The organism is Micromonospora sp. NBC_00860, assembly GCF_045207375.1.
Lineage (GTDB): Bacteria > Actinomycetota > Actinomycetes > Mycobacteriales > Micromonosporaceae > Micromonospora > Micromonospora vinacea.
On the sequence record NZ_CP108825.1, the window covers coordinates 6,287,146 to 6,516,821 of the forward strand.

General features: G+C 71.2%; 204 protein-coding genes, 3 tRNA genes, 3 rRNA genes and 1 other RNA gene (2 of these 211 only partly in view). 122 read left to right on the forward strand and 89 right to left on the reverse strand.

Features of this window, described 5'->3' with window-relative positions; genetic code table 11:
* The 4 genes from OH804_RS29015 to OH804_RS29030 all read left to right on the forward strand — a co-directional run.
* Positions 1-674, forward strand: the 3' portion of a protein-coding gene (locus OH804_RS29015; RefSeq protein WP_307788545.1) for a HupE/UreJ family protein. It extends 385 nt beyond the left edge of the window; only the last 674 of its 1,059 coding nucleotides appear in the window; its start codon lies beyond the left edge, outside the window; it ends in the stop codon at positions 672-674.
* A gap of 144 nt (positions 675-818) precedes the next feature.
* A complete protein-coding gene (locus OH804_RS29020) occupies positions 819-2,792 on the forward strand; it encodes a fibronectin type III domain-containing protein (RefSeq protein ID WP_406060744.1) in 1,974 nt (657 codons plus the stop codon).
* A gap of 89 nt (positions 2,793-2,881) precedes the next feature.
* Positions 2,882-3,961 (forward strand): WxL protein peptidoglycan domain-containing protein, encoded by a 1,080-nt coding sequence (locus OH804_RS29025; RefSeq protein ID WP_196920222.1) that lies wholly within the window; start codon positions 2,882-2,884, stop codon positions 3,959-3,961.
* Between the two features lie 170 nt (positions 3,962-4,131).
* A complete protein-coding gene (locus OH804_RS29030; protein WP_406060747.1) occupies positions 4,132-5,103 on the forward strand; it encodes an NADP-dependent oxidoreductase in 972 nt (323 codons plus the stop codon).
* Positions 5,104-5,107: 4 nt separating this feature from the next.
* Here the strand turns inward: OH804_RS29030 and OH804_RS29035 are convergent, their stop codons facing one another.
* The 5 genes from OH804_RS29035 to OH804_RS29055 form a co-directional block, all read right to left on the reverse strand.
* Positions 5,108-5,698, reverse strand: a complete 591-nt coding sequence (locus OH804_RS29035; protein ID WP_112585927.1) for an HAD family phosphatase — start codon at positions 5,696-5,698, stop codon at positions 5,108-5,110.
* A 16-nt stretch (positions 5,699-5,714) separates the two neighbouring features.
* Positions 5,715-6,971, reverse strand: coding sequence for an RNA polymerase sigma factor (locus OH804_RS29040; protein ID WP_406060749.1), 1,257 nt, complete (start codon positions 6,969-6,971; stop codon positions 5,715-5,717).
* A gap of 2 nt (positions 6,972-6,973) precedes the next feature.
* On the reverse strand, positions 6,974-7,321 hold the full coding sequence (locus tag OH804_RS29045; RefSeq protein ID WP_196924694.1) for a YciI family protein: 348 nt from the start codon (positions 7,319-7,321) through the stop codon (positions 6,974-6,976).
* A 118-nt stretch (positions 7,322-7,439) separates the two neighbouring features.
* Positions 7,440-8,651, reverse strand: coding sequence for a low temperature requirement protein A (locus tag OH804_RS29050; protein WP_406060751.1), 1,212 nt, complete (start codon positions 8,649-8,651; stop codon positions 7,440-7,442).
* 31 nt (positions 8,652-8,682) lie between these two features.
* Positions 8,683-9,342 (reverse strand): winged helix-turn-helix transcriptional regulator, encoded by a 660-nt coding sequence (locus tag OH804_RS29055; RefSeq protein WP_406060753.1) that lies wholly within the window; start codon positions 9,340-9,342, stop codon positions 8,683-8,685.
* Between the two features lie 72 nt (positions 9,343-9,414).
* Here OH804_RS29055 and OH804_RS29060 point away from each other — a divergent pair, with 72 nt between their 5' ends.
* On the forward strand, positions 9,415-10,137 hold the full coding sequence (locus OH804_RS29060; RefSeq protein ID WP_406060755.1) for a hypothetical protein: 723 nt from the start codon (positions 9,415-9,417) through the stop codon (positions 10,135-10,137).
* Between the two features lie 57 nt (positions 10,138-10,194).
* On the opposite strand, the gene trpS is transcribed toward OH804_RS29060, so the two are convergent.
* Entirely contained in the window at positions 10,195-11,253 is a 1,059-nt protein-coding gene (gene trpS, locus OH804_RS29065; protein WP_406060757.1) for a tryptophan--tRNA ligase, read from the reverse strand.
* Between the two features lie 275 nt (positions 11,254-11,528).
* Positions 11,529-12,008: a PRC-barrel domain-containing protein gene (locus OH804_RS29070; protein WP_406060759.1), complete on the reverse strand. Its 480-nt coding sequence runs from the start codon at positions 12,006-12,008 to the stop codon at positions 11,529-11,531.
* Between the two features lie 201 nt (positions 12,009-12,209).
* Here OH804_RS29070 and OH804_RS29075 point away from each other — a divergent pair, with 201 nt between their 5' ends.
* The 5 genes from OH804_RS29075 (at position 12,210) to OH804_RS29095 (ending at position 18,947) form a co-directional block, all read left to right on the forward strand.
* Positions 12,210-12,464, forward strand: coding sequence for an SCO4848 family membrane protein (locus OH804_RS29075; RefSeq protein WP_406060761.1), 255 nt, complete (start codon positions 12,210-12,212; stop codon positions 12,462-12,464).
* A 743-nt stretch (positions 12,465-13,207) separates the two neighbouring features.
* Positions 13,208-14,722 (forward strand): 16S ribosomal RNA (locus tag OH804_RS29080).
* 384 nt (positions 14,723-15,106) lie between these two features.
* Positions 15,107-18,216: ribosomal RNA gene (locus OH804_RS29085) — 23S ribosomal RNA — on the forward strand.
* Between the two features lie 85 nt (positions 18,217-18,301).
* A 5S ribosomal RNA gene (gene rrf, locus OH804_RS29090) occupies positions 18,302-18,418 on the forward strand.
* The 16S, 23S and 5S rRNA genes sit together here, the layout of an rRNA operon.
* A 262-nt stretch (positions 18,419-18,680) precedes the next feature.
* Entirely contained in the window at positions 18,681-18,947 is a 267-nt protein-coding gene (locus tag OH804_RS29095) for a hypothetical protein (RefSeq protein WP_406060763.1), read from the forward strand.
* 59 nt (positions 18,948-19,006) lie between these two features.
* Here OH804_RS29095 and OH804_RS29100 read toward each other — a convergent pair whose 3' ends face one another.
* Positions 19,007-20,827, reverse strand: coding sequence for a VanW family protein (locus OH804_RS29100; protein ID WP_406060765.1), 1,821 nt, complete (start codon positions 20,825-20,827; stop codon positions 19,007-19,009).
* A gap of 181 nt (positions 20,828-21,008) precedes the next feature.
* Here OH804_RS29100 and nudC point away from each other — a divergent pair, with 181 nt between their 5' ends.
* Entirely contained in the window at positions 21,009-21,926 is a 918-nt protein-coding gene (nudC, locus tag OH804_RS29105; protein WP_406060767.1) for an NAD(+) diphosphatase, read from the forward strand.
* Here nudC and OH804_RS29110 read toward each other — a convergent pair.
* Together OH804_RS29110 and OH804_RS29115 are read right to left on the reverse strand one after the other, a co-directional pair.
* Positions 21,923-23,164: a polysaccharide biosynthesis protein gene (locus tag OH804_RS29110; protein WP_406060769.1), complete on the reverse strand. Its 1,242-nt coding sequence runs from the start codon at positions 23,162-23,164 to the stop codon at positions 21,923-21,925. The genes nudC and OH804_RS29110 overlap by 4 nt on opposite strands.
* The gene (locus OH804_RS29115) at positions 23,161-27,543 is read right to left on the reverse strand and encodes an alpha-(1->3)-arabinofuranosyltransferase (protein ID WP_406060771.1); all 4,383 of its coding nucleotides are present in this window, start codon (positions 27,541-27,543) and stop codon (positions 23,161-23,163) included. The genes OH804_RS29110 and OH804_RS29115 overlap by 4 nt, the downstream gene beginning before the upstream one ends.
* 167 nt (positions 27,544-27,710) lie before the next feature.
* Here OH804_RS29115 and OH804_RS29120 point away from each other — a divergent pair, with 167 nt between their 5' ends.
* Genes OH804_RS29120 through OH804_RS29130 form a run of 3 tightly spaced genes read left to right on the forward strand, consistent with a single transcriptional unit; the run spans position 27,711 to position 31,564 of the window.
* Positions 27,711-29,588 carry a hypothetical protein gene (locus OH804_RS29120; RefSeq protein ID WP_406066715.1) on the forward strand — a complete coding sequence of 626 codons (1,878 nt, stop codon included), beginning with the start codon at positions 27,711-27,713 and terminating at the stop codon, positions 29,586-29,588.
* The gene (locus OH804_RS29125; RefSeq protein ID WP_406060773.1) at positions 29,589-31,334 is read left to right on the forward strand and encodes a hypothetical protein; all 1,746 of its coding nucleotides are present in this window, start codon (positions 29,589-29,591) and stop codon (positions 31,332-31,334) included.
* Positions 31,335-31,369: 35 nt separating this feature from the next.
* On the forward strand, positions 31,370-31,564 hold the full coding sequence (locus OH804_RS29130) for a hypothetical protein (protein WP_203122933.1): 195 nt from the start codon (positions 31,370-31,372) through the stop codon (positions 31,562-31,564).
* On the opposite strand, the gene OH804_RS29135 is transcribed toward OH804_RS29130, so the two are convergent.
* Together OH804_RS29135 and OH804_RS29140 are read right to left on the reverse strand one after the other, a co-directional pair.
* Positions 31,549-32,727 (reverse strand): glycosyltransferase family 4 protein, encoded by a 1,179-nt coding sequence (locus tag OH804_RS29135; protein ID WP_196924691.1) that lies wholly within the window; start codon positions 32,725-32,727, stop codon positions 31,549-31,551. The genes OH804_RS29130 and OH804_RS29135 overlap by 16 nt on opposite strands.
* A gap of 109 nt (positions 32,728-32,836) precedes the next feature.
* Positions 32,837-34,102, reverse strand: a complete 1,266-nt coding sequence (locus OH804_RS29140; RefSeq protein ID WP_406060776.1) for an acyltransferase family protein — start codon at positions 34,100-34,102, stop codon at positions 32,837-32,839.
* 111 nt (positions 34,103-34,213) lie between these two features.
* On the opposite strand from OH804_RS29140, the gene OH804_RS29145 reads away from it, so the two are divergent.
* The 3 genes from OH804_RS29145 to OH804_RS29155 all read left to right on the forward strand — a co-directional run bounded on the left by OH804_RS29145 (position 34,214) and on the right by OH804_RS29155 (position 37,885).
* On the forward strand, positions 34,214-35,410 hold the full coding sequence (locus OH804_RS29145) for a DUF3068 domain-containing protein (RefSeq protein ID WP_196920204.1): 1,197 nt from the start codon (positions 34,214-34,216) through the stop codon (positions 35,408-35,410).
* Between the two features lie 394 nt (positions 35,411-35,804).
* Positions 35,805-36,428, forward strand: coding sequence for a DUF6230 family protein (locus tag OH804_RS29150; RefSeq protein WP_196920203.1), 624 nt, complete (start codon positions 35,805-35,807; stop codon positions 36,426-36,428).
* Between the two features lie 86 nt (positions 36,429-36,514).
* A complete protein-coding gene (locus tag OH804_RS29155) occupies positions 36,515-37,885 on the forward strand; it encodes a DUF6114 domain-containing protein (protein WP_406060778.1) in 1,371 nt (456 codons plus the stop codon).
* A gap of 91 nt (positions 37,886-37,976) precedes the next feature.
* On the opposite strand, the gene OH804_RS29160 is transcribed toward OH804_RS29155, so the two are convergent.
* On the reverse strand, positions 37,977-39,647 hold the full coding sequence (locus OH804_RS29160; protein WP_196920201.1) for a DUF885 domain-containing protein: 1,671 nt from the start codon (positions 39,645-39,647) through the stop codon (positions 37,977-37,979).
* A gap of 130 nt (positions 39,648-39,777) precedes the next feature.
* Between OH804_RS29160 and OH804_RS29165 the strand changes: the two genes are divergently transcribed.
* Positions 39,778-40,758: a DMT family transporter gene (locus OH804_RS29165; RefSeq protein ID WP_406060780.1), complete on the forward strand. Its 981-nt coding sequence runs from the start codon at positions 39,778-39,780 to the stop codon at positions 40,756-40,758.
* Between the two features lie 30 nt (positions 40,759-40,788).
* On the opposite strand, the gene OH804_RS29170 is transcribed toward OH804_RS29165, so the two are convergent.
* Together OH804_RS29170 and OH804_RS29175 are read right to left on the reverse strand one after the other, a co-directional pair.
* Positions 40,789-41,871, reverse strand: a complete 1,083-nt coding sequence (locus tag OH804_RS29170; RefSeq protein ID WP_406060783.1) for a PHP domain-containing protein — start codon at positions 41,869-41,871, stop codon at positions 40,789-40,791.
* A gap of 1 nt (position 41,872) precedes the next feature.
* On the reverse strand, positions 41,873-42,640 hold the full coding sequence (locus OH804_RS29175) for a M23 family metallopeptidase (RefSeq protein WP_406060785.1): 768 nt from the start codon (positions 42,638-42,640) through the stop codon (positions 41,873-41,875).
* A 64-nt stretch (positions 42,641-42,704) separates the two neighbouring features.
* Here OH804_RS29175 and OH804_RS29180 point away from each other — a divergent pair, with 64 nt between their 5' ends.
* The 4 genes from OH804_RS29180 (at position 42,705) to OH804_RS29195 (ending at position 44,610) form a co-directional block, all read left to right on the forward strand.
* The gene (locus OH804_RS29180; RefSeq protein WP_406060787.1) at positions 42,705-43,094 is read left to right on the forward strand and encodes a hypothetical protein; all 390 of its coding nucleotides are present in this window, start codon (positions 42,705-42,707) and stop codon (positions 43,092-43,094) included.
* 111 nt (positions 43,095-43,205) lie between these two features.
* The gene (locus OH804_RS29185) at positions 43,206-43,373 is read left to right on the forward strand and encodes a hypothetical protein (RefSeq protein WP_167362451.1); all 168 of its coding nucleotides are present in this window, start codon (positions 43,206-43,208) and stop codon (positions 43,371-43,373) included.
* 117 nt (positions 43,374-43,490) lie between these two features.
* Positions 43,491-44,018 carry a tRNA adenosine deaminase-associated protein gene (locus OH804_RS29190; RefSeq protein ID WP_196920196.1) on the forward strand — a complete coding sequence of 176 codons (528 nt, stop codon included), beginning with the start codon at positions 43,491-43,493 and terminating at the stop codon, positions 44,016-44,018.
* 145 nt (positions 44,019-44,163) lie between these two features.
* Positions 44,164-44,610, forward strand: coding sequence for a nucleoside deaminase (locus tag OH804_RS29195; protein ID WP_196924690.1), 447 nt, complete (start codon positions 44,164-44,166; stop codon positions 44,608-44,610).
* 14 nt (positions 44,611-44,624) lie between these two features.
* Here the strand turns inward: OH804_RS29195 and OH804_RS29200 are convergent, their stop codons facing one another.
* Both OH804_RS29200 and OH804_RS29205 read right to left on the reverse strand, forming a co-directional pair.
* Positions 44,625-45,779, reverse strand: coding sequence for a HAMP domain-containing sensor histidine kinase (locus OH804_RS29200; protein ID WP_196920195.1), 1,155 nt, complete (start codon positions 45,777-45,779; stop codon positions 44,625-44,627).
* Positions 45,776-46,432 (reverse strand): response regulator transcription factor, encoded by a 657-nt coding sequence (locus OH804_RS29205; RefSeq protein ID WP_406060789.1) that lies wholly within the window; start codon positions 46,430-46,432, stop codon positions 45,776-45,778. The genes OH804_RS29200 and OH804_RS29205 overlap by 4 nt, the downstream gene beginning before the upstream one ends.
* A gap of 141 nt (positions 46,433-46,573) precedes the next feature.
* Between OH804_RS29205 and OH804_RS29210 the strand changes: the two genes are divergently transcribed.
* From OH804_RS29210 to OH804_RS29225, 4 genes are read left to right on the forward strand one after another with little or no spacing between them, the layout of a single operon-like run.
* Positions 46,574-47,086: a hypothetical protein gene (locus OH804_RS29210; RefSeq protein WP_231392450.1), complete on the forward strand. Its 513-nt coding sequence runs from the start codon at positions 46,574-46,576 to the stop codon at positions 47,084-47,086.
* Positions 47,083-48,174, forward strand: coding sequence for a peptidoglycan-binding protein (locus tag OH804_RS29215; RefSeq protein WP_406060792.1), 1,092 nt, complete (start codon positions 47,083-47,085; stop codon positions 48,172-48,174). Before OH804_RS29210 ends, OH804_RS29215 begins: the two co-directional genes overlap by 4 nt.
* Before the next feature lie 8 nt (positions 48,175-48,182).
* Positions 48,183-48,866 (forward strand): ABC transporter ATP-binding protein, encoded by a 684-nt coding sequence (locus tag OH804_RS29220; protein ID WP_196924689.1) that lies wholly within the window; start codon positions 48,183-48,185, stop codon positions 48,864-48,866.
* Entirely contained in the window at positions 48,866-50,065 is a 1,200-nt protein-coding gene (locus tag OH804_RS29225; RefSeq protein WP_406060794.1) for an ABC transporter permease, read from the forward strand. Before OH804_RS29220 ends, OH804_RS29225 begins: the two co-directional genes overlap by 1 nt.
* 173 nt (positions 50,066-50,238) lie before the next feature.
* Here OH804_RS29225 and deoD read toward each other — a convergent pair whose 3' ends face one another.
* Entirely contained in the window at positions 50,239-50,946 is a 708-nt protein-coding gene (gene deoD / locus OH804_RS29230; RefSeq protein ID WP_030328147.1) for a purine-nucleoside phosphorylase, read from the reverse strand.
* Between the two features lie 75 nt (positions 50,947-51,021).
* Here deoD and OH804_RS29235 point away from each other — a divergent pair.
* Positions 51,022-51,108, forward strand: a tRNA-Ser gene (locus tag OH804_RS29235).
* Positions 51,109-51,239: 131 nt separating this feature from the next.
* Here OH804_RS29235 and OH804_RS29240 read toward each other — a convergent pair.
* Positions 51,240-52,175 (reverse strand): TetR/AcrR family transcriptional regulator C-terminal domain-containing protein, encoded by a 936-nt coding sequence (locus OH804_RS29240; RefSeq protein WP_406060796.1) that lies wholly within the window; start codon positions 52,173-52,175, stop codon positions 51,240-51,242.
* A 182-nt stretch (positions 52,176-52,357) separates the two neighbouring features.
* On the opposite strand from OH804_RS29240, the gene OH804_RS29245 reads away from it, so the two are divergent.
* The gene (locus OH804_RS29245) at positions 52,358-53,971 is read left to right on the forward strand and encodes a carboxylesterase/lipase family protein (protein ID WP_406060798.1); all 1,614 of its coding nucleotides are present in this window, start codon (positions 52,358-52,360) and stop codon (positions 53,969-53,971) included.
* 77 nt (positions 53,972-54,048) lie between these two features.
* Here OH804_RS29245 and OH804_RS29250 read toward each other — a convergent pair whose 3' ends face one another.
* Both OH804_RS29250 and OH804_RS29255 read right to left on the reverse strand, forming a co-directional pair.
* Positions 54,049-54,543: a hypothetical protein gene (locus OH804_RS29250; RefSeq protein ID WP_406060800.1), complete on the reverse strand. Its 495-nt coding sequence runs from the start codon at positions 54,541-54,543 to the stop codon at positions 54,049-54,051.
* A gap of 92 nt (positions 54,544-54,635) precedes the next feature.
* Complete coding sequence (locus OH804_RS29255) at positions 54,636-55,190, reverse strand: hypothetical protein (RefSeq protein WP_406060802.1); 555 nt, start codon at positions 55,188-55,190, stop codon at positions 54,636-54,638.
* 319 nt (positions 55,191-55,509) lie between these two features.
* Here OH804_RS29255 and OH804_RS29260 point away from each other — a divergent pair, with 319 nt between their 5' ends.
* Complete coding sequence (locus OH804_RS29260) at positions 55,510-57,030, forward strand: hypothetical protein (RefSeq protein ID WP_406060804.1); 1,521 nt, start codon at positions 55,510-55,512, stop codon at positions 57,028-57,030.
* Positions 57,031-57,312: 282 nt separating this feature from the next.
* Here OH804_RS29260 and OH804_RS29265 read toward each other — a convergent pair whose 3' ends face one another.
* Positions 57,313-58,461, reverse strand: coding sequence for a DDE-type integrase/transposase/recombinase (locus tag OH804_RS29265; RefSeq protein ID WP_406058593.1), 1,149 nt, complete (start codon positions 58,459-58,461; stop codon positions 57,313-57,315).
* Between the two features lie 382 nt (positions 58,462-58,843).
* Between OH804_RS29265 and OH804_RS29270 the strand changes: the two genes are divergently transcribed.
* Positions 58,844-59,506 (forward strand): pentapeptide repeat-containing protein, encoded by a 663-nt coding sequence (locus OH804_RS29270; protein WP_406060806.1) that lies wholly within the window; start codon positions 58,844-58,846, stop codon positions 59,504-59,506.
* Positions 59,507-59,576: 70 nt separating this feature from the next.
* On the opposite strand, the gene OH804_RS29275 is transcribed toward OH804_RS29270, so the two are convergent.
* Positions 59,577-59,661, reverse strand: a tRNA-Ser gene (locus OH804_RS29275).
* Positions 59,662-59,743: 82 nt separating this feature from the next.
* Here OH804_RS29275 and ffs point away from each other — a divergent pair.
* Together ffs and OH804_RS29285 are read left to right on the forward strand one after the other, a co-directional pair.
* An RNA gene (ffs, locus tag OH804_RS29280) (signal recognition particle sRNA small type) lies at positions 59,744-59,833 on the forward strand.
* 224 nt (positions 59,834-60,057) lie between these two features.
* A complete protein-coding gene (locus OH804_RS29285; RefSeq protein ID WP_406060808.1) occupies positions 60,058-63,195 on the forward strand; it encodes a DNA polymerase III subunit gamma and tau in 3,138 nt (1,045 codons plus the stop codon).
* A 62-nt stretch (positions 63,196-63,257) separates the two neighbouring features.
* On the opposite strand, the gene OH804_RS29290 is transcribed toward OH804_RS29285, so the two are convergent.
* On the reverse strand, positions 63,258-63,929 hold the full coding sequence (locus OH804_RS29290) for a DUF998 domain-containing protein (protein ID WP_406060810.1): 672 nt from the start codon (positions 63,927-63,929) through the stop codon (positions 63,258-63,260).
* Between the two features lie 202 nt (positions 63,930-64,131).
* On the opposite strand from OH804_RS29290, the gene OH804_RS29295 reads away from it, so the two are divergent.
* The 7 genes from OH804_RS29295 (at position 64,132) to OH804_RS29325 (ending at position 71,327) form a co-directional block, all read left to right on the forward strand.
* On the forward strand, positions 64,132-64,440 hold the full coding sequence (locus tag OH804_RS29295) for a YbaB/EbfC family nucleoid-associated protein (RefSeq protein ID WP_007466279.1): 309 nt from the start codon (positions 64,132-64,134) through the stop codon (positions 64,438-64,440).
* Positions 64,441-64,448: 8 nt separating this feature from the next.
* Positions 64,449-65,042, forward strand: a complete 594-nt coding sequence (gene recR, locus OH804_RS29300; RefSeq protein ID WP_030328135.1) for a recombination mediator RecR — start codon at positions 64,449-64,451, stop codon at positions 65,040-65,042.
* 314 nt (positions 65,043-65,356) lie between these two features.
* Positions 65,357-67,018 (forward strand): ABC transporter substrate-binding protein, encoded by a 1,662-nt coding sequence (locus OH804_RS29305; protein WP_406060813.1) that lies wholly within the window; start codon positions 65,357-65,359, stop codon positions 67,016-67,018.
* An 85-nt stretch (positions 67,019-67,103) separates the two neighbouring features.
* A complete protein-coding gene (locus tag OH804_RS29310; RefSeq protein ID WP_124776655.1) occupies positions 67,104-68,108 on the forward strand; it encodes an ABC transporter permease in 1,005 nt (334 codons plus the stop codon).
* Entirely contained in the window at positions 68,105-69,067 is a 963-nt protein-coding gene (locus tag OH804_RS29315) for an ABC transporter permease (RefSeq protein ID WP_196920182.1), read from the forward strand. Before OH804_RS29310 ends, OH804_RS29315 begins: the two co-directional genes overlap by 4 nt.
* Before the next feature lie 66 nt (positions 69,068-69,133).
* Positions 69,134-70,147: an ABC transporter ATP-binding protein gene (locus tag OH804_RS29320; protein WP_196920181.1), complete on the forward strand. Its 1,014-nt coding sequence runs from the start codon at positions 69,134-69,136 to the stop codon at positions 70,145-70,147.
* Positions 70,148-70,223: 76 nt separating this feature from the next.
* Positions 70,224-71,327, forward strand: coding sequence for an ABC transporter ATP-binding protein (locus OH804_RS29325; RefSeq protein WP_406060816.1), 1,104 nt, complete (start codon positions 70,224-70,226; stop codon positions 71,325-71,327).
* Positions 71,328-71,351: 24 nt separating this feature from the next.
* On the opposite strand, the gene OH804_RS29330 is transcribed toward OH804_RS29325, so the two are convergent.
* Together OH804_RS29330 and OH804_RS29335 are read right to left on the reverse strand one after the other, a co-directional pair.
* Complete coding sequence (locus OH804_RS29330; protein ID WP_406066718.1) at positions 71,352-71,741, reverse strand: hypothetical protein; 390 nt, start codon at positions 71,739-71,741, stop codon at positions 71,352-71,354.
* A complete protein-coding gene (locus tag OH804_RS29335) occupies positions 71,717-72,373 on the reverse strand; it encodes an HNH endonuclease family protein (protein WP_196920179.1) in 657 nt (218 codons plus the stop codon). The genes OH804_RS29330 and OH804_RS29335 overlap by 25 nt, the downstream gene beginning before the upstream one ends.
* A gap of 107 nt (positions 72,374-72,480) precedes the next feature.
* Here OH804_RS29335 and OH804_RS29340 point away from each other — a divergent pair, with 107 nt between their 5' ends.
* Positions 72,481-73,974: an MFS transporter gene (locus OH804_RS29340; RefSeq protein WP_196920178.1), complete on the forward strand. Its 1,494-nt coding sequence runs from the start codon at positions 72,481-72,483 to the stop codon at positions 73,972-73,974.
* Positions 73,975-74,003: 29 nt separating this feature from the next.
* Here OH804_RS29340 and leuA read toward each other — a convergent pair whose 3' ends face one another.
* Both leuA and OH804_RS29350 read right to left on the reverse strand, forming a co-directional pair.
* Positions 74,004-75,755, reverse strand: a complete 1,752-nt coding sequence (gene leuA / locus OH804_RS29345) for a 2-isopropylmalate synthase (protein ID WP_406060819.1) — start codon at positions 75,753-75,755, stop codon at positions 74,004-74,006.
* A 237-nt stretch (positions 75,756-75,992) separates the two neighbouring features.
* Complete coding sequence (locus OH804_RS29350) at positions 75,993-77,264, reverse strand: MFS transporter (protein ID WP_406060821.1); 1,272 nt, start codon at positions 77,262-77,264, stop codon at positions 75,993-75,995.
* A 77-nt stretch (positions 77,265-77,341) separates the two neighbouring features.
* On the opposite strand from OH804_RS29350, the gene OH804_RS29355 reads away from it, so the two are divergent.
* Positions 77,342-78,328, forward strand: a complete 987-nt coding sequence (locus OH804_RS29355; RefSeq protein WP_196920175.1) for a DUF5937 family protein — start codon at positions 77,342-77,344, stop codon at positions 78,326-78,328.
* A 6-nt stretch (positions 78,329-78,334) separates the two neighbouring features.
* Here OH804_RS29355 and OH804_RS29360 read toward each other — a convergent pair whose 3' ends face one another.
* Together OH804_RS29360 and OH804_RS29365 are read right to left on the reverse strand one after the other, a co-directional pair.
* Positions 78,335-78,865: a nitroreductase family protein gene (locus OH804_RS29360; protein WP_196920174.1), complete on the reverse strand. Its 531-nt coding sequence runs from the start codon at positions 78,863-78,865 to the stop codon at positions 78,335-78,337.
* Between the two features lie 84 nt (positions 78,866-78,949).
* Positions 78,950-79,738 carry a hypothetical protein gene (locus OH804_RS29365; RefSeq protein ID WP_406060824.1) on the reverse strand — a complete coding sequence of 263 codons (789 nt, stop codon included), beginning with the start codon at positions 79,736-79,738 and terminating at the stop codon, positions 78,950-78,952.
* A 259-nt stretch (positions 79,739-79,997) separates the two neighbouring features.
* Here OH804_RS29365 and OH804_RS29370 point away from each other — a divergent pair, with 259 nt between their 5' ends.
* On the forward strand, positions 79,998-81,263 hold the full coding sequence (locus OH804_RS29370; RefSeq protein WP_196920172.1) for an aspartate kinase: 1,266 nt from the start codon (positions 79,998-80,000) through the stop codon (positions 81,261-81,263).
* A gap of 5 nt (positions 81,264-81,268) precedes the next feature.
* Positions 81,269-82,330 (forward strand): aspartate-semialdehyde dehydrogenase, encoded by a 1,062-nt coding sequence (locus tag OH804_RS29375; protein ID WP_196920171.1) that lies wholly within the window; start codon positions 81,269-81,271, stop codon positions 82,328-82,330.
* 141 nt (positions 82,331-82,471) lie between these two features.
* On the opposite strand, the gene OH804_RS29380 is transcribed toward OH804_RS29375, so the two are convergent.
* Positions 82,472-83,881 carry a diguanylate cyclase gene (locus OH804_RS29380; protein WP_406060827.1) on the reverse strand — a complete coding sequence of 470 codons (1,410 nt, stop codon included), beginning with the start codon at positions 83,879-83,881 and terminating at the stop codon, positions 82,472-82,474.
* A 198-nt stretch (positions 83,882-84,079) separates the two neighbouring features.
* On the opposite strand from OH804_RS29380, the gene OH804_RS29385 reads away from it, so the two are divergent.
* Complete coding sequence (locus OH804_RS29385) at positions 84,080-84,859, forward strand: phosphodiesterase (RefSeq protein WP_406060829.1); 780 nt, start codon at positions 84,080-84,082, stop codon at positions 84,857-84,859.
* A gap of 7 nt (positions 84,860-84,866) precedes the next feature.
* Positions 84,867-85,607, forward strand: a complete 741-nt coding sequence (locus OH804_RS29390; protein ID WP_406060831.1) for a histone deacetylase — start codon at positions 84,867-84,869, stop codon at positions 85,605-85,607.
* Here OH804_RS29390 and OH804_RS29395 read toward each other — a convergent pair.
* Positions 85,531-86,328 carry an alpha/beta fold hydrolase gene (locus OH804_RS29395; protein WP_231392448.1) on the reverse strand — a complete coding sequence of 266 codons (798 nt, stop codon included), beginning with the start codon at positions 86,326-86,328 and terminating at the stop codon, positions 85,531-85,533. The genes OH804_RS29390 and OH804_RS29395 overlap by 77 nt on opposite strands.
* Before the next feature lie 279 nt (positions 86,329-86,607).
* Here OH804_RS29395 and OH804_RS29400 point away from each other — a divergent pair, with 279 nt between their 5' ends.
* Positions 86,608-88,314, forward strand: coding sequence for a bifunctional metallophosphatase/5'-nucleotidase (locus OH804_RS29400; RefSeq protein WP_406060833.1), 1,707 nt, complete (start codon positions 86,608-86,610; stop codon positions 88,312-88,314).
* Positions 88,315-88,704: 390 nt separating this feature from the next.
* Here the strand turns inward: OH804_RS29400 and OH804_RS29405 are convergent, their stop codons facing one another.
* Entirely contained in the window at positions 88,705-89,988 is a 1,284-nt protein-coding gene (locus OH804_RS29405) for an MFS transporter (protein WP_406060835.1), read from the reverse strand.
* Positions 89,989-90,138: 150 nt separating this feature from the next.
* Between OH804_RS29405 and OH804_RS29410 the strand changes: the two genes are divergently transcribed.
* Positions 90,139-90,612 carry a hypothetical protein gene (locus tag OH804_RS29410; protein ID WP_406060837.1) on the forward strand — a complete coding sequence of 158 codons (474 nt, stop codon included), beginning with the start codon at positions 90,139-90,141 and terminating at the stop codon, positions 90,610-90,612.
* A 59-nt stretch (positions 90,613-90,671) separates the two neighbouring features.
* On the opposite strand, the gene OH804_RS29415 is transcribed toward OH804_RS29410, so the two are convergent.
* The 6 genes from OH804_RS29415 to OH804_RS29440 form a co-directional block, all read right to left on the reverse strand.
* A complete protein-coding gene (locus OH804_RS29415; RefSeq protein WP_406060839.1) occupies positions 90,672-91,496 on the reverse strand; it encodes a class I SAM-dependent methyltransferase in 825 nt (274 codons plus the stop codon).
* A 140-nt stretch (positions 91,497-91,636) separates the two neighbouring features.
* Positions 91,637-93,085: a hypothetical protein gene (locus OH804_RS29420; protein WP_406060841.1), complete on the reverse strand. Its 1,449-nt coding sequence runs from the start codon at positions 93,083-93,085 to the stop codon at positions 91,637-91,639.
* The gene (locus OH804_RS29425) at positions 93,082-93,600 is read right to left on the reverse strand and encodes a SigE family RNA polymerase sigma factor (protein ID WP_406060843.1); all 519 of its coding nucleotides are present in this window, start codon (positions 93,598-93,600) and stop codon (positions 93,082-93,084) included. The genes OH804_RS29420 and OH804_RS29425 overlap by 4 nt, the downstream gene beginning before the upstream one ends.
* Positions 93,601-93,690: 90 nt before the next feature.
* Entirely contained in the window at positions 93,691-94,068 is a 378-nt protein-coding gene (locus OH804_RS29430; RefSeq protein ID WP_406060845.1) for a hypothetical protein, read from the reverse strand.
* Positions 94,069-94,176: 108 nt separating this feature from the next.
* A tRNA-Pro gene (locus tag OH804_RS29435) sits at positions 94,177-94,253 on the reverse strand.
* Positions 94,254-94,439: 186 nt separating this feature from the next.
* The gene (locus OH804_RS29440; RefSeq protein ID WP_196920153.1) at positions 94,440-95,333 is read right to left on the reverse strand and encodes a metallophosphoesterase; all 894 of its coding nucleotides are present in this window, start codon (positions 95,331-95,333) and stop codon (positions 94,440-94,442) included.
* 25 nt (positions 95,334-95,358) lie between these two features.
* Between OH804_RS29440 and OH804_RS29445 the strand changes: the two genes are divergently transcribed.
* A complete protein-coding gene (locus tag OH804_RS29445; protein WP_030328082.1) occupies positions 95,359-95,814 on the forward strand; it encodes a GatB/YqeY domain-containing protein in 456 nt (151 codons plus the stop codon).
* 112 nt (positions 95,815-95,926) lie between these two features.
* Here OH804_RS29445 and OH804_RS29450 read toward each other — a convergent pair whose 3' ends face one another.
* Positions 95,927-98,371: a penicillin-binding protein gene (locus OH804_RS29450; protein ID WP_406060848.1), complete on the reverse strand. Its 2,445-nt coding sequence runs from the start codon at positions 98,369-98,371 to the stop codon at positions 95,927-95,929.
* A gap of 407 nt (positions 98,372-98,778) precedes the next feature.
* On the opposite strand from OH804_RS29450, the gene OH804_RS29455 reads away from it, so the two are divergent.
* The gene (locus OH804_RS29455) at positions 98,779-99,099 is read left to right on the forward strand and encodes a WhiB family transcriptional regulator (RefSeq protein ID WP_030489908.1); all 321 of its coding nucleotides are present in this window, start codon (positions 98,779-98,781) and stop codon (positions 99,097-99,099) included.
* A 6-nt stretch (positions 99,100-99,105) separates the two neighbouring features.
* On the opposite strand, the gene OH804_RS29460 is transcribed toward OH804_RS29455, so the two are convergent.
* Genes OH804_RS29460 through OH804_RS29470 form a run of 3 tightly spaced genes read right to left on the reverse strand, consistent with a single transcriptional unit; the run spans position 99,106 to position 102,043 of the window.
* Entirely contained in the window at positions 99,106-100,257 is a 1,152-nt protein-coding gene (locus OH804_RS29460; protein ID WP_196920151.1) for an ArsA-related P-loop ATPase, read from the reverse strand.
* Between the two features lie 53 nt (positions 100,258-100,310).
* Entirely contained in the window at positions 100,311-101,288 is a 978-nt protein-coding gene (locus OH804_RS29465; RefSeq protein WP_406060850.1) for an ArsA-related P-loop ATPase, read from the reverse strand.
* A gap of 26 nt (positions 101,289-101,314) precedes the next feature.
* A complete protein-coding gene (locus OH804_RS29470; protein WP_406066720.1) occupies positions 101,315-102,043 on the reverse strand; it encodes a hypothetical protein in 729 nt (242 codons plus the stop codon).
* Between the two features lie 443 nt (positions 102,044-102,486).
* On the opposite strand from OH804_RS29470, the gene OH804_RS29475 reads away from it, so the two are divergent.
* From OH804_RS29475 to OH804_RS29505, 7 genes are all read left to right on the forward strand, one after another.
* On the forward strand, positions 102,487-102,969 hold the full coding sequence (locus OH804_RS29475) for a hypothetical protein (protein WP_406060852.1): 483 nt from the start codon (positions 102,487-102,489) through the stop codon (positions 102,967-102,969).
* Positions 102,970-103,013: 44 nt separating this feature from the next.
* On the forward strand, positions 103,014-103,169 hold the full coding sequence (locus OH804_RS29480) for a DUF4177 domain-containing protein (RefSeq protein WP_007466198.1): 156 nt from the start codon (positions 103,014-103,016) through the stop codon (positions 103,167-103,169).
* Positions 103,170-103,224: 55 nt separating this feature from the next.
* On the forward strand, positions 103,225-103,686 hold the full coding sequence (locus tag OH804_RS29485; RefSeq protein WP_112677298.1) for a RidA family protein: 462 nt from the start codon (positions 103,225-103,227) through the stop codon (positions 103,684-103,686).
* A gap of 123 nt (positions 103,687-103,809) precedes the next feature.
* On the forward strand, positions 103,810-104,646 hold the full coding sequence (locus tag OH804_RS29490; RefSeq protein WP_406060854.1) for an MBL fold metallo-hydrolase: 837 nt from the start codon (positions 103,810-103,812) through the stop codon (positions 104,644-104,646).
* The gene (locus OH804_RS29495) at positions 104,643-108,290 is read left to right on the forward strand and encodes an adenylate/guanylate cyclase domain-containing protein (RefSeq protein ID WP_406060856.1); all 3,648 of its coding nucleotides are present in this window, start codon (positions 104,643-104,645) and stop codon (positions 108,288-108,290) included. Before OH804_RS29490 ends, OH804_RS29495 begins: the two co-directional genes overlap by 4 nt.
* A 112-nt stretch (positions 108,291-108,402) precedes the next feature.
* Complete coding sequence (locus OH804_RS29500; RefSeq protein ID WP_196920145.1) at positions 108,403-108,906, forward strand: hypothetical protein; 504 nt, start codon at positions 108,403-108,405, stop codon at positions 108,904-108,906.
* 30 nt (positions 108,907-108,936) lie between these two features.
* The gene (locus OH804_RS29505) at positions 108,937-110,433 is read left to right on the forward strand and encodes a serine/threonine-protein kinase (protein ID WP_406060858.1); all 1,497 of its coding nucleotides are present in this window, start codon (positions 108,937-108,939) and stop codon (positions 110,431-110,433) included.
* On the opposite strand, the gene OH804_RS29510 is transcribed toward OH804_RS29505, so the two are convergent.
* Complete coding sequence (locus OH804_RS29510; RefSeq protein ID WP_196920143.1) at positions 110,420-110,761, reverse strand: hypothetical protein; 342 nt, start codon at positions 110,759-110,761, stop codon at positions 110,420-110,422. The two genes, OH804_RS29505 and OH804_RS29510, sit on opposite strands and share 14 nt — an antisense overlap.
* Positions 110,762-110,929: 168 nt before the next feature.
* Here OH804_RS29510 and OH804_RS29515 point away from each other — a divergent pair, with 168 nt between their 5' ends.
* The gene (locus tag OH804_RS29515; protein ID WP_406060860.1) at positions 110,930-111,871 is read left to right on the forward strand and encodes a transporter substrate-binding domain-containing protein; all 942 of its coding nucleotides are present in this window, start codon (positions 110,930-110,932) and stop codon (positions 111,869-111,871) included.
* Positions 111,868-113,076 carry a hypothetical protein gene (locus OH804_RS29520; protein ID WP_406060862.1) on the forward strand — a complete coding sequence of 403 codons (1,209 nt, stop codon included), beginning with the start codon at positions 111,868-111,870 and terminating at the stop codon, positions 113,074-113,076. Before OH804_RS29515 ends, OH804_RS29520 begins: the two co-directional genes overlap by 4 nt.
* Before the next feature lie 150 nt (positions 113,077-113,226).
* On the opposite strand, the gene OH804_RS29525 is transcribed toward OH804_RS29520, so the two are convergent.
* From OH804_RS29525 to OH804_RS29565, 9 genes are all read right to left on the reverse strand, one after another.
* On the reverse strand, positions 113,227-114,417 hold the full coding sequence (locus OH804_RS29525) for an acyl-CoA dehydrogenase family protein (protein WP_196920140.1): 1,191 nt from the start codon (positions 114,415-114,417) through the stop codon (positions 113,227-113,229).
* Positions 114,414-116,423, reverse strand: a complete 2,010-nt coding sequence (locus OH804_RS29530; RefSeq protein ID WP_406060864.1) for a biotin carboxylase N-terminal domain-containing protein — start codon at positions 116,421-116,423, stop codon at positions 114,414-114,416. The genes OH804_RS29525 and OH804_RS29530 overlap by 4 nt, the downstream gene beginning before the upstream one ends.
* A gap of 14 nt (positions 116,424-116,437) precedes the next feature.
* Entirely contained in the window at positions 116,438-118,039 is a 1,602-nt protein-coding gene (locus OH804_RS29535) for an acyl-CoA carboxylase subunit beta (protein ID WP_196920138.1), read from the reverse strand.
* A gap of 114 nt (positions 118,040-118,153) precedes the next feature.
* The gene (locus OH804_RS29540) at positions 118,154-119,350 is read right to left on the reverse strand and encodes an acyl-CoA dehydrogenase family protein (protein WP_406060867.1); all 1,197 of its coding nucleotides are present in this window, start codon (positions 119,348-119,350) and stop codon (positions 118,154-118,156) included.
* A complete protein-coding gene (locus OH804_RS29545; RefSeq protein ID WP_406060869.1) occupies positions 119,347-121,011 on the reverse strand; it encodes an acyclic terpene utilization AtuA family protein in 1,665 nt (554 codons plus the stop codon). Before OH804_RS29545 ends, OH804_RS29540 begins: the two co-directional genes overlap by 4 nt.
* Complete coding sequence (locus OH804_RS29550) at positions 121,008-121,805, reverse strand: TIGR03084 family metal-binding protein (protein WP_406060871.1); 798 nt, start codon at positions 121,803-121,805, stop codon at positions 121,008-121,010. The genes OH804_RS29545 and OH804_RS29550 overlap by 4 nt, the downstream gene beginning before the upstream one ends.
* Before the next feature lie 37 nt (positions 121,806-121,842).
* Entirely contained in the window at positions 121,843-122,448 is a 606-nt protein-coding gene (locus OH804_RS29555) for a TetR/AcrR family transcriptional regulator (protein WP_196920134.1), read from the reverse strand.
* Positions 122,449-122,555: 107 nt separating this feature from the next.
* Positions 122,556-123,299, reverse strand: a complete 744-nt coding sequence (locus OH804_RS29560) for a metallophosphoesterase family protein (RefSeq protein ID WP_406060873.1) — start codon at positions 123,297-123,299, stop codon at positions 122,556-122,558.
* Positions 123,300-123,409: 110 nt separating this feature from the next.
* Complete coding sequence (locus OH804_RS29565) at positions 123,410-124,087, reverse strand: Crp/Fnr family transcriptional regulator (protein WP_007466162.1); 678 nt, start codon at positions 124,085-124,087, stop codon at positions 123,410-123,412.
* A 143-nt stretch (positions 124,088-124,230) separates the two neighbouring features.
* On the opposite strand from OH804_RS29565, the gene OH804_RS29570 reads away from it, so the two are divergent.
* The 6 genes from OH804_RS29570 to OH804_RS29595 all read left to right on the forward strand — a co-directional run bounded on the left by OH804_RS29570 (position 124,231) and on the right by OH804_RS29595 (position 129,544).
* The gene (locus tag OH804_RS29570; protein WP_406060875.1) at positions 124,231-124,938 is read left to right on the forward strand and encodes an adenosylcobinamide amidohydrolase; all 708 of its coding nucleotides are present in this window, start codon (positions 124,231-124,233) and stop codon (positions 124,936-124,938) included.
* An 11-nt stretch (positions 124,939-124,949) separates the two neighbouring features.
* The gene (locus OH804_RS29575) at positions 124,950-126,128 is read left to right on the forward strand and encodes a CapA family protein (protein WP_196920131.1); all 1,179 of its coding nucleotides are present in this window, start codon (positions 124,950-124,952) and stop codon (positions 126,126-126,128) included.
* Positions 126,129-126,168: 40 nt separating this feature from the next.
* Positions 126,169-126,957, forward strand: a complete 789-nt coding sequence (nth, locus tag OH804_RS29580; protein ID WP_196920130.1) for an endonuclease III — start codon at positions 126,169-126,171, stop codon at positions 126,955-126,957.
* Positions 126,954-127,613: a redoxin family protein gene (locus OH804_RS29585; protein WP_406060878.1), complete on the forward strand. Its 660-nt coding sequence runs from the start codon at positions 126,954-126,956 to the stop codon at positions 127,611-127,613. The genes nth and OH804_RS29585 overlap by 4 nt, the downstream gene beginning before the upstream one ends.
* The gene (locus tag OH804_RS29590; RefSeq protein ID WP_196920128.1) at positions 127,610-128,302 is read left to right on the forward strand and encodes a CoA pyrophosphatase; all 693 of its coding nucleotides are present in this window, start codon (positions 127,610-127,612) and stop codon (positions 128,300-128,302) included. Before OH804_RS29585 ends, OH804_RS29590 begins: the two co-directional genes overlap by 4 nt.
* A gap of 63 nt (positions 128,303-128,365) precedes the next feature.
* Positions 128,366-129,544, forward strand: a complete 1,179-nt coding sequence (locus tag OH804_RS29595; protein WP_196920127.1) for a MarP family serine protease — start codon at positions 128,366-128,368, stop codon at positions 129,542-129,544.
* 18 nt (positions 129,545-129,562) lie between these two features.
* On the opposite strand, the gene OH804_RS29600 is transcribed toward OH804_RS29595, so the two are convergent.
* From OH804_RS29600 to eccCa, 4 genes are all read right to left on the reverse strand, one after another.
* A complete protein-coding gene (locus OH804_RS29600) occupies positions 129,563-130,270 on the reverse strand; it encodes a phosphatase PAP2 family protein (RefSeq protein WP_406060881.1) in 708 nt (235 codons plus the stop codon).
* A gap of 37 nt (positions 130,271-130,307) precedes the next feature.
* Positions 130,308-131,099, reverse strand: a complete 792-nt coding sequence (locus tag OH804_RS29605) for a phosphatase PAP2 family protein (protein WP_196920125.1) — start codon at positions 131,097-131,099, stop codon at positions 130,308-130,310.
* Positions 131,100-131,151: 52 nt separating this feature from the next.
* Positions 131,152-132,492: a type VII secretion-associated serine protease mycosin gene (gene mycP, locus OH804_RS29610; RefSeq protein ID WP_196920124.1), complete on the reverse strand. Its 1,341-nt coding sequence runs from the start codon at positions 132,490-132,492 to the stop codon at positions 131,152-131,154.
* Positions 132,493-132,566: 74 nt separating this feature from the next.
* Complete coding sequence (eccCa, locus tag OH804_RS29615; protein WP_406060883.1) at positions 132,567-136,550, reverse strand: type VII secretion protein EccCa; 3,984 nt, start codon at positions 136,548-136,550, stop codon at positions 132,567-132,569.
* A gap of 101 nt (positions 136,551-136,651) precedes the next feature.
* On the opposite strand from eccCa, the gene eccD reads away from it, so the two are divergent.
* A complete protein-coding gene (eccD, locus tag OH804_RS29620) occupies positions 136,652-138,055 on the forward strand; it encodes a type VII secretion integral membrane protein EccD (RefSeq protein ID WP_406060885.1) in 1,404 nt (467 codons plus the stop codon).
* 31 nt (positions 138,056-138,086) lie between these two features.
* Here eccD and OH804_RS29625 read toward each other — a convergent pair whose 3' ends face one another.
* Positions 138,087-138,593 (reverse strand): inorganic diphosphatase, encoded by a 507-nt coding sequence (locus OH804_RS29625; RefSeq protein ID WP_196920121.1) that lies wholly within the window; start codon positions 138,591-138,593, stop codon positions 138,087-138,089.
* A 527-nt stretch (positions 138,594-139,120) separates the two neighbouring features.
* On the opposite strand from OH804_RS29625, the gene dacB reads away from it, so the two are divergent.
* The 3 genes from dacB to tilS all read left to right on the forward strand — a co-directional run bounded on the left by dacB (position 139,121) and on the right by tilS (position 142,747).
* Positions 139,121-140,590 (forward strand): D-alanyl-D-alanine carboxypeptidase/D-alanyl-D-alanine-endopeptidase, encoded by a 1,470-nt coding sequence (dacB, locus tag OH804_RS29630; protein WP_406066722.1) that lies wholly within the window; start codon positions 139,121-139,123, stop codon positions 140,588-140,590.
* Positions 140,591-140,682: 92 nt separating this feature from the next.
* On the forward strand, positions 140,683-141,753 hold the full coding sequence (locus OH804_RS29635; protein ID WP_196920120.1) for a zinc-dependent metalloprotease: 1,071 nt from the start codon (positions 140,683-140,685) through the stop codon (positions 141,751-141,753).
* Between the two features lie 10 nt (positions 141,754-141,763).
* Entirely contained in the window at positions 141,764-142,747 is a 984-nt protein-coding gene (tilS, locus tag OH804_RS29640) for a tRNA lysidine(34) synthetase TilS (protein WP_406060887.1), read from the forward strand.
* 9 nt (positions 142,748-142,756) lie between these two features.
* Here the strand turns inward: tilS and OH804_RS29645 are convergent, their stop codons facing one another.
* A complete protein-coding gene (locus OH804_RS29645) occupies positions 142,757-143,719 on the reverse strand; it encodes a GlxA family transcriptional regulator (protein WP_406060889.1) in 963 nt (320 codons plus the stop codon).
* Positions 143,720-143,761: 42 nt separating this feature from the next.
* On the opposite strand from OH804_RS29645, the gene OH804_RS29650 reads away from it, so the two are divergent.
* From OH804_RS29650 to folE, 4 genes are all read left to right on the forward strand, one after another.
* Positions 143,762-144,007, forward strand: a complete 246-nt coding sequence (locus OH804_RS29650; RefSeq protein ID WP_196925107.1) for a hypothetical protein — start codon at positions 143,762-143,764, stop codon at positions 144,005-144,007.
* Between the two features lie 100 nt (positions 144,008-144,107).
* Positions 144,108-144,683, forward strand: coding sequence for a hypoxanthine phosphoribosyltransferase (gene hpt, locus OH804_RS29655; RefSeq protein ID WP_030328005.1), 576 nt, complete (start codon positions 144,108-144,110; stop codon positions 144,681-144,683).
* 408 nt (positions 144,684-145,091) lie between these two features.
* Positions 145,092-147,110: an ATP-dependent zinc metalloprotease FtsH gene (ftsH, locus tag OH804_RS29660; RefSeq protein WP_091403269.1), complete on the forward strand. Its 2,019-nt coding sequence runs from the start codon at positions 145,092-145,094 to the stop codon at positions 147,108-147,110.
* 35 nt (positions 147,111-147,145) lie between these two features.
* On the forward strand, positions 147,146-147,811 hold the full coding sequence (gene folE / locus OH804_RS29665; RefSeq protein WP_091403265.1) for a GTP cyclohydrolase I FolE: 666 nt from the start codon (positions 147,146-147,148) through the stop codon (positions 147,809-147,811).
* A gap of 70 nt (positions 147,812-147,881) precedes the next feature.
* Here folE and OH804_RS29670 read toward each other — a convergent pair whose 3' ends face one another.
* A complete protein-coding gene (locus OH804_RS29670) occupies positions 147,882-148,592 on the reverse strand; it encodes a hypothetical protein (protein ID WP_406066724.1) in 711 nt (236 codons plus the stop codon).
* Positions 148,593-148,629: 37 nt separating this feature from the next.
* Positions 148,630-151,191, reverse strand: a complete 2,562-nt coding sequence (locus tag OH804_RS29675) for an FtsK/SpoIIIE domain-containing protein (RefSeq protein WP_406060892.1) — start codon at positions 151,189-151,191, stop codon at positions 148,630-148,632.
* Between the two features lie 195 nt (positions 151,192-151,386).
* Between OH804_RS29675 and OH804_RS29680 the strand changes: the two genes are divergently transcribed.
* On the forward strand, positions 151,387-151,950 hold the full coding sequence (locus OH804_RS29680) for a hypothetical protein (RefSeq protein ID WP_406066726.1): 564 nt from the start codon (positions 151,387-151,389) through the stop codon (positions 151,948-151,950).
* A gap of 1 nt (position 151,951) precedes the next feature.
* Here the strand turns inward: OH804_RS29680 and OH804_RS29685 are convergent, their stop codons facing one another.
* From OH804_RS29685 to OH804_RS29715, 7 genes are all read right to left on the reverse strand, one after another.
* Entirely contained in the window at positions 151,952-152,551 is a 600-nt protein-coding gene (locus tag OH804_RS29685) for a hypothetical protein (protein WP_196920115.1), read from the reverse strand.
* A 13-nt stretch (positions 152,552-152,564) separates the two neighbouring features.
* Positions 152,565-153,737, reverse strand: coding sequence for a M23 family metallopeptidase (locus OH804_RS29690; RefSeq protein WP_406060894.1), 1,173 nt, complete (start codon positions 153,735-153,737; stop codon positions 152,565-152,567).
* The gene (locus OH804_RS29695; RefSeq protein WP_196920113.1) at positions 153,734-154,291 is read right to left on the reverse strand and encodes a hypothetical protein; all 558 of its coding nucleotides are present in this window, start codon (positions 154,289-154,291) and stop codon (positions 153,734-153,736) included. The genes OH804_RS29690 and OH804_RS29695 overlap by 4 nt, the downstream gene beginning before the upstream one ends.
* Entirely contained in the window at positions 154,288-156,243 is a 1,956-nt protein-coding gene (locus OH804_RS29700; RefSeq protein WP_196920112.1) for an MFS transporter, read from the reverse strand. Before OH804_RS29700 ends, OH804_RS29695 begins: the two co-directional genes overlap by 4 nt.
* A 1-nt stretch (position 156,244) precedes the next feature.
* Entirely contained in the window at positions 156,245-159,646 is a 3,402-nt protein-coding gene (locus OH804_RS29705) for an ATP-binding protein (RefSeq protein WP_406060896.1), read from the reverse strand.
* Positions 159,647-159,716: 70 nt separating this feature from the next.
* A complete protein-coding gene (locus OH804_RS29710) occupies positions 159,717-160,079 on the reverse strand; it encodes a hypothetical protein (RefSeq protein WP_007466101.1) in 363 nt (120 codons plus the stop codon).
* A 13-nt stretch (positions 160,080-160,092) separates the two neighbouring features.
* Positions 160,093-160,407, reverse strand: a complete 315-nt coding sequence (locus tag OH804_RS29715; RefSeq protein ID WP_030327982.1) for a hypothetical protein — start codon at positions 160,405-160,407, stop codon at positions 160,093-160,095.
* 356 nt (positions 160,408-160,763) lie between these two features.
* On the opposite strand from OH804_RS29715, the gene folP reads away from it, so the two are divergent.
* The 7 genes from folP (at position 160,764) to OH804_RS29750 (ending at position 165,358) form a co-directional block, all read left to right on the forward strand.
* On the forward strand, positions 160,764-161,660 hold the full coding sequence (gene folP / locus OH804_RS29720) for a dihydropteroate synthase (RefSeq protein WP_406060899.1): 897 nt from the start codon (positions 160,764-160,766) through the stop codon (positions 161,658-161,660).
* Positions 161,657-162,025, forward strand: a complete 369-nt coding sequence (gene folB, locus OH804_RS29725) for a dihydroneopterin aldolase (RefSeq protein WP_406060901.1) — start codon at positions 161,657-161,659, stop codon at positions 162,023-162,025. The genes folP and folB overlap by 4 nt, the downstream gene beginning before the upstream one ends.
* Complete coding sequence (gene folK / locus OH804_RS29730; RefSeq protein ID WP_406060903.1) at positions 162,022-162,549, forward strand: 2-amino-4-hydroxy-6-hydroxymethyldihydropteridine diphosphokinase; 528 nt, start codon at positions 162,022-162,024, stop codon at positions 162,547-162,549. Before folB ends, folK begins: the two co-directional genes overlap by 4 nt.
* A gap of 19 nt (positions 162,550-162,568) precedes the next feature.
* Entirely contained in the window at positions 162,569-163,105 is a 537-nt protein-coding gene (locus OH804_RS29735; protein ID WP_196920107.1) for a DUF3180 domain-containing protein, read from the forward strand.
* A gap of 119 nt (positions 163,106-163,224) precedes the next feature.
* A complete protein-coding gene (locus OH804_RS29740; RefSeq protein WP_406060905.1) occupies positions 163,225-164,439 on the forward strand; it encodes an ABC transporter permease in 1,215 nt (404 codons plus the stop codon).
* Positions 164,440-164,492: 53 nt separating this feature from the next.
* Entirely contained in the window at positions 164,493-164,801 is a 309-nt protein-coding gene (locus tag OH804_RS29745; protein ID WP_279515403.1) for a hypothetical protein, read from the forward strand.
* A 125-nt stretch (positions 164,802-164,926) separates the two neighbouring features.
* Positions 164,927-165,358 carry a hypothetical protein gene (locus OH804_RS29750; protein WP_372432944.1) on the forward strand — a complete coding sequence of 144 codons (432 nt, stop codon included), beginning with the start codon at positions 164,927-164,929 and terminating at the stop codon, positions 165,356-165,358.
* Positions 165,359-165,411: 53 nt separating this feature from the next.
* Here OH804_RS29750 and OH804_RS29755 read toward each other — a convergent pair whose 3' ends face one another.
* Positions 165,412-166,416: an ABC transporter ATP-binding protein gene (locus OH804_RS29755; RefSeq protein ID WP_406060908.1), complete on the reverse strand. Its 1,005-nt coding sequence runs from the start codon at positions 166,414-166,416 to the stop codon at positions 165,412-165,414.
* A gap of 2 nt (positions 166,417-166,418) precedes the next feature.
* Between OH804_RS29755 and OH804_RS29760 the strand changes: the two genes are divergently transcribed.
* The 4 genes from OH804_RS29760 to OH804_RS29775 all read left to right on the forward strand — a co-directional run bounded on the left by OH804_RS29760 (position 166,419) and on the right by OH804_RS29775 (position 170,900).
* Positions 166,419-167,105, forward strand: coding sequence for an ABC transporter permease (locus tag OH804_RS29760; RefSeq protein ID WP_091403225.1), 687 nt, complete (start codon positions 166,419-166,421; stop codon positions 167,103-167,105).
* Positions 167,102-167,842 (forward strand): ABC transporter permease, encoded by a 741-nt coding sequence (locus tag OH804_RS29765; RefSeq protein ID WP_196920103.1) that lies wholly within the window; start codon positions 167,102-167,104, stop codon positions 167,840-167,842. The genes OH804_RS29760 and OH804_RS29765 overlap by 4 nt, the downstream gene beginning before the upstream one ends.
* A 201-nt stretch (positions 167,843-168,043) precedes the next feature.
* The gene (locus tag OH804_RS29770; RefSeq protein WP_406060911.1) at positions 168,044-169,048 is read left to right on the forward strand and encodes a glycine betaine ABC transporter substrate-binding protein; all 1,005 of its coding nucleotides are present in this window, start codon (positions 168,044-168,046) and stop codon (positions 169,046-169,048) included.
* A gap of 109 nt (positions 169,049-169,157) precedes the next feature.
* Positions 169,158-170,900 (forward strand): hypothetical protein, encoded by a 1,743-nt coding sequence (locus OH804_RS29775; RefSeq protein ID WP_406060913.1) that lies wholly within the window; start codon positions 169,158-169,160, stop codon positions 170,898-170,900.
* Positions 170,901-170,918: 18 nt separating this feature from the next.
* On the opposite strand, the gene OH804_RS29780 is transcribed toward OH804_RS29775, so the two are convergent.
* The 3 genes from OH804_RS29780 to OH804_RS29790 form a co-directional block, all read right to left on the reverse strand.
* Positions 170,919-172,106, reverse strand: a complete 1,188-nt coding sequence (locus tag OH804_RS29780; protein WP_406060915.1) for an NADH-quinone oxidoreductase subunit D — start codon at positions 172,104-172,106, stop codon at positions 170,919-170,921.
* Positions 172,103-173,392, reverse strand: a complete 1,290-nt coding sequence (locus OH804_RS29785; RefSeq protein WP_406060917.1) for an SAM-dependent methyltransferase — start codon at positions 173,390-173,392, stop codon at positions 172,103-172,105. Before OH804_RS29785 ends, OH804_RS29780 begins: the two co-directional genes overlap by 4 nt.
* A gap of 65 nt (positions 173,393-173,457) precedes the next feature.
* Positions 173,458-174,369: an SDR family oxidoreductase gene (locus OH804_RS29790; protein WP_406060919.1), complete on the reverse strand. Its 912-nt coding sequence runs from the start codon at positions 174,367-174,369 to the stop codon at positions 173,458-173,460.
* Between the two features lie 118 nt (positions 174,370-174,487).
* Here OH804_RS29790 and OH804_RS29795 point away from each other — a divergent pair, with 118 nt between their 5' ends.
* From OH804_RS29795 to OH804_RS29830, 8 genes are all read left to right on the forward strand, one after another.
* Entirely contained in the window at positions 174,488-175,057 is a 570-nt protein-coding gene (locus OH804_RS29795; RefSeq protein WP_406060921.1) for a TetR family transcriptional regulator, read from the forward strand.
* A 127-nt stretch (positions 175,058-175,184) separates the two neighbouring features.
* Positions 175,185-176,159 carry a Rossmann-like and DUF2520 domain-containing protein gene (locus tag OH804_RS29800; RefSeq protein WP_406060922.1) on the forward strand — a complete coding sequence of 325 codons (975 nt, stop codon included), beginning with the start codon at positions 175,185-175,187 and terminating at the stop codon, positions 176,157-176,159.
* 114 nt (positions 176,160-176,273) lie between these two features.
* Positions 176,274-177,122 carry a pantoate--beta-alanine ligase gene (panC, locus tag OH804_RS29805; protein ID WP_406060924.1) on the forward strand — a complete coding sequence of 283 codons (849 nt, stop codon included), beginning with the start codon at positions 176,274-176,276 and terminating at the stop codon, positions 177,120-177,122.
* Positions 177,123-177,166: 44 nt separating this feature from the next.
* Positions 177,167-177,595 (forward strand): aspartate 1-decarboxylase, encoded by a 429-nt coding sequence (gene panD / locus OH804_RS29810; RefSeq protein WP_030327945.1) that lies wholly within the window; start codon positions 177,167-177,169, stop codon positions 177,593-177,595.
* A 96-nt stretch (positions 177,596-177,691) separates the two neighbouring features.
* A complete protein-coding gene (locus OH804_RS29815; protein WP_406060926.1) occupies positions 177,692-178,588 on the forward strand; it encodes a septum formation family protein in 897 nt (298 codons plus the stop codon).
* A 108-nt stretch (positions 178,589-178,696) separates the two neighbouring features.
* Positions 178,697-180,391: an L-aspartate oxidase gene (locus tag OH804_RS29820; RefSeq protein ID WP_406060928.1), complete on the forward strand. Its 1,695-nt coding sequence runs from the start codon at positions 178,697-178,699 to the stop codon at positions 180,389-180,391.
* Positions 180,392-180,447: 56 nt separating this feature from the next.
* Positions 180,448-181,344 carry a carboxylating nicotinate-nucleotide diphosphorylase gene (gene nadC / locus OH804_RS29825; protein ID WP_196920092.1) on the forward strand — a complete coding sequence of 299 codons (897 nt, stop codon included), beginning with the start codon at positions 180,448-180,450 and terminating at the stop codon, positions 181,342-181,344.
* Between the two features lie 17 nt (positions 181,345-181,361).
* Positions 181,362-182,120: a type III pantothenate kinase gene (locus tag OH804_RS29830; RefSeq protein ID WP_091403191.1), complete on the forward strand. Its 759-nt coding sequence runs from the start codon at positions 181,362-181,364 to the stop codon at positions 182,118-182,120.
* A 35-nt stretch (positions 182,121-182,155) separates the two neighbouring features.
* On the opposite strand, the gene OH804_RS29835 is transcribed toward OH804_RS29830, so the two are convergent.
* Positions 182,156-182,896, reverse strand: coding sequence for a class I SAM-dependent methyltransferase (locus OH804_RS29835; RefSeq protein WP_196920091.1), 741 nt, complete (start codon positions 182,894-182,896; stop codon positions 182,156-182,158).
* An 87-nt stretch (positions 182,897-182,983) separates the two neighbouring features.
* On the opposite strand from OH804_RS29835, the gene lysS reads away from it, so the two are divergent.
* From lysS to OH804_RS29850, 3 genes are all read left to right on the forward strand, one after another.
* Positions 182,984-184,492: a lysine--tRNA ligase gene (gene lysS / locus OH804_RS29840; RefSeq protein WP_196920090.1), complete on the forward strand. Its 1,509-nt coding sequence runs from the start codon at positions 182,984-182,986 to the stop codon at positions 184,490-184,492.
* A gap of 112 nt (positions 184,493-184,604) precedes the next feature.
* The gene (locus OH804_RS29845) at positions 184,605-184,949 is read left to right on the forward strand and encodes an Lsr2 family protein (protein ID WP_036392792.1); all 345 of its coding nucleotides are present in this window, start codon (positions 184,605-184,607) and stop codon (positions 184,947-184,949) included.
* A 592-nt stretch (positions 184,950-185,541) separates the two neighbouring features.
* The gene (locus tag OH804_RS29850) at positions 185,542-188,085 is read left to right on the forward strand and encodes an ATP-dependent Clp protease ATP-binding subunit (protein ID WP_196920089.1); all 2,544 of its coding nucleotides are present in this window, start codon (positions 185,542-185,544) and stop codon (positions 188,083-188,085) included.
* Positions 188,086-188,496: 411 nt separating this feature from the next.
* Here OH804_RS29850 and OH804_RS29855 read toward each other — a convergent pair whose 3' ends face one another.
* Positions 188,497-189,408, reverse strand: a complete 912-nt coding sequence (locus OH804_RS29855; protein ID WP_196920088.1) for an A/G-specific adenine glycosylase — start codon at positions 189,406-189,408, stop codon at positions 188,497-188,499.
* Positions 189,409-189,504: 96 nt separating this feature from the next.
* Here OH804_RS29855 and OH804_RS29860 point away from each other — a divergent pair, with 96 nt between their 5' ends.
* From OH804_RS29860 to OH804_RS29870, 3 genes are all read left to right on the forward strand, one after another.
* On the forward strand, positions 189,505-190,017 hold the full coding sequence (locus tag OH804_RS29860) for a glycine cleavage system protein R (RefSeq protein ID WP_406060932.1): 513 nt from the start codon (positions 189,505-189,507) through the stop codon (positions 190,015-190,017).
* Complete coding sequence (locus OH804_RS29865) at positions 190,014-190,586, forward strand: peptide deformylase (RefSeq protein WP_406060934.1); 573 nt, start codon at positions 190,014-190,016, stop codon at positions 190,584-190,586. Before OH804_RS29860 ends, OH804_RS29865 begins: the two co-directional genes overlap by 4 nt.
* Before the next feature lie 106 nt (positions 190,587-190,692).
* Positions 190,693-191,409 carry a hypothetical protein gene (locus OH804_RS29870; protein WP_406060936.1) on the forward strand — a complete coding sequence of 239 codons (717 nt, stop codon included), beginning with the start codon at positions 190,693-190,695 and terminating at the stop codon, positions 191,407-191,409.
* A gap of 6 nt (positions 191,410-191,415) precedes the next feature.
* On the opposite strand, the gene disA is transcribed toward OH804_RS29870, so the two are convergent.
* From disA to OH804_RS29890, 4 genes are all read right to left on the reverse strand, one after another.
* Positions 191,416-192,600, reverse strand: coding sequence for a DNA integrity scanning diadenylate cyclase DisA (disA, locus tag OH804_RS29875; RefSeq protein WP_030327921.1), 1,185 nt, complete (start codon positions 192,598-192,600; stop codon positions 191,416-191,418).
* 131 nt (positions 192,601-192,731) lie between these two features.
* Positions 192,732-194,189 (reverse strand): DNA repair protein RadA, encoded by a 1,458-nt coding sequence (radA, locus tag OH804_RS29880; protein ID WP_196920084.1) that lies wholly within the window; start codon positions 194,187-194,189, stop codon positions 192,732-192,734.
* 87 nt (positions 194,190-194,276) lie between these two features.
* Positions 194,277-195,056: a hypothetical protein gene (locus OH804_RS29885; protein ID WP_196920083.1), complete on the reverse strand. Its 780-nt coding sequence runs from the start codon at positions 195,054-195,056 to the stop codon at positions 194,277-194,279.
* A gap of 140 nt (positions 195,057-195,196) precedes the next feature.
* On the reverse strand, positions 195,197-196,036 hold the full coding sequence (locus OH804_RS29890) for a UbiA family prenyltransferase (RefSeq protein ID WP_406060939.1): 840 nt from the start codon (positions 196,034-196,036) through the stop codon (positions 195,197-195,199).
* Between the two features lie 46 nt (positions 196,037-196,082).
* Here OH804_RS29890 and OH804_RS29895 point away from each other — a divergent pair, with 46 nt between their 5' ends.
* The 4 genes from OH804_RS29895 to OH804_RS29910 all read left to right on the forward strand — a co-directional run bounded on the left by OH804_RS29895 (position 196,083) and on the right by OH804_RS29910 (position 199,881).
* Positions 196,083-196,856 (forward strand): class I SAM-dependent methyltransferase, encoded by a 774-nt coding sequence (locus tag OH804_RS29895; RefSeq protein WP_406060941.1) that lies wholly within the window; start codon positions 196,083-196,085, stop codon positions 196,854-196,856.
* A 42-nt stretch (positions 196,857-196,898) separates the two neighbouring features.
* Positions 196,899-198,065, forward strand: coding sequence for an acyl-CoA dehydrogenase family protein (locus tag OH804_RS29900; protein WP_406060943.1), 1,167 nt, complete (start codon positions 196,899-196,901; stop codon positions 198,063-198,065).
* Between the two features lie 94 nt (positions 198,066-198,159).
* Entirely contained in the window at positions 198,160-199,209 is a 1,050-nt protein-coding gene (locus OH804_RS29905) for a type III polyketide synthase (RefSeq protein WP_196920079.1), read from the forward strand.
* A gap of 24 nt (positions 199,210-199,233) precedes the next feature.
* Entirely contained in the window at positions 199,234-199,881 is a 648-nt protein-coding gene (locus OH804_RS29910) for a hypothetical protein (protein ID WP_406060945.1), read from the forward strand.
* A 9-nt stretch (positions 199,882-199,890) separates the two neighbouring features.
* On the opposite strand, the gene OH804_RS29915 is transcribed toward OH804_RS29910, so the two are convergent.
* Complete coding sequence (locus OH804_RS29915) at positions 199,891-200,583, reverse strand: hypothetical protein (protein ID WP_406060947.1); 693 nt, start codon at positions 200,581-200,583, stop codon at positions 199,891-199,893.
* A 327-nt stretch (positions 200,584-200,910) separates the two neighbouring features.
* Between OH804_RS29915 and OH804_RS29920 the strand changes: the two genes are divergently transcribed.
* From OH804_RS29920 to OH804_RS29935, 4 genes are read left to right on the forward strand one after another with little or no spacing between them, the layout of a single operon-like run.
* Positions 200,911-201,396 carry a CarD family transcriptional regulator gene (locus OH804_RS29920; RefSeq protein WP_007073334.1) on the forward strand — a complete coding sequence of 162 codons (486 nt, stop codon included), beginning with the start codon at positions 200,911-200,913 and terminating at the stop codon, positions 201,394-201,396.
* A gap of 56 nt (positions 201,397-201,452) precedes the next feature.
* Positions 201,453-202,148, forward strand: a complete 696-nt coding sequence (gene ispD / locus OH804_RS29925; protein ID WP_406060949.1) for a 2-C-methyl-D-erythritol 4-phosphate cytidylyltransferase — start codon at positions 201,453-201,455, stop codon at positions 202,146-202,148.
* A 13-nt stretch (positions 202,149-202,161) separates the two neighbouring features.
* On the forward strand, positions 202,162-202,647 hold the full coding sequence (gene ispF / locus OH804_RS29930; RefSeq protein WP_196924679.1) for a 2-C-methyl-D-erythritol 2,4-cyclodiphosphate synthase: 486 nt from the start codon (positions 202,162-202,164) through the stop codon (positions 202,645-202,647).
* A 10-nt stretch (positions 202,648-202,657) separates the two neighbouring features.
* Positions 202,658-203,686 carry a tetratricopeptide repeat protein gene (locus OH804_RS29935; protein ID WP_406060951.1) on the forward strand — a complete coding sequence of 343 codons (1,029 nt, stop codon included), beginning with the start codon at positions 202,658-202,660 and terminating at the stop codon, positions 203,684-203,686.
* On the opposite strand, the gene OH804_RS29940 is transcribed toward OH804_RS29935, so the two are convergent.
* Entirely contained in the window at positions 203,683-204,879 is a 1,197-nt protein-coding gene (locus tag OH804_RS29940) for a homogentisate 1,2-dioxygenase (RefSeq protein WP_196920074.1), read from the reverse strand. The genes OH804_RS29935 and OH804_RS29940 overlap by 4 nt on opposite strands.
* Positions 204,880-204,973: 94 nt before the next feature.
* Here OH804_RS29940 and OH804_RS29945 point away from each other — a divergent pair, with 94 nt between their 5' ends.
* The 6 genes from OH804_RS29945 to OH804_RS29970 all read left to right on the forward strand — a co-directional run bounded on the left by OH804_RS29945 (position 204,974) and on the right by OH804_RS29970 (position 209,848).
* Positions 204,974-205,843 carry a hypothetical protein gene (locus OH804_RS29945; RefSeq protein WP_196920073.1) on the forward strand — a complete coding sequence of 290 codons (870 nt, stop codon included), beginning with the start codon at positions 204,974-204,976 and terminating at the stop codon, positions 205,841-205,843.
* Entirely contained in the window at positions 205,840-207,036 is a 1,197-nt protein-coding gene (fahA, locus tag OH804_RS29950; protein ID WP_406060954.1) for a fumarylacetoacetase, read from the forward strand. Before OH804_RS29945 ends, fahA begins: the two co-directional genes overlap by 4 nt.
* 176 nt (positions 207,037-207,212) lie before the next feature.
* Positions 207,213-207,422: a DUF397 domain-containing protein gene (locus OH804_RS29955; RefSeq protein ID WP_030327888.1), complete on the forward strand. Its 210-nt coding sequence runs from the start codon at positions 207,213-207,215 to the stop codon at positions 207,420-207,422.
* 144 nt (positions 207,423-207,566) lie between these two features.
* Positions 207,567-208,049, forward strand: coding sequence for an SRPBCC family protein (locus tag OH804_RS29960; RefSeq protein ID WP_196920071.1), 483 nt, complete (start codon positions 207,567-207,569; stop codon positions 208,047-208,049).
* Positions 208,050-208,130: 81 nt separating this feature from the next.
* Complete coding sequence (locus OH804_RS29965; RefSeq protein WP_406060957.1) at positions 208,131-209,387, forward strand: PQQ-binding-like beta-propeller repeat protein; 1,257 nt, start codon at positions 208,131-208,133, stop codon at positions 209,385-209,387.
* 101 nt (positions 209,388-209,488) lie between these two features.
* Positions 209,489-209,848 (forward strand): LPXTG cell wall anchor domain-containing protein, encoded by a 360-nt coding sequence (locus OH804_RS29970; RefSeq protein WP_406060959.1) that lies wholly within the window; start codon positions 209,489-209,491, stop codon positions 209,846-209,848.
* A 69-nt stretch (positions 209,849-209,917) separates the two neighbouring features.
* Here OH804_RS29970 and OH804_RS29975 read toward each other — a convergent pair whose 3' ends face one another.
* From OH804_RS29975 to OH804_RS29985, 3 genes are all read right to left on the reverse strand, one after another.
* Complete coding sequence (locus OH804_RS29975) at positions 209,918-210,841, reverse strand: hypothetical protein (protein ID WP_406060961.1); 924 nt, start codon at positions 210,839-210,841, stop codon at positions 209,918-209,920.
* Positions 210,842-210,968: 127 nt separating this feature from the next.
* Positions 210,969-211,532 (reverse strand): hypothetical protein, encoded by a 564-nt coding sequence (locus tag OH804_RS29980; RefSeq protein ID WP_406060963.1) that lies wholly within the window; start codon positions 211,530-211,532, stop codon positions 210,969-210,971.
* 196 nt (positions 211,533-211,728) lie between these two features.
* Complete coding sequence (locus OH804_RS29985) at positions 211,729-212,565, reverse strand: BTAD domain-containing putative transcriptional regulator (protein WP_406060965.1); 837 nt, start codon at positions 212,563-212,565, stop codon at positions 211,729-211,731.
* A 570-nt stretch (positions 212,566-213,135) separates the two neighbouring features.
* Between OH804_RS29985 and OH804_RS29990 the strand changes: the two genes are divergently transcribed.
* Together OH804_RS29990 and OH804_RS29995 are read left to right on the forward strand one after the other, a co-directional pair.
* On the forward strand, positions 213,136-213,753 hold the full coding sequence (locus OH804_RS29990) for a hypothetical protein (protein WP_406060967.1): 618 nt from the start codon (positions 213,136-213,138) through the stop codon (positions 213,751-213,753).
* Positions 213,754-214,020: 267 nt separating this feature from the next.
* Entirely contained in the window at positions 214,021-214,290 is a 270-nt protein-coding gene (locus OH804_RS29995; protein WP_406060969.1) for a hypothetical protein, read from the forward strand.
* Between the two features lie 89 nt (positions 214,291-214,379).
* Here the strand turns inward: OH804_RS29995 and hisC are convergent, their stop codons facing one another.
* The 4 genes from hisC to hppD form a co-directional block, all read right to left on the reverse strand.
* Positions 214,380-215,483 carry a histidinol-phosphate transaminase gene (hisC, locus tag OH804_RS30000; RefSeq protein WP_406060971.1) on the reverse strand — a complete coding sequence of 368 codons (1,104 nt, stop codon included), beginning with the start codon at positions 215,481-215,483 and terminating at the stop codon, positions 214,380-214,382.
* Positions 215,480-216,472 (reverse strand): RDD family protein, encoded by a 993-nt coding sequence (locus OH804_RS30005; RefSeq protein ID WP_406060973.1) that lies wholly within the window; start codon positions 216,470-216,472, stop codon positions 215,480-215,482. The genes hisC and OH804_RS30005 overlap by 4 nt, the downstream gene beginning before the upstream one ends.
* A gap of 76 nt (positions 216,473-216,548) precedes the next feature.
* Positions 216,549-217,250, reverse strand: coding sequence for an RDD family protein (locus OH804_RS30010; RefSeq protein WP_406060975.1), 702 nt, complete (start codon positions 217,248-217,250; stop codon positions 216,549-216,551).
* Positions 217,251-217,261: 11 nt separating this feature from the next.
* The gene (gene hppD / locus OH804_RS30015; protein ID WP_196920065.1) at positions 217,262-218,467 is read right to left on the reverse strand and encodes a 4-hydroxyphenylpyruvate dioxygenase; all 1,206 of its coding nucleotides are present in this window, start codon (positions 218,465-218,467) and stop codon (positions 217,262-217,264) included.
* 139 nt (positions 218,468-218,606) lie between these two features.
* Between hppD and OH804_RS30020 the strand changes: the two genes are divergently transcribed.
* The 5 genes from OH804_RS30020 to OH804_RS30040 all read left to right on the forward strand — a co-directional run bounded on the left by OH804_RS30020 (position 218,607) and on the right by OH804_RS30040 (position 227,103).
* A complete protein-coding gene (locus OH804_RS30020) occupies positions 218,607-219,110 on the forward strand; it encodes an Lrp/AsnC family transcriptional regulator (RefSeq protein ID WP_112588124.1) in 504 nt (167 codons plus the stop codon).
* 72 nt (positions 219,111-219,182) lie between these two features.
* Entirely contained in the window at positions 219,183-220,625 is a 1,443-nt protein-coding gene (locus OH804_RS30025; protein WP_372432940.1) for a PQQ-binding-like beta-propeller repeat protein, read from the forward strand.
* Between the two features lie 125 nt (positions 220,626-220,750).
* Positions 220,751-222,418, forward strand: coding sequence for a fumarate hydratase (locus OH804_RS30030; RefSeq protein ID WP_196920064.1), 1,668 nt, complete (start codon positions 220,751-220,753; stop codon positions 222,416-222,418).
* Positions 222,419-222,676: 258 nt separating this feature from the next.
* Positions 222,677-225,658, forward strand: coding sequence for an AfsR/SARP family transcriptional regulator (locus OH804_RS30035; RefSeq protein WP_196920063.1), 2,982 nt, complete (start codon positions 222,677-222,679; stop codon positions 225,656-225,658).
* A 35-nt stretch (positions 225,659-225,693) separates the two neighbouring features.
* On the forward strand, positions 225,694-227,103 hold the full coding sequence (locus OH804_RS30040) for a class II fumarate hydratase (protein WP_196920062.1): 1,410 nt from the start codon (positions 225,694-225,696) through the stop codon (positions 227,101-227,103).
* Positions 227,104-227,118: 15 nt separating this feature from the next.
* Here the strand turns inward: OH804_RS30040 and OH804_RS30045 are convergent, their stop codons facing one another.
* Positions 227,119-227,409, reverse strand: coding sequence for a hypothetical protein (locus OH804_RS30045; protein WP_196920061.1), 291 nt, complete (start codon positions 227,407-227,409; stop codon positions 227,119-227,121).
* A gap of 383 nt (positions 227,410-227,792) precedes the next feature.
* Here OH804_RS30045 and OH804_RS30050 point away from each other — a divergent pair, with 383 nt between their 5' ends.
* The 3 genes from OH804_RS30050 (at position 227,793) to OH804_RS30060 (ending at position 229,473) form a co-directional block, all read left to right on the forward strand.
* Positions 227,793-228,605, forward strand: coding sequence for a helix-turn-helix transcriptional regulator (locus OH804_RS30050; protein WP_196924677.1), 813 nt, complete (start codon positions 227,793-227,795; stop codon positions 228,603-228,605).
* Positions 228,596-228,778 (forward strand): DUF397 domain-containing protein, encoded by a 183-nt coding sequence (locus OH804_RS30055; RefSeq protein ID WP_406060979.1) that lies wholly within the window; start codon positions 228,596-228,598, stop codon positions 228,776-228,778. The genes OH804_RS30050 and OH804_RS30055 overlap by 10 nt, the downstream gene beginning before the upstream one ends.
* A gap of 95 nt (positions 228,779-228,873) precedes the next feature.
* Positions 228,874-229,473, forward strand: a complete 600-nt coding sequence (locus OH804_RS30060; RefSeq protein WP_406060981.1) for a GNAT family N-acetyltransferase — start codon at positions 228,874-228,876, stop codon at positions 229,471-229,473.
* Here OH804_RS30060 and OH804_RS30065 read toward each other — a convergent pair.
* On the reverse strand, positions 229,440-229,676 hold the final stretch of the coding sequence (locus OH804_RS30065; RefSeq protein ID WP_406060983.1) for a CGNR zinc finger domain-containing protein. Its footprint extends 324 nt past the window's final position; the window shows 237 of its 561 coding nt (coding positions 325-561); its start codon lies off the right edge, out of view; the stop codon is at positions 229,440-229,442. The two genes, OH804_RS30060 and OH804_RS30065, sit on opposite strands and share 34 nt — an antisense overlap.

Consider the following 229,676-nt stretch of genomic DNA (forward strand, 5'->3'; position numbering starts at 1 on the left):
GCAGCGCGGCGCTGGACGCCGCCAACCCGTCCTTCTCGACCGCGCAGGCCTGGTACGAGCGGTTCGGCGAGTTCTTCCTCCTGGGCGCCGAGCACCTGCTGACCGGGGTCGACCACATCCTGTTCCTGCTGGCGCTCATCGCCGGGTCGCGGCGGCTCCGGGAGATCGTGCTCGCGGCCACCAGTTTCACCCTGGCGCACTCGGTGACGTTCATGCTGGCCGCGCTCGGCCTGGTCGAGGTTCCGGGGGTGATCGTTGAGCCGATCATCGCGTTGTCGATCGCCGTCGTCGCCGGCTGGCACCTGTGGGGGATCTGGCGACGTGGTGAACACGCGGCCGACCTGGAGACGGCCGGGCGCGGTCACTTCAGCCTGGATCGGGCCGGCTGGATCCGCCTCGGCGTGGTGTTCTGCTTCGGCCTCGTGCACGGCCTTGGCTTCGCGGGCGCGCTGGGTATCGACGAGGCGTGGTCGTGGACCCTGCTGTGGTCGCTGCTGGTGTTCAACGTCGGCATCGAGGTCGTCCAGTTGACGATTATCGCTGTCGTCTTCCCGCTGCTGTTCGTGCTGCGCCGTCGTGCGCCGAAAGCCGGCCTCTGGGCGACGGGAGCCGTTTCCGCAGCCGTGTCCATTATGGGGTTGATCTGGTTTGTGCAGCGCGTTTCTGGATCATGAGTAGGGCTAAGTAGTTCGTGAAGTGCAGTCTTTCGCAAGATCACGTTCACGGTTGGTTCATCGGGCGGCGAAAGCGTGGAATTGCTTCCCCAGCGTCGGGTGAAGGCACAATCCATTTCTCTATTTGAAAAGGGAACAATGTCGATGACATTGAGCACCTCGACACGGGCCTCCGCGCTCGTGCGGCGGCGCCTGGTCGCCGGGGTCGCAGCCGGTTTCCTCGGAATGGGCGCGGCTCTCGGTAGTGGCCTGATGGCCACCGCGAGCGCGGCCGAGTCCACCACGATCACCGGTGTGGTCCTCGGCGTCGGCGCCAACGAGACCCAGCGCATCGTGAGCTGGTACTCCTCGGCCGACACCGCGCAGAAGATCCAGCTCGCCCCGACCGCCGAGATCGTCAACGGCGAGTTCCCGGCCGGCGCCCTCAGCTTCGACGCCGTCGGTGCGGCGAACACCTCCACCACCGGCTTCAACCGGCACGCCACGATCAGCAACCTGCGGGAGAACACGGCGTACTCGTACCGGGTCGGCGCCGAGGGCAGCTGGTCCCCGGCGTACGCCTTCAAGACCCAGGACTTCGAGGGCGACTACGACTTCCTGTTCTTCGGCGACCCGCAGATCGGCTCCTCCGGTGACCGGCTGAAGGACCAGGCCGGCTGGGAGGACACCCTGAAGGTGGCCACCGCGGCCAACCCGAACGCCGAGCTGCTGGTGTCCGCCGGCGACCACGTCGAGAGCGCCAACGACGAGGGTCAGTGGACCTCGTTCCTGGCCCCCGACCAGCTGCGTCAGATCCCGCTCGTCGCCACCATCGGCAACCACGACGTCGGCGGCAAGTCCTACGAGCAGCACCACTTCACCCCGAACACCGACCGCTCGTCTGCGTACTACAACGGGGACCAGGCGACCCGGTCCGGCGGTGACTACTGGTTCATCCACAAGGATGTGCTGTTCATCGACCTGAACAGCAACAGCTACGCCAACCCGGCGGACGGCTCCGCCGGCGGCGACGCGGCGCACGTCGCGTACGTCACCGACGTCATCAACAAGCACGGCTCCGAGGCCAAGTGGAAGGTGCTGGTCTACCACCACTCCATCTACTCGCCGGCCAGCCACGCGACCGACACCGACAACAAGCAGCGGCGGGAAGACTTCACCACCGCGTTCTCCAACCTCGGCGTCGACATGGTCCTTCAGGGCCACGACCACAGCTACTCCCGTAGCTACTCGATCAAGAACGGTCAGAAGGAGAACCCGGCCGAGCAGCCGGGTGCTGCCGAGGTGTTCCCCGGCCCGGGCGGCGTCATCTACGTGACTGCCAACTCGGCCTCCGGCTCGAAGTACTACGACATCAAGAAGCCGGACACCACCGGCACCGGCATCCGTGGCAACGGCCCGGACCCGCTGGACCCGAACAAGTACTGGTACAACTCGTCGCAGAACCAGGAGCACGTGCGCAGCTACGTCAAGGTGCAGGTGCGCGGTGACAAGCTGGTCCTGGCCAACGTTCGCAGTGGCACCTGCGCGGCGCCGAACGCGGCTGTCGAGAAGGGCCTCTCCTGCGTCAACACCCCGGACGGTCAGCCGGTCGGCTCGATCACCGACAAGGTGACAGTGCACCCGTACAACGGTGACGGCCAGGCCATCCAGGTCAACGTGCCGAACCCGGCTCCGGGCGAGTTCGGGTGGACGATCGACGGCTACAACGGTCTGGTCGACCTGGGTACCGCGCAGGAGCGCGACGGCACCTACTTCCAGGCCAACGGCAAGATCAACCCGATCCTCGTGTCGGACAGCCGTCGCTCGCTCGCCCCGTGGTCGATCTCGGCCAACGTCGGCGAGTTCCAGGACGCCGACAAGAAGTTCTCCGGCTCCTACCTCGGTTGGAACCCGTACGTGCTCGACGCCGGCGCGGGCGCCGAGGCCGGTGCTCCAGTCCTGTCGTCCTTCGACGACCAGGGCAAGGGCCTCTCGGTCTCCAGCGGGCTCGCCGCGGCCGCGCAGGGTCACCCGCGTGGCGGCGCCAAGCTCGGTGCTGACCTGGACCTGAAGATCCCGGACAGCATCGCGAAGGGCAGCTACCGCACCACCCTCACGATCACCGCACTGAGCAGCTGACCGGACTGTTCCATTCGGCGGGGTAGGCACCTTCGGGGCCTACCCCGCCACCGGTTCACCCACTACCAAGATCACCACAAGGACTTGAGATGCAACCGTCCGTAACTCGCTGGAAGACCACGACCGCCGCACGCCTCCGTACGACCGCACTGTCCCTGCTCGCCGTCGTCGCGGCCGTCGGTGTCGGTGCCGGTCCCGCAGTGGCGGCGGACGGTAACGTCGCCTGGACGGTCCGGACTGCCTCCAACGGCTACGGCGAGGCCCGGTCCAGCTACAGCTACAACGTCAACCCGGGTGGCGCCGTCGAGGACGCCATGGTCGTGGCCAACCGCGGCCCGGCGCCGCTGACCCTCTCCGTGTACGCGGCCGACGGCTTCACCACCGACGCCGGCCAGCTCGACCTGCTCACCAGGGACACGAAGTCCATCGCGGTCGGCGCCTGGGTGAAGCCGAACGCCGGCAGCGTCGTCATCCAGCCTGGAAAGACCGCCCAGGTGCCCTTCAAGGTCAGCGTTCCGGAGAACGCCACGCCCGGTGACTACGTCGGTGGCATCCTCACCACGCTCACCCAGGCCGACCAGGCTGAGGGGATCAACGTCGACCGGCGCCTCGGCATCCGGATCAAGTTGCGGGTGGGTGGCGAACTGAGGCCGAACCTCGCGATCGAGAACCTCCACGTCACGTACGCCGGACCGACCAACCCGTTCAGCAAGGGTGACGCCACCATCACCTACCAGGTCCACAACGTCGGCAACGCGGCCCTGTCCGGTAAGCAGGCGGTGACCGTCTCGGGCCCGTTCGGCCTACTGCGGGTACGGGCCGAGGATGTCGCCGCGCCGCCGGAGCTGCTGCCGGGTGAGAGCTGGAACGTGACGGTGCCCGTCCACGGGGTGGCTCCCGCCATCTCGCTGGCCGCTACCGCGACAGTGACACCGCTGCTCACCGACGCCTCGGGTTCCACCACCCCGCTCAAGCCGGTCCAGGTCACCGCACACGGTTGGGCCCTGCCCTGGACGCTGGTGCTGGCGCTCGTCGTGCTGATCGCCGTACTCGTCGGGGCGTACCTCTACCGCCGCCGCAACCGGGCGCAGCGCAAGGCGCGCGAGGATGCCCGGGTACGCGACGCCGTCGAGCAGGCGCTTCGCGGACCGGAGCCGCAGACGTCCTGATCGCGGGGGGCGGTATTGCGGACATTCCCGTGCGCGCCCCGGCTACGCCCGGCGGGGCCCGCCGAGCGCGGGCGTTCGTCCTTGTGGGTGAACGACACTCAGCTCCGGGCCACGCCTGGTCCCGAGCCGGCATGCTGCGACGGTGACGCCGGCACGGAGAGGGAATCCACATGGTTGACGGGGATGTGCCAGAGCGGATGCAGGCCGCGGCCTTGGACGAGTTCGGCGGGCCGGAGGTGATCACCCTGCGGAAGTTGCCGATCCCGCAGGTCGCCGACGACGAGGTGCTGATCAAGGTCTGGAGCGCCGGCGTCGGGGTGTGGGACGCGTACGAGCGCGAGGGTGTGCTGGTGCCGGAGGGCTCCGCGCTCCCGATCGTGCCCGGCTCCGACGGCGCCGGAACCGTCATCGCGGCCGGCAGCACTGTGACGAACGTGGGAGTGGGTGACCTGGTCTACGTCTCCGCCACCACGCGCCCGAAGGGCGGCTTCTACGCCGAGTACGCGTCGGTCAAGGCGGAGTACGCGGCGAAGGTGCCCGACGGTGTGCCGCCGGAGCACGCCGGTGCCATGCCCACCGACGCGCTGACCGCGCTGGCCGGGCTCGACGCGCTCAGCCTGTCGGCCGGCGACTGGCTGTTGATCTTCGGTGCGAGCGGCGGTCAGGGCCACCTGGCCGTGCAGTTGGCGAAGCGGCAGGGGCTGAACGTGATCGCCGTGGCGTCCGGGACGGACGGCGTCGCGCTGGTGACCCGGCTCGGGGCCGACGTGTCCCTCGACGGCCACGGCGACATGACCGACGTGCTGGCCCGGATCCGGGACGCGGCGCCGGGCGGGGTGAACGCCATCCTGGCCATGGCCGGCGGCGCGACACTGGACCGGCTCACCGAGGCGCTGGCCGACGGCGGGGTGGTCGCGTTCGCCCACGGGGTGCAGCCGGAGCCGCAGGAACGGCCGGGCGTCAAGGTCCGCGCGTACGACGGCGAATCGAGCCCTCGACAGTTGCAGCGCCTCAACGAACTCATCGAGGCGGGACCGTTCGTGGTGCACGTCGCGGAGAAGTTCCCGCTGGGCAAGGTGCGGGATGCCCACCAGCGCCTACAGACGTCCTTCGCCGGAAAGCTCCTGCTGACTGTGGCCTGAGACGTCAGGGCGTGCGCTGTTGCGGCACGCGTACCGAAGCCATGCCGGCCGCCGTCGCGGCCTGGATGCCCAGGTCGGTGTCCTCGAAGACCAGGCAGGACTCCGGGGGTACGCCGAGCTGCTCCGCCGCGAGCAGGAACGCCTCCGGGTCGGGCTTCGCCCGGGTGTAGTCGTCGGCGCAGACCAGCACGTCGAACCGGTCCAGCAGGCCGAGCGCCTCCAGAGAGGCGGTGACCGACGCGCGGGTGCTGCCGGAGACGACGGCGAACGGGACCCGCCGGTGCGCGTCGTGGATGTGCGCCAGCACCTCGGGCACGGCGGCGAGTTGCGGCAGCAACTCCTGGTAGTAGCTCTCCCGGCGCTCGACGACGGCAGCCACCGGCATGGCCAGACCCTGCTGCTCGTTCAGGGCGACGATGATGTCGGCGGTGGGTCGCCCACCCCAGGCGTAGAAGAGGTCCTCCGGGAACTCGCAGCCCCACTCTTCAAGGGCCCGCTGCCAGGCCAGGTAGTGCAGCGGCATCGAGTCGACGATGGTGCCGTCGCAGTCGAACAGGTACGCGGCGAACGGCCCGGGAGGCAGAGGCAGACTCACCCGGGAAGGGTACAGCTCACTCCGTCGTGACGGCTTTCAGCTGTCTGAGCAGGTACGCGCGCTCCGGTTCGGTGCCGACCAGCGTCAACGCGCTGCGGTACGCGGCCGCGGCCTCGTCGTACCGGCCGAGCCGGCGCAGCAACTCGGCCCGCGCCGCCGGATAGGGGTGGTGACCGCGCAGCCGCGGCTCGTCGGCCAACTCGTCGAGCAGCGCGAGCCCCGCCGCCGGCCCGTCCCGCATGGCCACCGCGGCGGCCCGGTTCAACGCGACGATCGGCGAGGGCACCAGGTCGAACAGCACGTCGTAGAGCGCCACCACCTGCGGCCAGTCGGTGCTGGCCACGTCCGCGGCCTCGTCGTGCAGCGCGGCGATGGCGGCCTGCACGCCGTACGGGCCGGGCGCTCGGCCGGTCAGGGCGACCACCACCAGGCCGCGCCCCTCCTCGATCATCTGACGGTCCCAGCGTCCGCGGTCCTGGTCGTCGAGGAGGACCATGGCGCCGTCCGGCCCGGTACGCGCGTCCCGTCGGGCGTGGACCAGCAGCATCAGACCGAGCAGCCCGGCGACCTCCCGCTCGGCGGGCAGCAGCCGCCGCAGGATCCGGCCCAGCCGGATGGCCTCCTCGGCCAGGTCGATCCGTTGCAGGTCCGGGCCGGAGCTGGCCGCGTACCCCTCGGTGAAGACCGAGTAGACGGCCTGGAGCACAGTGGGCAGACGACCGGGCAGCTCGTCGGGCCCGGGCACCCGGAACGGGATGCGTGCGTCGCGGATCTTCCGCTTGGCCCGGACGAGTCGCTGGGCCATGGTGGCGGGCGGCACCAGGAAGGCCCGCGCGACCTCGACCGTGGTGAGGCCGGCCAGGAACCGCAGGGTGAGCGCGCCGCGATCCGCCGCGGCCAGGGCCGGGTGCGCACAGGTGAAGAAGAGCGCCAGCCGGTCGTCGGGCAGATCGCGGTCCGCGTCGGCGGGCGGCGCGTGGTCGGCCCGCTCGGCCTCCGCCCGGAGTACGGCGAGCCGCGTCGCCAGCACCCGGTCCCGACGCAGCCGGTCCACCGCTCGACGCCGGGCCGTGGTGAGCAGCCAGGCGCCCGGCCGGCTCGGGACGCCGTCGGTCGGCCAGTGCGTCAGCGCCGCCTCGATGGCCTCCGAGGCGACCTCCTCGGCCAGGTCGAGGTCGCCGAAGCGGCGCACCAGCGAGGCGAGCAGTCGGCCGCGTTCCTCCCGGAACACGGCCTCCACCGACGACCCGACGGCTGCCTCCTCACCCGGCATGGTCAGGCCTGCACGTCGATCTCGAAGATCGGACGGACCTGGACCGATCCGGTGCCGATGGCCCCGGGGCTGCGGGCCGCCCAGTCCAGCGCGGCGTCGAGGTCCGGCACGTCGATGACGTCGTACCCGCCGAGCAGCTCGCGGGTCTCGGCGAACGGCCCGTCGGTGATCGTGCGCTCGCCGTCCGGGCCGACCTGCACCGTGGTGCAGGTGGTCAGGTCCTGCAAGGGATGCCCGGAGACCCAGACCCCGGCGTCCTTCATCTCCCGGTCGTAGCGGATCCAGTCCTCGAAGCTGCACCCGTTGTCGACGACCTCCCCGTCGACCATGGGGCTCATGAACAGCAGCATGTACTTCACGTTTCGGCTCCTCTCGGTGCGGCGTGTCGCCGTACAGCATGACGACGAACGCGGGCCGGGGATATCGACACGGCGCGGCAGATCTTTTGGCCGGGCCGCACCAGAGGGCTCAGGGAACGCCCGGGAGTGCTGAGTCGCGTCGTTCGTCCCGTCGGTCCATCCGTCGCTCGAACCAGGTCACCCCGATCAGGAAGGCGGTCAGCACTGTGAGCGCCGCCAGCGGTGACAGGGATCGGCCGATCGGCAGCAGGGGCAGCGGCAGCAGCGCGGCGACGACCTGCGCCGGGTGAACCGCCCGAACGGTCAGCCGCCGGAAGACCAACCTGCTGAGCAGGTAGAGGGCGGTGCCGCCGTAGAGCGCGGTCGCGGCCTCCCACCCCAGCCGGCCGGAATGCGCCGACTCCCCGGTGAGCTGCGTGATCACCTCCTCGATGCCGAGCGCGACGTAGATGACGCCGATGATCAGCGTGGAGTGCCCGAGGCCGTACGCGTCGCCGGCAACGCGGGCCCGTCGATCACCCGGCACGTTGCCGACCGCCTCCCGGGCGGCGGACGCCAGCCGATCGAAGTAGAGCCACCACAGGCAGATCGTGCTGGTGAGGCCGAGCAGTGCGGCCAGTAGAGCGGGGCCGACCGGTGCCATCGCCCGTGGGCCCGCGCCGGCAGAGATCAGGGACTCACCCAACGCGATGATGAGCACCAGGCCGAACCGCTCGCTGAAGTGGTCCACGCTGCGCAGTTGCCACGGCCGGAAGGTGGACGCGATCCGGGCACCGCCGATGTTCAGCAGAAAAGCGACAGTCCAGAGCGCCGTCTGGGCCGCACCGCCGAGCAGGGCACCGATGATCAGCGGGACCCAGCCCAGCACCACCGGCACTGTGAAGAACCGCAGCGTCGAGCGCAGCGGCGGGTTCGTCGCGCTCGCCCAGAACAGGATCACGAGCTGCACGGCCCGGCCGACCACGTAGGCCAGGGCGAGAGTCAGCGGCGCGTCGAACAGCTCCGGGCTCTGCTGCCACGCGTCCGGGAGCACCAGCGCGGCCACGAAGATCGCCGCCATCGCGACAAGGGTGACCGCGCGGACCGGGCCGACGTCCGGCCGGACCAGGTTTCCCACCCAGATGTACGGCGACCAGGAGTACAGCAGCAGGAGTAGGAGGAGGAGCCCCTGGGCCAGGGTGAGCGCGCTCGGCGAGCCTGCCATGAACGTGATGACCCGGGTGAGCGCGAAGACGAAGACCAGGTCGAAGAAGATCTCGAACATCGTGGTCCGGTGCGTCACCCCCGCCGGCACCGGACGAATGTCGAGAATCCTCCTCACCCTCGCATTCTGCGCTATATCGGTCGGTGGTTCATCCGGTCCACTCGCCCGACCTTGCTCCGAAGAGCAGGAAGAACCGCTCGGCCGCCGCGGTGTCGCCGTGCACCTCGATCTCGCCCGTCGAGACCGCCGACCGCAGCGGTGTGCCGCCGAACATCAGCTCGCGCAGCGCTCTGACCGTGCCGGTGACCGTGACGTCGACAGGGCCCGACCGGCCACGGACCACGCTGATCCCACTCGAAGACACCCCCACCTCGAAGGCGTCGGAGCCCACCTGCAACCGGAGCCGGGCGGTCACCGGCGCGTCGGTCGGTGGCCGATAGAGGGCCTTCAGCAACAGCATGAACGCGTCAGTGCTCATCTCGACGTCCGGCTCCGCGGGCAGGCCGGCGCCCCACCGTGACAGCTCGATCAGTGTCGGCTCCAGTTGCTGACCGCGTTCGGTCAGCTCGTACGCATGCACGCTGGCCGGCGGCCCGAGCTGCACCCGTCGGACGATGCCGGACTGCTCCAACTCCCGCAGTCGCTGGCTGAGCACGTTCTGGCTGGCCTTCGGCAGGCCGGCCCGCAGATCGCCGAAACGCTTCGGGCCGAACACCAGCTCTCGGACGATCAACAGCGCCCAGCGCTCGCCGACGATGTCCATCGTGCGCGCCGCGCCGCAGGCGTCCTGGTAAGTCCGCTGAGTCACATCTCCATCGTAGTCGGCGTCCACTGAGCAGTGCTAACGTAACACCATCTAGTCCTAACTTAGGAGTAAGCAATGGATGCACTGCTCGCCAAGGTGATCGAGCGCCACGGCGGCCTCGATCGCTGGAACACCGCGTCGACCCTCACCACCCGGCTCACCTACGGCGGCCCGTTCTGGGCGTTCAAGGGCCGGCCCGACTTCGACAGCACCGCACTGGTCGAGGCCGACCTGCACCGGGAACGGATCCGCCACGTCCAGGAGGGCACCGGCCAGGTCACCGAGTACGACAGCGACACCGACCGGGTCACCGTCAGCGCGGCCGACGGCAGCCTGATCGACGAGTTGACGAACCCCCGGGCCAGCTTCGCCGGCTACACCCAGGAGAGCCAGTGGACGCTCGCCCAGGCGGCCTACTTCCGTGGCTACGCCACCTGGCACTACCTCGTCGAGCCGTTCCTGTTCACCTGGCCAGGCGTCGAGGCGCACGAGATCGAGCCGTGGACGGAGGACGGCGAGTCGTGGCGCGTACTGCGCGTCACGTTCCCCGAGAGCGTGCACACCCACACCGACACCCAGCTGTACTACTTCGACGACAGCGGGCTGCTGCGGCGCATGGACTACCAGCCGGTGGTCAACGGCTCCTCCCCGGTCGCGCACTACGTGAGCGGAGCGACCGAGGTCGACGGGCTGGTCGTGCCGACTCGACGCCGGATCCACATCCGCCAGGAGGACCGCACCCCGGACCTCTCCTGGACGCCGATCACCCTGGACCTGGCTGACGTCCGGATCCGCTGAGACCCCGAAGGTGTCGCAGCGGACCCGACGTCACGTCGCCGACCGGACGCCCCGGCCTCAGGTCGAGGCGTCCGTTCGGCGCCGGCTCCGCTCAGCCCGCCGGCGCACCTGCTGGTACGCGCCGGTCAGCCCCATCGCCCGGCGTACCTCGAGCACCGTCTGGCGAACCTCCTGGCGGGTCCGTTCCGTACCCTCGACGATCAGTCGGTCGACCAGACCCCGGTCGGCCTCGATCTCGGCCCGGCGCTGCCGGATCGGCGCCAGGAACCCCTCCAGCGCGACGATCAGCCGCTCCTTGACCTCGACGTCACCCACCCGCCCGGCCCGGTACCGCCCTGCCAGGTCGGCCACCTCGTCGCGGTCCGGATTGAAGACGTCGTGGTACGCGAACACCGGGTTGCCCTCCACGGTGCCCGGCACGTCGGCCCGCACCCGATTCGGATCGGTGTACATGCCGAGCACCTTGCGACGCACCGTCGCCGCGTCGTCGGAGAGCGCGATCGAGTTGCCCCGGCTCTTGCTCATCTTGGCGGCGCCGTCGGTCCCCACCAGGCTCGGTGTGTCCGCCGGGATCAACTCGGGCACCGGGAAGACCGGACCGTACAGGTGGTTGAACCGTCGGGCGATCTCCCTGGTGACCTCGACGTGCGCGGCGTTGTCCCGGCCGACCGGGACCACCTCCCCCTTGACGCAGAGGATGTCCGCGGCCTGGAGCACCGGATAACCCAACAGCCCGTACGGCATCTCCTCCTTGCCGGCGTCGCGGGCCATGTCCTTGAGCGACGGCACCCGTTCCAGCCGGGGAACGGTCACCAGGTTCTGCAGGAGGGTGTTGAGGTCACCGACCTCGGGGATGGCCGACTGGAGGTAGAACGTGGCCCGGTCCGGGTCGACGCCGGCGGCGAGGATGTCGGTCACCATCTCCCGGGCGTTGCCGGAGACCTGGTCGATGTCCTCCCGGCGGTTGCGGGTGGTGAGCATGTGCAGGTCGGCGATGATGAAGAAGCTCTCGTAGTTCCGGTGCAGCCGCACCCGGTTGGCAATGCTGCCGACGTAGTGGCCGAGGTGCAGGCGGCCGGTGGGCCGGTCGCCGGTGAGCATTCGTGCGACGGACATGGTGGTGCCTCTCGTTATCCGAAGGTGGGTCACGCGTGGGCGCGCGCCGAGCAGGGCTGGCTCAGCCCTGCTCGGTCAGCGGGATCGACTCAGCGAGTCGCCCGCCATCGCGCGCCGGCGCGAAACCGCAGACCACCGGCACGGAGCACGTTCAGAAGTTGCTCACGGCCGTCGCCGGAGCTGGGCGGGATCTCGGGCGCGGCACCGAGGAAACGGCCGTCGACAAGGTCGACCGCCTCGGATGCGCAGTTGCCCGTTCGGACCACGGCCTCACATTACCTGCGGTCAGTTGCCGGCGGGGACAGGTAGCTGTCGGCGTAGTAGGTGCCGACACGTTCCCGATATTCCTGGTCGGCCGAGTCCGGGTCGAACGGTGGCGCGTCCTTGATCTCCTGGCGGGTCCGGTCGACGTGCACGACGCGTTCCTGGTGATCCACCCGTTCCACAGTTCCGGCCGGCAGTAGCACCTTCTGGCCGAAGATCCAGGGCCCGGTGTCCACCACCAGGTGTCCGGCGTCCGCCTCGTCGCTCGTCTCGTCGATGGTGCCGATGCGCCCGTCGCTCGCCTGCACCTGATAGCCCACCAGGTCGACGGGCGTGCCCGGGCCGGGCGCGTCCGGGCCGGGCGCGTCCGGGCCGTCGTGGCCACCCTCCTGGTCGTCCGCCGGGGTGACCGACGGTGTGGCCTGCGTGTAACCGCCCGCCAGGGCGGACGGGTCACGCCAGGCCCAGGGGTTGAAGATCGAGGGTTGCATGGGGCACCTCCGGGGGGACGGTCCTCAGCTGTCCTCCTTCGCAGTGCCCAGCACGCTCACGCCGGAAACAGCCTGCGCTCTACGCGGCAGCACTCCTGCCGAAGTCTGGCGGTTCGCCCGGCGTTCGCGTCGCCGCCGGTTTCGCTGTTGCGGTGGCCGGCGCGAGCCCGGTGAGCAGGTGCGCTGGCATACTCGGCTGCCATGGTGCTGTCGCGAGGGTGGAGTCTCTTCCTGGTCGGAGTCGGCGTCTGGACCTGGGTGATCTGGCCCAGGTTCGCGGTGGCCATCTGGCAGGACCCGCGGTCCTGGGCGTCCGGCACGGTGGCCGAGGGTGCGGCCACAAGCTTTCTGTGGGTGCACGCGCTGTTGATCGCCGCGTCCCTGGCGATCGGCACCACAGCTGGCGTCCTCGGCGTCCGGGCGTGGCTCGCCACCCGGCGGCGGCAGCCCTCCTGAGCCCCGCCGCTCCTACGGATCAGGCCGGTCGGCGCCCGCACTGCTGATGGTCGCCAAGTCCCCGCTGCTTCCCGAACGCTTCTGACCTGCGAAAACCGTGCGGACGAGCGAATGTGACGCGCGCCGCTACCCGTGGATTTGACGATCAAACCCGCAGACGCGTAACTTTCTTTCTGCCAGCGCGGAACGGGGCAAACGGGACGAAGGTCCTAGAGCACCGAAACGGGATGGCAACCGGGTCAACCAGGGGTTCGCTCCTGCGAGACACGGTCCGGGCGGGGCTCGCCGGATCGGCCGCGAGGCGGATTTGGTGCGGCGAAGCCGACCGGGTAAGGTTCACGACCGGCAGGGAACCGGGCGAGACTGCGGGAAACCGCAGCGGCCGGTCTGCTGAATCCGACGACCTGACGCAGCGGTTCGCTGCTGCGTGAGTGCGCCGGCGCTGATCCGTACGAAGCATGACAGACCGGGACACACGGTTTGACACGGCGAAGACGGTGAGGTAACGTAGTAAAAGTGCCCGGCGCGAGAGCGGCGGGGGCGCGGTACGGAAAACCCCGGTTGGGGTTCCACTTGGGTGGGGCTTCTGGTCGGTGTGTGGTTGTTCTTTGAGAACTCAACAGGGTGCTTGTAAAGCCAGTGCCAATTATGATTTATACCCCGGACTGGTCAGTTTTTGCTGGCTGGTTGGGATTCCTTTGGCAACATTTGTTTGTTGCCGGGATAGCTGTTCAACTAATTTTTTGTTGGAGAGTTTGATCCTGGCTCAGGACGAACGCTGGCGGCGTGCTTAACACATGCAAGTCGAGCGGAAAGGCCCTTCGGGGTACTCGAGCGGCGAACGGGTGAGTAACACGTGAGCAACCTGCCCCAAGCTTTGGGATAACCCTCGGAAACGGGGGCTAATACCGAATAGGACTGCTGGCCGCATGGCTGGTGGTGGAAAGTTTTTCGGCTTGGGATGGGCTCGCGGCCTATCAGCTTGTTGGTGGGGTGATGGCCTACCAAGGCGACGACGGGTAGCCGGCCTGAGAGGGCGACCGGCCACACTGGGACTGAGACACGGCCCAGACTCCTACGGGAGGCAGCAGTGGGGAATATTGCACAATGGGCGGAAGCCTGATGCAGCGACGCCGCGTGAGGGATGACGGCCTTCGGGTTGTAAACCTCTTTCAGCAGGGACGAAGCGAGAGTGACGGTACCTGCAGAAGAAGCACCGGCCAACTACGTGCCAGCAGCCGCGGTAAGACGTAGGGTGCGAGCGTTGTCCGGATTTATTGGGCGTAAAGAGCTCGTAGGCGGCTTGTCGCGTCGACCGTGAAAACTTGGGGCTCAACCCCAAGCCTGCGGTCGATACGGGCAGGCTAGAGTTCGGTAGGGGAGACTGGAATTCCTGGTGTAGCGGTGAAATGCGCAGATATCAGGAGGAACACCGGTGGCGAAGGCGGGTCTCTGGGCCGATACTGACGCTGAGGAGCGAAAGCGTGGGGAGCGAACAGGATTAGATACCCTGGTAGTCCACGCTGTAAACGTTGGGCGCTAGGTGTGGGGGGCCTCTCCGGTTCCCTGTGCCGCAGCTAACGCATTAAGCGCCCCGCCTGGGGAGTACGGCCGCAAGGCTAAAACTCAAAGGAATTGACGGGGGCCCGCACAAGCGGCGGAGCATGCGGATTAATTCGATGCAACGCGAAGAACCTTACCTGGGTTTGACATGGCCGCAAAACTCGCAGAGATGTGAGGTCCTTCGGGGGCGGTCACAGGTGGTGCATGGCTGTCGTCAGCTCGTGTCGTGAGATGTTGGGTTAAGTCCCGCAACGAGCGCAACCCTCGTTCGATGTTGCCAGCGCGTTATGGCGGGGACTCATCGAAGACTGCCGGGGTCAACTCGGAGGAAGGTGGGGATGACGTCAAGTCATCATGCCCCTTATGTCCAGGGCTTCACGCATGCTACAATGGCCGGTACAATGGGCTGCGATACCGCGAGGTGGAGCGAATCCCAAAAAGCCGGTCTCAGTTCGGATCGGGGTCTGCAACTCGACCCCGTGAAGTCGGAGTCGCTAGTAATCGCAGATCAGCAACGCTGCGGTGAATACGTTCCCGGGCCTTGTACACACCGCCCGTCACGTCACGAAAGTCGGCAACACCCGAAGCCGGTGGCCCAACCCTTGTGGAGGGAGCCGTCGAAGGTGGGGCTGGCGATTGGGACGAAGTCGTAACAAGGTAGCCGTACCGGAAGGTGCGGCTGGATCACCTCCTTTCTAAGGAGCACCTTCACCTGAAAGGGTGCAAGGAGCCCGCGGCCTACGAATGTTGGGTCGGGGTGCTCAGATGGCGGAGACACTGGCAAGTTTTGCCCTGGCAACGGCCGGCGGCGCCTAGTACAGCCACCCTTCGGGGATGGTGGGAATGGTTGCTTCTGGTGCGGCTGGGGGGAGATGTAGGCACCCTGTTGGGTCCTGAAGGAACAACCCGTGTGGTTGTTGTTTCAGAGACGTGGCCGGCCTCCTGTGTGGGGGCTGGCAGTCTGCCAGGCATGGCCTGGCCTCACATACCGCTGACTGTTGTTGGGTTTGGTGTGGGGCGGATCGGGTTGTGGGTTGGTCGTTTGTTGAGAATTGCACAGTGGACGCGAGCATCTTTGTGGTCAAGTTGTCAAGGGCGAACGGCGAATGCCTTGGCACCAGGAGCCGATGAAGGACGTGGGAGGCCGCGATAGGCCTGGGGGAGCTGTCAACCAAGCTGTGATCCCAGGGTGTCCGAATGGGGAAACCTGGCACCAGTCATGTGGTGTCACCCACACCTGAACACATAGGGTGTGTGGAGGGAACGCGGGGAAGTGAAACATCTCAGTACCCGTAGGAAGAGAAAACAATTTAGTGATTCCGTGAGTAGTGGCGAGCGAAAGCGGATCGAGGCTAAACCGGCTGCGTGTGATACCTGTCAGGGGTTGCGTGGTCGGGGTTGTGGGACCCCGCTGAGTGTACTGACATGCACTCGAGGAGTTACAAAGTCAGTGGCTAGTCGAACAGTCTGGAATGGCTGACCGTAGACGGTGAGAGTCCGGTAGGTGAAAGTTGCTGACCTTCTGTGGGTGTTCCCGAGTAGCGGCGGACCCCTGAAATCTGCCGTGAATCTGCCAGGACCACCTGGTAAGCCTAAATACTTCCTGGTGACCGATAGCGGACAAGTACCGTGAGGGAATGGTGAAAAGTACCCCGGGAGGGGAGTGAAATAGTACCTGAAACCGTTCGCCTACAATCCGTCGGAGCCTTGCGGGGTGACGGCGTGCCTTTTGAAGAATGAGCCTGCGAGTTAGTGGCATGTGGCGAGGTTAACCCGTGTGGGGGAGCCGTAGCGAAAGCGAGTCTGAATAGGGCGATTCAGTCGCGTGTCCTAGACCCGAAGCGGAGTGATCTAGCCATGGGCAGGCTGAAGCGCGGGTAAGACCGCGTGGAGGGCCGAACCCACCAATGTTGAAAAATTGGGGGATGACCTGTGGTTAGGGGTGAAAGGCCAATCAAACTCCGTGATAGCTGGTTCTCCCCGAAATGCATTTAGGTGCAGCGTCGCGTGTTTCTTGCCGGAGGTAGAGCACTGGATGGTCTAGGGGGCCCACAAGCTTACCGAAATCAGCCAAACTCCGAATGCCGGTAAGTGAGAGCGCGGCAGTGAGACTGCGGGGGATAAGCTTCGTAGTCGAGAGGGAAACAGCCCAGATCACCAGCTAAGGCCCCTAAGCGTGTGCTAAGTGGAAAAGGATGTGGGGTCGCATAGACAACCAGGAGGTTGGCTTAGAAGCAGCCACCCTTTAAAGAGTGCGTAATAGCTCACTGGTCAAGTGGTTCCGCGCCGACAATGTAGCGGGGCTCAAGCACACCGCCGAAGCTGTGGCATTCACATTTTATCCTCGCTTGGACTTGATTCCTTGTGCAGGTGTGTGGATGGGTAGGGGAGCGTCGTGCCGCGAGTGAAGCAGCGGGGTGACCCAGTTGTGGACGCGGCACGAGTGAGAATGCAGGCATGAGTAGCGAAAGAAGGGTGAGAAACCCTTCCGCCGGATGACCAAGGGTTCCAGGGCCAGGCTAATCCGCCCTGGGTGAGTCGGGACCTAAGGCGAGGCCGAGAGGCGTAGTCGATGGACAACGGGTTGATATTCCCGTACCCGCGAAAGAGCGTCCCTGATGAACCTCGTTGTGCTAACCATCCGAACTTGGTGAGGTCTTCGGACTGAGTTGAGGGAGCGTGGGAACCTGATGGGTAGTAGTCAAGCGATGGGGTGACGCAGGAAGGTAGCTGAGCCCGGCCGGTGGTTGTGCCGGGGTAAGCGTGTAGGCCGTGTTGTAGGCAAATCCGCAACACACTAGGGCTGAGACGTGATGCCGAGCCGATTCAGGTGAAGTCAGTGATCCTATGCTGCCGAGAAAAGCCTCTAGCGAGTTCTTAGCGGCCCGTACCCCAAACCGACACAGGTGGTCAGGTAGAGAATACCGAGGCGATCGGGCGAACTGTGGTTAAGGAACTCGGCAAATTGCCCCCGTAACTTAGGGAGAAGGGGGGCCGGAGACGTGAAGCCCCGCGCGGGTGGAGCGTTGTATGGCCGCAGAGAGCAGGGGGAAGCGACTGTTTACTAAAAACACAGGTCCATGCGAAGAAGTAATTCGATGTATATGGACTGACGCCTGCCCGGTGCTGGAACGTTAAGGGGACCTGTTAGCTCTTCGGGGCGAAGCGGAGAACTTAAGCGCCAGTAAACGGCGGTGGTAACTATAACCATCCTAAGGTAGCGAAATTCCTTGTCGGGTAAGTTCCGACCTGCACGAATGGCGTAACGACTTCCCCACTGTCTCAACCACAGGCCCGGCGAAATTGCAGTACGAGTAAAGATGCTCGTTACGCGCGGCAGGACGGAAAGACCCCGGGACCTTTACTATAGCTTGACATTGGTACTCGAATTAGCTTGTGTAGGATAGGTGGGAGCCGGTGAAGTCCATACGCCAGTATGGGTGGAGGCAATCTTGAAATACCACTCTGGTTGATTTGGGTATCTAACTTCGGACCGTTATCCGGTTCAGGGACAGTGTCTGGTGGGTAGTTTAACTGGGGCGGTTGCCTCCTAAAAGGTAACGGAGGCGCCCAAAGGTTCCCTCAGCCTGGTTGGCAATCAGGTGTTGAGTGCAAGTACACAAGGGAGCTTGACTGTGAGACTGACAGGTCGAGCAGGGACGAAAGTCGGGACTAGTGATCCGGCACTTGCGAGTGGAAGCGGTGTCGCTCAACGGATAAAAGGTACCCCGGGGATAACAGGCTGATCTTCCCCAAGAGTCCATATCGACGGGATGGTTTGGCACCTCGATGTCGGCTCGTCGCATCCTGGGGCTGTAGCAGGTCCCAAGGGTTGGGCTGTTCGCCCATTAAAGCGGTACGCGAGCTGGGTTTAGAACGTCGTGAGACAGTTCGGTCCCTATCCGCCGTGCGCGTAGGATACTTGAGAAGGGCTGTCCCTAGTACGAGAGGACCGGGACGGACGAACCTCTGGTGTGCCAGTTGTCCTGCCAAGGGCACGGCTGGTTAGCTACGTTCGGAAGGGATAACCGCTGAAAGCATCTAAGCGGGAAGCCTGCTTCAAGATGAGGTATCCCACCCACCTTGGTGGGGTAAGGCCCCCAGCTAGACGACTGGGTTGATAGGCCGGAAATGTAAGCCCGGTAACGGGTTCAGTTGACCGGTACTAATAGGCCGAGGACTTGACTACTAAGCTGCTACGCGTCCACTGTGCAACTCTGAACAAGCGAACACCCGTGTTTGTGTGCCGGGGTTGTTTGATATGTTCATAGAGTTACGGCGGTCATGGCGGAGGGGAAACGCCCGGTTACATTCCGAACCCGGAAGCTAAGCCCTCCAGCGCCGATGGTACTGCACTCGTGAGGGTGTGGGAGAGTAGGACGCCGCCGGACAATCTTTCAGAAAAGGCCACCCCATTGGGGTGGCCTTTTCTGCGTTCCCACCACCACGGGGGCCATTCATCGGTCTTGAGCCCGCCATGGTCACGCTCGAACCAGGATCTAGTGGCCTCACCGATGCGGGACACCACTACAACCAGGATGTTGCGCGATCATGGGGCACTGCGGTTCGCCCAACCGGGCCAGGCGGACGGTGTGGGCAGCAGCTGGTGCGGGGCGGCGGCCCGGACCTGGCGCCCGGGGCTAGGCTCGGGCTGTGGATGAGGCCCTGATCTTTCTGGTGTTCGCGGGCAGCGTGGCGGCAGTCCTGGGCACCCTCTGGTGGCTCGCCACCCGGGTCCGTCGTCGGGGCATCGGGGGCGAGGTCATGGGCCCGTTCGAGGAGATGTGGCACCCTGCGGCACACCGCTTCCGGGCCGAGATCCGGGTGCAGGAGACTCGCACGGTGCCGATGCCACCGCAGGGCGGCAAGCGCAACGGACACAACGGCAACGGCGGAGCGCTGACCCCAGACCTGGGCTGACCCCAGAGCAAGAGCAGGATCACCCAGGAGCCGGGGCCGACCACAGAACGATTCGGAACTCAGGACGTCTTCGGCCCGCAGACGTAGCGGGGTTCCGCGTCGTAGCGCCAGGTGAACTTCTCCCGCTTGACCACCGCGCCGCCCTTCTTGATGACCCGGAAGGCGTCCTGGGTGAAGCCGTTGATGCCGTTGGTCTCGATGCACGACGGGCCGGGAGCCAGGTGGATCTGCTTCGGCGTCGTGATGTTGCGTCGCGGCCCGTACTCCGTCTTCACGCTGTCGTAGATCTTCGTGCTCCAGATCGACACGGTGATCGTGCTGGACGTGTACGACGTGTCGATGAGCACGCCGTAGTCGGTGTTGTTGCGGAACTTGAAGTCCAGACTCGGCCAGAAGATGGTCGACTCGATGACCGCCGGGTACCTGTCGAACCAGTACGAGTGCGGCTTGTGCTCGACGTCCTCCAGACCGGCGTAATAGGTCGCGTTGAACAGCGTGGTGGTGAACTGCGAGGTGCCGCCGCCGACGCCCGGCACCAGTTTGCCGTCGAGGATGACCGGCGCGTCCCGGTAGCCCTGGGCGTAGCCGCGCTCGCCGGTGTGCCCGTTGAGCGAGAACGTCTTCCCCGGCAGCACGACAGTGCCGTCCACCTTCCTCGCGATGGTGGCGATGTTCTGGCTGCGCGACGAGGCCATGCCGCCGGTGAACCGGGTCGTGAAGGTCGACACCCGCTCCTTGATGCCCAGGCCGGCGAGCTTCTCCCCGGTCAGCTGCGGCGGGGTCGGCTTCAACTCGCCTGTCACCTCGCGGCCGTCCGCCTTCGGTAGCACGGCCAGCAGGTCTCGACTGAGGGCCGCCGTGTCCAGCTGCTGCCCGGCCCGCCCCTCCTTGGCGGTGGGCCGGCCACCGGAAATCGTCATCGTGGCGTCCTTCGGCGGAACCTCGATGGCGGTCAGCTTGTCGCCGAGCGCCGTTCGCAGCCGCTTGACGTCCACCGACGGGGTGAGCTTGCCGGCCTTGTCGGCGCCGAACCGGAGGCTCTTCGCGATGGCGGCGGGTGGGATCGTCAACTGGCCCTTGTTGGTGCGCAGGGTGACCGGTGCGGCGACCGCCGGCTTCGCCAGCTCGCTGACCATCCGGTCCAACTCCTCCGCGGTGGTCGCCGGGTGGGTCTCCACCAGGGGCACGGTGACCGGGGCGCCGGCCAACCAGCCGGCACGGACCACCTCGGCGGAGCGCTGCGGGTTCAGAGCCAGCCCGGGCTTGGGCTGTACGACCTTCGGCGTGGTGCCCTTGTAGGTGATCGCCGGCATCGTCATGCCCTGGGCCTGGTCGCCGAGCACCTTGCGGAGCGCGTCGTCCAACCGGCCCTCGTCGACGGTCACCACTGGCTCGACGGTGCGGGAGCCGACCAACCGGCTGACCGGGTGCGCGTCCGCCTCAGCCGCTGCCGCGACGGTCGCCGGCACGTCGACGGCCAGCCTCACGTCGGCCGGGTTGATCTCGGCGGTACGCCCGTCGACGGTGACCTTCAGCGGCGTGGCGAGCGTTGCCGCACGTCGGTCCAGCTCCGCCCGCAACTCCCGGTCGGCGTCCGCGCGGCTCCGGCCGCCCAGCTCGGTGCCGAGCACGCTGGTGCCACGGGGGACGTCACCGGCGTACGCCCAGGCACCGGCGCCCGCCACGGCGGCGAGGACGCCACCAGTGATGCCGGCCGCGAGCAGTATCCGCACCCGACGCGGGCGGCGCGGGCCGCCGCTCAGCTCGCCGGGAGCGGCTGTGGTGACCGGCTCAGATCCGTCGTCCGGCCAGGTGACCGCGGTGACCTGCACGGTGGGCCGGTCGTCGGCGGGTGGACTGTTTTCGCCGTACAGCGTCACTGCAACCTCGATCGCCAGGGTGCCGCGGGAGGTCCTCCCTCCCGGAGGCACCTACGGTAACGAATGCCCGGCCGTCCTCGTCGGCTGCGCCCACCAGGCGCAGCTACCGCGTGTCGTTCGGCGTGTCGCACGGTGCGGGGGCGGTGCCGACGGCCGACCACCGACGTGGCACGGTGACCGGGTGGACACTGCGGAGCGGGTGTTGGCGTACGGGGGCGGATCGCTGGACCGGGCGGGACCGTTGCGCACCGATCCGACACGGTTGGACGCCCTGCTCACCGAGTCGACCACGGTGCTGCTGCCGATGTGGCGGGACCGTTGTCTCGTCGACGGGCACGGGCCGGTTCGACTCAGCGCGGAGCGCGCGGCGCTGGTCCGGTCCGCCGCCGGCGAGACCGTCTTCCTGGGGCTCGACGGGAAGGTAGCCGTGTTCGCCGCGGACCTCTCCGCGCTCCCCGAGCGGTCCGCCGTCGAGATGGCCGGTGCGGTGCGGTCCGTCGACGTGCGGGCACTGGTCGGGCGGCTCGAACCCGGCGACGCGGCCGTCCAGGCGTACGCCAGGGGTTTGTTGCACTGGCACCGGCAGCAGCGATTCTGCGGGACGTGCGGCGCGCCGGCAGTGGCGGACGGCGGCGGGCACCTGCGGACCTGCACCGGGGCGGAGTGCGGACGTCTGCTGTTTCCGCGGATCGAGCCGGCCATCATCGTGTTGGTCGAGGCACCCGGTCGGTCGGGGCGCTGTCTGCTGGCCCGGCACGCGGGTGCGGCCGAGGACGCGTACTCGACGCTGGCCGGCTTCGTCGAGATCGGCGAGAGCCTGGAGGACGCGGTCCGTCGGGAGATGGCCGAGGAGGCGGGCGTGACTGTCACCGACGTGACCTACCAGGGATCGCAGGCGTGGCCGTTCCCCGCCGGCCTGATGGTGGGCTTCCGGGCCACCGCCACCTCTGACGAGGTACGTGTCGACGGCGAGGAGTTGCTGGAGGCGCGCTGGTTCACCCGGGCGGAGCTGCGGGACCGGGTGGCCTCGGGTCGTCCGCTCGGTCGGGTGGACTCGATCGACCACCGCCTCCTGACGGAATGGCTCGCGGAGGGCTAGTCGGGCTCAGCCGCCGGTGCCCGAGCGGGGTGACGGGCCGCCACCGCCATCATCGCGGTGGTGACCATCGCCGTGCCCAGGGCCGCGAGAAGAAGACCACTGACGGTGTGGGGTCGGAGGATCGCGGTGCCGGCCACCAGGCCGACCACGCCCACCCACAGCGGTGCCGCCGCCCACCGTGCGCCGGCCGCGAGACGGTCGTTGAGCAGTACGAACGTGACCGCGTAGAGCGCACCGACCGCCGCGAAGAGGGGCGCGTACCGGCCGAGGTGGTCGTAGTCGGGCCCACCGGCGAGGCGGAAGGCGAGCCCTCCGGCGAGCGTCGAGGCGAGGACCAGCACCACGCCACACCCGCCCGTCACCGCGAGCGCGACCGTTCGGCTGCGCCGGTCGCCGCGGGCCAGCCTCGGTAGGGCGAGGACGGCGGCGACCTGCGGCGCCCAGAGCGCGCCCTTGCTGAGGACGGTGCCGACCGAGTACGCCCCGGAATCCGACGGGGACAGCAGTTGCCGGGCCAGCAGCAGGTCGGCGTAGGACACGACGAGCATCGCCAGCGTCGCACCGCAGCCGGCAACGACCCGAGCGGCGCTCAGCCGTGGTGCGGTGGACGACCGTCCGGGCTCGCGGGCGAGTCGGGCCAGCACCGCCGGGGCGAGTGCGGCGGTCAACGCGCCGACCGCCAGCGCGCCGGTCGGTCCCGCGCCGAGCAGCAACCCGGCGATCACACCGCCGTAGCGGCCGGCGGCGAGCACTGTCATCCCGACGGCGAGTCGCACGAAACGCTGGCCGCCCTGCAACTCGCCGAGGGACCGGGAGGAGAGAACGATCGCCGCAGTGGTGACCGCCAGCAGCGCGGGCATCTCCACCGGAAGATGCAGGGCGGCGACCAGCAGCGGCGTCGCCGCGACGAGGGTCACGGCGCACACGGCGGCGGTGACAGCTGTGAGCCGGCGGGTGTCGGAGGGTCCGTGCCGGGCGTGGTGCACCGCCACTGCCAGTTGCAGACCGAGCCCGGGCACACCGACGATGGCCACCAGACCGAGGGCCGCGGCGAGCGCGCTGAGGTCGGCCGGGTCGAGGCGCCGGGCCGCCAGCACCGGCACCAGGTAGGCCAGGCCGTTGACGAGAACCCCGGCCAGGGTCACGCTGACCCCGGCCGCGCCGAGGCCCGTACTCCATCCGCGTGTCAGCTCCGTCTGCGCCGTCCCCTCCCGACGGACGGTTCGTCGGCGGCTCACGTGATCTCGGAGAAGGTCGGGCGTTGCCCGTCGGCTGGCCCCGCCGCCTGGCCCGGCGTCGGCGCCTCGTCAGTGTCCGGCGGGGTCCGCTCGGCCGTCTCCGTGGTCGGTCCCGCCACCACGACCACCGGAACGGCTGGGGTCCCGGGGGTTGGCGTGGCGCGGCGTACGGGCCGTCGTCGGGCGGCGGTGGAGAGCCAGAGGGCGCCCAGGGCAACGACGATCGTGAGCTGCACGAGCGCGTCAGTGTTCCGTCGTGTCGAGTCGAGGTACAGCCACCCGGCGAGCAGGACCAGCGCGCCCGGGAGCCAGGTCTCGACCGCCCGACTGATCGTCCTGGCCCGACGTGGGTCGGCTGGCCAGGGCAGGCGGCGCGGGCCGGGCACCGCCAGCATGAACCCCGCCGCGACCAGTAGACCGCCGATGAGGCCGCTTGACAGCACCAGCGCGGCGGCCCCGACAGCCAGCAGCGGCAGCGAACGGGTGACGCGGCGTCGGCCGCGCGGCACGACGGTCGCCGGGGTGCGCCCGGTGGGCTGTCGGGCGGGCAGCACCGCGAGCAGGACCACCACCGCGAGCAGGATGCCGCCGAGGAGAAGCCCCGCCCGGTACGGGGTGTCCGGGGCGAAACGCAACAGCACCTCTCCGGAGGCGCCGGCGGGAAGGATCCAGCCCTGCTGCCATCCGTCCACCACAAGTGGTTTCAGCGTCCGCCCGCCGAGGGTCGCCTGCCAGCCGGTGTTGGTGTTCTCCCGCACGGCGAGAACCCGGTCGACGGGGTGACTGGCCACCCGTACCCGTCGTTCGGTGGCCGCCCACGTTTCGATCTCGGTGGTACTGGCGGTCGCCGCGGTCGCCGAGGCCGGAGTGGATGTCCGGGGCACCAGGGCGACCCGGGTGGGCGAGGCCAGCTGGCTCGGGGTGGCGACGAGACGGTGCTCTCCGCTGCCCAGGTCGAGCTGCCGGGGCGTTTTCCGGCCGCACAGCGTCACCGGCATCTCGCGCATCTCGAGCAGGTCGCGGAGCGTGCCGCGCAGCGAGGTGGTCACCCGGGCCGCGCCGACCTGCAGCGTCGGACCCGATCCGCAGGCCAACGACACTGGTGTGTCGAGGCTCGGCCCGACGGTGGGCGCTCCGGGTAGCACTGTCACCTCACCGACCGCGATGGGCAGCTTCTCCGGCAACCGCAGCTTGTACGGGTCGGTGCTGGTGGCGGACGGCTTGTCGAGGAACTGGATGGTGATCTCGTCGGTCCGCATCGGCGGGTCCAGGCGGAGCAGCCCGTCGTCGCCCAGCAGGCTGCTGCGGAAGCCGTCGTCGCCAACGACGCGGACGCTGCCGAGGCGGGTCGCGGCGATCTTGTCGTCGACCGAGAAGCGGAGCCCGGTGATGGTCTGCGGCTTGAGCCACTTGAGTCGCAGAATCGGTGCCTCGTCGTCGATCGCCGGCGACCAGCTGGTGGCCGGGTTTCCGTCGAGCGCCGCGCCGGCCCGGCCGGTCGGGTCGGGCACGGCCGTCGAGGAGGCGCTGATCTGCGCCGCGAGGCGCAGCGGCTGCGCGTCGGTCACCAGCTTGTCGAGGGCGTCGTCCAGGGCAGGGCCGGGCGTCGGCCGTGCCCACAGCTTGGTGTCGTACGCGGCGGCCGCCGGCAGGGTCAGCGTCCGGTCGATTGTTGACGCGTCCTCGGAGCCACGGATGGCATCGGTGGAGCAGCGGGGGTGCCCGTCGACGGAGAAGCAGGCCGGCGTGGTGGGTGCCGCCGACACGACGACGGTCGCCGGCCGGTCGGTCACCGGTGCGGCGGGAAGGACCAGGGTGCGGCTGGTCTGGATGCCCGGAATCTTGATCTCGGCGATGCCGACCGAGCCGTTTCCGAACGGGCGGAGGTCATACGCGCCGTCGACCGAGACCCGGACCTCGCGGGTGGCGTGGACGCTGGGCAACTCGAACACCATGTGATCGCTGAACTGTTCGAGTGTGCTGCTCTCGTACCCGGCGCTGACCGTCACCGTCGTGGGCAGGGCGTCGGCCTTCAGGTCGAACCACACCTCGACCCGGGTGACAGTCGTCGGGTTGGAGAGGCCCACCTCGATCCACTGTTGGTCGCTGGGCGAGTACGGCGCGGACTGCCAGGAGGTCGCCGGGTTGCCGTCCATCGCCGCGTACGGCTGGTGCTCGGGGCGGGCGCCGCCGGGGGCGTCCACCTGCGAGCGGGAGGTGGAGGTGCGAACCGTTGTGATGCCCTCGAAACGGGCGACTGTGGAGTGCTGTGCCCCCCACTCGGGCAGGTAGTCATGGGCGGGGGCGGTGACCTCGAAGGTGTCGTCCGCGGTCAGCGTCTGGGAGGTGTTGTCGCGCAGTCCGCCGAACGACACGTCGCGCCTGCGCAGACCATCGGTCATCGCCACCGGCCCGGTGACCTCGGCGGTCGACGCGTCGCCGGCCAGGACGGTGGGCGCCGAGCCGAGTTGCCCCGCCGCGGCGAGGTCGAGGAGGGATTCGGGACCGCCCACCACAGTGGTCACGTCGGCCCTGTCGTAGGCGACCACAGGCTCGACGGGCCGGTCGACCCGGTAGACCTCGAGCGCCCGAACGGGCACGTCGAGCCCATGGTCACGGAACTCGTCGGGGGACGAGGGGCCGCCGCGCAGCGGGCCGAAGGCCGTGACGAGGGTCAACCCGGGTGAACGCTCCAGCGCCTGGCGGACCACAGCGGGGCGGGCCGTGTCGGAGCGGCCGTGGTCGAGGTCGGCGCGGAACAGGACGTGGCTGATCCCGGATCGGGCCAGCAGGTCCGCCAGGCCGGTCGACCCGGAGCCGGTGGCGAGCGTCGACTCGATCACGTCCAGCAGCCGGATCGTTGTCGGTGGGGTGAAGGGGATGGCGTTGCGTACCGCCCACCGGCTGTTGAGCAGCGGCTGGGTGATCTCGTCGGTGGTGTTGCCCCAGTCGTACGACGGGAAGCGCGCCCCGGGCACGACGAGCACCCGCCCGCGCCCGGTGTTCGCGTCGAGCCAGTCGGTGGCTTCGTGCCAGTAGCCGGGCACCTCCTTGACGCTGCCCGGGGTGGCGAGACCGCCCGCGAGGGCGGGCGTGGCGACCGCCGTGACGGCGACGATGGCGGCGCCGGCGGTCAGCCAGGCGCGGGCGACGGTTCGCGGACGGTGCCGCGCGGGTGCGGTGCGCGCCGCCCGGACGGCCAGCCCGATGAGGTGCGCCATGCCCAGGCACAGGGGTAGGCGGAGCAGGACGTCGAACTTGTGCACGTTGCGCAGGGGTGCGCCGACACCGTCGAGGAACTCCCGCTGTGGTCCGGCGAGGAGGTTCGGCAGGTCGCCGACGTGCCCGAGACCGACGAGCGCGACGCCGAGCACCAGACCGGTGATGAGGAACCGGCGGTGCGGCATCCCGCGTCGGGACAGCCCGAGCACACCGAGGGCGGCGACCGCCAGGGTGGCGGCGACAAGCACCGCATCGTTGGCGAGTCGCACCCCGGACGGGATGGTCGGTCCGAACGGGGAGGCCAGGTAGGCGACCCAGTAGGAGGCGCCACGCAGCGTGGTCGCCGCGTCGGTGACGCTCGTGGTGTTCCGGGCGGTCTCGATGTAGTCCAGGAAGGGCGGGCTGTACCGACCGAGGACCAGCAACGGGACCAACCACCACGCGGTGGCCAGAGCCACCGCGCCACACCAGGCGGCGATGGCGGTGACCCGGCGGCGTACGGGCTGGATGGTGGCGAGCCAGAGCACTGCCAGTGGCACCACCGCGAACACGGCGGTGGCGTTGACCCCGCCGGCGCAGGCGACGGCGAGGGCTGACGCGGCGACGGCGCGTCGCAGTCGCGTGCCGGCGGCGAGACCGACGAGCGGAATGAGCACCCAGGGGGCGACGGCGCTGGGCCAGGCCTCCACCGAGGACCAGCCCAGCTGGGTGAGGATGCGCGGTGACAGCGCGAAGGCGACGCCGGCGATCATGCGCCCGGCGGGCGTTCCGATGTTGAGCCGGCCCGCCAGGCGCACCGCGCCCAGGTAGGCGACACAGAAGAGCAGTGCCCACCACAGCCGCTGCACCACCCACGGCGCGAGGCCGGCCTCCGACCCCAGCAGGAAGAACGGGCCCATCGGCCAGAGATAGCCGTACGCCTGGTTCTGTAGTTGGCCGAACGTGCCGGTGGGGTCCCACAGGTGCAGCGAGCGGAGCAGCCACCCGGCCGGGTTGACGTTCAGGTCGACCTTGGTGTCGGGGACCACCTGTCCCGGGGCCTGCTGGAAGGCGAGGGCGGTGAGCGCGATGCAGATGACCAGGTGCCGGAACCGCCGGGCCGTGTGCCGGCTCCGGCTGGACCCCGGAGCGGCACCACTGGCCACCTCTGCACGCATTTCGGCTCCTGTCTTCACCGGCCGGACGCGCACCTGCAGCCGACGACTGTCGCGCGACGTTATCCGGACCGGGCACGGACGGGCGACCAGGGGCGCTGCGGTGGCGTTATCGGGAGAACGGCCGTCCCCACGGCGTGTAAGCGTGTGGCAGGCTGCCGACCATGTCAATGCCAGAAGCTGAGGCCGAGACGCATCCGGAACGCGTCGCGTCCGATGGCGACGGGCCCGGGCCGATCGGCCGATGGCTGCGCGCCGACCCCGTTCGCGCCGTGGCGATCGCCCTCATCGCCGTGTCCGTAGCCTGGCGTGCCGGCCTCGCCACCCGTGGCTGGTTCTCGCAGGACGAGTTCGTCATCGCCGCGCAGGTTCTCGACACCGGGCTGGACGCGGACTACCTGCTGCGTACGTTCAACAACCACCTCATGCCCGGCGGCCTGTTGGTGGCGTGGGCGATGGTGCGGGCGGCCGGCTTCGCCACCTGGCCGTGGGTGTTGCTGCTGGCCGTTGGTCAGGCGGCGACCGGGATCGCCCTCTATCGGCTGCTGCGCGATCTGCTCCGGCCCGGTTGGGGCCTGCTCATTCCGCTGTGCCTGTTCGTGTTCAGCCCGCTGACGCTCGAGGTCTCGTCGCTGTGGTTGGTCGGGCTGCTCGTGCTGCCGATGCAGTTGGCCCTGGTCATGGCGGTGGCGGCCCAGGTCCGGTACGTGCGGACCGGTCGCCTGCGGCACCTCGTGGCGGTCGCGCTCTGGCTGGTGTTCGGCCTGCTCTTCGACACCAAGTCCCTGCTGATCGTGCCGCTGCTGTTCCTGCTGACCGTCTTCCTCTTCACCTCCGCTGGAGTGTGGCGCAGTCTCGCGACGGCGATCCGCCGGCACTGGCCGGCCTGGCTGATGCTCAGCGCGCTGTCGGGGGGATACCTGGCGTTCTACCTGTCTCGTCCCTCCGGTGAGCTGAGGGATCCGACCTCGGTCGGTCCGGTCCTCAACTTCCTCGGTGACCTGGTCGGCGAGACCATGGTGCCGGGTCTGCTCGGAGGACCGTGGCGCTGGACCTACGCCGGTGACGGTCCCCCGCTCGTCGACCCGTACGACATCGCCAAATGGTTGTCCTGGGCGGTGCTGGCGACGCTGGTAGTGGTCACCGTCCGGCGGCGTCCGTCGGCCGGGCGGGCCTGGCTGCTGCTCGCCTCCTACCTGGGGCTGGTCGCCGCGCTCTTCGCCGTCACCCGGCTGGGCGGACCGCTCGGCCCACTGGTCGGCGTCGTCCCCCGGTACGTCGCCGACGTGGTGCTGGTCGCCGCGATCTGCGTCGGTGCGGCAGTGCTGGGGATCAAGGACACCGACGAGGACGAGGTGTCGGCGTGGCCGGTGCCGACGGTCCTGCGGGAGCCGGGCGCCTTCGCGGTCGGCCTGGTCTCGATGATCGTCGTCCTGGCGACCATCGGCGTGGGCACCCTGTGGAGCACTGCCCGTTTCGGGGACAACTGGAGCACCAAGTACGGGCGGGACTATCTCGCGACGACTCAGACGGAGCTCGCCACCGCGCCGCCGGGGACCGTCTTCTTCGACACCGCCGTCCCGGACCGGGTCGTCGCCGGGTACTTCTGGCCGGACAATCTCCAGTCGCACTTCTTCCGCCCAGCCGAGCGTCGCCCCACCTTCGTGACGGAGGCCGCGCGACCGTCGACGTTCGACGATCTCGGCCGGATCCGCCCGGTCGTGGTCCAGGGGCGGAAGATCGTGCCCGGCCCTGTGGACGGCTGCGGGCACCTGGCGGAGGGCGGTCGACCCACGCGGATCCCGCTGGACGGGTACCTGGTGGAGTGGCCGTACGTTGTGCACTTCGGCTACCTCAGCTCGGGTGACTCGACAGCGCTCTTCCGGCTCGGGGACGCCACCCGCGAGATCACCCTGCGGCGCGGGCTGAACGACCTCTTCTTCCTGTTGGAGGGTGCGGGGGACGCCGTCGAGGTCACCGTGCGGACGCCCGGGGTCGGGGTATGCACCGAACTGATCACCGTCGGCCGGGCGGTGCCGGCGTCGTGAATGGTTGACCCGACCGACGGCGTGGAGGCCGCACCGGTTCGGCGGGGGCGGGACACGCTCCCGCTGTACGCGGTCGCGGCGGCGGTCACGGTGCTGGTTCTGGCCCCCCTGGCCGCGCCCGGCTACGCGTTGCTGTACGACATGGTGTTCGTACCCCGGCAGCCGTTGACCTGGGATCTCGTCGCCCCGGCGCAGAGCCTGCCCCGGGCGGTGCCGATGGACGCGGTGGTCTCGCTGGTCACCCAGCTCGTGCCGGGCTGGGTGGTGCAGCGGCTGGCGCTCGCCGGGGCGGTCTTCCTCGCGGCGGTCGGCGCCGGCCGGTTGGTGCCGACCGACCGGCGTGTGGTCCGGCTGTTCGCCGCTGTGGCGTACGCGTGGACGCCGTACCTCGCCGAGCGCTTGCTGATCGGGCAGTGGGGGCTGCTGCTCGCGTACGCCGCGTTGCCGTGGCTGGTGCGGGCGGCGCTGGACCTGCGGGCGGGGCGCACCGGCGCGCTCGCCCGGGTGGTGCTCGCCGCCGCTCCCGCCGCCATCACGCCGACCGGTGGGTTGATCGCGCTGGGCACGGTGCTGGTGCTGACGTCGGACCGGATGCGCGCGCCCCGGTCGCTGCTGGTGTCGCAGCGGATGCATCCGCTGCGGTCCCGGCAGGCGTTGGCCGCGGTCGGGGTGCTCAACGCCCCCTGGGTGGTCGCGGCCCTGGTCACCGGTGCCGGGGGTTCCTCGGACCCGGCGGGGGTGGCGGCGTTCGCGGCGCGGTCGGAGAACTGGGCCGGCCCGCTGGTGGCGTTGGCCGGCACCGGCGGCATCTGGAGCGCGCAGGCCACCCCCGCGAGCCGCGCCACGCCACTGGTGCCGGTGGCGACAGTGGTGCTGCTGATCCTGGCCGGTGTCGGTGCGGGGCTGCTGCGGCGGCGGCTGCCCCCGGGTGGGGCGCCGCGGCTGGCCGTGCTCGCCGGGGCCGGTTGTCTGCTCGCCGCGCTCGGGGTGCTCCCCGGTGGGGATGCCGCGCTGCGCTGGGCGGTGGTGCACCTGCCGGGCGCGGGGTTGCTGCGAGATGGCCAGAAGTTCCTGGCCCCGTACGCCCTGCTGCTGGTGGTGTGTGCGGCGTTGGGGGCCGAGCGGCTGGTGGCCCGGGTCGACCGGGAGGTGGCCGGGGTGATCCTGGTCGGGCTGCTGTTCCTGCCGGTGGCGGTCCTGCCGGACCTCGCCTTCGGCGGTGCCGGTCGGCTGCGTCCGGTGAGCTATCCGGCGGAGTGGCAGCGGGTGGCCGAGTACATCGACGAGGAGCCGGGGGAGATCCTCGCGTTGCCGCTGAGCGCCTACCGCGCGTACCCGTGGAACCCCGGCCGGGTGGTCCTGGACCCGGCGCCCCGCTACCTGCCGGGGACGGTCCTGACCGACGACACGCTCCGGGTCGGCGACGTCGCCGTGGCCGGCGAGAATCCGCGCGTCCGCGAGATGCGCCGGGCGTTGGCCGAGGGTCGGCCGGTCTGGACCACCGGTGTGCGCTGGGTCCTGGTGCAGCACGAGGTCTCCGGGGAGGTGGACTCTCAGGTGCTCGGTGGCCTGGTGCGCGTCCACGACGGACCGTCAGTGACGCTGTACCGCAATCCGGCGACGGTGCGCGAAGCGAGCCCGTCCGGGCCGGCCCGACTGGCCGTGGTGGCGGCGCTCAGCGCTGCCCTTCTGGTGGTCATCGCTGCCGCCGTTTCGGCACTACACCGGCGAGCTACCGCGTGGTAACGTCCGCTCGCACGTCTCGCCATTGGAGGATTGGCATGCGTAGAGCTCTGACCCTGGTCGTGTCTGGCCTGGTGGCGGCGTTGCTGGGGATCCTGGCTCTCGGCGGGATCTCGGCCGCCGCGACCGCCACCGACGAGGAGGCCGCACAGGAGGCCAAGCTCGTCTCGGAGGCGGCCAAGCGGGCCGGAAAGAAAGACCCGTACGCCCCCGCGGTTTACGGCGACAGGTAGGACGGCTCGCCCCGCTGCTGCACTGGGCGGGGCGACTCCACACCCTTGAGGATCGCCTCGAAGCGCCCACCCGCGGCCTGCCACGTGAAGCTGGCCGCGTGCTCCCGGGCCTGGGCGCCCATCTCCCGCCGCAGCTCATCCCGGTGCAGGAGCGTGCGCACCTTCGTCAGGTAGTCGTCGATGTCGTCGGCCAGCAGGCCCGTACGCCCGTCGACGACCGCTTCGGCGACTCCGCCCGCTCCCCGGAACGCAACAGTCGGGGTGCCCGCCGAACCCGCCTCCACGATGGTGAGCCCCCAGCCCTCCTTGAGCGACGGGGTCAGGGCCACCCAGGCCGAGGCGAGCAGAGCGGCCTTCTCCTCCTCGGTCACGAAGCCCCGGAAGTCCACCCGCTCGGTGATGTCCAGTTCCGCGGCGAGTTCACGCAGGTGCGACTCCCACCAGCCCTGACCGGCGACGACCAGACGTAGTTGCGGCAGCTCGTCGGAGAGGGCAGCGACGGCCCGCAGCGCCACCTCCACCCGCTTGTGCGGCACCAGCCGGTTCAGCGTCACGAGCAGCGGGAACGTCGCCCGCTCGACGTCGGTGTGCGGCAGCGTCGGGGTGCCGTTGTGCACCACTGAGACCTGCTCCGGCGGCACGCCGAGCTGGGCCAACTCTCGGCGGGTGGCCTCGGAGACGGTGACGTACCGGCACCGCTGGTAGAGGCGTACGGCGAGCGACGACTCGATCCACCAGCCGAACCGGGCCGCCCACTGGGGAAGCACCACCGGCCACTGCTCGCGGTGCACATGGTGGATCAGCTTGACCACCGGGCGTCGGGCCCACAGCGGGGCGAGGAACGGCAACCCGTTGCAGACGTCGACCAGGACATCGGGCCGGCCGCCCCGGCGGGCCGCCAGCGGGCCGATACCCAGCGCACCCGCGACGTAACAGAGCGCTGCCCACAGGTAGACGGTGTGTCGGCCGCCGCGCCGCACCACCCGTACGCCAGCCTCGTTGACCTCGTCGGCGGGGGCCTGACCGTGGGCGGCGCAGAAGAGGGTGGCGCGGAAACCGCGCGCCACCAACTCGGCGGCGATCCGCTCGACGTACACCTCTGAACCGCCACCTTCGGGGTTGCGGGTGTCTCGCCAGTTGAGGAACAACACGTGTCCGGGCATGCCGAAGCGACGCTCCACGCGAACCCTACTCTCAAGTAATTTAGCGACCCGCGTCACATTAGGGGCTGGTGTGCCGGCCGGCAATGCCCCGATGGGCCAGCGCTGGGCGCTACCCGCCGACCGTGGGCACCGGCGTGCCAGCCGCGACGGTCGGCGGCGTGGTGGCCGGTGCGGCCACGTCGGTGGCGGAGGTCCCGGATGCCTGCCCACGTCCAGTCGATCGGCGGCGACCCTGCGACCCGAGCAGTTGCAGGGGTCGCTCGACGCCGTAGTAGCTGACCGCGGCGTACACCAGACCGAAGGCCATGGTGAGGGCGAAGGTGTTGAGCAGCCCGCCGGTGAAGAGCGGTCGGTCGTCGACCAGGTAGATGAGTTCGATGACCATGGGGTGCCACAGGAACAACCCGTACGAGACCGCGCCGAGCCATCGAGCGGACGAGCTGCCGAAGACCTCCTTGGCCCGGCTCGGCCCGCCGAAGGCCACCGGGATCAGGATCAGCGCCGCGATCACGAGGTACAGGGCGAGCTTGACGCCGAACTCGGCGGCCGTCGGCTCGGCGAGGTCGCGGGGGCCGGCGATGGGCGTCGTCGCGATCGCCATCAGGCCGACAGCGGCGGCCCAGCAGGTGACCGGCGCCGAGGCCAGGTCGTCCAGGATCCGGAAGGACGCGGGCGCGGTCCCGGTGCGCAGGGCGACGTGCGCCGCCGCCAGTGCCATGCCGGCACCGAACCAGGCGGCGTACGAGGGGAACCACATGGTGTGCAGGGCCCTGTCGAGCTGGCCGAGCCCCATCAGGGTGAGCCACCCGGCGGTCAGCAGCGCACTCCCGCTGACGATCACGATGGTCCGGACAGGACGCCAGGACCGGCCGACGGCGAGCGCGGCGATCAGCGGCAGGAGCAGGTAGAACACGACCTCGGTGGCGAGACTCCAGGTCTGGCTGAGCCCGGCGCGCAACTGCCCCGGTTGATAGATCTGGGTGAAGGTGAGGTGGCGGATCCAGTCGGCCACGGACGCCTGCCCGTTCTGCGGCAGGACGATCAGGCAGACCGCGATCGCCAACCAGTAGGCGGGCAGGATGCGCAGGGCTCGCCGCCACAGGTAGCGCTTGGCGCGGGGTCGGGCCCGGCCGGTCGCCGCGTTCAGCGCCCACGGCCGGAACAGCAGAAACCCGGACAGTACGAAGAAGATGGCGACGCCGACGTCCAGCCGAGCCAGCCAGCCGCCCCAGGTGGTGTTCATGGTGGCGGCGGTCTGGAACCCGACGTGGTGACCGACGACCGCCACCGCGCCGATTGCTCGCAGCGCGTCGAGGGCGGGGAGTCGGCCGGTTACCGAAGGCTCCGAAACTGTTGGCGCGGCGGCTGTGGACATCTAGACATCCAGGGGGTCGCTTTGAAGGTGACCGGGGAGTAACCTCCCGCCATGTTAAGGATCGGGTGCCCCGGACAACAGGTCGTAGGGCGGCAGGTTACAGGAGGATGAGTGAAGCTTCGCGTGGGCGCCGCGCTCTTCGGGCTTGGCGTCTTATTGCTGGTCTTCGCGGCCGGGCTGCCGTTTTATGTGGCCCCCGCCGTGACCAAGCTCCCCTACGATCTTGAGCCAACGACGTCCGTCGCCGAGGCGAAGAACGCCAGGTTCCTGAAGATCACGGCAACCGGGAGCTCGGTGAGCATCGAGGTTCCGCAAGGCGATCTGGTGTCCAATGTCGAGGTCATTCCACAGCCCGACGACACCAAGGATCGGCTGCCCAAGGACCTCAAGGGCGACGCGGTGATCTGGGACGTCTACCAGACGGTCCGGCGCGTCGACAACCAGGACGTGGTCAGCCAGTACAGCACCGAACTCGCTCTCTACCGGATCTCCGGCGCGGCCGCCTCGTGGAAGGAGCAGTGGCTCAACGAGACCGGGGCGGACGGGACGCCGGTCGGCAACGTGAAGTACTCCGGCCAGATCTACAAGTTCCCGTTCGGCACCGACAAGCGCGACTACCAGGTCTTCGACCGTGACCTGAAGCGGGCCGTCCCGGCCAAGTTCGTCGGCACCGAGAAGATCAAGGGCATCGAGGCGTACCGCTTCGAGCAGCGGATCGAGAACGAGGTGCTGGCCACCCCGGAGAGCAGCATCCAGACGCTGGTCGGCAAGTTCGCGCCCGGCGCCACCAGCGGCCAGATCGTCTACAGCAACATCCGGACGCTCTGGGTCGACCCGGTCACCGGCTCCTACGTGAACGTGCGGGAGCAGCAGCACAAGGAGTTGCGCCCCAACACCGGCACCCCCACGGTGCTGTTGGACGCGGACTTCAACTACACCGACGACACGGTGAGCCGCAGTGTCGAGACGGTCAAGGACAACCGCTTCAAGATCGGCCTGATCAGTTTCTGGGGTCCGATCGTCGCCGGTGTCCTCGGTCTGCTCGCTGTCGTCTTCGGGGTGTGGCTGGTGACCCGACCCGAGGGCGGGTCTGCCCGGCACCGCGCCGAGCCGGCGGTCGCCGACCCGACGCCCACCCGGGTGGACCAGGAGCCGGTCCGCGACACGGATACCGTCGAGCAGCCCAGGCCGCAGCCGGTCGGCGGGCCACTGACCGACGAGATCCCGCCGGCTTCGACGAACTGGAAGTCGGAGGACCCGACGGTGCCGACCCAGCGTCCGGCTCCGGGCGAGGTGGAGCAGCGCTGACGCGCGTACGACCGGATGTGTGATCGAGGGGCGGGCCGCGATGCGGTCCGCCCCTCGATCATGTGGCAACCTGCGCCACCTGCGTGCTTTACATTTGTTACTTGATTGTAATTAGTCAATGTAGCGTCACTCTGTGCTGCTTATCCGCCGCGATCTGCCCGCCTTGTGGTCATTTCGGACGGTCATGACGGTGAATGCGTTGACGATCCGTGATGCCGCGCTTTCGTCTGGTCGCTCGACTGTTATCGCCCGGTAATCAGGGGGTTGTGACCTGCGCCGCGACGGGTGCACCATCAAGCCCGATGGTTACCAGCCGGTAACAGATCACGGGCTCCCAGTGCGGGCCGCCCGTAACGGACCGGCCACTCGCGCGCACCGACCCGAGGAGGAACCCGTGCAGGATCGGTTGGACAGTCAGGGTCGTACCCGATGGTGGCGTTTCGCCGCCATGATGGTGCCCGCCACGGCGGCTGCCGGCGCCATCCTCTTCGGAATGTCGACCGGCGCTATCGCCTCCGACATCACCGTCTCCGGGCAGACGTTCAAGATCGGCGCCGACCGCCTGGAGGGCGACGGCTTCAAGCAGTACGGCGGCATCGTCCGCGAGAAGGGCAAGGACGGCAAGTCCGGCCAGGTCCACCCGATCGCGCTCTCCGAGATCAGCAGCGCCGAGCTCTACAGCCTCTGCCAGTCCGTCCGCGCCGACCTGCCGGGCCTGCCGGTGGTCCTCACCATCAACGCCGGCGAAGGCAAGGAACCCGCCCGCGCCAAGGACCTGCTGATCGCGATGGACTCGTTGAACGGCAATGCGACCTTCACCAACATCAAGATCGGTCGGGACGCCACCGACCTGAACCCGAGCGCGCAGTCCGGCTCGTTCGGCCAGAACTCCGACCACGTCACCATCACCAACCTGCAACAGGTGTCCCGCTACACCACGGCGGCCACGTTCAACCTGGTCGGCCTCCGGCTCAAGGTCAACGTGGGTGACGACGCCAAGGGCAAGGAGTGCTTCTGAACTGAGCCACGGCCCGCGGTGGTCAGCGCCGCGGGCCGGGCCCATGCCCCCGCTCGGTTTCGTCCCCGCTCGGCCAGGAGGAGTACGTGACAACCGCGAACCCGTCCCACGCCCGGCCCGCTGGTCCGGCTCAGGCGTGGCGGCTCTTCCGCCGCTGGCAGCGCAGCCGGCCGTTCTGGGGCGGACTGCTCATCGCCCTGGCCGGGCTGGAAATGTTCGCCTCCACCCGGATGACCCTCAACGGTCTCAGCTTCCACAGTGGCGCGACCGGCCTGCTCTCGCTGCTGATTCCGATCATCCTCGTGACCTGTGGCCTGCTGCTCTGGTTCACCCCGGCGCAGCGGCTGTTCTACTCGGTCGTCGCGGCGGTCACCGCTGTCTACTCGCTGATCGGGCTCAACCTCGGCGGCTTCTTCGTCGGTCTGCTGCTCGGCATCGTCGGCAGCGCGCTCGCCTTCGCCTGGACGCCGATCCACCCCACCCCACCCAGCCCACGACAGGCCGAGATCGAGCAGGCCGATACCGGGCAGGCCGAGACTGCCGGGGCGTCCGACGAGGGTGCGCCGCCCGGGTGGCCGGGACGTTCCGCCGACCCGCGAGCCTTCGCCATCGCTCTCGTGGTCCTCGGGCTGGCGGCCGTCGGCCTGGCCAGCCAGCCCCGAGCGGTGCAGGCCGCACCGAGCCGATCGACTTCGACCGGCTGTCCCACCCCGCCCCGGGCCGTCACCCCGTCGCCCAGCCGCAGCGCGGCCACGCCGACGCCCACCCCGAGCCCGGCGCGGGGCGGCAACGTGATCACCGACATCCTGGACGGAATCGGCGATCTGCTCGGCGTCGGCGGCCAGGAGGACCCCGCGCCCGCGGTGTCCCCCACGGCCACCCCGACAGCCCGGCCGACCAGCACGGCGACGCCCCGCCCCGGCCCCGGCGACTGCCCGTCCCAGCCACCGGGCAAGCCCGGCACGCCGGCACCCGGCAAGCCGGGAACGGTGCAGCCGGGCAAGCTCCTGCCGCGGATCGCCGCCGATCCGGCCCTGCCGACGGTGGCCCGGACGCCGTCGAAGCTCACCGGATCGTCGGTGCGGATGACCGGGCTGCGGTTCGACGGGGTCACGGACCTGCACACCGTGGCGGGCGACCTCAAGGTGCTGAAGTTCAGCATGCGGGAGGCGGTGACCAGCGACTTCCTGCTGCGGGCCGACGGCCCCGCAGGGCGCAACCAGCGATACGCGACCAACCAGCTGACCGTCCGGGGAGACGTGGCCTTCTACGCGACCCGGTTCGTCGGCCGGCTGCTCGGCATCAAGATCACGCTGACTCCGGACCTGCCGCTACCGGACGGCCTTCCGGTCACCTCGCCTATCCCGATCACGTTCACCGACCCCGCCATCGACCTGGCGTACGTCACCAGCGACACGCTGACCGCCCGCCCGGGACTGGCACTCACCCTCGGTTGAGCGCGCAACCGCGCGAGCGGCCTCGACTCGGGGGCGTGGCTGCGCGCGGCGACGGACTCGTCGCACCGGCGACGCGCGCAGCCGTACCCGGTCAGAGCCGGGCCAGCGCCCGGCGCAGCGGGTCGAGACCCAGCGCACCCAGGTCCAACGCCTGCCGGTGGAACTCCCGCAGGTCGAAGTCGGCGCCCTTGCGGGCCTTGGCGTCCTCGCGGGCCTGGAGCCAGATCCGCTCACCCACCTTGTACGACGGCGCCTGCCCCGGCCAGCCCAGGTAGCGGTTCAGCTCGAAGCGCAGGTTCTCGTCCGGAACCCGGCAGTGCGCCCGCATGAACTCCCAGCCCAGCTCGGGCGTCCACCGCTCGCCCGGCCGGAAACCGAAGGGATTGTCCTTCGGGATCTCCAGTTCCAGGTGCATGCCGATGTCCACGATCACCCGTGCCGCGCGCATCGCCTGGCCGTCGAGCATGCCCAGCTTGTCGCCCGGGTCCTCCAGGTAACCCAGCTCGTCCATCAACCGCTCCGAGTAGAGCGCCCAGCCCTCGCCGTGCCCGGAGACCCAGCAGAGCAGCCGCTGCCAGCGGTTGAGCAGGTCAGCCCGGACGGCGGTCTGCGCGACCTGGAGATGGTGACCTGGCACGCCCTCGTGGTAGACCGTGGTCACCTCTCGCCAGGTCGAGAAGTCACTGATGCCCTGCGGCACCGCCCACCACATCCGACCCGGACGGGAGAAGTCCTCGCTCGGGCCGGTGTAGTAGATGGCGCCGTCGCTGGTCGGGGCGAGGCAGCACTCGATCCGGCGGACCTGCTCCGGGATGTCGAAGTGGGTGCCGTGCAGTTCGGTGATCGCCTTGTCGGCCAGCGCCTGCATCCAGTCCCGGAACGCCTCCTTGCCCTGGATGGTCCGGGCCGGGTCGGCGTCCAACGCGGTCACGGCCTCGTCGACTGTGGCACCGGGGCCGACGATGCGCCCCGCCACGACCCGCATCTCCGCCTCCAGGCGGGCAAGCTCGGCGAAACCCCAGGCGTACGTCTCGTCCAGGTCGATCTTGGCGCCGAGGAAGTACTGCGAGGCGAGTTCGTAGCGTTCCCGGCCGGCGGCCTGCTTGTCCCGCCCGTGCGGGGCAAGCTCGGTACGCAGGAACTGACCGAACTCGGCGGTCGCCGCGGTCGCCGCCGCCGCACCCCGACGCAGCTCCGAGCCGAGGGTGCCCTCCGCTCCCAGCCGTTCGACCAGCCCGTGGAAGAAGTTGTCGCCGGTCGGGTCGACCCAGATGTCGCACTGCTTGGCCACCTCGACCAGCTGCACCTTCGAGCTGACCTCACCGGCGGCGAGCGCCTCCCGCAGCGTGGTCTTGTAGCCCTCCAGCGCGGCGCCGAAGCCGTTCAGCCGGGCGGCGATGTTGGCCTGATCGTCGCTGGTCGCGGTCGCCATCAGGTCGAACACCATGCGAATCTCGTGCAGCCCGCTGGCGATCACGCTGACCTCGCTGGTCACCTCGCCGGCGTCGTACCGGGCGAGGTCCAGGCCGAGCCGTTCCTGCATGGCCTCCTTGGCGATCCGTTCCGATTCGGTGGCCGGCTCGGTCACCTCCAGCTCGGTGAGCGTGCGGCGGGTGAGGTCCGCGCGGGCTGCGTAGCCGTCGGGCGAGAGGTCGTCGAGCTGGTCGTCATGGCCGGCGATGCCGACGAAGGTCGCGCCGGTGGGGCTCAACGGCGCCCACTCGGCCACGTAGCGGTTGGCGAGTTCATCAATTCGTCCCACGCTGCGACCCTACGTGACCACCCCACCCCGGTGTCGCCGACGCTTGTCGTGTTCGAGCTGCGGGTTCAGGCCCGGCGTGACGGCCGAAAGGGGCGCGACTTTGTCGTACGGTTGCGGCAGAGTGTCAGGGGTGACCACCGATACCACTCCTGACAAAGTGCCGGTCCGCGCCTGGCTGCCCGGCTTCGTCGCCCTCGCCGCGATCTGGGGTTCCAGCTTCCTCTTCATCAAGGTCGGGGTGGCCGAGCTGCACCCGGTCCAACTCACCCTCTACCGGGTCGTCGCCGGCGCGCTGACCCTGCTGGTGGTCCTCGCGGTGCTGCGCGACCGGCTGCCCCGCGAGCCCCGGGTCTGGGCGCACCTGACCGTCGTCGCCGCCTTCGGCGTGGCGGTGCCGTTCACCCTCTTCGGCTACGGCGAGCAGCGGGTCGAGTCGATGCTGGCCGGCATCTGGAACGCCACCACGCCGTTGATCGTGCTGCCGCTGGCGGTGCTGGTCTTCCGCACCGAGCGGCTCACAGTGCGCCGTGCCGTCGGGCTCGGGCTCGGCTTCGTCGGCGTGCTGGTGGTGCTCGGGGTCTGGGAGGGCATCGGCGGTGCGCACTTCACCGGCCAGCTCATGTGCTTCGGTGCGGCGGCCTGCTACGGCGTGGCCATCCCGTACCAGAAGCGGTTCGTCGCCGGCAGCGCTCACTCGGGTCTGTCGCTCTCCACAGCGCAACTGCTGCTCGCCGCCGCGCAACTGGCGATCGTCACCCCCTTCGTCGCCGGCCTGCCGCCGCTGCCCACCGAGCTGTCGGCCGGGGTGGTGGCGAGTGTGCTGACCCTCGGCGCGCTCGGCACCGGGCTCGCATTCGTGATCAACATGCGCAACATCCGGGTGGCCGGCGCGTCTACCGCGTCCACCGTCACGTACCTGATCCCGATCTTCGCGGTGCTGATCGGTGCTCTGGCGCTCGACGAACGACTCAACTGGCACCAACCGGTCGGCGCGCTGATCGTGCTGCTCGGGGTCGCGGTCTCGCAGGGGATGTTCAGCCGCCGCCGGAGCAGTCCGGTCGTCGGTGTCGGCGCACCCGCAACACCCGCCGTCGAACCCGCCCGCCGCTGACACCGCCGCGCCCGCGCGCGGACAGGTCGATCAACGCCGGGGCGGTCGGTCGTGCGTCCAGGCCACCAGTTGCTCTGCCGACCAGGTGTTGATCACGCGGTCGGCGGGGACGCCGCAGAGGGCCGCGCGTTCGCAGCCGAATCGTTGCCAGTCGAGTTGGCCGGGCGCGTGCGCGTCCGTGTTGATGGCGAACCGGCAGCCAGCCTCCAGTGCCCGACGGATCAGGCGCTTCGGAGGGTCCTGCCGCTCCGGCCGGGAGTTGATCTCGACGGCGGTGTCGTGTTCGGCGCAGGCGGCAAAGACGGCGTCCGCGTCGAAGTCGCTCTCCGCCCGGGTACGGGCGCGGTGCCCCCGATCACCCGGACCGGTCACCCCTGCCGGGCGGGACGACACCATCCGCCCGGTGACGTGGCCGAGGATGTCCAGGTGCGGGTTGGCGACCGCCTTCAGCATGCGCCGGGTCATCTTCGACCGCTCGTCCTTCAGGCCGCTGTGCACCGACCCGACCACCACGTCCAGCCGCGCCAGCAGGTCGTCGTCCTGGTCCAGGGAGCCGTCGGCGAGGATGTCCACCTCGATCCCGGTGAGGATCCGGAACCCCTCGGGCAGCGCCGCGTTGACCTGCGCCACGTGGTCGAGCTGCCGGCGCAACCGTTCCGCGGTCAGCCCCCGGGCCACCGTCAGCCGGGGCGAGTGGTCGGTCAGCACCAGATACTCGTGGCCCAACTCCACAGCGGCCAGCGCCATCTCCTCGATGGGTGAGCCGCCGTCGGACCAGTCCGAGTGGGTGTGACAGTCGCCGCGCAGGGCGGTGCGCAGCGCCGTGGCCTCGGCGTCCAGGTCACTGCCCTCGGTCGCCACCAGCCGGCGGAGGTAGACCGGCTCCTCACCGGCAAGGGACTCCGCCACGCAGCGGGCCGTCACGTCACCGACCCCGGCCAGCTCGGTGAGCGTGCCGTTGCCGGCCCGTTCGGTCAGCTCGGCCGCGGACAGGCCGGCCAGCGCCTTCGCCGCCGACCGGAACGCGCGTACCCGGTAGGTGGCCTCGTTCGCCCGCTCCAACAGAAACGCGATCCGACGCAGGTCGGCGATGGGATCTCTCGCGTCAGCCATGTCAGGGCGCCTTCGGGCAGCCGTGCTTGCGTTGCCACGCGGTGACCTCGGCGGCCGGCTCCCGATTGCCGCCGCGCCGCCAGGAGTCCAGGTAACGCGCCGGCCAGATCACCCCGCGCCGGATCCACCAGCCGTCCTTGCCGGCGCACGCCGGCGAGATGCCGAAGTGCACATGACACACGTTGTTCGCGTTGCCGGTGCGGCCCACCTTGCCGAGCTGCTGCCCGGCCCGGACCCGCACCCCGGCGTCGACGCCGCTGGCCACCACGCTCAGGTGCGAGCCGTAGTAGCGCACTCCGTCGTCGCCGAGCAGGGAGACCGACAGGCCGCCGTTGTCCGGACCCTGCCGCCCACGCTTGGTGTACCTGTCGACGCGGCTCACCTCCAGCACCGTCCCGTCGGTCACCGCCACGAAGGGCTCGCCGCAGTCGGCGAAGAGGTCCGTCGCCGGGTACGCCCCGTGCGTGGTGTGGTAGTCGACGTCGTCGGCGCGTACCGGAAAGACATGCTTCAGCCCGGCGCGGGGTGCCGTCGCGGACGGCATGGCCGACGACGGCGCCGGAGGGCTCGGGTCGGTCGCCGTCGTCGTGGCCGTGGGCGACTGCGACGCCGGCTGGTCGGCGGTCGCCCAGACCGACGGTGGCGTCGGCGCGGCGCCGTCGGGCACCCCCGGCCGGGTGGTCGCGCAGCCGGCGGCCAGCACCGGGGCGAGCAGCAGCAGGATCGGGTACGCCGGACGAGCGCGGCGGCTGATCGTCGGCGAGGACATCCGGTCATCCTGGCAGAGCCGGTACCGTGGGCACGAGCGGCACGCGTGAGGGAGGGCAGCGACGGTGACCATTGCCCGACCCGAACCTGGCCCGGATTTCGGTGCCGCCCGCCCGCTGCCGCGTACCCCGTCGGGCCTCTTCCCCTCCGGGCCCCCGACCCGGCCCACCTACCGCGAGCCGCACCCGATCACCGGCGGCGGTGTCGCCTCCGGCGCCGGTGCGGCCGCCGGTTGGCTGCTGCTGTTCGGCCTGCTCGGCACCGACGTGGCCAGCTACGCGTGGTGGACGGTGATCGCCGGCCTGCTGGCCTGGGTCACCGCCCTGGTGCTGGTCCGCTACGGCGACCGGGGGGTGGCCACCGGGGTCGCCATCGTCACGGCGGGTGGTTGGAGCATCGCCGCCGCCGTCGTGGCGGTCCGCTGGGCGACCAGTGGTGACTGGCCGCTGTGGTGACCGGCACGGAGCGGCCCCGAAACGACGCCCGGTGACTGCACCCTGTGCCCGGTTGGCTGCGTAGCGAACGCCGTCTTGACGCGGCCGCCGAGACTCGGCAGGCTCGGCACTATGGCCTGGACCACTCCGCGGCAGGATCCCGATCGCAATCGCCGTCGCCTGCAGTTGCTGGCCGAGTTGGCGGGCGCCCGGGCGGTCCGCCAGCGCAGCCGACCGCAGCGGCAGCGCACCGAGCGTCTGCGCCAGCTCATCGCCACCCGCCGTCGAGTCGTCGGCTGAGCCGACTTTGTCAGGAATGACCCGCGCTTCGGGGCGTTGACGGGTCGCCCGCCGACCCGACCGGCTAACGTGCACGCGTAACGAGTCGACGCTGTGTCGAGGGCTATTGGGGGGACCGTGTCGTACTTCGCTGCGGCCGTGGTGCGCGACGACAGTGGCTGGACCGCCGCCGAGGTCAGCCTGCGTGGCGCGACCGACATCGACGAGGTTGCCGACCGGCTGCGTGACGTCGACCTGGAGGCCGACGTGTCGCTGCTCTTCGTCGAGGCCGACGACGCGTACCTGGTGATCCTGCGCCTGGACGAGGGCGAGGACCTGCGGGTGTTCGGTTCGGACTCCGCGTACGCCGAGGAGTCGCAGCTGGGGTCGCTGCTGGTCGGTGACCTGAAGACCTCGGTCACCGGGCTCGACGGTGACGAGGAGCCGCGCCCGTCGACCACCGGTGACGAGGAGAGCGAGCAGCCCGTCGTCGACCCGGAGGCCGACCCGGTCGGTGAGGCCGACCTGCTGGCCAACCTGGGCATCTCCGCGCAGAAGCTGCTGACCCTCTGCTCCCACGAGGGGATGATGCCGGCGGACGTCACCGCCGAGATCTGCCAGGTGCTCGGCTGCGCCGACGAGGTCGAGGAGCTGCGTGAGGTCTGAGCCGGCCGACGCCACCGACCCGTCGCTGGAGTCGATCCGACCCGGTCAGCCGACTCCCGGTGTGGTGGGCCGCGCCGGGCCCGGCGCCCACGAGGGCCTCGCCGACCCGGGTGAGGTCGGCCGACGGCAGCGGCACGAGCTGTGGATGCGACGCGCCCTGGAGATCGCCGTCGCCGGTCCGCCCGTCGACGACCCGGTCAGCACCGACGTCGACGACGTGCCGGTGGGGGCGGTGCTCTACGGGCCGGACGGCACCGAGTTGGCCACCGGACGCAACGAGCGGGAGCTGACCGGCGACCCCACCGCCCACGCCGAGGTGCTGGCCCTGCGCCGAGGCGCCGAGCGCACCGGCCGGTGGCGGCTGGACGGCTGCACCCTGGTGGTCACCCTCGAACCGTGCACCATGTGCGCCGGGGCGCTGGTGCTGGCCCGGGTCTCCACAGTCGTGTTCGGCGCATGGGAGCCCAAGACCGGCGCGGCCGGATCGCTCTGGGACGTGCTGCGGGACCGTCGGCTCAACCACCGCCCCGAGGTCTACGGCGGGGTGCTGGAGGCCGAGACCGCCACAGTGCTGCGCGCGTTCTTCCGCTGAGACCGGGCCGCCGGTCAGGCCGGCGGCAGGGCGACAGTGACGATCAGGCCGCCGTCCGGGCGGGGCTGCGCCTCGGCGGTGCCACCGTGGGCCCGGGCCACCGCGCGGACGATGGACAGCCCCAGCCCGAAGCCCCGCGCGCCGACGACCCGCTCCCGCGACAGCCGGCGGAAGGGCTGGAACATCGTCTCGACGTCGTAACCGGGGATGACCGGGCCGGTGTTTGTCACGGTGAGGGTGGGACGGCCGTCGACCAGCCCGGTGCGCACCTCCACCCAACCGTCGGCGGGCAGGTTGTGGCGCAACGCGTTCTCCACCAGGTTGAACGTGAGCCGCTCCAACAGCACCGGGTCGCCGCTGGTCGGCGCCGGGGCCAGCGCCCGCCGTACCCGCACGCCCGGTGCCTGCTTCCCGGCCTGGTCGGTGGTGTGCGCGCAGACCTCGGCCAGGTCCACAGGCGTACGCTCGGTCAGCTCGTTCTCCGAGTCGGCCAGGGTCAGCAGGCCGTCGATCAGCCGCTCGTGGCGTTCGTTGACCGCCAGCAGCGACTCGCCCAACCGCCGGGTCTCCGCCGACGCGTCCGGGCGGGTGACCGCCAGCTCCACCAGGGCGCGGTTGAGCGCCAGCGGCGTACGCAGCTCGTGCGAGGCGTTCGCCACGAACCGGCGCTGCCCGTCGAAGGAGCGGTCCAGCCGTTCCAGCATCTCGTCGAACGTGTCGGCGAGTTCGCGCACCTCGTCGGGAGGGCCGGTCAGCGCGATCCGCTCGTGCAGACCACGGCCGGCGGTGTCCGCGCCGGCGATCCGGCGGGCCGTGCCGGTGATCTGGAGCAGGGGCTGCAACGCCCGACCGGCGAGCAACCAGCCGAACGCGATAGCCACCGTCGACACCACGATCAACGCGATACCGCCCTGGGTCAGCAGCGACTCCAGGGCGTTGCGCTTCGCCTCGTCCTGCAGCTCCTGCAACAGGGTGCGCAGGTTGTCGACGTTCTGCCCGCTGGGCGTCGTGGGGGCGGTCTTCGGCAGGTCGCTCAGCTTCACCCCGAACGGCTGCGGCATCCGCTGATCCACCAGCACGTACGTGACGGCGAGCAGAACCACGCCGGCCAACAGGAAGAGCCCGCCGTAGATGAGGGTGAGCCGGGCGCGGATCGTGAGGCGTTTCATCGGATCTGGTACCCCGCCCCGGGAACCGTCTCGATCACCGGCGGGTCGCCCAGTTTGCGGCGCAGCTTCATGACGGTCACCCGGACGACGTTGGTGAACGGGTCGATGTGCTCGTCCCAGGCACGTTCCAGCAGATCCTCGGCGGAGACCACCGCGCCGTCGGCGCGCAACAGCTCGGCCAGCACCGCGAACTCCTTGCGGGACAGCGCCACGTGCCGGTCGTCGCGGCGAACCTCGTGTCGGGCAGGGTCGAGCCAGATGCCGGCGCGACGCAGCGTCGGCGGTGCCGCCGGACGGGACCGGCGGGTCAGCGCGTGCACCCGAGCCGACAGCTCGACCAGGGCGAACGGCTTGGTCAGGTAGTCGTCGGCGCCGAGCGCCAACCCCGCCACCCGCTCCCGGACCGCCGCCGACGCGGTCAGCATCAGCACCCGGGTCTCCCCACCCGCGTCCACGATCGCCCGGCACACGTCGTCGCCGTGCACCACCGGCAGGTCCCGGTCCAGGACCACCACCGCGTACTCATTGACGCCGAGCCGTTCCAACGCGGCGTCCCCGTCGTACGCCACGTCGACAGCGAACGACTCCCGACGCAGCCACTCGGCGATGGCGTCCGCCAGCACGTTCTCGTCTTCGACCACCAGCACTCTCACCCCTCCATGGTGCTCGGGGTGCGGTAACGCCGGCATAACCGCTGACGGTAACGCCGGGGATACGCCCGCTGCCGTGCACTGGATGCCACGTTCGGCGAACCGCGCCGGACCTGAGCGGAAGCGGACACCATGCGACGACAGATGCTTGCGATCCCCGTCCTGCTCGCCCTGGCGCTGTCGGGGTGCGGCTCGGGAGGGGACGACGGCGGCGGGGTCGCGACCGCCGGTGGGGCGAAGGCCGGGGCCACGGCGAGCGGCGCGCCGGTCAGTGACTCGGACCGGCAACTCGCCTTCGCCAGGTGCATGCGGGAGAACGGGGTGGACATGCCCGACCCGGAGGCGGGCGGCCGTCCCGGCTTCCGGTTCGGCGCGGACGTGGACCAGCAGAAGGTCCAGGCTGCCATGGAGAAGTGCCAGGACAAGCTGCCCAACGGCGGGCAGGGACCGCAGCTCAACCCCGAGCAGGCCGAGCAGATGCGCACCCTGGCCAAGTGCATGCGGGAGAACGGGGTGCCGGACTTCCCGGACCCGGACGCCGACGGGCGGGTCCGGATCGGGGCGGGAGGCAACGCCATCGACATCAGCGACCCGGCCATGAAGGCCGCCATGGAGAAGTGCCGGCAGCACGCGCCGCAGTTCGGTGGTGGCCGGTGACCGGGGCCATCCGACGCTCGCGGCTGCGCGCCGCCGTCACCGGCGGCGTCGTCCTGCTGGTCGCTGCCGTGGGGGTGGTCGCCGCTGTGGGTTTCGGCGGCGGTGCCGACGGGGGCCGCGCCCAGGCCGGCGGCGCGCCACCCGCCACCGCCACTGTCACCCGGCAGACCCTCGCCGACTCGGAGACCGCCGACGGTGAGCTGGGGTACGGCGCGACCCGTACCGCCACGGCGAAGCTCAGCGGCACCGTCACCGGGTTGGCCGCGACCGGGTCGACGGTACGGCGGGGAAAGTCGCTCTACCTCGTCGACAACGAGGAGGTGGTGCTCCTCTACGGCGGGCTGCCCGCGTACCGGACCCTCGCCCCCGGGGTGGAGGGTGCCGACGTCGCGCAGTTCGAGAAGAACCTCGAAGCGCTGGGCTACACCGGCTTCACTGTCGACGACGAGTACACCGGCGCCACCGCCGACGCCGTCCGGGAGTGGCAGGAGGACCTGGGTCTGGCCGAGACCGGCCGGGTCGAGCCGGGGCGGATCGTGTACGCCGAGCGGGAGGTCCGGGTGGAGAGCCACCAGGCCGACGTCGGCGATCTCACCCAGCCCGGCCAGGCGGTGCTGACCTACACCGGCACCAGCCGGGTCGTCACCGTCGAGTTGGACGTGGACGACCAGCGGTTGGCCAAGCGCGACGCGAAGGTCAGCGTCCGGCTGCCGGACGGCCGGGCGGTGGCGGGCACGATCAGCACTGTCGAGACGGTCGTCCAGGCCGGCGCGGCCGGCGCCAACGGGCAGACCGGCGACGCCGAGACGAAGGTCGAGGTGACAGTCGCGGTGACCGACCCGAAGGCCCTCACCGGCCTCGACCAGGCCAGCGCGGACGTCACGTTCACCGTCTCGGAGCGCCGCGACGTGCTCACCGTGCCGGTGGCGGCGCTGCTGGCGCTGGCCGAGGGCGGCTACGGCGTCCAGGTCGTCGAGGGCGACGCGAGCCGGGTCCTCGCGGTGACCACCGGGTTGTTCGCCGACGGCCGGGTGGAGGTCACCGGTACGGACCTCGCCGAGGGCACGACGGTTGTGGTGCCGACGTGAGCGGCGAGGTGATAGCGCTCGACCGGGTCAGCAAGCGGTACGCCGGTGGCGTCGTCGCGTTGGACGACGTGTCGCTGCGGATCGGCCACGGCGAGCTGGTGGCGATCGTCGGCCCGTCCGGGTCGGGCAAGTCGACGATGCTGCACCTGATCGGCACCCTGGACCGGCCGTCGTCGGGCAGCGTGCTCATCGACGGGTACGACGCGGCGAAGCTGACCGATCGGGAGCTGTCCGCGTTGCGGGCTACCCGGATCGGCTTCGTCTTCCAGCAGTTCCACCTCGCTCCCGGCGTCCCGGTCGTGGACAACGTGGCCGACGGGTTGCTCTACTCCGGCGTACCGCTGCGGCGGCGGCGCGAACGGGCGGAGGCCGCGTTGGTCCGGGTTGGCCTGGGCCACCGGTTGGGGCACCGGCCGCACGAGCTGTCAGGTGGGGAACGGCAGCGGGTGGCCGTGGCCCGCGCTGTGGTCGGCGAGCCGGCGGTGCTGCTGGCCGACGAACCAACCGGCAACCTGGACTCCCACTCTGGTGCCGGGGTGTTGGAGTTGCTGCACGATCTGCACCGGGCCGGCACCACCGTCGTGGTGATCACCCACGACCGGGAGATCGCGGGGAGCCTGCCCCGGCAGGTGCGGATGCGCGACGGCGCGGTGCGGCACGACTCGGCCCTCGCGTCGGGCGGGGTCGGCTGATGGCGACGCTGACTCCGGCCCGACTGCGGCCTGCGGACGTCCTGCGCGTCGGTGGGGTGGGGCTGCGGACCCGTCCGCTGCGGGCGTTCCTCTCCGCGTTGGGCATCGCGATCGGCATCGCCGCGATGATCGCGGTGGTGGGCATCTCCTCGTCGTCCCGGGCCGAGCTGGACCGGGCGCTCGACGCGCTCGGCACCAACCTGCTCACCGTCGAGCCGGGCAGCACCCTGTTCGGTGCGGACGCGCAACTGCCCGAGGAGTCGATCGCGATGATCGGGCGGATCGGCCCGGTGACCGAGGTGTCCGCGACCGGGCAGCTCTCCGACGCCAAGGTGTACCGCTCGGACCGGATTCCGGCGGCGGAGACCGGTGGGCTCGCCACCCGGGCTGCCCGGCTGGACCTGCTCGGCACCGTCGGGGCCGAGGTGGCCACCGGCACGTGGCTCAACGAGGCGACAGCCCGCTACCCGGCGGTCGTGCTCGGCGCCACCGCGGCGCAGCGGCTCGGGATCACCACGGCCGACCCGCAGGTGCAGGTGTGGCTCGGTGGGCGGCCGTTCACAGTCGTCGGCACCCTCGCCGCCGCGCCACTCGCCCCGGAGTTGGACACCTCGGCGCTGGTCGGCTGGCCGGCGGCCACCGAATACCTGGGCTTCGACGGTCACCCGACCACCGTCTACACCCGGGCCCAGGAGTCGCAGGTCGAGGCGGTCCGGTCCGTGCTCGGCGCGACCACCAACCCGGAGGCGCCGAACGAGGTCGAGGTGTCCCGGCCCTCAGACGCGCTGGCAGCCGCCGAGGCGACCGACGACGCGTTCACAGGCCTGTTGCTGGGCCTCGGCGCGGTCGCCCTGCTGGTCGGTGGGGTCGGCGTGGCGAACACCATGGTGATCTCGGTGCTGGAACGCCGAGCCGAGATCGGCCTGCGCCGGTCACTCGGCGCCACCCGCGGTCAGGTCCGGACCCAGTTCCTCACCGAATCGCTGCTGCTCTCCGCGCTCGGCGGGATCGGTGGGGTGGTGCTGGGCATCCTGGTCACCTCGGGCTACGCGCTGTCGCAGGACTGGCCGACGGTGGTGCCGGCCTGGGCGATGCTCGGCGGGGTGGGCGCGACACTTGTCATCGGCGGCTTCGCCGGGCTCTACCCGGCGGTGCGCGCCGCCCGGCTCGCGCCGACGGAAGCGCTGGCCGCCGTGTGACCGGCCTGGCGCGGGCCGGTCGGCCTGGCCCGGTTGGGTTGGCGGGGCTCGGTCGGGCCGGCGTGGCTCGGTTGAGCCGGCCGGCGTGATGCGAAAGAGCGTGATGACTGTGCGGCATCTTTATGCCTCACAGTCATCACGCTCGTCGCGGTGACGCCGCCCGCCGGAACGGGTCAGGCGATGATCGTGTCGAGGGCGATCTCGACCATCTGGCTGAAGGTCTGCTCGCGCTCCTCCGAGGTGGTCTTTTCGCCGGTCTTGATGTGGTCGCTGACTGTCAACACGGTCAACGCGCGGGCCTTGAAGCGGGCGGCGATCGTGTACAGCGCCGCCGACTCCATCTCCACCGCCAGCACGCCGTAGTCGGCGAGGGTGTCGTACAGGTCCGGCCGGTCGGTGTAGAAGGCGTCCGCCGCCAGGATCGGCCCGACGTGCATGCTGATGCCGCGCCGCTCGGCCACCTCGACCGACGTCCGCAGCAGCCCGAAGTCGGCAACCGGGGCGTAGTCGATCAGCCCGTCGAAGCGCATCCGGTTCATGTTCGAGTCGGTGGACGACCCGATAGCGGCCACCACGTCCCGCAGTTGCAGGTCGGTGCTGAGGGCACCACAGGAGCCGACCCGGATCAGCGTCTTCACGCCGTACTCGTTGATCAACTCGTGGGCGTAGATGGAGGCCGACGGCATGCCCATGCCGGAGCCCTGGACGGAAACCTCGACGCCGTTCCAGCGGCCGGTGAAGCCCAGCATGCCCCGAACCGTCGAGTAGCAGGTGGCGCCCTCGAGGTAGGTCTCCGCGATCCACTTGGCCCGCAGGGGGTCACCCGGCATCAGGACCCGCTCGGCGATCTCGCCCGGCTTCGCGCCGATGTGCGTACTCATGACAAAGATCCTGCCAGGCCGGCCCGGGCGATACCGGTTCGGCGTCCGAACCGGCGGTCCTGTACCCTCGTCGGCGGTGGCGTGTCCGAGCGGCCTAAGGAGCACGCCTCGAAAGCGTGTGAGGGTTAACGCCCTCCGAGGGTTCAAATCCCTCCGCCACCGCTCCGTAGTGCAGAAACGCCCGGTCGATCCGCGAGGATCGACCGGGCGTTTTCGCGTCGGAGCGCTCGCCGGTTTCGCCGCCGCGTCCGGGGCGCGGCTGCCCGAGCAGGCCACCCAGCCGGTCTGAGCGGTCACCGTTCGAGCAGCGCCGCCACGCCGTCGAGCAGCCGTTGCAGGCCGAACTCGAAGAGGCTCTCGACGTTGAGGTCGATCGCCGTCCGGCTGAGCCGGGCCAGATGCGGAAACTCGCCCGCCGCGAGCAACCCGCCGAACACGTCGGCCTGGGCCTCCATCCACTCGTCGTCGGTCAGGCCGGTGTCCTGCTCCGCCTCGGCCCCCTGCTCCAGGTTGATGGCGGTGCCTCGCACATGGTTGGCCAGTGCGGCCACCAGGTGGAGTTGTGTGTGCTGGTCCAGGCCGTGTCGCGCGAGGGCCCGCAGCGCGCACTCGGTGTGCGCGACGGCGTGCGGTGCCATCAGGGGGCGGGTCAGCGAGATGACCTGGGCCAGCCAGGGATGCCGCCGGTAGATCGACCACTGGAGCCGGCTGAGCAACTCCAGTTGGGCTCGCCACCCGGGCGGGAACGTGCGCGGCAACCGGTACGCGGCGAACGCCGCGTCCGCCATCAGCACGAGAAGCTGCTCCTTGCCCCGAACCTGCCGGTACAGCGACATGGTGGGGACGTCCAACTCCGTCGCGATGCGCCGCATGCTCAGCGCCGGTAACCCCTCGGCGTCGGCGATCTTCATGGCGGTCCGCACCACCTGGTCGCGGGTCAGCCCCTGAGCCGGCAGGCGTCGACCGCCGGACGCTGCGCCCCGACCCGGCGTGGTCGGCTCCGCGCCGGTCACCACCATGCCCACACCGGGCACTGCCCGCACCAGGCTCTCCTGCCGCAGGGCGGTGAGCGCGCGACTGGCGGTCGCCATGGCGACGCCCCACTCCCGGACGATCTGCCGGGTGGACGGCACCCGGTCGCCGGGGCCCAACTCGCCCGCCATGATGCGCCGGCGCAACTCCCCGACGATGCGCAGATAAGGGGGAGTGGTCTCGCCGATCTCCGCCACGGTCGCCTCCCGTCGGCCTCGCGGTGACCGTAGCGCACTAGAGCACCGGGCGGAGCCCCGTCGATGGTCGCGCGCTTCCTGCCGCCGCGTACTAGAGCTCCCTGGCCGGGCTGTTGTCAGCTCGACATGCTCGGCGCAGCCCGGTGCGTACGCCGTACCGGCATCGACCGATGGGGAGAGTCATGACCAGCATCTCGTACCCCCGATGGGCCGTCGCGATGGGCGCTGTCGTCCTGGCCGGCTCGGCGGTGGCCGTCGGACCGGCCGCGGCCGACGACGACCGCCGGAGCGCGGCCGTCGTCCGGACCGACCAGGGCGCGGTGCGGGGAACCGTCGCGGCCGACCACCGCACGTTCCAGGGCATCCCGTACGCGAGCCCACCGCTGGGCGCGCTGCGCTGGGCCCCGCCGCAGCCCGGCCCAAGGTGGACCGGAGTACGCGACGCAACCCGGTCCGGTGCTGCCTGCGCGCAACTGCAAGGGCTGCCGATGGACACAGCGTCGGAGTCCGAGGACTGCCTCTACCTGAATGTCACCACCCCGCGCGCCTCCGCACGAACACCTCGACCAGTGATGGTCTGGTTGCACGGCGGGGACTTCCGGTTCGGCAGCGGTGACGGGTACGGCGGACAGCGGCTGGCGGTCGGTGGCGACGTCATCGTCGTCACTGTGAACTACCGGCTCGGCGCGCTCGGCTTCCTGGCGCATCCGGCACTGGCCGGCCGGGACGGCGTCACCGGCAACTTCGGGTTGCAGGACCAGCAGGCCGCGCTGCGCTGGGTACGACGCAACGCCCCGGCCTTCGGTGGTGACCCGGGCAACGTCACAGTGTTCGGCCAGTCCGCCGGAGCGACGAGCGTCTGCGCGCACCTCGCCGCGCCGGGCTCCGCTGGCCTGTTCCACCGCGCGATCATGCAGAGCAACTCGTGCGCCAACCCGGTCCAGACCCGGGCCGAGGCGATCGTGGCGGCCGAGGAGTTCGCTCGGAGGATCGGCTGCACCGACCCGGCCGTGGTCGCCACCTGCCTGCGCGGACGTACTCCCGCCCGGATGATCGAGACGGTCGGCTACCCCGGCGCGGGTGTCGACCTCGGCCCGGTCGTCGACGGCCACACGTTGCCGGTGGACCCGGCCGAGGCGCTGACCACCGGGAGGCTGCATCGGGTGCCGGTGTTGACCGGGATGAACCGGGACGAGTCCCGGCTCGTGGTGTGGGGGATGGAACGGCTCGGGTTCAACTGCCCGGAGCCGCCGAAGCCGAACCAGGAGCCGGAGTCGTGCCCGCTCACCGATGAGCAGTACCGCGACCAGGTGCGCGACATGTTCGGTGACCACGCGGACAAGGTGCTGGCCCGCTACCCGCGCGACCCCGCACAACCCGCCAGCGTGACGTTGAGTGCCGTGCTGACCGATCACGACTACGCCGAGCCGGTCTACTCCGCCGCACTGGCGTTCGCGCGGCGGGTGCCGACCTTCGGGTACGAGTTCGCCGACGAGGACGCGCCGTTCTTCACCGAGGGGCCCGAGCCGACGTTCGACACCGGCGCGTACCACTGCGCGGAGCTGCCGTACCTGTTCACTGTCGACTACGCCGAGGCGCTCACGCCAACCCAGCGGCGGCTCTCCGACGAGATGGTCCGCACCTGGAGCGACTTCGCCCGGACGGGTCGGGCGAGTTGGCCTCGACTTCGCCCGGACGCCCCGTACCTGCGGGTGTTCGCCGGTGACGGCGGATCGGGCAGGACGGACTTCGCGGCGGCCCACTCGTACGACTTCTGGCTGTCGCTCCGCCGCTGAACGACGACTGACCTGTCGGTCGCCTCGATCCATGGTGGATCGGGGCGACCCGACAGGTCAGCCGGTGGCTTGTCGGCTCAACACGGGCCCGCACCCTCGTCGAAGAGGCGGCGGGCCCAGTCCGCGTACCCGGCGATGGTTTTTCGGACCGTGCGCCCGTCGTGCAGGAACAGGTACGCGCGGTCGCCGCTGCGGGCGAGTAGCCCGTCGAGGCGGTGCGTCCCCTGTGGAGCGCGGAGTCGGCTGACCTTCGGATAGCGGTCCCAGACCTGGTCGACGGGCGAGCCCGCCGTTATGCCCTCCGGTGTCCGCATCGGGTCGCCGACCCAGAGCAGCACGAGTTTGTCCTCCATGAAGACCGGGCTGACCGTGTCGTGGCCGGCGAGCACCGGCCCGCAGGCATCCAGGCTGGTGCGCAGGATGCCGCGCCGGGTCAGCTCGTCTTCGGTGGCACCGAACTCGATGTTCCGCAGGCCGTTCAGGTTGATGATCTCCACACTGCCGGCGGGCCGGCCTTCCGGGATCGGCCCGGTGGGCGGTACGCCGCTACCAGCGATCGAGGCAGCCGTCATCAACGTGGCTATAAACGCAAATTGTCGCAATTTCATGGAATCCCCCAGTCCCCAACGGAACGGGAGCGTTCAGGTTGCTGCCGGCGGCCGGATTACTGGTTTTCCCACTGTTCGACCAGCTCGTCCCAGTAGTCGGCGCTGAGTCGACGCCGCCCGTGCGCCAGCCAACCGTCGGTGTTCCGCTCCAGGTGCAGCCCCAGTTCGGCGAACGGGTCGATCCACGTGCCGGGCTCGACGCCCAGTCGGGTCAGTGCCCCGTTGATCGGCCACTGCTCGCGCGGCGCGTCCAACTCGTCGTCGAAGCACGGGCCCCAGGACAGCGCCCCGCCCAACCACACCGCCGCCGACTGGTAGCCGACGCCACCACCGAACTCCGCCTCCAGGTAGGCCAGAGGCCCCGACTGTGACCAACGGGTCAGCACCTCGACCAACGCCGTCGACAACACCAGGCCGAACGGTCGCGTGACGCTCCGGTCATCCGTCGCGAAATCCGGCAGGGACCCGGTCAGCTCGACCACCAACTGCGGGGTGACCGGCAGCAACGCGAAGTCCTGGCGCAGCTCGCCGAGGACCGCGTGATCCAGCTCGGCGGTCTGCTCGCGGAGCAGCTCAGCATCGGCGACCACCGCGCTGAGCTGGTAACCCATCAGGTCCCTCCGCCGTCCACAGCCTGTGGATAGAACATGTGTACGACGGTTCCGGGCCCGTCGGCTCCCGGACGGTACCCGCCGTCCGCGCCCGCCCCTCCAGCCCACTACCCGTTCGTCTCATTTCGGCAACCTGATCGCCCGCCTATGGTGTCGAGGCGCCTATCGAAACGGGGTCTCTATGCGGCGAAGCGCAGCTTTTCTCGTTCTTCCCACCGTCTTGGCCAGCCTGGTAATCAGTGCCCCGGCTAAGGCTGCGGAAGGGGTCCGGACCATCACCCGGGACGGCGTCGTCCTCCAACACCACACGGTGTCGTGGATGAAGACGCCGACCCGTTTTCGGGGCATGGGGGTCGGCCGCTCCGACTTCGACGGCGACGGTGTCGACGACATCGCGGTAACTGGTACCCCGTCCAATTACACATTGCCGGCGGAGCCGACCGGCGTGGTCAGCGTGCGCTACTCCTCGGCCCCGAAGGTCGACTACCTGATGGGCGTCCTTACCGGGGGCAGCGGCTGTGTCTGTTTCGGTATGGCGCTCGTGGCGGGGGACTTCAACGGCGACCGTTTCGACGACCTGGCAATCGGCGACCCGGACGAGCCGGATCCCAAGAACAAGACCCACGCTGGAGGGGTCTGGGTCATCCCCGGCAGCGGCACCGGCCTGGTGGTCGACTCGGCAATCCACTTCAACCAGGATTCGCCAGGCATTCCGGACAGTCCGGAGACCTTCGACCAGTTCGGTGCTGCCCTCGCGGCCGGCGACATCAACGGGGATGGTCGCGAGGACCTCGCCATCGGTGCCTGGGCAGAGGCGATCGGAAGCAAGGCGATGGCCGGCGCGGTAACCGTCCTCTTCGGTGGGTCAGCCGGTCTCACGGCGACCGGCGCGCAACACCTCCACCAGGACCTGGCCTCGGTGCCCGGCGCGGCCGAGGCCAACGACCAGTTCGGCTACACGCTCGCCATCGGGAAGGTCGACAACAACCGTTACCACGACCTGGTCATCGGCGCTCCTCGTGAGAACGACGGGGTGAGCTGGGGCGGCAGCGGCATGGTCACCCTGATGTGGGGCTCGGCGAGTGGTGTGTCGTCCACCGGTGCCACCTCGGTCACCGGTGCGGCCATCGAACCCAACGATGGGACAGGCACCATCGCGTGGTACCTGGGTGACGCGGTCGCGGTTGGCGACGTGAACGGCGATGGGCTGGGTGAGGTGGTCGTCGGAGCCTCCGGCGCCCAGACCCCGGACATCAACGGCGGCCTCATCGCGGCCTTCACCGGCCGCGCCGCCGGCCTGTCCAGCAGCGCGGTGCGGGTCATCACGCAGCGTACGGCCGGCGTACCGGGCGACCCTGCGGGTGACGACCGCTTCGGTGGCGTGCTGGCGGTCGGCGACGTGACCGGCGACGGCAGGGCAGACGTGCTGGTCGGCGCCCCCGGCGACCAGATCGGCGCGAAGGCCGGGGCCGGCAGCATCACCCTGCTCAAGGGTGCGGCCGGCGGGCTGACGGGCACCGGTGCCCAGGCGTTCGACCAGAACCACTCGGCCGTTCCGGACGGCTCCGAGACTGGCGACAAGTTCGGTTCCGCCATCGCCCTGCTGAACCTCGACCGCACCGGCGGGCTCGACGCCCTCGTGGCGTCGCCCGGGGAAGAGGTGAGTGGTGACCTCGCCGGGTATCCGTCCGGGGTCGTCAACCCGTTCTACGGTGCTGCCGGCGGGCTCGTACCGCAGAACAAGACGTGGAGCGGTCTGTCCGAGCGCACCGAAATCCTCTGGCCGATGAACTACGGTCTCCGGATTGCCGGGCCGCAAAGTGGTGGCCCGCTGTTCTGAGCGGTGCCAGCAACGCCCGGCCGGCCCGTACTGGGCCGGCCGGGCGTTCGCGCGCTCCGGCCGTGCGGGGGTCGTCCGCCGACGGTCGGTCGGCCCGGAGGCGACGGTCGAACCCGGCAGGCAGACGATCGCCCTTGGCCGCTACCGGTACGAAAGTGCCAGCCCATCAAGCCTTCCGGCATCAAATCTCCAGATCTTGGACACTTTCCGTTCTGCGCGAACTGTGCTGTCCCGAGTCATGTGTCAAGGGGAAGTCCCGATAGATGTGTCAGGTGTTGTTGATCAGGCTGCTCGGGTGAGGCTGATGTAGGTCCGGTCGGGGGTGAGGTGGAAGTGGCCGAGGGGTTGGCCGTCTTGGTGGTAGATGGTGATCCGGCTCTGGTCGCGGATGGCGGTGATGGTGGCGCCGGCGTGGGTGGTGCCGACGCTGGTGCGGTGTCCGGCGACGGTGATGGCGCCGGTGCTGCCCACGAGGCAGCGGTGCAGGGTGGCGTCGGTTTGCATCGGTAGGCTGGCCGGCCCGCCGAGGCTGGGCGCGTGTGTCCATGCCTGGGCGGGGGTGGCGCGTCGCGGCAGGGCGCTGTGGCGTCGTTGGGTGTTGTAGTAGCGGCGGTAGACGTCGAGGAGGTTCTGCAGTTCCGCGCGGGTTGCGGGGGCGGGGTGGGTGCTCAACCATTTTTTGAGGGTTTGGTGGTGGCGTTCGACCTTGCCGCAGGTCTGCGGATGGTAGGGGCTGGAGTTGATCGGCCGGACATTGTGGTCCAGGAGGCACTGGACGAACGTGGAGATCGATCCGGGCCGGGTCAATCGGCTGGTGAACGCGGTCCCGTTGTCGGACAACACGATCGCCGGGGTGCCGTACTCGTCGAATGCCTGCCTGATCGCGGTGACCGCGCCTTCGGCGGTCTCCGCGCTCGTTGCGTGACAGCCGACGAGGGTTCGGGTGCAGTCGTCCAGGACGTCGAAGACCGCGGCGAGGCTGCCGTCGGCGAGCCGGACGTTCGTGGCGTCAATTTGGTAGCAGTCGCGGGGCCGGGCGTAGACGAACCGCCGAAACGAGCTGCGCGGCCGTTTCGCCGGGTTCCGTTCGAGCAGGTCATGCCGGGCCAGGACCCGGTTGATCGTCGATCGCGACGGCACCCGCCACGGCGCACCGGTAGCGGCGTGCACCTCGATCAGCGCGTCGCGAATGAAGTCAGCCCCGTTATCCACGCCGAGTTCGACGCGCAGCTTGCAGATCCAGGCGTCCAACTCCGGTGGCGTCGTCCGCGGACTGCTACGCGGCCGCCGGGACCGCTCATGCCACTCGCCCTCATCCCTGATCCGTGCCTGATGCCGGTAAACGGTACGGACCGAAACCCCATGCTCACGCGCGAACTCGGCGGCGTTGATCCGCACCCCAGCAGCCAACTGGGCATCGAGCAGATTCATGACACGCCGCCGAGAAGCCATACCCGGCACCATGGACCAGCACACCCAAGGCCCCTGCCAAGTGACACATGTATCGAGACTTCAACACTGACAGATGTCATGGGACTGAATAGTTCTGCGCGAACGGAAAGTGTCCAAGATTTCGACGAAGTTGAGGGGCGTGGGCCGCATCCGGGCCATCAGGGTTGGGTAACGGTCGGAGCTGCGACGGGTCGTCGGGCCGTTCAGGCCCGCCGGGCGAACTCGGTGACGAACGCGCGCCAGGCCGCGGGCGCGAAGGCGAGCGCCGGGCCGGTCGGGTCCTTTCGCCGAGTGCGTTGGCCGATCTCAGGGCGCGGGTCGCTGATCGACCGGAGTGGGACGGCAAGGTGGTGTTCGACAAATGAGTAAGTACAAGCGTGCCAGCGGCGACGTGATCCGCTGGCCAGACAGCCCCGACGCGCGGGAAGCGCTGGAGGAGTGGTTCGCCGATGCTTCCGCCACGGCGTACCTGTCGGGGGATTTTCTTGATTTTCGCGGCGCGGACCTGAGCCGTCTCGACCTGACCGGCGCGTATCTCGCCAACTCCCACCTGGTCGGCGTCCGATTCGAGGAAGCCAACCTCGGCGATGCCAACCTGACCAACGCCGAGTTGCAGGGCGCGGATTTCTCCTTCGCCGACCTGGCCAAGGCGGAAATGGTCGGTTGCTCGGCCGGTAAAGCGTTGTTCCGCTCGGCCCGGCTGTTCGCGGTGCAGCTCGACGACGCCGTTCTGGAAGGGGCGGATCTCCGCCACGCGATCCTCAATTCCGCCAAGCTCTACAAGACCGATCTGCGCGGCGCCAATCTTGAGCTGGCCAGCCTGCGCTGGTGCACGCTCGGCGGCACGAGCATGCCGACGGTGCTGACTGGCGCGAGGATGTTCGGCTGCCAGTTCGAGGGCGCGAAGGGTGCCGTCGTCGGCCCGGTCCTCGTCGACGAGGAAGCGACCCGGTCCCTCGGCGGCGCCGAGCTGGAGGCGTGGTTCTCGGGGCAGGGCGCGGAGCACGTCCAGGTGGTGGGCTGACGCCACCGCACAGACGACTCAGGGCCGGTCCCTGTGGGGCCGGCCCTGTCGTTGGTGCTGCTCAGGCGAGCGGAGGATACGAGATTCGAACTCGTGAGGGTGTAAACCCAACACGCTTTCCAAGCGTGCGCCCTAGGCCTCTAGGCGAATCCTCCGCGAGCCAGGATACAGGCCCGTGTCGGCCGGGCCACCCCACCACCCCCTGAAGATCGACCGGCGGTCGGGTAGGCTGGGCGTCACCTCCCGTGCGGCGGTATCTCGTGAACCTCCCCAGGGCCGGAAGGCAGCAAGGATAAGCGAGCTCTGCCGGGTGCACGGGAGGCCTTTTTGTCTGTGGGCCGGTTGATCCACTCGGCATCCATGATGTCGCGGTGTCCTGGCCACGCGGACACCGCGGTTTCCAGGAAGCCGAGTCGATCAAGGCCCGTAGCCGAGTTGATCAGGCCCTGGCGGCCCGGTCGATCAGGCGCGGCATCCGTGGCGCCGGGGTGGTGGGTGGTCACCCGCGCCCGACCGGCGCAGAATGGCTCGGTCGAGAGGAGGCGGGACGAGTGACGCTGGCGCTCTACCGCAAGTACCGGCCGCGTACCTTCGCTGAGGTCATCGGTCAGGAGCACGTGACCGAGCCGCTGTCGCAGGCGCTGCGCAGCGGGCGGCTCAACCACGCCTACCTCTTCTCCGGCCCGCGCGGCTGTGGCAAGACCACCAGCGCCCGGATCATGGCCCGCTCGCTCAACTGTGAGCAGGGCCCCACTCCCGAGCCGTGCGGCAAGTGTGACTCCTGCCGCTCGCTGGCGACCGACGGTGCCGGCTCCATCGATGTGATCGAGATCGACGCGGCAAGCCACGGTGGCGTCGACGACGCCCGCGAGCTGCGCGAGCGTGCCTTCTTCGCGCCGGCCAGCAGCCGCTTCAAGATCTACATCATCGACGAGGCGCACATGGTCTCGACCCAGGGCTTCAACGCCCTGCTCAAGCTGGTCGAGGAGCCCCCGGAGTACGTCAAGTTCATCTTCGCCACCACCGAGCCGGAGAAGGTCCTCGGCACGATCCGGTCGCGGACCCACCACTACCCGTTCCGGCTGTTCCCGCCGAAGGTGGTCCGCCCGTACCTGGAGCAGCTCTGCGAGGCGGAGGGGGTCACCGTCGAGCCGGCGGTCTTTCCGCTGGTGGTGCGCGCCGGTGGCGGCAGCATGCGGGACAGCCTCTCCGTGCTCGACCAGCTCATCGCCGGCGCCGGCGCGGAGGGGGTCAGCTACGCCCGGGCCGTCGCGCTGCTCGGGGTCACCGACTCGGCGCTGATCGACGAGATGTGCGACGCGTTGGCCGCCGCTGACGGCGCCGCCGCGTACGCCACCGTCGACCGGGTCGCCGAGGCCGGGCACGACATGCGCCGGTTCGCCTCCGACCTGCTGGAACGGCTGCGCGACCTGATCGTGATCCAGCAGGTGCCGGACGCCGCCGCGAAGGGTCTCATCGACGCCCCGGGCGACCAGATCGAGCGGATGGCCGCCCAGGCTTCGCAGCTCGGCTCGGCCACGCTGTCCCGCTGCGCCGACATCGTGCACGACGGCCTGGTGGAGATGCGCGGCACCACAGCACCCCGCCTGCTGCTGGAGCTGATCTGCGCCCGGATGCTGCTGCCCGGCGTGGACGACTCCACCGGCGGCCTGCTCCAGCGCCTCGAGCGGATGGAACGTCGGCTCACAGTGGGCGGCACCGACGCGCCGTCGGCCACCGCCGGCTCCGCGCCGGCCACCAACCCAGGGGTACGCCCACAGCCAGCCACCCCGGTCCCGGCTGCCGCCACCCCTGCACCCGTGAACGCCCCGACCTCCGCACCGCCGTGGGCGGTCGACCCGGCCCAGGGGGCCGCGGCCTCGGGCGCTTCCGCCCCGGCTGCTTCAGTCACCGGTGCACCCGCCTCGCCCGCTCCGACCTCCGGTGCACCGGCCTCGCACGTCTCGGCGGCCGGCTCGCCAATCCCGGCGTCCCCCGGTGCGTCGACCGGGTTGGCTGACCAGGCCGTACCCGTCTCGCCCGCCGGGCCGACCCCGCGTCGCGCGGTGCCACCGTCGGCGGTGCTGCCCGACCCGGCCACGCCCGCGCCGCCCCGACCGGGCGCGCCCGCCGCCGCCCTGGACGCGGTAGCGGTCCGCCGGGTCTGGCCCGACGTGGTCGGCAAGGTCAACCGGACCAACAAGCGGATCGCCGCATTGATGCGCGACGCTGTGGTCCGCGAACTCGACGGCGACATGCTGGTACTGACGGTGAAGTCCACAGTGCTGGCCAAGATGATGGCCGACCACGCGGCGGTACTCACCGACGCGCTCTACGAGGAGTTGGGCGGGCGCTGGCAGATCCGGTGCGAGGTGGCCGGCGAGCGCGGTGGCGTGTCGCTGTCCAGCTCACCCCGCTCGCAGCCTGCCGCACCGGCCCGACCCGCCGCCCCGCCCGCCGCCGGCCCGACGAGTGCGCCGCCAGCCACGCCAAGCTCGAACGCGCCTAGCTCGAACGCTGCGTCTGGCTCGAACGCGCCTAGCTTGAGCCCTGCGCCAGGCTCGAATGCCGCGCCTGGGTCGAACCCCGCGCCAGGGTCGAGCGCTGCGTCAGGTTTGAACCCCGCGCCAGGGTCGAGCGCTGCGCCAGGGTCGAGTGCTGCGTCTGGGTCGAACCCCGCGCCTGGGGCGAACCCCGCGCCTGGCTCGAATGCCGCGCCAAGCGCGAATTCCGCAGGCTTCAGCGCCGCGCCTGGCTCGAACGCGGCGCCAAGTGCGAACGCCGCCGGACCGGGGACTGTGGCACCCAACGCCCCGACCGCCGCTGCCGGGCCGACGAACGCCCCGTCCACCGCGGTGAACCCGAGCGGCGCTGCCGGCCCGGCTTCGCATGGCGGTGTCGGCGCGGGTTCCGGTGGTCACGGTGCCGGTCGGCAGGGTGCGGCACGGTCCGCCCCGGCGGACGACGAGGGTGACTGGCCGGAGGCCGCCCGCCCCGGCGGCGGTGCCCCGGCCGCCGAAGCGATGGACGACGAGGACTGGCCGGAGGCCGCCCGCCCCGGCGGTGCGTCGGCCGGAAACGAGTCGTCCGCATCGGCGTCGACCGCCCCGACCGGCGGCGGCCCGACCGGCGGCGGCTCCAACGGCGGCGGCCCGAACGGCGGCGGCCCGAACGGCGGCGGCCCGAACGGCGGCGGCCCGAACGGCGGTAACCCCGGCAGCGGTAACCCCAACGGCGGTGGCGCGAGCGGCACCGGGCCAGGCGGTTCGGGCGGTCCCGGGGCGGCTGCCGGTGGCGGTAAGCCGGGCGGACGGGGTAACCCGACACCGGCGGCCCGGCAGCCGGCGACAGCCGGTGGTGCGCCGGTGAGCAGCGCCATCGCCGCGGCTCGCGCGGCGGCGGCGGGGCGCGGTGCGCGTACCGGAGCGGCAGCCCGGCCTGTCGCGGACGCCGAATGGGCCGGCGAGCCGCCCTACGACCCGGACTTCGACGGTCCGGCGCGGGCCGGCCGGCCCGGCGGCGCGGCACCGGCGGCGGCCCCTGCGTTTGAGGGGTTCGACCCGGGCGACGAGCCGTTGGACGAGATCATCGACGAGAAGACCGCGCGGGAGTCCAGCGAGGAGCAGGCGGTACGGCTGCTCCGGGAGACCTTCGGAGCCGAGAAGATCAACGAAGTCGACGCCCGCTGACAACCCCGCCCTCGGCTCGGCGATCTTGCAGTTTCGGTGGCCGTCTTGGGCGGAATAGCGGCTTATGTCGACGCAGAAAGTGCAAGATCGCGTAGGCGAGGGGTTTCGGCCAGCAGGACGCCCAGGGCGCAGGCCCAGAGGGGGAAGGGTAGGACGGCCACCCGTTCCATGCCGCCTACCCCGATCCCCAGGCCCTGCTGGGCGAAGAACAGCACCGTTCCGGCCAGCGCGATGAGCCCGGCGGTGAGGGTGAGCCGTCGCCATCGGCCGAGCGTCGTGCCGTGTGGTGCGAATCCGGCGAGGAGCAGGCCGATGTTGCCTACCCCCATGATCAGGAATGCGCCGAGGACGTGCAGGTTCTCGTCGACGTCGGCCGGGTAGACGGCGGCGAGGGCGTATCCGCCGGCGGCCAGCAGCAACAGTGTCTGGGCCGAGCGCACCACCGGGCCGTGGCCGAGGATCCGCCAGGTCAGCAGGAGCCCGACGACGAGCAGTACGGCGGTGGCCAGTATCGCGGTGTTCATCAGGGGGTGCCACGGTGAGCAGACGTAGCGGGGGCGGGTGGTGTCCCATACGCCGCAGTGGGCGTTGCCGAGGTCGCTGATGTTGTGGGTGGCCCAGCTGTAGGTCGGGTCGCGCCACCGCAACCCGGTGATCAGGCTGGCGACGAGGAAGATGGGCGCGGCCGCGAGCCAGCACAGCGCGCCGACCCGGCCGGTGCGGTTGAGGTTCATGCCACGAGCAGACCAGTGCGACGGGTCCCGTCGCACTACCCCCAGATGGCCGGTTCGGGGTAGGGGTAGCCGTACCCGGAAGGCTCGGCGTGGGCGGACGCACCGGGCGGGGCGAGGTCGGTCCCAGCGGATAGGCTGGTCGGCGGTCGAGCAGACGAGTGCGAGAAGGAGCCATCCCGTGCGCCCAGGTGGACAGCCGAACATGCAGCAGATGCTGAAGCAGGCGCAGAAGATGCAGCAGCAGATCGCCGCCGCCCAGGCGGAGTTGGCCGAGGCCGAGCTGACCGGCACCGCCGGTGGTGGGCTGGTCACCGCGACCGTCTCCGGCTCCGGTGAGCTCAAGGCCATCAAGATCGACCCGAAGGCCGTCGACCCGGATGACGTGGAGACGCTGGAGGATCTGGTCGTCGCGGCCGTGCACAACGCCGCCGAGGCGGCCCGGGAGCTGACCGAGCGCAAGATGGGCCCGGTCGCCGGCGGCATGGGCGGCCTCGGCCTGCCCGGTTTCTGAGCCGGCAGATGTACGAAGGTGCCATCCAGGATCTGATCGACGAGCTGGGTCGGCTGCCGGGCGTGGGCCCGAAGAGCGCTCAGCGGATCGCGTTCCACGTCCTCTCGGCTGATCCGGCCGACGTCAACCGGCTGGCCGGCGCGCTGCGCAAGGTCAAGGAGCTGGTGCGGTTCTGCACGACCTGCTACAACGTGGCCGAGTCCGAGCAGTGCCGGATCTGCCGCGACCCGCGCCGCACCGACGAGGTGCTGTGCGTGGTGGAGGAGCCCAAGGACGTGGTGGCCATCGAGCGGACGGGTGAGTTCCGCGGTCGCTACCACGTGCTGGGTGGCGCGATCAATCCGCTGGAGGGGATCGGCCCGGACAATCTGCGCATCCGGGAGCTGATGATCCGGCTCGGCGGCGGCGGGGTGCGGGAGCTGATCCTGGCGACGGATCCGAACACCGAGGGCGAGGCGACCGCCACCTACCTGGCGTTGATGGTGAAGCCGATGGGCATCTCGGTGACCCGGCTGGCCAGTGGGCTGCCGGTCGGCGGCGATCTGGAGTACGCCGACGAGATCACCCTCGGTCGGGCCTTCGAGGGGCGCCGCGCGGTCTGATCACCCTGACGTACGGCCGGTGGCCGGCACCCGCGTGGGTGCCGGCCACCGCCGCGTCTCTGCCCGGAAATGATCTGACACCTGTGCCCTCATCGGGGCTGTTCGACGTAACAGTTTGGCATCGCGGGTGCTGATTGATCGGTTTTTGCCGCTGTTTACCTACGAATCGAATGTCAAGCGGCGGTTGAGGCACGATCCGATACCAACCGTCCACTCAGCGGTTTCCGGGTGGTCGCCTCGGGAGCTATGGTCACCGCCATCGGTGACCCCTGTCACCACGTTGTCCGTACCCCCAAGGACGAGGTGAAGCACACATGCGTGCACCCAGGCCGAAGGTCGCGATCGCGGCCATCGCGGTCGCGGCCCTCGCGGTAGCAGGCTGCGCCGAGAGCAACCGCGACGACAAATCCGGCGGTAGCAAGAAGGACACCCTCGTCTTCGGCGTCGCCGGAGACCCGAAGGTGCTCGACCCGAGCTTCGCCAGCGACGGTGAGTCGCTGCGCGTGGCGCGTCAGGTCTTCGAGACCCTGGTCCGACCGGAGGAGGGTGGCACGAAGGTCACCCCCGGCCTGGCCGAGTCCTGGACCCCGGACGCCGCCGGCACCACGTGGACCTTCAAGCTCCGCTCGGGCGTGAAGTTCCACGACGGCACCGACTTCAACGCCGAGGCCGTCTGCGTCAACTTCAACCGCTGGTACAACGCCAAGGGCCTCATGCAGAGCCCGGACGTGACCGCGTACTGGCAGGACGTCATGGGCGGCTTCGCCAAGAACGAGAACGCGGACCTCCCGCCGAGTCTCTTCAAGTCCTGCGCGGCCAAGGACGCCACCACTGTGGACCTGTCCTTCACCCGGGTCTCCAGCAAGATCCCGGCCGCGCTGATGCTGCCCTCGTTCTCCATCCACAGCCCGAAGGCGCTGCAGGAGTTCGACGCGAGCAACGTCGCGGGCACCGCCGAGGACATCAAGTACCCGGCGTACGCGACGGAGCACCCCACCGGCACCGGCCCGTTCAAGTTCAAGACCTGGGACGTCGCCAACAAGACGCTGACGCTGGAGCGCAACGAGGACTACTCGGGCGCCAAGGCCAAGCTGAAGACCCTCATCTTCAAGACGATCTCGGACGAGAACGCCCGCAAGCAGGCGCTCCGCTCCGGTGACATCCAGGGCTACGACCTGGTTGGCCCGGCCGACGTCGAGCCGCTGAAGAGCGAGGGCTTCAACATGCTCACGCGCCCGGCGTTCAACGTGCTCTACCTGGCGATCAACCAGAAGGGCAACCCGAAGCTCGCCGACATCCGTGTCCGGCAGGCCATCGCGTACGCCCTGAACCGTCAGCAGCTGGTCACCTCCAAGCTGCCGCCGGGTGCCAAGGTCGCCGACAACTTCATGCCGGACACCGTTGAGGGCTGGAACGGTGACGTCACGAAGTACACCTACGACCCGGCCAAGGCGAAGGCGCTGCTGGCCGAGGCCGGCGCGTCGAACCTGACGCTGAAGTTCCACTACCCGACCGAGGTCACCCGGCCGTACATGCCGAACCCGAAGGACATCTTCGAGTTGCTCTCGGCGGACCTGAAGGCCGTTGGCATCACCGTCGAGGCGATCCCGCTGAAGTGGAGCCCGGACTACCTGAACGCCACCACCTCGGGTAGCAAGCACGACATCCACTTCCTCGGCTGGACCGGTGACTACGGCGACGCCTACAACTTCATCGGTACCTTCTTCGACCGGCCGAAGGACGAGTGGGGCTTCAACAACAAGGCCCTGTTCGACCAGTTCAAGGACGCGGACAGCACCGCCGACATCGCGGCCCGGACCGAGAAGTACAAGGCCCTGAACAAGTCCGTGATGGACTTCCTGCCCGGTGTGCCGATCTCGCACTCGCCGCCGGCGATCGTGTTCGGCAAGGACGTGACCGGCGTCAAGGCGAGCCCGCTCACCGACGAGCGGTACGCGACCGCCGAGTTCAAGTAAGTCCTGATCTGACGCAGCAAGGAACGCGGGCGGGCGCTGTCGCACAGCGCCCGCCCGCAACCCTCCGCACCCCTTCGAGGCCGCCGTGTTCCGGTTCATCGTCAGGCGCCTGCTTCAGCTGATACCCACGCTGTTCGGGCTCTCCCTCCTGCTCTTCATCTGGCTCCGCCGTCTCCCCGGCGGCCCCGAGACCGCCATCCTCGGCGAGCGCGGCACCCCCGAGATGCGGGCCGCCATCCGCCGCAACATGGGGCTCGACGAGCCCATCCTGGTGCAGTACGGCCGTTTCGTACGGCGGATGATCAAGCTCGACCTGGGCACGTCGACCTCCACCAAGCGGGCGGTCACCACGGAGTTCATCGAGCGCTTCCCCGGGACCGTCGAGCTGACCATCACCGCGATGATCATCGCGATCGGCGTCGGCATCCCGCTGGGCTATCTGGCCGCCCGTCGTCGCGGCCGCTTCCTGGACCACGCCTCCGTGGGCGGCTCGCTGATCGGCATCTGCATCCCGGTCTTCTTCCTGGGCTACGTGCTCAAAGCGATCTTCTCGGAGAACCTGCACTGGTTCCCGTCCAGCGGCCGGCAGGACCCGACGCTCGGAGCTACCCGCGTCACCAACTTCTTCGTCCTGGACGGGTTGATGACCCGTGAGTGGGACGCCGCCGCCGACGCCCTCTGGCATCTGGTGCTACCCAGCATCGCGCTGGCCAGCATCCCGCTGGCGATCATCGTCCGGATCACCCGGGCGAGCGTGCTGGAGGTGCTGAACGAGGACTTCGTACGGACCGCCGAGGCGAAGGGCCTGACCGAGCAGACGGTTCGTCGCCGGCACGTCCTGCGCAACGCCATGCTGCCGGTCGCCACCTCGATCGGTCTGCTCGCCGGCGGCCTGCTCTCCGGCGCGGTGCTGACCGAGACCGTCTTCGCCTTCAGCGGCATCGGAGCATTCGTCGCCGAGGCCATCGGCCAACGCGACTATCCGGTGCTGATGGGCTTCATCCTGATCATCGCGGTGGTGTACGTGTTGGTGAACCTCCTGGTCGATCTCTCCTACAGCTTCATCGACCCGAGGGTGAGGGTGCGATGACACTCAGCCCAGGGAAGAAGCGCGAAAAGATCGACCGGCTCTCCGAACTGGCCGCCCGGGACGACGAGCGGGGCGTCAGCCTCTGGCAGGAAGCGTTCCGCCGGCTGCGCGGCAACCCGGCCGCGATCGTCGGCGCGATCATCCTGGCGCTCTTCGTGCTGGTCGCGGTGGTCGGCCCGTTCCTCGTGCCGTACGCGGCGACGGACACGATCGGCATCCGGGAGGGGCTGATCAAGCCGGGTGTCATTCCCGGCCCGACCGGTGACCACTGGTTCGGTTACGACCACCAGGGCCGCGACGAGTTCAGCCGGATGATCGTGGGTGCCCGCCAGACCCTGCTGGTCGGCGTGGTCTCCACCCTGATCGGTCTGGCGATCGGGGCGCTTATCGGTGGCGTCTCCGGCGCGGCGGCCGGTCTCGGTGGCCGGTGGGGGCGGTGGATCGACACCACCCTGATGCGCTTCATCGACATGCTGCTGGCGATGCCGAGCCTGCTGCTGGCGGTGAGCATCGCCGCCCTGCTCGGGGCCAGCCTGACCACCGTGATGATCGCGGTCGGTGTGGTCTCGGTGCCGGTCTTCGCCCGGCTGCTGCGCGGCTCGATGATCTCCCAGGCCAACAGCGACTACGTGCTGGCGGCGACCTCGCTCGGCGTCAAGAAGTCGAAGATCGCGCTGACCCACGTGGTGCCGAACTCGCTCGCCCCGGTGATCGTGCAGGCCACCCTGACCCTGGCCACCGCGATCATCGAGGCCGCGGCGCTCTCCTTCCTCGGCCTCGGCAACCCGGACACCGCCGTACCGGAGTGGGGGGTCATGCTCGCCGACGCGCAGCAGTACCTCGGCATCCGGCCGTCGCTGGCGATCTACCCGGCGGTCGCGATCATCATCACCGCGCTCGGCTTCACCCTGCTGGGTGAGGCGATGCGCGAGGCCCTCGACCCGAAGCTGCGGAAGTAGGCCCGGCATGTGTGAAGCGCGAGGAGTGAGCTTGCGAGCCCCGCAGTCGCGAACGGAGGGCCAGTAATGGCACTGCTCGAAGTTGAAGATCTCTCCGTCACGTTCGCCCGCCGCGGTCAGCGGGCCGTGCACGCTGTCGACGGAGTGTCCTTCTCGGTCGACGCCGGTGAGGTGGTCGGCCTGGTCGGCGAGTCTGGCTGCGGCAAGAGCGTCACCTCGCTCGCGATCATGGGCCTGTTGCCCAAGCAACCTGGCCTCCGGGTCGGCGGCAAGGCCGTCTTCGACGGCACCGACCTGCTCCAGCTCGACGACCGGTCGCGGCGGGACATCCGGGGTCGGGACATCGCGATGATCTTCCAGGACCCGCTCTCCTCGCTGAACCCGGTGATCCCGATCGGGTTGCAGGTGACCGAGGTCCTCACCCGACACCGGGGGATGAAGGGCGAGACCGCGGCGAAGGAGGCGGCGGCGCTGCTGGACCGGGTCGGCATCCCCGACCCGAAGCGGCGGCTCAAGGAGTACCCGCACCAGCTTTCCGGTGGGATGCGCCAGCGTGCGCTCATCGCGATGGCGGTGGCCTGCCAGCCCCGCCTGCTGATCGCCGACGAGCCGACCACAGCGCTGGACGTCACCATCCAGGCCCAGATCCTGGAACTGCTCAAGGAACTGGTCCGGGACTCCGGCACTGCGCTGTTGATGATTACGCACGATCTGGGCGTGGTGGCCGGCATGTGCGACACCGTCAACGTGCTCTACGGCGGCCGGGTGGTCGAGACGGCCCGCCGTCGTCCGCTGTTCCGCCAGCCGCGTCACCCGTACACGGTGGGTCTGCTCGGCTCGGTGCCGCGCCTGGACGCCGGGCGGGGCGAGAAGCTCAACCCGATTCCCGGTTCGGTCCGCGACCTGCTGCCCTGGCCGGACGGTTGCGCCTTCGCCCCGCGCTGCGCCCGCCGGATCGACGAGTGCGTGGGTGAGCCGCCCGAGTTGGTGCACGCGCACGACGGACGGAGCTACCGGTGCGTCAACCCGGAGCCGCTGCCGGGCATGGTGCCCGCCCCGCGCGAGGAGGAATCAGCGTGAGCGAGCGTAGCGAGCGAACCATCAGGCACAGCAGCGTGGCGTCTCGCGCCAGCGCGGAGCGAAGCGGAGTGCTGGCGTGAGCGAGAACGACATCCTCGTCGAGGTGCGCGACCTGAAGGTGCACTTCCCGATCAAGCGGGGGGTGCTCTTCGACCGGGTGGTCGGCCAGGTGAAGGCCGTCGACGGGGTCGACCTGAGCATCGCGCGGGGCAAGACGTACGGCCTGGTGGGTGAGTCCGGTTGCGGCAAGTCCACGCTGGGCCGGGCGCTGCTGCAGCTCACCCCGCCGACCGCCGGTGAGGTCAGCTTCGACGGCGTCGAGCTGACCACACTGCCGGCGGGCAAGCTGCGCAGCATGCGTCGGCGGATGCAGATGATCTTCCAGGATCCAATGTCCAGCCTCGACCCCCGGCAGAACGTCGAGTCGATCCTGACCGAGGGCCTGCAGACCCACGGGATCGGCACCGACCGCACCGACCGTCGACGGATCATCGGCGAGACCTTGGACGCGGTCGGGCTGCCGCGCTGGGCGCTGTCCCGCTACCCGCACGAGTTCTCCGGCGGTCAGCGGCAGCGCATCGGCATCGCCCGCGCGCTGGTGCTCGGGCCGGAGCTGATCGTCGCCGACGAGCCGGTCTCGGCGCTCGACGTGTCGATCCAGGCCCAGGTGGTCAACCTGCTGGACGAACTCCAGGACAGTCTGGGGTTGACCTACCTGGTGATCGCGCACGACCTCGCGGTGGTCCGGCACATCTCCGACACGGTCGGTGTCATGTACCTGGGGGCGCTGGTCGAGGAGGCGCCGAGCGACAGGCTCTACACCGAGCCGCTGCACCCGTACACCCGGGCGCTGATGTCCGCGGTGCCGGTGCCGGACCCGGACGTCGAGGACCGCCGGGAGCGCATCCTGCTCGCCGGTGACCTGCCGTCGCCGGCCAACCCGCCGTCGGGCTGCCGCTTCCACACCCGCTGCCCGTGGGCGCAGCCCACCCGCTGCGCCGACGAGCGACCGGTGCTGCGGGACATCGGCGCCAGCCGGGTGGCCTGCCACTTCGCCGAGCAGATCGCCAGCGGCGAACTGCGCCCGCACGGGGTCAGCGCGCAGGTCGTCCGACCCGAGGGCGAGGGGGACGCGCCGGGCGTGGTCTCCGCGCCCACCGAGCCCGGCTCGTACGTCTGAGACTGGACGCGGTGCCGGCGCTCGTCAGCCCTCGGGGCGGTTCAGCAGCCCCACGGCGACGCCGTGCACCGCGTCCAGCCCGGCCGGGTCGGCCAGCGTGACCGACGTGCCGGTCACCACGTACCACTCGTCCGCGTCCTTGTACTGCACCCGCACTGTGACAGTGCCGTCCGCGTACTCGGTGCGCAGCGTCAGGTCACCGGTGACGACGCCGACCTCGTCGGTCATCACGCCACCGGGGCCGGGCACGATGTCCGTGGTGCGGCTCTGCGGGCCGGCCGCGCCCCCGGAGTCAGCGACCATGCCGGCACCCGGCACGGCTGCGGGGGTCTCGGCGGTGCCGTCCGCTGTCATGCCGGCGGCGGACGGGCCGCTCTCCCCGGCGGCGCTCACGAATCGCTCCCCACTGAACAGCCCTCCAACATGTCGGTCAGGGCGGTCTTCTCGGCGCTGGTCACCGTCAACCGCCAGTAGTGCTTGACCGTCACCCAGTCCTGGGCGTATTTGCACCAGTAAGATCGGTTTGCCGGCTTCCACTGGGACGGGTCCTGGTCACCCTTTGCCCGGTTCGACGAGGCGGAAACCGCGAAAAGCTGCGGACGAGTGGTGTCGTTGGCGAAATCGCCGCGCTTCGCGTTGTCCCACTCGTCGGCACCCGAGCGCCACGCGTTGGCCAACGGCACCATGTGGTCGATGTCCACGTCGGAGGGATCCGAGAAGCTGCGACCGTCGTACACGCTCTCCCAGCGCCCACCGACCACGTTGCAGCCGGAGAGCTTCACCTCCTTGCCGTCGCGTTGGAGGATGCTGTCCCGGACATCGCAGTTCTTGCCGGTGTCCCGCCAGTGCGGGAAACGCTCCCGGCTGTAACCCTTCATCGAGCCGGCGGTAGCGACGGTGAGCTGACTCAACTGCTCCGCGGCGTTGCCACCGTCGCTCGGCGGCGGTGTGGTCGGCTCATCCTGCGGGACGCAACCGGCCACGCCGAGCGCCAGCGCCGCGGTAAGCGCGGCCACCGCCGCTCGCGGTCCTGATCTGGTACGCACAGACGACACCTCTCCAGCTTGGGGGCTCCCGGCGATTGCGCACAGTACCCGGGCACGGTTTCGGCGTTTCGTGGCGTCTCCCACATGATGCAAGGCAGATTGGTGGGATGACCGCACCCGTACCGGCGACCGCCCTCCGAATGGGCACCACCGCCGGCCGGGGCACGCTGCTCGCCGCCGTACTCGCCTCTGGCATGGTCTTCCTCGACAGCACCGTCGTCAACGTGGCGCTGCCGAAACTCGGCCAGGACCTCGGCGCGAACGTGGCCGATCTCCAGTGGACCATCAACGGCTACCTGCTGATGCTCGCGGCGTTCGTGCTGCTCGGCGGCGCGCTCGGCGACCGCTTCGGCCGGCGACGCATCTTCCTCATCGGCGTGCTCTGGTTCACCGCCGCCTCCGTTCTGTGTGGGCTGGCCCAGGGCACCGGTTGGCTGATCGGGGCCCGGTTCCTCCAGGGCGCCGGTGGCGCGCTGCTCACGCCCGGGTCGCTGTCGGTCCTCCAGGCGAGCTTCCACCCCGACGACCGGGGCCGGGCCATCGGCGCCTGGGCCGGGCTGTCCGGGGTGTCCACAGCGCTGGGCCCGTTCATCGGGGGCTGGCTGATCGACACGCTCTCCTGGCGCTGGATCTTCTTCCTCAACCTGCCGATCGCCGTGCTGGTGCTGCTGGCCGCCCTGCGCTGGGTGCCGGAGAGCCGGGACGAGAGCGCCTCCCGGACCCAGGGGCGGGGTCGGGCCCGACGGCGGTTCGACGTCGCCGGAGCCCTGCTCGGAGCGCTCGCGCTCGCCGGCGTCACCTACGCCCTGATCGACGCGCCGGCCCGCGGGTTCGACTCCGCCGAGGTGCTGATCGCGGCAGCGGTCGGGGTGCTCTCCGCAGTGGCCTTCGTCCTGCTGGAGCGGCGGCGCGGCGACGCCGCGATGCTGCCCACCGGGCTGTTCAGCAGCCGACTCTTCTCGGTGCTGAACCTCTTCACAGTGGTCGTCTACGCGGCGCTCGGCGGCTTCACCTTCTTCTTCGCCGTCTACCTGCAGAACGTCGTCGAGTGGTCGGCCTTCCGCACCGGCATCGCGTTGCTGCCGATGACAGTGCTGCTGCTGGTCGGGTCCGCGCGGGCCGGTGCGCTGTCGGCGCGGATCGGCCCCCGGCTGCCGCTCGCCATCGGACCGGTGGTCGCCGCTGTCGGTCTGCTGCTGCTGCGCGGCGTCGGACCGGGCGCGTCGTACTGGCGGGACGTGCTGCCCGGGGTGCTGCTCTTCGGCATCGGGCTGACCCTGGTGGTGGCGCCGCTGACCGCGTCGGTGCTGGCCGCCGTGCAGGACCGGTTCTCCGGGGTGGCCAGCGGGTTCAACAACGCCGCGTCCCGGGCCGGCGGCCTGCTCGCGGTGGCGGCGCTGCCGCTGCTGGTCGGGCTCTCCGGCGGCGGGTACGAGCAGAAGGCCGAGCTGACCGACGCGTTCCGGGCCGCGATGGAGTGGTGCGCCGGGCTGCTCGTGGCCGGCGCGGTGCTGGCGCTCGTGCTGGTCCACCGGCCGCCCCGGGAAGCACCGCCGTCCCAGCCCTGCCACTCGCTGCCCGCCGCGACACCCCCGAAGTAGAGATCCACCTCGGGGGTGTCGCGCGAAGGTCAGCGGCGGGCGCGGTTGACGGCGCTGGTGACCGCCTTGATCGACGCGGTGACGATGTTGGCGTCGGTGCCGACACCCCAGACCGTCTTCCCGTCCACCTCACACTCCACGTACGCGGCGGCCTGCGCGTCACCACCGGAGGAGAGCGCGTGCTCGTGGTAGTCGAGCACCCGCACACCCACCCCTACCGACTGGAGCGCGTTGACGTACGCGTCGATCGGGCCGTTGCCGACCGCGGCGAGGGACCGCTGCTCGCCGCCCACACCGACCTGGGCCTCGATCTCGACCTTGCCGTCGGCCGTGCCGATCGTGTAGCCGGCCAGCCGGACCGCCGGGTCGGGCTGGTGGTCGAGCAGATAGTGCGTCGCGAAGATCTCCCACATGGCGGCCGGGTCGACCTCGCCGCCGTCGTGGTCGGTGACCTGCTGCACCACTCCGGAGAACTCGATCTGGAGCCGGCGCGGCAGGTCCAGCTGGTGCTCGCTCTTCATGATGTACGCGACGCCGCCCTTGCCGGACTGCGAGTTGACCCGGATGACGGCCTCGTAGGTGCGGCCCAGGTCCTTCGGGTCGATCGGCAGGTACGGCACCGCCCAGGTGTGCTCGTCCACCGGTACGCCGGCCGCCTTCGCGTCGGCGGCGAGGGCGTCGAAGCCCTTCTTGATCGCGTCCTGGTGCGAGCCGGAGAAGGCGGTGTAGACCAGGTCGCCCGCGTACGGGTGCCGCTCGTGCACCGGCAGCTGGTTGCAGTACTCGACGGCTCGCCGGATCTCGTCGATGTTCGAGAAGTCGATCATCGGGTCGATGCCCTGGGAGAAGATGTTGAGCCCCAGGGTCACCAGGTCGACGTTGCCGGTGCGCTCACCGTTGCCGAACAGGCAGCCCTCGATGCGGTCCGCGCCGGCGAGCAGGCCCAGCTCGGCGGCGGCCACACCGGTGCCCCGGTCGTTGTGCGGGTGCAGGCTCAGCACCACGCTGTCCCGGCGCGGCAGGTGCCTGTGCATCCACTCGATCGAGTCGGCGTACACGTTGGGGGTGGCCATCTCGACGGTGGCCGGCAGGTTGATGATCAGCGGCCGGTCCGGGGTCGGGTCGATCACGTCGATCACCCGGGAGCAGACCTCCAGCGCGTACTCCAGCTCGGTGCCCGTGTAGGACTCCGGCGAGTACTCGTAGAAGATCTCCGTGTCCGGGGTGTGGATCTCCGCGTACTTCTGGCAGAGACGAGCGCCGGTGGTGGCGATGTCGGCGATGCCGTCCCGGTCCAGGCCGAAGACCACCCGCCGCTGGAGGGTGGAGGTCGAGTTGTAGAAGTGCACGATGGCCCGCTTCGCCCCGCGCAGCGACTCGAACGTCCGGTCGATCAGGTGCTCCCGGCACTGCGTGAGCACCTGGATGGTGACGTCGTCCGGGATCATGTCGTCTTCGATGAGCTGCCGGACGAAGTCGAAGTCGGTCTGGCTGGCCGACGGGAAGCCGACCTCGATCTCCTTGTAGCCCATCTGGACCAGCAGCTGGAACATCCGGCGCTTGCGCTCGGGCGACATCGGGTCGATCAGGGCCTGGTTGCCGTCGCGGAGATCCACGGCGCACCAGCGGGGGGCGGCCTCGACGGCGCGGGTGGGCCAGGTGCGGTCCGGCAGTTCGACGCGGAACTGCTCCTGGTACGGCTGGTAACGGTGGTACGGCATCCGGCTCGGGCGTTGCCGGGCGATCGGATCGGTATCAGCGTCGGTGACAGGTTGAGCCATCTCAGAGTGCTCCCTGGAACATGTGGCGTCAGCAGATCGGAAGGTGTCGGCGAGATGCCGGGCGACGGTGCGCGGCGGTGCCGAGAGGAAGTTCGGATGTGCTGGACGGCGCGATGCGACTCCGCGACGAGGTGCCGGCCGGTCAGGCCTCGTCGCGGCGGCTAAGGAGGAGAAGCGCCTGCCACATGACCAGGTCACCCTACGTGATGGAACGGGGGGTGGAAAGACAGGTCCGGACTATGGGACCGGAGTCATGGCCGGCTCTGCGGCCTCGGCACCCAGCCTCGGCGTCCGTTGCGCCCAGGCCACCGCGGGCACGATCGCCACCGCTACCAGCACGAAGATCGCTGCCGTCGGTAACCAACCCCACCCGCCGGTGGTCACCCCGAGCGCGGTCAGCCCTGCCGGCGCGATCAGGTACTGGACCTGCACGCCGAGTCCGAGCGCCCCCACGTAGGCACCGCGCTGGTCGGCCGGCGGCAGGGTGGCGGTGAGCCCCCAACTGCCCGCCGACTCGATCAGCTCGGCCAGGATCAGCAACATGGCGGCAGCCACCAGCACCGCGACGGTCAGCAGGCCCCTGGTGACCCCGGAGATCGGCAGAACCAGACAGAACAGGGCGATCAGCAGCCCGCCCCGGCGAGAGGCCCGGGCCGCGCCCGCCGCGGTGTCCGCGCCCCGGCTGACACGCACCTGGAGCAGCACGATCAGGATCGTGTTGAGCAGCACCAGCCCGGCGATCATCGTCTTCGGGGCGTCGGTGTGGGTGAGGATCCAGAGCGGCATGACCGTCAGGTAGAGCACCCCGTGCGCGGTGAGCAGCCCGGACAGCACTGACACCGCCATGAACGGCCGGTCCCGCAGCACGGCGAGCCGACTCATCGGCTCCGCCGGTCGGGCCACCTGCGGCAGCCGGGGCAGGCGCCGCACGAAGAGGGCCGTCACGAGGAAGACCGTCGAGATGAACCAGACCATTCCCCGGTACGCCGTGATCGTGTCCACCGCCAGCACCAGGCCGCTGATCACCGCGCCGAGCCCGAAGCCGACGTTCAGCGACGAGCGCTGGTACGCCATCGCGGTGACCCGTTCGGCCGGCGGGAGCGCGTTGATCGAGTAGACCTGTCGGGCCACGCCGACAGCGGCGTCCACGGCGGCCAGCGCCACCACCACGGCGAGGAAACCGGCGAAGCCGCCCACGAACGGGTAGGTCGCGAAGAGCGCCGCGTTCAGCACCAGCCCCACCACCCAGACCCGCTGCGGTCCGTACCGGTCGGTGAGCCCACCCAGCGGCACCGTGCCCAGCAGCGACACCCCCGCCGCGATCGACAGCCCGAGCCCCACCTGGGCGGCGCTGAGCCCGAGCGCCCGGGTGAAGAAGACGGCGCTGCCGGCGTGGAACAGCCCGCTGCCCACGGCGTAGACCATGGCCTGCACGGCCAGGGCGCGGGTCAGCCCGGCCGGCGGTATGACGTCTCGGACGGCGGTGCGGATGGTTTCTCTGGTCCCCATGGTCGGGGAGTGAATCCGGTCCCCGTGACCTTGGTCGAGTCTTTTAGGCTGGACCGAATCCTGCTCCTGGGGGGCGTGTGTCCGAGTTGCGGTTCAGCCTGGCCGACGTGGCGGGAGTACGCCTCGCCGTGTCACCGGCCAACGAGACGGTCATGAGCATGTGGGCGCTGGCCAACCCGATCCGCTACGCGGTACACCTGCCCTGGGTCGACCGGGCCCGGGTGACGTTGCGTCGTCCCGAGGTGGCCGACCGGGTCCGACCTCTGGTGGGGTTGGTCGTGCCGGGTCGCTGGCTGCCCGACTTCCTCACCCCGGCGGCCCGACCGAACGTGGAGATGGCCGAGCAGCTCGACCAGATCGCCGCGACGCCGCCGGCCGTGGTGGTCCAGGACCTGCTGTCGACCACCTGGCAAAAACCGCTGAGCCCGTTCGGACGGGCGCTGCTCGCCGACCCCGGCGGGCTGCTGCCGCAGGTCGTCGAGGCGGTGCGGGTCTGGTACGACGAGGCGATCGCCCCGGACTGGCCGCGGATGCGGGCGCTGCTCGACGCCGACGTGGCGTACCGGGCCGCGCAGCTCGCCGAGAACGGCGCCGGTCGGTTCTTCGAGCAGCTCCACCCGAGCCTGCACTGGCACGGCGACCGGGTGATCAGCGACGACACGTTCGAGCGGGACTTCGACCTCCGCGGCCGCGGGCTGGCGCTGAACCCAACGGTGTTCACCGAGCAGCACGTGCTGTGGAACCTGCTGGAGGATTCGCTGCCGGTCGGCGCGTATCCGGTCCGTGCCGTCGGGACGCTCTGGGAGGCGACCGCGCCGCCACCCGGGGACCCACTGGCACGGGTGATCGGGCCGGGCCGGACCGCGCTGCTGCACCTGCTCGAGACGGCGCTGACCACCACCGACCTGGCCCGACTCACCGGGATGTCCGCCGGAAACGTCTCCCAGCACCTGGCCGCGCTGCACGGCGCCGGCCTGGTGTCCCGGTCCCGCGAGGGTCGGCACGTCCTGTACCGCAACACCGACGCCGCGGCGGTCCTCCTCCGGGCCAGCCGGGGCGGGTGAGCCCGCTCAGCGCAGCAGCAGGTCGGCGACCGGACGGCGGCGACGCAGGCCGGTCTCCCGGGCTCGCAGCTCGGTCGGGAGAGCGAACGGGTCCCCGAGCCGGCCGACGGCGGCGACCACCAACGGGCGGACGCCGCCGGGCAGGTCGAGCTCGGTGGAGAGGCCGGCCCGGTCGAACCGGGTGAGCTGGTGCACGTGCAGCCCGAGCGCGGTGGCCTGCACTGTCAGGTGGGCGATCGCCTGGCCCAGGTCGTACGCGGCCCGCTCGGTGTCGAGGCCGGTGTGGGCACCGACCACCAGGGTCGCTGCGTGCCGGATCCAGTTCTGGTCGTCGACCGGGAGGCTGATCAGGATCCGTTTCCAGGTCTCGTCGTCGCGGTGGCCGAGGGCGAACCGCCAGGGCTGCCCGTTCTCCGCCGACGGGGCCCAGCGGGCGGCCTCAAGGAGCGAGGCGGATTCCTCCGGAGCCAGCTCGGCGCTCGGGTCGAAGGCTCGCGGACTCCAGCGGTAGGCGAGCAGCGGGGTGAGATCGGCCATACGTCGGATCGTCCTGTATGGGTGATTCGCCCCTCAGGAGGGGGTGGTCGAATGTGGGCAAGAGCACCCGTAACGGGACGAAGATCAGGACGTTCCCGCGCCCGGGCTCTCCGACGGGTCCGGGGTCGGTGGCGCCGCGGTGTCGAGCGGTTCCCGGTCGACCACCACCGGGCCGGCCAGCTGCACGGTGGCCGGCGCCGGGGCGGGCGGGGCGGCCAGTCTCAGCGTCCCGGCCGCGGTTCGGACGCCGGTCGGCGTGCCGTCCCCGTCGTAGCAGTAGATGCCCACATCCAGCGGGGCGTTGAGCGACGCCGAGGTGGAGTCCACCGAGTAGCAGGTGCCGTTGAGGCCCTCCGGCGCGTTGGCCGGGGCGACCGCCAAGGGGGCGCGTCGGTCGGTGAGCACGTCCAGCCAGTCGGTGAGCAGGTGCTGGACCCGAGGGTCCGACCGGCGTGGCACCACGTCGTCGCGATCACCCAGGCGTACGCAGCTCGCCGACTCGCTGTGACCGGCCGACGGCAGGGCGCACTGGAACAGCCCGTCGGCCGTGCCGGCCATCGAGACGTCGGCGGTGCCACCCAACGCGCCTCCCGGCACGTCGACCCGCCAGCTGCCGTCGTTCGCGCTGGTGAACACGATGGTGCGATCCGGTTGACCCGCCTGGCTGTAGACGTACTGGGCCACCAGGTGACGGTCCTGAGCTGCCGCGGCCAGCGCGGCCAGCTCATCCCGGGCGGCGTCCACCTCGACCGGCCCCGGATCGGCGGGCGGCGGAGCCGGTGGCTGCTCACTGGTGCAGGCGACCAGGAGTGCCGGCAGGGCGAGGACGAGCGGCCCGAGCACGCGGCCGGCCGAGCGGGTGAGGACGGGCACCGGCCCATTCTGGTGGGTGCGGGCGGTCGGTGGGTGCCGACGCGTACCCGGCTCGTCCCGGCGTGTCGGACCGGGCGTTTCCGCGTACCCATCCGACCTGGTGGGAGCGGCCCGGCCGGTCCCGGGCGGGCCGGATGGTGGGATCACCTGACCCGGCGTCGTTACCTGCCGGATACCCTCATGGGGTCTGACACGCGCCGCCGGCCCCGGTTCCGGCGGCGTCGGCACGCTCAGGGTCGCTGGGAGGGAGTGCACCGTCGTGGCACTCGTGGTGCAGAAGTACGGCGGGTCCTCCGTCGCCAACGCCGAGCGGATCAAGCGGGTGGCCGAGCGCATCGTCGCCGCCCGCAAGGCCGGCGACGACGTGGTGGTGGTGGTCTCCGCGATGGGCGACACCACCGACGAGCTGCTCGACCTGGCCAACCAGGTCAGCCCGCTGCCGCCGGGCCGCGAACTGGACATGCTGCTCACCGCCGGGGAGCGGATCTCCATGGCCCTGCTGGCCATGGCCATCCACAACCTGGGGTACGAAGCACGCTCGTTCACCGGTTCGCAGGCCGGCGTGATCACCACCTCGGTGCACGGCCGCGCCCGGATCATCGACGTCACCCCAGGGCGGCTCAAGGGCGCGCTCGACGAGGGGTCGGTGGTCATCGTGGCCGGCTTCCAGGGCGTCTCGCAGGACACCAAGGACGTCACCACGCTGGGCCGCGGTGGTTCGGACACCACCGCCGTGGCGCTCGCCGCCGCCCTGCACGCCGACGTCTGCGAGATCTACACCGACGTGGACGGCATCTTCACCGCCGACCCGCGGATCGTGCCCAACGCCCGGCACATCCAGCACATCACCTACGAGGAGATGTTGGAGCTGGCCGCCTGCGGCGCGAAGGTGCTGCACCTGCGTAGCGTGGAGTACGCCCGGCGGGCGGGGTTGCCGATCCACGTCCGTTCGTCATACTCGACCAACACCGGCACGATGGTCACCGGATCGATGGAGGACCTTTCCGTGGAGCAGGCACTGATCACCGGGGTCGCGCACGACCGCAGCGAGGCCAAGATCACGATCGTCGGGGTGCCCGACGAGCCGGGTGCCGCCGCGCGGATCTTCGACACCGTCGCCGGCGCCGAGATCAACATCGACATGATCGTGCAGAACGTCTCCACCGAGGGCACCGGCCGGACGGACATCTCGTTCACCCTGCCCAAGGCCGACGGCCCCACCGCGATGGCCGCGCTCAGCAAGATCCAGGAGCCGGTCAAGTTCAAGGGCCTGCTCTACGACGACCACGTCGGCAAGGTCTCACTGATCGGCGCGGGCATGCGCTCGCACCCCGGGGTGGCGGCCGGCTTCTTCGCCGCGCTCGGCGCGGCCGGGGTCAACATTGAGATGATCTCCACCTCCGAGATCCGGGTCTCCGTGGTCTGCCGGGACACCGACCTCGACGCCGCCGTCCGCGCCATCCACGACGCGTTCGAGCTGGGCGGCGACAGCGAAGCCGTCGTCTACGCGGGGACGGGTAGGTAGCGCCGATGACGGCGCTGCCCACCCTCGCAGTGGTCGGAGCGACAGGTGCCGTCGGCACCGTGATGTGTGAGCTGCTCACCGGGCGGCGCAACGTCTGGGGTGAGATCCGGCTGCTCGCCTCCGAGCGTTCCGTCGGGCGCCGGGTGCGCTGCCGGGGCGAGGAACTCGTCGTCCAGGCGCTGACCCCCGAGGCGTTCGACGGGGTCCAAGTGGCCATGTTTGACGTGCCCGACGAGGTCTCCGCCGAGTGGGCACCCATCGCCGTCTCCCGTGGCGCGATCGCTGTCGACAACTCCGGCGCGTTCCGGATGGACCGCGACGTCCCGCTGGTCGTTCCGGAGATCAACCCCGAGCAGGTCCGCAACCGGCCCCGGGGCATCATCGCCAACGCCAACTGCACCACCCTCGCGATGATCGTCGCGGTCGCGCCGCTGCACCGTGAGTACGGCCTGCGAGAGCTTGTGCTCGCCTCCTACCAGGCGGTCTCCGGAGCCGGTCAGTCCGGCGTCGACATCCTGCACGACCAGCTCACCAAGGTCGCCGGCGATCGGGCGCTCGGCTCGCGCACCGGCGACGTACGCCAGGCGGTCGGCGACGACCTGGGCCCGTTCCCGGCACCCATGGCGCTCAACGTGGTGCCCTGGGCCGGCTCCCCGGCGGACAGCGGCTGGTCATCGGAAGAGATGAAGATCCGCAACGAGTCGCGCAAGATCCTCGGCCTCCCCGACCTCAAGGTCTCCGCCACCTGCGTCCGGGTGCCGGTGGTCACCGCCCACTCGGTCGCGGTGCACGCGGTCTTCGCCACCGAGGTCGACGCCGAGGGCGCCCGCGAGGCGCTGCGCAACGCCCCCGGGGTGATCCTGGTCGACGACCCGGCGGCCGGGGAGTTCCCGATGCCGATCGACGCAGTCGGCACCGACCCGTCCTGGGTCGGTCGGATCCGCCGTGCGCTCGACGACCCCCGGGCTCTGGACTTCTTCGTGACCGGCGACAACCTCCGCAAGGGCGCGGCCCTCAACACCGCCCAGATCGCCGAACTCCTAGCCAAGGAACTCCGCACCCCCTAGCCGCCCCGCGCCAGCCCGCGCCCCACCCCCGCTGCGGCGATCTTGCACTTTCTGCGCCGGCATAAGGGATCAGAGCGACAAAACGACGACCGAATGTGCAAGATCGGCGCGGGGGTCGGCGCGGGCGCGGGGTCGGCGCTGTTACGCGGCGGAGAGCAGGACGCCGTCTCGGCCCTGGCGTTTCACCGCGTAGAGGGCCTGGTCGGCCCTTTTCAGTGTGCGGTCGGGGGTTTCGCCCGGGCGGGGCAGGGCGACGCCCACGCTGATCGTGCGGCCGATGCGTCGGGCCGCCTCGGTCAGCCGTTCGGCGATCCGGACCGCCTCCTCCGGACGGCTCACCTCGATCACCGCCACGAACTCGTCGCCGCCGATCCGGTACAACTCGTCGCCGTGCCGCAGCGCCCCCTCCAACGCCCGGGCCAACCCGACCAGCACCCGGTCACCGGCCTGGTGGCCGTACGTGTCGTTGACGGTCTTGAAGCCGTCCACGTCGATGGCCAGCAGGGCCGTACGCCCGGGGGTGGCCGCCGCGATCCGCTGCCCGAACGGGCCGGTGTGCCGCAACCCGGTCAGCGGGTCGGAGCTGGCCTGCTCCCGCAGCCGGGTCAGCGTGCGTAGTCGGTCCACGCTCGTCCACGCCTGCCCGGCGAGCAACTCCATCAGGCTGACAGTGGTCGGGTCCGGACGCAGCGCCCGTTCGTCGGCAACCAGCAGCACCCCACCGGCGTCCGTCGGCCCGACCGGCACCGCGACCAGCGTGCGTACCCCCGCCCGGGTCAGCGGACGGTAGTCCTCGGTCGGGGGGTGCCCGGCCTCGCCCAGCGTGTACCCGGCGCCGTACCGGTGTGCCCGCTCGACCATCCGGTCCAGGGCGGCCGGACCCGCCGCAGCCAACTCGGCGCGGATCCGGGTCTCCAGGTCGCTCGGCGTCGCCGGGGACGGGCCGAGCTGCCCGCCGATCAGCAGCAGTGCGGTGGAGAGCGTGGAGACCTCCCGGGCGGCGCGGGCCGCCGCCCCCATCACCTCCCCCTCGGTCGGCGCGGAGGAGAGCGCCGCCGCGTGGCGAAGCAGCTTCTCACTGCGGCTCTCCTCCGGTGGGCCACCGAGGGCGGTGATCCGCGCACCGAGCCCGTCGGCCAGCCGCTGCGCGGTCTCCCGCCACGGCTCCAGGTCGGTCGGCTCACTCCACTGCAGGTCGAGTACGCCGATCGCCCGGCCCGTCGGGTCCAGGACCGGTACGCACAGCTCGGCGGTCACATCCGGGCGGACCGGCAGGTAGTCCGGGTCGACTGTGACGTCCGGGACGACAGCGGGAGCGCCGGTCGCGTACACCCGGCCGACGATGCCGGTCCGTGCCGGCACGGTGGCGAAGACCTGCCACGCCCCGGTTGCCGCGACGCAGCGCAGGCGGTCGTGGACCGCGAGCAGCACGGAGATGGTCGCCGGGGTGTGGCGGGACAGCGCGGTGACCGTCCACCGACACGCCTCCGGCGTGCTCGACGCCATCGGCAGGCGGACGGTGACGTCACGGATGACTCGCTGATGATCCACTCGCACGTCGTTCCAGGTAGGGGAGGGGCCCGGCCGACGCCGAACCGCTCGATCAAGCGTACTCACGGCGGCCGGGACCGACCCGGCTTCGTACACACGTGCTATCCACAGGCTGTGGACGCAGCCTGTGGACGCGTGCCCCACGGAATGCCGGCCCTGGCGATAGCGTGGAGCACCCCGGCGCCGAGGAGGCGAGCCATGCTCATCGCCCAGCTCAGTGACCCGCACCTGACCACCGGCCTGCTCGCCGCCGAACCGGCCGCCGGGTTGCACCGAGCGCTCGGCCGGGTGCTGGCGTTACGACCCCGACCGGACTGCGTGGTGATCAGCGGCGACCTGGTCGACCACGGCCAGCCCGACGAGTACGCGGCGCTGCGCGAGGTGATCGGCCGGTTCCCGCTGCCCGTGCACCTGGCCACCGGCAACCATGACGGCCGGGAGTCCCTGCTCGACGCGTTCGGGGGCACACCGTGGCTCGGCGGCGGCTTCTCGGCCTACTACCACGTCGACCACGAGGCCGCGACCGTCGTGGTGCTCGACTCGCTCGTCCCCGGCAGCGACGGCGGCCAACTCGGCGAGGAACAGCTCGGCTGGCTCGACGGGGTGCTGGCCGGGCGGCCCGAGGTGCCTGCCCTGGTCTTCCTGCACCACCCACCGGTCGCGGTCGGCATCCCCGCCGCGGACTCCATCCGACTCGCCGACGGGGACGCGCTCGCCGAGGTGATCGGTCGACACCGGCACGTCGTGCGGGTCGGCGCCGGCCACCTGCACCGCCCGGTCACCACGGCGTACGCCGGCACGGTCCTCACCGTGGCACCCAGCACGTGGAAGCAGAGCACGCTCACCATGAGCGCCGACGAGCAGATCGGTTGGGTCACCGAGCCCACCGCCTTCCTGCTGCACGCGGTCGAGGCCGGCGGCTGCGTGACCCACACCGTGCAGGTGAGCCACTCCGCCGGGCAGACCTGCGGCTTCTGAGCGCGTCATGCTGGTCTGGTACGTCTCGTACGGCTCGAACATGCACGCCGCCCGGCTGGCCTGGTACATCGATGGCGGCTGCCCACCCGGCGGAAAGCGGACGTACCCGGGCTGCCGCGACCGGCGTCCACCGAGCCGGTCGGCACCGGTGTCGCTGCCCGGCGGCATCTACTTCGCCGGCGAATCCGGTGCCTGGACCGGCGGCATGGCCTTCTACGACCCGCAGCTGCCAGGCCAGGCCGCGGCCCGCGCCTACCTGGTCACCCTGGAGCAGTTCACCGACATCGCGGCCCAGGAGATGTACCGCCCCCCGGGCGACACCGCCGACCTGATCCCGGCGACCGGCGCGGCCATCGACGCCGCCGTCGCCAACGGACGGGCCACCCTCGGCCCGGGACGGTACGAGACGCTGATCTGCCCGGGCAACCGCGACGGCGTTCCGCTGCTCACCTTCACCGCCCCTGAGGGGGCGTCAGCCGTACGGTGCCGGCCACCCGCGCCGGTCTACCTCGGCATGATCGCCCGGGGGCTAAGCGAGTCGCACGGCTGGCCGGCCGAGCGGATCGCCACCTACCTGGCGGCCCGGCCCGGCGTGCTGGGTGCCTGGCCCCTGGACGCCGTAGCGGCCCTGGTCGACGAAGCGCTGGTCAACGGTGCCCCAGTGCCGCCCGTCAACCGAGCAGGAACTCGCGCAGCGCGGGCGCCAACGTCGTCGGCGGCACGTCGTGATAGCCGCCGTCGAGGCTGACGGACCGACCGCCCGGGACCGCCTCGGCCGCTGCCCGACTCGCGTCCCGCAGCCACTGTGGACTGCCGGTGCTGTCCAGCCCGAGGGTCGGCGCGGTGATGGACGCCAGCCGGTCCACGGGGAGCCGCCCTCCGGCGGTGATGATCGAGTCGTACACCAGGGTGTGCGCGACTGCCGTCAGCCCACCCCACATCGGTTGCGACCGCATCCCGGTCACCTGGTCGGCCGGCAACCCCACAGAGGCGCTGAGGAAGGTCTCCACCGCGCCGTCCCGGTCGTCGGCGGCGATCAGCTCGATGAGCTGCGGGGTGATGTCCTTGCGGACGCCCACGTGCGTGCCGACCTGGAACGGTGGCTCGAACATGACCAGCCTGGTCACCGGCAGGCCCTGCGCGGTGGCGAGGGAAGCGAGGACGGCCCCGGAGGAGATGCCGTAGACGGCGGCGGAACCACCCGCCGCCGCGATCAGGGCGGCCAGGTCGTCGATCTCGCGGCCGACCTCGTACGGTGCGGTGTCGCCGCTGAAGCCCCGACCCCGGCGGTCATAGCTGAATGCGGTGAAATCCGGTGCCAGCGCAGCAGCCAGGTCACGGGTCGCGCCGCGGTCGCTGAACGCGCCGCCGACCAGGACGACCGCCGGCCCAGCGCCGGACCGCTCGAACGCGATGGGTGTGCCGTCGGCCGATCGCACCTGCTCCGCCACCGGTGTCGTTCCGCTCACGATGCCGCCCCCGATCCTCGTTGGTCGTCCCGTCCTTTCTAGACCCTGGGTCCGACACTGTCTGGCAGACAGCGTTAAACGGTGATCGATAGCGGCCTCGACGTACGCGCTGCTCCGATGTGCTGCCCGGGTCGACCGACCGGCGTGCGGATGAGAGGCTGTCAGGGCGGGGCCATGCTCAACCACCGCCATCCGCGACCCCTTCGACGGCGTCCGTCGGAGGCCCCGGTCGACCCAGAGGCCGGGGCACCGTACGCGCCGATTCTCACAAGGAGATCCATGTTCATACCCGGGATGCGTCGGGCCGCCGTTGGCCTGACCGCGCTCGCGGTGGCCGCTTTCGGCGCGGTCGCCACCAGCCCTGAGCAGGCCGACGCCGGGCCGAAGCCGGTCGACGTCACCCTGCTCGCCCTCAACGACTTCCACGGCAACCTCGAACCGCCGACCGGGTCCAGCGGCACCATCGCCGGGCAGACCGCGGGTGGCGTCGAGTTCCTGGCCACCCACCTTGCCGAGCTGCGTGCCGCGGCCAAGAAGAAGAACACCATCACCGTCGCCGCCGGTGACCTGATCGGCGCGTCCCCGCTGCTCTCCGCCGCGTTCCACGACGAGCCGACCATCGAGGCGCTGAGCATGGCCGGGCTGGACTACGCCAGCGTCGGCAACCACGAGTTCGACGAAGGTGCCGCCGAGCTGCTGCGGATCCAGAACGGCGGCTGCCACCCGGTGGACGGCTGCATCGACGGCACCCCGTACCGGGGGGCCGGCTTCCAGTACCTGTCCGCGAACGCCTTCAAGACCGCCACCGGCAAGCCGCTGATGGCGCCGTACGCGATCCACAAGGTGCAGGGCGTCAAGGTCGGCTTCATCGGGATGACCCTGGAGGGCACCCCGCAGATCGTCAGCCAGGAGGGCGTCGCCGGCCTCAGCTTCGCCGACGAGGCGGACACCGCCAACCGGTACGCCCGTGAGCTGCGCCGCAAGGGCGTGGAGACGATCGTCGTGCTGCTGCACGAGGGCGGCGCCCAGGCGTCGACCGGCGGCATCAACGACTGCGTCGGCATGACCGGGCCCATCGTGGACATCACCAACCGGATGGACCCGTCGATCGACGTGGTGGTCAGCGGGCACACCCACCAGGCGTACAACTGCGACATCAACGGCAAGCTGGTCACCAGTGCCAGCTCGTTCGGTCGCCTGGTCACCGACATCGACCTCAAGATCGACCGTCGGAGCGGGGACGTGATCTCCGCCGCCGCGAACAACGTCGTGGTCACCCGCGACGTCGCCAAGGACCCGAAGCAGACCGCGCTGATCAACCGGTACAAGACGGTGCTCGGCCCGGTCGCCGGCCGCCAGGTCGGCGTGACCAGCCAGGCGATCAGCCGAAGCCAGGAAACCCTCTTCGGTACGAGTCTGGGCGAATCGCCACTGGGCAACCTGATCGCCGACGCGCAACTCGCCGCCACCGACGACGAACAGAACGCCGTCGCCGCCTTCATGAACCCGGGCGGGGTCCGGGCCGACCTCGACGCCGGCCCGGTCACCTACGAGGAGGCGTTCACGGTCCAGCCGTTCGCCAACAACCTGGTGACACTGGACCTGACCGGCGCGCAGCTCTACTGCGTCCTGGAGCAGCAGTTCGTCACTGGCCGGACCCTGTACCCGTCGGCCACGGTGGGCTACGTGGTCGACCCGAACGGCACCACCGGTACGGTCGCCGACCCGTGCGCGGGCACCCGCGTGGTCCGGGGCAGCCTCACCCTCGGCGGCACCGCCGTCGACACCGCCGCCACCTACCGGGTGACGGTGAACAACTTCCTGGCCGGCGGCGGTGACGGCTTCAGCGCCCTCACCGGCGGGACGAACCTGGTCACCGGCCAGATCGACCTGGACGCCTTCGTGGACTACCTGACCGCCCAGTCGCCGGTCTCCGCGCCGACGCTGGACCGGATCCGCACCACCGCCGAGGTCCCCGCCGCCTGACGGCCGACCCCGCGATCACCGGGCCCCGGAGCACCAGCTCCGGGGCCCGACCCGTCCCCCGACACCGCCGCGCCTCGCGCTTGCCCGCGCGCCGCCCCGCGCTTGCCTCGCGCTTGCCTCGCGCCGCCCCGCGCTTGCCCGCGCGTCGCCCCGCCCCCGCCCGGCAAGGTCACGCTCGAACATGGATGTAGTGGTGTCGAGGGCGCCGCGATGCCACTACATCCAGGATCGAGCGCGATCTTGGTGCCCAGCGAGATCAAGACCCGCGCACCATCGAGAAGGCAGCAACATCGGGGGTGTTGCTGCCTCCCGCGCGCCTGAGGCAGCAACATCCGGGAAGTTGCTCGGATCTTGGTCCGGGGTGCGGGGTGCGGGGTGCGGGGTGCGGGGTCAGGCCGGGGTGGGCGCGGGGGCGGGGGACGCCGGGGCGGTCGTCACGAGGCCGTCCTGCTCGGTGGTGAGCAGTCGGCGCAGGGAGAGCGCTACCAGCGAGGCGACCAGGCAGCCGCCGACCACTGTCGCCACCCAGACCATGCCGTTGGCGGCGCCGATGAGTGGGCCGGCGGTCACCGGGCCGATCACACCGCTGATTCCGAAGATCATCGAACTCATCGCGTTGTACCGGCCGCGCAGCTCGTCGGTGGCCAGCGCGTTGGTCAGTGCGGGCATCACCGGGGACAGCATCGTCTCGCCGAAGCCGAAGATCGCCGAGCAGAGCACCACGCACAGGGCGGCCAGCACGGCGTTCTCGCCGCTGACCAGGCCGGCTGCGCCGAGGACCAGCCAGGCGATGGCGAACACCGCCCCGACCACTGCCAGTGCCCGGGTGCGGCTGCGGCCCTCGATCCGGCGGATCACCAGCAGTTGTGCGAGCACGATCATCACGGTGTTGGCCGCCAGCGCCCAGGCCACGACCCGGGGGTTCACCTCGGCCACCCGCACCGCGTACGCGGCGAAGCCCACCTCCACCTGCGCGTACCCGCAGGTGGTGAGGATCAGCCCGAAGATCACCAGCCGGCGGAACGGGCGGTCACGGAGCACCGTCAGGTAGCCGCCGGCTGACGGCTCGTCGACGCCCCGGCGTTTGCCGAGTCGGTGACCCACCCCGGGAAGGGTGAGCAGGATCAGCGCCGGCATCAGGTAGGTCACCGCGTCCAGCAGGTAGATCGTCTGGAAGGTGCCGGGCCGGGTGGTGTCGACGATCGCGCCGGAGGTCATGCCACCAATGCCGATGCCGAGGTTGAGCAGGGCGAAGTTCAACCCGAAGACACGTTGCCGCTCATCGTCGTCGGTCAACGACGCGAGGATGGTGTTCTGCCCGGACCAGATCGCCGAGCTGCCGATGGCGATCACCGTCATCACCAGCAGAGCCGAGCCGGTGGAGTGGACAAGCGCGAGCGAACCGGTGCCGATCGCCTCGATCACCAGGCAGGGCACCACCACCCGACGGGCGCCGATCCGGTCGATTAGCGTCCCGCCCAGCGGCGACAGGGCCAGGGTGACCACGCCGTACCAGCCGATGACGAGCCCGGCGCGGGTGTCGGTAAGCCCGCGCACGTCGGTCAGGTAGATGAACAGGAACGGCAGGGTCAGGCCCCGCCCGATCGCCGACAGCAGGGTGCCGAGGAGGATCCGGCGAGCTTCCGAACGGCGGGGCAGGGCACGACGCAGCATGCCGGCATTCTGTTCGGTGGGTCTGACGCCGCGCGAACCCTTTTGGCCACGCCTCGCGGTCACCGGGACCGTCAGGTGACCAATCCCACGTTGATCCACTCGCCGTGATCACGGGCGGTCGGTGTCCGCCGGGTCTGCGATGCTGGCTCGATGACCGGCACCTGGCGACATCTGCCCGCTACCGCCCGCGCCATCGCGGTGACCGCCACGGCGGCCGTCGTTGCCGCCCAGGCCCGCGACGGTCAGGCGTACGACGAGGCGGTCGGCGGTCTCGCCGCGGACGAGCGGTCCGGCCTGGTGCTCGGCGCGGTGGTCCGGTTGCTGCTGGAGGAGAGCCACCCGGACGGGCTGACCGGCGACGACATCCGCCAGGTGTTGACCCACTGCGTACAGGAGTCGACGCGCTGGCGAACGGACGTCGACCCGCACGTGGTGCTCGTCCTGCTGGCCGGCGCGTTGGGGGTGTACGACCCCGAGGGCGACGAGTCACCGCCGGACGCGGCGGCTCTGGCCCGACACGCCCCGCTACTGGTGGCCGACCTGTTGGCGGCGACCAGTGTGCCGTTGGACGACTACCTGGCCGCCGCGTTCGCGGAGATCGAGCGCACCGAGCGACAGGACTGAGTTCGAGCGCAGGACTGACCGGCCCGCGCCACCTCGAAACAGCGTGGCGCGGACGTGCGTCAGGCCGGGTCGGGGGTCCGCCGCGCCACGACCTCCAGGTACTCCGCCGGGACGCGGACCGTCGCGTCGGTTGCGCGGTTGTGCGCGCGAACCAGCTCCACCAGATCGGCGTACAGGTCCGGTCGTCGTTCCTCGGGCAGCGCCTCGAACGCCTTCAACGTCGGCCCGTAGTTGGCCCGGAAGAAGTCGGCGAACTCCTCCGGGGTGCCGAAGCGGAAGACGAACTCCCGGCGTACCGCCCGCAGTTCACCCACTCCCGCACCGAGCAGTTCGCGGACCCGGCCCTCGTCGCCCCACTCGACCGGCGGGCGCAGCCCCGCTGGCGGCGGCACATGCCGCCCCACAGTGCGGAACAGGTCGCCGATGAAGCCCTGCGGCGTCCACGACGCCAGCGCCACCGTGCCGCCGGGCCGGCAGACCCGGACCAGTTCGGACGCCGCCCGCTCCTGGTCCGGCGCGAACATCACGCCGACGACGGAGAGGACCGCGTCGAAGGACCCGTCGGCGTACGCCAGGCGCTCCGCGTCGCCGGTCACGAACGTGACCGGGAGTCGTTCCGCTGTGGCGCGGGCCTGGCCCCGTCCCAAGAGTTCGGGTACGTAGTCGACGCCGGTCACGACGCAGCCGCAGCGGGCGGCGGCGATGGCGGCGTTGCCGGACCCGGTCGCCACGTCGAGTACGCGGGCACCGGCCGACAGGTCGGCGGCGGTCACCAGAAGTTCGGAGATCGGGTGGATGAGCGCGGCGACAGCGCCGTAGTCACCGCTGGCCCACGTCACCTGCTGGCGTGCCTTCACGGCGATGAGATCGGGTGCGATGGTCATCGGTGGTCTCCCTCGGACGGTGTGATGTGCCGCTGACGTTAGGGCTGGCAGCACCCGAGGGGATCGGTAGAAACACCTATATTGGCAGCTGAAGGCGGGTCGGGGGTGTCAGCTAGGCGTCACCGGGTCGGCGGGCGCTGTCAGTCCTGGTTCCAGGTGTTGGTTTCGGTTGTCCGCTGTGCACCCTGCTTCGCCACCTGACCGCTGGCAATTGTCCGGCCGGACCCGTCGAGCGCCTCCACGACGAGGCCCGCGGTGGGACGGGGCACCTGCATGGCCGTCCCGGATCCGCTGACGGCGCTCCGCGCCACCTCCTGCCCGTCGCGCAGGACACGCGCCGTGGTGGCGGCTGCCGGCGTCACCACGAGCAGGAGCTGCTGACCCTCGCTACCGCCGGTTTCAACGCCGATGGGCACGGCCAGCACGCTGGCGGGATCGGTCGGGTCGGCCGTCGTGGTGAAGGAGGTGCCGGTGCCGAGCACGCCGTCGGACCGTGGCTGATCGGGGGCGATCGACACCTCACCGATCCAGTCGCCGCCCACAGTGGGAGCAGCCAGGACCGTCACCTGGCCGTCCTCCACCGACGGCTCTCCAGCGTTGGACGACTCGTCGGTCAGCCAGGTAGGCAGGCCAGCAACGTGCCCGCCCCACACCACGCTCGGAAGGGCGGTCAGGCGGTAACCCTCCGACTGGGCGCACTGGTACACCAGATCCCGGGCACGTTGCTGCTCGACACTGCCGCGTACGCGGGACATTGCCGTCGCGAGCTGAGCGTCGGTGATCGGCGTGGAGGCCAACGAACCCGGCCCGGGCGTTATCTGGCGAGTCACCCCGCCGCAGTCGACTCGCCACCACTCGGGCCGCTGGGTGCGCGCCGTACGGATCAAGTAGGACCCGGTCGGCTCCGGCACCCACCGGAAGGTGTTGCCGTCGGGCAACGGTGAGCTGAGTAAGACACATCCGGCCGGGGCGATCGCCACGTGTGCCGCTTGCGGACCATCCACGGCCAGGCTCTCGTAGGGTTCCAGAGCGTCGCTGACTCCCCGGACGGCGGCGGTGCTGGCCAGTTCCTGGGCGCTGGCACCTTTGTCGGCGACCAGCCACACCGCGGCGCTCGGCCAGCCGGTGCCCGGATCGGGCTGGTTACGGACGAAGGCGGCGAGCGCGACCCGCTGGCCGTCCACGTCGTCGGCGAAGAGGACTTTCACCCCGCTCACCGGCACCGTCAGGCGGGAGAACTCTCCTCGGCGTTGGGCGGCCAACAACTGTTCAGAGAGCTGACGTACGTAGTCGCTGTCCCCGGCGACGGCGCCGCGCGGAGGCGACTGGAGGAGTCGGTCCGACCACGCCATCACGGGTGCGACGGACTCGGTCGGGTCGGCCGGCAGTGGCTGCGTCGTCCGGCCCGGGCTGGCGAGGGCGAAGGCCGTGCTTCCCACGGAGACCGCGAGGACCAGAACCAGGCCGCCGAGGCGTCGCTGCCGGCTCCGTCGGTATCGCGCCCTCGCTCGGCCGTACGGGTCTGGCTGCGGGGTCAGTGTGCTGCTCAATTCGGCCAGGGCTCGGCTCAGCTCATCGTCGACCGTCATTGTGCTACCCCCGTCATCTTCGTCGTCCCGGTCGGTGCTGGATCAGCCGCCAGCGCCAGACGCAGGCGAGCCAATCCTCGTGATGCGCGGCTCTTGACCGACCCGACCGAGCAGCCGAGAGTGGCCGCTACCTCCGCCTCCGGCAGATCGACCACGTACCGGAGCACGATCACCGCACGGGTACGAGGTGTCAGCTCCTGCATCGCCTCGTAGAGAGCGCGCCGTTCGGCAACCGTCTCGGTCATGTCCCGGGTGGGCCGCTCGGGGAAGAAGAACGTCAGCACCTCGTGCATCCGGTGGCGGCGCCAGACGCTGATGTGCTGGTTGATCATGACTCGCCGCAGGTAGGCCATCGGATCGTCGACCCGCCGCCACCGACGCATCACCTTCACCAGCGCGGCCTGCACCAGATCCTCTGCATCCTGGGTCGAGCCGGTGAGGTGGTACGCCACGCGCAACAGATCCACGTAGCGCGTCTCGACGAACTCTCGAAAATGCTCGTCGTCAACTGCCATGAGCCCCCGCCTCGATTGGTTACCCCTCACGACTCCGTCGAGGGCCAGAAGGTTGAAGGCGAGAGCCGGTTACCAGTCGAGCCGGCCGGCCTAAACCCAGATCAGGAACACGATCGTCGCGACCACCCCGGTGACCGCGACCAGACCGGCCGCCAGGGCCGCACGAGGCGAGTTGCGCCCGCGCAACTCGAAAGCAGCCGTGATGGTGAACAGCAACGCGAACACTTCACCTGCGGCGAGACCCAGCAGTCCGATGAAGCTCAGCAGACCCTCGACCATGTCCCGGCCAAGGAAGATCAGCCGGGCGCTGTACGCCGCTCCCGCCCAACACACCGTCGCCAGGCCCGCCAACACGTACACGGCCAGAAAGGAGACGGGGGTGGCGCGGCCGGCCTGCGGGGTCGCAAGGGGCGTCCCTGCCAGGCCGTCGGGCGGGATCCACGGCGCAGGCGTCTGAGGGTGGGTCATACAGGCGGACGCTAGCCACGCAGCCGTCGCACGGGAATCGGTCGACAGGGCTTGCCGGGGCAGACAAAAAGGCCAGGTGAGAGAAGATCTCACCTGGCCTTTTACCTCTGGTCGGGGTGGCCGGATTCGAACCGACGACCTCTTCGTCCCGAACGAAGCGCGCTACCAAGCTGCGCCACACCCCGAGGCGTGCCGACAAATAGTAGCCCACCCGCCCGGATGGTCAAACTCGGTACCCCCGCCGCCCCGGCCCCGCCCGGGGTAGCCAAGATCCGCACAACTGCCGGGATGTTGCTGCCTCACGACGGGCCGAGGCAGCAACATCCCTGATGCTGCCCGGATCTTGAAGCGGAGCGGCGGCGGGGTGGCGGTCAGCGGGGGATGAGGGTGAGGATGCTGGCCTCCGGGGGGCAGGCGAAGCGGACCGGGGCGGTCGGGTGGGTGCCGAGGCCGGCGGAGACGTGCAGCCAGGAGTCCGAGCCCGGCCACCGGTGCAGACCGCGCGCCATCGAGCGGGGCAGGCCACAGTTGGTCACCAGCGCCCCGAAGCCCGGTACGCAGACCTGACCACCGTGGGTGTGCCCTGCCAGCAGCAGCCCGAAGCCGTCCGCCGCCATCTGGTCGAGCACCCGTGGTTCGGGTGAGTGCGTCAGCGCGATGGATAGGTCCGCCGAGGACGACACCGCGCCGGCCACTGACGGGTAGTCGTCCCGGTCAATGTGCGGGTCGTCCACGCCGACCAGGTCGAGTTGTCGGCCGCCAGCCTTCAGCGTGGTCCGGGCGTTGTTGAGGTCCGCCCAGCCGGCGCCGGTGAAGACCTGACGCAGCTCCTCGTAGGGCAGCTCGACGCCTTCGGTGTACTCCCGGTCGGGCAGGAAGTAGGTGAAGGGGTTCTTCAGCACCGGCCCGGTGTAGTCGTTGGAGCCGAACACGAACGCGCCCGGGTAGTCCAGCAGCGGTTGCAGGGCCCGCAGCACCCCGGGCACCGCGCCCGGGTGCGCCATGTTGTCGCCGGTCACCACCACCAGGTCGGGGTCGAGGGCGGCCAGCGACGCCACCCAACGCTGCTTGCGCGCCTGGTCGGGCATCATGTGCAGGTCCGACAGGTGCAGCACGCGCAGCGGCTCCGCGTCGGCCGGGAGCACCGGCACGTCGTACCGCCGCAGGGTGAACATGTTGCGCTCGACGAGCGACGCGTACGCGAGGGTGGCCGCGCCGATCGTGGCGGTTCCGGCGGCGAGCCGGAATAGTGTGCGCTTTCGCATGGCGTTCAGGGTAGTTTGACCGTCCATGAGCACGCTGAAGGACCGCCTCACTGCCGACATGCGTTCCGCGCTCAAGGCGCGCGACGAGCTGACCACCTCCACGCTGCGGATGGCCCTGGCCGCCGTTGGCACCGCCGAGGTCGCCGGCAAGGCCAAGCGCGAGCTCACCGATGACGAGGTGCTCGCGGTGCTGACCAAGGAAGCCAAGAAGCGTCGGGAGGCGGCGACCGCCTTCGCCGACGCCGGCCGCGCCGAGCAGGCCGCGAAGGAGAGCGCCGAGGGTGAGGTGCTGGACCGCTACCTGCCCAAGCAGCTCTCGGACGCCGAGCTGACCGAGCTGGTGTCGGGGGCGCTCGCCGCGGGCGGCTTCACCGGCAAGGCCCAGATGGGCCCGGCGATGAAGGCGGCCCAGGCTGCGGTGGCGGGCCAGGCCGAGGGTGGCCGGGTGGCCGCCGAGGTACGCCGACAGCTCGGTCTCTGACTCAGCGGGTCAGCGGCGCGCAGGACGTTGCGCTGCCGCTCGCTGGTCCCGGACAGACGAAACGGGCGGGCACCCGAGGAGGGTGCCCGCCCGTTGTGTCCTACCGGTCGGCTCAGCCGTTCGGACGGCCGTTGCCGGGTCGTCCGGGTTGGTTGCCGGGTTGGCCGCCCGGAGTGCCGTTGGTGTTGCCCGGCGTACCGCCGCCGCTGCTGACCTGGATGGTGACCACGCCACCCTTGATGGTGCGTCCGTCCGGGCTGGTGCCGGCCGCCTCGCCCGCCTTGCAGGAGGACGGCACCTTGGCGCTGGAGACGACGGGCTCGAAGCCGGCGCCCTTGAGCCGGGACTTCGCGGTGTCCACCGAAACGCACTTCACGTTGGGGATGCTGCGCTGGTCACCCTCGGAGATCTTCTGGCCCGGCGGCTCGAACTTGATCCGCGGTTTGCCCTTCATGGCATCCCGCAGCGTCTCGTACACCGGCGGGTTGATGCCGTCCTTCTGGGCGTGCTTCATCTTGACGTTGGTCTGCGGCCAGTCCGGGTCGGCCATGATGCCGGCCACCGAGTACTGCTTGGTCATGGCGACCAGGGCGGCCGTCTTCTCCGAGTCGGTGGTGCCGGACTTACCGGCCACCGGCGCGTCGACGATGCTCTTCACGACGCCGGCCGTGCGGCTGCCACCGCACCTGCTGGTGCTGGAGTTGTCGCCGACCGGGCAGCGGGCGGCATCCACGGCGGCGCGGGCCACCTCGGTGCTGAACCGCTTCTCACAGCGCGGGTTGGCGATGTCCAGCTTGTTGCCCTCCGGGTCCCGGATCTCCTGCACCGGGATCGGCTCGCAGTACTTGCCGTCCGCCGCGAGGGTCGCGTACGCGTTGGCCAGGTCGAGCGGCGTGGTGGAGGAGACACCCAGGGTGAAGGCGCCCCACTGGTGGGCGGCTTCCTTGGTCGCGGCGAACTTGGCGTCGTTGCTCGCCCGGAACTGGATGCCGGCCCTCCGGGCGGCGTCGACCACGTTCTCCGCGCCGACCTGCTGCTGAAGCGGGACGAAGTAGGTGTTGATCGACGCGCTGAAGGCGCTCCACATGTTCTGTACACCGCCGGCCTTGAGGCCGGAGTTGGTCGGGCAGTAGAAGTGGGTGCCCTTGCAGGCCGCCGGGCTGCTGCTGTCGATGATGTATTCCGACTTGAACTGCTGCGGCGCGTTCATCGTGTAGCCGAGCGGGATGCCCTTCTCCAGCGCGGCGACGATGCTGAAGATCTTGAAGGTCGAGCCGGCCTGGTAGCCGGTGATGCCGTTGCCGCCGGTGAGCAGCGGGTTGACCGTCGCCGGGTAGTTGCCCCGGATCTTCTTCTTGCTCTTCGCGGGATCGCTGGAGAGCTTGTTCTTCGGGTTCTTCGGGTCGTCGAGCTTGAACTGCCGGTTGACCGCGAGCGCCCGCACCCGGCCGGTGCCCGGCTCGACCACGGCGACCATTGCCGCTTCCTTGCTGTTGATGCTCTTGGCCTTACGGACCGCCTTGTCCGCGCCGCGCTGCGCCTGGACGTCGATCGAGGTCACGACGGTGTATCCGCCGCTCTTCAGCCGGCGCTCCCGGTCGTACGTGGTCTTGCCGAACGTCTCCTGCTCCATCCACCAGCGGTAGAAGTAGTCGCAGAAGAAGCCCCACTCGTTGACGTTGGCGGCGACGCAGCCGTTCGGGGTGCGCTTGTCCTTCACCACCAGCTTGGTCGCCTTGGCGGCGTCCGCCTCCTGCTGGGTGATGGCCTTGATGTCGACCATGTTCTGGATGACGTAGTCGCGACGGTCCTTGGCGAGCGGGTAACCGGCCTCGGTGGTCGGGTCGTTCGTCGTCGGCGCCTTGACCATGCCGGCCAGCAACGCCGCTTCCTCGATCTTCAGCTTGCTCGGCGGCTTACCGAAGTAGACCTGGCTGGCGGCGTAGATGCCGTACGCGCCGTTACCGAACGAGGCGAGGTTGAGGTAGCGGGTGAGGATCTCGTCCTTGGAGAATTCCTTGTCGACCTGGAGGGCCAGCCGCATCTCGCGGAGCTTGCGGGCGCTGGTGTCCTCGGTCGCCGCGACGACGTCGGCCGGGTGGGTGGCCGAGTAGGCGATGGCCAGCCGGACGTACTGCATGGTCAGCGTCGAGGCGCCCTGCCGGCCGGAGCCTTCGCTCTGGTTGTTGACGAACGCGCGGGCGACACCGTTGATGTCGACGCCGTTGTGCTTGTAGAAGTCATGGTCCTCGGCCGCGATGATGGCCTTCTGCATGGGCACCGAGATGTCGGCGAGCTTCACGTCCCGTCGGTTCTCGTCGTACATCGTCGCGAGCGGTGTCTTGCCGTCCGATGCCAGCAGGTAGCTGATCTGTGGCGCGCGGGCCACCGTCAGCTCCGTGGGCAGGGCACCGAATGTCTCGGCGCCGGCCTTCGCGGCCAAGCCGGACATCGCTACCGCGGGGAAGGCCGCCGCAGCGACCACCACGCCGGCCAGCAGGCCACACACGAGTAGCGATGCGGCGTTGGTCAGCACATTGTGGTCACGTTTCCGCATCCAGGTCACCTCGACAGGGTACGCGAGTAGGGAACGAGGGGCGCTGGGGCGTTCTTTCCCCATTTCCTGCGCGCGCTGCCCTCGTTGTGCTAAACGCACGACCCCCGGTACTTGGTTGCGTGTGACCCGGCGTGAGTCTCCTCCGATTTGGTGAGGCGGCGCAGCGTTATCGCCGAGCTCGGCGGGGTAACCGGCGGTCGAAGGCCCGGGAAGCCGGGAGTGTCCGGAATGATGGATTTCGTCGACAACGTTGCGTAATCAGTCGACTACAGAGCATGATGGGGGCGGCGACAGCGCCACATGTCGTCCGCGCCGCCTTGGGGAAGGCAGGCCGGGCGATCGGGGGGAATTGCCGGCTGGCGTGCATCGACGAGGTCGGTAGGTACTGCAAGGGGGGACGTGTACACATGGGCATGATCACTGACTGGCCGTCGCAGGCGGCATGTCAGAACGGGGACCCGGACGCGTTGTTCGTACAGGGCGCCGAACAGAACGTGGCGAAGCGGATCTGCCGGAGCTGCCCAGTTCGGTACGAGTGCCTGGCCGACGCGCTGGACAACCGGATCGAGTTCGGTGTGTGGGGCGGCATGACCGAACGCGAACGGCGGGCGCTCCTGCGTCGCCACCCGCAGGTGACGAGCTGGCGCAAGATGTTCGAGGCCGCGATGAAGAAGAACAGCAAGGACAAGGCTGGCAAGGACAAGATTCTCGTCAGCGCGGCCAACTGACGCCGGTCACTGCCGGCTGATCGCCGCGCCGATCGTCCGTAGCCCGTCGACGTCGTGCACGTCGGCGGGCTGCGCCGTAACCGAAACCGCCGGCACGGCCGGGAACGCCTCGGTGAAGCGCGCGGCGACCTGCTGCTCGCGTACCGCCTGGCGGGCCAGCGTTGCGTGCGCCCGCAGCACGTCGGCGGTGGCCTCATGCCCACCCAGCTCGGTCAGCCGCTCGGCGGCGACCCGGCTCTGCTCGGCGTCCAGCTCCGGAACCGCCGGGCGGTGCACCCGGTTGAGCACCAGGCCGGCCAGCGGCATCCGCTCGTCCCGCAGCCGGCCCGCGAAGTAGGCGGCCTCCCGGACCGCGTCCGGCTCCGGCGTCGCGACCAGCAGGAAGGCCGTCTCCCGCGCCTGCAGGATGCGGTACGTCTGCTCGGCGCGCTGCCGGAAACCACCGAACATCGAGTCCAGTGCCGCCACGAAGCCGGACAGGTCGGTGAGCAGTTGCGCGCCGAGCACCTTCTGCACCACCTTCGAGAACATCCCGAACGAGGCCGTTACCAGGCTGAACATGCTCCGGCCGCCACTGCGCGCCGGGGCCAGCAGCAGTCGCAGCATCCGGCCGTCGAGGAAACGGGAGAGTCGAGCCGGCGCGTCCAGGAAGTCCAGTGCCGAGCGGGACGGTGGCGTGTCCACCACGATCAGGTCCCACTCGCCCCGGGCATGCAGCTGACCCAGCTTCTCCATCGCCATGTATTCCTGTGTGCCGGCGAAGGTCGAGCTCATCGCCTGGTAGAACGGGTTCGCGAAGATCTCCGCGGCCTTCGTCGGGTCGGTGTGCTGCAACACCACGTCGTCGAAGGTGCGCTTCATGTCCAGCATCATGGCGTGCAACTCGCCGCCGCTGCTCTCGACGTCGATGCCCTTGACCTGGCGAGGCGTGTTGTCCAGCTCGGTCAGGCCCAGCGACTGGGCCAGCCGGCGGGCCGGGTCGATGGTGAGCACCACAGTTCGCCGACCGTGGTGCTCGGCGGCTCGCAGCGCCAGCGCCGCGGCCGTGGTCGTCTTTCCCACTCCGCCGGCACCGCAGCACACGACGATCCGCACGCCTGGGTCGGCGAGGATCTGGTCGACGTCCAGCTGCGGCGCCGCGTCTTCGGAAGGCACCAATCGAGCGTATCGGGCCGGTGGGTCCGCGCGCCCGTGCTGCGCTCAGGTGTGAGTCATTCGGCGCGAACGAGGGCCTGGGCCAGCGCCGAGAGCCCCGCCCGGTCCACCCCGTCGGGCAGCAACGGCAGCTCGATCATCGGCAGCCCCAACTCCACCAGGTCGGCGCGGAGCGAATCCTCCAGTTCGCGCCGGATGAGCTGGTCACGTGCCTCGTCGTGCAACCCGGCCACGATGTCCCGATCGGCCGGCAGCCCGGCCGCGACCAGCCCGCGCTCCAACTCAGCGGCGGTGACCGCCGGTCCGGCGGGCAGCGGGGCTCGGACCCCGTTGACGAGCACCTTCCCGACGCCGAAGCCGAGGGCGGTCAGGTCGGCGATCGCGTCCACCGTCTCCTGGATCGGCATCTCCTCCAGCAGCGTCACCACGTGCACAGCGGTCATCGGGGACCGCAGCAACGCGGCGACCCCCTCGCTCTGGGTCTTGATCGGGCCCACCTTGGCCAGCCGGGCGGTCTCCGCAGTCACGTTGAGGAACCGGCCGATCCGCCCGGTCGGCGGGGCGTCCAGCACCACAGCGTCGTACGCGCGCCGCTGCCCGGTGGTGCGGGTGGTGGCCTCCTTCACCTTGCCGGTGAGCAGGACGTCCCGCAGGCCGGGGGCGATGGTGGTGGCGAAGTCGATGGCACCCAGCTTGCGCAGTGCCCGGCCCGCCGCGCCCAGTTTGTAGAACATGTCCAGGTACTCGAGCAGCGCCTCCTCGGCGTCCACCGCGAGCGCGCGCACCTCACCGCCGTCCGGCGCGTCGGCGAGGTGCCGTTCCTCGTAGGGCAGCGGGTCGATGCCGAACAGTTGGGCGATGCCCTGCCGCCCCTCGACCTCGACCAGCAGGGTGCGCCGGCCACCGGCGGCGAGCGCCAGGGCCAGCGCCGCCGCCACGCTGGTCTTACCGGTGCCGCCCTTGCCGGTCACCACGTGGAGACGGGCGGGCCATCCGGTACCGGCCGGGTCGATCGGGCGCTCAGCTGCACACACCCGTCGAGCCTATCCAGGCGTGGCGGTCAGGCGACCTCGCAGACCCACCAACCCGTCTTCTGCACCACAGTGAATCGCAACTCCTGGTCGGCGACCTTCTCGTCGGCGGTGGTCATGGTGAGCCGGGTGGAGACGGTGGCCCGGTCCCCGGTCTGGTTGTCCACCTTCGGGGTGGTCCACCGGAAACGCGGGTTCTGGTACGTGGAGGCGTACTTCCCCACCTCGGCCACCTTCGCGGCGATCTTGTCGTCGTCGCGGGAGGCGGCGCAGACCCTACCGGCCGCCGCCGTCGCGTCGCGGTCCTTGTAGACCGCTGTGAGGAACTCGTCGACGGCGATCGCCGGCTCCTTGGCGCCCTGGCCGGTCTCGGCGTTGCGCAGGGTCAGGAAGGCCACCACACCGCCACCCACGCAGAGCACCATGATCACGATCAGGGCGATCGCCGCGATCAGCAGGCCGCGCTTCTTCTTCGGTTCGGGGGAGCCCTGGTAGGGCGGGTAGGCCGGCGGGGCCGGAGGGATCGACGAGGGGTTCGGGGCGCCCGGCTGCGTCGGCGTGGCGGCCGAGGTGCTGCCGCCGGACCCTTCCGGCTGCCCGGCACCGCCGGGCTGCCCGGGAAACGCCGACTGCCCGGGGCCGGTCGACTGCCCGGGGAAGGCCGGTGGGCTGGGGGCGGCGGGGAGCGCCGGCTGGGCGGGGGAGGCGGGAAGAGCGAGCTGCCCGGGCGGCGGGGCGGGGGTTGGCTGGCTGGGGATGGCCGGCACGCCGGACTGGCCCGCGGGATCCGGGTGGGCCGGCGGGTGAGCGGGTGTGCCGGCCTGGTCGCCGCTGGGCGGGTGGGTCATGTCGTTCCCCCAGGGGTGCGGCGCCCGCCGCCACCCCTGGCGCCGAGCGTGATCGAGCGGGCGGCCGGGCGCAGCGCGACCGTCCGACCGGAAGGGTAGCGGTCGATGACCGGGTAGGTATCGCCCCTGCCGGCCGGGAGGCCCGGCGATCCGGTGAGTGGTACCGGCGTCGGTTCCGGTGTCGGGCCCCCGACCTGCGGTGTGTCGCATATGTGACTGTTGGTGACCTGTTGTGCGCGTCCTGTTGGCGGGACTGCGGCCACAGACCTACCTTCGTCCCGGTGCGGGGGCCGGAACGGACGAATGGGTCCGGGTCGGAAGCATGGTCCGAGAGGTACGACCGGAGGCAGTGCATGCGCGACGCGGACAACATCCCTCGCACCCAGTTCCCGACGAACGACCGGCCCCGCCGGCCCGGGTCCGTGGTCGAGCCCGGCGGGCAGGTCACCAACCAGCCGATCAACGAACGGTCGTACCGCCGGATGCCGGAGCAGTCGGAGACGGCCCGGGTGCCGAGCCAGCCCGCCGAGCGGACCCGCGAGGACGACGAGCCGGGCTTCGTGATCCACCTGCCGATCCGGGTGCCGAATCTGGCGGCGGCGACAGTGCTGGCCGGGCGGGTGGCGGTGTCCCTGGGCTTCCTGCCCGAGTTGGACGCCGGCGAGACCACCGTGTCCAACGCCGACGACCAGAACAACCGGCACCGGGTCTTCTGTGACCTGCTGCTGCCCGACCGGTCCCGCTGCCCCCAGGGGTACGAGCACGAAGGGCGCTGCGGGGAGCTGCCGGCCGCGCCGGAGCAGCGTCCCGTACCTCGTCCGGGCAGCGGACCGTAGGCTGTCCCTCGAACAATTCCGCACCGAGAGGGAGCCCTTCAGCGATGCAGAAGTGGGAATACTCCACGGTCCCGCTGCTGGTCCACGCGACCAAGCAGATCCTCGACAACTGGGGCGAGGACGGGTGGGAGCTCGTCGCCGTGGTCCCCGGCCCGAATCCGGACCAGCTGGTCGCCTACCTGAAGCGGCCGAAGGCGTGAGCGCGAGGAGTGCAGCGAAGCGGAGCCCCGCAGTCGCGAACCACGAGGTGGCGCGGTGAGCAACGGTCCGCACGCGAAACTCGCCGAGCTCGGTCTCGACCTGCCCGAGGTCGTACCGCCGGTGGCCAGCTACGTCCCGGCCGTGCAGTCCGGTCAACACGTGTACGTTTCCGGCCAGCTGCCGATGGCCGAGGGCAAGCTGCTCGCGACCGGCAAGGTCGGCGCCGGGATCTCCGCCGACCAGGCGAAGGATCTGGCCCAGCGCTGCGCGCTCAACGCGCTGGCCGCTGTCGACTCGCTGGTCGGCCTGGAGAACGTGGTCAAGGTGGTCAAGGTGACCGGTTTCGTGGCCTCCGCGCCCGGCTTCACCGGTCAGCCCGCCGTGATCAACGGTGCCTCCGACCTCTTCGGCACCGTCTTCGGGGAGGCCGGCCGCCACGCGCGCAGCGCGGTGGGCGTGGCCGAGTTACCCCTCGATGCCCCGGTGGAGATCGAGCTGATCGTCGAGGTCGCCTGACCCGTCCCCATCGCCCCGCGATCTTGCACTTCCGGCCCGGACGAAAGCCCTGAACGGGGATGAATCAGGGGCCGCAAGTGCAAGATCGTGGGGTGTGGCGGGCGGGGTCGTACGATCGCAGCCATGAGCGGGCACGTAACGGGGGCGGTGGCGGCGCTTGCCGACGAGTTACCCCGCTGGGTTTCACTGCTGCGTGCGCCGAACCCGGGGCCGATGACCCTCGACGGCACCAACACCTGGGTACTGCGCGCCCCGGCAGCCGAGTACGCCATCGTGGTCGACCCGGGGCCGGCGGACGAGGGGCACCTGACCCGGATCGCCGAGCACGGCCCGATCGGGCTGATCCTGATCACCCACGGCCACCCCGACCACACCGAGGGTGCCGCCCGCCTGAGCGAGCTGCTCGGCGGGACGCCCGTCCGCGCCGTCGACCCGGCGCACACCATCGGCGCCGAGCCGTTGACCGGGCCGGGCGAGGGCTTCGGTGACCTCGGTCTGCACATCAGTCTGTTGCCGACGCCGGGGCACACCGCCGACTCCGTCTGCTTCCTGGTCGGGCACGACGACGAGCGGGTGGTGCTCACCGGTGACACCATCCTCGGCCGGGGCACCACAGTCGTCGCCCACCCCGACGGGCACCTGGGTGACTACCTGACCAGCCTCGAGCTGCTGTCCGCGTACCGGGGGATTCCGGCGCTGCCCGGACACGGCCCGGCGCTGGCCGACTGCGCCGCCGCCGCCGATTTCTACCTCGCCCACCGCCGGGCCCGGCTCGACCAGGTCCGGGCGGCGGTCGCCGCCGGCGCCCACACCCCCGCCGACGTGGTGGCGACGGTCTACGCGGACGTGGACCGCTCACTCTGGTGGGCGGCGGAATGGTCGGTCCGTGCCCAGCTCGAGTATCTGGGCGTCGACACCGGGGAATCCGCGCCCGGGGTCAGTGGGTTGGAGCACATGTGACCTGCCCCGTGTGTGGAACCGTTGCCGTTCCCGGCGCGCGGTTCTGCCACAACTGTGGCGCCGCGCTGCCGGCCGCCGCCACGTTGCCGGCGGCCGAGCGCCGGGTGGTCACCGTGCTCTTCGGTGACCTCTCCGAGTTCACCTCCTGGTCGGAGGACCTCGACCCGGAACGCGTCGGCGCGGTCACCGACCGGGTGCTCGCCGCCCTCGCCGGTGCGGTGAAGACGTTCGGCGGGCACGTCGACAAGCTGACCGGTGACGGCATCATGGCGGTCTTCGGCGCCCCGGTTGCGCACGAGGACGACGCCGAACGCGCCGTCCGGGCCGCCCTGTCCATGCAGCGGGCCGTCCGCCGGGTGCTCGACGACGAGCGGGGCGGCGGCGCGCCGCTCGGGCTGCGGGTCGGGCTGAACACCGGCGACGTCATCGCGGGCATCCAGGCCGCCATCGAATACACGGTCATCGGCGACACTGTGAACACCGCGGCCCGGCTCGCCGACGCCGCCGCGGTCGGGGCCGTCTACGCCGGGGGGCGCACCGCCGCGGCCACCAGGCACGTCTCCTCCTGGCGGGCGTTGCGCCCGCTGCGGCTCAAGGGCAAGCGTGAACCGGTCGAGGCGTACGAGCTGCTGGGCCTGCTGGACGCGCCGGGCACCCGCTCGGGGCTCGGCGACGAGGCGCCGTACGTCGGCCGGGAGACGGAGATCGGTCGGGTCGCCGGCCGGCTCGCCGAGGTGATCGACCAGGGCGACCCGCGGGTGCTGCTGATGACCGCCGAGGCGGGCATCGGCAAGTCCCGGTTCGCCGCCGAGGTGGAACGCCTCGCCGCCGGGTACGACGTCGGCGCTGGCCGGTACGCGGCGCACACCGGGGCCCGGGTGCTCTCGGTGCGCTGTGCCGCGTTCGGTGAGCGGCGACGGCTCGCGCCCCTGGCCGACCTGGTGCGGGCCGCCGTCGGGCTGCCCAGCGACGCGTCCACCGCGCTGACCCGCCCGGCGGTGGAGGAGCGGCTGCGCCGGCTCGGGCAGCGGCTCGCCCGCTCGGGTGCGGAGACCGCGCCGATCGCCACGGAACAGCTGCTCGCCCTGCTCGGCTACGCCGAACTCCCGGCGCACGGCGGCACCGACAGCGGCGAGTGGGGCGGCTCGGGCACTCCGGCCGCGGATGCCGAGGTGGTGCCGAACGCGGTCGCCGACCTGCTCAGCGGGCTCGCCTCGGAGGCGCCGCTGGTGATCGTGGTGGACGACCTGCACGATGCCACCGCCGAGACGATCAGTGCCCTCGGGTTGACCCTGTCCAGGCTCACCGGCCCGGTGCTGGTGCTGCTGCTCGGCCGCCCCGAGTTGGTGCGTACCGCTGGCGCGCTGACCCGGGTCGCGGACGCCGAGGTGCATTCGCTGCCGCCGCTGCGCGGTGCCGATGCGGCCCGGCTGCTCACGAGTTACCTCGGCGGCGGCAAGCTGCCGCAGGCCGACACCGACCGGTTGCTCGCGACCGCGCAGGGCAATCCGTTCTACCTGGCTGAGCTGGTCACCCTGCTTATCGAACGCGGGGCGCTCACCACCGAATCAGTGCGCGGTGCCGCCTCGACCCGTGGTGCCGCGGTGGATCGGTCCGGCTCCGCCGAGCGGGAGCAGAGCGGGCAGGCCGGTTGGCGGTTGGTGCCGGGTTCGCTGGGAAGCCGGCTGCTCTCCCGGGACCTCGCCGCCGTGCTGGCGGCCCGCATCGACGCCCTGCCGCCGGACGCCCGGTCGGTGCTGCGCGACGCGGCGGTCACCGGTGACACGGTGCCGATCGGCGCGCTGGAGGCGATGCGGGAGCAGCGGAGCGGTCGTGACGGCCGGCCGTCCGCGGTGGTCGCCGTCGAGCTCGACCGGGCGGTCGAGGAGTTGCTGCAACGCCGCATGCTGCACCGTTCGCGTGCCGGCTACTCGTTCGCGACACCGCTCATGCGGGAGGCCGCGTACGCCGGGGTGAGCAAGGCCGAGTTGGCCGAGCGGCACGCCGCGTTGGCCCGCTGGGCGGCGCCGGTGGACGAGACCACGGCCGGCACTGTGGGCGGGTTCACCGACGAGGCCCGGGACGACTTCGTGGCGACGCACGTCGAGCGGGCCGCCAGGCTCGCCGACGCGGTGAAGCTGCGCCCGGACGCGCCGGCCCGGGCGGTGGTTCCGCTGGGCGTCGCCGCGCTCGGCCGGGCCGCCCGCCGGTCGCTCTCCGCCGGCGAGCCGGCGATGGCCGTGGAGTACGCCGAGCGCGCCACCGAACTGGCCCGCGACGGGGTGCCGGCAGCCGATCGGGTGGTGCACGCGCGGGCGTTGCTCCAGGTCGGCCGGGTCACCGACGCGTTGGCGTACGCCGAGAAGATCGCCGCGAACGCGGGGGACGAGGTCACCCGGGTCAGCGCCCTGCTGCTGGCGGGGCAGGCCCAGGAGACCCTCGGCGATCAGGGTCGGGCGGTGACCGCCTGGCAGGAGGCGTTGCAGGTGGCCACCGAGGGGCGGCTGCCCACGCAGCGCGCCACGGCGATGCGCCGGCTTGGCATGGCCGACTTCGTGGCGGGCCGGCTGAGTCAGGCGAGCAGCCGGTTGGCGGCCGCGTACCAGGTCAGCCTCGGCGCGCAGGACCGACGCGGGCAGGCGTGGTCCCTGCAGAACCTGGCCTGGGTGACCACCACCCGGGGCGACTTCGCCGGCACCGACGCGGTGCTCGGCCGGGCGGCCCGGCTCTTCGCCGAGTTGAAGGACCCGTACGGCCGGGCCTGGCTGCGCGGCACCACGGCGTTCGCCCGGCTGCTCGCCGGCCGACTGCGCGAGGCGTGTCGGATGGCGCAGGTGTTCCTGCCGTTCGGCGAGCGGGTCGGTGAGGCGTGGGCGGTGGGAACGTTGCGCGCGGTGGCGGCGTTCGCCACCGCCGAACTGGGTGACCTGGCCGAGGCGGACCGGGAGGCCCGGCGGGCGTACCGGGAGTTCGCCGCCGCCTCCGACGACTGGGGCCGCGGGTTCGCCCTGGTGGTCCGGGCGGTGGTGGCGCGCGGGTTGGGCGAGCCGGAGCACGCGGCGGACCTGCTCACCGACGCCCTGGCGTACGCGGAGCGCACCTCGCATCCGCTGCTCACCGGGATGGCCGGCACACTGCGCGGCTTCGTCGCGTTGGACATGGGTGACTGCGAGACGGCCGAGCGGGTGGCCCGCGCGGTGCTGACCGCTGTGGAGCCGCACAATCCGCAGGCCCCGGCGCAGGTGGCGCCCCGGGTGTTGCTGGCGACGGCCCGTCTCGCCGCCGGCGACTCGGCGACAGCGGTCGGGCTGCTCGCCCCGGTGGCGACGGCCGCCGCGAACGCGCCGTCGCTGCTCTTCTCCCGCCGCCAGACAATGGCCCAGTACGCTGCGGCGCTGCTCGCGCACGGTCAGCGGGAGCAGGCGTTGGACTGGGCCCGCCGAGCGGTCACCGCACCGGCCGAGGACGTGCGCAGCCAGGTGATCGCGGCGAGTGTGCTGGCCGAGGCGTTGGCCGCCTGTGGGCGTCCGGCGGAGGCGGTGTCCTGCGCGGAGGAGGCGGTCCGTCTGGCGTACGCCACCGAGCAGCGCAGCGAACGCGCGGCAGCCGACGCCCTCCGCGCCCGCCTGGCCGCCCTGGTCTAACGTCCAGGTTTTGCCGGTTCTGGGGATGTGGTGGTCGGGGTGAGCGGCTAGCGTGTCACCACCGCGTACGGGTCCACAGTGGTGACCGTCGCCGTGCCTGGGGAGGCCGTTCATGAAGCTGCCGCGATCCATCGCGGGCTGGACCATCGCGGTCTTCGGCGTGTTGGCGCTGGTGATGGGCGCGGTCGGGCTGCTCTGGCCGGAGGCGCAGCTGCGCATGCTCGGGTTCGAGGTGCCGGAGACGCGGGCCGTCGGTGACCACACCGGGACGTTCCTGCTGGCGTCCTCGATGGCGGCCTTCAACATGGGCGTGTACTACCTGCTCGCCACCGTGACCGAGTGGCGGGTGTTCTACCGGTTCACAGTGGTCTTCCGACTGGTCACGTTCACCGTCTTCACCATCGCGGTGCTGGCCGACATCGCTCCCGACCGGTTCTTCGGGGTGGCGGCGTGGGAAGGGCTGGGGGCAGTGGCCACCGCCATCGGTCTGCGTCTGGATGCCCGCCGGGGCATCCCGGCCGGCCGGGTCGGATCGTCCGACGGTGCCGGGACGACTGCGGTCGCCGAGGAGGGTACCGGTCCCACCGGTGCGGCTCCGGCGGACGCGGTGCGCTGAGCCATCGGTCGGGTTGGGTATTTTCGAGCGGTGACCGACACCCCGACCGGCGGCCTTCCAGTGCCGATCGTGCCCGGTCTGACTGATTTGCGGGTCTTTGCCCGGGGCGGGTACGCGACCGTCTACCAGGCCACCCAGATCTCCGTGGGCCGCGAGGTCGCCGTCAAGGTGGAGAACCGGACGCTGGACAGCGAGCGGGATCAGGCCCGCTTCCTGCGCGAGGCGCGGGCGGCCGGACGGATGTCGTCACACCCGCACGTGGTGGACCTCTTCGACGTGGGCGTCACCGTCGACCAGCACCCCTACCTGATCATGGAGCTCTGCGACGGCTCGTACGCCGAACGGATGCGCACCTCGCCGCTGGGCCCGGTGGAGGCCCGCGACCTCGGCATCAAGATCGCGGACGCGCTGGCCCACTCGCACGCCGCAGGGGTGCTGCACCGGGACGTGAAGCCGGCCAACATCCTCCACTCACACTTCAACTCGGCGGTGCTCGCCGACTTCGGGCTCGCCGTCCTCGCCGAGCACCGCGACGCCTCGGTCACCCTGGAGGTGCTCACCCCGGCGTACGCGCCGCCGGAGATGTTCAGCCACAGCCCACCGTCGCCGGCCGTCGACGTGTACGCGCTCTGCGCCACCCTCTACGCAGTGATGCACGGCCGGCCGCCGCGCTGGCAGTCCGAGCGCAACCCGAGCCTGGTCACCGTGCTGGAGATGTTCAACCAGCCGCTTCCTGCCCTTCCAGGGGTGCCGGACGAGCTGATCGACGTGCTGCGCGCCGGCATGGCCAACGACCCGGCCGAGCGTCCCTCCGCGCTTGAGTTGCACGACCTGCTCACCAACCTGCCACTCGGCTCGCCGGCGACACCGGTGAGCGGCGCTCCGGTCAGCGGTGGCGCGACGCTCTCCGGCCCGTACGCGGCCAGCCAACCGGTTCCCCGCCCGCCCATCGAGGACACTCAGCGGGCTCTCCCCGTCGGTCGGCGTTGGCGGCGCTGGCTCTTCGGCGGCGCCGGGGTGCTCGCGCTCGCCGCCTCCGCGACCGCCGGGGCCTGGGTCGCCGACCGGGCGCCACCGCCTGCCCCGTACCCGTCGGCCACCCAGATCGCCGCACCGGCGACCGGGCCGCTGCCCGGCTGTGCGACGGGCACCGGTGCACCCACCGCCCTGCCCGAGGGCGCCCGGTGCCTGCCCGAACTGGAGTGCTTCGGTCCTATGCGGATCCGGGGCAGCCGCGCCGAGGCGGTTCGACTGTCCTGCGCCGGCCGACACACCTGGGAGACGTACGCCGAGGGAATCCTGCCGGTGTCACTGGTCGGCGCCGACTACGACGAGGTGGCCGCCGCTGAGCCGGTGCGGCAGGTGTGCAGCGCAAAGACGTTCCGCCTGACCACCGGGATCGCCGAGTCGACCGGCTGGCACCTTGAGGTACTACCGCCGGTCGACGGGAGCATCGACCGGGCCTACCGGTGTCTGGCGGGGCGCGGCGTGGACGCGCTCACCGCGCCGACGCTCACCGGCCGCTGAGCCCGTTCGACCCGCGTCGGCGGTCACGCACCGCACGCAACGCGTCCCGGCTGTCCAGGGCGTCGAGGGTGTCCGCGTCGATCCCGTACGGCATCAACTCGGGCGGCCCGACGGCTGCCGACCGGTCCGCCGGCTCCGGGTCGTCGACCTGCCGAGCGGCGGAGACCGCGACCCCGGCGACCATCGTCATGAGCACGCAGAGCAGCGCGAGAACCACGCCGAGTAGATCCTGTCGGCGCCACACCACCAGCATGACCAGCGGCGCAAGGGCTCCCAGCGCCGCGAGCACCGCCACCGTGCGCGCATCGGGTCTGGACAGTCGGCTCACCCGTCCAGCATGTCGCGACGGAGCCCGCTGTCAACCGCAGAGCCGACCGCCGCGCCGATCGACATCGATCCGAGCGACCCGCCCGACAAGGTCCACGGCACCCACACAGATTGGACGGGAACGGCTACTCTCGGTATCCCGCAGGCTCATCCGGCAGCGAGGTCGCCCATGAACTCAGGCAGTTCGCAGTCCCGGCTCCGCTCGGTCGCATCGACGCTGGCGGTCGCCCTCACCCTCGTGCTCGCCGCCGCCGCCGGTTGCGACAGCCGCAAGGAACCTGACCTGCCCACCGTGCAGGAGAAGATGCGCGAGACGCACATCTACGGCCAGTCGAAGCTGCGGGTCGGTGTCGCCACCAACGAGCCGTTGATGAGTGAGTTGCGCAACGGCAAGCCGGTCGGCTTCGACGTCGAGATCGCCCGGTACATCGCGGCCTCGCTCGGCTACGAGGGGGACCAGCGGCTGGAGTTCGTCCCGGTGGCCACCGAGGAACGGATCCCCGCGCTACAGGGCGGGACGGTCGACCTCGTGGTGTCCAGCTTCTCCATCACAGAGGAGCGCAAGAAGGTGGTGAGCTTCGCCGGGCCGTACTTCGTCACCACCCAGGAGGTGATGGTGCCGACCCGGTTGAAGGGGAAGATCAGCACCATTGAGGACCTGCGCAACCCGGAATACAAGATCTGCACCAGCGGTGGTTCCACCTCCGAGGCCGAGTTGGGCAGTCACCAGGTCAAGGCGCTGGTCGTGAAGACCGTCGGGGACTGCGTCGCAGGCATCCGGACGGGCCGCTACGACGCGGTCAGCTCCGACGAGACGATCCTCGCCGGCTTCCTGGCCCGCCACCCGAAGGAGTTCGAGATCGTCGACATGCCCTTCGGCACCAGCGAGTTGCTGGGCATCGGAGTGCCGATCGGTGATCCCGCGCTGCGCGACCTGGTCGCGTTCTTCCTCCAGAAGAGCTACCAGCAGGGGCGCGATGACCAGGCGACACCCTGGCAGACCGCGTACAACCGGACCCTGGGCCCGTGGCTGAAGGCCGAGAAGCGCCAGCCGCAGCCGCTGGAGGTGCCGAAGCTCGTCGACTTCGACGACAAGGCGCCCGCGAAGTGAGCGCGGCGCCGACCGCCACCGGCGGCGACGGGCCGGTCCCGCCGCCCCGCACGTCAGTGCCCGGCGGCGCCGCCCCGAGAGTCGACGGTACGACCACGGCGCCGCCGACCGGCGACGGTCCAGTGGCCGGCGTGGGGAGTGAGATTTCCTGGCCGGCCGCCGTGCCGGTCGCCGAACCGGCCGAGCCGGTCGTCGTCGACGTCGAGCCCGGGCGGGTCCGCTGGGATCCGGCCGAGCGGCGTGCCCGGGCCAGCCAGTCATTCTGGACTGCAGTGGTGGGCGTACCCGCGATCTTCTCGGTGCTCCGCCTCGGCGTGGAGGCCGGCGGTGAACTCCAGACCACGCTGCTGCTGGTGGCCAACGTCGGGCCGGTCAACCTGCTCGCCGGCTTCCTGACCACAGCGGCCCGGCTGCTCTCCACCGGCCTGGTCGCCGTCTTCGCGCTGGGCGCGGTGCTGGCCGTCAGCGCGGACGGGCTTCCGCCGGGCACGCGTCGCCGGCCGCTCTTCGCCCGCTGGGCCGACATCACCCCGGCCTGGGTGGTGCTGGCCAGCTTCCTGCTCGCACTGATCACCTGGCCGTTGCTCTATCTTCCGCTGCTGCTGCCGGCGTTCGTGGCCGCGTTCCAACTGCACCCCGGGCGGCTGCACGAGCGGGTCGTGCCTCGGCTGCTGCTGATCGGCGCGCTTCTCGCCGGGTACGGCTGGCTGATGCTGCCCACGATGCGCGACGCGATGCGGCAGGGCGACGAGTGGCTGGTGCTGGCGCTCATCGTGGTGCCCCCGCTGCTGGCGCTGTTCATCGCAGGGCCGCTGCCGGGCATGGTGATCCGGCCGCTGGCGTCGGTGACCGAGGTGGCGGTGCTGGCCACCCTGGTCTGGGCGGCGGTGCCGGTGATCAGCACCCCGGTGTTGCCGCTGACCGTCACCACCGTCGGCCCGGAGAGTGGGCCCACCGAGGACGTACGCGGGCACGTGGTCACCACCGACGACGTCAACATGGTGATCCTCCAGGAACGGGGTGGCGTCCGTTATGTCCCTGTCGATCTGGTCCGCGCCCAGGTGCTCTGCCCGAGCGAGGAGGAGTTGCCCCGCCACCAACTGCGCATTCACGACTTCCACGTCGAGGATTCCCTGTTGGAGGGCATGGGTCGTCGGGTCCGCCCGGTCCATCGCATCGACGCCGCCTGCCGCACCCCAGCCTGACCGCCGCCCGCACGTGATCGACTCGGTTTTCAGGAAGTCGGGGCATCGCTGGCGCTTGGACACCGCAGGTTCAAGGAAACCGAGTCGATCATGCAGCTCGGGCGCGCGCGGCCACGACCCGCCACGCCCGAGCGGACGCGGCGGCCCGGGTCAGTAGGACTTGTCCTGGCCCAGGACGTGTTGGGCCACGAAGTTGAGGATCATCTCGCGGCTGACCGGTGCGATCCGGCCGGCCCGGACCGCGCCGAGCAGGGTCGCCACCCCGTACTCGGTGGTCATGCCGGCCCCACCGAGCACCTGGACGGCGGTGTCCACGGCGAGCGCGGCGGCCTCCCCGGCCGCGTACTTGGCCATGTTTCCGGACACCCCGGCCTCCAGGTCACGGCCGGCGTCGTACAGGGTGGCCGCCTTCTGAATCATGAGGCGGGCCAGCTCCACCTGCACCGCCGCATGGGCCAGCGGATGCGACACCCCCTGGTGTGAGCCGATGGTCCGGCCACCCCAGACCTTGCGGGTGGCGGTGTACTCACTGGCCCGCTCGATGGCGTACCGGCCGGTGCCGGCGCCCATCGCGGCCACCGTGATCCGCTCCGGGTTGAGCCCGGCGAAGAGCGCCGGCAGCCCGGCGTCCAGCGACTCGCCGAGCAGTGCGTCGGCGGGCACCCGCACGTCGTCCAGGTAGAGCAGGAACTGGTTCTCCGGAGACACGATCTCCATGTCCAGCTTGGACCGGGTCAGCCCGGCCGCGTCGGTCGGCACGAGGAACAGCGCCGGCTTGAGCCGCTGCGGAGACGTATCCCCTGAGCCGGCTGGGCCGTCATCGACGGCGACACGGGCCACCACCAGCACGTGACCGGCCTCGTCGACGCCGGAGATGTAGCATTTGCGGCCGTTCAGCAGCCAGCCGTCGCCGTCGCGGCGAGCCACAGTGCCGAGCCGGTGGAAGTTGGAACCGGCCTCCGGCTCGGTGATCGCGAAGACGATCTTCTGTGAGCCGTCGGCGAGGCCCGGCAGGTGCCGCTTGCGCTGCTCCTCGGTGCCGTGCCGGCTGAGGACGGTCGCCGCGATGGCGGGGGAGACCACCAGCAGCAGGAGCGGGCAACCCGCCGCCGCCAACTCCTCGCAGACGATGGCGAGCTCGGTGATGCCGCCGCCCCCGCCGCCGTACTCGGTGGGGATGTTGACCCCCAGGTAGCCGAGGCGTCCGGCCTCCGCCCAGAGTTCGGTGGTGTGTTCGCCGGCCCTCGCCTTCTCGACGAAGTAGGAGTGACCGTAGCGGCGGCCGAGCGCCCGCACGGCGTCGCGCAGTTGGTCCTGTTCAGGGGTGAGGTCGAAGGTCATCGGGCGTCCTCTTCTTCGATAACGGCCAGCACGGCGCCCGTCTGCACCTGACCGCCGGTCGGCACCGGCAGTTCGGTGACCACGCCGTCGATCGGGGCGAGCACGGGATGTTCCAGCTTCATCGCTTCCAGGGTGAGCAGCGGATCACCGGCGGTGACCCGCTGGCCGACCTGGACGTGCACCCGGGTCACCGCGCCGGGCAGCGGCGCGAGCAGCGACCCGGCCGCCACCGCAGCGGTGGGCAGCGGGAGACGCGGCAGCTCGGCCAGGCTCGCCGCCCCGTCCGGGCCGTCCACGAAGACAGCCGACCCCACCCGGTGTACGCGGTACCCGCGGCGAACTCCGTCGACGTCGAGCACCACCCGGTCCGGGGTGGCCTCGACCAGCGCCACTGTGGGTGCTGTCGGCCGCTCGGCGGAGTCCTCGGCAACTGACGTACTGGACCAGTCGGCGAGCCCGCCGGTCCGGTCGAGGCGGTAGCGGATCTCGATCTCGTCGCCGCCCGGCCCGATGAACCGGCTGACCTGCGGGACTGCTGGCACGTTGCGCCAGCCGGAGGGGAGCCCGCCCAGCACCGGTGCTGTCGCCCGGCGGTGCGCGGCACCCGCCAGCGCGGCGGCGAGGGCGGTGAGTGGGACCTGATCGGCGGGGAGGAGCGGTGCGAAGACCTCCGGGTGCCGGTCCAGGAAACCGGTGTCGATCTCCGCCGCCGCGAACTCCGGGCTGCGCAGCACCCGGACCAGCAGATCGCGGTTGGTTGCCACCCCGTGCAACTCGGCCCGAGCCAGGGCACCCGCCAGGGCCCGAGCCGCCTCGGCCCGGGTCGGTGCCACGGCGATCAGCTTGGCGAGCAGCGAGTCGTAGTGCACCCCCACCACCGAGCCCGCCACCACGCCGGAGTCGAGCCGCAGGCCCGCCCGTTGGATCCAGCCGAACTCCCGGTCCACCCCCGGCACGTCGAAGCGGTGCAGGGTGCCAGTGGCGGGCCGCCAGCCCTGCGCCGGCTCCTCGGCGCACAGCCGTACCTCGATGGCGTAGCCGCGCGTGGCCGGGTAGAGGTGATGTGCGGGCAGCGGTGCGCCCTCGGCCACCAGCAGCTGCATCCGGACCAGGTCCAGCCCGGCCGGAGTGACCAACTCGGTGACGGGGTGCTCCACCTGGAGTCGGGTGTTCATCTCCAGAAAGAAGAACTCGCCGGTCGGTGCCAGCAGGAACTCGACAGTGCCGGCCCCCACGTAGTCGACCGCCCGCCCAGCAGCCATGGCCGTCTCGTGCAGCCGATCATGCAGCCCCGGCGGGAGATCACCCGGAGCCTCCTCGATGATCTTCTGGTGTCGGCGCTGGATCGAGCACTCCCGGACGCCGAGCACCTGCACGGTGCCGTGGGTGTCACCGAAGATCTGCACCTCGACGTGCCGGCCGCGCTCGACGTACCGCTCGATGAAGACAGTGCCGTCGCCGAACGCGGCAGCCGCCTCGCGGCGCGCGGAGGCGACCGCCTCGGCCAGTTCGTCGGCGGTCCGGACGATCCGCATGCCCCGCCCACCGCCGCCGGCGGACGCCTTCACCAGCACCGGGAAGTCCGTGACACTGTCGGTGTCGGTCCAGCTCGGCAGCATCGGCACGCCCGCCTCGGCGAGCAGTGCCTTCGCCGCCAGCTTGTCGCCCATCGCGGCGATCACCTTGGCCGGCGGCCCGACCCAGGTCAGGCCGGCGTCGGTCACCGCCGCCGCGAACTCGGCGTTCTCGGCGAGAAACCCGTAGCCGGGGTGGACGGCGTCCGCGCCGCTGCGGCGGGCCGCGTCCAGGATCAGGTCGACCCGCAGGTACGTCTCGGCCGGCGTGGCGCCCGGCAGCCGGACCGCCTGGTCGGCCTCGGCCACGAACGGCGCGTCGGCGTCCGCGTCGGAGTGCACGGCGACCGTCGCCACGCCCATCGCCCGGCAGGTGGCGAAGACCCGGCGGGCGATCTCGCCCCGGTTGGCCACGAGCAGTCTGTTGATCATGGTTGGCGCGCCCCCTACATCCGGAAGACGCCGAAACCGTCGGCGCCCTTCACCGGTCCGTTGTGGATCGCCGAGAGGCAGAGCCCGAGGACGGTCCGAGTGTCCCTGGGGTCGATCACCCCGTCGTCGTAGAGCCGACCGGAGAGGACGAGCGCACCGGACTGCGACTCGATCTGCTGCTCGACCATCATCCGCATCGCCGCGTCGGAGTCCTCGTCGTAGTCGCGCCCCCGGGCGGCAGCCGCCTGCCGCGCCACGATCGACAGCACCCCCGCCAGCTGCGCCGGGCCCATCACCGCCGACTTCGCGTTCGGCCAGGTGAACAGGAACCTCGGCTCGTACGCCCGGCCGCACATGCCGTAGTTGCCGGCCCCGTAGGAGGCGCCCAGGTTCACCGTCAGGTGCGGCACCGTCGAGTTCGACACGGCATTGATCATCAGGGCGCCGTGCTTGATGATGCCGCGCTGCTCGTACTCGGTGCCCACCATGTAGCCGGTGGTGTTCTGCAAGAAGATCAACGGCGTGTCCGAGGCGTTCGCGAGCTGGATGAACTGGGCCGCCTTCTGCGCCTCCGCGCTGAACAGCACCCCCCGGGCGTTGGCCAGCACGCCCACCGGGTACCCGTGCAGCTCACCCCAGCCGGTGACCAGCGCATCCCCGTACGCCGGCTTGAACTCGTCGAAGTCGCTGCCGTCGAGGATCCGGGCCAGCACCTCCCGAGGGTCGAACGGCACCTTCAGGTCGGCGCTGGTGATGCCGAGCAGCTCCTCCGGGTCGTACTTCGGCGGCTGCGGCACCGCCGTACGCGGCGACGGACCCTGCTTGCGCCAGTTCAACCGGCGGACGCACTGCCGGGCCAGCCGGATGCCGTCCCGCTCGTCGACGGCCAGGTAGTCGGCCAGCCCGGACGTGCCGGCGTGCATCGCCGCGCCGCCCAGCGACTCGTCGTCGGTGACCTCACCGGTTGCCATCTTCACCAGCGGCGGACCGGCCAGATAGACCTGCGACCGGTCCCGAATCATGATCACGTGGTCGGACATCCCCGGCACGTACGCGCCACCGGCAGTGGCGTTGCCGAAGACCACGCTGACAGTGGGGATGCCGGCCGCCGAGAGCCGGGTGAGGTCACGGAACACCCGACCACCGGGGATGAAGATCTCCGCCTGGGTGGGCAGGTCCGCCCCGGCCGACTCGACCAGGTTGACCATGGGCAGCCGGTTGGCCAGGGCGATCTCACCGGCCCGCCGGGTCTTCGCCAGCGACCACGGGTTGACCGCGCCGCCGCGTACCGTCGGGTCGTTGGCGACGATCAGGCACTCCACGCCCTCGACCACTCCGATACCGGTGACCACGCTGGCCCCGACCGGGAAGTCCGAGCCGTACGCGGCGACAGGCGACAACTCCAGGAAGGGGCTGTCCGCGTCCACCAGCAGCTCGATCCGCTCCCGGGGGAGCAGCTTGCCGCGGGCGTGATGCCGGGTCACGTACTTCTCGCCGCCACCCGCCCGCGCCTGGTCCAGCGCGGCGTCCAGCTCGCCCAGCCGCTCCAGCAACGCCGCCCGGTTCGCCAGGTACGCGGGCGCGGACGGGTCGACGGCACTGTCCAGGGTGGTCACCGTGCCTCCTTCGTTCGCGACTGCGGGGCTCGCAGACCCGGCTCACTCCTCGCGCTCACCGTGCCTCCTTCGTTCGCGACTGCGGGGCTCGCAGACCCGGCTCACTCCTCGCGCTCACAGACCCATGCCTTTCGCGATGATCTCGTTCATGATCTCGGTGGTGCCGCCGCCGATGCCGAGGATCCGCGCGTCGCGGTAGTGCCGCTCCACCTCGGCGTCGCGCAGGTAACCGAACCCGCCGTGCAGCTGCAACGCCTGGTCGACGACGTGGTCGCAGGCGGCCACCGCCACGTTCTTCGCCATCGCCACCTCGGTCACCACCGGCTCGCCGGCCGCGACCCGGCCCGCCACCGCGTGCACGTACGACCGGGCCGCCTCGGTCCGCGTGTGCATCTCGGCCAACCGGTGCCGGATCAGCTGCCGGCTGGCCAGCGGACGCCCGAAGGTCTCCCGGTCCCGGCACCAGCGCACCGCCAGCTCGACACAGCGTTGCGCTGTCGCGTACGCCTGGGTGGCCAGCGAGAGGCGTTCCGCCGCGAAGTGCTGCATGATCGCCAGAAAGCCGGTGTTCTCCGCGCCGATCCGGTTGGCGACCGGCACCCGTACGTCCGAGAAGGACAGCTCGGCGGTGTCCGAGCAGTGCCAGCCCAGCTTCTCCAACCGGCGTCCCACTGTGAACCCGGGCGACCCCTTGTCGATGACCAGCAGGGTCAGTTCACCGCTGCCGGGGAAGTCGGTACACACAGCGGTGGTCACGAAGTCGGCCCGGTGGCCGCTGGTGATGTACGTCTTCGACCCGTTCACCACGTAGTGGTCGCCGTCGCGGCGGGCGGTGGTGCGGATGCCGGCCACGTCCGAACCGCCGTCCGGCTCGGTGATGGCCAGCGCCCCGATCATCGTGCCGGACAGGGTGGGGCGGACATACCGCTCGATGAGGCTGTCGTCGGTCGGGGACGCGGTGCCGCCGAGCCGACCGCCCAGCGAGCCACCGGTGCGGGCACCGGCCGCCGCGACCATGTGCGGCAACGCGATCCCGTGCGTGAACAGGGCCGCCACCAGCCCGGACGAGCCGCCGGAGCGGATCAGCTCCTCGGTCACGATGATCGAGTCGAGCAGGTCCCCGCCGCTGCCACCGACCGACTCCGGGAAGCCGATGCCGAGCAGGCCGAGCTTCGCGGCTGTCGCGTGCAACGCCCGCGGCACCTCGCCGGCCCGCTCCCAGTCGTCCAGGTGTGGCAGCACCTCCCGATTCACGAACGCCCGGGTCAGCTCGCGCAGTTGCCGGCGCTCCGGGGTGTCCACGATGCTCACTGCGCCACTCCTGCCGGCAGGTCGACGATCCGGGCGCGCAGCAACTCGCCGAGCGCCTTGGCCTGCGGATCGAACCGGATGGACGCGGCCACCCCGGCGCCGAGCAGGCCCTCGATCACGAAGTTGACAGCGCGCAGGTTCGGCAACTCGTAGCGGCGCACCGACAGCGGCGCGGTCTCCGGCAGCAGCTCGGCCAGCCGTTCGACTGTCAACCAGGTCCGCAGCCACGCGTACCCGGCGTCGGAACGCGCCCAGACACCGAGGTTGGCGTCCCCGCCCTTGTCCCCGGAACGTGCGCCGACCACCTCGCCGAGCGCCCCGCGTCGGGTCGGGCCGTCGACCGCGGCCCCGCCGCCCGGGTCGGACTGGTCCGGGGAGGTGCTGGCGGTGCGGATCGGCGGGGCGATCGGCACCCGCTCGCCACCGGGTAGCACCGCGACGTGCGCCACCGCGTCCTGCGGCACCGCGTCGGCGGTGAAGACACCGTACGGTGTCGCGTCGCCGGGCAGTGTGGTCAGCGTGCAGCCCGGGTACGAGGCCAGGGCCAGCTCCACCGCGGCGGCCGAGAACGCCCGCCCCGCCCGCGCCTTGTCGCCGTCGCGCAGGTGTACGTGCAGCAGGGCGCTGGCCGTTTCGGTGTCGGCGGCGTCCTCGTGGTCGGTGCGGGCAAGCGTGAACTCCAGCCCGTCCTTGCCCACCGCCTCCTCGATCTGCCCCCGGACCACTGCCGCCTTCGCCTCGATGTGCAGACCGCAGAGGACGAACGTCATCGAGTTGCGGAAGCCGCCGAGGTTGTTGACGCCCACCTTGAGCGTGGCCGGTGGCGGTGTGCCCCGGACGCCGGAGACCCGGACCCGGTCCGGCCCGTCGGGGCGCAGCGTCACAGTGTCCAGTCGGGTGATCACGTCCGGCCCGAGGTACGCGGGCCCGCCGATCTCGTAGAGCAGTTGGGCGGTGACCGTCTCCACTGTGACCGCGCCACCGGTGCCCGGATGCTTGGTGAGCACCGACGAGCCGTCGGGGTACACCTCGGCGATCGGGAACCCGGGCCGGTGCCCGCCGTCGGGCAGCTCGGTGAAGAAGCTGAAGTTGCCGCCGGTGACCTGGGCGCCGCACTCGACGAGGTGCCCCGCCACGGTGGCCCCGGCCAGCTCGTCGAGGTCGTCGCGGCCCCACCCGTACCGGGCGATGGCCGGGCCGACCACCAGCGACGCGTCGGTGACCCGGCCGGTGACCACCACGTCCGCACCGGCGTCGAGGCAGGCGGCGATCCCGAACGCGCCGAGGTAGGCGTTGGCGCTCAACGCGTCCGGCCGCTGGATCGTGTCGCCCTCGACGTACCCGATCCGAGCCGGCAGGCCGAGCCGGGTGGCGAGCTTCTCGATGGCGGTGGCCAGGCCGGCCGGGTTCAACCCGCCGGCGTTGGTCACTATCCGCACCCCTCGGTCGAGGGCGGTGCCGAGGCAGGTCTCCAGTTGCCGCAGGAACGTCTTCGCGTAGCCCAGGTCGGGGTCGCGGAGCCGGTCCCGGGCCAGGATCAGCATGGTCAACTCGGCCAGATAGTCGCCGGTCAGCACGTCCAGCTCACCGCCGTCGAGCATCTCCCGCCAGGCGGTGAACCGGTCGCCGTAGAAGCCGGAGGCGTTGCCGATGCGGATCATGCCCGTACCCCGTTCCGGCCGGCCGGCTGCCGGCCGTCACCCGGCGGCCCGGCGAAGGCCTGTGCCACGTCGAGCCACTCGTCGGCGACCGGCCCGGTGGCGACCAGGGCGAGGTCCGCGCGGTGCCGGCGCTGGGTGACCAGCTGGCAGAAGTCCCGAGCCGGGCCGGTGACCCGGTCGGCGGCGTCCGCCGGGCCCCAGCTCCACGTGTCGCCGCCGGGCCCGACCAGCTCGACCCGGACCGGTGCCGTCGGTGCCTCCCGGCCGTGCGCGGTGAAACCGTGCCCGAGGGTACGCACGCCCAGGTGCGCTACGTGCCGAAGCCGGTCGCTGTCGGGGCGGACCACGCCGAGGGCGTCGGCCACGTCCGCGCCGTGCGCCCAGGTCTCCATGATCCGTGCGGTGGCCATCGAGGTGGCCGACATCCGGGTGCCGTACCAGGGCAGTTTGCCGCCGGCCGGAACGGCGGCCAGTGCGTCGACGAGCGCGGTTCGCCCGGCCCGCCACCGGGCCAGCAGCTCGGCCGGTGGGGCGAGGAACTCCTCGGCGCCGACGTCGACGAGCCGGGTCACGTCCGGTGTGGCGGTCACCGTCGCGTAGAACGCCTCGGGATCGGTAGCGGCCAACAGCGCGACGTGGTCGGTCCAGGCGAGGTGGGCGATCTGATGTCCGATGCTCCAGCCCGGCGCGGGGGTCGGCCTCGCCCAGTCGGCGGTGGGCAGTGGCGCCACCAGGGCGTCCAGCTGGGCGGACTCGTCGGCCAGGTCCGTGAGCAGGTCGCTGATGTCGACCATGGTGCCTCCGGTCGGTGGTGGCCGGTGCGGCCGGCGGTCAGGGCGTGAGCAGGGTGGCGAGCTGGCGCTTCCAGGTGGTCAACAGGGCGCTGCGGCGGGCGGAGTCGTCGCTGAGCAGGTTGGCCACCCCGAGCCCACGGAGCAGATCGAGCGTGGCCTGCACCGCCTCGCGGACACCGGGTCGACGTTCGTCGACACCGAGCAGGGCCACTGTGAGCCGATGCATCTCCCGCCCGACCGTCGCCTCCAGTGGCACCAGGGCGTCCCGGAGTTCCCGATCGGTGCGGGCGGCGACCCAGAGTTCGAGCGCGGCCACGAACAGCGGCCCGGTGAACGCCACGGCGAGCAGGTCGACGACCCGGTCCAACCGTTGTGGGCCAGCCGGCAGTGCATCGGCCTCGGTGCGCAGCTCGTCGGCGCGCCGCTCGGCCAGGTGGGCCACGGCGGCCGTCACCAGCGCCGCCTTCGTCGGATAGTGGTGCAGCTGAGCCCCACGCGACACACCGGCCCGCGCCGCGACGACTGTGGTCGTGGTGCCGGACCAGCCGTGCTCGATCAGGCAGTCGACGGTCGCCTCCAGCAGCCGGGCCTGGGTGGCGCGGCTGCGCTCCTGCTGAGGGATGCGTGTCGATGCGGGGGGCACGGGGACAGCCTGCGGCCTACGAAACAAACAGTCAAGACTGACTTTTTCTGCCCCCCGTGACGCTCGGTGTGCCCGCGTGCCACTCAGCGGCCGTCCCGGCGGCCGGCTCAGCGGCCGTCGCGGGGGCCGAAGGCGGTCAGCGCGTCGACGTCGCTGTGCTGGGAGCGCAGGTACTCGTCGGCCCAGGCAGCGGCGTCGGGGAAGCTCGACTCGGCCGCCACCCGGGCGCAGGCCGCGTCCACGTCGAAGGCGGTGCGGCGCAGCTGGACGCCCGGCCCGAGTAGCGCCCACCACGCGCCAGCGCCTCCGTACGGCATGCCGATGCTGCCCGGGTTGACCACCAGACGACTGTCGACCAGTCGGGCGTAGGGCATGTGCGTGTGCCCGCAGACCACAGTGGCGACCTCGGCGGGCAGACCGTCGAACACCTCCGCCCAGCGCGCCAGCCGGGAGTCGACGAGCACCACCTCCTCGTCGTCCCGGGGGGTCGCGTGGCAGAACAACGTCCGGCCGAGGCCGTCGATCTCCAGCGTCGCCGTCGCCGGCAGCGCGGCGAGCCGAGCCACCTGATCGTCGCGCAACTGCCCGGCGGCCCAGTTCGACACCTCGATCGACGCCGGCCGGCCGGCCCGAGCCTCGACCAGCTCGCGGTCGGCGTTGCCGCCGACCCAGCACACCCGGTCACCCAGGCTGGCGAGCAGGTCCAGCACCTCGACCGGCTGCGGGCCCGCGGCGATGTCACCGGTGAGCACGATCAGATCGGCGCCGGCGACGTCCGGCTCGGCGAGTACGGCCTCCAGCGCCGGCAGGACGCCGTGGATGTCGGAGAGCACCGCAACACGATTCACCATGGCCCCACCCTCACCGCTGGCGCCGCCGGAAGGCCAGCGATTCTGCGCCAGGCAGATGACAACGTCCCCGCCCACCGTCGGTGACGGCAGGCGGGGACGTTGGGTGCTGCTCAGACGCGGGCGCGGCGGGCCAGGCGCTCCGGGTCCAGGATGATGATGCTCTTGCCGTCCAGCCGCAGCCAGCCGCGCGAGGCGAAGTCGGCGAGCGCCTTGTTGACGGTCTCCCGGGAGGCGCCGACGAGCTGGGCGATCTCCTCCTGGGTGAGGTCGTGGGTCACCCGCAGAACGCCGCCGTCGCGGGTGCCGAAGCGACCCGCCATCTGGAGCAGGTTCTTGGCGACCCGGCCCGGCACGTCCGTGAAGATCAGGTCGGCCAGCGAGTCGTTGGTCCGGCGCAGCCGTCGGGCGAGCACCCGGAGCAACTGCTCGGCGATCTCCGGGCGGTTGTTGAGCCACGGCCGCAACGCCTGCTTACGCAGTCGCACCAGCCGGGTGTCGGTCACCGCGGTGGCGGTAGCCGTACGCGGACCCGGGTCGAAGAGCGACAGCTCACCGACCATGTCCGACGGCCCCATCACCGCGATCAGGTTCTGTCGGCCGTCCGCGGCGCGGCGACCAACCTTGATCTTCCCGGACAGCAGGATGTAGAGGCTGTCACCGGGCTCGCCCTCATTGAAGACGATCTCGCCCTTGCGGACCTCGATCGTCTCCATCTCCTTGGCAAGCGCCTCGGCAGCTTCCGGGTCAACACCCTGGAAGATCCCGCTGCGGGCCAGTACCTCGTCCATTGCGCACCTCCGGTTGCGCGTGCCGTCCGTCGGCCGGGGCCGCCGTCCGCTGATCCCCTCGCGCGCCGCCAAGTCTAGGCGCACGTGAGCTCGAATCAGAGGTCGCCCCTGGAATCTTGATCGGTGGGCGTAACCTGCCCGACGTGCTGAGCGACCCGACTCTGACCAGCCGCGCCGAGGACGGGCGGCACGCGCCGCTGCTCGTCTGGCGCGCGGACGTGCCCCTGCGGGCGATCAGCAGCGGCCCACTGGGCGGTGGCATCGGGCTCCGGCGATGGGTGCTGAACGCGACCGTACCGATGTCGTACGACCGGGAGGACCCCGCGGCGCACCTGGCTGCGCTCGCCGCTGAGCTGTCCCTCGACGGGCCCGGGATCGGTCTGCTGACCGGCGTCGATGTGACGGAGGTGGTGGCGCGGACCGACACCGGGGTGCGGGCCTGGGCGACGGTCGGGCTGGGCACGCCAGTGCCCGCGGCCGAGCCGACGCCGACCGCGCTCGCCCACCGCGTCGGCACTGTCAACATCGTGGTGTACGTGCCGGCCCGGCTCGCCGACTCGGCACTCGTCAACGCGGTGGCCACCGCGACCGAGGCGAAGACCCAGGCGATCACCGAGCTGGGGGTGCCGGGGACCGGCACGCCCACCGACGCGGTCACAGTGCTCTGCCCGGTGGACGGGGCGGAGGCCCCGTACGGCGGGCCGCGCTCCACCTGGGGCGCCCCGCTCGCCCGAGCGGTGCACGCGGCGGTGCTCGCCGGCGGTGCCCGGCCGGTCGTGCCGTGGTCTGAGCAGCTCACGGGCCCAAAGTCCAACCGATCGGCTGTCGTCGGCGCGTTTAACGACCGGTAGCGTCGCGGGCGATGTACGCTCCCGCCCCCCTCGCGTCCCGCCCGCGCCGCCGCGTCGCCCTCGGCCTCGCCGCGCTGCTGGCCGCCCTCCTCGTGGCCGGCTGCTCCGACTCCGCTGGCGAGGCACCCGTCTGGCAGCCCGGCGCGGGAGGTGGTGGCACCGGCGCACCGGTCTCCACTGCCGGCCCCAAGGCCACCGGGCCCGCATCCTCCGGTCAGGGTGGCGCGATCTCGCTCTCCGCCACCGGGGACATCATCATGGGCAACGCGCCCGGTCGGCTGCCCGCAGCCGGTGGCAAGGGCTTCTTCACCTCGGTCACCCAGGCGCTCAAGGCCGACCTGGTGATGGGCAACCTGGAGGAGCCGCTGACTGTCGACACCGGCACCGGCAAGTGCGGGGCCAACTCCACCCGCTGCTTCCAGTTCCGCGCCCCGCCGGAGTACGCCGCGCACCTGCGCGACGCCGGCTTCGACGTGCTCAACCAGGCCAACAACCATGGCTACGACTACGGGCCCAAGGGCTACGAGAACACCCAGAAGGCACTGAAGAAGTACGACCTGGAGCACACCGGCGCACCGAACGAGATCACCGTTGTCGACGTCAAGGGCGTCAAGGTCGCCGTCGCCGGCTTCTCGTCGTACGTGTGGTCCAACAGCCTGGTCGACATCGCCAAGGCGAAGGCGGTGGTCGCCAAGGCCGCCACCATGGCCGACCTGGTAGTGGTGCAGGTGCACATGGGCGGCGAGGGTGCGGACAAGACCCGGGTGAAGCCGGGCACCGAGATGTTCCTGGGCGAGAACCGGGGCGATCCGGTGAAGTTCTCGCACGCCATGATCGACGCTGGCGCCGACCTGATCGTCGGGCACGGCCCGCACGTGCTGCGCGGGATGGAGTTCTACCAGGGGCGCCTGATCGCGTACAGCCTGGGCAACTTCGCCGGAGGCGGCAACTCGCTGAGCAACGACGGTCGGCTCGGCTGGGGCGGCGTGCTGAAGGTGTCGCTCAAGCCGGACGGCAGTTGGGCCGGCGGCTCGTTCACCTCCACGTACATGAACTCCGCTGGCAAGCCGACGATGGACCCGGACGACCGGGGCCTGGGTCTGGTCACCGAGTTGAGCCGCGCCGACTTCCCGAAGGGTGGTGCCCGGCTCGACGGGCAGGGGAAGATCTCGCCACCGACCGCCGGCTGACCGAGCAGGACCGTCCGGGGTGCGACGTAGGCTGACCGTCGTGACCAGTAGCCCTCCCGGTGCCAGCGAGACCGATCTCGGGCGCAAACGCCGCGCCCGCAAGATCGGCCGGGTGCTGACCGAGACGCATCCCGACGCTCACTGTGAGCTGGACCACTCCAACGCTCTGGAGTTGGCCGTCGCCACGATCCTCTCCGCGCAGTGCACGGACAAGAAGGTCAACGAGGTCACCCCGAAGCTCTTCGCCCGCTACCCGAGCGCAGCCGCGTACGCCAGCGCCGACCGGGGCGAGATGGAGGAGCTGATCCGGCCCACCGGCTTCTACCGCAACAAGACCGACTCACTGCTCAAGCTCGGTCAGGCCCTCCTCGACCGCTACGACGGCGCGGTCCCGGGCCGGCTCGTCGACCTGGTGACGCTCCCCGGCATCGGCCGCAAGACCGCCAACGTGATCCTCGGCAACGCCTTCGACGTCCCCGGCATCACGGTCGACACGCACTTCCAGCGACTGGTCCACCGGTGGCGGCTGACCACCGAGACCGACCCGGTCAAGATCGAGCACGCGATCGGCGCGCTGTACGACAAGCGCGACTGGACCATGCTGTCGCACCGGATCATCTTCCACGGGCGACGGGTCTGCCACGCCCGCAAGCCGGCCTGTGGCGCGTGCACCCTCGCGAAGCTCTGCCCTTCGTACGGCACCGGCCCGACCGAGCCGGCGGCCGCCGCCAAGCTGCTCAAGGGCCCTCGGGCGCGCGACCTCGCGGTTGCCGCCGGGGTCGACCCGGAGTTGGTGCCGGCGCAGGCGATCACGGCGGAGGTGCCGTGAACCGCCGCCTCGCCCTCGCCGTCCTGCCGCTTCTGCTGGCCGTCACCGGTTGCACCAGCGGCACTGCCGACGACGAGCCAGCCCCCCGGCCGGCCGCAGCTGAGCGTCCATCCCCGTTCCGGGACTGCACCGCGCTGAGCACGGGACCCGCGGCCACGTCCCCCGGCTCCGGCACGGCGACGGCGACCCCCGCGTCGCCCAGCACGCCCGGCACGACACCGCCCGCTGGCGGGTCGGCGCTGCCGGAGCTGACGCTCTCCTGCTTCACCGGCGGTGCCCCCGTCGTACTGCGGGAGGTGGCCGGGCCAGCGGTGATCAACGTGTGGGCTTCCTGGTGCCCGCCGTGCCGCAAGGAACTGCCCGCCTTCCAACGCCTCAGCGAGCGAACCGCCGGTCAGCTCCAGGTGGTCGGCGTCAACAGCCGGGACAGCCGCAGCGGCGCCCAGTCCATCGGTGAGGACTTCGGCGTCCGGTTCCCGATGCTCGTGGACCAGGGCGAGGCGCTGCAACGCGAGCTGAAGCGCAACGCCATTCCGCTGACCCTCTTCGTCGCCGCCGACGGCCAGGTCCGGCACATCGACGCCACCGGGGCTCTCGACGACGCCAAACTCGCCAAGCTGGTCCGCCAGCACCTCGGCCTGGCGGTGCCGGCGTGACCCGTCGGCCACCCAACTGGATCGAGCCGTTGCTGACCCGGCTGGGCACCGCCCGCGCCGAGGACTTCACCCGGCTGACCACCCCGGCCGAGGGCGGTCGGGAGAGCGCCGTGCTGGTGCTGCTCGGCGAGCAGCCCGGCGCGGGTCCCGACGTGCTGGTCCTGCAACGCGCCGCCACCCTGCGCAACCACGCCGGCCAGCCCGCCTTCCCCGGGGGCGCGGCCGACCCGGAGGACGCCGACGTCCGCGCCACCGCCCTGCGCGAGGCGAACGAAGAGGTGGGCCTCGACCCGGCCAGCGTGACAGTGCTGGCCGAGCTGCCGAAACTGTGGATCCCGGTCAGCGACTTCGTTGTCACGCCGGTGCTGGCCTGGTGGCACGACCCGCACCCGGTGCACCCCCGGGAGCCGGCCGAGGTGGCACACGTCGCCCGCCTGCCGGTCAGCGAGCTGGTCGACCCGGCCAACCGGCTGCGGGTCCGCCACCCGAGCGGCTGGATCGGGCCGGCGTTCTCGGCCCGCGGGATGCTCGTCTGGGGCTTCACCGCCGGGGTGCTCGCCACGTTGCTCGAGATGGGCGGCTGGGCCCGTCCGTGGTCGCCCGGCCGGGTCGTGGAGCTGCCGCCGACCGGGGCGACACCGGCCCCGTCCGCCGGCACCGACGAGGCTGACGAGAACGCCCTGCGCTGACCGCACGGTCACCATCCGCAAGCGATGGTCATCCAGTGGGCACACTGCCCGTACGCTTGACCCGTGTCCGTCGTGGATCTCGTCCTGCTGCTGCTCATGCTCGTGTTCGCGATCAGCGGATACCGCCAGGGTTTCGTCATCGGCGTCACGTCGTTGTCCGGCTTCTTCCTGGGTCTGCTGCTGGGTCTCCAGCTCGGGCCGCTGTTCGCCAGACAGTTCGTGGACGCCGGCACCCGTGTGCTGATCTCGCTGGTGGCCATCTTCGGGCTGGCGGTGGTCGGGCAGGCACTCGCCGGTTGGCTCGGCTCGCACCTCCGCAAGACGATCACCAGCGACGTGGGCAAACGGGTCGACGACGTCGGCGGGGCGTTCGTCTCGCTGTTCGCGGTGCTCCTGCTCGCCTGGCTGGTCGCCGTGCCGCTCGGCTCGTCCTCGGTGCCCTGGCTCGCCGCATCGGTCCGCAACAGCGCGTTGATCACGGTGGTCAACCAGGTCCTGCCGGAGCGGGCCCACCAGTTGTCCACGGCGTTGGAGGACACCGTCGACACCGACGGGTTCCCGGACGTCTTCGGTGACCTCGCGCCCACCCGGGCGCGGCAGGTCGACCCGCCGGACCCGGCGCTGGCCAAGTCGCAGGTGGTGGTCAACGGCCGGCAGTCGGTCGTCAAGGTGCTGGGTTCCGCGCCCAGTTGCTCACGCCGGATCGAGGGTTCCGGTTTCGTGTACGCCGACGACCGGGTGATGACCAACGCGCACGTGGTGGCCGGCACCCGCTCGGTCGCCGTGGAGTTGGGCGGCGAGCGGTACGACGGCAAGGTGGTGGTCTACGACCCGGACCGGGACCTGGCGGTGCTGCTCGTGCCCGGGCTGCCCGGGCCGTCCCTGCGGTTCGCCGCCGGCAACGCGGGCAGCGGCTCCGACGCCATCGTGCTCGGCTTCCCGCTCGACGGCCCCTACAACGCGCAGTCGGCGCGGGTCCGCGACGTCGACCGGATCAACGGTCCGGACATCTACGCCTCCACGAAGGTGACCCGGGAGGTCTACACGATCCGGGCGCTGGTCCGCAGCGGCAACTCCGGGGGTCCGCTGCTCTCCGCCAACGGCCTGGTGCTCGGCGTGATCTTCGCGGCGGCGACCGACGACCCGAACACCGGCTTCGCTGTGACAGCGGCCGAGGCCCGCCCGGTGGCGTTGGCCGGGGCCGAACGCAACCGGCCGGTCGGCACCGGCGAGTGCACCTGAGCGTCGCCGCGGGTCGGCTCAGCTCTGGGCCGGCAGGACGCGCCGCCCGACGGTCGGTAGCTTCGCCCGGCCCCACCGCAGCCCCCGGTCCAGCACGGCACGGGCCATGATCGCGACGCACGTGCCGCCGTTGACGAAGGACGCCACCACGTCGCTCGGGTGGTGCATTCCCCGGTACATCCGGGTCATCGCCACGCCCAGCGGCACCATCAGCAGCAGCGTCCACCAGGCGACCTTCGCTCCGGTGCTCCGTGCCCGCAGCGCCATCAGCACGGCGATGCCGACGTAGAGCGCCACCGCCGCCGAGGTGTGCCCGGACGGAAAGCTCGACGTGGGTGGCGAGACGTCCATGTGTTCCACAGCCGGCCGTCGCCGGTCGATCGCCAGCGTGGTCAGCAGGAACACCAGCGCCTGGGCGGTCACCGCCGCGCACAGGAAGAGCGGCTCGCGCCAGCGCTTCAGCCAGAGCCGCAGCGCCAACGCCACCAGCACGGTCACCACGACGATCATCTGGGTGCTGGCCAGCGTGCTGAACACCAGTGAGATGTTGTTCCAGTCACCGGTGCGGTCGGCGGCCAGTTCCCGGTTCACCGCGTCCTCCACGGTGAACGGCCAGGTTCGGGCGAACACCCGGGTGACCAGCACCCCGAGCAGCACCATGAGCCCCAGCAGGAGGGACACCGGCAGCAACACCCGCCGGACGATCTGGACCACGGTCTCGGACATGGGTGGGCCAGTACCCGGCCGGTCTCGTCGTCACTCCTCAGGCAGATCCCGGGTGCCGCTCGACCTCGGGAGCGACGCCGTCGCGGGTCGGCCGAACCGACCGCAGGCCACTGTGTGCCCGCCAACTGGTGAACGCGGCGGTGGTGGCCGCGACCACCGCCACACCGAGCAGCCATCCGCCCACCACGTCGCTGGTGAAGTGCACGCCGAGCGCCACCCTGCTCAGCCCGGTCACCACGGTGAGCAGCACAGCCGCGACCCAGACCGCGACCCGCGCCGCCCCCCGCCCGACGTACGGAAGGAGCACCAGCAGCAGCACCCCGGCGGCCAGGGTGGCGTTCAGCGCGTGCCCGGAGGGGAACGAGTAGCCGGCCGCCCGGGCCACCGGGTCGAGCAACTCCGGCCGGTCCCGGCCGACCAGCAACTTGAGCAGCGGACCGATCGACCCGCCGACGACCATCGTCGTGGCCGCCCAGAGGGCCAGGCGGCGGGCTCCCCGGCGCAGCAGCCAGACCACCAGGAGCAGGGCGACGGCGCGCAGCGGCATCGGTGCGAACACCTCGGTCCAGACCCGCATCAGCAGGACCCAGGCCCTGTGGTCCTGCGCGTAGCCGTGCAGCGCGTCGGTGACCGACGTGTCCAGCCGGTGCAGCGGGGCCCAGGCGCCGAGCACCAGCACTGTGAGCAGGGCGAACGGCACCAGCACCAGGAACGCCGCCGTCGCGGCCAGAGTGAGTCGCAGCCCCAGCGCGTGGTCCCTGTCGAAGCGGCGCTGCCGCCAGGACGGCTGACCGGTGGGGGCGAGGGTGGGCGGCCACTGCGTACTCATGGGTCCGTTCTACCCGGCCGGGCGGTCGGTCAGGCCTGCCGGGTGGCCGCGATCAACGGGTCCGTTGGCGGAGCCGGCGGACCATCAGGGCCGCACCGGCGACCAACGCCACGAGAAGTACGACGGTGGTCCACAACTGCTCCGGCGCCGACGTGTCCTGACCGCCCGCCGCCCGAGCCGTCCACCGGCTCTGCTGACCGGATGCGGCGAGACCGAGTGGGTCGCTACCAGCACCGGCCACCGGATTGTCATCGACCGAGCCGGGCGCCGGACCGAAACCGGTGACGCCCGGCGACGTCTGGTCGTCCAGTGGGTTGGCGATCACCGGCGGCACCTGAGCGGTCAACGCGGCAACCGGGTCGACCACCCCGTACCCGAAGCGGTCGTCCCGACCGGTCGGGCCCAGGTCCCGGGCGGTCGCCAACAACCGGTTCACCACCTCACCCGCGGGCATCTGCGGATAGCGGGACCGGACCAGCGCGGCGGTAGCGGCCACCAGCGGCGCGGCGAAGCTGGTGCCCTGCACCCGCCAGTACCCACCGGGGGGCTTGGCACCGACCAGCCCGCTGGCGGGAGCGGTGAGCACCGTCGCCCGGCCGGTGATCGAGCCGGACCACATGTTGTCGCTGCTGCGTTCGAGACCGGACACGGCGATCACACCCGGCTCACGAGCCGGGTACCAGACCTTGGTGCTGCTGGAGGTGGCCAGGTTGCCGGTGCAGGCGATCACCACCACGTCCCGGACGAACGCGTAGTCCAGGGCGGCGGCCAGGGCCGGGCTGTCACCGCTGCCGCCCAGCGACAGGTTGATCACGCGGGCGCCGTTGTCGACGGCCCAGCGGACCCCCTGGGCGACGATCAGCGCGTCGTCGTAACGGTTCTCCTCGTCCAGCACGCGGACCGGCAGGATCCGGGCGTCCGGTGCCAGGCCGACCACGCCCCGCTTGTCGTCGCTGCGCCCCGCGATCAGGCCGGCGACAGTGGTGCCGTGACCCACCGGATCCGGGCCCGGCGCACCGCCGGGGCCGACCAGGTCCTTGCCGGGCAGCACCTGGCCGACCAGGTCGGGGTGGTTGCCGTCCACTCCGGAGTCGACCACCGCCACTGTCACGCCCCGGCCGGTCGAGCTGCGCCACGCCGTCTCGGCCTGCAACTCGTCGAGCTGCCACTGCTCGTCGCGGACCTGGTCGGTGCGGGCGACGGCGTCACCGGGGGCGAACGCCATCGGCGCGCCGGCGAGCTGTCCACCGTTCGTGGGCGCGGCTACGGGCACTGCCGCCGCCGTCGGGGCCACGACGGCAAGCGCCGCAGCCACACCGAGCAGCGCCCGGCCGGTCGCTCGTCGGGCCGCTGACGGACCGCTGTACCGCACCCCAGTCACATCCCCAGCCATTCATCCCGACGGAACCATGACGATCGGAGATTACCGGTTTCCCCACCCGTCACGGGAAGAACCGGCGAGTCAGGTCACTGCGGCGGCAGTTGCGCCAACTGAACGAGGCGTACGCCCTCCCGCCGGGTGACCAGCCGACCACGCCCCGGCGGCAGCGGTCCGGGTCGTACCGGCCCCACGAGTGCGCCCTCCTCGGGGCTGCCCGCCATCACCAGGCCGGCGGTGGACAGCTCCCGCAGGCGCTGCACGATCGGCTCGTACTGTGCACGTCCCGCCCCACCGGAACGGCGGGCCAGCACCAGGTGCAGCCCGATGTCCCGGGCGTGGGGCAGGTGCTCCTCCAGCGCGCGCAACGGGTTCGCCGGCCCCGCCGCCACCAGGTCGTAGTCGTCCACAAGCACGAACAGCTCCGGCCCGGACCACCAGGACCGGTCCCGCAGTTGCTGCGGGGTGACCTCCGGCCCGGGGGCCCGCCGCTCCAGGTAACCGGCGGCCGACTCGACAAGGTCGGCGGTGTGCGCCGCCGCGGTGCCGTACCCGATCAGGTGTGGCGTCTCGATGGCGCCGAGCAGACTGCGCCGGTAGTCGACGAGGATCACCCGGGCCTGCTCGGGAGTGAACCGGGTGATGATCGACGTGGCCAGCGCGCGCAGGAACGACGACTTGCCGCACTCCGAGTCCCCGAAGACCACGAAGTGTGGCTCGGTGGCGAAGTCGAGCAGCACCGGGCGCAGGTCCGCCTCCGCGATCCCGATCGGCAGCCGCAGCCCGGTCGTCGAGGTGAGGTCCAGCTCGGCGTACGGCAGCACCGGCGGGAGCAACCGCACCCGGGGCGCCGCAGGACCCGCCCACCCGTCCGCGGCCCTCTTGACCAGGTCGGCGGTGTCCCCGCCGGCGGTACCGAGCTGAGGCAGCGCGGTGAGGAAGTGCAGGCCCTCCGCTGTCACCCCTCGGCCGGGGCGCTCCGGCACGTTCGCGGCCGCGCGCCGGGCCACCAGCGAATCGGCCGGGTCACCGAGGCGCAGCTCCAGCCGGGAGCCGAACAGGTCCCGGATCGCCGGGCGGAAATCCAGCCAGCGCAGCCCGGTGGCGACCACGTGCAGACCGTACGACAGACCCCGGGTGGCCAGGTCGGTGACGAGTGGCTCCAGGTCGTCGTACTCGCCGCGGATGGTGCTCCACCCGTCGATCACCAGGAACACGTCGCCGTACGGGTCGGCGCCCGGCTGGCCGGCTGTCCCCGCTGCCGCTCGGCGCTGCCGGTACGCGGCCATCGACTCCACGCCCAGTTCGGCGAAGCGGCGCTCCCGGTCGACCAGCAGGGTGGTCATCTCGCCGACGGTGCGTCGGACGGCGGTCGGGTCGGCGCGGCCGGTCACCCCGCCGACGTGCGGAAGGTCGCGCAGCGCGGCCAGCCCGCCGCCGCCGAAGTCGAGACAGTAGACCTGCACCTCGGCCGGGGTGTGGGTGAGCGCCAGCGCGCAGATCAGCGTGCGCAGGGCTGTGGACTTGCCGCTCTGCGGCGCACCAACCACCGCGACGTGCCCGGCGGCGCCGTCGAGGGCCAGCCAGAGCAGGTCCCGGCGCTGCTCCAACGGTTTGTCCACCACCGCCATCGGCACTCCGAGCGCGCCGTGCAGCTCCGGGTTGCCCACTGTGAGCCCGCGCTTCGGGTGCACCTCGACCGGACCGAGCAGCTCGTCGAGTGCCGGCGGCTGACCGAGCGGCGGAAGCCAGACCTGGTGCGCCGGCGGCCCCTGCCCGACGAGCCGGTCCACCAGTAGGTCGAGCAGGGTCCTGCTGCCCTCCTCCTCCGCCACGACGGGCACGACCGGAGTGGCCGGCTCCGCCACCGGTACGACGTGGGTGGTGAAGGTGAGCAGCCGTGCGCCCCCCTCGGCGGCGACGCCGCCCGACGCGGCCCGACGGCGGACGGCACCGGAGACGTACGCGGCCTTGAACCGGGCCAGTGGGTCGGTGCCGGCGCGCAGGTAGCCGTGGCCCGGCGAGCGGGGCAGCTCGTGCGCGTCCGCCACGCCGAGCACCGTCCGGGACTCCAGGGCCGAGAAGGTGCGCAACCCGATCCGGTACGAGAGGTGGGTGTCCAACCCGCGGAGCCGACCCTCCTCCAGGCGCTGGCTGGCGAGCAGCAGGTGCACGCCGAGCGACCGGCCCAGCCGGCCGATCTGCACGAACAGGTCGATGAAGTCGGGCTTGGCGGAGAGCAGTTCCGAGAACTCGTCGCAGATCAGCAGCAACGACGGCAGCGGGGCCAGAGGGCTACCGGCAGCCCGGGCCCGCTCGTAGTCACGCACGCTGGCGAAGTTGCCGGCCCGCCGCAGCAACTCCTGCCGGCGGACCAGCTCCCCGTTGATCGCGTCCACCATGCGGTCGACCAGGGGCAACGCGTCGGCCAGGTTGGTGATCACGGCCGCGGTGTGCGGCAGCCGGTCGAAGGAGGTGAAGGTTGCGCCACCCTTGAAGTCGACGAGCACGAAGTTGAGCTGCTCGGAGCTGTGCGTGGCGGCGAGCCCCAGCACCAGCGTGCGCAGCAGCTCGGACTTGCCGGAGCCGGTCGCCCCGATGAGCAGGCCGTGCGGGCCCATGCCGTCCTGGGCGGACTCCTTGAGGTCCAGCTCGATCGCGCCGCCGTCCGCGCCCACCCCGATCGGCACCCGCAACCGGTCCCGTGCCGAGCGCGGCAACCAGCCCTGTTCCGCTGTGAAGCTCTCCGGGTCACCGAGACCGAGAAGCTCGGGCAGGCCCAGGTCGGCCTGGAGCGGAGCGTCCGGCCCTCTGGCCGCGCCGGCGAGGCGCAGCGGCGCCAACCGTCGGGCGACCGCCTCGGCGTCGGCCAGGTCCAACTGGTCGGCGGTGCCCACCTCGGCGTGCCCGTCGGACGACAACGAGTGCAGCCGCCGGCCGTGCAGCTCCAGCAGCAGCGCGTACCGGTCGAGCAGTCGGGGCGGCGGGGTGTCCAGGTCCAGCACTGTGACCGCGTCGATGCCGCCGTCGCCGGTCAGGTCGCTGGCACCGGTGAGGTCGCCGCCGTCGAGGACCACCACCACGTGTGGACCGTCGGTGGCCGGGCCGGCCGGGCTGAACCGGGACCGGGTGGCCAGCACGTCGGCGAGCAGCGACTCCAACTCGGCGGCGGAGCTGGTGACCAGCCGTACCGGGCCGAGCGCGTCGCTGCGGCTGGGATGGTGGGCGTGCGGAAGCCACTTCACCCACTCCCAGCAGGCGCGGCGCTCCGGCCCGGCGCAGACCGCGACGAGCAGCTCGTCGGGGGCGTGGAAGACCGCCAACTGGGTCAGCACGGCCCGGACCAGCGCCTGCGCCGCCGGGTCGCCGGTGGGTGGCCCGCCGGTGGTCGGGGTGGTCGACCGGCCGCGACCGGCCTGTCGCACGTGCACCCGGGCGAAGCTGCGCAGCGACAGCGCCACGGGCAGGTCCGGCACCACGGAGTACGCGTCCAGGAAGCGGCGCAGCGCGCCGGCGGTCATCGGCTCGAGCTCCTCCAGCGGCCTGGTGACCGGTGGGACGAGGGGGGTGGCCAGGGTCTGCGGCCCGACGGCGACCCGCACCACAGCGAAATCGCTGTCGGCGGGGCGCCGCTCCCAGACCCGGTGGCTGTCCACCGTCGACCAGAGCCGCCCCGGATCCGGGTGCCGGTAGTAGAGCCCGGCCCGTTGCTGGCCCGCGGTCCGCCGCACCCGCCGCCGCAGCATGGCCAGGTGGCGCAGGTACTCCCTGCGGGCGGCCATCATCTCGGACTTCTTCGGGGTGCCGGAGGCGCTGCCCCAGGACGTCACCAGCATCGCCAACGAGGACAGCCCGAACATGCCGCCCACCACGTACGAGTAGGCGCCGCCGCCCCGGCCGAACATCATCGCCATCGCCACAGTGCCGCCGAGCATGGGCAGCAGCATGAGCATCTGTTGCCACCGTCCGCCGGTCACCGCGGGGATCTCCGGCGGTGCCTCGACCGACAGCTCGCCGGCGGGGATCTCCGGTGCTGGTCGGCGCGGGGGGCGCTTGATGACGACTGTGGACACTCGGCCTCCTGACAGCGCTGGGTAACCCGAGCCTGGCTCATGGTAGGTAAAGTCCTGTCGTCCGCGCAGCCTCCGATCCCCCTCGATATGGAGACCAGTCGATGACTACCGGGCTGGCACGCGTCACCATCAGCGCGCCGCAACGACGGGTGGACGTCGCCCTGCCGGAGCAGGTGCCCCTGGCCGAGCTGCTGCCCGACGTGCTCCGGCACGCCGGTGTCGGGCTGGCCGACGACGGCGAACAGCACGGCGGTTGGGTGCTCCGCCGCGCCGACGGGGCGTTGCTGGTGACCGCGCAGGCCCTGCTGCCGCAGGGGGTCCGCGACGGTGAGGTTCTGCACCTCGTACCGGCCCGCGCGCACTGGCCCGAGTTGGAGTACGACGACGTCATCGACGCGATCGTCGACGGGGCCCGCCGCCGGGGCGGCGCCTGGTCGCCCACCGCCACCCGGGCAGCCGGTCTTGCCGGTGCCGCCGTACCGCTCGCGGTCGGACTGCTCGCGCTGCTTGCCGGTGGCCCGACGCACCGGGCCGGTTGGCCGGCGGCCGTCGCTGTGGCGCTGGTGCTCACAGTGGCCGGCACGGTGGCCTCCCGCGCCAACGGCGACGGCGCCGCCAGTGCGACGCTCGGTGGCTACGCGCTGCCCTACGCGTTCACCGCCGGCGCCCTGGCCGTCGGCTCCGGCGACCCGGTCGGGCCGGTCGGGCCGGCCCGCTGGGTGGGCGCCCCCGAGCTGCTGGCCGGCTCGGTCGCGCTGCTGCTGGTGGCGTTGATCGGTCTTCTCGGGGTGGCCAGCCGGCTGCGGGTCTTCGTCGCCGGTGTCACTGTCGGCCTGCTCGGCGCGGGGGCAGCGCTCGGCGGGCTCCTGATGACCACGGCAGGTACGGCGGCGGTGCTGCTCAGCGCACTGGTCTTCGCCGTCGGCGTGATCCCGCTGCTGGCCATCCGGCTGGGCAAGCTGCCCCTGCCGCCGATCACCCTGCCGGCCTCGACCTCCGCGGCGGAGCCGGAACGGGCCCGGGATCTGCCGGACCGTGGCCGGGTGCACGCCGCGGTGATCCGCACCGAGGAGATGCTCACCGGGATGCTGATCGGCCACGCCCTGCTGGTGGTGGCCACCGCCGTCGTCCTCGTGGTCGCCGGTGGCACGGCCGGTCGGGTGCTGGTGGCTGTCACCTCGGCGGTGCTGCTGCTCCGGTCGCGGCTGTTCGTGGCGATGCGACACCGGGTGCCGACTGTGCTCGCCGGGCTGGCTGGCTACGCGGTACTGGGCGCGGTGCTGGTCGGTCGGGCCGACGACACCGGGCGGTTGGTGCTGGTCCTCGGCGGGGCGGCGCTGGCCCTGGTGGCGGTCGCCAGCGGCACGGCATACGCCCGCCGGCCGGTCTCGCCGTACCTCGGGAGGGTCGCGGACCTCACCGACACGGCCCTGGTGGTCGCCGTGGTGCCGATCGCCTGCGCGGTGCTCGACCTGTACGACCGGGCCCGAGGGCTGCTCGGTTGAGCGGCCCCCGGGCCCGGTGCGTCAGCGGTCGTCAGTGGGCGGATTCGCCGCGCGCCTCGGCGTCCCTGGCCCGCTTGTACGAGGCGTGGATCTCGGCCTCGGCCTCGGTGCGGCCGACCCAGGTCGCGCCCTCCACCGACTTGCCGGGCTCCAGGTCCTTGTACACCTCGAAGAAGTGCTGGATCTCCAGGCGGTCGAACTCGCCCAGGTGGTGGATGTCGCGCAGGTGCTCCTGGCGGGGGTCCTCGTAGGGCACGCAGAGGACCTTGTCGTCCCCGCCCTTCTCGTCGGTCATCCGGAACATGCCGATGGTGCGGCAGCGGATCAGGCAGCCCGGGAAGGTCGGCTCGGGGACCAGCACGAGGGCGTCCAACGGGTCGCCGTCCTCGCCCAACGTGCCCTCGATGAACCCGTAGTCGGCCGGGTACTGGGTGGAGGTGAAGAGGGTGCGGTCCAACCGGATCCGGCCGGTCTTGTGGTCCACCTCGTACTTGTTCCGGTGACCTTTGGGGATCTCAACCGTCACGTCGAAATCCATCTGCACGCTCCCTCGTCTGCCCACGCTGGCTAACGGAACCAATGGCGGCCCTCCGGACAGGTGAATGCCCACCCGCCGACTCCGGCCGCCGCATAGTCTTCGGACCGAAGTAGTGTCACCCAAGCCGTTTTTCGCTGGGGGAGGAGGGGGTCGTGGGGAGGGAAGATTCACACTACCGCCCGGATGGGGGCTCCGCGCACGGTACCGGACGATCCGGCTCCGGCAGTGCCAAGGGGCGGGTCCCGGTGCCGGAGGCGCACCTCCCACGGGCTCCCGAACCAGCGCCCCCGACACCGGGGACGGTGCCTGAGCGGCCCCCGCCGCTGCCCTGGCGCCCGCCGGCCGGGTCGACGTCGCCCACTCCGAACACCGGTCACTTCCCGGTGGCCGGCGGCGAGCGGCCGGTGAGTGGCCCGCCGCGCGGCAGCGCCAGCGTCCCGGTCAGCCCTGCGCCGGTCAGCCCGTCGTTCGGTCCCGGACCGACCGCCCCCGGCCAGGTCCCCCCGTTGGGCCCGCCGATCTCCGCGTTGCCGGCGCCCGCCGGCGCCGCACCCGCACCCCCACCCGCCGCGCCGCCCCGCCGGAGGCGGCTGCCGGTGCTGCTGGCCGCCGTGCTCGTGCTGGTGCTCGCCTGCGTCGGAGTCGTGATCACCCGTCCCGGTCCGGTCGCCGGGTGGCTGGGCGACGAGGCCGGGTCCGGTCCGAACGCGGCCGGCGTGACTCCGGAACCCGCCCCGTCGGAGGTGCTGGCCGGGCCGGACTCGAACGCCCCGGTGCCCACCCCGGACGGGGTCCGTGCCGTGCTCGATCCACTGGTCGGCGTCGACGCCCTGGGCGACCGGGTGAACGTCTCGGTCGCCGACGTGATCACCGGTCAGACGCTGTTCGCCAAGGGGGCGGACGACGGCACGGTCCCGGCGTCGGTGACCAAGCTGGCGACCGCTGTGACAGTGCTGGCCGCCCGGGGGCCCGGCTACCGGATTCCCACCCGTGCGGTGGCCGGCGCGAAGGCCGGCGAGGTGGTGATCGTCGGTGGCGGCGACCCGACCCTCGCGATCGACAAGAAGGGCTACTACCCGGGTGCGGCGCGCCTCGACGAGCTGGCCGCCCAGGTGCGCACAGCGCTCGGCGGCACCCCGCCGACCAGTGTCACAGTCGACGGCTCGGTCTACTCCGGCCCGGTGTACGGCCCCGGCTGGGACGACGACATTCCGACCGGCGGGTCGGGCGGCGCGGTGACCGCGTTGATGACCGACGGCGCTCGGGTGGACCCGGGCGTCGCACACGGATCCGCCCAGCGGTTCGTCGAGCCGGACCTGGCCGCCGGCAAGGCGTTCGCCCGGTTGCTCGGGGTGCCGAACGACGCCGTGAAGCGGGGCGCCGCCCCACCTCAGGCGGCGACCGGTGCCAGCCCGGCACCGGGCACCGAACTGGGCGTGGTGCAGTCTCCGCCGATGATCCGGCTCGTCGACATCATGATCAGCGAGAGCGACAACCTGGTGGCGGAGGCGCTCGCCCGGCAGGTCGCGTTGGCCCGCAACCAGCCCGCCTCGTTCGACGGGGGCGCCGCCGCCATGGACGCCGAGGTGGCGGAGTTGGGCCTTCCCGCCGACGAGATCAGCGTCTCCGACGGCAGCGGCCTGTCCCGCCTCAACCGGATCAGCCCGTCGCTGCTGACCGATCTGATCCGCTTGGCCGCCAGCCCGGACCATCCGGAGTTGGCCGGCGTCTTCGGTGGTCTGCCGGTGGGCGGTTGGTCCGGGACGCTGAACGAGCGCTACCGCAACACCGCGGGCACCGCCGCGGGCGCGGGCAGCGTCCGGGCCAAGACCGGCACCCTGACCGGCGTGCACTCGGTCGCGGGCCTGGTCACCACCGCCGATGGTCGGCTGCTGACCTTCGCGGTGCTCACCGACAAGGTGCCGGGTGACCGGGAGACCGCCCAGCCGGCGCTGGACCGGATCGCCGCCGCGCTGGCCGGCTGCGGCTGCGGCTGACCGTCGCCGGTCCGGGGTGACGCGGCCTCCATCGGTGTCGATCGAGGGCGCGAGCCCGGGCCGGGGTGTCGCGGCGCGGGTACGGTGGGTCCATGGCGCAGTTCGTGGACTGGGATCTGGCCGCCGCCACGGCGGGGGCGTTGAGCAAGTCTGGCCCCCGCGTGTCGTACGCCGAAGCCACCGATGTGGTCGGCGACCTGCGCCGGCTGACCGAGGAGGCGGCCGGGCACGTGGCCGACTACACGGGGCTCCGGGCGCAGGTGTCGCATCCGCCGGTCCGGGTGGTCGATCGCCGCGACTGGGCCGCGACAAACATCGCCGGGCTCCGTGAGGTGATCACTCCGCTGGTGAGTCGGCTCTCCGGCGACAAGCAACCGGGCGCGTTGACCGAGGCGATCGGCTCCCGGCTGACCGGGGTGCAGGCCGGCACGGTGCTGGCCTACCTCTCCGGCCGGGTGCTCGGCCAGTACGAGGTCTTCTCGGCCGACCCGGGTCAGCTGCTGCTGGTCGCGCCGAACATCGTCGAGGTGGAGCGGAAGCTCGGCGCCGACCCTCGGGACTTCCGGCTCTGGGTGTGCCTGCACGAGGTCACCCACCGCACCCAGTTCACGGCCGTGCCGTGGATGCGGGCCTACTTCCTCAGCGAGGTGCAGGCGTTCGTCGACGCCTCGTCCAGCGGGAGTGAGCACCTGGTCGAACGGTTGCGGCGCGGGGTGGCCACGTTGTCCGACGCGGTCCGTGACCCGGAGAGCCGCACCAGCGTGCTGGACATCGTGCAGACCCCGGCGCAGCGGGCCGTACTGGACCGGCTCACCGCGTTGATGACCCTGCTCGAGGGGCACGCCGAGTTCGTGATGGACGGCGTCGGCCCGCAGGTGATCCCGAGCGTGGAGCGGATCCGGGCGTCCTTCAACCGACGCCGGGAGGCGGGCAACCCGCTGGAGAAGGCGATCCGCCGGCTGCTCGGGGTGGACGTCAAGATGCGTCAGTACGCCGAGGGGCGCAAGTTCGTGCACGGCGTTGTGGAACGCGTCGGCATGGAGGGCTTCAACTCGATCTTCAACTCGCCGCTGACCCTGCCTCGACTGTCGGAGTTGGGCGACCCGGACGCCTGGGTCGCCCGGGTGCACGGCCCGGCCGGCACCATCCCGGCCGCTGGCTGACCACCCGCCGGTGGCCGCGCTCGCTCCGCCGGTGGCCGCGATCCGGGTGGCGGTCCGCCGCGCCCTGACCGGTCTGCCGTCCGGCGGGCCGGTGCTGGTCGCCTGCTCCGGTGGCGCCGACTCGCTCGCGCTCGCGGCGGCCACCGTTTTTGTGGCACCTCGGCTGGGCCGCGCCGCGCTGCTCGTCACAGTCGATCACGGCTTGCAGGACGGCTCCGCGCAGCGCGCCGAGGCGGTGGCTGCCTGGGGACGGGACGTCGGGTTCGACTCGGCGACGGTGGTCCGGGTGGAGGTTGCCGGGCGTCCCGGCGGGCCGGAGGCGGCCGCCCGCGAAGCCCGCTACGAGGCGCTGACCGAGGTGGCCCGGCAGCAGAACGCGGTAGCGGTGCTCACCGGGCACACCCGCGACGACCAGGCGGAGACGGTGCTGCTCGCGCTCGCCCGGGGCGCCGGCCCACGAGGGCTGGCCGGGATGCCGGCCCGACGCGATCTGGGCGGGGTGCCGCTGCTGCGCCCGCTGCTGGAGATCGGTCGGGAGCAGACGCGCGCCGCCTGCGCGGTGCTCGGGCTGAGCCCGTGGCAGGACCCGCACAACACCGACCCGTCGTACGCCCGGTCGAGGGTGCGGGCCGACCTGCTGCCGGCGTTGGTGCGGGCGCTCGGGCCCGGTGTGGTGGACAACCTCGCGCGTACCGCCCGGCTGGTAGCCGCCGACAACGCCGCGCTCGACGAGTTGGCGGGGAGGGCCCTGGCGGCGGCCCGGTGCCCCGAGGAGGGGCTGTCCGTACCGGCGCTGCTCGGCCTGGTCCCCGCCGTGCGCGGCCGGGTGCTGCACTCCTGGGCCCGCGAGTTGGGCGCGCTGCCCGGCGCCCTGTCCCATCGGCACGTCGCCGCCCTGGACGCCCTGGTCACCGATTGGCACGGTCAGGGCCCGGCCGACCTGCCCGGCGGTGTCCGGGTGCTCCGTCGCAACGACCGGCTGGCTCCCGGCTGAGGCCCCTGGTCAGCCGCTGTGCGCCCGGTCCCGGAAGGTGGTCCGGTAGCTGTGCGGGGTGGCGCCGACCCGGCGGCTGAAGTGGTGGCGCAGTGCGGCGGCGTCGCTGAAGCCGGACTGGTCGGCGACCGCCTCCACGCTCAACGGGGTCTCCTCCAGCAACCGCCGGGCGAGCAGCACCCGCTGGTTGGTGAGCCAGTCATGCGGGGTGGTGCCGGTCTCGGCGCGGAACCGGCGGGCGAACGTGCGGGGCGCCATGCCGGCGCGGGCGGCCAACTCCTCCACTGTGATCGTCCGGTCCAGGTGACCCATCAGCCACTCCAGCACCGGTTCGAGGGTGGGCGCCTCGGGCGCCTTCGGGATCGGCGCCTCGACGTACTGGGACTGGCCGCCGTCGCGATGCGGCGGGACCACCATCCGTCGGGCCAGCCGGGTCGCGGTGGCCGAGCCGTGCTCCTGGCGGATCAGGTGCAGGCACGCGTCGATGCCGGCCGCCGTGCCGGCGCTGGTGAGCAGCCGCCCGTCCTGGACGTAGAGCGAGTTGCAGCGCACCCGGGCGCGCGGGTGCCGGCGTTGCAGCTCGTCCACGTAGCGCCAGTGGGTCGTGCACTCGCGGTCGTCGAGCAGCCCGGCCTCGCCGAGCAGGAAGGCCCCGGAGCAGACGCTGAACAGGTGCGCTCCACGGGCGTCGGCCCGGCGGAGCGCGTCGAGCACCGGGCCGGGGACGGTGGTGCCCTGGCTGTGCGCGGGGATGGCCACCAGGTCGGCCTCGTCGACGGGGCCGAGGTCGGCGTGGGGGGTGAGGCGGAAGCCGGACGAGGTACGTACGGGAGCGCCGTCGGGGCTGCACACCTGGAAGCGGTAGGCGGGAAACCCGTCGGCTGTCCGGTCGGTGCCGAACACCTCGGCGAGTACGCCGAGCTCGAAGGGAGCGACCTGATCGAGGGCGAGGACGGCAACGGACCGCAGCATGTGACGAGGGTAACCCGACAGGTGGCAGTAAATCGATGACCAATGGCATTCCTGCCACTGTCCGCTCGCTTCGTCTGGTCGCAGACTGTTCTCAGTCCGGTGCGCACCGGCGGCGAAACCGACAGCAATCATGCGAAAGCGAGCGCCGCCATGGAGTTCCTGCTCTTCCTCCTGTTCCTCGTCCTGCTCGTCGCCGCCTCGGCGGCCGGCCTCACCGTCGACAGCCACGATTCGGCCGACTGGAAGCCCAGCGACGACGGCCGCCGCTGGCGGTCCCGCACCAACTGATGTGATTAGCGTTGTTTGCGCAGAAAATCCTTGGCGGGACCGCGCCAAAAGGTGCGGCCCCGCCGACGGAGGCCATCCGACGTACGGCAGGCTAGGAGTCATGGCTGACGGCTCCTGGTACGACGCCGACATCGACCACGTGATCATCTCCGAGGCGCAGATCCGCGAGAAGACGGCGGAGCTGGCCAAGCAGGTCTCCGCCGACTACGCCCACGTGGGCGACGGGCTGCTGCTGGTGTGCGTACTCAAGGGCGCGGTGATGTTCATGGCGGACTTCGCCCGGGCGCTGGGCCGCAACGGCCCCCCGGCGGAGCTCGACTTCATGGCCATCTCGTCCTACGGCCAGGGCACCACCTCGTCCGGGGTGGTCCGCATCCTCAAGGACCTGGACCGGGACATCGCCGGGCGGCACGTGGTCGTCGTCGAGGACATCGTCGACTCCGGGCTCACGCTCTCCTGGCTGCTGCGCTACCTCGAGTCGCGTTCGGCGGCGAGCGTCGAGGTGGTCGCCCTGTTCCGCAAGCCGGACGCGGTGAAGGTGCCGGTCCCGGTGAAGTACGTCGGCTTCGACATCCCCACCGAGTTCGTGGTCGGGTACGGCCTCGACTTCGGCGAGCGCTACCGCGAGTTGCCCTACGTCGGGGTGCTCAAGCCCGAGGTCTACGCCCGCTCCTGACGCCGGGACAGACCCGTCGGGACGGCCCGCCGGCCGGCATGAGCCCGACTCGCATCGGTATCCATCAAGCCGACGTTCAGCGCGCTCTCAGCTGATGCGGTTACCGTGTAACCCGGTGGCCCGGAGGTAACTCCGTGCTCGACCCTCTCGATCGCGTGACCGGGCGCTCGGGTGGCCGAGCCGGACTCCCCGCCACACCGGCTTTTGATGGTGCACGACTGCGGGGCTCGCAAGCTCACTCCTCGCGTACACGGTGTACCGTCGAATGACCGCGGCGCGGCAGTTTTCGCGCCTCGGGGTCGAGGCCGGCCCGCACGGCGGCTCCGGCCGCCGCTCAGCGCGGCGACACCATCAGACGGTCAGGACGTCGATCAGGAGGATGCGGGCGCTCCGGCGCTCGACAACAGTATGGAACGTACGCGTTTCTTCCGCCGACCGGTGGTCTGGATCATCCTGGTCATCCTCGGCGCCGTTGTGCTCAGTCAGCTGTTCACGAGTGGTCCCAGCTACCACCGCGTGGACACTTCCGTTGCGCTCGATCAGCTGCACACCGCCAAGATCAACAAGGTGGTCTTCCAGGACAAGGAGCAGACGCTCCAGCTGGACCTGGCCCAGAAGACCAAGTTCGGCAAGACCGAGACCAACAAGATCGAAGCCCAGTTCCCGTACCAGGCTGGCGACCAGATCTGGAACGAGGTGCTTGACGCAAAGGCGAACAACCGGGTCACCGGCCCGGCCGACGCCAAGGTCTCCTCGGACAGCATCTGGGTGAGCCTGCTGGTCAACCTGCTGCCGATCGCGCTGCTCGTCCTCCTGCTGCTGTTCTTCATGTCGCAGATGCAGGGCGGCGGCTCCCGGGTGCTCAACTTCGGCAAGTCCAAGGCCAAGATGATCACCAAGGACACTCCGAAGACGACCTTCGCGGACGTCGCGGGTGCCGAGGAGGCCGTCGAGGAGCTGTACGAGATCAAGGACTTCCTGCAGAACCCGGCGAAGTACCAGGCCCTGGGCGCCAAGATCCCGAAGGGTGTGCTGCTGTTCGGTCCGCCCGGCACCGGCAAGACGCTGCTGGCCCGCGCGGTCGCCGGCGAGGCCGGGGTGCCCTTCTACTCCATCTCCGGCTCCGACTTCGTGGAGATGTTCGTCGGCGTCGGCGCCAGCCGGGTCCGTGACCTGTTCGAGCAGGCCAAGACGAACGCCCCGGCGATCGTCTTCGTCGACGAGATCGACGCCGTCGGCCGGCACCGTGGTGCCGGCATGGGCGGCGGCCACGACGAGCGGGAGCAGACGCTCAACCAGCTCCTCGTCGAGATGGACGGCTTCGACACCAAGGGCGGGGTCATCCTGATCGCCGCCACCAACCGGCCGGACATCCTCGACCCGGCGCTGCTGCGCCCGGGCCGGTTCGACAGGCAGATCCCGGTGGACGCCCCCGACATGGAGGGCCGCAAGGCCATCCTGCGGGTGCACGCCAAGGGCAAGCCGTTCACGCCCGATGTCGACCTCGACGCGGTGGCACGGCGCACCCCGGGCTTCAGCGGCGCCGACCTGGCCAACGTGATCAACGAGTCGGCCCTGCTCACCGCCCGTAAGGAGCAGCGCGCGATCTCCAACGACTCGCTCGAAGAGTCGATCGACCGGGTTGTCGCAGGTCCGCAGCGACGGACCCGCGTCATGAGCGACAACGAAAAGAAGATCACCGCGTACCACGAGGGTGGCCACGCGTTGGTCGCCTGGGCGCTGCCGCACGCCGCGCCGGTGCACAAGGTGACGATCCTGTCCCGTGGCCGCTCGCTGGGCCACACCCTGGTGCTCCCGACCGAAGACAAGTACACCCAGACGCGCGCCGAAATGATCGACACCCTGGCGTACGCGCTGGGCGGTCGCGCCGCCGAGGAACTGGTCTTCCACGAGCCCACCACCGGTGCCGGCAACGACATCGAGAAGGCCACCCAACTGGCCCGCGCGATGATCACCCAGTACGGCATGAGCTCCAAGCTCGGCGCGATCAAGTACGGCACCAGCGGGGACGAGCCGTTCCTCGGCCGCAACATGGGCCACGAGCGGGACTACTCGGACTCGGTGGCCGCCGAGATCGACGGCGAGATGCGGGCACTGGTCGAGCTGGCGCACGACGAGGCCTGGGAGATCCTGGTGGAATACCGGGACGTCCTGGACAACATCGTGCTCGAGCTGATGGAGAAGGAAACTCTCTCCACTGCCGACATGGCGCGGATCTGCTCCCGGGTGGTCAAGCGCCCGCCGCTGGCCCCGTACAACGGCTTCGGCAAGCGTCAGCCCTCCACCGAGCCGCCCGTGCTCACCCCTGCGGAGAAGGACAAGCTCAAGGCGCAGGCCGAGGCCGACGGCGCGCAGGCGTCGGTCGGCGGCGGCGCGCCGTCCAACAACTCGGACGGCACGCACTGAGCAACGACCCGACGGCCAGCTCCCCACACGGGGAGCTGGCCGTCTCCGCGACCGAACCCGACGGTGACGACGAGCTGGACTACGTGGCCGCGCGGCTGATCAGCGGCAAGCTGACCGGCCGCCCCGTCGAGGACGCGGTCGACCTCGGCCGGATCGAGAAGGCCGTCCGCGAGATCCTGATCGCTGTCGGCGAGGACCCGGACCGCGACGGACTCCAGCAGACCCCGGCCCGGGTCGCCCGCGCGTACGCCGAACTCTTCGCCGGCCTGCGGGTCGACCCGGCCCAGGTGCTCAGCACCACCTTCGAGGCCAACCACGAAGAGCTGGTCATCGTCCGGGACATCGACGTGATGAGCCTCTGTGAGCACCACCTGCTGCCCTTCCGCGGTAGCGCGCACATCGGCTACATCCCGGGCCCCGACGGGCGGATCACCGGCCTGTCCAAGCTGGCCCGACTCGTCGAGGTCTTCGCCCGTCGACCCCAGGTGCAGGAGCGGCTCACCTCGCAGGTCGCCGACCTGCTGATGAGCAAGCTCGCACCACGCGGCGTCGTGGTCGTGCTCGAATGCGAGCACATGTGCATGGCGATGCGCGGCATCCAGAAGTCCGGCGCCAAGACCATCACGTCGGCCGTACGCGGCATCCTGCAGAGCGACTCCAAGTCGCGGGCCGAGGCGATGGCGCTGATCATCCCCCGCTGACACCCGACGCACCACGGCCGGCCGACACCCATCCGGGACGGCCGGCCGTCGCGTTCCCGCAGGGTGTCTGTCAGCCAGCGAGCAGCGCCAGCAGCAGGCCGGCCGTGGCCAGCACCGCCGGCACCAGGCACACCAACGCGCCGAAACGCACCGTACGGTCCAGCCGCTCCGTGGGGCTGACCCGGAACAACCGCCCGATGCCGATCCAACCGGCGACGAACGCGACCGCCGGCATCGGCAGCCCGCAGATCAACGCCGCCACGGTCGCCGGTCCCACCCCCGTCGCCGCCAGAACCACGACCTGGATCAGCGGCACCAGCAGCGCGAACGGCCCGTACACCAGGAGGTTGCGCGCCCGCGCGGGCCAGGACCCCGGCCGGAACCGGCGGCGCGCGGCCAGCGCCGCGTCCGCCGCCTCGGCCCAACCACGCGCGGTCCGCAGCGCCGCCAACACGGCCGCCGGGCCACCCGCCATCGACCGGGCCGCCTCGGTCAGCTCCGGCGGCGACGGCACCAGGGAGATCGCCGGTACGCCCAACTCACGCAGCCGTTCCTGCTGACTCGCCAGCCCGGTACGGACCACAGTCAACTCCTCCCGGGCGGCGTCCGCCGACCGGGCCTGTTCACCGGCAGCGGCAGCCGCGCTCCGGCGTACCCCGTCCAACTGGCGGGCGGCCGCAAGATACTCCACCCAGGCCGTGCTGGGCTCGACCGTCCGCGGGGTGGCGTCCCCGGTCGCCGCAGCGGCCCGCTGCCGCCCCGGCCCGGTCACCGTCGCGATCGGATCCACCTCGACACCCTCCACGCGCGCCACCCGATCAGCCCGCCTCGTCGGCGAACGGCACCAGGACCGTGCCCCGCTCGTCCGGGCCGTCCCAGAGCACCGCGCGGTCGGGGCGCACCTGCCACTCGACCGGCCGACCGAAGACCGCGGTGAGCTGCGCGACCGGCACGTCCAGCACGGCGACCGCCGCCAACTTGTCGACCTCGCCCGCCGGCTCGAACAACGAGGCGAACGGCGGCACCGCACGCCACCAGCCCAGCAGATGCCGCCCCGCCGGCGGCCCATCCAGCAGGAGCGCCCGCAGCCGGTCCACCGGCAGCTCCCGAGGACCCGGCCGGTCCAGCCCGAAAACCACCAGGTATGTGGGCAGTTCGTCGGCGGTGTCCGCGAGCAGCGTCGGCAGATCCACCAACTCGGCCGGATGCCGGACCGCCAACTCGGCCGTCAACGCCTCCGCCAGAGCCCGGGAACCCGGGTCCGGTGCCGCCACCAGGAAGCGGGCGCCGCCCGGCGCGTGATGCGCCGACGTGCTCCGCGCGGCCGTCGCCAACAACCCGCCCGCCGCGGTGCCCGAGCCCAGCACCGCGAGGTTGCGCCCGGCCGCCGGCCCCAACGGCACGGCGACCGTCGAACGGGCCACGTCCACCGCCCGGCCCAGCAGGGCGGCCGGCCCGTGCGCCTGCCCCGCCAGGGCCGCCCGGTGGCGCGGATCATTGCCGAGCAGCGGCCGGGCGTAACCCGCGAAGACCACCGGCGGCACCGACCCCGCCGGACGAGCCGCCCACAACTCGTGCCGCAGCGCCTCCACGACCTCCGGATGATCCAGTGGATCCGGGTGACGGATCAACCGTTCGTGACCGCGGATCGCACCGCGAGGGCCGCCGAGCCCACCGGCCGTGTTCACCACCGCGCTGCCCACCGGCAGACCGGCCGCCGAGTCGTTCGTCGGCTCCAACACCGGACTGCCTCCCGGCAGCGCCACCCGCACCGGAAACTGCCCGAGCACCGAATCCCGATGACCAGCATCGGCGCGCGCACTCAACCCCAATTCGCCCGCGCCCGCCAGGACCAGGTGCACGCCGTACGCCCGACCGGCCCGCGCCAACCCGTCCAACTGCGCGGCCACCTCGGCGGCCAGCCGGTCCCGCTCGGCGAAGAGCAGCGGCACATTGTCCAACACACAGACGATCCGCGGCAGCGGCTGGTGCTGACGCAACTCCGCGAAGCGTTGCCCCCCGGCCCGGGCACCCGCCTCCGTGCGGCGCTGCACCTCGGCCATCAACTCGTCCAGCAGATCCCGGACGTACTCCCGGTCGGCGGCCATCGCGGCCGCGCGCACCTGCGGAACCCACGACCGGTCCCGCTCGGTCTGCAGGAACTCCACGAAGGACTCACCGTCGCCGAGATCCGCCAGGTAGAACGCCAGGTCGTCCGGGCCGTACCGGGCGGCCAGACCGAGCAGCGCGGTCGTCAGGAACGCCGCACGGCCCGCCGCGGACCGGCCACTCACCAGCCAGTGCGGGGTCAACTCGGTGAAACCCAGCGGCACCGACCGGCCCCCGGCGTCACCGACAGTCGTGGTCAACCCGTCGGCGGAGTCCGACTCCCACAGTCGCTCACCCGTCGGCGGCAGCAGAGCACCCAACGCCAACCGGGAACCCGCCTCCACCTGCTCGGCGAGCCGCCGACAGACCGCGTCGACCAACTCGGCCGGCGGGTCCGACTCGACGAAAACCGGCGAGTTCAAACCGCCCGGCGGATCGGCGCCCGGCCCGGCGAACGACGCCCCCGGCGGATCACCCAACAGCGCGTACGCATTACGCAGCGCCAACGGCGTGGCGTGCGGCAGCGGCGCCCGGACCGAATACGGGCCGGCGGGCGGCCAACCCGCCACCACCAGGTGCAACCCAGCGGCCGGCCCCTGCTCGGCCAACGCCTCGATGCGGGCCAGATCACTCGGACCCGTCGACTCCGGTAGCGCGGCCACCACCAGCAACAACGTCCGATCGTGACGGCGCCGACCGTTCGCCCCCGGCGTCACCCACTGCTCCGCCTCGGTCAGCACCGCGCGCAGACCTGCCACGTCCACCGCCGGCGGTGGCAACAGACCAGCATCAGCGAGCGCCCCGAACGGCGTCAGCACCGCACCGGTGGCATCCACAGCGCGGATCAGCAGTGCACCTGCCGGTGCCGCAGCCAACAACCGCAAAAGTACGGCCCGGAGCAACCCGGCCACCCGCGGCTCCCGCGCGTCAGCGTCCACACTGAGGTGACCGCTGCCGACAAGAGGCACCAACGCGGGGAAACGAGCATCGTCCAACGGCGCCGCGGTACCGACCCGAACGAACGGCGGCGGACCATCACCCGCCGGCGAATTCACGGTGAGCGAGTCCAGTGCCGCACCGGCCCAACCCGGAGCCAGCACGGCCGCAGCCGTCCGCAACCGGTCGGCCACCTCGTACTGACGGCGCTGATCGGCCGGAGCCGGCCGCGTCTCGTCCAGGATCCCGGCAGCAGCGGTCGCGACCGCCGTCGCCCGACGATGCAGGGCTGCGGCGCGGTTCGTACGAGCCTTCGGACCGGCCACCGCGTCCACCCCCTCTACCCGAGGTTGGCAACCCCTCCCCAAGCAGAGACGGTATCCCAGCCGAGGGCGCACCTCCGGGAGGTGCCTCGGCGCTGCGCCGGTGATGTCGTGGATCTCACCGGTGGGGAGGGGTCCGTCACGATCCGCTGAATCTGAGGCATTGGCTCCGGGGCGTCCAGCCGTTAACTTCAGGAGGTGGAATCAGTGCAGCCCCCCGCCGGTTCCCAGGTCTCCCGCGTACCGGCCCAGCGGACACCGTCCGAGCAGCTGCCGCCCGCCCCGGCACCCCCGGCACCGCAGCCGCCACGCCGCCGGATGCGGACGGTGCTCACTGTCGTCGCCGGCGTACTCGCCCTGCTCTGCATCGGCGGCGTCGCAACGGCCTACGTGTGGTACACCCGCGCCTCAACCCCGGACCGCAGCGCACCCGATGTGGTCGTGGACAACTATCTGCGCGCGTTCCTCGTGGATCGCAATGACACGAGAGCAGACCTCTTCACCTGCGAGAGCGGGGCCGAGCTACAGGCCATTCGAGACTTGAGAGCTGAAATTGAGCAGCGTGAGGCGAAGTTCGACGTCACGGTTCGAGTCAGTTGGGGCCAACTGACTCGCACGCCATCTAGCGAGGGAGAATCAGTCGGCACCACGTTGACCATTTCCGGGTCTGCCGAGGGTGTTGTCCGGAGCAGCCGCCGAGACGACTGGACGTTCACCGTCGTCGAAGATGACGGTGGTTGGCGAGTATGTGGCGGCACGCCGGCTAGCTAAGTCACTCGATCCAAAGCAGGTGAACCGGCACCTCCAAGGTGGTGGGTGACTGGCCTCGCCAGGCCCAGCGGTACCACTCGACCTCGGGTGTGATCCGCACGCAGATGTCCCCTTCGGCACCCGAGTAGGTTTCGGTGACCGCTCGAAGGTCGCGGTGCTCCAGGCCGCCCTCGACGTGCACCACCCGCCGACCGGTGACCGCGTCCGCTTCGAAGACCGGTGTGGGGGCCCGGTGTGCCGGGCCGTCCAGCGAGACCAACCGGATGCCGCTGTCACGGGTGCCGTCCACCTCCGGTCGGCTGCCGACGGTCTCCACCCAGACCCGTTCCACCGGCACCAGCGGCGCGAACACCTCGACCTGGTCGGCTTCGGCCCGGTACCACTCGTGCTCGGGGATCACCGGCACGTAGGTTCGAGCGCTCTGCACCACCCGGTCGTCCGCGCGCAGGTCTCCGCGCCAACCCATCCCGGGCAGCCCGACCAGCACCCGTTGCCCGCGAAGCTCCACCCGCTCAGTCGCGGGGACGATGGCCAGCGGTCTCGGCGGTTGCGGTGCCCAGTCGGGCTGGTCGGCGAACGGATCAGGCAGTGGTCCGGTCATGACCGCAACGGCCTCACTCAGCGGCGCGCAGCGGAGCACCCCGCTCGCGCATGAACGGGACCGGATTCACCGCGCCGGACGCGCTGCGGTTGTTGCGCAGGTGCACCTCGAAATGCAGGTGCGGGCCGGAGGAGTTGCCACTGCTGCCGACCTTGCCGATCACCTGACCGGCCGTCACGATCTGATCCTTCTTGACGAAGGGCTGGACCACCATGTGGCAGTACCGGGTGATGTAGCCACCGGCGTGCAGCAGGTCGACGAACCAGCCGCAGCCCCCCTTGCCGGGGAATCCGTCCACGTTGCAGTCTTGGCGGCCGCGATGGTCCTCGTCGCAGGTCGAGACCAGCACCCGACCGGTCGCTGCCGCGCGGATCTCGGTGCCCTTGGCCGCGCCGATGTCGACTCCGTTGTGGCTGGGTCGGCTGGCGGTGCGGAAACCGGAGCCGACTCCGCCGGGGATTGGCGCGGTCCAGCCGGAGGCGGCGATCTGGCCGCGCTCGGCCGCGTTGCACACCGCCTTGCCGTTGATCTCGACGGTGCGGGCCGCGCCACCGGCCAGAGCGTCCACGATCCGGCTGGCCACCTCTTCGTGTTTGGCGTACGCGTCCGGGTATGCGCTGACCTGCACCCGCTGCGCGACTGCGGTCAGCGGCCGGCGTTGCCAACTCTCCACCTTGACGAGCTTCTCGTAGAACTTGCGGGCCGCGTACGCGGGGTTCAACCGCTCGGCGACTGTGCCCCACCCCGGCCGCTGCTGGAACAGGCCCAGCGAGTCGTGGTCCGCGCCAACCCCCTCGTGTGGCAGCGCCAGGGACGCGGGTACGCCGCTGTTCGCCAGGTTGCGTAGGGCGGACTCCTGCATCGCTGTGGCGAGGGCGACCACCCAGCCTCGGGAGGGCACGCCCATGTCCTGGCCGACCTTGATGATGATTGCGGCATTGCGGATCTGGGTGTCGCCGTACTCGGTGAACCGCGGCAGCTTGCCCGCGACGTTCACCGCTCGGACCGGTCCGCACTCCATGCCCAAAACATCCCCGTTCTCGGCGTCGCCGCCGAGCCCGGTGAGGAAGAACGCAGCTGTGCCGCCGGTACAGCAGAGCAGGAGCAGCATCCCGGTGAGCACTGCGGCGACCAGCCCCAGCCGGAGGGGCCCGCGGCGGGTTTCGGCCTTACCAACGTCGTTCATGGCCGCTCCCAGTCCAGAACGTCGACCAGCCAACCATCGTCGGAGGTGACCAGTTCCAACCGGAGCCCGCCGGCATCAAGGGGGAGCAGCAACTCGACGAACGTCTCGGTCCGCTCTCGCATGGACGGAGGACCCGTGATCTTCTCGGCCGGCACGCTCTCGGGCTCGGCACCGGTCAACTTCTCCCTCAGGGCCGGAGTGGAGAGCGGCCGTAGGCCGGCCTGCCACTCTTCGGCGGTCATCCCGGGACGGCCCAGCCAGGCCTTGGCGAAGCGATCGGCGGTCTGTTCGGGCGTGCGGGCGCCGGGCGATGTGATGGGTGACGGCGGGGCCGCGCTGTTGAGTAGACCGTCGTCGCCGGCCGTCGGGTCCACGGTGATGATCGGCCCATCCGGACGGCTACTCAACCCATCCGCTGAATCGACCGGGTTGGAGATCAGCCGGGTCGCCCCGAGCACGCCGACGACCACCACCCCGATCGCCAGCGCAATGCCCAGCCGGGACCGCAGCGCCCGAGTGAAGAGGAATTCCAACGCCCGTCGCATGACCGTCACCTCGCTTCTGAGCGCACCCGAGGTCCGGTGCGATCCGGTGCCCGCTCGGTGGAGCCCGGGCGGTAGACCACGAACGACGGATTCTCAGCCGGTACATCCGGCTCGGTCCAGGTCGCTGGCTGTCGGCGTCGGGGCTGCGGGGCGGTTGGGCGCCCCCGACCTCTGCCCTCCTCCGCCGGCGCTTCGTCGGGCCGCTCTCGACCGTCCGGGCGCGCCGCGTCTGTGCGCCGGCCCTCGGCCACTGCGGTCGGCACCGGGGCCGGGTCCTCCCGCCGCGCCTCCGGACGTAGCCGGGTCTGCGTTGCGTCGGGGGACCGTCGACGGCCGCCCACCGGCTCGGCGGTGCCGCCGGGCTCGGCCACGTCCAGCCGCGCGGCGGTCCGCATGTCGCGGAAGAACCGGCGGTGCCAGGATCCGGCCGAACTGACCGCTTCGCTGCTGTCCTTGCCGCCGAGTTGGGTGATCCGCCGGTACGGCCGCAGCAACAGCCATCCGACCACCCCGCAGAGCCAGACCAGCACCACCTGAAGCCAGCCTGGCAGGGTGGGTGTGCTCATGATCAAATCAACAGCGAAGAGGTAGATCGCGGCGCCGGTGCCGAAGATGGCAATGTTGAACACAGCGGCAACGACCGCGTTAGCCAGCCGGCGTAGCCCGGCGCTGGCCGGTCGTAGCAAACCAATGGTGCCCAGGATGGGTGCCGCGATCACCGCCCACCGGAAGATCAGGAAGCCCAGCAGTACCAGCACTGACGCGGTCAGGTCGAACATCGCGAAGAGCACGGCCGCGAGCACGGCGATGAACCCAGAGCCGATTCGGTCCATGTCGCGAGATCCCGTCAGGAACTCGTACGCCTCCGGGTCTTCGGTCTCGATCTGCTCCGCGATCGTCATCCACTGCTGCTGCTTGGCCTTGATCGTCGCTCCCCGGGTGCCCGGGTTGGCACGCAGCTTCTCGGCCTCCTCCCAGGAAAACGCCTTGGCGTCGTACAGGGCGGGGCCATACTTGCGGGCGGTCTCGCTATCCGCCGAGCCGAGCACTCCTCGCAGCCAGTTGCGGTAGAGCATGGCCTCGGTGGCAGTGTCGCTGGCCCGAACGGCGGGCGGCCGGTTGTCCTTGCATGCCTTGGGATCCGGATCATCGCACTGATCAGGCGGGGTGTCTCTGGAAGCCGGGCCTATGGCGTCGTGCACGACGCCGAGTGAGGTGATCAGGGTGCCGTCGGCGATGTTCGCCGACTTGACCGGCCAGGCCGCCAGCGCGGTGACCGCCACCATCACCAGTAATGCCCACCCGGCCGTCGTCATCGCATTGCTCATGTCCGACTGGCGGGAGCGCCAGAGCAGGTAGAGACCCACCACGCAGAGCGTGACGATCCCGAAGACGCTGAAAACCTTCTGGTAGATGGCTTTGGTGGCCTTCTCCACCAGCGGGTCGGCCCAATCCCACATCGAGCGAGGGTCCCAGGCCCGTTCCCGCAGGGCGTTCGAGGCGCCCACGACCGCCGTGGCGATCATGAGCTCCCCGTTGGCGACGGTGGTGGTGAACTTGTAGTCGGGATGGAGGACGGCGGAGGCACAACCACCATCCGGTCGATAAGTGTTGAAGCTGTAACCGCCGTAGCCGTAGTCGCTGTAGATGCCCTTTGGCCCAGGCAGCTTGGACGAGTCCGGGCGGGAGGCGAACCAGCCGGCGAGGCCCGAGTCCGGCGCGGACGGTACGGGCGGCTTCCGACACTCGATCTCCCCCTCACCGACCTGCTTCAGCTTCCCCACGCAGGCGCGGAAGTCGGCTTGCCATTCGGCGGTCGTGCAGAGGTCGGCGCGGGCCTGGGCGGCGGGCGGTGCGGCGGCTGCGGCCTCCGCACCGATCAGCGGCCAGGTGAGGGTGGCCCCGGCCAGTACGCCAAGGGCGAGCAGGAACGACGCAGTCCTTGCCCAGGCCCTAGCCATGTCACGCCTCCAGATCCGGCAGGGGGATGCTCGGCAGGACTCCGGCCGCTGCGGCGATCGCGGCGGGCGTCGTGTCGAGGTGGTCCAGCAGTCCTTCGACGTACGAGACGTCGACGCGGACCTTCTGCACCCGCCCGTCGACGTCGCGCATCACGAACTCGCGGAAGCCGAGCCGGCTGGACGAGCTGGTGTCGGCTGCGGAGAGGGAGGCGAGTGTGGCCTCGTATCCGTCGTTGACCGGCACTCGCAGCAGCCGTAGGGCTTCGGAGGCGATTTCGGCGTCCTCGGCGATGCGGCCGACGAAGACGGTGGAGACGAGGTTCTGCACGTCGAGGCCGAGGATGTCCTTGGGGTTCTGCGAGGCGACAAGCGCGGCCAGGTTCCACTTGCGGGAGTCGCGGGCGAGGCGGACCAGGAAGGATCGGCCGGACCGCCAGCCCTCCATGAAGTGCGCCTCGTCGAGGCCGACGAGTTTGCGGGACGACATCGAGCCGCCGTAGCAGCGCCGGACGGCGAGCCGGTGCGCGGTGTGCAGCATCGGCAGGGCCAGGGCCTCCTCGGCTGACCAGTACTCCCGTTCGATCTTGAGGTCGGGCAACCGTAGCCCGGCCATGGTGATGACGGTGAGGGCCGCGTCGGCGCCGAGTAACCCCTCCGGCGGTCGGCCGAAGAAGAGCATGGCCAGTGGCATCTCGGCGGTGTCCAGCAGGAGGTTGGCCAGCTCCTTGCCGGCGTCGTCGTCGAGTCGCCCGAGGCAGCTCACCACGTCGTCCAGGGTGGAGGTTTCCTCGGCGGGGACCTGGCGGACGGCGTGCCGGAAGAGCGTGGCAGTCGACGCCTCCCTGGCCACCTGCGGCGGGACGAGCATCATGCAGATGTCCTGGACCAGCATCCGCCGCTCGGCTCGGGCGTTGGAGACGGCGATCTCGAACTCCCGGTCACCGGCGGCCCCGGTGCCGAACTCGGAGCGCAGCGGCGTCGGGATGAGCGAGTAGGGCGCCAGGGTGCCGTGCTCCGAGCCGGTCAGGTTCAACACCCGGGAGTACGGCCGCAGCTCGGGCATCGCGCAGAGGCGGGCCAGCGGGCCGGACGGGTCGAGCAGGGTCACCTGGACACCTCGACGGGCGGCCAGGTAGCCCAGGGCGCCGAGCAGTGTCGACTTGCCACCACCCGGTTCGGCGACGAAGACCGCGAGCCCGGAGCGTTCGCGGACCTCCATCGGGAAGTGCAGGTCGAGGAAGACCGGGCGGCGGCAGGTTCCGGCGGTGCGGCCGATCAGGTCGCCCCGCCGGTCGCCCACGTTCGATGCGGCCTGGGGGAGCGCGGCGGCGAGCAACGGCACCGGCATGCGGCGGACGTAGCCGGTGTTGGCGATTGGCTCGCCGGGGATGAACTCGCGGGCCAGCCAGTCCTGGTTCTTCGGGTGCTGTAGCGAGATGCGCAGTTCCCGGGAGTAGAGCTGGATGAGCCGGCGGGCCCGCTCCAGGCATTCCTCTCTGGTCCGGCCGCCGACCGCGATCCGGTGCCAGCCGTGCGCACGGGCCGAGTCGACAGGCAGCCCGGTGGTCATCTCGTCGCCGATCACCAGTGCGCGCTTGGCCAGTCGTTCCAGCTCCGGGGGCGCGTCGATGCCGTGCTCGGCGTAGTCGAGCTGCTGCGAGCGGATCATCCGCAGTCGGTGTTCGAGATTACGGAAGGAGTCGCCTGAACCGAGGATGTCGACCCTGGTGGAGATTTCCATCGGCCAGGGCAGCCGCTCGTGGAAGTGCAGCCACGGCTCGTGCCGTTCCGGGATCTCCAGCGGCTCCATCCGGCCGACCGCGAGGACTGCGACGTGCCGTTCCTCGCCGGTCATCCGATTGACCAGCTTGACCGTCGAGCCGTACGGGGTGCGGTAGCGCTCGACCTGCTCGGTCATGGCGAGCAGGTCGCCTCGCTCCCACCGCCCGTCGGTGACCGGGGAGAGGGTGCTCGGCGGCGACATGCACAACGCCACGGAGCGGTAGAGCAGCCACTCCAGCTCCTGGGCGGTGACCCGCCGGCCGCGCATGCCGAACGCGCCGAGCACCTCGTCGAACTGCTCCACTGTGCGGCCCAGCTTGCGGCGTTCACCATCGGCGGTGCCCCGGCCGAAGGTGCGCAGCACCCGCTCGGTGAGCGAGTCGCCGAGGGAGCGGCGGGCGAAGGTGACACCCAGGTAGGTCTGCCCCTCGGCGTGGTTGACCGCCATCAGGTGCCGTTGGGCGGCGACCAGGTGATCGGCCCAGCCGGTGGTGCCGGGTACGTCGGGCAGCGGCGCCGAGGTGTGCGTGTCGATGGTGCGTGCCCACTCGTCGGCGGGGAACGGCCGGGTGGTGCGGCGCAGGTGCAGTCGGAAGCCGGCCAGGCCGGCGTACTGCTCGGAGATCGCCGACAGCAGCGCCTCGCGTTCGGCGTCCGGTCGGAACGCCCAGCGGACCTCGGGCAGCCAGTACCAGGCGGTGACGGTGTTCGGTGTGAAGGTCAGGTGACCGGCGATCTCGGTGATGGCCAACTCGACTGACGGATCCCGATCCCCGAATTTGATCTTCGGAGCGCGAACCCGGGTCGGCTTGACCGGTCGGTCCGATCGGCTCGCGGCGCGTTGGCGGGACGGGGCGACTTCCCTGCCGGTGGGCTTGGGCCGATCCGGGTCGGTGGGCCGGTGCGCCGTGCGCTCCAGGGCTGGCCGATCCGATGCGGTGATGCTCGCCGGCTGCTCGACCGGTGCCGTGGGCCGGGCCGGCTGAGCTGCCGGCGTGGCGGTGGGTCGGCTGCTCGGCAGCGTGCCGGCTGCCCGGCCGGCGGTGCCGGTGCTCGTCGCCGACGAGCCGCGGCCGGTGGACGGGTCGGGCTCGTCCGGTGGACGGAGCATCGGCCGTCGATCACCGGCCTGGTGCGGCACCCGGGACTCGGTGGGCGGGTGGCCGCCGCCGTGCCGTGGCTCGACGGGTCGGCCACCGCTGCCGGGCTGGTCGGCGGGCGTCCACGGTGGCTCCAACTCGGGAACCGCGCGGGCGGGTGCCGGGTTGGCGGTGGGCGGCGGCTGATGCGGGATCGCCGGCTGCTCGCGGGTGCTCGGGCCGGCCGTGACGGCTCGGGCCGTGCCGGGTCGCCCCCCGCCGCCGAAGAGGTCCAGGAAGGGGGAGTCGATGTCGGCGTTCTCGCCGGCCGACACGGCGGTGGGCTCGGCCGGTGGCGTCCGGCGGGAAACCGGCCGAGGCGCCTGGAACACGCCGACGGCACCGTGGCCGGGCGACGTCACCAACGCGGGGTCGAGGGCGACCTCATCTTCGTCTTCGGTGTAGTCGAATGAGTGCGCACGGTGACCGGCCGGCGCGCCCGGCCGGCCGGCCGGGGAACCCGGCGTGGAGGAGCGGCTCATGCGATCGCCTCGGTGACCGTCGGCAGACCCTTGCCCGCGTCCTGCGACGGACCGTTCGACGTACGTCCGGTCATGCCAGCTCCTCCCGAATCCTGATCCGGCTGCCGACCAGGCGCGGATCGCGCTGCTCGATCGCCGGCTCCCGGGTGCGTCGCCAGTCGGTCAGCGCGGTGCGGATGACCACCCGCGCCGGCCGATCGGGGTCGACGTGCCGGAAGATGAACGACGTGGTCACGATGGCGAGCGCGATCTCCCAGGCTGGGAAGAGCTCGACCGTCAACGTGAACAGCCAGTGGATGAACATGTAGAGGGGGACCAGCAGCATGAAGAGCCCGTACTGGGCGTAGGGCAGGTGGACCGGAAGGGTGTAACCGGGCGGCCCGAGGTAGACCAGGCGGGCCCGGTAGATGTCGTCGTCGGTGCGTAGCCGCATCTGGTGAACGCGCCTATTCGAAGATCAGGTCGATCAGGTAATCGCCGACGAAGAAGAGTGTTGCCGCGCCGGCGATGAAGGCGAGCCCGACGATGGCGATCGCGGAGCTGGTCAGCACCTTGGAGATCTCGCCTCGGCTGGCTCGGCCGATGAAGATGACGCCGAGGACGGCGAGCAGGATCGGCGCGATCTTGCTGGCGAAGAAGGTGACGACACTGTTGGTGTCGATCCCCTTCGGTGCCGGCTCCGCGAGTGGAGCCGACGCCAGGGTGGAGAGCGCGTGGGCGACGCCGGACGACGCCGTCTCCATGAGCTCGAAGGCGATCACTGGAACCTCCCCATAGCGCGGCCGGCGGTGCCGCGGCGGTGCAATAGGCAAGCCTGGCGGGAAAAGTGCTCCACAGGGCATGGCGTTCTTGACCCTGTGTTCGTTACTCACCACGGAGGGTGGCGAGGTTTGGGCGGTTTTCCCCCGCTTCGGCCCTCCCTCCAAGCTTCGCCATCTCGATGCTGGCCAATTCCAAAGCGTACGGGCCGCCCCGGATTGCGACAAGCCGCGAAGGGGCTGCCCGATGCTGCCCGGATGACCGATCGTACACCTGTTCGAATCGGCACGTCAGGGGCAGTGGTGCGGGGCCGACCCGGGTCGCTGGGCGCCGCTGCCGCGACCGGTACCGTCTAGTCGTGACCGATCTGGTGCGGGCTTCGGGCCCGGTGGTGATGGGCGTCCTCAACGTCACACCGGACTCCTTCTCCGACGGCGGACGGTACGCCGACCTGGACGCCGCCGTCGGACACGGCGTCCGTCTGCGCGACGCCGGTGCGCACCTGGTCGACATCGGCGGCGAGTCGACCCGCCCGGGCGCCGAGCGGATCGACGCCGCGACCGAGGCGGAGCGGGTGTTGCCGGTCATCCGCGAGCTGACCGCCGCCGGCGTGACGGTCAGCGTCGACACCAGCCGCGCCCGGGTGGCGGAGGCCGCCCTGGCCGCCGGTGCGGCGGTGGTCAACGACGTCTCCGGTGGCCTGGCCGACCCGGACATGGCCCGCGTGGTCTGCGACGCGCACTGCCCGTGGGTGCTGATGCACTGGCGCGGGCACTCCCGGGGGATGCGCGAGCTGGCCACCTACACCGACGTGGTGGCCGAGGTCCGGGCCGAGTTGGCCCAACGGATCGACGCGGCGCTGGCCGCCGGGGTGGCCCCCGACCGCCTCATCGTCGACCCCGGGCTGGGCTTCGCCAAGACGGCCGCGCACAACTGGGAGCTCAGCGCCCGCCTGCCGGAGCTGCTGGATCTCGGCTACCCGCTGCTCTTCGGGGCCAGCCGCAAGTCGTACCTCGGCAGGTTGCTGGCCGATGCGGACGGCACGCCGCGACCGACGGCCCAACGGGAGGCGGCGACAGTGGCCACCAGCGTGCTGGCGGTCGCGGCCGGCGCCTGGGGCGTACGCGTGCACGACGTGCGGGCCACCGCCGACGCGCTCGCCGTCTGGGCCGCGACCGGCAGCCCGCGCCTCGCCGTGCCGCCGCACGACAGGAATCGAGCGCACCACGATCACGAGCAGGGGGTACGGCGATGACGACGGACCGGATCGAGCTGACCGGCCTGCGGGCGCGCGGCCGGCACGGGGTGTACGACTTCGAACGCGTACAGGGGCAGGACTTCGTGGTCGACGCCGTCCTGGAGTTGGACCTCGGCCCGGCCGCCGCCAGCGACGACGTCGCCGCCACCGTGCACTACGGCGAACTGGCCGAACGCCTGGTCGCGGTGGTGACCGGCGAGCCGGTCAACCTGATCGAGACCCTCGCCGACCGGCTCATTGCGGTCTGCCTGGCCGACGAACGGGTCGACACCGCGACGATCACAGTGCACAAGCCGGAGGCTCCGGTGCCGCACACCTTCACCGACGTGGCCGTCACCATGACCCGGGCGCGTACCCGGTGACCCGGGCGGTCCTGTCGCTCGGCAGCAACCTGGGCGACCGGCTGGAGCACCTGCGCACTGCCGTCGCCACCCTCGGCGACGCGGTGCTGGTGCTCTCCGGGGTGTACGAGACTCCACCGTGGGGCGACACCGACCAGCCGGCGTACCTCAACGCGGTGGTGCTCGCGCAGGACGAGAGCGCGAGCCCGCGCGACTGGCTGGAGCGGGCCCGCGACGCGGAACGCGCGGCCGGCCGGGTCCGTGACCCGCAGCGGCGGTTCGGGCCGCGCACCCTCGACGTGGACGTGATCGCCGTCTGGGGCGACGACGACGAGCCGGTGCTCAGCGACGACCCGGAGCTGACCCTGCCGCACCCCCGGGCGCACCTGCGCGCCTTCGTGCTGCGCCCGTGGATCGACATCCAGCCGTACGGTCGGCTGCCCGGTCACGGCTGGCTGACCGACCTGCTGACCACCGGCCCCGCGGCGGACGAGGCGTTGGAACTGCGTCCCCGGCCGGAGTTGGCGTTAGAGTCGACGGCATGACCGAGCGGAACCGGCCGGCATGACGCAGGCGAAGCCCCCACCCCGCGGGTCGGGCCCGGACGGGTCGCGGATGGGCCCCACCCGGATCTCGACCCTGGTCGTGGCCGGCCTGGGTGCGGCGGCGGTGGCCTGGCTGCTGATCAGCACCCTCTACTACAGCGGCATTCCCCGGCTGCCCTGGCTGCCGGTGGTGACGCTGGCCGGGCTCGCCGTGCTGGAGGCGTACGCCGCGATCAACACCCGGGGCCGGATCGAGCGCAAGCCCGGCCGGGACCCGGTCAACCCGCTGTTGGTCGCTCGCTTCGTGGTGCTGGCCAAGGCGTCGGCGTTGGCTGCGGCGATCTTCGCGGGCTTCTACGCGGGGCTCACCGGCTGGCTCTTCGTGGAGACCACCCGTGCCGCCCTGGACGATCGACCGGCCGCTGGCGGAGGCCTGCTCGCCTCGCTGGCCCTGGTCGGTGCAGCGCTCTGGCTCGAGCGCTCCTGCCGGGTGCCGGAACGCCCTGACGACGAGCGCGAGCAGGACCCACGGGAGAGCCGCCCCGGCCAGCGCTGAGCAGGGGGTTACGCCCAGCTGCGGGCGCGGGTACGGTGCCTGCGATCGGAGAGCAAGGGCCGCCCAGGGTCCGTCCGCGCGCCGGACTGGGGACGGCCGGCCACTGGGGAGGCGGCGTCATGGGGTACGAAGAAGCGGGCCGGGACCGGTCGGCCGAACCTTCGTCGGGGGTGCCGGCCGCCGTACTGGAGAACGTCTTCGACGACCCCACCCACGGCGAGCCCGGTCGGGACCGGATCGGCGTGCACCTGTGGTGGGAGCTGCTGCTGCTGGCCGGGCTGGCGGTCGTGAGCTGGCTGCTCTGGCAGGAGGATTCGGGCGCCGTGCGCGACGACAACCTGCGCACGCTGCTGATCGACGCGGTCGGGCTGGGGTTGCTCGTCCTGGCCGCCGGGCTGAGCCTGCGTACGGCGGCGCCGAACCTGGCCGTCGGCCCGATCGCGGTGGCAGCCGCCCTGCACTACGCCGAGCAGGGTGACCGGGGCCTGCCGGAGTCGATCGGCCCGGCCGTGGCGGTCGCCGCGGTCGGTGGGCTCGCGCTGGCGTTGGCCGTGGTGGTGCTGCACGTGCCGGGTTGGGCCGCCAGCCTGGCCGGCGCCGCCGCCGTGGTGGTGTTCATCGAACGCCGTTCGGCGCCGGTGCTGGTGCAGGGCGACTACGACCCGACCAGCAGCGCCGGTTACCTGTTCGCCGGCTTCGCCGCGGTGGCAGTCCTCGGCGGGTTGTTCGGCGCGGTCCGGGCGATCCGCCGGCTCGTCGGCCGGTACCGACCGATCGCGGACCCGGCCGGTCGGCGGGGCGCGGTGGCCGCCGTGGTGACCGCCGTCGCGCTTGTCGTCTCCACGGTGCTGGCCGCTCTCGCCGGCGTGCTGCTCGCCGCCAACGACCCCGGGCCGGTGGCGCCCACCTCGGGGTTGGACTGGACGGTGCTGGCGATCGGCGTGGCGCTGCTCGCCGGTACCAGCGCGTACGGTCGCCGGGGCGGCGTGTTCGGCACGCTGCTGGCGGTCGGCCTGGTCACCGTCTTCCAGGTGTACGCGCCGGAGCGCGGGTGGACGTTGAGCAACTGGGTGGTCGGCGGGGTGGCGTTCGGCGTCGGGCTGCTGGCGACCCGGCTGGTCGAGACACTCGGGCGGCCCCGAGCGGGCGGCCCCGAGCGGATCGAGCCGGTCAGCGACGGCACGATCAGCTCGGGCTGGACCACGCCGCAGCCGCAGTCAGTCGACAACTGGCCTCCCACGCTGCCGACCCAGGCCGCACCCCAACCGGTGGACCCGTGGCGGGATCCGCGGTGGGAGGACAGCCCGCGGCGGTGGGACACCGATGAGCGGTGAGCCGCGTCGCGTCCGCCGAGCCGGAGCTGATCTCGACCGTTAGGCTCGGCGACATGACCGACACACCTGCCGCCACCCCGGGCGGAACCTCGTTCGAGGAGCTTGACGCGCTGTCCACCGAGGAGCTGCGGGAGCGGGCGTTCGCCCGGGCCCGGGAGCGTCGGGACGTGGGCTTCTACTGGTCGGTGCTGCGCCACCTGCCGAACGCGGACGAGGCCACGGTGCTGGACGGCGCCCCGAACTCGATCGGTCCGACGATCGACGAGGCCAACGCGCTGTGGCGGGAGCTGACCGGTCACGGCTATGAGGAGTCGGCGCCGCTGCTGCGGGCCGCCTTCATCGACTACCTGATGAAGCACTGAGCCGCTCGGGGCAGCCCAGGTCGGCCCGAGCCACCGGTTCGGGGCCTGGGCGGATCGCGTCGCTCATCCACCGCTCCGGCCCGGTCAGCCGCTACGGCACGGCCGCCGGGACCGGCGCGCTCGCCGTGTTGCTGCTGGTCGGCATCTGCGGCAGTCCGGCGTACACCCGCTGGGCCGGCACCCTGACCGACCCGGAGTCGGCCGGCGCCTTCTACGCGCGCCTGCTCGCCTGGCCGGCCTGGCGGCTGGACGCGGACGGGCAGGACGGCGGGCTGTTCGCCGCCGACCTGCGGGCGGTGCTGCTGGTGGTCCTCGCGGTGGCCCTGCTCTACCTGCTGCCCGCCGCCCAGGTCGCCCGGGTGCCCGGCCCGGTGAGCCAGTTCTTCTCCGGCTGGGCCGCGTACGTGCTGGCCGGCGGGTTGGCCGCCGTGCTGGCGGCGCTGCTCGGCCCGGCACCGTCGCTGCTGGGGGCACTGCAGGACGCCAGCACCGGCGCCGGTTACGGCTTCCTCACCGGGTGGATCATCGGCATCGCCAGCCTCGGCGGTCGCGCCTGACCCGACCGGTGCGGGCCGGGCGCGACGGCCGTGCCCGACCGGGCCGGGCCGGGTCAGCTGGTCGGGCGGCCGAGGTCGAGGAGGCGCTGTCGGCTCAACGTGCCCACCGGCCGGCCGGCGTCGGTCACGAGGAGCCGGTCCCGACCCGAGGTGAGCAGGACCGCCAGCGCGTCGTACGCGGAGCCGTCCACCGCGACGGTGGGCAGATCCGGTGCGGTGTCCGCGGGCACCGGCTCCAGCGCCTCCCGGTCGAGTGGGGTGACCGCCAGCCGGCGGATGCCCCGGTCGGCGCCGACGAACTCGCGTACGAACGGGGTGGCGGGTGCGCCGAGCAGTGCGGCGGGGGTGTCGTACTGCTCCAGGTGCCCGCCCTCGGAGAGCACAGCGATCCGGTCACCGAGTCGGACCGCCTCGTCGAGGTCGTGGGTGACCAGCACGATCGTCTTGCGCACCTCGGCCTGCAGGCGCAGGAACTCTTCCTGGAGGCGGGCGCGGACGATCGGGTCGACGGCCGAGAACGGCTCATCCATCAGCAGCACCACCGGGTCGGCGGCGAGCGCGCGGGCCACCCCGACCCGCTGCCGTTGGCCACCCGACAGCTCGTGCGGGTAGCGACCGCCGAACTCGGCCGGGTCCAGCCCGACCAGGTCGAGCAGTTCGTCGACCCGGGCCCGGGTCTGGGCCTTGGGCCAGCGGAGCAGTCCCGGCACTGTGGCCACGTTGGTCCGCACCGTCTGGTGTGGAAAGAGACCGACGTTCTGGATCACGTACCCGATTCGACGGCGTAGTTGCACCGGGTCGCCATCAGTGACGTCCTCGTCGCCGAGCGTGATGCGGCCGGCGGTCGGCTCGATCAGGCGGTTGATCATCCGCAGCACTGTCGACTTGCCGCAGCCGGACGGGCCGATCAGCACCACCAGCTCGCCGGCCCGGACATCCAGGCTGAGGTCCCGGACAGCTTCGGTGCCGTTCGGGTAGCGCTTCTGGATGCCCTGCAGGGAGATCGACGCCGCGCGAGGGGATTGGGCCACGCCGGCAGCCTCCGGGGTAACGTCCACGTATGTCCTTCCGCCTGAGCTACCGGGCCGACCCGGGTAACCCCTGGTTCTCCTGGCAGTACGTGCGGGACAACTCTGACACGATCCTCGCCGCGGTGCGCGAACACGCCTCCCTCACCGGGCGCGCGGTGTTGATCGCGGTGTTGATCGCCCTGCCGTTGTCGGTGCTGGCGTACTGGGTCCGTCCGCTCGCCGGTCCGATCCTCGCCGTCAGTGGTGTGGTCTACACCATCCCGTCGTTGGCGCTCTTCGCCTTCATCGCTCCCTACCTGGGCACCGGGGCGACCACGGTGCTGGTCGGGCTGGTCCTCTACGCGCTGCTGCTGATCGTGCGCAACGTGGTGGCCGGTCTCAACCAGGTGCCTCCGGAGGTTCGCGAGGCCGCCGAGGGCATGGGTTACGGCCGGTGGCGGCGTCTGTTCCGGATCGACCTGCCGCTGGCGCTGCCGGGCATCGTGACCGGCGTACGCCTGGCGACCGTCTCCACGGTGGCGTTGGTCACGGTAGGGGTGCTGGTGGGGCACGGCGGGCTCGGGCAGTTGATCTTCGCGGGCTTCCAGAACAACCTCTACAAGGCCGAGATCATGACTGCCGCGCTGCTCTGCGTGGCTCTCGCGGTCGTGCTCGACCTGCTGCTCATCCTGGTCGCCCGACTGGTGACCCCCTGGTCCACCCGGAGGGCACGGTGACCGTCGCGGCGAACCCGATCGGCCAGGCGATCACCTGGATCAACGACCCGCTGAACTGGACGAACCCCGGCGGCATGCTGGACCGGCTCGGTGAGCACCTGACGATCTCGGCCCTGGCGGTGGCTCTCGGCTGCCTGGTGGCCTGGCCGCTCGGGCTCTGGCTGGGGCACCTCGGCCGAGGCGGTGGCCTCGTGGTGCTGATCTCCAACGCGACCCTGGCCATCCCCACCCTGGCGCTGCTGACCATCCTGCCAGTGGCCTTCGCCAGCGGCTTCGGGAAGACGCCGGTGGTGGTGGCACTGGCCGTCTTCGCCGTGCCGCCGCTGCTGGCCAACGCGTACACAGGGGTGCGGCAGGTGGACCCGGAGGCCCGCGACGCGGCCCGGGGAATGGGTCTGTCCGGCGCGCAGCTGCTGCGCCGGGTGGAGCTGCCGCTCGCGGTGCCCTATCTGGCGGCCGGCTTCCGGACCGCGGCGGTCCAGGTGATCGCGACCGCGGCGCTGGCGTCCTTCGTCAACGGCGGTGGCCTGGGCCAGATCATCCGGACCGGCTTCGGAATCGGTATCGCGGCCGGCGGCGGGCAGATCGTCGCCGGCGGTGTCCTGGTGGCCGGGCTCGCGCTGCTGGCCGAGGTGGTCCTCGGCGGCGTCGAACGGCTGGTCACCCCCAAACCGCTGCGGCGCGGACGGCAGCGCCTCGGGCGGCCACGGGCCGCCGACGCCACCGGGAGCGCCTGACCCCGTCCGGGTGAGCCGGCGTCGACCTGGCGACCCAACCCCGTCCAATCGGTGACGATGGGGTGACGAAGTCCATCCCAAGTTGTCGGTCGGTTCCGGAGCATGTTGGGTGGACATTCGCGGGCGACCGACAGTCAGGATCGCCCGTCGGACACGCGGCCGGCCCGGGACGGGCCGCGCCGGGACACGGAAGGCGGGCACATGCGCGCACGTACACGTCTGGCGATCGGGGCGGTCAGCGCCGTCGCCGGGGCAGCGCTCCTCACCGGCTGCGGTGACGCCGGTTCGTCCGGCACCGACGCACCCCAGACGAGCGCCTCCGGCGCCGGGTGCGCCCCGGTCGCCGGTCAGCAGCTCATCGCTCTGCAGGACGACAAGAAGCTCCAGAACTCCGACAACGTCATCCCCGCGGTCAACGCCAAGGCGGCGAATCCGCAGCTGATCGCCGCACTGGACAAGGTCTCCGCCGCGCTCGACACCCCGAAGCTGATCCAGCTCAACAAGGCCGTCAACGAGGACCGCAAGACCGCCAAGGTGGCGGCCGAGGAGTTCGCCAGCGCGAACAACCTCACCGCGGGCATCGCCAAGGGCCCGGGCGGCGACATCACCGTGGGCGCCGGCAACTTCGCCGAGAGCCAGATCCTGGGCGAGCTGTACCGGATCGCGCTCACCGCCGCCGGCTACCAGGTCAAGGTCCAGCAGATCGGCAACCGGGAGCTCTACGCGCCGGCTCTGGAGAAGGGCGAGATCCAGGTCGTCCCGGAGTACGCGGCGACCATGGCCGAGTTCCTCAACACCAAGGCCAACGGCCAGAACGCCCAGCCGATCTCCTCGCCGGACATCAACACGACGGTGACCGCGCTCAAGGCCGAGGGCGACAAGGCCGGCCTCACCTTCGGCACCCCGGCCGCCGCGCAGGACCAGAACGCCTTCGCAGTGACCCAGGCCTTCGCCGACAAGTACGGCGTGCGGACCCTCTCCGAGCTGGCGGCGAAGTGCTCCGGCAGCGCGACAGTGCTGGGTGGCCCGCCGGAGTGCGAGCAGCGTCCGTTCTGCAAGCCGGGCCTGGAGAAGACGTACGGGCTGTCGGTCGGCAAGTTCTCCTCGCTCGACCAGGGTGGGCCGCTGACCAAGAGTGGCCTGCGCGACGGGTCGATCAGCGTGGGCCTGATCTTCTCCTCGGATGGCGCATTCGCCACCAGCTGAACACTCTCCGCACAAGCTGAGGACGCCCCCGCCCCGACCGGGCGGGGGCGTCCGTGCGTCCCGGGGACCCCGTTCCCTCCGATGGTTGTCGTGGGTAGGCTGCACATCCATGCCAGCCCCGGCCACCTCTGAAGCCCGGCGTCAACCACCGCTGCTGACCGTGCTCTTCTGGGCGGGCGTCGCTCTCGCGCCAGTGGCGGCGCTGATCCTGCTGGTGGCCGACGGCAACGGCCCGCTGCGCTTCGCCGCGGTGCTCGCCATCCTCGCGGTGGTGCTGATCGGCCTCTCCATCGCGCTGCGACCCGACGGCGAGGGCGACTCGGTGCGCGCCGACGAGTTGCAGGACGAGATCGAGGAACTGCGCCGGGAGCTGCGTAGCGAGATAGTGGCCGCCGCCCAGCGCGGTAACCACGCTCTCGACCAGGCGCAACGGGCCCAGGAGGGGATCGCCGCGGTACGCCGCCGCCTCGACGCCAGCGGTGCCGCCCTCGCCGGTGCCGCCCCCGCTGTCGAGCCGGCAGGTGCCGGGCGGGCCCGGGTGGCTGCCGTCGAGCCGCCGGTGGACGACGCGCCGGTGGCCCGTAGCCGGGTCCAGGCTGACGCGCCGGCCGGCCGCGCCCGGGTGTCCGGGCCCGACGACGCGCACCGATGGGGGCGCCCCGAGCACCCGGACGACGACGAACCGGCGTACGCACGGGAGGCCCCCGAGCCGCCGGCCGCCGGGATGTACGGCGGGGAACGGCCGGCCGCCACCGCGTACGGCTCAGCCCGCCCCCGGGAACACGACCGCCCCGAGGCCGCACACCGGCCGGGTGGCGTGGTCCGACACACCGAGACGGTGCACGTCACCACCCGGCACACAGTTGTCGACGGCGGCCCGGCCGAGCCGGCCGGGCGCTACGGCGGCGGGTACGCCGGCCAGTGGACCCCACCCGCGCAGGAGTGGACCCGGGGCGGCGACGCGGACGAGCACCCCCGCCCGGCCGGCAGGGCGAGGAGCGAGCCGGAGGAGCGCCCCAGGGCCGGGTACGGCGACGAGCCGGGCTGGACGGGCCGTCGCGACGAACCGGAGTGGACCGATCGGCGCGACGGGTACGCCCAGCGCGATGAGCCCGCCGCGGCGGCCCGGTCGCACCGCACCCCGGAGCGGCCGGCGGCGGAGTCCTGGGACAGCCCGGACGATCGGGGCTGGTCGGAGCAGCACGACCGGGCGGGGGCCGCCGAACCGCAACCCGGGCCGCCGCTGCGGGCCGACGACACCGGCGAGTACTGGTCGCAGTTGCGGGCCGGTGACCGGTGGGCCGCCGTCCGCGACGACGAGAACGGCCGCGAGTTGCGGGTCGGCGAACGCCGGGCCGAGGTGCACGCCGACGCCACCGGCACCGAGTACCGGGTGGCCGACCGCTGGGCCGCCGTCCGCCACGAGGAGCCGCGCCGTCCCGAGGACGCCGGCCGGTACGAGGAGCCGCGTCGTCATGAGGACGCCGGCCGCTACGAGGACGCCGGCCGGTACGGGGAGCCGCGCCGTCATGAGGACGCCGGCCGCTACGGGGAGCCGCGCCGCTACGAGGACGCCGGCCGTTACGAGGAGCGGGAGTCGTACCCCCGGGACGAGCCGGCGCGCCGCCACGACCGCGACGGCGGCCGGCGTGCCGAGCCGGGACTGCCCGCGCTGCCGGTGGGCGGTGTGCCGGTGCCGGACGAGTGGCGCCCGCCGCGACAACGCGGCCACCAGGCGGAACCCGAGCCGGAGCGGACCGGCCGGCGGCGGGTCGACGAGCGCTACGGCTACCCGCCTCAGGACGACGTACCGCGTGCCGGTGGCGCGCCGCCCGCCGACCGCTGGCGGTGACCGGTCAGGCGACCCGGGTCACTTGTCGATGTCGCCGACCACGAAGAACATCGAGCCGAGGATCGCGATCAGATCCGGGACCAGGCAGCCGGGGAGCAGGGTGGCCAACGCCTGCACGTTCGCGTACGAGGCGGTGCGCAGCTTCAACCGCCACGGCGTCTTCTCGCCCCGCGACACCAGGTAGTAGCCGTTGATGCCGAGCGGGTTCTCCGTCCAGGCGTACGTGTGCCCCTCCGGCGCCTTCAACACCTTCGGCAGCCGGGTGTTGATCGGCCCGGTCAGCTGGTCCACCCGGTCGAGGCACTGCTCGGCAAGGTCCAGCGACGCGTACACCTGGTCGAGCAGCACCTCGAAACGGGCGTGGCAGTCGCCTGCGGTCTTGGTGACCACCGGCACGTCCAGCTCGTCGTAGGCCAGGTAGGGGTCGTCGCGGCGCAGGTCCAGGTCGAGCCCGGACGCCCGGGCCACCGGCCCGGACGCGCCGAACGCGGCGGCGTCCGCGGCGGAGAGCACGCCCACGCCGACGGTGCGGGCCAGGAAGATGTCGTTACGCCGGATCAGGTGGTCCAGGTCGGGCAGTCGCCGGCGTACCTCGCCGATGGCAGCGCGGGCCCGCCCGGTCCACCCGTACGGCACCTCCTCCTTGAGGCCACCCACCCTGTTGAACATGTAGTGGATCCGGCCGCCGGAGACCTCCTCCATCACCGCCTGGATGGTCTCGCGTTCCCGGAAGGCGTAGAAGATCGGCGTGATCGCCCCGATCTCCAACGGGTACGAGCCGAGGAACATCAGGTGGTTGAGCACCCGGTTCAGCTCCGCGAGGGCCATCCGCAGCCAGGTGGCCCGCTCCGGCACCTCCATGCCCATCAGGCGTTCCACAGCGAGCACCACACCCAGCTCGTTGGAGAACGCCGAGAGCCAGTCGTGCCGGTTCGCCAGCACGATGATCTGCCGGTAGTCGCGTACCTCGAAGAGTTTCTCCGCGCCCCGGTGCATGTAACCGACGATCGGTTCGCAGGCGACCACCCGCTCACCGTCGAGCACCAGCTTCAACCGCAGCACACCGTGGGTGGAGGGGTGCTGGGGGCCGATGTTCAGCACCATGTCGGTGCCGAGCTGCTGATCACCGGTGCCGGCGATCAGCCCGGCCCCGGTGCCGACGGTCAGTTCACGGAGGTCCCCGGCGTCGGTGGTCATGCCCGTCATCGTGCCACGGCCGGCCCGAGCGGGATGCCGACCGGCTGGCGCAACCACCAGTGCCCGCCGAGCCCGGCCGGGTCGGTCAGTTCGGCCACCGCCGACGCGGCGGCCAGCGCCCGCACGTAGCCGACCGGGTCGGTGCCGGCCAGGCTGAGCGGCGGTCGGCCGCCGTCGGCCCCGAGCGCCCGCAGCGCCTCCCGCTGCAGGACCAGGGAGTACGCGCACCGGGCGACCGCCGCGCCGGCGGAGGCGACCGAGTCCATGGCCACGTGCGCGGTCACGTCACTCGACCCGTCGGGCACCGGAGGGACCTGCCGACCACCCCGGTACCCGGTCAACGTCCCGTCGACCGGTCGTGCCTCCCTCAGGTGCCCGTAGTCGACTGCTACCGCGAGGCCTTGGCTGATCTTCCCCACCGCTTGTGCCCAGGCTTCGTCCCTGGTCCGGCCGATCTCGGCTCGTGTGTGGTCGCTGTGGGGGGTTTCGGGGCAGCCCGGCCGGCTCCGGGCGGTCAGGCTTGATCCCTCCGCCGGCCGGGCTGCCCCGAAACCCGACTCGCCTTCGCTTGTCGCGTCGGACCAGGTCACCCCCCGGCTCGGGGCGCCGTCCGTACTTGGCGAGGCTTCGGGGCTGGGCCACCAGGTGGTGAGCCAGTCGTGATCATCGGGGCTGACCGGCTCACCGACTGATTCGGCGCCGGTGTCGGGGTCGACCAGCAGGTATCGCCAGCCGTCTTCGGTGTGCACCGCCACGTCCAGCGGGACGTTGTCCAGCCACTCGGTGGCGAGCAGCACTCCGGTGATCTCGGTGGGGATCTCGGCTGTCCAGTTGATCTCTTCGGGCAGGTTCTCGGGGCGGTCGGCGTACTCGACGGCTGTGAAGCGCACACGGTCCGCGAGCGACGGTCCGACCGTGCCGGACGACGGCTCATCCCGCAAGGAACGGACGGAGGCCGTGGGAGTCAGGGTTTCCGGGGAGCCCGCCCGCGGAGGGATCAAGCCTGACCGCCCGGAGCGGGCGGGCTCCCCGGAAACCCTCACCTCGACCCCGACGGACGCCAGCAGGGCGCGGAGCAACTCCCCACGCCCAGCCCCGACGTCGACCACGTCGAACCGGTCAGGGTGGCCGAGGGTCGAGTCCACGTCTGAGATCAGGCGCAGGAGCGCGGTGGCGAAGGCTGGGGAGGCGTGCACGCTGGTGCGGAAGTGGTCGGCCGGCCCGGTGCCGGCGACGAAGAAGCCGTCCGGCCCGTAGAGGGCCCGGCTCATCGCGTCCCGCCACAGGATCGACATCAGCCCACTCCGGGTTCAGGAGGTGTCACCGTGCCGACCCTACGGTCAGGGCCGCCGTTCGTGTTTCAGGCCCGGAAGTAGTGCCCTTCGTGCAGGTCGGCGATCAGGCCGGGGTGGGCCGGGATCCAGCCCAGCAGTTCGCGGGTGATGGCCGACGACGTCGGGTTGTCCATCTGTACGAACGACCCGAGGAAGCCGAAGTGGTCGTCGGCCTCGGCGGGGCTGATGCTCCGGACCGGGATGCCGAGGTTGTCGCCGATGGCTGCCGCGATCTGCCGGAAGGGGACGCCTTCGTCGGCGGCGCCGTGCAGACGCGTACCGGCGGGGGCCTTTTCGAGGGCGAGTCGGTAGAGCTCGGCGGCGTCGAGCGTGTGGACGGCCGGCCACCGGTTGGTGCCTTCGCCGACGTAGGCGGCGTACCCCTTCCACCGGGCCGCGGCGATGATGGCGGTGATGAAGCCGTAGCGGTCGAGTGAGCTGTGCACAGTGGGCGCGAGCCGGACGACGGAGGAGCGCACACCGCGGGAGGCGAGGCCGGCCACGAGGTTCTCCGCGTCGATCCGGTAGCCGCCGCCCGGGAAGGTGTCGCGTTCGGTGCCGGGGCGACCGACGATGCCGCCCATCGCGAGCATGGCCGTCCCGCCGGTGCCGACCAGCGGCTTGCCGGAGCCGGCCAGGCCGTCGGCGAGTGCGGTGAGGGCGTCCAGGTCAACCTTGGCGGCGCCGGCCAGGTCGCCGTCGACCATGAGGTCGTGGCGGAACGCCAGATGGATCACTCCGTCGGCGGCGGCCGCCTCTTCCCGAAGTACGTCGAGGTCGGACAGGTCCCCGCGGTGTGCCTGGGCGCCGAGCTTCTCGATGGCGGCGGCGGACGTGTCGGAGCGGGCGAGGCCGACGACCTCGTGCCCGGCGGAGAGCAGTTCCGGGACGACTGCGGAGCCGAGATGGCCGGACGCGCCCGTGACGAATACGCGCATTGTGGTTCCTTCGTGAGTGCCAATGTCACCTTGCGACATCACCGTACCTCGCGCGATGTCACACTGCGACATGCAGACGGAATTAATGTCGCAGTGTGACGTCGGATACCATCGCCGCATGGCCCGCTGGCAACCGGACGCGCGCGGCCGCCTGGAGGCGGCCGCCTTCGAGTTGTTCCGCGAGCGCGGCTTCGAACAGACCACCGTCGCCGACATCGCCGCCCGTGCCGGCCTCGACAAACGCACCTTCTACCGGCTCTTCGGGGACAAGCGTGAGGCGCTCTTCAGCGGCAGCGGGCGCGTGGAGGAGGTCCTGGTCCGGGCGGTGACCGAATCCGACGCAGGTCCCTTCGAGGCGGTCGTCGCCGCCTTCCGCCGGGTGGCGGAGGAACTCTTCGCGGATCGTCTCGAGCTGGTCCGGGCGCGGCAGGTCATCATCGAGAGCAGCCCGGAACTACAGGAGCGCGAACTGCGCAAGACGGGCTCACTGGCGGCCGCCGTCACCGCCGCCCTGCGGGCCCGCGGCCTCGATGAGACCACGGCCACCCTGGCCACCGAGTCCGGTGTCACTGTCTTCCGGGTCGCGTACGCCCGCTGGGTCGCGCCCGACAGCGACGCTCCGCTCAGCGACCTGATCGCGGAGGTGGCCGCCGAGTTGCGCACCATCACGTCGGCCCCGACGCCCTGACCGCGGGCGACCCTGACGAGCCGTCTCGTCGGTGGTGAAGGTTTTCACACATGCTTGTCCCGGTTCGGCGGGCCGGGCGCATACTTGCGATCGACCGGTACCCCTTCTCGAGGACTGGATCGTCGTCATGAGCGCACCGTTGCGCCCGCGTCCGGCCGCCCCGCACGGGCCCGCCGCCTCGTGGGATCGCGCCGTTCCCGGCGCCCGCGCCACCTCCCGTCTGCTCACCGTCGGTGTCGTTGGCGCCGGTCGGGTCGGCACCGTGCTCGGTGCCGCGCTCGCCGCCGCCGGGCACCGGGTGGTCGCCGTCTCCGGCAGCTCCGGCGCCAGCCGCGCCCGCCTCGCCCTGCTCCTCCCCGAGGTGCCCCGCCGCCCGGTCGCCGCCGTGGCCCACGCCGCCGCCGACCTGCTGCTGATCGCCGTGCCGGACGACACCCTGGCCGGTTTGGTGACCGACCTCGCGGAGCGGGGCGCGCTGCATCCGGGCCAGATCGTCGCGCACACCTCCGGAGCGCACGGCCTGGCCGTGCTGGGGCCGGCCGTCGCGGCCGGCGCCCGGCCGCTCGCCCTGCACCCCGCGATGACCTTCACCGGTACGCCGGACGACCTGGCCCGGCTGGACGGCATCTCGTACGGGGTGACCGCACCGGCGGAGTTGCGCCCGCTGGCTGCCCGGCTGGTCGCCGACCTCGGTGGCGTGCCCGAGTGGGTGGCCGAGTCGGATCGCCCGCTCTACCACGCCGCGCTGGCCCACGGCGCTAACCACCTGGTGACCCTGGTCAACGAGGCGACCGACCGGTTGCGGGACGCCGGGGTGTCCCGGCCGGAGAAGGTGCTCGCCCCGCTGCTGCGGGCCGCCCTGGAGAACGCGTTGCGGCTCGGCGACGACGCGTTGACCGGCCCGGTCTCCCGTGGCGACGCGGGCACCGTGCAGCGGCACCTGGCCCGGTTGGCGGCCACCGCACCGGAGTCCGTCCCCGCGTACCTGGCGCTGGCCCGTCGTACCGCCGACCGGGCGATCGCCGCCGGCCGGCTGCGGCCGGTGGACGCACAGTCGCTGCTCGGCGTGCTGGCCGACAGCGGTCGGGAGGTGGCTGCGTGAGCGTGAGGAGTGAGCCGATCTTGCGAGCCCCGCAGTCGCGAACCGAGGTGTCGCTGTGAGCGTGAGGAGTGAGCCGATCTTGCGAGCGCCGCAGTCGCGAACCGAGGTGTCGCTGTGACCCAGGTGGTGCACACGCGCGCGGAGTTGGCCGAGGCTCGGACCGGGCTGAAGGGCACGGTCGGGGTGGTGATGACCATGGGCGCCCTGCACTCCGGGCACGAGACGTTGCTGCGCGCGGCCCGGGAACAGGCCGACCACGTGCTGGTGACGATCTTCGTGAACCCGTTGCAGTTCGGGCCGAACGAGGACTTCGACCGCTACCCGCGCACCCTCGACGCCGACCTGGAGGTGTGCCGGCGGGCGGGCGCGGATCTGGTCTTCGCCCCGTCGGTGGCGGACATGTACCCGGACGGGCAGCCCCGCGTACGCCTCGATCCGGGTCCGCTCGGCGCTGAGCTGGAGGGGGCGAGCCGCCCCGGCTTCTTCCACGGCGTACTCACAGTGGTGCTGAAGCTGCTCCAGCTCACCCGGCCGGACCTGGCGTTCTTCGGCGAGAAGGACTACCAGCAGCTCACCCTGGTCCGGCGGATGGCCCGCGACCTGGACGTGCCGGTCGAGGTGGTCGGCGTGCCGACCGTCCGGGAGCCGGACGGGCTGGCCCTCTCCAGCCGCAACCGTTACCTGAGCGAGCCGGAGCGGGCGGCCGCGCTGAGCCTGTCCGCCGCGCTGCGGGCCGGTGCGCGGGCCGCCGACGACGGCCTGGACGCGGGGGCGGTGCTGACCGCCGCGCACGCCGCGTTCGGCGCCGGTACGCCCGGTGCCCGCCTCGACTACCTGGTGCTCACCGATCCCGAGTTGGAACCGGGGCCGGTGTCCGGGCCGGCCCGGCTGGTCATCGCCGCCTGGGTGGGCATCACCCGGTTGATCGACAACGCGGCGATCCACCTCGCCCCGCGCCCCTGACCCGGCCGCACCTCCCTCCACCAATCCCGCGAAAGGCCACCCCGATGTTGCGGACCATGCTCAAGTCGAAGATCCACCGGGCCACTGTGACCCAGGCCGACCTGCACTACGTCGGTTCGGTGACTGTGGACGAGGATCTGCTCGACGCCGCCGACCTGCTCCCCGGCGAGCAGGTGGCGATCGTGGACATCACCAATGGCGCCCGCCTGGAGACGTACGTGATCCCGGGCGAGCGGGGCAGCGGCGTGATCGGCATCAACGGCGCCGCCGCACACCTGGTGCACCCCGGTGACCTGGTCATCCTGATCTCGTACGGGCAGATGGACGACGCCGAGGCCCGGTCCTACCGGCCACGGGTGGTGCACGTCGACGCCGACAACCGGGTCATCGAGTTGGGTGCCGACCCGGCTGCGGCGGCGCCCGGCACGGCCGGGAACCCGGTGCCCAGCCCGCTGGCCGTGTCCGGAGTCTGATCCCGCGTACCACGATTCCGGTCTGTCACCAGAAGGTCATTTCCGGTTACCCTGGGCACGCTGGCGGAAGCCGGTCGGTGGCTGGGGGAGGCCGCGATGCGCCGTGCCATGACGACCCTGTTCGCCGCTGTTGCCACGGCGGCGCTGCTGGTGGGCTGTGTCGGGTCCGGCGGCCTGGATGGTGATCTGACCGACGACTGGGCGGCGCTGCCGGCACCGTCGGCGTTCACCCCAGCCGCCGGTGTGTGTCACGCCACCGACTTCACCGATCTGGTCAGCCTGGCCAGCTACGAGCCGGTGGACTGCGCCGGGCCGCACCGACTGGAGACGGTGCATGTCGGGGCGTTCCCGGCCGAGCGGACGACCGCACCGGCGGGTGGTTCGCCGGAGTTGCGGGGCGCGTTCGCCGAGTGCGACACCCGGGCGACCGGCTACGTGGGTGACGACTGGCGGGCGGGCCGGCTGCGCCTGTCCGTGGCGCTGCCCAACGGGCCGGGCTGGGCGGCGGGTTCCCGGTGGTTCCGCTGCGACCTCACCGAGTTGACCACGGTCGAGGCGGCGGCCACCGTCGTGGTCCGGTCGGGCAGCCTGCGGGACGCGTTGAAGGGGTCCACCGGGCTGCGCCTCGGCTGCCAGCAGACCCGCACCGGTGACGGCCGGGGCGTGCAGACGCTGACCCCGGTGGAGTGCGGCAAACAGCACGACGCCGAGTTCGTCGGGGTGTGGCGCGCACCGGACCGGGCGTACCCGAGCCGGGACGCCGACTGGTTGCCGCTCTACACGGGTTGTCGCAGCGTCCTCGCCCGGTACGTGGGCGTCCCGGACGACACCGAGCTGCGCGTCCGCAGCGGGGTGGTGGTCCGGCCGCCTGGCGCGGGGCGCTGGAAGGTCGGTGACCGGGGCGTCCGCTGCTATCTGTGGCTCAGCCACCGTACGGTGGCGGCCTCGCTGAAGGGCGCGGGCCCGGCTGGTCTACCGGTCCGGACGAAGTGACCACTGCCTGACGGTCGGCGCGGCGCGGCGCGCGCCGGACGGGGTCGCCCAAAACACTCGTCCCGCCCCCGCCGCCCCGGGCGAGGATGGTTCGGGTTGACTGGGGGGATGGACCTCCCGACCGTCGACCTGCCTGCCCTGCCCGCGCTGCTGGCCGCGCCCGCGCCCGGCTGGGTGGAGACCACCGACGTGATCGTTGTGGGTTCCGGCGTGGCCGGGTTGACCGCGGCGCTGCACCTGCGGGAGGCGGGCCTGCACGTCACGGTGGTTACCAAGGTCAACATTGACGACGGCTCGACCCGGTGGGCGCAGGGCGGCATCGCCGCCGTCCTCGACCCGGCCGACACCCCGGCGGCGCATGCCCGGGACACCGAGGTCGCCGGGGTGGGGCTGTGCGACCCGGCGGCGGTCCGGGTGCTGGTCGAGGAGGGCCCGACCCGGCTCCGTGAGCTGATCCGGATCGGCGCCGAGTTCGATCGTCACGCGGACGGCTCGCTGATGCTGACCCGCGAGGGCGGGCACCGGGCGGACCGGATCGTGCACGCTGGCGGGGACGCCACAGGTGCCGAGGTGCAGCGGGCCCTGCACGCCGCTGTGCAACGCGACCCGTGGATCCGGCTGGTCGAGCACGCCCTCGTACTGGACCTGCTGCGCGCCCCCGGTGACGGCCCGGACGGGCTCGGCCCGGCCTGCGGGATCACCCTGCACGTGCTGGGTGAGGGCAGCGAGGACGGCGTCGGCGCGCTGCTGGCCCGTGCGGTGGTGCTCGCCACCGGCGGGATGGGGCAGATCTTCTCGGCCACCACCAACCCGGCGGTCTCCACCGGCGACGGGGTGGCGCTGGCGTTGCGGGCCGGCGCTGCGGTGACCGACGTGGAGTTCGTCCAGTTCCACCCGACCGCCCTGATCACCCCGCCCGGCGCGGGGGTGCCCGGCGCCGGGCACGCGCAGCAGCCGCTGGTGTCGGAGGCGCTGCGCGGCGAGGGCGCGTACCTGGTGGACTCCGACGGCAAGCGGTTCATGGTGGGCCAGCACGAGTTGGCCGAGCTGGCGCCCCGGGACGTGGTGGCCAAGGGCATCCACCGGGTGCTGCTGGCCACCGGCGCGGACCACGTCTTCCTCGACGCCCGGCACCTGGGCGGCGACTTCCTGGCCGGTCGGTTCCCCACCATCGTGGCGTCCTGCCTGGCGATCGGCGTGGACCCGGCGACCGACCTGATCCCGGTGGCGCCGGCCGCCCACTACGCCTCCGGCGGGGTCCGCACCGATCTGCGCGGCCGCACCTCCATCCCCGGCCTGTACGCCTGCGGCGAGGTGGCCTGCACGGGCGTGCACGGCGCGAACCGGCTGGCCAGCAACTCGTTGCTGGAGGGTCTTGTCTTCTCCCGGCGGATCGCCGAGGACATCGCCGCAGGCCTGCCCGAGCAGGCCCAGCCGGCGGACACCGGCGCCTGGCGTGGCGGTACGGGCTGGGTGCTGCCCGCCGAGGTGACGCCGACCCTGCAACGGGCGATGACCCGGGGCGCCGGGGTGCTCCGGTCCGCGGCGACGCTGGCCGGGACGGCCGCGACGTTGACCGAGCTGGGCGTGGCACGGGGCCGACCGCGGACCGCCGACTGGGAGGCGACGAACCTGCTCACCGTGGCGTCGACGCTTGTCGCCGCCGCGTACGCCCGTGGTGAGACCCGGGGCTGCCACTGGCGGGAGGACTTCCCGACGGCCGACGAGCGGTGGCTGGGCCATCTGGTCGGTGCGGTACGGGCGCAGGGCCGGGTGACGCAACAGTGGGAGGGGATCCAGTGAGCGCGAGGAGTGAGCCGATCTTGCGAGCCCCGCAGTCGGGAACGAAGGAGGCGACGATGACGGAGTCGACGCAGGCGGCGTTGCGGGCGGCTGGGCTGGACCCGGCGTTGGTGCGGCAGGTGATCGAGGGTGCGCTGGTCGAGGATCTGGGCCCGGATTTCCTCGACGTCACCAGCGTGGCCACCATTCCGGCGGAGCAGACCGACACCGCCGACCTGGTGGCCCGCGCGGACGGGGTGGTGGCCGGGATGGCGGTGGCCGCCGCCGTGTTCGAGCTGGTGGGCGAGGTGACGGGCTTCGGCCGTACCGTCGAGGTGTCGGTGCTGGCCCGCGACGGCGAGCGGGTGGCCCGCGGTGACGTGCTGGCGACGGTGACCGGCCCGACCCGGTTGCTGCTGACGGCCGAGCGGACGGCGCTCAACCTGCTCTGCCGGATGTCCGGGGTGGCCACCCACACCCGCGCCTGGGCGGACGCGCTGGCCGGCACGAAGGCCATGGTGCTGGACACCCGCAAGACGACGCCGGGCCTGCGGGCGCTGGAGAAGTACGCGGTGCGGGCCGGTGGTGGCACCAACAAGCGGATGGGCCTCTACGACGTGGCCATGATCAAGGACAACCACAAGCTGGCGGCCGGGAGCATCACGGCGGCCTACCGGCGGGTCCGGGAGGCGTTCCCGGAGGTGCCGGTGCAGGTCGAGGTGACAGGAGTCGACGAGGCGGTGGAGGCGGTGGAGGCCGGGGCGAACTTCCTGCTCTGCGACAACATGACGCCGGAGGTGCTGGCCGAGGCGGTGACCGCTGTGGGTGACCGGGCGGAGCTGGAGGCGACCGGTGGGCTGACCCTGGAGGTGGCCGGCCGGTACGCGGCCACCGGCGTGGACTTCCTCTCGGTGGGCGCGTTGACCCACTCGTCGCCGATCCTGGACATCGCGCTGGACCTGCGCACCGAGTAGTTGTCTAGGCTGCGTGCGTGCTGCTCTGCATCGACATCGGAAACACCAACACCGTGCTGGCGACCTTCGACGGCGACAAGCTGGTGCACTCCTGGCGGATCAAGACCGATGCCCGTTCGACGGCGGACGAGCTGGGCCTGATGTTCCGGGGCCTGCTCGCCGGGGACAACGTCGAGATCACCGGTGTCGCCGCCTGCTCCACGGTGCCGGCCGCGCTGCGGTCGCTGCGCACCATGCTCAGCCGTTACTACGCCGACCTGCCGAGCGTCGTGGTCGAGCCGGGGGTGCGGACCGGGGTGCAGTTGGCGATCGACAACCCGAAGGAGGTCGGCGCCGACCGGGTGGTGAACACCCTGGCCGCGTACACCCTCTACGGCGGGCCGTCGATCGTTGTGGACTTCGGCACCACCACCAACTTCGATGTGATCAGCGAGCGTGGTGAGTTCCTCGGTGGCGCGTTCGCCCCGGGCATCGAGATCTCCTTCGACGCGCTGGCCGCCCGTGCCGCGCAGCTGCGCAAGGTCGAGGCCACCAAGCCCCGTTCGGTGATCGGCAAGAACACCGTGGAGTGCCTCCAGGCCGGCCTGTACTTCGGCTTCGCCGGTCAGGTGGACCGGATCGTCGAGCGGATGACCGAGGAGCTTGGCGAGGTGCGGGCGGTGATCGCCACCGGCGGCCTCGCCTCCCTGGTGATCAACGAGTGCCGCAGCATCACCCACCACGAGCCGATGATCACGCTGATCGGCCTGCGGATGGTCTACGACCGCAACCTGTGAACCCGGCCGCCGTCGGGCCGCCCTTCGTGCTGGCGTCAGCGCCGCCGGGCGCGCAGCACCAGCGTCCGGTACGGCAGCTCGATGGTGTCCCGGCCAGCCAGGGCGGGGTGGGTGGTCAGGAGTTCGGTCAGCTCCCGCTCGACCCGCTGTTGATCCTCTGTGGTGGCGGTGAGCCAGTACGAGCGGGTGCGGACCATGCCGAGCAGCTCGTCCGGCGTGAGCGTGGTGCGGTGCGTGAACTCGCGCTGCTCGACGGTGTCGAACGCGGGGCCGAAGTCCGGGTGCTCGCCGATGAGCTGGAGGGTCGACCTGTCCCCGAAGTGGGCGATGCGACCCAGCTCGGCCACCCAGTCGACGCTGTCGTCCCGGATGTTCCACACCGGGGCGAAGGTGCCGCCGGCGCGGAGCACCCGGGCGATCTCGGCGTGCGCGAGCTCCCGGTCGAACCAGTGGTACGCCGTCCCGACCAGCACCGCGTCCACCGTCGAGTCGGGTAGGGGCACTGCCTCGGCGCTGCCCGCCAGCGCCGTCGTGCCCGGGGTGCTGGCGGCGAGCTGCGTCCGCATCCCCGGATCGGGCTCCACCGGTACGACCTCGTGACCCAGGGCGAGGACGGCCCGGGTCAGGATGCCGGTGCCGGCCGCGAGGTCGACCACCCGGGCTTCGCTCAGCCCGTCGAGTGCCCACCGGACCGCAACCTCGGGATAACGTGGTCGAAACCGGTCGTAATTACTCGCGGCGGCACCGAACGACAGGGCGTGAGTGTGATCGACCATGACGGGCAGGTTATCCCGTAACGGCCTCCGGACCGCTTGAGTACGCTCGGGCCTGACCCCTGTATCTCCGTGACGAGGAAGCGTGCCGTGAGCGAGCAGAACCCCGTGCCAGTGGACCCCGCCGACGACCTTCCCGAGCAGATGAAGGTCCGCCGGGAGAAGCGGGACCGGATGCTCGCCGAGGGCATCGAGCCCTACCCGGTCGGCTTCCCCCGCACCGCCACCCTCGCGCAGGTCCGGGCGAAGTACGCCGACCTGCCGACCGACACCGCGACCGGCGACCAGGTCGCCGTCACCGGCCGGGTGATCTTCGTACGCAACACGGGCAAGCTCTGCTTCGCGACCCTGCGGGACGGCGACGGCACCGAGTTGCAGGCGATGCTCTCCCTGGACCGGGTCGGGCCGGAGCAGCTGGAGGCGTGGAAGCGCCTCGTCGACCTCGGCGACCACGTCGGCGTCACCGGTGAGGTGATCACCAGCCGTCGGGGTGAGCTGTCGGTGTTGGCCCAGCAGTGGGAGATGACCGCCAAGGCGCTGCGACCGTTGCCGGTGGCCCACAAGCCCCTCTCCGAGGAGGCGCGGGTCCGGCAGCGTTACGTCGACCTGATCGTCCGGCCGCAGGCACGGGAGATGGTGCGTACCCGGGCCGCCGCGGTACGCAGTCTGCGCGATTCACTGCACGGGCAGGGCTTCATCGAGGTGGAAACGCCGATGTTGCAACTGCTGCATGGCGGCGCGGCAGCCCGACCGTTCGTGACCCACAGCAATGCGTTGGACACCGATCTGTATCTGCGAATCGCTCCGGAACTGTTTCTCAAGCGCGCTGTGGTCGGCGGCGTCGACCGAGTCTTCGAGATCAACCGCAACTTCCGTAATGAGGGTGTCGACTCTTCGCACTCGCCGGAGTTCGCGATGCTGGAGACGTACCAGGCGTACGGCGACTACGACACGATGGCCGAGTTGACCCGCAATCTCGTGCAACAGGCGGCGATCGCGGTGAGCGGCTCGACTGTGGTGACCCACGCCGGCGGGCGCGAGTTCGACCTGGGCGGCGAGTGGCGGTCCGTGACGCTGTTCGGTGTGCTTTCCGAAGCGCTGGGCGAGGAGGTCACGGTCCGCACCGAACGCACCCGCCTGGTGGAGTACGCGGACAAGGTGGGATTGGCCGTGGACCCGAAGTGGGGCCCGGGCAAGCTGGCCGAGGAGTTGTTCGAGGAACTGGTCGTTCCCGGCCTGGAGGCGCCCACCTTCGTACGGGACTACCCGGAGGAGACCAGCCCGCTCACCCGGGCGCACCGCAGCGAGCCGGGGCTGGCCGAGAAGTGGGACCTCTACGTGCTCGGTTTCGAGCTGGGCACCGCGTACTCCGAGTTGGTCGACCCGATCGTGCAGCGCGAGCGACTGGTTGCCCAGGCGCAGTTGGCCGCGCGCGGCGACGACGAGGCGATGCGTCTCGACGAGGACTTTCTTCGGGCGATGGAGTATGGAATGCCGCCGGCCGGCGGTATGGGAATGGGAATCGACCGGCTGTTGATGGCCCTGACCGGGCTGGGAATTCGGGAAACGATCCTCTTCCCGTTGGTCCGCCCGGAGTAGTCCCGCCCAGACTCACGCCGAGCCGTAACCGGATCCTATTGACGCGACGAGCGGCGCGGGGGTTATTGTGCTCTCGTTAGCAGGAGCACCCTGCTCGAAAGGAATGTGGGACGTGGCCAAGCAGATCATTCACAAGCTGGTCGATGACCTGGACGGCGGGGACGCGGACGAGACCGTCAAGTTCGCCCTCGACGGCGTTCAGTACGAGATCGACCTGTCGAGCGCCAACGCCGCGAAATTGCGCGATGCATTTGCCTCGTACGTGGGTGCCGGCACCAAGGTCGGCCGAGGCGGCGTGGTGATCGGTGGGCGGGCTGCCCGCGGTCGGGGTGGCGCGACAGCCGATCGGGAACAGAACAAGGCGATCCGGGAGTGGGCCAAGAAGGCCGGCAAGGACATCTCCGACCGGGGTCGTATCCCGCAGGAGATCGTGGACGAGTTCCACGCGAAGCGCTGATCCGTCAGCACCCTGGTGGCCAGCCCGCCACCGCAGGCGACACCGACGCCGGGCCGGAGGAGTTCTCCGGGCCGGCGTCGCCGTATCCGCTGCGGTACGCCGTCGCCGCTCCGGGCCGGCGTCGTTGTGCCACGCTCCCGGGCGGGCGTCGTTATGTCCGTTTCGAGCTGGCGTTGTCGTGGCCGTTCCATGCTGGGAAGCATTCCGGGCCGACCGACGTTGTCCACAACCAGTGGACCAGCTATCCACAACCTGTGGACAACCTCCCCCAGGGCCCGGCGCGGCGCTCGTCGCGACCGCCGGTCCACCCTTCCGGAGCCTCCCGGAGCGCTTCCGGACCCCGGATCGGGGTTCCGTCGAGCCAGTCGGATTTCGCTCTGCGCGTAGCGACAGGGCTACCGGAACACCTCCTGAGCGCGGACGGTTGTTCAAAACGACGTGGAACCGACCCAGAGCAGAGACACACGACCTCAGCTGAGTCGGTCAGCGACGATAGAGTAAGGAGGCACGGACGCCCGTCCTGGACGTTCGTGCACCGGCCCCGCCAAGATCTTGACCATCAAGGCGCACGGCACGTGAGGAGCACGAGGGCATGTTCGAGCGGTTCACCGACCGAGCGCGACGGGTTGTCGTCCTGGCCCAAGAAGAGGCCCGGATGCTCAACCACAACTACATCGGTACGGAACACATCCTGCTGGGCCTGATCCACGAAGGTGAAGGCGTCGCGGCAAAGGCCCTGGAGAGCCTCGGCATCTCCCTGGAGGGCGTCCGCCAGCAGGTCGAGGAGATCATCGGCCAGGGCCAGCAGGCGCCGAGCGGGCACATCCCGTTCACGCCGCGGGCCAAGAAGGTGCTGGAGCTGTCGCTGCGCGAGGCGCTGCAGCTCGGCCACAACTACATCGGCACGGAGCACATCCTGCTCGGGCTGATCCGTGAGGGCGAGGGCGTCGCCGCCCAGGTGCTGGTCAAGCTCGGCGCCGACCTCAACCGGGTCCGCCAGCAGGTGATCCAGCTGCTCTCCGGCTACCAGGGCAAGGAGCCTGCCGCGGCGGGCGCCGCGCCGGGTGAGGCCGCGCCGTCGACCAGCCTGGTGCTGGACCAGTTCGGCCGCAACCTGACTCAGGCCGCCCGCGAGGGCAAGCTCGACCCGGTCATCGGGCGCGAGAAGGAAATCGAGCGGGTCATGCAGGTGCTCTCCCGCCGTACCAAGAACAACCCGGTCCTGATCGGTGAGCCCGGCGTCGGTAAGACCGCCGTGGTGGAGGGCCTGTCCCAGAAGATCATCAAGGGCGAGGTGCCCGAGACCCTCAAGGACAAGCAGCTCTACACGCTCGACCTGGGCGCGCTCGTCGCCGGTTCCCGCTACCGCGGTGACTTCGAGGAGCGCCTCAAGAAGGTGCTCAAGGAGATCCGCACCCGCGGCGACATCATCCTGTTCATCGACGAGATCCACACCCTGGTGGGTGCGGGTGCCGCCGAGGGCGCGATCGACGCCGCGAGCATCCTCAAGCCGATGCTGGCCCGTGGTGAGCTGCAGACCATCGGTGCCACCACGTTGGATGAATACCGCAAGCACCTGGAGAAGGACGCCGCTCTCGAGCGCCGCTTCCAGCCGATCCAGGTGGGTGAGCCGTCGCTGGCCCACACCATCGAGATCCTCAAGGGCCTGCGGGACCGCTACGAGGCTCACCACCGCGTCTCGATCACGGATGCCGCCCTCGTGGCTGCCGCGACCCTGGCCGACCGGTACATCTCCGACCGCTTCCTCCCGGACAAGGCGATCGACCTGATCGACGAGGCCGGTGCCCGGATGCGGATCCGTCGGATGACCGCGCCGCCAGACCTGCGTGACTTCGACGAGCGCATCGCCCAGGTGCGTCGCGACAAGGAGTCCGCGATCGACGCGCAGGACTTCGAGCGCGCCGCCCAGCTGCGCGACAAGGAGAAGCAGCTCCTCGGGCAGAAGGCTCAGCGGGAGAAGGAGTGGAAGGCCGGTGACCTGGACGTCGTCAGCGAGGTTGACGACGAGCAGATCGCCGAGGTGCTCGGCAACTGGACCGGCATCCCGGTCTACAAGCTGACCGAGGAAGAGACCTCGCGCCTGCTGCGCATGGAGGACGAGCTGCACAAGCGCGTCATCGGCCAGGAGGACGCGGTCAAGGCGGTCTCGAAGGCGATCCGGCGTACCCGGGCCGGCCTGAAGGACCCGAAGCGCCCGTCGGGCTCGTTCATCTTCGCCGGCCCGTCCGGTGTCGGTAAGACCGAGCTGTCCAAGGCGCTCGCCGAGTTCCTCTTCGGCAGCGAGGACGCCCTCATCCAGCTGGACATGTCCGAGTTCCACGACCGTTACACGGTGTCGCGGCTCGTGGGTGCCCCTCCCGGCTACGTCGGCTACGACGAGGGCGGGCAGCTGACCGAGAAGGTGCGGCGTCGGCCGTTCTCGGTGGTCCTCTTCGACGAGATCGAGAAGGCCCACCCGGACGTGTTCAACACGCTCCTGCAGATCCTCGAAGACGGTCGGCTCACCGACGGTCAGGGTCGGATCGTGGACTTCAAGAACACGGTCATCATCCTGACCACCAACCTGGGCACCCGTGACGTCGCCAAGGCGGTGTCGCTGGGCTTCCAGCAGTCGGAGGACTCCGAGTCCAACTACGACCGGATGAAGCAGAAGGTCAACGACGAGCTCAAGCAGCATTTCCGGCCTGAGTTCCTCAACCGGATCGACGACACCATCGTCTTCCACCAGCTGCGTCAGACCGAGATCCTCTCGATCGTGGACATCATGATCCAGCGGATCGAGGGCCAGCTGCGGAACAAGGACATGGGTCTGGAGCTGACCGACAACGCCAAGAAGTACCTGGCCGCGAAGGGCTTCGACCCCGTGCTCGGTGCCCGTCCGCTTCGTCGCACGATCCAGCGCGACATCGAGGACAACCTCTCCGAGCGGATCCTGTTCAACGAGCTGACCCCGGGTCAGATCGTCGTGGTCGACTGCGAAGGCGACCCGGACGACATCGACAATTCCAAGCTCGTCTTCCGGGGCTCGGACAAGCCGGTTGAAGTTCCGGACGCCGTCCCGGCCGATCTCGGTGGCACTGCCGCTGGCACCGCCGCCGCAGGCGTGGACGAGTAACACAACCAGCAAGGGGCGGGGCCCCGGTGGCGCAAGCCACCGGGGCCCCGCCTTTCTGCGCCATCCCTACAGGGCCAACACCCACCGCAACCGCCCGCGCCTCGCGCCGCCTGCGCCGTCAAGATCCGCGCAGCATCAGGGAAAGTGCTGTCTCCCGGCGTCCGGAGGCAGCACTTTCCCTGATGTTGTCTGGGGCGTGATGGCGGGCAAGGTGCTGGCGCCCCGGCGATGGCCTCGCTACCGGTGCGGGCCCCACCGGCAAGATCGCGCAACATCCTGGATGTAGTGGCCTCTGGCGCGCCCGACACCACTACATCCAGGATCGAGCACGATCTTGAGCGCGCACCGCGCCGCGCCGCGCGGCGTCCGGCGCGCGGCGTCCGCCGCGCAGGGGACGCCAGGGTGGGCGGGTCAGGTGGTGAGGTCGGCGGTTGGGAGGGACGGGCCGTCGCCGACCAGGCGGAAGGAGTCGGCGCCGGCCGGTTCGACCAGGCCGTCCTGCACCAGGCCGGCGAGGGCGCGGGCGCGTTGCACGTCGTCGGACCAGACCTGGTCCAGCCGCTGGTGCGGGACCGGCCCGGTGCTGTCCCGGAGCACTCCGAGCAGCAGCCCGCGGACCTGTCGGTCGGTGCCCGCGTACCGCTGGGGTCGGCGGGTCGGCCCCGCCGGCGCCTCCTGGCCGGATGCCCGCCACGCGCAGACCGACTCGACGGGGCAGGAGGTACAGCGCGGTGACCGGGCTGTGCAGATCACCGCGCCCAGTTCCATGAACGCGGCGCTGGCCAGCGCCGCTGCGGCCGGTTCGGTCGGGAGTAGCTCTTCGGTGGCGACCAGGTCGGCTGGTCGGGTGACCGGCCCGGCGTCCGGTTCGCCGGCCACCGCCCGGCACACCACTCGGCGGACGTTGGTGTCGACCACCGGGTGCCGTTGCCCGTAGGCGAAGGCGGCTACCGCTCGCGCCGTGTAGGTGCCGACGCCGGGCAGTGCCAGCAGGTGCTCCAGGCGGTCCGGCACCTGGCCGCCGTGCCGGTCGACGATCGCTACCGCGCATTCGCGTAGTCGGACCGCCCGACGGGGGTAGCCGAGGCGTCCCCACATCCGGATCGCCTCGGCCGGCGTGTCCGCCGCCAACGCGGCCGGATCGGGCCAGCGGGTCAGCCACGCCTGCCAGGCCGGCACCACCCGGACCACTGGTGTCTGCTGGAGCATCACCTCGCTGACCAGGATGGCCCACGGGGTGACGCCGGGCTCGCGCCAGGGCAGGTCACGGGCGTGTTGCTGGAACCACCGGCTGACCACTGTGGCGAAGTCGGGTTGTGTCATGGCGTCGTCGATGATGTCACGCCCGAGGTTCCCGTTTGGTGGGCGGCTCGGGCGGGGTGCCACGTCCTCGTTCGGCGGACGGGGGAGAATGCGCGGATGAACGAGCTCGCGATCACCGTCATCGGTCGGGACCGGCCGGGCATCGTGGCCGACGTCGCGGAGGTGCTGGCCCGGCTGGGCGCGAACCTCACCGACAGCACGATGACGCGGCTGCGGGGGCATTTCGCGATGACCCTCATCTGCACCGGCCCGGCCGCCGCCGAGGTCGAGGCCGCACTGGCGTCGCTGACCGCCGAGGGCCAACTGCTGGCGACGGTACGCGCGGTCACGCCGGACGGCGATGTGCCTCCGGCGGGTGAGCCGTACGTGATGGCGGTGCACGGTTCGGACCGGATGGGGATCGTCGCGGCGATGACGCGGGTGCTGGTGGATGCCGGGGGGAATGTCACGGACCTGAGTACCCGGTTGACCGGTGCGCTCTACGTGGTTCTGGCGGAGGTCGAGTTGCCGGCTGATGTGGCGGACACTCTGATCGACCGGCTGCACCGGACGGCTGCCGAGCTGGGCGTGGAGGTCACTCTCCGGCCTGCGGACCCGGATCTGTTGTGACCGGCGAGGAGCGCGGGCCGGAGTTCGGCCTGGGGGACTGGACACCGGAGTCGCTGGACGTGCCGGGCGAGGTGCGGGCTGTGGTGTCCGCCCCGCACCCGGTGTTGAGTCGTGCCGCGGACGAGGTCGATCCCACGGCGAAGGAGACGGTCCAGTTGGCGGCCGACCTGATGGCCACGATGAAGGTTTCGCCGGGCTGTGTCGGGTTGGCCGCGCCGCAGGTCGGGGTGGGTGCTCGGGTCTTCGCCGTAAACGTGACGGGGCACCCGAAGGCGGTGACAGTGCACGGCACCTTCGTGTTGTGCAATGCGCGGGTGGTCGAGGCGACGCGGTGGAAGCCGGGCCGGGAGGGCTGCATGTCGGTGCCGGACCTGACCGGGGACGTCAAGCGGGCCAGCCGGCTGGTGGTGGAGGGTGATCTGCCGGGCAGCGGCGAGCCGGTCCGGCTGGTGACCGACGGCTTCGAGGCTCGGGCGTTGCAGCACGAGATCGACCACTGCGCAGGGCTACTCTTCCTGGATCGGGTGGCCGGTGCGCACGCGGTCTATCAGCGCAAGGTCTACCTGTGATCGGGTGCCGTACCGTCCTCAGTGGACGATGGGCCGAGCACCCCGGAGCGGCTCCGGCGCGTCGCGCCGCACTGCTGAGTACGGCGCGGCTACGGTGGAGGGCATCATGCGTCTGACGGTCGGCCCCCTGCCACCCGCCGTGTACTGGCGGCGTCGCGCCGTCGTACTCGGAGCGGGGTTCCTGTTCCTGATTGTCCTGCTCTACTCCTGCACCGGTTCGGATCGTTCCGGGGGTCAGGAGCCGAAGGCGGGTGGTTCGCCTTCGGCGACGTCCGCCGCGACGCCTGGTCCCGGCGGGCCGCTGCTGACACCGCAGACTGGGGCTCCGTCATCGTCGGCGTCCGCTGATTCGGGTGCGACGAATCCGACCCCGGCGATCACCAGCAACACACCGCCGCTGGGCGCGGCGGCCGGTTCGGAGGAGGACGGCACCTGCACCGACGGGGAGATCAGCGTGGTCTCGTCGGCGAGTCCGACGTCGGTGCAGCGAGGCGCTGTGGTCGAGCTGCAACTGAGGATCAAGAACACGTCGAACCGGACGTGCAGTCGCAACGTCGGTGCCGACCTTCAGGAGATCTTCATCAAGTCCGGTGCCGAGAAGGTCTGGTCGTCGGACACCTGCGGCAAGGTCCAGGGCTCGGACGTGCAGTCCTTCACGCCGAACTTCGAGCGCTCCTACGAGGTGCCGTGGAACGGGCGGGACACCAGCCGCTGTGACGGTGCGCTGGCCGGAGGGCCGTTCCCGCCGGTCGGGTCGTACCAGGTGTTCGCCCGGGTCGGCACGAAGCTCAGCGAGCCGGTGAAGCTCACCGTCACCGGCTGAGCCGGCTCAGACGTAGCGTTCCAGGATGGACGCCTCGGCGAGCCGGGACAGCCCCTCACGGACACCGCGGGCCCGGGCGTCACCGACCCCTTCGACGGCCTGCAGGTCCTCCACTGTCGCGCCGAGCAGGCGCTGGAGGCTGCCGAAGTGCAGCACCAGGCGGTCGACGACCGCCACCGGGAGCCGTGGCACCTTGGCCAGCAGTCGGAAGCCGCGCGGACTGACCGCGGCGTCGAGCGCGTCGGACGCGGCCGGGTAACCGATCGCCTTGGCCACCGAGACCAGGTCGATCAGCTCGGTGGCACCGAGCAGGTCCAGCTCGACGAGGGCCTCGTCCAGGGTGCGCGACTTGCGGCCGACGGGGAGGTAGTCCCGGATGACGAGGGTGCGGTCGGCGTCCACGCCGGCCATCAGCTCGTCGAGTTGCAGGGCGAGCAGGCGGCCGTCGGTGCCCAACTCCACCACGTAACCGGCGATCTCGTCGGCGATCCGGCGGACCATCTCCAGTCGCTGCACCACGGCAACCGCGTCCCGCACGGTGACCAGATCCTCGATCTCCAGGGCGGAGAGAGTGCCGGAGACCTCGTCCAGCCGGAGCTTGTAGCGCTCCAGGGTGGCGAGCGCCTGGTTGGCCCGGGAGAGGATGGCCGCCGAGTCGTCGAGCACGTGCCGTTGGCCGTTGACGTAGAGGCTGATGATCCGCATTGACTGGCTGACCGAGATGACCGGGTAGCCGGTCTGGCGGGCCACCCGCTCGGCGGTGCGGTGCCGGGTGCCGGACTCTTCCGTCGGGATGGACGGGTCGGGCATCAGGTGCACGGCCGCCCGGACGATCCTGGTGCCGTCGCTGGAGAGCACCACAGCGCCGTCCATCTTGCACAGCTCACGCACCCGGGTCGCGGAGAACTCCACGTCCAGCGGGAAGCCGCCGGTGCACAGGCCCTCGACCACCTTGTCGTAGCCGAGCACGATGAGGGCACCCGTGCGGCCCCGCAGGATGCGCTCCAGACCGTCGCGCAAGGCGGTGCCGGGGGCCATCAGGGCGAGATTGGCCCGTAGCGGGTCCCCGGCGCTCCCAGCGGCTCCCGCTGTCACGCTCACGCTGATCGGGCGGGCGGGCGAGCCCACGGCGCCGGTGCGGGCCTGGGGCGGCGCGCCGGCTGGCTTGGTGGTATCGCGGTCGATCGGCACGGGCACAGTCTACGGACTGCCGTGCGGTGGGTGCTGTCGTGGTTACTGTGATGTGTCACGATGCCGCCCTCTTCAACGTTTCCCGCTTGCGACGTGCTGTCCGGTTTCGCCGCCCTCGTCGGCACGGTGGGTCACTCGGCGGACGCGCGGGCCGCATGGTGCAGGGCCGAACGGACGTCGGTGACCTCGGTCACCCGCATCTGCTCGGGGCCGGCGCCGGTGCTGGTCGGGCCGCAGCCGGGCGGCACCAGGGCCACCTTGAACCCCAGCCGGGCCGCCTCGGCCAGCCGGCGCGGCACCGCCCCGACCCGACGCACCTCGCCGGTCAGCCCCACCTCACCGATCGCCACCAGGTGCGGCGCGATCGCCAGGTTGAGCCCGCCGGAGGCGACCGCCAGCGCCACCGCCAGGTCGGCGGCGGGCTCCACCACCCTGATCCCGCCGACGGTGGCCGCGAAGACCTCCCGGTCGTGCAGGGTCAGCCGCTCGGTGCGCCGTTGCAGCACCGCGAGCACCATCGCCAGTCGCGCCGAGTCGAGGCCGGAGACGGTGCGTCGGGGAGAGCCCGCCACTGTCGCGCCGATCAGTGCCTGCACCTCGGTGACCAGGGCACGACGCCCCTCCATTGCCACTGTCACGCAGGTGCCCGGGACCGGCTCCGCGTAGCGGGTCAGGAACAACCCGGACGGGTCGGCCAGGCTGCTGATGCCGCCCTCGTGCATCTCGAAGCAGCCGACCTCGTCGGCAGCGCCGAACCTGTTCTTCACGCCGCGCACCAGGCGCAGCGACGAGTGCTTGTCGCCTTCGAAGTGCAGCACGACGTCGACCAGGTGCTCCAGCACCCGAGGCCCGGCCACCTGGCCGTCCTTGGTGACGTGGCCGACCAGCACTGTGGCGATGCCCCGCTCCTTGGCGACCGAGACCAGCGCGGCGGTGACCGCGCGGACCTGGGTCACCCCACCGGGCACCCCCTCGGTGCCGGTGGTCGAGATGGTCTGCACCGAGTCGAGCACCAGCAGGCCCGGCTTGACCGCGTCGAGGTGACCGAGCACCGAGCCCAGGTCGCTCTCCGCGGCGAGGTAGAGCTGCTCGTGCAGGGTGCCCATCCGCTCGGCGCGCAGGCGCACCTGACTGACCGACTCTTCGCCACTGACCACCAGCGAGGGGCTGCCGGCGCCGACCGCCCACTGCTGCGCCACATCGAGCAGGAGGGTCGACTTGCCCACGCCGGGCTCGCCGGCGAGCAACACCACGGCGCCGGGGACCAGGCCGCCGCCGAGCACCCGGTCGAGCTCGCTCACCCCGGTGGGCACGGCACGGGCCGGAGCGGCGCTGATGGTGGCGATCGGTCGGGCCGGCTCGGACGGCATCCGGGAGCTGACCACCCGACCGGAGACGGTCGGGCCGGTCACCGTGTGCTCGACCACCGCCCCCCACTCGCCGCACTCCGGGCAGCGCCCCACCCACTTGGGCGGCTGGTGCCCGCACGCGTCGCACTGGTAGGCCGGCCGCGGGTCGCGGGCGGCGGACCGACCACGGGCGGCACCGGCCGCACCGCCACGCGGAGGAGTCGATCGGGAGGTGGTCACATCAGGACGCTAGCCCTCGCGTACGACGAAAACACCCCGGCGTGGTGGTCACCACGCCGGGGCGTTCGTCGATGTGCGGATCGCGGGTCACTCGTGGGTCGTGCCGCCCTCGTTGCCCTCGTAGCCGCCCTCGCGCTCGATGATCGGCGACGGAGGGGCCGCCGGGGTGAGCGGCACCGCGACCGGCGCCTGGCCGGTGACCGTGTTGCCGTTGCCGAAGTCGAAGGTCACGACGACGTTCTGGCCGGAGCGCAGCGCCTCGGTCAGGCCGATCAGCCGGAGCTGGGTGGTGGCCTCGGAGTTGAACTGGATGTAGCTCAACGGCGCCAGCTCGATCCGGGCCGGCTGGCCGGGAGCGGCGGGGCTGGCCGAACCGGACGCCCGCGCCGACTCCGGGGCGGACGGGGTGGCCGAGGACGACCCGGTCTCGGAGGGCGTCACCGACGGGCTCGGCGAACCGGAGGTCGAGTTGGACGGGCTGGCCGAACCGGACGGCGACGGGCTCAGGGAGGCGGACTCCGAGGCGGACGGCGACGGGCTCGCCGAGCCGCCGCTGATCACCACCTCGCGGGCGCTCTCCGTGGTGACGGTGACCGTCACCGTCTCCTTGGAGTCGTTGTAGATCACCGCGCCGAGCCCCGCGTCCTGCCCGGCCTTGTAACCCTCGGTGCCCGGGAAGTCCACGAGCAGGCCTCGCACGGAGAAGGAACCGTTGCTGGTGGTGAGGTTGACGCCCTGGACCGACGGCTCCTTCAACGCCGTCTCGGCGATCTGACCGGTGCCGCATCCCGAAGCCAGCAGGCTGGCCGCCGCAATCCCGGACAGCAACAGGGCCGCCCGCCGGGATCCCCTGATCGAGCGCGTCACGTCGGTCCTCCTCGTCACAATCCCCACCCGGGCCGTACGCCGGGCACGGTGGCCATACCCGCGCAGACCGCGCTCCAGGGTAGTTGGGACTGATCGAGGCCCGCACGCGGACCCGGCAATGCCACCTGCCCGGGTGGCGTTCACACCACCCGACCGCTCGCCACCAGCAGAACCACGTCGATCAGGGCCACCAGCATCACCGCCCGGAAGGCCGCCACCGGCCGCCGGCCGGCCCGGATCGCCGAGCGCCCGGCGTACCAGCTCAGCGGCGGCACCACAGCGGCCGTGCCGACCGCCGCCCAGCCGATCGCCGACGGCGGCCCGGGTGGCCCGAGGACCAGGGTCGCGGTCGCCGCGAGGAGGAGACCCGCCGCGGCCACCCGGCTGCCGGCCGCGCCCAGCCGGTGGGGCAGGCCACGCACGCCGGTGCGGGCGTCGTCGGCCAGGTCGGGCAGCACGTTGGCGAAGTGCGCGCCGGCGCCCAGGCAGGCCGCCGCCGTCACCAGCCAGACCGGCGGGGCCGGCTGGCCGGGCAGTGCCAGCACCACGAAGGCGGGCAGCGCGCCGAACGACACGGCGTAGGGAAGCACCGAGAACGCGGTGGCCTTGAGCGGCCAGTCGTAGAGCAGGGCGGAGACCAGGGCGAGCGTCAACCAGAACGCCGCCGTCGGGTTCGTGGTCAGCGCCAGCAGCGGGCAGGCGACCGCGGCCGCCGCGGCGGCCCAGGCCGTGACGCGCCGACCGACCGCGCCACTGGCGACCGGTTTGTCGGTACGCCCCACAGTGGCGTCCCGCTCGGCGTCCAGCGCGTCGTTGGTCCAGCCGACGGCGAGCTGGCTGGCCAGCACGGCGAGCACCACCGAGACGATTCCGGCCAGCCGGTGGCCCACCCCCCAGGCCAGCAGACCGGCCACCGTGGTCACCGCCGCGGCCGGTTCCGGATGGCTCGCTCTGACCAGCCCTAACACCCTCGACGACATAAGGGAAGTCTGGTCGTTACCGAGCAGTCGTGCCACGCTCGGTTCCATGCGAGACGTGGCTGCGGCCGGGGCGTCCACTGGCCCGAGGGTGCTGCCGCGAAACGATCCGCGTCAGTACGACGATCTGGCCGGTGAGTGGTGGCGGCCGGATGGCGCGTTCGCGATGCTGCACTGGCTGGCGGAGGCCCGTGCCGCGCTGGTGCCGCCGGCCACCCGTCCGGACGCGTTGCTCGTCGACCTGGGCTGCGGTGCCGGCCTGCTCGCGCCGCACCTGGCCGGCAAGGGTTACCGCCACATCGGGGTGGATCTGACCCGCTCGGCGCTCGTCCAGGCGGCCGAGCACGGGGTGCGGGTGGTCCAGGGTGATGCCACAGCGGTTCCGTTGCCCGACGGCTGCGCCGACGTGGTCTCGGCGGGCGAGTTGTTGGAGCACGTGCCGGCCTGGCCGCGCGCGGTGGCGGAGTCGTGCCGCCTGCTGCGCCCCGGTGGCGTGCTGGTGCTGGACACGCTCAACGACACGGCGCTGGCCCGGCTCGTCGCGGTCCGGATCGCCGAGCGGCTGCCGACGGTGCCGCGCGGCATCCACGATCCACGGTTGTTCGTGGACGCGCGGGCGCTTGTCGCCGAGTGCGCCCGACACGGCGTCGACCTGCGCCTGCGGGGCATCCGTCCGCAGGTCGGCGGCGTGCTCGCCTGGCTGCTGCGCCGCGCCCGCGCGGGCCGGACGCCCGGCGGGGTGCCCGCCGGGCGCACGCCGCGCATCGTGCCGACCCGGTCCACCGCCGTGCTCTACCAGGGCCGGGGGGTCCGCAAAGGATAGTCAGGCCGTGGCGGGGGTATGGAACGCCAAGGAGGGGACGAGATGACGGTGCACGCGCTTGAGGCAGCACGCCGGTTGGCGCCGCGGTTCGCCGCGCGGGCGGCCGAGCACGACCGGGACGGTTCCTTCCCCGTGGACGACTTCGCCGACCTGCGCGAGGCCGGCCTGTTCGGGCTGATGGTGCCCCGGGCGCTCGGTGGCCTGGGAGCCACCTTCGCCGAGTACGCCGCGGTGGCCACTGAGCTTGCCCGGGGCAACGGTGCGACCGCCCTGGTGTTCAACATGCACGCCTCGGTCACCGGCGCGCTGGGCGCGGTCACCGAGGAGTTGGCCGAGGCGCTGGGCGTACCGGACGAGGCGCTGGCCGCCCGCGACCGGTTGCTCAGCGCGGCGGCACAGGGCTCCTGGTACGCGGTCGCGATGAGCGAGCGTGGCGCGGGCGCGCGGCTGTCCCAGCTGACCACCGCGTACGAGCCGACCGACGGGGGCTGGCACCTCAAGGGCAGCAAGACGTTCTGCTCCGGCGCCGGGCACGCGGACGGCTACCTGGTGGCGGCGCGCAGCGCGGCCGACCAGTCGGTGGTCTCACAGTTCCTGGTGCCGGCCGGCGACGGGCTGACAGTGGAGCCGACCTGGGATTCGCTCGGCATGCGCGCCACCTCCTCCCACGACCTGCACCTGGACGTCACGGTGCCCGCCGACCGGCTGCTCGGTGGGGTGGAGGGGCTGGCGCTGGTGGTGGCCCAACTGATGCCGCACTGGCTGGTGGCCAGCTACGCGGCCGTCTACGTGGGGGTCGCCCGCGCGGCGATCGACGCTGCGGCAGAGCACCTCAACGCCCGCAACCTGGCCGGTCTGCCGGCGGTGCGGGCCCGGCTGGGTCGGGGGGACGCGGCGACGGCAGCCGCACAGTTGGTGGTGGCGGAGGCGGCCCGCCGGGTGGACGAGGCGCCCGGTGACGAGGAGACCAACCGCTGGGTGTGGCGGGCGAAGCTGCTCGCCGGCACCACGGCCGCCGAGGTGGCGGCGTCGGTGCTGGAGGCGGCGGGTACCTCGGCCACCCGCCGTGGTCATCCGTTGGAGCGGCTCTACCGCGACGCCCGCTGCGGCTCGCTGCACCCGGCCACGTCGGATGTCTGCGCCGACTGGCTCGGCATCGCCGCGTTGGGCGGCGACCCGGATCGTGATGGATCGGCACCGCGTTGGTGAGCCCGCCGCGCCGGGCTCGCACGGAAGGACGACCGGCCGAGGCGGCTGGTGGGACGGCCAGGGGGAGGACAGCATCTGACGAGAGGTGGGGATCGTGTCCGTACCAGTGATCGCGGGGCTCGGGACAGCGCAGCCGCCGTCCGCTTCGCAGGACGAGTTGTGGGAGGGCTTCTTCTCCCGGCACTTCTCCGGCACCACCCGGTCGTTGGCCCAGCGAATCTTCGCCAACTCGGGGGTGACCCGGCGGCAGGCGGCGGTCAACCCGCTGCTGGAGGACGTCTCGGACTGGCCGACCGAGCGCCGGATGCGCCGCTACCAGGTGGAGGCGCTGCCGCTGGGCAAGGAGGCGGTGGGTCGCGCGTTGACGGCGGCCGGGCTGAGCGCCGGCGACATCGGGCTGTTCATCGTCTGCTCCTGCACCGGGTACGCCACCCCGGGGCTGGACATCCTGCTCGCCCGGGACCTGGGCATGGCCGCGGACACCCAGCGGATGTTCATCGGCCACATGGGCTGTTACGCGGCGCTGCCGGGGCTCGGCGCGGCCAGTGACTTCGTCGCCGCCCGGGGGCGTCCGGCGTTGCTGCTCTGCGCGGAGCTGACCAGCCTGCACATCCAGCCGTCCAGTGCCCGGGTGGACACCCAGCAGATCGTCTCCCACGCGCTCTTCTCGGACGCCGCGGTCGCCGCCGTGGTCGTGCCGGGTGGCCGGGGGTACGCGGTACGTGAGGTCACCGCCGTCACCGACACCTCGACCGCCGACCACATGACCTGGGACGTCACCGACGCCGGGTTCCGGATGGGGTTGTCGCCGAAGGTGCCGCAGGTGCTGTCGAGGCACGTCCGCGGGCTGGTCGACGACCTGTTGGCCCGGCACGGCGTGGCCAGCTCCGAGGTGGACGGTTGGGCGGTGCACCCGGGCGGGCCGCGGATCCTCAACGTGGTCGAGCGGGAGCTGGAGTTGCCCCCACTGGGGCTGGCGGCGTCCCGGGCGACGCTCGACGAGCACGGCAACTGTTCGTCGCCGACCGTCCTGCTGATCCTGGACCGGTTGGGTCGGGCGACCCCGGCGGCTCGGCGCATCGTCATGCTGGCCTTCGGCCCCGGCCTCACCCTGTACGCCGCCCTGCTGGATCGACAGGACTGAGCCTCCGGCCGGTACGCTCACGGGGTGGATGTGACAGCGGACGACCGGCTGCGCTCGGTGGTCCTGTTTGGCGCGGCGGTGGCCGTCCTGGTCGCCGGTGGCTGGTGGTGGCGTGCCGCCGCGCCCGCGTCGACGGCCGGGACGGCTGTCCCTTCGGCGGCGGCGGTGCCGTCGGTCGGGCCGAGCATCAGCACCCCGATGGAACGTCTCCTCGCGGAGGAGGAGCCCGACGAGCGGGTGACGGTGCGGATGGACCCGAACACCGGCGAGGTCCTTCGGGTGCGCAAAGACTCGCACGTGGTGCTCGACCCCGCGACGGGCTCGATCACCGACATCGAGGGCGATCCCGCGGTGCTCTTTCCCGCGGGTGAGCTGCCCTCGTTCCAAATGACGATCTGGCGGGAGGAGCGGGAGCTCGCTCCTGGCCAGGATGTGACCCGGCAGGCCAGCGACGACGGCTCCCGCTACCTGCTCCAGTACCGGTGCACCCGGCCGGGCACGCTGGCGGTGACGAGCGACGAGGCCAAGATCAACGGTCAGCCGCGCATCGACTGCGACGGCACGGTCGCCAATGCCGAGGTGCTGCCCGGTGGCGGGCCGTTCCGGGTGTCCCTGTCGGCCGTCGACCGGCCCATCGTCATCCAGGCGCAGCTCGTCGCGCTGCCCCGGTAGGCGCGCCGGTCAGGCGGCCAGGGCGCTGAGGTCGTTCCGGTAGGACTCGACAGTGCCCAGGTCGGGCAGCACCCGGGTCACAGTGCCGGCCCGGTCGATCAGCAGGGCGGTCGCGGTGCCGGGGCGGGCCGGCTGGCCGAGGAACGAACGCAGACCTCCGGCGGGGTCGGCCAGGGCGCGAGCCTGTCGCTCGATGGTGGGCCTGGCCGGTGCCGTCCGCCCTGGGCTGACGGTGACCACGGAGACGCCGGCGGGCGCGGCCGCCAGGGCGTCGGTGACCCGGTCCGGGCAGGGGCAGCCGTCCAACAGAATGATCATGGCGGGTAGCAGGCCGCGCAGTGGCACGGGTGCGTCGTCAGCGTCGACCAGGTCCAGTGCGGGCAGCGCCCGACCGGTGAGGGTCGCGGGCGGCGAGTAGGGGGCCGGGGTCGGCCGGTCGGCGCCGCGGTTGGCGCGCGGCCAGGTGACTGCCAGCAGGCCGGCCAGCGTGGTGAGGACCGCCACCAGCAGGACCACCAGGGGCAGGCCCAGGGCCCGGTAGCCGCCCGGGAGGCCACTGGCCCGGCGCAGCTCACGGCGGACCTGAGCGGCCTCGGCGGCCAGTGCGGAGGGGTCGTCGGGAACCACCACGCGGCCCCATTCGGGCGGTAGGCCGGGCAGGCCGTCGGCTGGCCCGTGACCCTCTGCGTCCGGCTTGCCCATCGGACCTCCTGGAAGCGTCTCGAGAGCGGAGTGCGGCTCGGTCTCCAGGGTCCCGCACCAGGGGCTCCTCGCGCTACATCTGGGCGCGGTCCTGCTGGCCGGGCTACCATGGAGGAGCGCATAGCCCTTGATCTCGACGTTCTGTTCACCCGTGCCGGGCAGTCATTTGTGCGTTACGGAGCGTGTTCGAACCATCGGTTTGACCGCCTGTCAAGCTGAAGCAAGACCTCTCACAGGGCCCCTGAGCTGCGCCAACGGTCAGGACATCGGTGAGACATCGGTGCCTGAGCGTGTTACCCTAGACACAGCGAAAGGGGTTTCGAACCTATGGTTTTCAGTGTCGGCGAGACCGTTGTTTACCCCCACCACGGGGCCGCACTCATCGAGGCAATCGAGACTCGGGTCATCAAGGGCGAGCCTAAGCAATACCTCGTCCTGAGGGTCGCGCAGGGTGACCTGACGGTCCGGGTGCCGGCCGAGAACGCCGAGATCGTGGGCGTCCGTGAGGTGGTCGGCGAAGAGGGCCTCGGCAAGGTCTTCGACGTTCTGCGGGCTCCGCACACCGAGGAGCCGACCAACTGGTCGCGGCGTTACAAGGCCAATCTGGAAAAGCTGGCTTCCGGCAACCCGCTGAAGGTCGCCGAGGTCGTGCGTGACCTGTGGCGCCGGGAGCGGGAGCGGGGCCTCTCTGCGGGCGAGAAGCGGATGCTCGCCAAGGCCCGCGACATTCTCGTCGGCGAGGTCGCGCTGGCCGAGAAGAGCACCAAGGATGAGGCGGAGACGCTGCTCGACAAGGTCCTCACCGAGGCCTAGTCCGCACAGCATCGTCGTACCCACTTCGTAGTGAAGAAACCACCGAGGACCGCGACGTGACCGCGCAGCTCAATCCGCGCGGTGACGTCGCGGTCCTCGTGCCTGCGGCGGGTGCCGGCGTCCGGCTCGGCCCCGGCCGACCCAAGGCGCTGCGCCTGCTCGCCGGTGAGCCGCTGTTGGTGCACGCCGTGCGTCGACTGGCCGCCGCGCCTTCGGTGCACACCATCGTGGTGGCCGCGCCGGCCGCCGAGGTGCAGGCCGTCCGCGAGCTGTTGGCCCCGATCGCACCGGTGATCGTGGTGCCCGGCGGTGCGGAACGGCAGGCGTCGGTGGCCGCCGCGCTGGCAGCGGTGCCCGCCGGCCCGACGATCGTCCTGGTGCACGATGCCGCCCGGGCGCTCACCCCACCCGAGCTGGTCGAATCCGTCGCGGCGGCGGTCCGTGGCGGGTGTGACGCGGTGATACCGGTCCTGCCGGTCGTCGACACGATCAAGGAAGTCGGGGCCGACGAGGTGGTCCTCGGCACCGTCGACCGTTCCGCCCTGCGCGCGGTGCAGACCCCGCAGGGTTTCCGGCGGGCCGTGCTCAGCGCCGCGCACGCGGCCGCCGGTGACTCCCTCACCGACGACGCCGGGCTGGTCGAGAAGCAGGGCGGCGCGGTGAGTTGCGTGCCCGGCTCGGAATACGCCCTCAAAATCACCCGACCGTTCGATCTGGCTCTGGCCGAGCATCTGCTTGCCGCAGCCGGCTGACGCGTACCCTCTGATCATGATCGTTCCCCGGGTGGCCATCGGCACCGACGTGCACGCGTTCGAGCCGGGTCGGCCCTGCTGGGTGGCCGGGCTGCTCTGGCCCGACCAGGACGGCCTCGCCGGGCACTCGGACGCTGACGTGGCCGCGCACGCCGCCTGCAACGCGCTGCTCTCCGCCGCCGGTCTCGGTGATCTCGGTTCCGCCTTCGGGGTGGGCCAGCCGGAGTGGGCCGGCGCGTCCGGTGTGGCGCTGCTGACCGAGACGGCCCGCCGGGTGCGGGCCGCCGGCCTGGAGATCGGCAACGTGTCCGTGCAGGTCATCGGCAACCGCCCCAAGATCGGCCGGCGTCGCGCGGAGGCGCAGGAGGTCCTCTCCGCCGCGGTCGGCGCCCCGGTCACCGTCTCGGCGGCGACCACCGACGGGCTCGGCTTCGCCGGCCGTGAGGAAGGCTTGGCCGGGGTCGCGGTGGCCCTGGTGTACGACGCGCCGGCCGCCTAAGCTCGCCGCGATGTCCAGCGACCCCGCCCCCGACCAGTCCGCCGCCGACGGCTACGTCCAGCGGGCCCAACTCCTCGCCGAACTCGGCCGCTACGACGAGGCGGCCGGGGAACTGGCCTACGGTTTGGCCCTCCAGCCGGATGACGTGGACGCGCTCACCATGCTGGCCCGGGTGCACCTGGCCGCCGGCCGCCCGGCCGAGGCGCTCACCGCAGCCGACACGGCCGTGGCTGCCGCACCGGAGGCCCTGCCGCCGCTGGTGGCCAGGGGGATGGCCCTGGCCGACCTGGAGCGCTACAGCGAGTCGGCGGCCACCGCCGACCGGATCCTCGCCCTCGGCCCGACCGACGCGTACGCCCAGCGGAGCGCGGCGGCGATCCTGGCCGGCGCCCGCAACGGTCAGCCGGCGCTGAACGCGGCCTGGCGCGGCGTCGAGTTGGCCCCGCAGGAGCCGCAGGCGCACCTGGTGCTCAGCCTGGTCGCCGCCCGCCTGGACCTGTTCGACCTGGCCGAGCGGGCCTACCGCGAGGCGCTGCGGCTCGACCCGCGGCTTGCCGAGGCCGGCCACGACGTGGGGGTCATGCGGTTGGAGCAGCGCCGTTGGTCGGAGGCGTTGGAACACGTCGCGGAGGCGGTGACGGTCAGCCCGAGCCGGACCGACTCGCCGCGAACCCTTGCGTACGGGCTGCACCGTCTGGTGCTCTACGGCGCGGGCTGGTCGCTGGTGGCGGCGGTACTTGTCGCGTTCTCGGCGTCGGCGAACGACGGGTTCTCCCGCATCGTGGCGGTGCTCGCCGCGCTCACCGGCGGGATCGTCGTGTGGCAGCTCGCGGCCCGGCTGCCGGGGCTGACCCGGACCGTCCTGCCCGCCCTGCTGCACTCGGACCGCGCGATGGCCCTGGCCGTCTACGCAGTGGCCGCCGCGCCACTGCTGTTGCTGGTGTACGCCATGGTCGGCTCCCCGTGGCCCCTGGTGCTGGCCATCGCCGTCACGGCGGTAGCCGAGTTCGCGGTCTTCACCAGAACCGCGATCCGCTAGCCGCGACGCGCCCAGGTCCAGGCGTACCCCTCGTCCTCGCAGGCGCTGGCGGCGCCGCAGAGATCCAGTGGGCGGAAGGTGTCGACCATGACGGCCAGCTCGTCGAAGTAGTCCGCGCCGATGGAACGCTCGGCGGCACCCGGCTGGGGGCCGTGGGTGAAACCGGACGGGTGCAGCGAGATCGAGCCCTGCTCGATGCCGGAGCCGCGGCGCGCCTCGTAGTTGCCCCCGGTGTAGAAGAGCATCTCGTCGGAGTCGACGTTGTGGTGGTTGTACGGCACCGGGATCGACTGCGGGTGGTAGTCGACCTTGCGGGGCACGAACGAGCAGATGACGAAGTTGGGCCCCTGGAAGGTCTGGTGCACCGGCGGGGGCTGGTGGATACGGCCGGTGATCGGCTCGAAGTCGTGGATGGAGAACGCCCACGGGTAGAGGTGCCCGTCCCAGCCGACCACGTCGAACGGGTGGTTGGCATAAGTGTGACGAGTCCAAGCAGTGCCGCTGCCACCGGGACCTGCGGCCCGGGACCGGTGGCGGACCAGCACCTCGACCTCCTCGTCGTCGACGAGCAGCGGGGCGTCGGGGCCGCGGACGTCCCGCTCACAGTACGGCGAGTGCTCCAGGAACTGGCCGCGCACGGAGAGGTAGCGCTTGGGCGGGCCGATGTGCCCGGACGCCTCGACGGCGAGCAGTCGGACGGGCTGATCGCCGGTGGGCACCAGCCGGTGGATGGTCGAGGTGGGGATGACGATGTAGTCGCCGGCGACCGCGTCCAGCACCCCGAACGGGGATTCGACCCGCAGGGTGCCCGACTCGACGTAGAGGCAGTGATCGCCGGTGGCGTCGCGGAACAGCGGCGAGGGCCGGTCGGCGAGGACGTACCCGATCCGTACGTCGTCGTTGGCGAGCAGGTACTGCCGGCCGAGGATGGGGTCGGAGCCGCCGGTGTCCAGTTTGTGGGTGCGCAGGTGGCGGGGCTTGAGCGGCAGGTTCGGTGCCCGGGTGAACGCGGCCGGGGTGAACTCGTCGGCGGCCAGGATCGCTGTGGGCGCGTGCCGGTGGTAGAGCAGGGACGAGTCGGAGGAGAAGCCTTCCTGGCCCATCAGCTCCTCGGCGTAGAGGCTGCCGTCGGGCTGCCGGAACTGGGTGTGGCGCTTGCGCGGCACCTCGCCGACGCTGCGGTAGTACGGCATCTCGCCTCCCGATATGTCCCGTTCACCGGCCGAAGGTGTCCGATAATCGGACGCTGTTGTCCGTTCCTCGTAGCGTCCCGTACATTCTTGTTCCGTGTCAACGCAGGTGCCCGCACTCCTCCACGGCCTGGTGGACGACGCCGCCGTCTTCCCGCCGGGCAGCGCCGCGCTGCACGACGCAGTGGCCGCCCACCGCCAGCACCGTGCCGCCTGGTACGCCGACCTGGTCGGCCCGCTGTTGATCCCCGCCTCGGTCGTGGCCGCCGGTGAGCTGAGCGGTCTCGTCGACCCGGACGAGGGCCTGGTCGTCGGCGTGATCGGTGACACCGGGATCGGGAACCTGCCGTCGGCACTGTCGTTTCTCGCCCCGGACGGCGTCACCGCGCGTCAGGTCGAGGTGGCGGTCGCCAAACGTGGCGAGGACCCGCTGCCCGGCGTCGCCGAGTTGCTGCGGCTGACCGACGCGCTACCGGGCGTGGAGGCCGTCTACGCCGAGCTGCCGCTGACCTTCGGGCTGATGGGCGCGCTGGACGCGCTTGTCGCCGCGCGGGCCGACGGGGTGCCGATCGCGGCCAAGTTCCGCACCGGTGGCCTGGCCGCCGAACTCTTCCCCACCCCGACCGAGCTGGCTGCGGTGATCTGCGCCTGCCGGGACCGGGGCCTGCCGTTCAAGCTCACCGCCGGGCTGCACCAGGCGATCCGACACCTGGACCCGGAGACCGGTTTCACCCACCACGGCTACGCCAACGTGCTGGCCGCCACCCTGGCCGCCGCCGACGGTGACGGGGCACGCTCGGTCGCCGAACTGCTGACCATGGTCGACCCGCGCCCCCTGGTGGAGCGCGCGACGGCACGGCTGGACGGGCCTCGCCCCCTGTGGGTGGGCTTCGGCTCGTGCAGCATCCTGGAACCACTGACCGATCTGATCCGGCTTGGGCTGGTGAACGGGGGCTACGACGCATGACCTGGGTGACCGGCGCCGACGGTTCGCCGTACGGGGTGACGAACCTGCCGTACGGGGTGTTCCGGCAGAACGGGGGTCAGTCGCGGATCGGCGTACGGATCGGGTCCTGGGTCTTCGACCTCGCGGCGGCGGAGACCGCCGAGCTGGTGCTGGCCGCCGGCACGCTGTGCCGGCCCGTGCTCAACGACTTCATGGCGCTGGGCCGTCCGCAGTGGACTGCGGTGCGGCAGCGGATCACCGAGCTGCTGACCGACCCGGCGCACCGGGCCGCGGTGGAGCCGCTGCTGGTGCCCCTCGACGACGTGGAACTGCTGCTCCCCATCGAGGTGGCCGACTACGTCGACTTCTACTCATCCGTTCACCACGCGTCGAACGTCGGGCAGATCTTCCGCCCCGGCCAGCCGCCGCTGCTGCCCAACTGGAAGCACCTGCCGATCGGCTACCACGGGCGGGCCGGCACTGTGGTCGTCTCCGGCACGCCGGTGACCCGGCCGACCGGGCAGCGGGCCTCCGCCGAGGGCCCTGTCACCGGCCCATCGGTACGCCTCGACATCGAGGCAGAGGTCGGCTTCGTGGTGGGCGTACCCAGCGCGCTGGGTGACCGGGTCGCCGTCGACGACTTCACCGAGCACGTCTTCGGGGTCGTGCTGGTCAACGACTGGTCGGCCCGGGACATCCAGGCCTGGGAGTACCAGCCGCTCGGCCCGTTCCTGGGCAAGTCGTTCGCCACCTCGGTCTCGGCCTGGGTGACGCCGCTGGACGCCCTCGCCGACGCCTTCGTGCCGGCCCCCGACCAGGACCCGCCCGTGGTCGACTACCTGCGGGACGTGCCGCACCTGGGCCTCGACCTGCGCCTGGCGGTCGAGTGGAACGGCGACCAGGTCAGCGAGCCCCCGTTCGCCACCATGTACTGGACCCCCGCCCAGCAGTTGGCGCACCTCACCGTCAACGGCGCGTCGCTGCGTACCGGTGATTTGTACGCCTCCGGCACCGTCTCCGGCCCGGAGCGGGGACAGGTCGGGTCCTTCCTGGAACTGACCTGGGGAGGGGCCGAGCCGGTCACTGTGGGCGGCGAGAGTCGTACCTTCCTCAACGACGGCGACACGGTGACCATCACCGCCACCGCGCCCGGCCCGGACGGCACCACCATCGCCCTCGGTGAGGTATCCGGCACGGTTCGTCCGGCCCGCTGAGCGGGCACCCGCCGCCCGTCTCGTGCACGGGACCCGTGATCGCACCGGCTGTGCGATCACCGGCCCTGGTTGATCCGTTGAGCGTCCGGATTCCGTTGCCACACCGCGCAATCCGAGCCGGGCTCTGCCCGGCCGCCAGCGGTGGGGCAATCCCGACGCACACGGAGGTAACGACGATGCACGATCTTGCGGGCGCGGTCTGGCGTACCAGCAGCCGCTCAAACGACCAGGGGCTCTGCGTGGAGGTGGCGGACAACCTTGTCGATGTCCATGGTCTGGTCGGAGTCCGCGACTCCAAGGACCAGGCCGGTCCCACACTCGCGGTCAGCCCGCCGGGGTGGACGGCGTTCATCGGCGCGATTCGGGCCGGTCGCTTCGAGCGCTGACCGGCGCTTCGGCGCCGATCGACGACGACCGGTGCCGAAGCGACCGCCCAATCGGACAGCCTGGCCCCCGGGTGGTGGAAATTCCGTCCCGGGGGCCACGTCCGGCCCTCACTCCGCGTACCGTCGGGGACACGGGAGGGTGGCATGTCGACGGTGGCGATTACCGGGATCATCGAGGCGCACGCTGTCGATGTCTGGCGTCTGCTGACCGATCTGCCCGGCCGCGCGGCCCGGCTGACCGCAGCCGGCCCGATCGAGGTGCTCACTCCGGGTCAGTTCGGGCCGGGCACCTCCTGGCGCGAGGAGCGGGTCCAGCCGGGCGGCGGCACGCTGACCGAGGAGTTCCTGGTGGTGGAGGCGCTCGCGCCGCAGCGACTGGTGCTCTGTTCCTCCGGTGCCGGCGCCGACTACCGCATCACCTGGAGCCTGCGACCGGTCCGTCGCCGCCGTCGGGGTTGCACGGCGATCACCGTCACCCAGGAGGCGGTGCCGACCGCTCCGTACGGTCGGGTGGTGGCGCTGCTGCTCGGCGGGCTGGCAGCCAGGGCGGTCGAGGCGGCGCTCCGGCGTGACCTCGCCGATCTGGCCGTCGCGGCCGGTGCCACCGGCTCCGTCGAAGCCGCCTGAGCGCCAGCTGGTCACCCCTCGCCGTGACCTGACCGGGGTCCGGCCCCCTCCGCTGGGTAGGGTGCCGGGCGGAGGTGCGGCATGAGGTTCCCGAGAGGCCGGCGGCGGCTGGTGATCGCGGTCGCGGCGCTGCTCGCGACGGCGGCCGTCGTGGTCATCGTCCACCGGGTCCTCGCGCCGGCAGAGGTGAGCACCGTGGCACGGGCCGACTATCCGGACCCCGCCCGACCGGCCGCCGGAGTGATCGGTCGATTGCCGGTCGCCCCGCTGATCGTCGACGGCAGACTGCGGGTGTACGCCGCACACCGCCAGGTCTACGCCGACCGGCCGGTCGACGGGCGGTACCGGACCAGCCCGTACTGGTCGTACCGGCGGTGGCCGGCGGAGCTGACCGGGGTGGTGGCGAGCGGCAGCACTGTCGTCAGCCGCTGGTCGGACGGGCAACTCGTCGCACTCGACGCCCGGACCGGCGGGGTGCTCTGGCGAACCGACGGCCCGAAGCCCGCCGAGAGCGCGGCGCTGGTGCGGCGTACCGGGGCGGCGACCGTCTGGGATGCGCCAGGGCTCCACCTCACCGACCTCCCCGACGGGCGGGTCGTGCTGGTGGCGACCGGGGATGCCCAGGCGCAGGGGGTCGAGCTGAGCGGCGGTCGGGAACTGTGGCGGGTCGAGCTGCCCGGCAGGTGCCGCAGCGATGTCGGCACCACCGCCGCCGGGCAGTTGATCGGTCTGGACACCTGCGCCGGGCCGGCCACTGTCGAGTTCCGGGACGCGGCGACGGGCGCGGTGCGGGAGCGTTGGCGACCGCCGGGAGGCCCGGACGCGTTGGTGGTGACGCCGCTGGGCTGCCGTACCGGCTGGTCGGACTGTCTGGGGCTGCGGACCGCCGGGCCGGGCGACGAGGGCGGTCGGGGTTGGCTCGTGGGTTCCGGTCCGCCGGTCGCGGCCCCGGCGCTGGACCCGGCCGGCGGCGCGCTGGTCGGTGAGCAGTCGGTCGCCGTGCTCGACGGCGTCGTGGTGGGTCGATCGGCGCGTACGGGCACCGAGCTGTGGCGGTCCACGGGCCTGGGCTCGGCCCGCGTGCTGGCCGGGCAACCTGGCCGGGTGCACCTGCTGACCGAGACGAACGACCTGGTGACGCTTGATCCGGTGACCGGGCGGCAGTTGTCCCGCTTCGCGCTCAACGTCGGGTCCGATGGGACCGGCTGGGCGCCCGGGGCGGTGACCGCCGAGGACGGGTTCGTCGCTGTCGAGCGGCTCCGCAAGCCGGTTGACCCGACTGGCGACGACCGGCGCTACTACTACACCGGCGAGGCGGTGATCCTGGCCGCCACCTGATCGTGGCGTCTTCGATCTCGGAACACCGAACCGTTCCGTGCTCTTTGTCGCAAAAGGGTACGTTTTTCATGGTTCAGGTTTCCGGTGGAAGGGGTCGGCGCATGGCCAGGACAGCAGCCAACTACCTTGCGGGTGGCGCGCTCGCCGCCATCGCGAGCCTGGCGTTGGCGGTGTCGCCGATGCTGGCCGCTGCGGACCCTGCCTCGGCGCGTGGGTTCGGCGCCGTCCGACCCGAGCCGTCGGCGGGCGGCGGCGTCACCTTCGAGATCCTGCCGGCGACCCCGACCCCGACTCAGCCGCCGCCCACGTCCACACCGACGGCACCACCCCAACCCACACCCAGCCACGGCGGTGAGTTGCCGGTCACCGGGTCGGGCGGGTCGGTGCTGCTCATCGCGATGATGGGTGCAGCCCTGATCGTCGCCGGGTGGTTCGCCGCCCGCCGCCACCGGCCGAGCTGACGAGCCCAGCCAGAGCCGGCCGAACTGACGGGCAGAGCCAGAGCCGGCCGTCGGACTGCCCGCGCGGGATCAACGCCCGGCCGGGGTGCGCTCCCTCGGACGGCCGGCGGGAAGCCGACCGGCCCGGCGGGAACGACGGGCCAGCATCGCGAGGCCGGCGACCAGCAGCAGGCCCGCGACGGTCGCCGCCACGGTCCACGGGGAGACGATCCGGGAGACGACACTGCCCCGTTTGCCGATCTGACCCGCGTCGGGGAACGTGATCTGCGCGGTGAGGCTCCGCCGCACCAGGCCGCTCTCCAGTTCCACCTCCGCCTTCCAGGGGCCGTTCGGAAGCGCGGCCGGGAACGCGGCGACGACCTGCCCGGCGGCGCCCGGCGCCAGCGTGACGCCCTGCCCGACCGGAAACGGGCCGGCCCGGCTGCCGGCCGGTCCGTCGGTCAGGGTGACCGCGCCGGTCAGGTCAATGGCGCGACCTCCGGTGTTGCGGACCTGGACGGTCAGCGACGGTTTCCCGTCGGCGTCGCGGGCCGGGCGTACCTCACCGATCGAGAAGTCGGAGGCGGGTTCACCGCCGGGCCCGATGTCGAGGTACATCCGGACCCCGACCCGGTGGACCTGAGTGATCTCGCCGCCCGCCCGGGGAGTTGACGCGGTGGACGCCCAGATCACCCCGTACCGCTCGCCCCGGGAGGCGGGCGGCGGCACCGTGATGGTCGCCTGGACCCGGGTCTCGCCCCGCGGTCCCAGCTCCACGGAACGCTCGTCGAGGGTGACCCAGGAGGTCAGCTCGTTCTCGGCGTGGCCCTCGCCGAAGCGGAACGCCGCATTTTCCAGGGTCGCTGCCGCCGGGTACATGTCGACCCAACGGGTCTGGTCGGTGCGGTTGACGATCAGCAGCTGTCGCTTGATTGTGGTGCCCGGCGGTAGGTGGTCGACGATGTAGCGCAGCGCCCGAGGGTCGGCGCGGCGCTCGGTCGGGGCTTCCAGCAACCGGATCCCGATGGTGCCGTCGTCCGATCCCGCATCCGGTTCGACCGCGCCGGCCCGGGTCGACAGACCCGGACCGGCGAGGCAGAACAGGGCGAGCGCGACAGCGATCGTCGACCGCCCCCGAGGGCTACGCCACGGAATGTGTCACCGTGCCTTCGTAGACGCCCGCGATGCTGTCCAGCGGGACGTTTACCACCAGGGTGGGGTTCCAGTTGGCGGTGTTGCCGCCGGTGCCGCCGCTGTGCGTGAACGCGGTGAGCGGGGTGACGCTGGACAGCGGCTCGGCGTCGCCGGCGGTCGGCTGTCCGGGCGTGAAGGTGCCGTCGCCGGTGGTCGGCGGTACCCCGGTCGCATCCCCGGACCAGTAGTCGATCTCCTCCGGCAGGACCGTCTCGGGCGGTGAGCCGCCGCCGGTCTGGAAGACCGTCGCGGTCACCGAAGCGACCCAGGAGGCGTCGGCGGCGCCTCGGGAGTCGGTGACCGTCACCACGCCGAGCTGACCGGTGATGACACCACCGGGGGCACCGGTGCCGAGGTCGGCGGTGGCCGGCGCGACGATGTCGAGGGTGCCGGCGAGCACCTCGAACGTGGTGTCGGTGGTGTCGGTGGGTGCGGCGGCGGCCGGCGCGGCGAGGAAGCCGACCAGCGCAACGGCGGCCGTACCAGCCAGACAGATCTTGGCAGTACGCACTTTTCGTTACCCCGTTTTCTCGAAGTGACCCGGCGTGAGGCTTCGGCACAACCGGCTAATTCGGAATATAAGGCACGAACTACGCCAAACAAGACAAACAACGTGGAGTTCACGATGAAGGTGGTGGCCGCGTAGGCGGGCCGCCGCGCTGCGAACCCGGCCGCCGCGCTGCGAAACCCGGCCTCGCCCGTCTCCGTCAGGCCACTCGGGCGGTGAGGTTGGAGTGCTGGGGTCGCGGTTCGGCGTCGCGGCTCAGACTCACCAGCAGCTGATCGGAGAACAGCAGAGCGTCGTCGCGTCGGAGGGCCGCGTGGTGCAGGGTCTGCAGCCATGATCCCGGCTCCACGCCAAACTCCCGGCGCAACGTGGTGCGGGCCGCCGCGAAGACACGCAGGGCCGCCGGAAGATTGCCAGCCCGGTAACACGCGACGAGCATGAGCGCGGCCGTCTTCTCTCGGGCCAGATTCGGATCATCGATTTCCGGCAGCCCAGCAATGGCGGGCAGGCCGTCGCCGCTGGCGATGCGGGCGGCAGCGAGGTCCTCGGCCAGGGCGAATCGTTGCTCGCGGAGCATTGCCAAGCGATGGTCGAGCCAGCCCTGAGCGGCAACGTCCTGGCCTGACGTCTCGACCCAGAGTGCCGATGCGCTTTGCAGTGCCTCGACCGCGCCACGGAAATCCGAACGGTTCATCGCCCGGCGGCCCTCGTTCCAGAGTTCGTTGGATCGTCCGAGGTCCAACTCTCCGTCGAGAATATCGAGCCGATAGCCACCATGGACGGTTGCGAGACGTTCGTGGAGTTCCGGGCTTATGTCGGCAAGGAACCGGCGCAGTTTGGCGATGTAGGTACGCACGTTTGCGTCTGCGGAAACGGGCGGGTCACTCCAGATGGCAGCAGCCAGGTTGGTCGAGCTCACGTTCTGCCCGCGTCGAAGTAGAAGAGCTGCGAAAATGCCCTGGACGCGTCCCTCCCGTGGGGAGTGGAAGGCATTGTCAACTGTAATGCCCGGAGATCTGAGTAGTCGGAACATCATTGTGGCACCCCCGTTGTCGCGCACCGTCAGGGTGGGCAGCGACAGGGACGCTACATCGGCCCGCGCACCGAGGCAACGGATGCACTCGCCATTATTTAACGGACTTATCTAGAGGCGATGCACGATGCGGCAAGTCGCCCGTTTTGTCGTCCGAAACTGAGGCTGTCGGACGGAGCCGCCCGTAACGTGTAGTAACCGAGGTGGAAGCAGCGGAAAGCCAATGTGACGTGGGCAGATGATGGACTGGCGTCGACGTTCCAAGGGCGTGATTCGCGCAACCGCCACGCTCCGTCATCTCGGGCCCGACGTGCCTGGTGGGCCGCGCTGCGCACGTTGGCGCGACGACCACAGCTCGGTGATCCCGGTCTGAAACTGGTTCTCCAAGTAGACGATTCGGTCGAGCGAGCCCTGCGCTCCACAATCAGGACGGCCCGCTCAGCGCGTTCGAATCCGGGCGGCCAGAGATGACTGTCAGCCCTAGTTGAGTCGCGTGTGCTGCGAATGTGCAGCGCTGGTGCATCGGAGTGAAAGGCTGCGATCTCCACCGCAATAACGACCAGGGATGTGGCGATGAGTAAGAAATCTGCAGGTCTGCTCCGAGCATTACCCCTTGCTGCGACCGTCGTCGCCGCCGTACTGTTGCCGGCAGTTCCTGCCATGGCGGCGGGCGGGGTCACCCCGGCGGCGTCCGAGGACCTCGTACCAATTCCGGCTCCGATACCTCCGAAGGGCGAGCAGGGCCCCGAGTTCGGCACCCAGGCGGAGTACTGCACGCCGGGGACCTACCTCTACTCAATGACCAACACGACGAACACCTTCGACGCGAAGTTCCGTACGTCGGTCATCAACAACACCAGTTCGGCGAAGAGCTTCAAGTTCACCGCGACGAAGACGGGCACCACGACTTTCACGGTTTCGGTTTCGGTTTCGGCTGAACTGAAGGCGGCGATCTTCGCCAAGATGGAAACCACCATCAACGCCGGCGTCGAACAGAGCAACACGACCTCCTATGGTGTCGAGGTCAGCGGCACCGTCAACGCCAATTCCACCCTGTACGGCGACTATGGCAACTGGAAGGAGAACGTCAGCTGGAAGTCGCACTACGTCTACAGCAACTGCAACACGGCCTCCGAGAACTCCGGCAGCGCGTACGCGCCCTACCGCGAAGCCTGGAAGCTGTACTACTGACCGTGCGTGCGGGTGTTCCGGGCAGCTTGACGACCGACGTGAGGTCCATCTGGCTCGCCCGGCCTGGATTGGAGACGCGAGATGCGCGCTAGTCGTTCCGCCGTATGCCTGGCCATCGGCACTGTTGTCCCGTTGCTGATGGTCAGCGCCTGCACCGGTGACACGGCGAGACGGCCGGCGGCACCGTCCGAACCCCCCTCACCCGCAGTGTCGAGCCGGCCTTCCTCCACTCCGGAGGCGCCGACGGGGTGGTTTCCCCCCGGCCGGGTGCTGCTGGCCGGCCCGCTGGCGGAGGAGAAGGAAGCAACCATCGCCGATGTCGTTCCCAGCGGGCCCAGCTTCACCGTTTATTTCGTCTGCACCGGAGGAGGCCGGATCGCACTGGACGTGAAGACGGCCGCTCCGCTGCGATATCCCTGCGACGGGGTGCCCAACCTGTCGCAGATCTTCGTCGACAAGGGCGTCTCGACCGACCTTGCCGTCGGGGTCGAGGGTGAGGCGCAGTGGCGACTGGCTGTGGTCGACGGAGCGCCCTAGGGCATTGGCGGGCGGAGTAGCTGCGTGCTGCTCCGCCCGCCCCTCGTTCGCTCCCTGCCTGTGGGCCGGTGCGGTACCGCTGGCGACGGTCAGGCCAATGCCGCCTCGGCCGCGGCCAGGAACGCGTCGTTCTCGGCCGGGGTGCCGATGGTGACCCGGACCCCGTCCCCGGCGAACGGCCGGACGATCACACCGCGCGCCTCGCACGCCTTGCCGAACGCCACCGCCCGCTCGCCCAGCGGCAGCCAGACGAAGTTGGCCTGGCTCGTCGGCACCTCGGGCACGAACTTGCGCAGCGCCTCGGTGACCCGGTCCCGCTCGGCGACGACCAGGGCGCAGCGGCGCTCCATCTCCGCCACCTGGGTCAACGCGGCGAGCGCCCCGGCCTGGGCTGCCGTGCTGCTGGAGAACGGGGTCGCCACCTTACGGATGGCGGCGGCCACCACCGGCTGGGCAACCAGCCAGCCCATTCGCAGCCCGGCGAGGCCCCACGCCTTCGACAGCGTGCGCAGCACCGCCACGTTGGGCCGGTCCAGGTAGTCGAGCCCGTCCGGCACCTCCGAGTCGGTGACGAACTCCCGGTACGCCTCGTCGATCACCACCAGCACGTCGTCCGGCACCGCGTCGAGGAACCGGTCCAGCTCGGCCCGGCGCACTGCCGTACCGGTGGGGTTGTTCGGGTTGCAGACGAAGATCACCCGGGTCCGGTCGGTCACCGCCGCGGCCATCGCCGCCAGGTCGTGCCCGTGCCCGGCGTCGTTGGGCACCCGCACGCTGGTCGCGCCGCTGGTCGCCACGATGATCGGGTACGCCTCGAACGACCGCCACGAGTAGAGCACTTCGTCACCGGGCAGGCAGGTGGCCCGCACCAGGTGCTCGGCGAGCGCCACCGAACCGCAGCCGGTGGCGATCCGGTCGGCGTCCACCCCGTACCGCTGGGCCAGCGCGTCGCGCAGCGCGACCACGCCCATGTCCGGGTAGCGGTGCGAGGTGGTGATCGCCTCGGTGACCGCCTCCACCACCCCGGGCAGCGGCCCGTACGGCACCTCGTTGCTGGCCAGCTTGATGGCCTCCGGCAGCCCCAACTCGCGGGCCAGGTCGGCAGGGCTGCGCCCCGGCACGTAGCTGGGCAGGGCGTCCAGGTCGACGCGGGTCAGCCGCAGCGCCGGCTGGTGACGTCCGGAGTCGGTCATGGGGTGTCTCCCGGGGGCTGGTTGCTGTCGTTCGAGGGGGCGGAATCGGTGCGGTAGGGGACCTCCACGACCACCGTCTGCGCACGCCTGTCGTGCAGCGCCTGACGCAGGGGGTGGTCGAAGAGAGGGGAGAGAGCATCGACCAGTTGCAGCACCAGGCCGAGCCCGGCGCAGTACCAGAGCAGAGTTGGCAGGCCCAGCGTGCTCCACCGGCTCAGCGCCCTGCGGACGCCCAGCGGCTGGTCGGCGGCCATCGGCACCGCCCGGATCCGCATCACCCGCTTGCCGATGGTCTGCCCGCCGGAGGCCATTGTCGGCACCTCGTACGCCAGCCAGAGCGCGGTGGCGATCAGCAGGATCGCCACCAGCAGGGACCCGGCCTGCTCGCCGGGCATGGGCAGGCCGTCGGCGGAGGTGTCGCCGCGCGCCGCGCGCCGGAAGACCTCCTGCCAGTACGGCGCCCACTCCTGCACCCAGCGCCAGACGAACCAGCCGTTGACGACCACGTTCAGTGCGAAGACGAGGCCGAAGTCGATCAGCCGGGCGACGAACCTCCGGCCGTAACCGGCCAGTCTGAGGCCGTGCGGTCGCGGCTCGGGCGGTCGTCCGGGCCAACCGGGATGACCGGCCGGAGGCGCCCAGCCGGGAGGGCTGCCCGGAGGCACCCAGCCGGGCGGGCCGGCCTGCGGGCCCCACCCGGGCGGGCCGGCCTGCGGTCCCCAGCCCGGGCCGTGGCCCGGTTGCGGGCCGTACCCCGGGGGTGGGCCCTGCTGCGGTGACCAGGCCGGCGCGCCGGTCGCCGAGTCGGGGGTCGTCGACGCCGCGGGCGCGGCCGGGGTGACCGGCGCAGGCGGCGGCTCGGGCGGCGGCGGGCCGTCCGGCGGGGTGGCGTCGACGGGAATGGGCGCACCGAGCCAGCCCTCGCCGTCCCAGTAACGCCGGGTCTCAGTGTCGGCGGGGTCGACATACCAGCCAGGTTGAACGCTCACGCCGTCGCTCCGCTTCGCTTCGCGGCGGCGCGAGGCGCCACGCTACTGAGCCTGCTGGTTCGCTCGCTGCGCTCGCTCACTGGGACACCTTAACGACGACCGTCCCGGCGAACTTGTCATGGAGGCACTGCTGCCACGGCTTGTCCCAGAGCTGCCAGAACCCGTCGAGGTAGCTCAGCCCCGGCAGGAAGCCAGAGAGTTGCTGCACCAGGAACCGCTTCGCGGCGGCCCGGCGGTCGAGGGAGCGCGTCGGGTCCAGTGGCACGATCCGCAGGTTCATCATCTTCTTGCCGAAGGTCTGGCCGGTCTTGAACATCATCTCGACGTAATAGATGTACGCGAGCACGAGCGAGATCGCGATGATCCCCAGGTCGAGCCAGATCAGGGGCAGCAGGAGGTCGCGAACGAAGTCGACCTCGTCAACCGAGCCGTCCGACGCGAGCAGTGTGATGTCGGGCGCAACGACAACGAGGAAGATGATCGCCGCGGGCACCGCGAGCACCAGGCCGACCACCATGAAGACCGCGGAGTCGAGCAGCATGGCCAGTAGTCGATCGCTGAAGCTGGCCAGCGGCTGTCCGCCCGGGGTCAGTGTCGGGGGCGGGGCCGCCGGTCGCGGTGGTCCGCCATGGAACTGCGGCGGGGCGTACCCGGGTGGGGCGTACTGCGGCGGCGCGGCGTACCCGTGGGGGTGTGGGCCGGGTTGCGGCGTGAAGCCGCCGGCGGTGGGTCGGGACCCACCGGCCGGCGGCGTCGGGTACGACGGAGGTTGCGTCACGCTCGCAAGTGTTACAGGTTGCCGCGGGCTTCCTGCTCCCGCTCGATGGCCTGGAAGAGCGCCTTGAAGTTGCCCTTGCCGAAGCCCAGCGAGCCGTGCCGCTCGATCAGCTCGAAGAAGACGGTGGGGCGGTCCTGGACCGGCTTGGTGAAGATCTGGAGCAGGTAGCCGTCCTCGTCCCGGTCGACAAGGATCTTGCGGGCCTTCAGCTCCTCGATCGGCACCCGCACCTTGCCGATCCGCTCGCGCAGCTCCGGGTCGTCGTAGTACGAGTCCGGGGTGTCCAGGAACTCCAGACCGGCCGCGCGCATCGCGTCGACGCTGGCCAGGATGTCGTTGGTGGCGACGGCGATGTGCTGCGCGCCGGGGCCCTGGTAGAACTCCAGGTACTCGTCGATCTGCGACTTCTTGCGGGCGATCGCCGGCTCGTTGAGCGGGAACTTCACCTTGCGGGTGCCGTTCGCCACGACCTTGCTCATCAGCGCCGAGTAGTCGGTGGCGATGTCGTCGCCGACGAACTCCGCCATGTTGGAGAAGCCCATCACCCGCTTGTAGAACTCGACCCACTCGTCCATCCGGCCCAGCTCCACGTTGCCGACCACGTGGTCGACGGCCTGGAAGAAGCGCTTCGGCTGGATGCCGGCGTCGATCATCGGCTGCCGGTCCACGATCGGGCCCCGGGCCACGAAGCCGGGCAGGAACGGGCCGGTGTAGCGGGACCGGTCGACAAGCGTGTGCCGGGTGTCGCCGTACGCGGCGATGGCGGCCATCCGGACGGTGCCGTGCTCGTCGGTCACCTCGTGCGGCTCGACGACGCTGGCGGCGCCCTGCGCGATGGCGTGCGCGTACGCGGCGTCCACGTCCGGGACCTCCAGCGCGATGTCGCTGATCCCGTCGCTGTGCCGGGCCACGTGCTCGGCGCCGTCGGCGTCCGGGCGCACCGCGCCGGTCAGCACGAACCGGGCGGAGCCACTGGTCAGCACGTACTGGGCGTGGTCCCGGTAGCCCTGCTCGGGGCCGCGGTACGCCACGCAGGTCATGCCGAAGGCGGTGGAGTAGTAGTGGGCGGCCTGCTTGGCGTTGCCGACCAGGAAGTGCACGTGGTCGAGGCCCCGGACCGGGAACGGGTCGTGGCTGATGTCGTGGTCGACAGCGCCGACGAGCCGGTCGACGTCGACGTCCTCGGTCGACTGGGGTCGGTCGATCGCCTGGGTCATGGTGGGCTCCCTCGCGTACCGGCCGGCCTTGTGGGCCGCCGTGGTCGGTTCTTGTGGCGAGGATCGCTGCCCCGGCGTCGAGTGGGCAACTGTTGCCGGAAATGCTGGTCAGGTTGTGCATTCGGTATGGTCGTCACTCATGAATGGTGAGCAGAATGTACAGCTCGACGCGCTCGATGTGCGCTTGATCGAACTGCTCGCCGAGGAGCCGCGGATCGGGGTGCTGGAGTGCTCCCGGCGGCTCGGGGTGGCCCGGGGCACCGTGCAGGCCAGGCTGGACAAGCTCATCGAGCGGGGGGTCATCAAGGGCTTCGGCCCCGAGATCGCACCGGCCGCGATCGGGTTCGGGGTGACCAGCTTCGTCACCCTGGAGATCAGTCAGCGGCACGGCCACGACCCGGTCACCGCCCACCTCGCGGCCATCCCCGAGGTGCTGGAGGCGCACACCATCACCGGCTCCAGCGACCTGCTCTGCCGGATCGTGGCCCGCTCCAACACCGACCTGCAACGGGTCATCGACCAGATCGTCTCGTCCGCCGGCATCACCCGCGCTTCGACGATCATCGCGCTGGCCGAGCAGATCCCCTACCGCACGCTGCCGTTGGTGCGCAGCGCTGTTCGGGCCGAGGGAAGGGTGCTGTAACACCTCCGAGCCCAGAAAGCGCGGCGACACGGCGGCGCGGGCGTACGGAAGATCCGTGATCGTGGCTACGGTGTGCGGGTGGCGAAGGGGAGCGTGCGCGGCGGGCTGCTGCTCGGCCTCGCCGTGGTCGTCGCGCTCGCCGCGACCGGCGTGTGGAACCCGTTCCCCGGCCTCTGGGACTGGGTGGACCGCAGTGAACCCATCTCCGAGCCGGACGTGGTCTGGCAGCAACGGGTCGGCGGCACTCCGCGCAGCGTGACCATCGCCGGTGACGCCGTGGTGGTCGAGCAGCGCACCCGTGTCGAGGCCCGCAGCCTGGCCACCGGCGCCCAGCTCTGGGAGCGCAAGGCGGACTGGGCGGCGGTCGCCGGCGGAGACCGCGACCCGGTCGTGGCAGTGGGCAAGCTCCTGGTCAAGGGGTACGAACTGCTCGACCCGACGACCGGGGTGACCCGGCGACGTGACGATGACGCGGTGGCCGTCTGGACGTACCGCAACCTGCTCCTCGACGCCCGGTGCACGGAGGCCACCGACTGCACCCTGAGCGCCTGGGACCCGCGTGGCACCGCGCCGCTCTGGACGGCCTTCCTGCCCGGGGTGCACAGCGGCCTGCTCGCCGACAACCCCGGTCTGCGCGGCACCCGCCGGCTCACCGCCACCCGGATCGACGACGGCGTGGCCGGGGCGGAGGCCGCGCCACCGCTGCTCGGCTTCCCCGTCGACGGTCGGGTTCACGTGGTCGACACCGCCACCGGCCGGGTGTTGCAGAACGTCGAGCCCGCCCGGGACGAGCGGCTCTCAGTGGTGGGCGGCCGGCTGCTGCGGATCGCCGCCCGCTCCCAGGACGGCACCTGTTACTTCGCCATCTCCGCGCGGGACTCGGCGACCGGGCAGGAGGCGTGGCAGCGGGCCGGCGTCAACCTGCGCACCGCCGACTCCGCTGGCTGCGTGCAACGCGAGGACCCGCAGGGTGCGCGGAACGTGCTGATCGGCGTCGCTCCGGACGGCCGTGAGGCGGTCATCGACGGGTACGACGGCCGGCTGCTCTGGGTCGGTGAGCGGGGCACCAAGTTGATCGCGGTGGACGATCGTTCGGCGGTGTTCCGGGCCGCCGACAAGCGTTCGGTCATCGCACGTGAGCTGGGCACCGACAAGGTGCTCTGGACTCGACAGGCCAGCGGCAAGGCCGGGGCGGCGCTCACCCCGTACGCGGTGGTGGTGGCCGACGAGAAGCCGTCCCGGCTGGCGGCACTGGACCCGCGTACCGGCCGGGAGTTGGCCGCCCTGCGCACCTCGGCGAACGCCCTCGCTGTCGGATCGCAAGGCATGATCATTGGCGAGGGGCGGGAGATCGGGTACGTCCGCTTCGGCGCGTCCGGAAACTCGCCCGCCCGACCGCCCGGCGACGGCGGGAATCCCGGGCCGGGCAGTACGGGCCCCGGCGGGTCGAACAACGGCGACTGCGGGCCGAAGGGGGAACTCTGCCCCGACCCGGGCGGCGGCAAGGACGGCTGAGCGGGCCGTTCACCTGATGTTCCGGACGGTGGCCGGGCCCGGCACGCCTGGTAGATGAGAGCGGCGTCCCAGCACCCGCCCGGCGGGTGGGAGTGATCGACCGGTCTGCCCTAGGCTTGCCGCTCATGAGCAGTGCCGCCGCATTCTCGTACGCCCCTCTGCTGCCGACCGGCCCGGACCAGACGGACTACCGCCTGGTCACCGACGAGGGCGTGGACGTCGTACACGGCCCGGGAGGCCGTCGGTTCCTCACCGTGGAGCCGTCCGCGCTCACCGCGCTGACCGCCGAGGCGATGCACGACATCGCGCACTTCCTGCGCCCCGCGCACCTGGCGCAGCTGCGGGCGATCATCGACGACCCGGCGGCCTCGCCGAACGACCGGTTCGTCGCGCTGGATCTGCTGCGCAACGCCAACATCGCCGCCGGCGGTGTCCTGCCCATGTGCCAGGACACCGGCACCGCCATCGTGATGGGCAAACGCGGTCGGCACGTGCTGACCGACGGTGCCGACGCGGAGGCCATCTCCCGGGGCGTCTACCAGGCGTACACCAGGCTCAACCTGCGCTACTCCCAGCTCGCCCCACTGACCATGTGGGACGAGCGGAACACCGGCAGCAACCTGCCCGCCCAGGTGGACCTGTACGCCGAGGACCCGGACGGGCACCCCGACGCGTACAAGTTCCTGTTCATGGCCAAGGGCGGTGGCTCGGCCAACAAGTCGTACCTCTACCAGGAGACGAAGGCGCTGCTCAATCCCACGCGGATGATGCAGTTCCTGGAGGAGAAGCTGCGGCTGATCGGCACCGCCGCCTGCCCGCCGTACCACCTGGCCATCGTCATCGGCGGCACCTCCGCCGAGTACGCGCTGAAGACCGCGAAGTACGCCAGCGCCAAGTACCTCGACGCGCTGCCGACCGCGGGTTCGATGAGCGCCCACGGCTTCCGCGACCTGGAGCTGGAGGCGGAGGTGCTGGAGCTGACCCGCAACTTCGGCATCGGCGCGCAGTTCGGTGGGCGGTACTTCTGCCACGACGTACGGGTGGTCCGGTTGCCCCGGCACGGCGCGTCCTGCCCAGTGGCGATCGCCGTCTCCTGCTCGGCGGACCGCCAGGCCGTCGCCAAGATCACCCCGTCGGGCGTGTGGCTGGAGCGGCTCGAGACCGACCCGGCGCGGTTCCTGCCCGACGTCACCGACGAGTCGCTCGACGCCGAGCTGGTCGTCCGGGTCGACCTGAACCGGCCGATGGACGAGATCCGCGCCGAGCTGTCGAAGTACCCGGTGAAGACGCGCCTCTCGCTCTCCGGGCCGCTCGTGGTCGCCCGGGACATCGCGCACGCCAAGATCGCCGAGCGGTTGGACGCCGGTGAGCCGATGCCGCAGTACCTGCGTGACCACGCGGTCTACTACGCCGGCCCGGCGAAGACCCCCGAGGGGTACGCGTCCGGCTCGTTCGGCCCGACCACCGCCGGCCGGATGGACGCCTACGTGGAGAAGTTCCAGGCCGCCGGCGGCTCGCAGGTGATGCTGGCCAAGGGCAACCGTTCCGGTCAGGTGACCCGCTCCTGCCAGCAGCACGGCGGCTTCTACCTCGGCTCCATCGGTGGCCCCGCAGCCCGCCTCGCCCAGGACTGCATCAAGCACGTCGAGGTGCTCGAATACGCCGAGCTGGGCATGGAGGCGGTCTGGAAGATCGAGGTGGAGGACTTCCCCGCCTTCATCGTGGTCGACGACAAGGGAAACGACTTCTTCGCCGAGGTCACCAAGCCGGTGCTCACCGTCGGCCGCCGCTGACCCGACAGGCACGCGAACGGGCGTCGGGCGAACTCGCCCGGCGCCCGTTCTGTCGCCCGCGCTCTGCCGACATCGGTACGCCCGCCCCGCTGGGGTGGGACGGGCGCACCGCCCCCGTCGGATGCCGTCACCGACAACCCACAGTGAGTGTGCTGAGCACCGCTGTCGATCCACTCTCAGATCACTATCGCCTGACCGAGGCGATCTGTTACCACCGGACTACGCTGCTGGAAGTTGCACCACGAAGCGGGAGAGCAGATGCGGTTCGGGATCCTGGGGCCCCTGCGGGTAGGCGGTGGCGAGTCCACTGTCACCGCGGGACGCGACCGGATCGTGCTCGCCATGCTGCTGCTGCGGGCCGGCCGGCTCGTGCCGGTCGACGAGCTGATCGACGCGGTCTGGGAGGAGCGTCCGCCGGCCACCGCCCGGGCCCAGTTGCAGACCTGCGTGTCGCGGTTGCGCCGCCGGTTCGCCGAACTCGGCCTGGCACCGGACCTCATCGTCACCGACCCGGCCGGGTACGGCGTGCGTACCGGAACGACCGACCTGGACGCCGAGGTCTTCACCCGGGGCGTGGAGGCGGCCCGAGCCGCCGCCACTGCCGGTCGCCTCGTCGACGCCCGTGCCGAATTCCGCGCCGCCCTGGCGCTGTGGCGCGGGCCGGCGCTCGGCGGAATCCCGAGCGGGAGCGTCCGCCGTCGTGCACAGGCACTCGACGAGCAGCGCCTCACCGCCCTGGAGGAGTGCGTTGACGTCGAGCTGCGCCTCGGTCAGGCGGCCGAGCTCATTGAGGAACTCGCCGAGAGCGTTGACCGGCACCCGTTGCGGGAGCGGCTGCGCGGCCAACTGATGCTGGCGCTGTCCTCGGTCGGGCGGCAGGCCGACGCGCTCGCGGTCTACCGGGAGGGCCGGCGGTTCTACGCCGACGAGTTGGGCATCGAGCCGGGCGCCGGGTTGCAGGAGCTGCACCAGCGGGTGCTCGCCGGTGACCTGGCCCTGGCCGGCCGACCGGCCGGACCCGCTGGAGCGGTCCGCTCGCTGCCCCGGGCAATCGGTGACTTCGTCGGTCGGCAGGAGACCGTGGCCCGCCTGGTCAAGGAGATCGATGAGGACGGCACCCGCATCCAGCTCATCGACGGGATGGCCGGCAGCGGCAAGACAACGCTCGCGGTGCACGTCGCAACCGCCCTCGCCGACCGCTACCCGGACGCCCAGCTCTTCATCGACCTGCACGGGCACAGTGAGCGCCGCCCGCTGACACCGGCCACGGCCGTGGCCGCCCTGCTGCGCCAGCTCGGTGTGTCGGCGGAGCGGATACCGGAGAACATGGACGATCGGCTGGCGCTGTGGCGCACGGAGCTGGCTGGCCTGCGCGCCCTGGTGGTGCTGGACAACGCGGGCACCGCCGACCAGGTGGCACCGCTGCTGCCCAACGGCTCGCACTGCCTGGTGCTGATCACCAGTCGTCGCCGTCTGGTCGGGCTGGACGAGGGCCGCCCGTCGTCGCTGCCCGTACTCGACGCCGACGAGGCGATAGAGCTGCTTGGACGGGTGGCTGGCATGGAGCGGATCGCCGCCGAGCCGGAAGCCGCGGCCGAGGTGGCGCGCCGCTGCGGCCATCTACCGCTCGCCATCCGGCTGGCCGGCGCGCGGCTGGCGCACCGGCCTCGCTGGCAGGTCGCCGACCTTGCTGAGCGGCTGGTCGCCGGGGCTGGCCCGCTGGCCGAGCTGACCGCGGGGCAACGTTCGGTCGGGCAGGCGTTCGCCCTGTCGTACGCGCAGATCTCACCGTCGGCGCAGCGGCTGTTTCCGCTGCTCGGCCTGTATCCGAGCGGACGCCTGGACAGTCGGGTGGCCGCGGCCCTCGCCGGGCTGCCCCTGACCGACACCCAGGAACTGCTGGATGAGCTGGTCGACGCCCACCTGGTGGAGGAGGTGCAGCCCGGTCGGTACCGGTTACACGATCTGCTCCGGGAGTATGCCCGGCTGCTGCTCGCCGCGCCGGAATGGCAGCCGGAGCGCCGTGCCGCCCTCGAGCGGCTGCTGGACCATCACCTGTCCGTCACGTTGGCCATTGCCCGGATGCTCGAGGCGGCGGGCAGTCGCCGCAGTATCCCCGCGCACACGCCCGGCCGACCCGATCTGCTGGCCGCCCCGGTGTTCGAGGGGCGGGCGTGGTTCGAGGAGAACCACGCCGGTCTCACCGCACTGGTCCGGGTGGCCGAGGAGGAGGGCTTTCCGGTCCAGTGTTGGCAGTTGGCCCGGGCCTGCTGGCGGCTCAACTTCGACGGTGGGCACCTCGATGAGCTGATCGAGACCCACACGATCGGGCTTCGTGTCGCCGAGCGGCTGGGCGACGAGGCGGCCATAGCCACGATGTTGAACTACGTCTCCTCGGCGTACTTCCGACTGGCCCGGCTCCCGGAGGCGATCAGAGCGATGGAGTTGGCGCTCAGTTTGCGCCGCCGCATCGGGCTACGCGGCGACCTGCTCACCACGCTCTGGAACCTGGGCGTCTCGTACGCCGCGAACGGCGACCTTCGGCAGGCTGAGGTGAAGTTCGACGAGGCGTTCGGCCTGATCCGGGGTCCGGAGGACGCAGACGCGCTGACCAATCTGTTGAACAACCGGTCCTACACGTTGATCGGCTGGGGTCGGTACGACGAGGCGTTGCGTCTGGCTCGGCTGCACCTCCTGCTGGCCCGGCAGACGAGGGACCTCCGGCAGACCAACAACGCGATGGGGCATCTCGCCATGATCCGGCACCGGATGGGTGACCTGGGCCCGGCCCGCCGTCTGCTGCGCTCGGCGCTGTACCTCAAGCGGCTGGGCGGTAATCGGTTCGGCGAGGGCGAGGTGCTCAACGAGATCGCCGTGATGGAACGCGTCGCCGGACAGCCGGATCGTGCGGCCGCCCTGCACCGGGAAGCACTGGTGGCGATGGTGGACGCCGGCGACCGGATCGGTCAGTGCGCCTCCCGGAACCTGCTGGCCCGGGCGATGCTGGAGCAGGGTGATGCCGTCAGCGCGCTCGACCTGCACCGCCGGGTGCTCGCCGACGCCAGCCGGCTCGGTGCCCGCTACGAGAAGGCCCGGGCGTTGGAGGGCATCGCCCGCTGCGTACGCGCCACCGATCCGGCGGCCGCCCGCGCGCACCTGGAGCAGGCGCTGGCGCTGTTCCGGCAGGTCGAGTCGCCGGACCAGCACGAGGTGGAACGGCTGCTGACCGAGTTGGGCTGACGGATCATCTGCGAGTCGGCCACGGGCGCGGCAGGATGGTACGCGTGACGACTCCAGAGGCGACCGGTTACCGCATCGAACGCGACTCGATGGGCGAGGTGGAGGTGCCCGCCGAGGCGCTGTGGCGGGCGCAGACCCAGCGTGCCGTGCAGAATTTCCCGATTTCCGGCCGAGGGCTCGAACCGGCCCAGATCAAGGCCCTCGCCCAGATCAAGGGCGCGGCGGCCGAGGTCAACGGTGAGCTGGGCGTGATCGACGCCAACGTCGCCGCCGCCATCGCCGCCGCCGCCGCGCACGTGGCCGACGGTGGTTACGACGACCAGTTCCCGGTGGACGTGTTCCAGACCGGCTCGGGCACGTCGTCGAACATGAACACCAACGAGGTGATCGCCACCCTGGCCAGCCGTGAGCTGGGCTCAGCCGTGCACCCGAACGATCACGTCAACGCCTCCCAGTCGAGCAACGACGTCTTCCCGTCCTCGATCCACCTGGCGGCCACCCAGTTCATCGTGGAGGACCTGCTGCCGTCGCTGGCGCACCTGGCTGCCGCGTTGGAGGCCAAGGCCGCGGAGTTCGAGACGGTGGTCAAGGCCGGGCGTACGCACCTGATGGACGCCACGCCGGTCACCCTCGGTCAGGAGTTCGGCGGGTACGCCGCCCAGGTCCGCTACGGGATCGAACGGCTGGAGGGCGCGCTGCCCCGACTGGCCGAGCTGCCGCTGGGCGGCACCGCCGTGGGCACCGGAATCAACACACCGCTCGGCTTCGCCGCCGCCGTCATCGACAAGCTGCGCGAGTCGACCGGGTTGCCGCTGAGCGAGGCGCGTAACCACTTCGAGGCGCAGGGCGCGCGGGACGCGCTGGTGGAGACCTCGGGGCAGTTGCGGACCCTGGCGATCGGCCTCTACAAGATCGCCAACGACATCCGCTGGATGGGCTCCGGCCCCCGCGCCGGTCTGCGTGAGCTGCGCATCCCCGACCTCCAGCCCGGCTCGTCGATCATGCCGGGCAAGGTCAACCCGGTGGTCGCCGAGGCGATGCGGCAGGTCTGCGCCCAGGTGATCGGCAACGACGCCGCGGTCGGGTTCGCCGGCTCGCAGGGCGACTTCGAGCTGAACGTGATGCTCCCCGTGATGGGCCGCAACCTGTTGGAGTCGATCCGGCTGCTCTCCGCGGTGAGCCGGCTCTTCGCCGACCGGCTGGTGGTCGGCCTGGTCGCGGACGCCGAGGTCTGTCTGGCGTACGCCGAGGGCTCACCGTCGATCGTCACCCCACTCAACCGCTACCTGGGGTACGACGAGGCCGCGTCGATCGCCAAGGAGGCGCTGGCCAAGCAGACCTCGATCCGCGAGGTGGTGATCTCCCGGGGTCACGTCGACTCCGGCAAGCTCACCGAGACTCAGTTGGACGAGACGTTGGACCTGCTCCGGATGACCCACCCCTGACTCGTCCTGCCCTGCTCAGGGCAGGTGCCGTGGTCTCGCCCAGCCGAGGAAGCGGGTGAAGAGCGCGGCGGGGTCCGGGCCGTCGTGCGGGTTCAGGCGGTACAGGTCGGCAGCCGCCTCGTGCAGGACACTGCACAGGTAGACGCTCAACCCGATCCGGTCGTGCGCATACTCCCGGCGCAGGGTGAGCCGGGCGACCGGGCACGGCCAGGGCGCGGCGCAGACCCGGCAGAGCCAGAGCGGTCGCAGCGGCAGGTGCGGTCGAGGGACTGGGGTCGCGCTGTCGTCCAGGGCGGTCCGGGACATGGTGTTGCGGTCCTTTCGAGCTGACTCGTTTGTGGCATCACCCCGCGCCCCGGTGGGGGTGCCACCTCAAGATCGTGCTCGATCCAGGATGGAGTGGTATCCGCCCGTCAGGACCCCACTACTTCCACGATCGAGCACGATCTTGTGTGGTCGGTCAGGGCGGGCTGGGAGGTGGGACCGCCCGGCACGGGGGAGCGGGCGGTCCCGTGCGGCGCCGGCAGATCCCGGGGGACGGGGAGCGGTGCCGCGCTTCACAGTCTGGTGATCAGGCGACTACGGTCGGAAGGGTTTGGCCGCGTCGTCATAGTCGCCCTGTTTCGGGTGGCACCGCCGCTGGCGGCCGGCTGGAGATGATCGTCTGCGGGGTGGAGGGCGGGCACGGCATGGCCGATGGACAGATGACGGCGGCGGCGTTCCTGATCGCGGAGCTGCGCCGGGCGCGGGTCCGACGCGGCTGGAGTCAGGACGAGCTGGCCAAGGCGGTGAACTACTCGGCGTCGATGGTCAGCGCCGTCGAGTTGGGCCAGCAGCCGCCCACCGCCAAGTACCTGGAACTCGTCGACCGCGCACTGGAAACCGGCGGCCTCTTCGGCCGGATGTCCACCGAACTGGTCAGCCTGGACCGGGCACAGCCCTGGCTGCGCGGCTGGCGCGCGATCCTCGCGGAGGCGCGGGCGCTGCGATGGTTCGACCCGCTGCATGTCCCTGGGCTGCTGCAAACCGAAGGCTATGCCCGCGCCATCTTCGAGTCAGACCGACTGCTCGACGCCGACGAGGTCGAGCGTCGCCTGACGGATCGGATGGACAGCCAGCGAGTCCTCTACGAAGATCGCCCGCCGCATGTGGTCGCGGTGCTCGACGAGTCGGTGCTGAGGCGACGCGTCGGCGGTCGGAAGGTCATGTGCGAGCAGTCTCTGCACCTGGCGCGTTTGGCGACCGAGCATCCGCGGGTTCAGCTCCATGTGGTGCCTCGCTCGGCCGAGGAGTATCCCGGCCTGAACGGGCCATTCATCCTTGCCACCGTGGACGACCATAGCGATCTTGCCTACCTTGGTGGCCAGATCGGCGGTCAGGAACTCGATCGACCTGCGGATCTGTTGCGTCTACAACGGACCTGGGAAGCTACCCTCGGGCAGGCGTTGCCACCGCAGGAGTCGATCGAGTTGTTGAGGGAAGTGGCAGAGTCGTGGAGTTGACCCGAGCCCGATGGCGTAAGAGCAGCCGGAGTGGTTCCAACGACCAGTGCGTCGAGGTGGCGACGAATCTCGGGGACGTGGTCGGGGTGCGAGACAGCAAGGACTCGGACGGACCCGTGCTCGTTGTCGACGCGTACTCCTGGCGGCTCTTTGTGAGCGCGCCCCCGCGCTGACCCGACCGCCTCGCCCGCGACGGCGTTTTGGGTTCCGCGCACCTGGCCCGGTAAACGGCTCGACGAGGTCCTGAGCGGGACGGATGATCCGGGCTATGGGTGACGATGGCGCGGGTGTGCCGGCGGGGACCGAGCGGCTGCGGTTGCGGCGGCTGACCATGGCCGACGTGGACGCGCTGGTCGAGCTGGACAGCGACCCCGAGGTGATGCGCTTCCTCACCGGTGGCGTCGCGACCCCGCCGGCCACCGTGCGCGATGAGCAGTTGCCGAGGTTGCTGGCCCAGTACGACAGGTATCCCGGGCTGGGTCGGTGGGCGGCGCACGACCGGGAGTCCGGCGAGTTCCTGGGTTGGTTCGCGTTGGACCCGTCGGAGGACGGCACGGAGGCCGAGTTGGGCTACCGGTTGCGCCGCTCGACGTGGGGGCGAGGGCTGGCCACCGAGGGGTCGCGGGCGCTGGTCCGGTACGCCTTCGACACGGTCGGGCTGCGTCGGGTCTGGGCCGAGACGATGGCGGTCAACGAACGCTCCCGGCGGGTGATGGTGAAGGCCGGGCTGCACTACGTGCGGACCTTCCACCTCCAGTGGGACGACCCGATCCCGGGCACCGAGCAGGGCGAGGTGGAGTACGAGGTGCGGGCCGAGGAGTGGGCGACAGTCGGTCAGGAACGGCCGGCGGCTCGGCGGGCGCGGTAGGCGGTCACCGCCGCGCGGTTGCCGCAGCCGGCCTCGCAGAACCGCCGGGACCGGTTGCGGGACAGGTCGACGACCACGTTGTCGCAGTCCGGGTATTCGCAGATCCGCAGCCGGCTCAGCTCGCCGGTACGGACCAGGTCGGCCATCGCCATGGCGGCCTCCACGGCGATCCGGGTGGCCAGCGGCGCGTCGCGGGGCACGGC

What these genes read in the sequence shown, in the direction of transcription:
- OH804_RS29020 (WP_406060744.1), top strand. Translation starts at nt 819, where the DNA reads ATGACATTGAGCACCTCGACACGGGCCTCCGCGCTCGTGCGGCGGCGC.
- OH804_RS29025 (WP_196920222.1), top strand. Translation starts at nt 2,882, where the DNA reads ATGCAACCGTCCGTAACTCGCTGGAAGACCACGACCGCCGCACGCCTC.
- OH804_RS29030 (WP_406060747.1), top strand. Translation starts at nt 4,132, where the DNA reads ATGGTTGACGGGGATGTGCCAGAGCGGATGCAGGCCGCGGCCTTGGAC.
- OH804_RS29040 (WP_406060749.1), bottom strand. Translation starts at nt 6,971, where the DNA reads ATGCCGGGTGAGGAGGCAGCCGTCGGGTCGTCGGTGGAGGCCGTGTTC.
- OH804_RS29045 (WP_196924694.1), bottom strand. Translation starts at nt 7,321, where the DNA reads ATGCTGCTGTTCATGAGCCCCATGGTCGACGGGGAGGTCGTCGACAAC.
- OH804_RS29060 (WP_406060755.1), top strand. Translation starts at nt 9,415, where the DNA reads ATGGATGCACTGCTCGCCAAGGTGATCGAGCGCCACGGCGGCCTCGAT.
- trpS (WP_406060757.1), bottom strand. Translation starts at nt 11,253, where the DNA reads ATGTCCGTCGCACGAATGCTCACCGGCGACCGGCCCACCGGCCGCCTG.
- OH804_RS29070 (WP_406060759.1), bottom strand. Translation starts at nt 12,008, where the DNA reads ATGCAACCCTCGATCTTCAACCCCTGGGCCTGGCGTGACCCGTCCGCC.
- OH804_RS29075 (WP_406060761.1), top strand. Translation starts at nt 12,210, where the DNA reads ATGGTGCTGTCGCGAGGGTGGAGTCTCTTCCTGGTCGGAGTCGGCGTC.
- OH804_RS29115 (WP_406060771.1), bottom strand. Translation starts at nt 27,543, where the DNA reads ATGCGTGCAGAGGTGGCCAGTGGTGCCGCTCCGGGGTCCAGCCGGAGC.
- OH804_RS29120 (WP_406066715.1), top strand. Translation starts at nt 27,711, where the DNA reads ATGCCAGAAGCTGAGGCCGAGACGCATCCGGAACGCGTCGCGTCCGAT.
- OH804_RS29125 (WP_406060773.1), top strand. Translation starts at nt 29,589, where the DNA reads ATGGTTGACCCGACCGACGGCGTGGAGGCCGCACCGGTTCGGCGGGGG.
- OH804_RS29130 (WP_203122933.1), top strand. Translation starts at nt 31,370, where the DNA reads ATGCGTAGAGCTCTGACCCTGGTCGTGTCTGGCCTGGTGGCGGCGTTG.
- OH804_RS29135 (WP_196924691.1), bottom strand. Translation starts at nt 32,727, where the DNA reads ATGCCCGGACACGTGTTGTTCCTCAACTGGCGAGACACCCGCAACCCC.
- OH804_RS29140 (WP_406060776.1), bottom strand. Translation starts at nt 34,102, where the DNA reads ATGTCCACAGCCGCCGCGCCAACAGTTTCGGAGCCTTCGGTAACCGGC.
- OH804_RS29170 (WP_406060783.1), bottom strand. Translation starts at nt 41,871, where the DNA reads ATGGCTGACGCGAGAGATCCCATCGCCGACCTGCGTCGGATCGCGTTT.
- OH804_RS29175 (WP_406060785.1), bottom strand. Translation starts at nt 42,640, where the DNA reads ATGTCCTCGCCGACGATCAGCCGCCGCGCTCGTCCGGCGTACCCGATC.
- OH804_RS29185 (WP_167362451.1), top strand. Translation starts at nt 43,206, where the DNA reads ATGGCCTGGACCACTCCGCGGCAGGATCCCGATCGCAATCGCCGTCGC.
- OH804_RS29195 (WP_196924690.1), top strand. Translation starts at nt 44,164, where the DNA reads ATGCGACGCGCCCTGGAGATCGCCGTCGCCGGTCCGCCCGTCGACGAC.
- OH804_RS29200 (WP_196920195.1), bottom strand. Translation starts at nt 45,779, where the DNA reads ATGAAACGCCTCACGATCCGCGCCCGGCTCACCCTCATCTACGGCGGG.
- OH804_RS29210 (WP_231392450.1), top strand. Translation starts at nt 46,574, where the DNA reads ATGCTTGCGATCCCCGTCCTGCTCGCCCTGGCGCTGTCGGGGTGCGGC.
- OH804_RS29225 (WP_406060794.1), top strand. Translation starts at nt 48,866, where the DNA reads ATGGCGACGCTGACTCCGGCCCGACTGCGGCCTGCGGACGTCCTGCGC.
- deoD (WP_030328147.1), bottom strand. Translation starts at nt 50,946, where the DNA reads ATGAGTACGCACATCGGCGCGAAGCCGGGCGAGATCGCCGAGCGGGTC.
- OH804_RS29245 (WP_406060798.1), top strand. Translation starts at nt 52,358, where the DNA reads ATGACCAGCATCTCGTACCCCCGATGGGCCGTCGCGATGGGCGCTGTC.
- OH804_RS29250 (WP_406060800.1), bottom strand. Translation starts at nt 54,543, where the DNA reads ATGACGGCTGCCTCGATCGCTGGTAGCGGCGTACCGCCCACCGGGCCG.
- OH804_RS29255 (WP_406060802.1), bottom strand. Translation starts at nt 55,190, where the DNA reads ATGGGTTACCAGCTCAGCGCGGTGGTCGCCGATGCTGAGCTGCTCCGC.
- OH804_RS29260 (WP_406060804.1), top strand. Translation starts at nt 55,510, where the DNA reads ATGAAGACGCCGACCCGTTTTCGGGGCATGGGGGTCGGCCGCTCCGAC.
- OH804_RS29265 (WP_406058593.1), bottom strand. Translation starts at nt 58,461, where the DNA reads ATGAATCTGCTCGATGCCCAGTTGGCTGCTGGGGTGCGGATCAACGCC.
- OH804_RS29270 (WP_406060806.1), top strand. Translation starts at nt 58,844, where the DNA reads ATGAGTAAGTACAAGCGTGCCAGCGGCGACGTGATCCGCTGGCCAGAC.
- OH804_RS29290 (WP_406060810.1), bottom strand. Translation starts at nt 63,929, where the DNA reads ATGAACCTCAACCGCACCGGCCGGGTCGGCGCGCTGTGCTGGCTCGCG.
- OH804_RS29295 (WP_007466279.1), top strand. Translation starts at nt 64,132, where the DNA reads ATGCAGCAGATGCTGAAGCAGGCGCAGAAGATGCAGCAGCAGATCGCC.
- recR (WP_030328135.1), top strand. Translation starts at nt 64,449, where the DNA reads ATGTACGAAGGTGCCATCCAGGATCTGATCGACGAGCTGGGTCGGCTG.
- OH804_RS29305 (WP_406060813.1), top strand. Translation starts at nt 65,357, where the DNA reads ATGCGTGCACCCAGGCCGAAGGTCGCGATCGCGGCCATCGCGGTCGCG.
- OH804_RS29315 (WP_196920182.1), top strand. Translation starts at nt 68,105, where the DNA reads ATGACACTCAGCCCAGGGAAGAAGCGCGAAAAGATCGACCGGCTCTCC.
- OH804_RS29320 (WP_196920181.1), top strand. Translation starts at nt 69,134, where the DNA reads ATGGCACTGCTCGAAGTTGAAGATCTCTCCGTCACGTTCGCCCGCCGC.
- OH804_RS29340 (WP_196920178.1), top strand. Translation starts at nt 72,481, where the DNA reads ATGACCGCACCCGTACCGGCGACCGCCCTCCGAATGGGCACCACCGCC.
- leuA (WP_406060819.1), bottom strand. Translation starts at nt 75,755, where the DNA reads ATGGCTCAACCTGTCACCGACGCTGATACCGATCCGATCGCCCGGCAA.
- OH804_RS29350 (WP_406060821.1), bottom strand. Translation starts at nt 77,264, where the DNA reads ATGGGGACCAGAGAAACCATCCGCACCGCCGTCCGAGACGTCATACCG.
- OH804_RS29360 (WP_196920174.1), bottom strand. Translation starts at nt 78,865, where the DNA reads ATGGCCGATCTCACCCCGCTGCTCGCCTACCGCTGGAGTCCGCGAGCC.
- OH804_RS29375 (WP_196920171.1), top strand. Translation starts at nt 81,269, where the DNA reads ATGACGGCGCTGCCCACCCTCGCAGTGGTCGGAGCGACAGGTGCCGTC.
- OH804_RS29385 (WP_406060829.1), top strand. Translation starts at nt 84,080, where the DNA reads ATGCTCATCGCCCAGCTCAGTGACCCGCACCTGACCACCGGCCTGCTC.
- OH804_RS29390 (WP_406060831.1), top strand. Translation starts at nt 84,867, where the DNA reads ATGCTGGTCTGGTACGTCTCGTACGGCTCGAACATGCACGCCGCCCGG.
- OH804_RS29400 (WP_406060833.1), top strand. Translation starts at nt 86,608, where the DNA reads ATGTTCATACCCGGGATGCGTCGGGCCGCCGTTGGCCTGACCGCGCTC.
- OH804_RS29405 (WP_406060835.1), bottom strand. Translation starts at nt 89,988, where the DNA reads ATGCTGCGTCGTGCCCTGCCCCGCCGTTCGGAAGCTCGCCGGATCCTC.
- OH804_RS29410 (WP_406060837.1), top strand. Translation starts at nt 90,139, where the DNA reads ATGACCGGCACCTGGCGACATCTGCCCGCTACCGCCCGCGCCATCGCG.
- OH804_RS29415 (WP_406060839.1), bottom strand. Translation starts at nt 91,496, where the DNA reads ATGACCATCGCACCCGATCTCATCGCCGTGAAGGCACGCCAGCAGGTG.
- OH804_RS29420 (WP_406060841.1), bottom strand. Translation starts at nt 93,085, where the DNA reads ATGACGGTCGACGATGAGCTGAGCCGAGCCCTGGCCGAATTGAGCAGC.
- OH804_RS29425 (WP_406060843.1), bottom strand. Translation starts at nt 93,600, where the DNA reads ATGGCAGTTGACGACGAGCATTTTCGAGAGTTCGTCGAGACGCGCTAC.
- OH804_RS29430 (WP_406060845.1), bottom strand. Translation starts at nt 94,068, where the DNA reads ATGACCCACCCTCAGACGCCTGCGCCGTGGATCCCGCCCGACGGCCTG.
- OH804_RS29440 (WP_196920153.1), bottom strand. Translation starts at nt 95,333, where the DNA reads ATGCGAAAGCGCACACTATTCCGGCTCGCCGCCGGAACCGCCACGATC.
- OH804_RS29445 (WP_030328082.1), top strand. Translation starts at nt 95,359, where the DNA reads ATGAGCACGCTGAAGGACCGCCTCACTGCCGACATGCGTTCCGCGCTC.
- OH804_RS29450 (WP_406060848.1), bottom strand. Translation starts at nt 98,371, where the DNA reads ATGCGGAAACGTGACCACAATGTGCTGACCAACGCCGCATCGCTACTC.
- OH804_RS29455 (WP_030489908.1), top strand. Translation starts at nt 98,779, where the DNA reads ATGGGCATGATCACTGACTGGCCGTCGCAGGCGGCATGTCAGAACGGG.
- OH804_RS29475 (WP_406060852.1), top strand. Translation starts at nt 102,487, where the DNA reads ATGCGCGACGCGGACAACATCCCTCGCACCCAGTTCCCGACGAACGAC.
- OH804_RS29480 (WP_007466198.1), top strand. Translation starts at nt 103,014, where the DNA reads ATGCAGAAGTGGGAATACTCCACGGTCCCGCTGCTGGTCCACGCGACC.
- OH804_RS29490 (WP_406060854.1), top strand. Translation starts at nt 103,810, where the DNA reads ATGAGCGGGCACGTAACGGGGGCGGTGGCGGCGCTTGCCGACGAGTTA.
- OH804_RS29500 (WP_196920145.1), top strand. Translation starts at nt 108,403, where the DNA reads ATGAAGCTGCCGCGATCCATCGCGGGCTGGACCATCGCGGTCTTCGGC.
- OH804_RS29515 (WP_406060860.1), top strand. Translation starts at nt 110,930, where the DNA reads ATGAACTCAGGCAGTTCGCAGTCCCGGCTCCGCTCGGTCGCATCGACG.
- OH804_RS29525 (WP_196920140.1), bottom strand. Translation starts at nt 114,417, where the DNA reads ATGACCTTCGACCTCACCCCTGAACAGGACCAACTGCGCGACGCCGTG.
- OH804_RS29530 (WP_406060864.1), bottom strand. Translation starts at nt 116,423, where the DNA reads ATGATCAACAGACTGCTCGTGGCCAACCGGGGCGAGATCGCCCGCCGG.
- OH804_RS29545 (WP_406060869.1), bottom strand. Translation starts at nt 121,011, where the DNA reads ATGATCCGCATCGGCAACGCCTCCGGCTTCTACGGCGACCGGTTCACC.
- OH804_RS29550 (WP_406060871.1), bottom strand. Translation starts at nt 121,805, where the DNA reads ATGGTCGACATCAGCGACCTGCTCACGGACCTGGCCGACGAGTCCGCC.
- OH804_RS29560 (WP_406060873.1), bottom strand. Translation starts at nt 123,299, where the DNA reads ATGGTGAATCGTGTTGCGGTGCTCTCCGACATCCACGGCGTCCTGCCG.
- OH804_RS29565 (WP_007466162.1), bottom strand. Translation starts at nt 124,087, where the DNA reads ATGGACGAGGTACTGGCCCGCAGCGGGATCTTCCAGGGTGTTGACCCG.
- OH804_RS29575 (WP_196920131.1), top strand. Translation starts at nt 124,950, where the DNA reads ATGTACGCTCCCGCCCCCCTCGCGTCCCGCCCGCGCCGCCGCGTCGCC.
- OH804_RS29600 (WP_406060881.1), bottom strand. Translation starts at nt 130,270, where the DNA reads ATGTCCGAGACCGTGGTCCAGATCGTCCGGCGGGTGTTGCTGCCGGTG.
- OH804_RS29605 (WP_196920125.1), bottom strand. Translation starts at nt 131,099, where the DNA reads ATGAGTACGCAGTGGCCGCCCACCCTCGCCCCCACCGGTCAGCCGTCC.
- mycP (WP_196920124.1), bottom strand. Translation starts at nt 132,492, where the DNA reads ATGGCTGGGGATGTGACTGGGGTGCGGTACAGCGGTCCGTCAGCGGCC.
- eccD (WP_406060885.1), top strand. Translation starts at nt 136,652, where the DNA reads ATGACTACCGGGCTGGCACGCGTCACCATCAGCGCGCCGCAACGACGG.
- OH804_RS29625 (WP_196920121.1), bottom strand. Translation starts at nt 138,593, where the DNA reads ATGGATTTCGACGTGACGGTTGAGATCCCCAAAGGTCACCGGAACAAG.
- OH804_RS29635 (WP_196920120.1), top strand. Translation starts at nt 140,683, where the DNA reads ATGGCGCAGTTCGTGGACTGGGATCTGGCCGCCGCCACGGCGGGGGCG.
- OH804_RS29645 (WP_406060889.1), bottom strand. Translation starts at nt 143,719, where the DNA reads ATGCTGCGGTCCGTTGCCGTCCTCGCCCTCGATCAGGTCGCTCCCTTC.
- OH804_RS29650 (WP_196925107.1), top strand. Translation starts at nt 143,762, where the DNA reads ATGGCATTCCTGCCACTGTCCGCTCGCTTCGTCTGGTCGCAGACTGTT.
- hpt (WP_030328005.1), top strand. Translation starts at nt 144,108, where the DNA reads ATGGCTGACGGCTCCTGGTACGACGCCGACATCGACCACGTGATCATC.
- ftsH (WP_091403269.1), top strand. Translation starts at nt 145,092, where the DNA reads ATGGAACGTACGCGTTTCTTCCGCCGACCGGTGGTCTGGATCATCCTG.
- OH804_RS29685 (WP_196920115.1), bottom strand. Translation starts at nt 152,551, where the DNA reads ATGACCGGACCACTGCCTGATCCGTTCGCCGACCAGCCCGACTGGGCA.
- OH804_RS29690 (WP_406060894.1), bottom strand. Translation starts at nt 153,737, where the DNA reads ATGAACGACGTTGGTAAGGCCGAAACCCGCCGCGGGCCCCTCCGGCTG.
- OH804_RS29700 (WP_196920112.1), bottom strand. Translation starts at nt 156,243, where the DNA reads ATGGCTAGGGCCTGGGCAAGGACTGCGTCGTTCCTGCTCGCCCTTGGC.
- OH804_RS29705 (WP_406060896.1), bottom strand. Translation starts at nt 159,646, where the DNA reads ATGAGCCGCTCCTCCACGCCGGGTTCCCCGGCCGGCCGGCCGGGCGCG.
- OH804_RS29710 (WP_007466101.1), bottom strand. Translation starts at nt 160,079, where the DNA reads ATGCGGCTACGCACCGACGACGACATCTACCGGGCCCGCCTGGTCTAC.
- folB (WP_406060901.1), top strand. Translation starts at nt 161,657, where the DNA reads ATGACGACGGACCGGATCGAGCTGACCGGCCTGCGGGCGCGCGGCCGG.
- OH804_RS29735 (WP_196920107.1), top strand. Translation starts at nt 162,569, where the DNA reads ATGACGCAGGCGAAGCCCCCACCCCGCGGGTCGGGCCCGGACGGGTCG.
- OH804_RS29740 (WP_406060905.1), top strand. Translation starts at nt 163,225, where the DNA reads ATGGGGTACGAAGAAGCGGGCCGGGACCGGTCGGCCGAACCTTCGTCG.
- OH804_RS29745 (WP_279515403.1), top strand. Translation starts at nt 164,493, where the DNA reads ATGACCGACACACCTGCCGCCACCCCGGGCGGAACCTCGTTCGAGGAG.
- OH804_RS29760 (WP_091403225.1), top strand. Translation starts at nt 166,419, where the DNA reads ATGTCCTTCCGCCTGAGCTACCGGGCCGACCCGGGTAACCCCTGGTTC.
- OH804_RS29770 (WP_406060911.1), top strand. Translation starts at nt 168,044, where the DNA reads ATGCGCGCACGTACACGTCTGGCGATCGGGGCGGTCAGCGCCGTCGCC.
- OH804_RS29775 (WP_406060913.1), top strand. Translation starts at nt 169,158, where the DNA reads ATGCCAGCCCCGGCCACCTCTGAAGCCCGGCGTCAACCACCGCTGCTG.
- OH804_RS29780 (WP_406060915.1), bottom strand. Translation starts at nt 172,106, where the DNA reads ATGACGGGCATGACCACCGACGCCGGGGACCTCCGTGAACTGACCGTC.
- OH804_RS29785 (WP_406060917.1), bottom strand. Translation starts at nt 173,392, where the DNA reads ATGTCGATCCTGTGGCGGGACGCGATGAGCCGGGCCCTCTACGGGCCG.
- OH804_RS29790 (WP_406060919.1), bottom strand. Translation starts at nt 174,369, where the DNA reads ATGCGCGTATTCGTCACGGGCGCGTCCGGCCATCTCGGCTCCGCAGTC.
- OH804_RS29795 (WP_406060921.1), top strand. Translation starts at nt 174,488, where the DNA reads ATGGCCCGCTGGCAACCGGACGCGCGCGGCCGCCTGGAGGCGGCCGCC.
- OH804_RS29800 (WP_406060922.1), top strand. Translation starts at nt 175,185, where the DNA reads ATGAGCGCACCGTTGCGCCCGCGTCCGGCCGCCCCGCACGGGCCCGCC.
- panD (WP_030327945.1), top strand. Translation starts at nt 177,167, where the DNA reads ATGTTGCGGACCATGCTCAAGTCGAAGATCCACCGGGCCACTGTGACC.
- OH804_RS29815 (WP_406060926.1), top strand. Translation starts at nt 177,692, where the DNA reads ATGCGCCGTGCCATGACGACCCTGTTCGCCGCTGTTGCCACGGCGGCG.
- OH804_RS29820 (WP_406060928.1), top strand. Translation starts at nt 178,697, where the DNA reads ATGGACCTCCCGACCGTCGACCTGCCTGCCCTGCCCGCGCTGCTGGCC.
- nadC (WP_196920092.1), top strand. Translation starts at nt 180,448, where the DNA reads ATGACGGAGTCGACGCAGGCGGCGTTGCGGGCGGCTGGGCTGGACCCG.
- OH804_RS29835 (WP_196920091.1), bottom strand. Translation starts at nt 182,896, where the DNA reads ATGGTCGATCACACTCACGCCCTGTCGTTCGGTGCCGCCGCGAGTAAT.
- OH804_RS29850 (WP_196920089.1), top strand. Translation starts at nt 185,542, where the DNA reads ATGTTCGAGCGGTTCACCGACCGAGCGCGACGGGTTGTCGTCCTGGCC.
- OH804_RS29855 (WP_196920088.1), bottom strand. Translation starts at nt 189,408, where the DNA reads ATGACACAACCCGACTTCGCCACAGTGGTCAGCCGGTGGTTCCAGCAA.
- OH804_RS29860 (WP_406060932.1), top strand. Translation starts at nt 189,505, where the DNA reads ATGAACGAGCTCGCGATCACCGTCATCGGTCGGGACCGGCCGGGCATC.
- OH804_RS29870 (WP_406060936.1), top strand. Translation starts at nt 190,693, where the DNA reads ATGCGTCTGACGGTCGGCCCCCTGCCACCCGCCGTGTACTGGCGGCGT.
- OH804_RS29890 (WP_406060939.1), bottom strand. Translation starts at nt 196,036, where the DNA reads ATGTCGTCGAGGGTGTTAGGGCTGGTCAGAGCGAGCCATCCGGAACCG.
- OH804_RS29895 (WP_406060941.1), top strand. Translation starts at nt 196,083, where the DNA reads ATGCGAGACGTGGCTGCGGCCGGGGCGTCCACTGGCCCGAGGGTGCTG.
- OH804_RS29900 (WP_406060943.1), top strand. Translation starts at nt 196,899, where the DNA reads ATGACGGTGCACGCGCTTGAGGCAGCACGCCGGTTGGCGCCGCGGTTC.
- OH804_RS29915 (WP_406060947.1), bottom strand. Translation starts at nt 200,583, where the DNA reads ATGGGCAAGCCGGACGCAGAGGGTCACGGGCCAGCCGACGGCCTGCCC.
- OH804_RS29920 (WP_007073334.1), top strand. Translation starts at nt 200,911, where the DNA reads ATGGTTTTCAGTGTCGGCGAGACCGTTGTTTACCCCCACCACGGGGCC.
- OH804_RS29935 (WP_406060951.1), top strand. Translation starts at nt 202,658, where the DNA reads ATGTCCAGCGACCCCGCCCCCGACCAGTCCGCCGCCGACGGCTACGTC.
- OH804_RS29940 (WP_196920074.1), bottom strand. Translation starts at nt 204,879, where the DNA reads ATGCCGTACTACCGCAGCGTCGGCGAGGTGCCGCGCAAGCGCCACACC.
- fahA (WP_406060954.1), top strand. Translation starts at nt 205,840, where the DNA reads ATGACCTGGGTGACCGGCGCCGACGGTTCGCCGTACGGGGTGACGAAC.
- OH804_RS29955 (WP_030327888.1), top strand. Translation starts at nt 207,213, where the DNA reads ATGCACGATCTTGCGGGCGCGGTCTGGCGTACCAGCAGCCGCTCAAAC.
- OH804_RS29960 (WP_196920071.1), top strand. Translation starts at nt 207,567, where the DNA reads ATGTCGACGGTGGCGATTACCGGGATCATCGAGGCGCACGCTGTCGAT.
- OH804_RS29965 (WP_406060957.1), top strand. Translation starts at nt 208,131, where the DNA reads ATGAGGTTCCCGAGAGGCCGGCGGCGGCTGGTGATCGCGGTCGCGGCG.
- OH804_RS29970 (WP_406060959.1), top strand. Translation starts at nt 209,489, where the DNA reads ATGGCCAGGACAGCAGCCAACTACCTTGCGGGTGGCGCGCTCGCCGCC.
- OH804_RS29985 (WP_406060965.1), bottom strand. Translation starts at nt 212,565, where the DNA reads ATGATGTTCCGACTACTCAGATCTCCGGGCATTACAGTTGACAATGCC.
- OH804_RS29990 (WP_406060967.1), top strand. Translation starts at nt 213,136, where the DNA reads ATGAGTAAGAAATCTGCAGGTCTGCTCCGAGCATTACCCCTTGCTGCG.
- hisC (WP_406060971.1), bottom strand. Translation starts at nt 215,483, where the DNA reads ATGACCGACTCCGGACGTCACCAGCCGGCGCTGCGGCTGACCCGCGTC.
- hppD (WP_196920065.1), bottom strand. Translation starts at nt 218,467, where the DNA reads ATGACCCAGGCGATCGACCGACCCCAGTCGACCGAGGACGTCGACGTC.
- OH804_RS30020 (WP_112588124.1), top strand. Translation starts at nt 218,607, where the DNA reads ATGAATGGTGAGCAGAATGTACAGCTCGACGCGCTCGATGTGCGCTTG.
- OH804_RS30030 (WP_196920064.1), top strand. Translation starts at nt 220,751, where the DNA reads ATGAGCAGTGCCGCCGCATTCTCGTACGCCCCTCTGCTGCCGACCGGC.
- OH804_RS30035 (WP_196920063.1), top strand. Translation starts at nt 222,677, where the DNA reads ATGCGGTTCGGGATCCTGGGGCCCCTGCGGGTAGGCGGTGGCGAGTCC.
- OH804_RS30040 (WP_196920062.1), top strand. Translation starts at nt 225,694, where the DNA reads ATGGTACGCGTGACGACTCCAGAGGCGACCGGTTACCGCATCGAACGC.
- OH804_RS30045 (WP_196920061.1), bottom strand. Translation starts at nt 227,409, where the DNA reads ATGTCCCGGACCGCCCTGGACGACAGCGCGACCCCAGTCCCTCGACCG.
- OH804_RS30050 (WP_196924677.1), top strand. Translation starts at nt 227,793, where the DNA reads ATGGCCGATGGACAGATGACGGCGGCGGCGTTCCTGATCGCGGAGCTG.
- OH804_RS30060 (WP_406060981.1), top strand. Translation starts at nt 228,874, where the DNA reads ATGGGTGACGATGGCGCGGGTGTGCCGGCGGGGACCGAGCGGCTGCGG.